General features: G+C 64.2%; 224 protein-coding genes, 1 tRNA gene, 1 other RNA gene, 1 pseudogene and 1 riboswitch (2 of these 228 cut by a window edge). Of the genes and pseudogenes, 123 read left to right on the top strand and 104 right to left on the bottom strand.

Features of this window, described 5'->3' with window-relative positions:
- Positions 1-605, top strand: partial view of a response regulator transcription factor gene (locus FJ964_RS12630; protein ID WP_091576052.1) — the 3' portion only. 79 nt of this gene lie to the left of the window's left edge; only the last 605 of its 684 coding nucleotides appear in the window; its start codon lies beyond the left edge, outside the window; the stop codon is at positions 603-605.
- Positions 606-725: 120 nt separating this feature from the next.
- Positions 726-1,181 carry a cyclic nucleotide-binding domain-containing protein gene (locus FJ964_RS12635; RefSeq protein ID WP_140550691.1) on the top strand — a complete coding sequence of 152 codons (456 nt, stop codon included), beginning with the start codon at positions 726-728 and terminating at the stop codon, positions 1,179-1,181.
- A 122-nt stretch (positions 1,182-1,303) separates the two neighbouring features.
- On the opposite strand, the gene FJ964_RS12645 is transcribed toward FJ964_RS12635, so the two are convergent.
- The 7 genes from FJ964_RS12645 to tesB form a co-directional block, all read right to left on the bottom strand.
- Positions 1,304-2,110 carry an exodeoxyribonuclease III gene (locus tag FJ964_RS12645; RefSeq protein WP_140550692.1) on the bottom strand — a complete coding sequence of 269 codons (807 nt, stop codon included), beginning with the start codon at positions 2,108-2,110 and terminating at the stop codon, positions 1,304-1,306.
- Between the two features lie 129 nt (positions 2,111-2,239).
- The gene (locus tag FJ964_RS12650) at positions 2,240-2,920 is read right to left on the bottom strand and encodes an outer membrane lipoprotein carrier protein LolA (protein WP_140550693.1); all 681 of its coding nucleotides are present in this window, start codon (positions 2,918-2,920) and stop codon (positions 2,240-2,242) included.
- Between the two features lie 136 nt (positions 2,921-3,056).
- A complete protein-coding gene (locus FJ964_RS12655; protein WP_140550694.1) occupies positions 3,057-5,726 on the bottom strand; it encodes a DNA translocase FtsK in 2,670 nt (889 codons plus the stop codon).
- A 201-nt stretch (positions 5,727-5,927) separates the two neighbouring features.
- Complete coding sequence (locus FJ964_RS12660) at positions 5,928-6,206, bottom strand: hypothetical protein (protein ID WP_140550695.1); 279 nt, start codon at positions 6,204-6,206, stop codon at positions 5,928-5,930.
- A gap of 307 nt (positions 6,207-6,513) precedes the next feature.
- A complete protein-coding gene (locus tag FJ964_RS12665; RefSeq protein WP_140550696.1) occupies positions 6,514-7,866 on the bottom strand; it encodes an ammonium transporter in 1,353 nt (450 codons plus the stop codon).
- A 32-nt stretch (positions 7,867-7,898) separates the two neighbouring features.
- Positions 7,899-8,237, bottom strand: a complete 339-nt coding sequence (locus tag FJ964_RS12670; RefSeq protein ID WP_013528889.1) for a P-II family nitrogen regulator — start codon at positions 8,235-8,237, stop codon at positions 7,899-7,901.
- 249 nt (positions 8,238-8,486) lie between these two features.
- Complete coding sequence (gene tesB, locus FJ964_RS12675) at positions 8,487-9,347, bottom strand: acyl-CoA thioesterase II (protein ID WP_140524665.1); 861 nt, start codon at positions 9,345-9,347, stop codon at positions 8,487-8,489.
- Positions 9,348-9,446: 99 nt separating this feature from the next.
- Here tesB and FJ964_RS12680 point away from each other — a divergent pair, with 99 nt between their 5' ends.
- Positions 9,447-10,706 carry a ubiquinone biosynthesis hydroxylase gene (locus tag FJ964_RS12680; protein WP_140550697.1) on the top strand — a complete coding sequence of 420 codons (1,260 nt, stop codon included), beginning with the start codon at positions 9,447-9,449 and terminating at the stop codon, positions 10,704-10,706.
- 13 nt (positions 10,707-10,719) lie between these two features.
- On the opposite strand, the gene FJ964_RS12685 is transcribed toward FJ964_RS12680, so the two are convergent.
- Positions 10,720-11,076: a YciI family protein gene (locus FJ964_RS12685; RefSeq protein WP_140550698.1), complete on the bottom strand. Its 357-nt coding sequence runs from the start codon at positions 11,074-11,076 to the stop codon at positions 10,720-10,722.
- Positions 11,073-11,300 (bottom strand): hypothetical protein, encoded by a 228-nt coding sequence (locus tag FJ964_RS12690; protein WP_140550699.1) that lies wholly within the window; start codon positions 11,298-11,300, stop codon positions 11,073-11,075. The genes FJ964_RS12685 and FJ964_RS12690 overlap by 4 nt, the downstream gene beginning before the upstream one ends.
- Positions 11,301-11,512: 212 nt before the next feature.
- Here FJ964_RS12690 and FJ964_RS12695 point away from each other — a divergent pair, with 212 nt between their 5' ends.
- Positions 11,513-11,938 (top strand): OsmC family protein, encoded by a 426-nt coding sequence (locus tag FJ964_RS12695; protein ID WP_140550700.1) that lies wholly within the window; start codon positions 11,513-11,515, stop codon positions 11,936-11,938.
- 48 nt (positions 11,939-11,986) lie between these two features.
- On the opposite strand, the gene FJ964_RS12700 is transcribed toward FJ964_RS12695, so the two are convergent.
- From FJ964_RS12700 to FJ964_RS12725, 6 genes are all read right to left on the bottom strand, one after another.
- Entirely contained in the window at positions 11,987-12,613 is a 627-nt protein-coding gene (locus tag FJ964_RS12700; protein WP_140550701.1) for a DUF480 domain-containing protein, read from the bottom strand.
- Between the two features lie 105 nt (positions 12,614-12,718).
- The gene (locus FJ964_RS12705; RefSeq protein ID WP_140518103.1) at positions 12,719-13,498 is read right to left on the bottom strand and encodes a succinate dehydrogenase iron-sulfur subunit; all 780 of its coding nucleotides are present in this window, start codon (positions 13,496-13,498) and stop codon (positions 12,719-12,721) included.
- Positions 13,499-13,537: 39 nt separating this feature from the next.
- Positions 13,538-15,373: a succinate dehydrogenase flavoprotein subunit gene (gene sdhA / locus FJ964_RS12710; protein ID WP_140550702.1), complete on the bottom strand. Its 1,836-nt coding sequence runs from the start codon at positions 15,371-15,373 to the stop codon at positions 13,538-13,540.
- A 4-nt stretch (positions 15,374-15,377) separates the two neighbouring features.
- Complete coding sequence (gene sdhD / locus FJ964_RS12715; protein WP_140518101.1) at positions 15,378-15,773, bottom strand: succinate dehydrogenase, hydrophobic membrane anchor protein; 396 nt, start codon at positions 15,771-15,773, stop codon at positions 15,378-15,380.
- 2 nt (positions 15,774-15,775) lie between these two features.
- On the bottom strand, positions 15,776-16,195 hold the full coding sequence (sdhC, locus tag FJ964_RS12720) for a succinate dehydrogenase, cytochrome b556 subunit (RefSeq protein ID WP_140550703.1): 420 nt from the start codon (positions 16,193-16,195) through the stop codon (positions 15,776-15,778).
- Positions 16,196-16,442: 247 nt separating this feature from the next.
- Complete coding sequence (locus tag FJ964_RS12725) at positions 16,443-16,706, bottom strand: hypothetical protein (RefSeq protein WP_224713199.1); 264 nt, start codon at positions 16,704-16,706, stop codon at positions 16,443-16,445.
- Positions 16,707-17,050: 344 nt separating this feature from the next.
- Here FJ964_RS12725 and FJ964_RS12730 point away from each other — a divergent pair, with 344 nt between their 5' ends.
- Complete coding sequence (locus FJ964_RS12730) at positions 17,051-17,413, top strand: hypothetical protein (protein WP_140550704.1); 363 nt, start codon at positions 17,051-17,053, stop codon at positions 17,411-17,413.
- On the opposite strand, the gene FJ964_RS12735 is transcribed toward FJ964_RS12730, so the two are convergent.
- Positions 17,397-18,599, bottom strand: coding sequence for a GGDEF domain-containing protein (locus tag FJ964_RS12735; protein WP_140550705.1), 1,203 nt, complete (start codon positions 18,597-18,599; stop codon positions 17,397-17,399). The genes FJ964_RS12730 and FJ964_RS12735 overlap by 17 nt on opposite strands.
- 189 nt (positions 18,600-18,788) lie before the next feature.
- Positions 18,789-19,985, bottom strand: coding sequence for a GGDEF domain-containing protein (locus FJ964_RS12740; RefSeq protein ID WP_140550706.1), 1,197 nt, complete (start codon positions 19,983-19,985; stop codon positions 18,789-18,791).
- 160 nt (positions 19,986-20,145) lie between these two features.
- Between FJ964_RS12740 and FJ964_RS12745 the strand changes: the two genes are divergently transcribed.
- Entirely contained in the window at positions 20,146-20,460 is a 315-nt protein-coding gene (locus FJ964_RS12745; RefSeq protein ID WP_140492726.1) for a hypothetical protein, read from the top strand.
- A gap of 87 nt (positions 20,461-20,547) precedes the next feature.
- On the opposite strand, the gene leuC is transcribed toward FJ964_RS12745, so the two are convergent.
- The 9 genes from leuC to rplS form a co-directional block, all read right to left on the bottom strand.
- On the bottom strand, positions 20,548-21,957 hold the full coding sequence (gene leuC / locus FJ964_RS12750; RefSeq protein ID WP_140524672.1) for a 3-isopropylmalate dehydratase large subunit: 1,410 nt from the start codon (positions 21,955-21,957) through the stop codon (positions 20,548-20,550).
- Positions 21,958-22,023: 66 nt separating this feature from the next.
- Positions 22,024-22,185, bottom strand: a complete 162-nt coding sequence (locus FJ964_RS12755) for a hypothetical protein (protein WP_181172466.1) — start codon at positions 22,183-22,185, stop codon at positions 22,024-22,026.
- A 47-nt stretch (positions 22,186-22,232) separates the two neighbouring features.
- On the bottom strand, positions 22,233-22,604 hold the full coding sequence (locus FJ964_RS12760) for a VOC family protein (RefSeq protein ID WP_140550707.1): 372 nt from the start codon (positions 22,602-22,604) through the stop codon (positions 22,233-22,235).
- 162 nt (positions 22,605-22,766) lie between these two features.
- Entirely contained in the window at positions 22,767-23,402 is a 636-nt protein-coding gene (locus FJ964_RS12765) for a class I SAM-dependent methyltransferase (RefSeq protein WP_140550708.1), read from the bottom strand.
- Positions 23,403-23,458: 56 nt separating this feature from the next.
- Complete coding sequence (locus FJ964_RS12770; RefSeq protein ID WP_140550709.1) at positions 23,459-24,274, bottom strand: amino acid ABC transporter permease; 816 nt, start codon at positions 24,272-24,274, stop codon at positions 23,459-23,461.
- 116 nt (positions 24,275-24,390) lie between these two features.
- Positions 24,391-25,188: a transporter substrate-binding domain-containing protein gene (locus FJ964_RS12775; protein ID WP_140550710.1), complete on the bottom strand. Its 798-nt coding sequence runs from the start codon at positions 25,186-25,188 to the stop codon at positions 24,391-24,393.
- Positions 25,189-25,365: 177 nt separating this feature from the next.
- Positions 25,366-25,875, bottom strand: coding sequence for a MarR family transcriptional regulator (locus tag FJ964_RS12780; RefSeq protein ID WP_140550711.1), 510 nt, complete (start codon positions 25,873-25,875; stop codon positions 25,366-25,368).
- On the bottom strand, positions 25,872-26,288 hold the full coding sequence (locus FJ964_RS12785; protein ID WP_181172449.1) for an organic hydroperoxide resistance protein: 417 nt from the start codon (positions 26,286-26,288) through the stop codon (positions 25,872-25,874). The genes FJ964_RS12780 and FJ964_RS12785 overlap by 4 nt, the downstream gene beginning before the upstream one ends.
- Positions 26,289-26,442: 154 nt before the next feature.
- Positions 26,443-26,982, bottom strand: a complete 540-nt coding sequence (gene rplS, locus FJ964_RS12790) for a 50S ribosomal protein L19 (RefSeq protein ID WP_140492749.1) — start codon at positions 26,980-26,982, stop codon at positions 26,443-26,445.
- A gap of 308 nt (positions 26,983-27,290) precedes the next feature.
- On the opposite strand from rplS, the gene FJ964_RS12795 reads away from it, so the two are divergent.
- Entirely contained in the window at positions 27,291-28,043 is a 753-nt protein-coding gene (locus tag FJ964_RS12795) for a sulfite exporter TauE/SafE family protein (RefSeq protein WP_140550713.1), read from the top strand.
- A gap of 16 nt (positions 28,044-28,059) precedes the next feature.
- Here FJ964_RS12795 and FJ964_RS31340 read toward each other — a convergent pair whose 3' ends face one another.
- From FJ964_RS31340 to rimM, 3 genes and pseudogenes are all read right to left on the bottom strand, one after another.
- Positions 28,060-28,263: a KTSC domain-containing protein gene (locus FJ964_RS31340; RefSeq protein ID WP_224713221.1), complete on the bottom strand. Its 204-nt coding sequence runs from the start codon at positions 28,261-28,263 to the stop codon at positions 28,060-28,062.
- Positions 28,258-28,932: pseudogene (gene trmD / locus FJ964_RS12800) on the bottom strand (tRNA (guanosine(37)-N1)-methyltransferase TrmD); the annotation flags it as partial. The gene FJ964_RS31340 and the pseudogene trmD, both read right to left, overlap by 6 nt.
- Entirely contained in the window at positions 28,929-29,531 is a 603-nt protein-coding gene (gene rimM / locus FJ964_RS12805) for a ribosome maturation factor RimM (RefSeq protein WP_140550715.1), read from the bottom strand. The pseudogene trmD and the gene rimM, both read right to left, overlap by 4 nt.
- A 313-nt stretch (positions 29,532-29,844) precedes the next feature.
- Here rimM and FJ964_RS12810 point away from each other — a divergent pair, with 313 nt between their 5' ends.
- Together FJ964_RS12810 and FJ964_RS12815 are read left to right on the top strand one after the other, a co-directional pair.
- Complete coding sequence (locus FJ964_RS12810; RefSeq protein WP_140550716.1) at positions 29,845-30,783, top strand: tyrosine recombinase XerC; 939 nt, start codon at positions 29,845-29,847, stop codon at positions 30,781-30,783.
- Positions 30,784-30,961: 178 nt separating this feature from the next.
- Positions 30,962-32,029: a TraB/GumN family protein gene (locus tag FJ964_RS12815; protein ID WP_140550717.1), complete on the top strand. Its 1,068-nt coding sequence runs from the start codon at positions 30,962-30,964 to the stop codon at positions 32,027-32,029.
- Between the two features lie 530 nt (positions 32,030-32,559).
- On the opposite strand, the gene lpdA is transcribed toward FJ964_RS12815, so the two are convergent.
- The 12 genes from lpdA to mdh form a co-directional block, all read right to left on the bottom strand.
- The gene (gene lpdA, locus FJ964_RS12825) at positions 32,560-33,963 is read right to left on the bottom strand and encodes a dihydrolipoyl dehydrogenase (protein ID WP_140550718.1); all 1,404 of its coding nucleotides are present in this window, start codon (positions 33,961-33,963) and stop codon (positions 32,560-32,562) included.
- 26 nt (positions 33,964-33,989) lie between these two features.
- Positions 33,990-34,745, bottom strand: coding sequence for an SDR family oxidoreductase (locus tag FJ964_RS12830; RefSeq protein ID WP_140550719.1), 756 nt, complete (start codon positions 34,743-34,745; stop codon positions 33,990-33,992).
- On the bottom strand, positions 34,742-35,200 hold the full coding sequence (locus FJ964_RS12835) for a hypothetical protein (protein WP_181172461.1): 459 nt from the start codon (positions 35,198-35,200) through the stop codon (positions 34,742-34,744). The genes FJ964_RS12830 and FJ964_RS12835 overlap by 4 nt, the downstream gene beginning before the upstream one ends.
- A gap of 86 nt (positions 35,201-35,286) precedes the next feature.
- Positions 35,287-36,573: a 2-oxoglutarate dehydrogenase complex dihydrolipoyllysine-residue succinyltransferase gene (odhB, locus tag FJ964_RS12840; protein ID WP_140550721.1), complete on the bottom strand. Its 1,287-nt coding sequence runs from the start codon at positions 36,571-36,573 to the stop codon at positions 35,287-35,289.
- A gap of 46 nt (positions 36,574-36,619) precedes the next feature.
- Positions 36,620-39,604 (bottom strand): 2-oxoglutarate dehydrogenase E1 component, encoded by a 2,985-nt coding sequence (locus FJ964_RS12845; protein ID WP_140550722.1) that lies wholly within the window; start codon positions 39,602-39,604, stop codon positions 36,620-36,622.
- A 138-nt stretch (positions 39,605-39,742) separates the two neighbouring features.
- Positions 39,743-40,645, bottom strand: coding sequence for a succinate--CoA ligase subunit alpha (sucD, locus tag FJ964_RS12850; protein ID WP_140550723.1), 903 nt, complete (start codon positions 40,643-40,645; stop codon positions 39,743-39,745).
- Between the two features lie 26 nt (positions 40,646-40,671).
- Positions 40,672-41,019, bottom strand: a complete 348-nt coding sequence (locus tag FJ964_RS12855) for a PIN domain-containing protein (RefSeq protein ID WP_140550724.1) — start codon at positions 41,017-41,019, stop codon at positions 40,672-40,674.
- A complete protein-coding gene (locus FJ964_RS12860) occupies positions 41,016-41,321 on the bottom strand; it encodes a hypothetical protein (protein ID WP_140550725.1) in 306 nt (101 codons plus the stop codon). Before FJ964_RS12860 ends, FJ964_RS12855 begins: the two co-directional genes overlap by 4 nt.
- Positions 41,322-41,405: 84 nt before the next feature.
- The gene (locus tag FJ964_RS12865; RefSeq protein WP_140550726.1) at positions 41,406-41,903 is read right to left on the bottom strand and encodes a DUF1579 family protein; all 498 of its coding nucleotides are present in this window, start codon (positions 41,901-41,903) and stop codon (positions 41,406-41,408) included.
- Between the two features lie 3 nt (positions 41,904-41,906).
- Positions 41,907-42,278 (bottom strand): cupin domain-containing protein, encoded by a 372-nt coding sequence (locus tag FJ964_RS12870; protein ID WP_140550727.1) that lies wholly within the window; start codon positions 42,276-42,278, stop codon positions 41,907-41,909.
- A gap of 4 nt (positions 42,279-42,282) precedes the next feature.
- Positions 42,283-43,476, bottom strand: coding sequence for an ADP-forming succinate--CoA ligase subunit beta (gene sucC / locus FJ964_RS12875; RefSeq protein WP_140550728.1), 1,194 nt, complete (start codon positions 43,474-43,476; stop codon positions 42,283-42,285).
- Between the two features lie 30 nt (positions 43,477-43,506).
- Complete coding sequence (gene mdh / locus FJ964_RS12880) at positions 43,507-44,475, bottom strand: malate dehydrogenase (RefSeq protein ID WP_140492808.1); 969 nt, start codon at positions 44,473-44,475, stop codon at positions 43,507-43,509.
- A gap of 235 nt (positions 44,476-44,710) precedes the next feature.
- Here mdh and FJ964_RS12885 point away from each other — a divergent pair, with 235 nt between their 5' ends.
- Positions 44,711-45,139 carry a GNAT family N-acetyltransferase gene (locus FJ964_RS12885; protein ID WP_140550729.1) on the top strand — a complete coding sequence of 143 codons (429 nt, stop codon included), beginning with the start codon at positions 44,711-44,713 and terminating at the stop codon, positions 45,137-45,139.
- Positions 45,140-45,194: 55 nt separating this feature from the next.
- On the opposite strand, the gene zapE is transcribed toward FJ964_RS12885, so the two are convergent.
- The 3 genes from zapE to FJ964_RS12900 form a co-directional block, all read right to left on the bottom strand.
- Positions 45,195-46,394, bottom strand: coding sequence for a cell division protein ZapE (zapE, locus tag FJ964_RS12890; RefSeq protein ID WP_140550730.1), 1,200 nt, complete (start codon positions 46,392-46,394; stop codon positions 45,195-45,197).
- Between the two features lie 28 nt (positions 46,395-46,422).
- Positions 46,423-46,962 (bottom strand): protease inhibitor Inh/omp19 family protein, encoded by a 540-nt coding sequence (locus FJ964_RS12895; protein ID WP_140550731.1) that lies wholly within the window; start codon positions 46,960-46,962, stop codon positions 46,423-46,425.
- 135 nt (positions 46,963-47,097) lie between these two features.
- Entirely contained in the window at positions 47,098-47,541 is a 444-nt protein-coding gene (locus FJ964_RS12900) for a hypothetical protein (RefSeq protein WP_140550732.1), read from the bottom strand.
- A gap of 128 nt (positions 47,542-47,669) precedes the next feature.
- Here FJ964_RS12900 and FJ964_RS12905 point away from each other — a divergent pair, with 128 nt between their 5' ends.
- From FJ964_RS12905 to FJ964_RS12940, 8 genes are all read left to right on the top strand, one after another.
- On the top strand, positions 47,670-48,671 hold the full coding sequence (locus FJ964_RS12905) for an MBL fold metallo-hydrolase (protein ID WP_140550733.1): 1,002 nt from the start codon (positions 47,670-47,672) through the stop codon (positions 48,669-48,671).
- A gap of 84 nt (positions 48,672-48,755) precedes the next feature.
- Positions 48,756-48,917 carry a DUF1328 family protein gene (locus FJ964_RS12910; protein WP_140550734.1) on the top strand — a complete coding sequence of 54 codons (162 nt, stop codon included), beginning with the start codon at positions 48,756-48,758 and terminating at the stop codon, positions 48,915-48,917.
- Positions 48,918-48,989: 72 nt separating this feature from the next.
- Positions 48,990-49,874 carry a diaminopimelate epimerase gene (gene dapF, locus FJ964_RS12915; RefSeq protein ID WP_140550735.1) on the top strand — a complete coding sequence of 295 codons (885 nt, stop codon included), beginning with the start codon at positions 48,990-48,992 and terminating at the stop codon, positions 49,872-49,874.
- Positions 49,874-51,199 (top strand): tRNA (N(6)-L-threonylcarbamoyladenosine(37)-C(2))-methylthiotransferase MtaB, encoded by a 1,326-nt coding sequence (gene mtaB, locus FJ964_RS12920; protein ID WP_140550736.1) that lies wholly within the window; start codon positions 49,874-49,876, stop codon positions 51,197-51,199. Before dapF ends, mtaB begins: the two co-directional genes overlap by 1 nt.
- 465 nt (positions 51,200-51,664) lie before the next feature.
- A complete protein-coding gene (ftsY, locus tag FJ964_RS12925; protein ID WP_224713222.1) occupies positions 51,665-53,044 on the top strand; it encodes a signal recognition particle-docking protein FtsY in 1,380 nt (459 codons plus the stop codon).
- Between the two features lie 51 nt (positions 53,045-53,095).
- A complete protein-coding gene (locus FJ964_RS12930; RefSeq protein ID WP_140550738.1) occupies positions 53,096-53,770 on the top strand; it encodes a septation protein A in 675 nt (224 codons plus the stop codon).
- Between the two features lie 23 nt (positions 53,771-53,793).
- Positions 53,794-54,414 carry a pyridoxamine 5'-phosphate oxidase family protein gene (locus FJ964_RS12935; RefSeq protein WP_140550739.1) on the top strand — a complete coding sequence of 207 codons (621 nt, stop codon included), beginning with the start codon at positions 53,794-53,796 and terminating at the stop codon, positions 54,412-54,414.
- Positions 54,415-54,444: 30 nt separating this feature from the next.
- Complete coding sequence (locus FJ964_RS12940; protein WP_140550740.1) at positions 54,445-54,975, top strand: NADPH-dependent FMN reductase; 531 nt, start codon at positions 54,445-54,447, stop codon at positions 54,973-54,975.
- 3 nt (positions 54,976-54,978) lie between these two features.
- On the opposite strand, the gene FJ964_RS12945 is transcribed toward FJ964_RS12940, so the two are convergent.
- Positions 54,979-55,185, bottom strand: a complete 207-nt coding sequence (locus tag FJ964_RS12945; RefSeq protein ID WP_013892236.1) for a 4-oxalocrotonate tautomerase family protein — start codon at positions 55,183-55,185, stop codon at positions 54,979-54,981.
- Between the two features lie 22 nt (positions 55,186-55,207).
- Positions 55,208-56,125, bottom strand: coding sequence for an SMP-30/gluconolactonase/LRE family protein (locus FJ964_RS12950; protein ID WP_140550741.1), 918 nt, complete (start codon positions 56,123-56,125; stop codon positions 55,208-55,210).
- 309 nt (positions 56,126-56,434) lie between these two features.
- On the opposite strand from FJ964_RS12950, the gene FJ964_RS12955 reads away from it, so the two are divergent.
- Positions 56,435-56,602 carry a hypothetical protein gene (locus tag FJ964_RS12955; RefSeq protein ID WP_140550742.1) on the top strand — a complete coding sequence of 56 codons (168 nt, stop codon included), beginning with the start codon at positions 56,435-56,437 and terminating at the stop codon, positions 56,600-56,602.
- Between the two features lie 113 nt (positions 56,603-56,715).
- Here FJ964_RS12955 and FJ964_RS12960 read toward each other — a convergent pair whose 3' ends face one another.
- Together FJ964_RS12960 and FJ964_RS12965 are read right to left on the bottom strand one after the other, a co-directional pair.
- On the bottom strand, positions 56,716-57,309 hold the full coding sequence (locus FJ964_RS12960; RefSeq protein WP_140550743.1) for a hypothetical protein: 594 nt from the start codon (positions 57,307-57,309) through the stop codon (positions 56,716-56,718).
- Between the two features lie 44 nt (positions 57,310-57,353).
- Positions 57,354-57,971, bottom strand: a complete 618-nt coding sequence (locus tag FJ964_RS12965) for a TetR/AcrR family transcriptional regulator (protein WP_140550744.1) — start codon at positions 57,969-57,971, stop codon at positions 57,354-57,356.
- Between the two features lie 73 nt (positions 57,972-58,044).
- Here FJ964_RS12965 and FJ964_RS12970 point away from each other — a divergent pair, with 73 nt between their 5' ends.
- Entirely contained in the window at positions 58,045-59,328 is a 1,284-nt protein-coding gene (locus FJ964_RS12970; protein WP_140550745.1) for an MFS transporter, read from the top strand.
- A 78-nt stretch (positions 59,329-59,406) separates the two neighbouring features.
- Here FJ964_RS12970 and FJ964_RS12975 read toward each other — a convergent pair whose 3' ends face one another.
- Positions 59,407-59,688, bottom strand: coding sequence for a hypothetical protein (locus FJ964_RS12975; protein WP_140550746.1), 282 nt, complete (start codon positions 59,686-59,688; stop codon positions 59,407-59,409).
- Positions 59,689-59,886: 198 nt separating this feature from the next.
- On the opposite strand from FJ964_RS12975, the gene typA reads away from it, so the two are divergent.
- Complete coding sequence (gene typA / locus FJ964_RS12980) at positions 59,887-61,716, top strand: translational GTPase TypA (protein ID WP_140550747.1); 1,830 nt, start codon at positions 59,887-59,889, stop codon at positions 61,714-61,716.
- A 61-nt stretch (positions 61,717-61,777) separates the two neighbouring features.
- Here typA and FJ964_RS12985 read toward each other — a convergent pair whose 3' ends face one another.
- Positions 61,778-62,404 (bottom strand): DUF1062 domain-containing protein, encoded by a 627-nt coding sequence (locus FJ964_RS12985; RefSeq protein WP_140550748.1) that lies wholly within the window; start codon positions 62,402-62,404, stop codon positions 61,778-61,780.
- A gap of 384 nt (positions 62,405-62,788) precedes the next feature.
- On the opposite strand from FJ964_RS12985, the gene FJ964_RS12990 reads away from it, so the two are divergent.
- A complete protein-coding gene (locus FJ964_RS12990; RefSeq protein WP_140550749.1) occupies positions 62,789-63,403 on the top strand; it encodes a LysE family translocator in 615 nt (204 codons plus the stop codon).
- A gap of 60 nt (positions 63,404-63,463) precedes the next feature.
- Here the strand turns inward: FJ964_RS12990 and FJ964_RS12995 are convergent, their stop codons facing one another.
- Both FJ964_RS12995 and FJ964_RS13000 read right to left on the bottom strand, forming a co-directional pair.
- Positions 63,464-63,787 carry a YciI family protein gene (locus tag FJ964_RS12995; protein ID WP_140550750.1) on the bottom strand — a complete coding sequence of 108 codons (324 nt, stop codon included), beginning with the start codon at positions 63,785-63,787 and terminating at the stop codon, positions 63,464-63,466.
- A 129-nt stretch (positions 63,788-63,916) separates the two neighbouring features.
- A complete protein-coding gene (locus tag FJ964_RS13000) occupies positions 63,917-64,480 on the bottom strand; it encodes a peroxidase-related enzyme (protein ID WP_140550751.1) in 564 nt (187 codons plus the stop codon).
- A 134-nt stretch (positions 64,481-64,614) separates the two neighbouring features.
- Between FJ964_RS13000 and FJ964_RS13005 the strand changes: the two genes are divergently transcribed.
- Positions 64,615-69,447, top strand: a complete 4,833-nt coding sequence (locus tag FJ964_RS13005) for an NAD-glutamate dehydrogenase (RefSeq protein ID WP_140550752.1) — start codon at positions 64,615-64,617, stop codon at positions 69,445-69,447.
- A gap of 173 nt (positions 69,448-69,620) precedes the next feature.
- Positions 69,621-70,997 carry an MFS transporter gene (locus FJ964_RS13010; RefSeq protein ID WP_140550753.1) on the top strand — a complete coding sequence of 459 codons (1,377 nt, stop codon included), beginning with the start codon at positions 69,621-69,623 and terminating at the stop codon, positions 70,995-70,997.
- Positions 70,998-71,105: 108 nt separating this feature from the next.
- Here the strand turns inward: FJ964_RS13010 and purH are convergent, their stop codons facing one another.
- From purH to htpX, 4 genes are all read right to left on the bottom strand, one after another.
- Positions 71,106-72,722 carry a bifunctional phosphoribosylaminoimidazolecarboxamide formyltransferase/IMP cyclohydrolase gene (gene purH / locus FJ964_RS13015; RefSeq protein WP_140550754.1) on the bottom strand — a complete coding sequence of 539 codons (1,617 nt, stop codon included), beginning with the start codon at positions 72,720-72,722 and terminating at the stop codon, positions 71,106-71,108.
- Positions 72,723-72,812: 90 nt separating this feature from the next.
- Positions 72,813-74,537 carry a heparinase II/III family protein gene (locus tag FJ964_RS13020; RefSeq protein WP_140550755.1) on the bottom strand — a complete coding sequence of 575 codons (1,725 nt, stop codon included), beginning with the start codon at positions 74,535-74,537 and terminating at the stop codon, positions 72,813-72,815.
- Positions 74,538-74,785: 248 nt separating this feature from the next.
- Positions 74,786-76,168, bottom strand: a complete 1,383-nt coding sequence (locus tag FJ964_RS13025) for an RsmB/NOP family class I SAM-dependent RNA methyltransferase (RefSeq protein ID WP_224713200.1) — start codon at positions 76,166-76,168, stop codon at positions 74,786-74,788.
- Positions 76,165-77,178 (bottom strand): zinc metalloprotease HtpX, encoded by a 1,014-nt coding sequence (htpX, locus tag FJ964_RS13030; RefSeq protein ID WP_140550757.1) that lies wholly within the window; start codon positions 77,176-77,178, stop codon positions 76,165-76,167. The genes FJ964_RS13025 and htpX overlap by 4 nt, the downstream gene beginning before the upstream one ends.
- A gap of 118 nt (positions 77,179-77,296) precedes the next feature.
- Here htpX and FJ964_RS13035 point away from each other — a divergent pair, with 118 nt between their 5' ends.
- Positions 77,297-77,515, top strand: a complete 219-nt coding sequence (locus FJ964_RS13035) for a DUF1674 domain-containing protein (RefSeq protein ID WP_140550758.1) — start codon at positions 77,297-77,299, stop codon at positions 77,513-77,515.
- A 164-nt stretch (positions 77,516-77,679) separates the two neighbouring features.
- On the opposite strand, the gene FJ964_RS13040 is transcribed toward FJ964_RS13035, so the two are convergent.
- Positions 77,680-78,345, bottom strand: coding sequence for an HAD-IA family hydrolase (locus tag FJ964_RS13040; protein WP_140550759.1), 666 nt, complete (start codon positions 78,343-78,345; stop codon positions 77,680-77,682).
- A gap of 199 nt (positions 78,346-78,544) precedes the next feature.
- Here FJ964_RS13040 and FJ964_RS13045 point away from each other — a divergent pair, with 199 nt between their 5' ends.
- The 3 genes from FJ964_RS13045 (at position 78,545) to FJ964_RS13055 (ending at position 82,815) form a co-directional block, all read left to right on the top strand.
- Positions 78,545-79,414: a transglutaminase family protein gene (locus FJ964_RS13045; protein ID WP_140550760.1), complete on the top strand. Its 870-nt coding sequence runs from the start codon at positions 78,545-78,547 to the stop codon at positions 79,412-79,414.
- A 288-nt stretch (positions 79,415-79,702) separates the two neighbouring features.
- Complete coding sequence (locus FJ964_RS13050; protein WP_140550761.1) at positions 79,703-81,181, top strand: TadE/TadG family type IV pilus assembly protein; 1,479 nt, start codon at positions 79,703-79,705, stop codon at positions 81,179-81,181.
- Between the two features lie 365 nt (positions 81,182-81,546).
- A complete protein-coding gene (locus FJ964_RS13055) occupies positions 81,547-82,815 on the top strand; it encodes a cyclopropane-fatty-acyl-phospholipid synthase family protein (RefSeq protein ID WP_140550762.1) in 1,269 nt (422 codons plus the stop codon).
- Position 82,816: 1 nt separating this feature from the next.
- On the opposite strand, the gene FJ964_RS13060 is transcribed toward FJ964_RS13055, so the two are convergent.
- Together FJ964_RS13060 and acs are read right to left on the bottom strand one after the other, a co-directional pair.
- On the bottom strand, positions 82,817-83,557 hold the full coding sequence (locus tag FJ964_RS13060; RefSeq protein ID WP_140550763.1) for an MOSC domain-containing protein: 741 nt from the start codon (positions 83,555-83,557) through the stop codon (positions 82,817-82,819).
- 8 nt (positions 83,558-83,565) lie between these two features.
- A complete protein-coding gene (acs, locus tag FJ964_RS13065) occupies positions 83,566-85,521 on the bottom strand; it encodes an acetate--CoA ligase (RefSeq protein ID WP_140550764.1) in 1,956 nt (651 codons plus the stop codon).
- Positions 85,522-85,823: 302 nt separating this feature from the next.
- On the opposite strand from acs, the gene FJ964_RS13070 reads away from it, so the two are divergent.
- Complete coding sequence (locus FJ964_RS13070) at positions 85,824-86,096, top strand: usg protein (RefSeq protein WP_140492921.1); 273 nt, start codon at positions 85,824-85,826, stop codon at positions 86,094-86,096.
- Positions 86,097-86,332: 236 nt separating this feature from the next.
- On the opposite strand, the gene FJ964_RS13080 is transcribed toward FJ964_RS13070, so the two are convergent.
- Positions 86,333-87,367 carry an aldo/keto reductase gene (locus FJ964_RS13080; RefSeq protein ID WP_140550766.1) on the bottom strand — a complete coding sequence of 345 codons (1,035 nt, stop codon included), beginning with the start codon at positions 87,365-87,367 and terminating at the stop codon, positions 86,333-86,335.
- A gap of 77 nt (positions 87,368-87,444) precedes the next feature.
- The gene (locus tag FJ964_RS13085; protein ID WP_140550767.1) at positions 87,445-88,626 is read right to left on the bottom strand and encodes an MFS transporter; all 1,182 of its coding nucleotides are present in this window, start codon (positions 88,624-88,626) and stop codon (positions 87,445-87,447) included.
- 124 nt (positions 88,627-88,750) lie between these two features.
- Between FJ964_RS13085 and FJ964_RS13090 the strand changes: the two genes are divergently transcribed.
- Positions 88,751-89,656, top strand: a complete 906-nt coding sequence (locus tag FJ964_RS13090) for a LysR family transcriptional regulator (protein ID WP_140550768.1) — start codon at positions 88,751-88,753, stop codon at positions 89,654-89,656.
- A 53-nt stretch (positions 89,657-89,709) separates the two neighbouring features.
- On the opposite strand, the gene FJ964_RS13095 is transcribed toward FJ964_RS13090, so the two are convergent.
- The 4 genes from FJ964_RS13095 to FJ964_RS13110 form a co-directional block, all read right to left on the bottom strand.
- Positions 89,710-90,759 carry an aldo/keto reductase gene (locus FJ964_RS13095; protein WP_140550769.1) on the bottom strand — a complete coding sequence of 350 codons (1,050 nt, stop codon included), beginning with the start codon at positions 90,757-90,759 and terminating at the stop codon, positions 89,710-89,712.
- Between the two features lie 126 nt (positions 90,760-90,885).
- Positions 90,886-91,287: a type II toxin-antitoxin system VapC family toxin gene (locus FJ964_RS13100; protein WP_140550770.1), complete on the bottom strand. Its 402-nt coding sequence runs from the start codon at positions 91,285-91,287 to the stop codon at positions 90,886-90,888.
- A complete protein-coding gene (locus tag FJ964_RS13105) occupies positions 91,287-91,541 on the bottom strand; it encodes a type II toxin-antitoxin system Phd/YefM family antitoxin (RefSeq protein ID WP_113192000.1) in 255 nt (84 codons plus the stop codon). Before FJ964_RS13105 ends, FJ964_RS13100 begins: the two co-directional genes overlap by 1 nt.
- A gap of 90 nt (positions 91,542-91,631) precedes the next feature.
- On the bottom strand, positions 91,632-92,294 hold the full coding sequence (locus FJ964_RS13110; protein WP_140550771.1) for a YggS family pyridoxal phosphate-dependent enzyme: 663 nt from the start codon (positions 92,292-92,294) through the stop codon (positions 91,632-91,634).
- 153 nt (positions 92,295-92,447) lie between these two features.
- Between FJ964_RS13110 and leuS the strand changes: the two genes are divergently transcribed.
- From leuS to FJ964_RS13125, 3 genes are all read left to right on the top strand, one after another.
- Complete coding sequence (leuS, locus tag FJ964_RS13115; RefSeq protein ID WP_140550772.1) at positions 92,448-95,072, top strand: leucine--tRNA ligase; 2,625 nt, start codon at positions 92,448-92,450, stop codon at positions 95,070-95,072.
- Positions 95,059-95,637, top strand: coding sequence for an LPS assembly lipoprotein LptE (gene lptE, locus FJ964_RS13120; protein WP_140550773.1), 579 nt, complete (start codon positions 95,059-95,061; stop codon positions 95,635-95,637). Before leuS ends, lptE begins: the two co-directional genes overlap by 14 nt.
- A 260-nt stretch (positions 95,638-95,897) precedes the next feature.
- The gene (locus tag FJ964_RS13125) at positions 95,898-98,462 is read left to right on the top strand and encodes a DNA translocase FtsK (protein ID WP_140550774.1); all 2,565 of its coding nucleotides are present in this window, start codon (positions 95,898-95,900) and stop codon (positions 98,460-98,462) included.
- Between the two features lie 72 nt (positions 98,463-98,534).
- Here FJ964_RS13125 and fsa read toward each other — a convergent pair whose 3' ends face one another.
- Positions 98,535-99,191, bottom strand: coding sequence for a fructose-6-phosphate aldolase (gene fsa, locus FJ964_RS13130; RefSeq protein WP_140550775.1), 657 nt, complete (start codon positions 99,189-99,191; stop codon positions 98,535-98,537).
- A gap of 90 nt (positions 99,192-99,281) precedes the next feature.
- Between fsa and FJ964_RS13135 the strand changes: the two genes are divergently transcribed.
- The 8 genes from FJ964_RS13135 to FJ964_RS13170 all read left to right on the top strand — a co-directional run bounded on the left by FJ964_RS13135 (position 99,282) and on the right by FJ964_RS13170 (position 108,137).
- On the top strand, positions 99,282-101,465 hold the full coding sequence (locus tag FJ964_RS13135; protein ID WP_140550776.1) for a primosomal protein N': 2,184 nt from the start codon (positions 99,282-99,284) through the stop codon (positions 101,463-101,465).
- Positions 101,466-101,512: 47 nt separating this feature from the next.
- Entirely contained in the window at positions 101,513-102,208 is a 696-nt protein-coding gene (locus tag FJ964_RS13140; RefSeq protein ID WP_140550777.1) for an aspartate/glutamate racemase family protein, read from the top strand.
- A 95-nt stretch (positions 102,209-102,303) separates the two neighbouring features.
- A complete protein-coding gene (locus tag FJ964_RS13145; RefSeq protein ID WP_140518245.1) occupies positions 102,304-102,699 on the top strand; it encodes a DUF4345 family protein in 396 nt (131 codons plus the stop codon).
- A gap of 235 nt (positions 102,700-102,934) precedes the next feature.
- Entirely contained in the window at positions 102,935-103,495 is a 561-nt protein-coding gene (locus FJ964_RS13150) for a F0F1 ATP synthase subunit delta (protein ID WP_140550778.1), read from the top strand.
- Entirely contained in the window at positions 103,495-105,024 is a 1,530-nt protein-coding gene (gene atpA / locus FJ964_RS13155) for a F0F1 ATP synthase subunit alpha (RefSeq protein ID WP_140550779.1), read from the top strand. Before FJ964_RS13150 ends, atpA begins: the two co-directional genes overlap by 1 nt.
- Before the next feature lie 46 nt (positions 105,025-105,070).
- Complete coding sequence (locus FJ964_RS13160; protein WP_140550780.1) at positions 105,071-105,955, top strand: F0F1 ATP synthase subunit gamma; 885 nt, start codon at positions 105,071-105,073, stop codon at positions 105,953-105,955.
- A 70-nt stretch (positions 105,956-106,025) separates the two neighbouring features.
- Entirely contained in the window at positions 106,026-107,627 is a 1,602-nt protein-coding gene (gene atpD, locus FJ964_RS13165; protein WP_181172450.1) for a F0F1 ATP synthase subunit beta, read from the top strand.
- 102 nt (positions 107,628-107,729) lie between these two features.
- Positions 107,730-108,137, top strand: coding sequence for a F0F1 ATP synthase subunit epsilon (locus tag FJ964_RS13170; protein ID WP_140550781.1), 408 nt, complete (start codon positions 107,730-107,732; stop codon positions 108,135-108,137).
- Positions 108,138-108,488: 351 nt separating this feature from the next.
- On the opposite strand, the gene FJ964_RS13180 is transcribed toward FJ964_RS13170, so the two are convergent.
- Positions 108,489-109,979: a mannitol dehydrogenase family protein gene (locus FJ964_RS13180; RefSeq protein ID WP_140550782.1), complete on the bottom strand. Its 1,491-nt coding sequence runs from the start codon at positions 109,977-109,979 to the stop codon at positions 108,489-108,491.
- Between the two features lie 361 nt (positions 109,980-110,340).
- Between FJ964_RS13180 and FJ964_RS13185 the strand changes: the two genes are divergently transcribed.
- From FJ964_RS13185 to FJ964_RS13215, 7 genes are all read left to right on the top strand, one after another.
- Positions 110,341-111,318: a TRAP transporter substrate-binding protein gene (locus FJ964_RS13185; protein WP_140550783.1), complete on the top strand. Its 978-nt coding sequence runs from the start codon at positions 110,341-110,343 to the stop codon at positions 111,316-111,318.
- A 79-nt stretch (positions 111,319-111,397) separates the two neighbouring features.
- Positions 111,398-111,949, top strand: a complete 552-nt coding sequence (locus FJ964_RS13190; protein ID WP_140550947.1) for a TRAP transporter small permease — start codon at positions 111,398-111,400, stop codon at positions 111,947-111,949.
- Positions 111,950-113,230, top strand: a complete 1,281-nt coding sequence (locus FJ964_RS13195) for a TRAP transporter large permease (RefSeq protein WP_140550784.1) — start codon at positions 111,950-111,952, stop codon at positions 113,228-113,230.
- 8 nt (positions 113,231-113,238) lie between these two features.
- Positions 113,239-114,015 carry a FadR/GntR family transcriptional regulator gene (locus FJ964_RS13200; RefSeq protein WP_140550785.1) on the top strand — a complete coding sequence of 259 codons (777 nt, stop codon included), beginning with the start codon at positions 113,239-113,241 and terminating at the stop codon, positions 114,013-114,015.
- 22 nt (positions 114,016-114,037) lie between these two features.
- Positions 114,038-114,889: a 5-dehydro-4-deoxy-D-glucuronate isomerase gene (kduI, locus tag FJ964_RS13205; protein ID WP_140550786.1), complete on the top strand. Its 852-nt coding sequence runs from the start codon at positions 114,038-114,040 to the stop codon at positions 114,887-114,889.
- A complete protein-coding gene (gene kduD / locus FJ964_RS13210; protein WP_140550787.1) occupies positions 114,886-115,650 on the top strand; it encodes a 2-dehydro-3-deoxy-D-gluconate 5-dehydrogenase KduD in 765 nt (254 codons plus the stop codon). The genes kduI and kduD overlap by 4 nt, the downstream gene beginning before the upstream one ends.
- A gap of 10 nt (positions 115,651-115,660) precedes the next feature.
- Positions 115,661-115,999: a cupin domain-containing protein gene (locus FJ964_RS13215; RefSeq protein ID WP_140550788.1), complete on the top strand. Its 339-nt coding sequence runs from the start codon at positions 115,661-115,663 to the stop codon at positions 115,997-115,999.
- 223 nt (positions 116,000-116,222) lie between these two features.
- Here FJ964_RS13215 and FJ964_RS13220 read toward each other — a convergent pair whose 3' ends face one another.
- Positions 116,223-117,644, bottom strand: a complete 1,422-nt coding sequence (locus FJ964_RS13220; protein ID WP_140550789.1) for a coniferyl aldehyde dehydrogenase — start codon at positions 117,642-117,644, stop codon at positions 116,223-116,225.
- A 191-nt stretch (positions 117,645-117,835) separates the two neighbouring features.
- Here FJ964_RS13220 and recQ point away from each other — a divergent pair, with 191 nt between their 5' ends.
- Positions 117,836-119,677 carry a DNA helicase RecQ gene (gene recQ, locus FJ964_RS13225; protein WP_140550790.1) on the top strand — a complete coding sequence of 614 codons (1,842 nt, stop codon included), beginning with the start codon at positions 117,836-117,838 and terminating at the stop codon, positions 119,675-119,677.
- Positions 119,678-119,757: 80 nt separating this feature from the next.
- On the opposite strand, the gene FJ964_RS13230 is transcribed toward recQ, so the two are convergent.
- Positions 119,758-119,847: transfer RNA gene (locus FJ964_RS13230), tRNA-Ser, on the bottom strand.
- 574 nt (positions 119,848-120,421) lie between these two features.
- Between FJ964_RS13230 and FJ964_RS13235 the strand changes: the two genes are divergently transcribed.
- The 3 genes from FJ964_RS13235 to FJ964_RS13245 all read left to right on the top strand — a co-directional run bounded on the left by FJ964_RS13235 (position 120,422) and on the right by FJ964_RS13245 (position 122,179).
- Entirely contained in the window at positions 120,422-121,084 is a 663-nt protein-coding gene (locus FJ964_RS13235) for a 50S ribosomal protein L21 (protein WP_140550791.1), read from the top strand.
- A 100-nt stretch (positions 121,085-121,184) separates the two neighbouring features.
- The gene (rpmA, locus tag FJ964_RS13240) at positions 121,185-121,454 is read left to right on the top strand and encodes a 50S ribosomal protein L27 (RefSeq protein ID WP_140493012.1); all 270 of its coding nucleotides are present in this window, start codon (positions 121,185-121,187) and stop codon (positions 121,452-121,454) included.
- Between the two features lie 137 nt (positions 121,455-121,591).
- On the top strand, positions 121,592-122,179 hold the full coding sequence (locus FJ964_RS13245; protein WP_181172451.1) for a GNAT family protein: 588 nt from the start codon (positions 121,592-121,594) through the stop codon (positions 122,177-122,179).
- Positions 122,180-122,284: 105 nt separating this feature from the next.
- Here FJ964_RS13245 and FJ964_RS13250 read toward each other — a convergent pair whose 3' ends face one another.
- Entirely contained in the window at positions 122,285-123,154 is an 870-nt protein-coding gene (locus tag FJ964_RS13250; protein WP_140550793.1) for an endonuclease/exonuclease/phosphatase family protein, read from the bottom strand.
- A 128-nt stretch (positions 123,155-123,282) separates the two neighbouring features.
- On the opposite strand from FJ964_RS13250, the gene obgE reads away from it, so the two are divergent.
- The 5 genes from obgE (at position 123,283) to FJ964_RS13280 (ending at position 128,987) form a co-directional block, all read left to right on the top strand.
- A complete protein-coding gene (obgE, locus tag FJ964_RS13255) occupies positions 123,283-124,314 on the top strand; it encodes a GTPase ObgE (protein ID WP_140550794.1) in 1,032 nt (343 codons plus the stop codon).
- 4 nt (positions 124,315-124,318) lie between these two features.
- Positions 124,319-125,458: a glutamate 5-kinase gene (gene proB, locus FJ964_RS13260; RefSeq protein WP_140550795.1), complete on the top strand. Its 1,140-nt coding sequence runs from the start codon at positions 124,319-124,321 to the stop codon at positions 125,456-125,458.
- A gap of 3 nt (positions 125,459-125,461) precedes the next feature.
- Positions 125,462-126,748 (top strand): glutamate-5-semialdehyde dehydrogenase, encoded by a 1,287-nt coding sequence (locus tag FJ964_RS13265; protein ID WP_140550796.1) that lies wholly within the window; start codon positions 125,462-125,464, stop codon positions 126,746-126,748.
- A 251-nt stretch (positions 126,749-126,999) separates the two neighbouring features.
- Entirely contained in the window at positions 127,000-127,587 is a 588-nt protein-coding gene (locus FJ964_RS13275) for a nicotinate-nucleotide adenylyltransferase (protein WP_140550949.1), read from the top strand.
- A gap of 101 nt (positions 127,588-127,688) precedes the next feature.
- On the top strand, positions 127,689-128,987 hold the full coding sequence (locus FJ964_RS13280; RefSeq protein ID WP_140550797.1) for an MFS transporter: 1,299 nt from the start codon (positions 127,689-127,691) through the stop codon (positions 128,985-128,987).
- On the opposite strand, the gene FJ964_RS13285 is transcribed toward FJ964_RS13280, so the two are convergent.
- Positions 128,988-129,839 (bottom strand): mechanosensitive ion channel domain-containing protein, encoded by an 852-nt coding sequence (locus tag FJ964_RS13285; protein ID WP_140550798.1) that lies wholly within the window; start codon positions 129,837-129,839, stop codon positions 128,988-128,990.
- Positions 129,840-130,080: 241 nt separating this feature from the next.
- Here FJ964_RS13285 and rsfS point away from each other — a divergent pair, with 241 nt between their 5' ends.
- The 10 genes from rsfS (at position 130,081) to FJ964_RS13335 (ending at position 139,671) form a co-directional block, all read left to right on the top strand.
- Complete coding sequence (rsfS, locus tag FJ964_RS13290; RefSeq protein ID WP_010912111.1) at positions 130,081-130,458, top strand: ribosome silencing factor; 378 nt, start codon at positions 130,081-130,083, stop codon at positions 130,456-130,458.
- Positions 130,459-130,542: 84 nt separating this feature from the next.
- Positions 130,543-131,025, top strand: coding sequence for a 23S rRNA (pseudouridine(1915)-N(3))-methyltransferase RlmH (rlmH, locus tag FJ964_RS13295; protein ID WP_140550799.1), 483 nt, complete (start codon positions 130,543-130,545; stop codon positions 131,023-131,025).
- 167 nt (positions 131,026-131,192) lie between these two features.
- Positions 131,193-132,554: a murein hydrolase activator EnvC gene (locus FJ964_RS13300; RefSeq protein WP_140550800.1), complete on the top strand. Its 1,362-nt coding sequence runs from the start codon at positions 131,193-131,195 to the stop codon at positions 132,552-132,554.
- 1 nt (position 132,555) lies between these two features.
- Positions 132,556-133,887 carry a S41 family peptidase gene (locus FJ964_RS13305; protein WP_181168618.1) on the top strand — a complete coding sequence of 444 codons (1,332 nt, stop codon included), beginning with the start codon at positions 132,556-132,558 and terminating at the stop codon, positions 133,885-133,887.
- A gap of 196 nt (positions 133,888-134,083) precedes the next feature.
- Positions 134,084-135,259 carry a divergent polysaccharide deacetylase family protein gene (locus FJ964_RS13310; protein WP_140550801.1) on the top strand — a complete coding sequence of 392 codons (1,176 nt, stop codon included), beginning with the start codon at positions 134,084-134,086 and terminating at the stop codon, positions 135,257-135,259.
- 30 nt (positions 135,260-135,289) lie between these two features.
- On the top strand, positions 135,290-135,811 hold the full coding sequence (locus FJ964_RS13315) for an RNA pyrophosphohydrolase (protein ID WP_140550950.1): 522 nt from the start codon (positions 135,290-135,292) through the stop codon (positions 135,809-135,811).
- An 85-nt stretch (positions 135,812-135,896) separates the two neighbouring features.
- Complete coding sequence (alr, locus tag FJ964_RS13320; RefSeq protein ID WP_140550802.1) at positions 135,897-137,036, top strand: alanine racemase; 1,140 nt, start codon at positions 135,897-135,899, stop codon at positions 137,034-137,036.
- 275 nt (positions 137,037-137,311) lie between these two features.
- On the top strand, positions 137,312-137,734 hold the full coding sequence (gene rnk, locus FJ964_RS13325; RefSeq protein WP_140550803.1) for a nucleoside diphosphate kinase regulator: 423 nt from the start codon (positions 137,312-137,314) through the stop codon (positions 137,732-137,734).
- A 14-nt stretch (positions 137,735-137,748) separates the two neighbouring features.
- Positions 137,749-138,291: a nucleoside-diphosphate kinase gene (locus FJ964_RS13330; RefSeq protein ID WP_140550804.1), complete on the top strand. Its 543-nt coding sequence runs from the start codon at positions 137,749-137,751 to the stop codon at positions 138,289-138,291.
- Positions 138,292-138,414: 123 nt separating this feature from the next.
- The gene (locus FJ964_RS13335; protein WP_140550805.1) at positions 138,415-139,671 is read left to right on the top strand and encodes a D-amino acid dehydrogenase; all 1,257 of its coding nucleotides are present in this window, start codon (positions 138,415-138,417) and stop codon (positions 139,669-139,671) included.
- 44 nt (positions 139,672-139,715) lie between these two features.
- Here the strand turns inward: FJ964_RS13335 and FJ964_RS13340 are convergent, their stop codons facing one another.
- Entirely contained in the window at positions 139,716-139,865 is a 150-nt protein-coding gene (locus FJ964_RS13340; protein WP_224713202.1) for a hypothetical protein, read from the bottom strand.
- 44 nt (positions 139,866-139,909) lie between these two features.
- Entirely contained in the window at positions 139,910-140,791 is an 882-nt protein-coding gene (locus tag FJ964_RS13345; protein ID WP_140550806.1) for a LysR family transcriptional regulator, read from the bottom strand.
- 210 nt (positions 140,792-141,001) lie between these two features.
- On the opposite strand from FJ964_RS13345, the gene FJ964_RS13350 reads away from it, so the two are divergent.
- Complete coding sequence (locus tag FJ964_RS13350) at positions 141,002-142,498, top strand: CoA-acylating methylmalonate-semialdehyde dehydrogenase (protein WP_140550807.1); 1,497 nt, start codon at positions 141,002-141,004, stop codon at positions 142,496-142,498.
- A gap of 342 nt (positions 142,499-142,840) precedes the next feature.
- A complete protein-coding gene (locus tag FJ964_RS13355) occupies positions 142,841-143,140 on the top strand; it encodes a hypothetical protein (RefSeq protein ID WP_140550808.1) in 300 nt (99 codons plus the stop codon).
- An 84-nt stretch (positions 143,141-143,224) separates the two neighbouring features.
- Here FJ964_RS13355 and FJ964_RS13360 read toward each other — a convergent pair whose 3' ends face one another.
- Positions 143,225-143,869, bottom strand: a complete 645-nt coding sequence (locus tag FJ964_RS13360; RefSeq protein WP_224713203.1) for a GntR family transcriptional regulator — start codon at positions 143,867-143,869, stop codon at positions 143,225-143,227.
- Between the two features lie 116 nt (positions 143,870-143,985).
- Here FJ964_RS13360 and FJ964_RS13365 point away from each other — a divergent pair, with 116 nt between their 5' ends.
- The 13 genes from FJ964_RS13365 to FJ964_RS13425 all read left to right on the top strand — a co-directional run bounded on the left by FJ964_RS13365 (position 143,986) and on the right by FJ964_RS13425 (position 158,885).
- Positions 143,986-144,879, top strand: a complete 894-nt coding sequence (locus FJ964_RS13365; RefSeq protein ID WP_140550810.1) for a dihydrodipicolinate synthase family protein — start codon at positions 143,986-143,988, stop codon at positions 144,877-144,879.
- A gap of 72 nt (positions 144,880-144,951) precedes the next feature.
- Positions 144,952-146,220, top strand: coding sequence for an FAD-binding oxidoreductase (locus FJ964_RS13370; RefSeq protein ID WP_181172463.1), 1,269 nt, complete (start codon positions 144,952-144,954; stop codon positions 146,218-146,220).
- Positions 146,221-146,236: 16 nt separating this feature from the next.
- Positions 146,237-147,238: a 4-hydroxyproline epimerase gene (locus tag FJ964_RS13375; protein ID WP_140550812.1), complete on the top strand. Its 1,002-nt coding sequence runs from the start codon at positions 146,237-146,239 to the stop codon at positions 147,236-147,238.
- A 335-nt stretch (positions 147,239-147,573) separates the two neighbouring features.
- Positions 147,574-148,476 (top strand): branched-chain amino acid ABC transporter permease LivH, encoded by a 903-nt coding sequence (locus FJ964_RS13380; RefSeq protein WP_140493067.1) that lies wholly within the window; start codon positions 147,574-147,576, stop codon positions 148,474-148,476.
- A gap of 4 nt (positions 148,477-148,480) precedes the next feature.
- Positions 148,481-150,079 (top strand): high-affinity branched-chain amino acid ABC transporter permease LivM, encoded by a 1,599-nt coding sequence (livM, locus tag FJ964_RS13385; RefSeq protein WP_140550813.1) that lies wholly within the window; start codon positions 148,481-148,483, stop codon positions 150,077-150,079.
- A complete protein-coding gene (locus tag FJ964_RS13390; RefSeq protein ID WP_140550814.1) occupies positions 150,079-151,581 on the top strand; it encodes an ATP-binding cassette domain-containing protein in 1,503 nt (500 codons plus the stop codon). Before livM ends, FJ964_RS13390 begins: the two co-directional genes overlap by 1 nt.
- Positions 151,581-152,309: an ABC transporter ATP-binding protein gene (locus FJ964_RS13395; RefSeq protein WP_140493077.1), complete on the top strand. Its 729-nt coding sequence runs from the start codon at positions 151,581-151,583 to the stop codon at positions 152,307-152,309. The genes FJ964_RS13390 and FJ964_RS13395 overlap by 1 nt, the downstream gene beginning before the upstream one ends.
- A 17-nt stretch (positions 152,310-152,326) precedes the next feature.
- Positions 152,327-152,674, top strand: coding sequence for a DUF6867 family protein (locus tag FJ964_RS13400; protein WP_140493080.1), 348 nt, complete (start codon positions 152,327-152,329; stop codon positions 152,672-152,674).
- Positions 152,675-152,811: 137 nt separating this feature from the next.
- Positions 152,812-153,930, top strand: a complete 1,119-nt coding sequence (locus FJ964_RS13405) for a branched-chain amino acid ABC transporter substrate-binding protein (protein ID WP_140550815.1) — start codon at positions 152,812-152,814, stop codon at positions 153,928-153,930.
- A 276-nt stretch (positions 153,931-154,206) separates the two neighbouring features.
- Positions 154,207-157,665: a pyruvate carboxylase gene (pyc, locus tag FJ964_RS13410; protein WP_140550816.1), complete on the top strand. Its 3,459-nt coding sequence runs from the start codon at positions 154,207-154,209 to the stop codon at positions 157,663-157,665.
- A 167-nt stretch (positions 157,666-157,832) separates the two neighbouring features.
- Positions 157,833-158,093, top strand: coding sequence for a DUF2312 domain-containing protein (locus FJ964_RS13415; protein WP_140493089.1), 261 nt, complete (start codon positions 157,833-157,835; stop codon positions 158,091-158,093).
- A 32-nt stretch (positions 158,094-158,125) separates the two neighbouring features.
- Positions 158,126-158,566 (top strand): DUF4268 domain-containing protein, encoded by a 441-nt coding sequence (locus tag FJ964_RS13420; protein WP_140550817.1) that lies wholly within the window; start codon positions 158,126-158,128, stop codon positions 158,564-158,566.
- Positions 158,567-158,573: 7 nt separating this feature from the next.
- Complete coding sequence (locus FJ964_RS13425) at positions 158,574-158,885, top strand: hypothetical protein (RefSeq protein ID WP_140550818.1); 312 nt, start codon at positions 158,574-158,576, stop codon at positions 158,883-158,885.
- A 63-nt stretch (positions 158,886-158,948) separates the two neighbouring features.
- Here the strand turns inward: FJ964_RS13425 and msrB are convergent, their stop codons facing one another.
- The 5 genes from msrB to FJ964_RS13450 form a co-directional block, all read right to left on the bottom strand.
- Complete coding sequence (gene msrB, locus FJ964_RS13430; RefSeq protein WP_140525027.1) at positions 158,949-159,350, bottom strand: peptide-methionine (R)-S-oxide reductase MsrB; 402 nt, start codon at positions 159,348-159,350, stop codon at positions 158,949-158,951.
- A 113-nt stretch (positions 159,351-159,463) separates the two neighbouring features.
- Complete coding sequence (locus FJ964_RS13435) at positions 159,464-160,261, bottom strand: MBL fold metallo-hydrolase (protein ID WP_140550819.1); 798 nt, start codon at positions 160,259-160,261, stop codon at positions 159,464-159,466.
- A gap of 24 nt (positions 160,262-160,285) precedes the next feature.
- Positions 160,286-161,476: a VWA domain-containing protein gene (locus tag FJ964_RS13440; protein ID WP_140550820.1), complete on the bottom strand. Its 1,191-nt coding sequence runs from the start codon at positions 161,474-161,476 to the stop codon at positions 160,286-160,288.
- A gap of 7 nt (positions 161,477-161,483) precedes the next feature.
- Positions 161,484-161,930 carry a GNAT family N-acetyltransferase gene (locus FJ964_RS13445; RefSeq protein ID WP_140550821.1) on the bottom strand — a complete coding sequence of 149 codons (447 nt, stop codon included), beginning with the start codon at positions 161,928-161,930 and terminating at the stop codon, positions 161,484-161,486.
- Between the two features lie 65 nt (positions 161,931-161,995).
- Entirely contained in the window at positions 161,996-162,859 is an 864-nt protein-coding gene (locus FJ964_RS13450; protein WP_140550822.1) for a LysR family transcriptional regulator, read from the bottom strand.
- Between the two features lie 144 nt (positions 162,860-163,003).
- Between FJ964_RS13450 and FJ964_RS13455 the strand changes: the two genes are divergently transcribed.
- Positions 163,004-164,569: an MFS transporter gene (locus FJ964_RS13455; RefSeq protein ID WP_140550823.1), complete on the top strand. Its 1,566-nt coding sequence runs from the start codon at positions 163,004-163,006 to the stop codon at positions 164,567-164,569.
- A 41-nt stretch (positions 164,570-164,610) separates the two neighbouring features.
- On the opposite strand, the gene FJ964_RS13460 is transcribed toward FJ964_RS13455, so the two are convergent.
- The gene (locus FJ964_RS13460) at positions 164,611-165,450 is read right to left on the bottom strand and encodes a MoxR family ATPase (RefSeq protein WP_140550824.1); all 840 of its coding nucleotides are present in this window, start codon (positions 165,448-165,450) and stop codon (positions 164,611-164,613) included.
- A gap of 158 nt (positions 165,451-165,608) precedes the next feature.
- Here FJ964_RS13460 and ssrS point away from each other — a divergent pair.
- The 4 genes from ssrS to FJ964_RS13480 all read left to right on the top strand — a co-directional run bounded on the left by ssrS (position 165,609) and on the right by FJ964_RS13480 (position 168,171).
- A non-coding RNA gene (ssrS, locus tag FJ964_RS13465) (6S RNA) lies at positions 165,609-165,764 on the top strand.
- Between the two features lie 95 nt (positions 165,765-165,859).
- The gene (locus FJ964_RS13470) at positions 165,860-166,447 is read left to right on the top strand and encodes a 5-formyltetrahydrofolate cyclo-ligase (protein WP_140550825.1); all 588 of its coding nucleotides are present in this window, start codon (positions 165,860-165,862) and stop codon (positions 166,445-166,447) included.
- A 61-nt stretch (positions 166,448-166,508) separates the two neighbouring features.
- Positions 166,509-167,333 carry a YmdB family metallophosphoesterase gene (locus FJ964_RS13475; RefSeq protein WP_140550826.1) on the top strand — a complete coding sequence of 275 codons (825 nt, stop codon included), beginning with the start codon at positions 166,509-166,511 and terminating at the stop codon, positions 167,331-167,333.
- Positions 167,334-167,403: 70 nt separating this feature from the next.
- Entirely contained in the window at positions 167,404-168,171 is a 768-nt protein-coding gene (locus tag FJ964_RS13480; RefSeq protein ID WP_140550827.1) for a TerC family protein, read from the top strand.
- Positions 168,172-168,183: 12 nt separating this feature from the next.
- Here FJ964_RS13480 and FJ964_RS13485 read toward each other — a convergent pair whose 3' ends face one another.
- From FJ964_RS13485 to FJ964_RS13495, 3 genes are all read right to left on the bottom strand, one after another.
- On the bottom strand, positions 168,184-168,645 hold the full coding sequence (locus tag FJ964_RS13485) for an SRPBCC family protein (protein WP_140550828.1): 462 nt from the start codon (positions 168,643-168,645) through the stop codon (positions 168,184-168,186).
- Positions 168,646-168,853: 208 nt separating this feature from the next.
- Entirely contained in the window at positions 168,854-169,243 is a 390-nt protein-coding gene (locus tag FJ964_RS13490) for a VOC family protein (RefSeq protein WP_224713204.1), read from the bottom strand.
- A gap of 17 nt (positions 169,244-169,260) precedes the next feature.
- Positions 169,261-169,743 (bottom strand): SRPBCC domain-containing protein, encoded by a 483-nt coding sequence (locus FJ964_RS13495; RefSeq protein WP_140550829.1) that lies wholly within the window; start codon positions 169,741-169,743, stop codon positions 169,261-169,263.
- A gap of 51 nt (positions 169,744-169,794) precedes the next feature.
- Between FJ964_RS13495 and FJ964_RS13500 the strand changes: the two genes are divergently transcribed.
- From FJ964_RS13500 to FJ964_RS13510, 3 genes are all read left to right on the top strand, one after another.
- On the top strand, positions 169,795-170,118 hold the full coding sequence (locus FJ964_RS13500; protein ID WP_140493140.1) for a helix-turn-helix domain-containing protein: 324 nt from the start codon (positions 169,795-169,797) through the stop codon (positions 170,116-170,118).
- Positions 170,119-170,329: 211 nt separating this feature from the next.
- On the top strand, positions 170,330-171,079 hold the full coding sequence (locus FJ964_RS13505) for a YebC/PmpR family DNA-binding transcriptional regulator (protein WP_140493143.1): 750 nt from the start codon (positions 170,330-170,332) through the stop codon (positions 171,077-171,079).
- Between the two features lie 13 nt (positions 171,080-171,092).
- Complete coding sequence (locus FJ964_RS13510; protein WP_140550830.1) at positions 171,093-171,389, top strand: SelT/SelW/SelH family protein; 297 nt, start codon at positions 171,093-171,095, stop codon at positions 171,387-171,389.
- 21 nt (positions 171,390-171,410) lie between these two features.
- On the opposite strand, the gene FJ964_RS30970 is transcribed toward FJ964_RS13510, so the two are convergent.
- Both FJ964_RS30970 and FJ964_RS13515 read right to left on the bottom strand, forming a co-directional pair.
- Complete coding sequence (locus FJ964_RS30970) at positions 171,411-171,572, bottom strand: hypothetical protein (protein ID WP_181172467.1); 162 nt, start codon at positions 171,570-171,572, stop codon at positions 171,411-171,413.
- Positions 171,573-171,624: 52 nt separating this feature from the next.
- Complete coding sequence (locus tag FJ964_RS13515) at positions 171,625-172,104, bottom strand: DUF1772 domain-containing protein (RefSeq protein ID WP_140550831.1); 480 nt, start codon at positions 172,102-172,104, stop codon at positions 171,625-171,627.
- A gap of 218 nt (positions 172,105-172,322) precedes the next feature.
- On the opposite strand from FJ964_RS13515, the gene FJ964_RS13520 reads away from it, so the two are divergent.
- A complete protein-coding gene (locus FJ964_RS13520; RefSeq protein WP_140550832.1) occupies positions 172,323-172,979 on the top strand; it encodes a TetR/AcrR family transcriptional regulator in 657 nt (218 codons plus the stop codon).
- 73 nt (positions 172,980-173,052) lie between these two features.
- Here FJ964_RS13520 and rpmE read toward each other — a convergent pair whose 3' ends face one another.
- The gene (gene rpmE, locus FJ964_RS13525) at positions 173,053-173,274 is read right to left on the bottom strand and encodes a 50S ribosomal protein L31 (RefSeq protein ID WP_006327661.1); all 222 of its coding nucleotides are present in this window, start codon (positions 173,272-173,274) and stop codon (positions 173,053-173,055) included.
- A gap of 208 nt (positions 173,275-173,482) precedes the next feature.
- Here rpmE and FJ964_RS13530 point away from each other — a divergent pair, with 208 nt between their 5' ends.
- The gene (locus tag FJ964_RS13530; RefSeq protein WP_140550833.1) at positions 173,483-175,282 is read left to right on the top strand and encodes an ABC transporter transmembrane domain-containing protein; all 1,800 of its coding nucleotides are present in this window, start codon (positions 173,483-173,485) and stop codon (positions 175,280-175,282) included.
- A 19-nt stretch (positions 175,283-175,301) separates the two neighbouring features.
- Here FJ964_RS13530 and FJ964_RS13535 read toward each other — a convergent pair whose 3' ends face one another.
- The gene (locus FJ964_RS13535; RefSeq protein WP_140550834.1) at positions 175,302-176,789 is read right to left on the bottom strand and encodes a carboxypeptidase M32; all 1,488 of its coding nucleotides are present in this window, start codon (positions 176,787-176,789) and stop codon (positions 175,302-175,304) included.
- Positions 176,790-176,932: 143 nt separating this feature from the next.
- On the opposite strand from FJ964_RS13535, the gene FJ964_RS13540 reads away from it, so the two are divergent.
- Complete coding sequence (locus FJ964_RS13540) at positions 176,933-177,286, top strand: DUF1304 domain-containing protein (RefSeq protein ID WP_140550835.1); 354 nt, start codon at positions 176,933-176,935, stop codon at positions 177,284-177,286.
- 77 nt (positions 177,287-177,363) lie between these two features.
- Here the strand turns inward: FJ964_RS13540 and FJ964_RS13545 are convergent, their stop codons facing one another.
- From FJ964_RS13545 to FJ964_RS13585, 9 genes are all read right to left on the bottom strand, one after another.
- Positions 177,364-177,789, bottom strand: coding sequence for a hypothetical protein (locus FJ964_RS13545; protein ID WP_140550836.1), 426 nt, complete (start codon positions 177,787-177,789; stop codon positions 177,364-177,366).
- Between the two features lie 251 nt (positions 177,790-178,040).
- Positions 178,041-179,072, bottom strand: coding sequence for a peptidoglycan -binding protein (locus FJ964_RS13550; protein ID WP_140550837.1), 1,032 nt, complete (start codon positions 179,070-179,072; stop codon positions 178,041-178,043).
- Position 179,073: 1 nt separating this feature from the next.
- Entirely contained in the window at positions 179,074-180,099 is a 1,026-nt protein-coding gene (locus tag FJ964_RS13555; protein ID WP_140550838.1) for a MotA/TolQ/ExbB proton channel family protein, read from the bottom strand.
- A gap of 105 nt (positions 180,100-180,204) precedes the next feature.
- Positions 180,205-180,888, bottom strand: a complete 684-nt coding sequence (locus tag FJ964_RS13560) for a hemolysin III family protein (RefSeq protein WP_140550839.1) — start codon at positions 180,886-180,888, stop codon at positions 180,205-180,207.
- Between the two features lie 81 nt (positions 180,889-180,969).
- Positions 180,970-181,770 carry an inositol monophosphatase family protein gene (locus FJ964_RS13565; protein ID WP_140550840.1) on the bottom strand — a complete coding sequence of 267 codons (801 nt, stop codon included), beginning with the start codon at positions 181,768-181,770 and terminating at the stop codon, positions 180,970-180,972.
- Between the two features lie 86 nt (positions 181,771-181,856).
- Positions 181,857-182,423, bottom strand: a complete 567-nt coding sequence (gene efp / locus FJ964_RS13570) for an elongation factor P (RefSeq protein WP_140493174.1) — start codon at positions 182,421-182,423, stop codon at positions 181,857-181,859.
- 143 nt (positions 182,424-182,566) lie between these two features.
- Positions 182,567-183,607: a tetratricopeptide repeat protein gene (locus FJ964_RS13575; protein ID WP_140550841.1), complete on the bottom strand. Its 1,041-nt coding sequence runs from the start codon at positions 183,605-183,607 to the stop codon at positions 182,567-182,569.
- Position 183,608: 1 nt separating this feature from the next.
- Complete coding sequence (locus FJ964_RS13580; RefSeq protein WP_140550842.1) at positions 183,609-184,256, bottom strand: thiamine phosphate synthase; 648 nt, start codon at positions 184,254-184,256, stop codon at positions 183,609-183,611.
- 130 nt (positions 184,257-184,386) lie between these two features.
- A complete protein-coding gene (locus FJ964_RS13585) occupies positions 184,387-185,292 on the bottom strand; it encodes a DMT family transporter (protein WP_140550843.1) in 906 nt (301 codons plus the stop codon).
- A 128-nt stretch (positions 185,293-185,420) separates the two neighbouring features.
- Between FJ964_RS13585 and FJ964_RS13590 the strand changes: the two genes are divergently transcribed.
- The 3 genes from FJ964_RS13590 to FJ964_RS13600 all read left to right on the top strand — a co-directional run bounded on the left by FJ964_RS13590 (position 185,421) and on the right by FJ964_RS13600 (position 187,565).
- Complete coding sequence (locus FJ964_RS13590) at positions 185,421-185,861, top strand: Lrp/AsnC family transcriptional regulator (RefSeq protein WP_140550844.1); 441 nt, start codon at positions 185,421-185,423, stop codon at positions 185,859-185,861.
- Between the two features lie 87 nt (positions 185,862-185,948).
- The gene (locus FJ964_RS13595; protein ID WP_140550845.1) at positions 185,949-186,677 is read left to right on the top strand and encodes a class I SAM-dependent methyltransferase; all 729 of its coding nucleotides are present in this window, start codon (positions 185,949-185,951) and stop codon (positions 186,675-186,677) included.
- Between the two features lie 117 nt (positions 186,678-186,794).
- Positions 186,795-187,565, top strand: a complete 771-nt coding sequence (locus FJ964_RS13600; protein WP_140493196.1) for a sulfite exporter TauE/SafE family protein — start codon at positions 186,795-186,797, stop codon at positions 187,563-187,565.
- Positions 187,566-187,586: 21 nt separating this feature from the next.
- On the opposite strand, the gene FJ964_RS13605 is transcribed toward FJ964_RS13600, so the two are convergent.
- Positions 187,587-188,138: a DUF2269 family protein gene (locus FJ964_RS13605; RefSeq protein ID WP_140550846.1), complete on the bottom strand. Its 552-nt coding sequence runs from the start codon at positions 188,136-188,138 to the stop codon at positions 187,587-187,589.
- Between the two features lie 327 nt (positions 188,139-188,465).
- On the opposite strand from FJ964_RS13605, the gene FJ964_RS13610 reads away from it, so the two are divergent.
- From FJ964_RS13610 to ruvB, 5 genes are all read left to right on the top strand, one after another.
- Positions 188,466-188,846, top strand: coding sequence for a cbb3-type cytochrome c oxidase subunit I (locus FJ964_RS13610; protein WP_140550847.1), 381 nt, complete (start codon positions 188,466-188,468; stop codon positions 188,844-188,846).
- Positions 188,847-189,229: 383 nt separating this feature from the next.
- Positions 189,230-189,763 carry a DUF1465 family protein gene (locus FJ964_RS13615; RefSeq protein ID WP_140493205.1) on the top strand — a complete coding sequence of 178 codons (534 nt, stop codon included), beginning with the start codon at positions 189,230-189,232 and terminating at the stop codon, positions 189,761-189,763.
- Between the two features lie 92 nt (positions 189,764-189,855).
- Entirely contained in the window at positions 189,856-190,395 is a 540-nt protein-coding gene (gene ruvC / locus FJ964_RS13620) for a crossover junction endodeoxyribonuclease RuvC (protein ID WP_140550848.1), read from the top strand.
- Positions 190,392-191,012, top strand: coding sequence for a Holliday junction branch migration protein RuvA (gene ruvA, locus FJ964_RS13625; RefSeq protein WP_140550849.1), 621 nt, complete (start codon positions 190,392-190,394; stop codon positions 191,010-191,012). The genes ruvC and ruvA overlap by 4 nt, the downstream gene beginning before the upstream one ends.
- Before the next feature lie 43 nt (positions 191,013-191,055).
- Positions 191,056-192,093: a Holliday junction branch migration DNA helicase RuvB gene (gene ruvB, locus FJ964_RS13630; RefSeq protein ID WP_140493220.1), complete on the top strand. Its 1,038-nt coding sequence runs from the start codon at positions 191,056-191,058 to the stop codon at positions 192,091-192,093.
- 107 nt (positions 192,094-192,200) lie between these two features.
- Here ruvB and FJ964_RS13635 read toward each other — a convergent pair whose 3' ends face one another.
- The gene (locus tag FJ964_RS13635; RefSeq protein ID WP_140550850.1) at positions 192,201-193,451 is read right to left on the bottom strand and encodes a cellulase family glycosylhydrolase; all 1,251 of its coding nucleotides are present in this window, start codon (positions 193,449-193,451) and stop codon (positions 192,201-192,203) included.
- Between the two features lie 57 nt (positions 193,452-193,508).
- On the opposite strand from FJ964_RS13635, the gene ybgC reads away from it, so the two are divergent.
- From ybgC to ftsH, 11 genes are all read left to right on the top strand, one after another.
- Positions 193,509-193,979 carry a tol-pal system-associated acyl-CoA thioesterase gene (gene ybgC / locus FJ964_RS13640; RefSeq protein WP_140550851.1) on the top strand — a complete coding sequence of 157 codons (471 nt, stop codon included), beginning with the start codon at positions 193,509-193,511 and terminating at the stop codon, positions 193,977-193,979.
- Between the two features lie 269 nt (positions 193,980-194,248).
- On the top strand, positions 194,249-194,959 hold the full coding sequence (gene tolQ, locus FJ964_RS13645; RefSeq protein ID WP_140550852.1) for a protein TolQ: 711 nt from the start codon (positions 194,249-194,251) through the stop codon (positions 194,957-194,959).
- An 11-nt stretch (positions 194,960-194,970) separates the two neighbouring features.
- Positions 194,971-195,423: a protein TolR gene (gene tolR, locus FJ964_RS13650; RefSeq protein WP_140493239.1), complete on the top strand. Its 453-nt coding sequence runs from the start codon at positions 194,971-194,973 to the stop codon at positions 195,421-195,423.
- 7 nt (positions 195,424-195,430) lie between these two features.
- Positions 195,431-196,585, top strand: coding sequence for an energy transducer TonB (locus FJ964_RS13655; RefSeq protein ID WP_140550853.1), 1,155 nt, complete (start codon positions 195,431-195,433; stop codon positions 196,583-196,585).
- Positions 196,586-196,626: 41 nt separating this feature from the next.
- Complete coding sequence (gene tolB, locus FJ964_RS13660; RefSeq protein ID WP_140550854.1) at positions 196,627-197,937, top strand: Tol-Pal system beta propeller repeat protein TolB; 1,311 nt, start codon at positions 196,627-196,629, stop codon at positions 197,935-197,937.
- 30 nt (positions 197,938-197,967) lie between these two features.
- A complete protein-coding gene (locus FJ964_RS13665) occupies positions 197,968-198,219 on the top strand; it encodes a four helix bundle protein (RefSeq protein ID WP_263493237.1) in 252 nt (83 codons plus the stop codon).
- The gene (locus FJ964_RS31660) at positions 198,203-198,346 is read left to right on the top strand and encodes a four helix bundle protein (RefSeq protein ID WP_263493246.1); all 144 of its coding nucleotides are present in this window, start codon (positions 198,203-198,205) and stop codon (positions 198,344-198,346) included. The genes FJ964_RS13665 and FJ964_RS31660 overlap by 17 nt, the downstream gene beginning before the upstream one ends.
- A 230-nt stretch (positions 198,347-198,576) precedes the next feature.
- A complete protein-coding gene (gene pal, locus FJ964_RS13670) occupies positions 198,577-199,083 on the top strand; it encodes a peptidoglycan-associated lipoprotein Pal (protein ID WP_140550855.1) in 507 nt (168 codons plus the stop codon).
- Between the two features lie 212 nt (positions 199,084-199,295).
- Positions 199,296-200,414, top strand: a complete 1,119-nt coding sequence (gene ybgF, locus FJ964_RS13675) for a tol-pal system protein YbgF (RefSeq protein ID WP_140550856.1) — start codon at positions 199,296-199,298, stop codon at positions 200,412-200,414.
- Between the two features lie 58 nt (positions 200,415-200,472).
- Complete coding sequence (gene tilS / locus FJ964_RS13680; RefSeq protein WP_181172453.1) at positions 200,473-201,831, top strand: tRNA lysidine(34) synthetase TilS; 1,359 nt, start codon at positions 200,473-200,475, stop codon at positions 201,829-201,831.
- Positions 201,832-201,964: 133 nt separating this feature from the next.
- The gene (ftsH, locus tag FJ964_RS13685) at positions 201,965-203,890 is read left to right on the top strand and encodes an ATP-dependent zinc metalloprotease FtsH (protein WP_140493260.1); all 1,926 of its coding nucleotides are present in this window, start codon (positions 201,965-201,967) and stop codon (positions 203,888-203,890) included.
- 470 nt (positions 203,891-204,360) lie between these two features.
- On the opposite strand, the gene FJ964_RS13690 is transcribed toward ftsH, so the two are convergent.
- Positions 204,361-205,227 carry a hypothetical protein gene (locus tag FJ964_RS13690; protein WP_140550857.1) on the bottom strand — a complete coding sequence of 289 codons (867 nt, stop codon included), beginning with the start codon at positions 205,225-205,227 and terminating at the stop codon, positions 204,361-204,363.
- A gap of 367 nt (positions 205,228-205,594) precedes the next feature.
- Between FJ964_RS13690 and glmM the strand changes: the two genes are divergently transcribed.
- The 6 genes from glmM to FJ964_RS13720 all read left to right on the top strand — a co-directional run bounded on the left by glmM (position 205,595) and on the right by FJ964_RS13720 (position 212,482).
- Positions 205,595-206,947 (top strand): phosphoglucosamine mutase, encoded by a 1,353-nt coding sequence (glmM, locus tag FJ964_RS13695; RefSeq protein ID WP_140550858.1) that lies wholly within the window; start codon positions 205,595-205,597, stop codon positions 206,945-206,947.
- A 249-nt stretch (positions 206,948-207,196) separates the two neighbouring features.
- A complete protein-coding gene (locus FJ964_RS13700; protein WP_140550859.1) occupies positions 207,197-208,030 on the top strand; it encodes an outer membrane protein in 834 nt (277 codons plus the stop codon).
- Between the two features lie 186 nt (positions 208,031-208,216).
- A complete protein-coding gene (locus tag FJ964_RS13705; protein WP_140550860.1) occupies positions 208,217-208,981 on the top strand; it encodes an outer membrane protein in 765 nt (254 codons plus the stop codon).
- Between the two features lie 202 nt (positions 208,982-209,183).
- Positions 209,184-210,359: a phosphoserine transaminase gene (locus FJ964_RS13710; RefSeq protein WP_140550861.1), complete on the top strand. Its 1,176-nt coding sequence runs from the start codon at positions 209,184-209,186 to the stop codon at positions 210,357-210,359.
- 161 nt (positions 210,360-210,520) lie between these two features.
- Complete coding sequence (gene serA, locus FJ964_RS13715) at positions 210,521-212,119, top strand: phosphoglycerate dehydrogenase (RefSeq protein WP_140550862.1); 1,599 nt, start codon at positions 210,521-210,523, stop codon at positions 212,117-212,119.
- Between the two features lie 195 nt (positions 212,120-212,314).
- A complete protein-coding gene (locus FJ964_RS13720; RefSeq protein ID WP_224660601.1) occupies positions 212,315-212,482 on the top strand; it encodes a cytochrome c in 168 nt (55 codons plus the stop codon).
- 64 nt (positions 212,483-212,546) lie between these two features.
- On the opposite strand, the gene FJ964_RS13725 is transcribed toward FJ964_RS13720, so the two are convergent.
- The gene (locus FJ964_RS13725) at positions 212,547-213,449 is read right to left on the bottom strand and encodes a DMT family transporter (RefSeq protein WP_140550863.1); all 903 of its coding nucleotides are present in this window, start codon (positions 213,447-213,449) and stop codon (positions 212,547-212,549) included.
- 213 nt (positions 213,450-213,662) lie between these two features.
- On the opposite strand from FJ964_RS13725, the gene FJ964_RS13730 reads away from it, so the two are divergent.
- Positions 213,663-214,961: an adenylosuccinate synthase gene (locus FJ964_RS13730; RefSeq protein ID WP_140493285.1), complete on the top strand. Its 1,299-nt coding sequence runs from the start codon at positions 213,663-213,665 to the stop codon at positions 214,959-214,961.
- Positions 214,962-215,035: 74 nt separating this feature from the next.
- Positions 215,036-216,721, top strand: a complete 1,686-nt coding sequence (locus FJ964_RS13735; RefSeq protein ID WP_140550864.1) for a hypothetical protein — start codon at positions 215,036-215,038, stop codon at positions 216,719-216,721.
- Positions 216,722-216,738: 17 nt separating this feature from the next.
- On the opposite strand, the gene FJ964_RS13740 is transcribed toward FJ964_RS13735, so the two are convergent.
- The 4 genes from FJ964_RS13740 to FJ964_RS13755 form a co-directional block, all read right to left on the bottom strand.
- Positions 216,739-216,933 (bottom strand): CcdB family protein, encoded by a 195-nt coding sequence (locus FJ964_RS13740; protein WP_246676180.1) that lies wholly within the window; start codon positions 216,931-216,933, stop codon positions 216,739-216,741.
- A 100-nt stretch (positions 216,934-217,033) separates the two neighbouring features.
- Entirely contained in the window at positions 217,034-217,276 is a 243-nt protein-coding gene (locus tag FJ964_RS13745) for a type II toxin-antitoxin system CcdA family antitoxin (RefSeq protein WP_140550866.1), read from the bottom strand.
- Between the two features lie 55 nt (positions 217,277-217,331).
- Entirely contained in the window at positions 217,332-219,149 is a 1,818-nt protein-coding gene (locus tag FJ964_RS13750) for an ATP-binding cassette domain-containing protein (protein ID WP_140550867.1), read from the bottom strand.
- Between the two features lies 1 nt (position 219,150).
- On the bottom strand, positions 219,151-219,795 hold the full coding sequence (locus FJ964_RS13755) for a thiamine diphosphokinase (protein WP_140550868.1): 645 nt from the start codon (positions 219,793-219,795) through the stop codon (positions 219,151-219,153).
- An 88-nt stretch (positions 219,796-219,883) separates the two neighbouring features.
- Positions 219,884-219,999, top strand: a riboswitch (TPP riboswitch).
- Between the two features lie 42 nt (positions 220,000-220,041).
- Between FJ964_RS13755 and thiB the strand changes: the two genes are divergently transcribed.
- From thiB to thiQ, 3 genes are all read left to right on the top strand, one after another.
- Complete coding sequence (gene thiB, locus FJ964_RS13760) at positions 220,042-221,040, top strand: thiamine ABC transporter substrate binding subunit (protein WP_140550869.1); 999 nt, start codon at positions 220,042-220,044, stop codon at positions 221,038-221,040.
- Positions 221,041-221,109: 69 nt separating this feature from the next.
- Positions 221,110-222,723 carry a thiamine/thiamine pyrophosphate ABC transporter permease gene (thiP, locus tag FJ964_RS13765; RefSeq protein ID WP_140550870.1) on the top strand — a complete coding sequence of 538 codons (1,614 nt, stop codon included), beginning with the start codon at positions 221,110-221,112 and terminating at the stop codon, positions 222,721-222,723.
- Positions 222,723-222,972 carry the beginning of a thiamine ABC transporter ATP-binding protein gene (gene thiQ, locus FJ964_RS13770; protein WP_140550871.1) on the top strand. 533 nt of this gene lie beyond the right edge of the window, so 250 of the gene's 783 nt are visible here — the first part of the coding sequence; the start codon lies at positions 222,723-222,725; its stop codon lies beyond the right edge, outside the window. The genes thiP and thiQ overlap by 1 nt, the downstream gene beginning before the upstream one ends.

A 222,972-nucleotide genomic window follows, 5' to 3' on the forward strand; every position in this document is an offset into this window, starting at 1 on the left:
AGGAATTCGACGTGCTGCAGGAGTCCACTGCGGCAAAAGGTGTCGCCGCGGCGCGTGGCGGCCTCATCGACCTGCTGATCATGGATGTCGGCCTGCCCGACATGGACGGCCGCGAAGCGGTGAAGATCCTGCGCAAGGGCGGCTACAAGGCGCCCATCATCATGCTGACCGGCCACGACACCGATTCGGACACGATCCTCGGCCTCGAAGCCGGCGCCAACGACTACGTGACGAAGCCGTTCCGCTTCGCGGTGCTTTTGGCGCGCATCCGCGCGCAACTGCGCCAGCATGAGCAAAGCGAGGACGCCACCTTCTCGGTCGGCCCCTACACCTTCAAGCCAAGCCAGAAGCTGCTGATCGACCCGCGCGGCGCAAAGGTGCGGCTGACGGAGAAGGAAGCCTCGATCATCAAATATCTCTACCGCGCCGACCAGAAGGTGGTGACGCGCGACGTGCTGCTCGAGGAGGTGTGGGGCTACAATTCCGGCGTTACCACGCACACGCTGGAAACCCATGTCTATCGCCTGCGCCAGAAGATCGAGCGCGATCCTTCCAATGCGGAAATTCTTGTGACAGAAAGCGGTGGCTACAAGCTGGTTCCTTAAACATTTCATTATCCAATAAGCGGTCTGGGCGGGGCTGCTTTTGGGTGCGATCCTGTTGGAGGGGGATTCTGGATCGTACCGCGAAGGAGGATTGGACTGACCGTTCGGGGACACAGCTAGATGGCGCTGGATGACGACATCCGCATCCTGTCCGCCGTGAGGCTTTTCGAGGGCTTCACGCAGGAGCAGTTGCGCCTGCTCGCCTTCGGCGCCGAGACCATGCTCCTGCAGGCAGACCACAAGCTCTATCGCGAGGACGACATGGCTGATTCGGCCTATATCGTGGTCAGCGGAGAGATCGTGCTCTATCGCGAGCAGGCAGGCGAGCGCATTCCCATCGGTACGGTCGGCCCGGGCACGATGCTCAGCGAACTGGCGCTGATCGCCGACACCAACCGGCTGACCAGCGCATCGGCAGCGGTCGATTCGGAGGTGATCCGGCTCAGCCGCAAGATGTTCCGCCGCATCCTGGAGGAATATCCTGAGCTGGCGGCCCAGCTCCACCAGCGCATCCTGGAAGACTTTCAGGCACTGATTCACCGCATCGAGAAGCTGGCGCCACGCTTTTCGGGGTGAACGGGAGAGACAGGTGGACTTCCGGCTGGTTCGCGCCACCGAAAATGACCTGCCCTTCATCATGGCGACCGAGCGGCTTGACGCAATTGTCGCCGGAGCGGGAAAAGCGCCGGCCCGGCTGATCAGTCCAGGTTGAACCGCGCGATGACCGGAACATGGTCCGAGGGACGTTCCCAGCCACGCGCCGCCCGCAGGATTTCGTAGCCGGTGAAATCAGGCACCAGGTTCGGCGACGACCAGACATGGTCGAGCCGGCGGCCGCGGTTGGATGCCTCCCAGTCCTGCGCGCGGTAGCTCCACCAAGTGTAGAGCTTCTGGTCTGATGGCACGTTGAGCCGCATCAGGTCGACCCAGTCGCCGGCCAGCCGCATGGCCTCGAAACTCTCCGTCTCGACCGGTGTGTGGCTGACCACGTTGAGCAGTTGCTTATGCGACCAGACATCGTGTTCGAGCGGCGCGATGTTGAGGTCGCCGACCAGGACCGAGGCGGACACTTCGCTGTGTTCGGCGCGGATTGCGTTCATCTCGGCGACGAAATCGAGCTTGTGCCTGAACTTGCGGTTGACTTCCGGGTCCGGTTCGTCGCCGCCCGCCGGAACGTAGAAATTGTGCAGCAGGATCGTCTTGCCACCGGCCCGCACGGTCACCGACAAATGCCGGCTGTCGTCGATGTCGCAGAAGCGGCGCTTCTCGACTATCGCGATCGGCCGGCGCGCGACCGTCGCCACGCCGTGATAGCCCTTCTGACCATGAAAGGCGATGTGCCCGTAGCCGAGCCTGCGGAAGGCCTTTTCGGGGAACAGCTCGTCGGGAACTTTTGTTTCCTGCAGGCAAAGCACATCGGGCGCGTATTCATCGAGCAGGCGCTCGATGATCGGCATGCGCAGGCGAACGGAATTTATGTTCCAGGTGGCGATGGAAAAGGGCATTTGGCGGGTCCGGCGAAAGATCGCCGAACTACTGCCAGCCCCGCGCCGTGAAGGCAAGCATTGCAGCAGTTGCGGAGGTCGGCGCCGTGCCGCCGAAACGGCACGAAAGGGTTCGCCAACTCGCGGAAGCTATCTGGTCTTCGTATTCAGCTCGCGATTGGCCGTATAGTCGATGGCAAACGTGTCGGGAGCGAAGCTGACGCCTTCCTTGGTGTTGAAGATCATCACCGTGGTGTCCTTGCCCTGCGCATCGGTGATCGTCCACTGGCGCAGATCATAGGTCTTCGGATCGAACATCATGGTGATCCGCGCATTGCCGAACACCGACTTGTCCGATAGCTGGATGGTAGTCAGGTCGTCCTCTTCCTTGACGCTCTTGACGCGATTGCCGGAGAGGTCGATCCGGTCGTCGAGCAGCAGCTTCAGCGGCGTCTTCGACAAGGGATAGAGGTCGGACGTGTTCAGTTTCTTGTTGAGGATGACCACCGATTTGCCGTCCGAAATCACCCGGAAATTCGAGGATCCGTCGTAGTTGAAGCGAATCTTGCCCGGTCTTTCCAGGAAGAACTTGCCGCCGGTCTGCTCGCCCTTGGGGCCGAACTGCACGAATTCGCCGCTCATCGACTTAACCGAGGAAAAATGGTCGGCGATCTTTTGCGCGGCCGCCGGCACGGCCGCCTGCGCGGATGCAAGCAGCTCGAATCCGGGCACCACGTTGAGGGCGGCAGCGCCCGCGAGCACCAGGCCGAGGCCAAGCAGCTGACGGCGTGTCGGGGCAAGACCGCCGAGCGCGGAAAGATCGTTTTTCATGTCGGTCACTCTCATCTTGAATCCTGATTTGTTGCTGTCCTGAACCCCCAGTTGGGCTGAAGTTTGACGGCGCGAACGCTGCTTGACCGCTTGAACGCGCCAGAAGGTTCAAAGTTGCCGCCAGTATCTTTCGCGATCAGAATTTGTCCTCTTCGGTCGGCACCAGGATCTCGCGTTTTCCGGCATGGTTGGCGGGGCCGACAATGCCTTCTTTCTCCATCTTCTCGATGATCGAAGCGGCGCGGTTATAGCCGATGCCCAGACGCCGCTGGATGTAGCTGGTCGAGGCCTTGCCGTCGCGCAACACCACGGATACCGCCTGGTCGTAAGGATCGTCGGAATCCTCGAAATTGCCGCCGCCACCGCCGCCCGAGCCGCCCTTGCCGGAGGGCTCGTCCTCGTCCTCATCATCGTCCTCGGTGATGGCGTCGAGATATTCCGGCACGCCCTGCAGCTTCAGATGCGCGACGATCTTCTCCACCTCGTCGTCGGAGACGAACGGGCCGTGCACGCGCTGGATGCGGCCGCCGCCGGCCATGTAGAGCATGTCGCCCATGCCGAGCAGCTGCTCGGCGCCTTGCTCGCCCAGGATGGTGCGGCTGTCGATCTTCGACGTTACCTGGAAGGAGATGCGGGTGGGGAAGTTGGCCTTGATGGTACCGGTGATCACGTCGACAGACGGACGTTGCGTCGCCATGATGACATGGATGCCGGCGGCGCGCGCCATCTGCGCCAGGCGCTGGACGGCACCCTCGATGTCCTTGCCGGCAACCATCATCAGATCGGCCATTTCGTCGATGATGACGACGATGTAGGGCATCGGCTCGAGGTCGAGATTCTCGGTCTCGTAGATCGCCTCGCCGGTCTGGCGGTCGAAGCCGGTCTGCACCGTGCGCGAGATCTTTTCGCCCTTCTTCTCCGCCTGTTGGACGCGTGCGTTAAAACCGTCGATATTGCGCACGCCGACCTTGGACATCTTGCGGTAGCGGTCTTCCATCTCCCGCACGGTCCATTTCAGCGCGACCACCGCCTTCTTCGGGTCGGTGACAACGGGCGTCAAAAGGTGCGGGATGCCGTCATAGACCGAGAGCTCCAGCATCTTGGGATCGATCATGATCAGGCGGCATTCCTGCGGCGTCAGCCGGTAGAGCAGCGACAGGATCATGGTGTTGATGGCGACCGACTTGCCCGAGCCGGTGGTGCCGGCGACCAGAACGTGCGGCATCTTGGCGATATCGACGATGACCGCCTCGCCATTGATGGTCTTGCCCAGCGCCAACGCCAGCTTGGCCTTGGTGGTCTCGAAATCGCGGCTGGCCATGATTTCCCTGAGATACACCGTCTCACGCTTGGCGTTCGGCAATTCGATGCCGATGGCGTTGCGGCCCGGCACCACGGCGACGCGGCAGGCGATGGCGCTCATCGAGCGGGCGATGTCGTCGGAGAGGCCGATGACGCGCGATGATTTGATGCCCGGCGCCGGCTCCAGCTCATAGAGCGTGACGACGGGGCCGGGGCGGACATGGATGATCTCGCCCTTGACGCCGAAATCCTCCAGCACGCCTTCGAGCAGGCGGGCGTTCTGTTCCAGCGCGTCTTTCGAGAGGCTCGGGTCGCGCGCGACGTTCTTCGGTTCGGACAGGAAATGCAGCGACGGCATCTCGAATTTTTCCGAGCCGATCAGCGAGGTCTGCGCCTCGCGCTGGACGCGCGCACCCGGGGCCGGGCGTGGCGCCGGCGCTTCAACGCGCGTGGCGGCATCCGAGCGGAACGGCTGGACCTTGGCGGTGGGAGCCGCGCGACGCTGAACGAGGGGTTCATCGTCGAAATCGACATCGTCATCGCCGGTGTCGAAGCGACCGTCGAAGACGTCATCGTCCGGATCGACGGAAACGCTGCGATCGTTGACCATGGCGGCGAAGAATTCCGGTTCGACGCGGGCACGGCCATCCGGGCTCATCCGCTGCTCGGCGAACTCGGCCGATTCGACCCGTTCGGCGGCGCGCCGCCAGGCGCTGGCGCGCGGCTCCATTCCCGGCTCGAATTCGTCCCGCCGCTGCCTGCGGCGCACGGCGCGGCGGTGCATCCACGCGCGGAACGAAAGCCACCAATGGGTCATTGCGCCGAGCGCCAATATGCCTTCGTCGCCTTCATCCTCGTCATTGTCGAACAGCAGCTCATCCTCGCGCGGATCGGCGGCGGCCGGTTCCTCCATGATGGCGAAACCGTTCTTGCGCGCGATCAGCGCCGAACCGTAGGCGAACAGCCACAGCGCCGGCCCGGCCATCAGAATGGCGAGTACGCTGGCCACCAGCCCGGTCGGATAGCCACCGATGACGAGGCCCGGAATCTTCAGCACCATGTCGCCGAACACGCCGCCGAGCCCGGTCGGCAGGGGCCAGGTCTTGGGCGGCACCACGCAGCCGGCGATCGCGGCGGCCAGCAGGGCAAAGCCGAACCAGAACAGACCGCGCCTGGGCAGCCTGTCGACGCCACGCGCCGAAAACAGCAGATATCCCCAGATCACGGCCGGAACCAGCGCCGCCACGGCGGCAAGGCCGAAGAACTGCATGGCGATGTCGGAGAAGACCGCACCCGCATAGCCCATGGCATTGGTGACGGTATTGGCCGTGGCGTGCGAGAAGCTCGGGTCGGCGACATTCCAGGTGGCAAGACTGGCGACACCAAAAGCGGTGAACGCGAACATGCCGGCGCCGACAAGCCGGCCGACCTGGCGTCGCGCGAATGCCTGGATGCCGTGCCCCGTATCGGTCAGCGCGAGCGGTGCTGAAGCCCCTGAACGCATGCTCTTCCCCGTCAGTGATTGCCTGGCCCGAGCGCATGACGCACTCCGGCAGATTCGAATGCCAGACTAGGCGTGGGAAGGTTAAGGGCGCATTAACTATAAGGCTGTCGGCGGCCAGTCATGCCCCATTTCGCGGCACCTTGCCCGCGTGAAAATGGCGGGCGCTGGGCCCGCCATCCATTCGTCGGGATCGACGGCGTCCTACTTGTTGGCGCCACCGAGCATCTTCACATTGGCGCAGAATTCGGCGTGCGGCTTGCTCATCGCCGCGTCCTGGCATTCCTTCATCATGGCTTCCTGCTTCTCCTTCGGCATGGCCATGAAGGCAGCCTTGAATTCCGCCATCGGCTTCATGGTTTTCATGCTGGAATCGGTGAAGAACGGCGCCATGTTGTCCGGCTCATCGAGAGCTCCGGCAAATGCCATGCCGCCGACCATGGAAAGAGCGAGCGCTCCGAGGCAGATATTCTTGACGTTCATTGGATGGTTTCCTTCCCTATTGTTTGAAACGACCGCCGAACAGTGGTCGTGCCCGGGAGTTCGATGCCAAGACCGTCGATGTTTCCTCGAAAATCTCAATCACGCGAACGTGATTGCGCTCGTCCAACCAAACGGGCTCCAAAAAAAGGCCCGGAGCGATCCGGGCCTCAAGGCGTGAGCACCTTGGGGAGCGTCACGACGGGATTTCAAAACAGTTCCGGAAGACGTGCAGCGGTTTTCCGTACGCGATTACAGAAAGAGATGCGACCGGCGGGAGGAGGTCCGCCGGTCCCATGGCTAAGAGGCCTTACGGCACCACTTCGCCGTGCTGGCTGATGTCGAGACCCTCGACCTCTTCCTGGGTCGACGGACGCAGGCCGACGAGCGCCTTGACGATGTAGAGGATGACGAAGGTGGCGATTGCGGTCCACAGGATGGTGAAGACGATGCCGTAGAGCTGCTTGCCGATCGACGCGCCCGAGGACAGGCTGTTGATTGCCGGGTCGGCGAGCACGCCGGTCAGCAATGCGCCGACCACGCCGCCGACGCCATGGACGCCGAAGGCATCGAGGGAGTCGTCATAGCCGAACATGTGCTTTACCTTGACCGCCGAGATGTAGCAGACGACGCCGGCGACGATGCCGACGATGAAGGCGCCGGTCGGGTTGACGAAGCCGGAAGCCGGCGTCACCGCGACAAGGCCGGCAACGGCGCCGGAGATGATGCCGAGCACCGAGGGCTTCTTGGCGATGATCCATTCGGCGAACATCCAGGCCAGCGCCGCTGCCGCGGTGGCAACCTGAGTGTTGAGCATCGCGGCACCGGCGAGGCCGTCGGCGGCGAGTTCCGAACCGGCGTTGAAGCCGAACCAGCCGACCCACAGCAGCGAAGCGCCGATCACGGAATAGACCAGGTTATGCGGCGCCATGTTGGTGGTGCCGTAGCCTTCGCGCTTGCCCAGGACCAGGGCGCAGACGAGACCCGCGACACCGGCATTGATATGGACGACCGTGCCGCCGGCGAAGTCGAGCACGCCGGCAGCGCCGAGGAAGCCGCCGCCCCAGACCCAATGCGCGATCGGCGCATAGACAACCAGCAGCCACAGCGCCATGAAGATCAGCAGGGCCGAGAACTTCATGCGCTCGGCAAAGGCGCCGGCGATCAGGGCCGGGGTGATGATTGCGAAGGTCATCTGGAACATCGAGAAGACGAATTCAGGAATGTTGGCCACGCCCGGCGCCCACAGCGTCGAGGTGGTGATGCCGTGATGGAAGAACTTCGAGAAGCCGCCGAGATAGGCATTCATGCCGCCGCCGTCGGAAAAGGCCAGCGAATAGCCGAACATGAACCACAGCACCGTCACCAGGCAGGTGATGGCGAAGCTCTGCATGACGGTGGCAAGCACGTTCTTCTTGCGCACCATGCCGCCGTAGAACAGCGCCAGGCCGGGGATGGTCATCATCAGCACCAGCGCCGTCGAAGTCAGCATCCAGGCGGTGTTGCCGGTGTCGAGCACCGGGGTGGGAGCGGCCGGCGCGGCGGCAGCCGCGGCCGGAGCCGCTTCCTGCGCGAAGGCGGCGACGCTGCCCAACGCTGCGAGAGCGAGCGAGCCAAAAAGGGCGGCGCGTCCCGTCTTCTTCAAGGTGGAAGGAATATTCATTGAACTCTCCATTGGAATACGTGTTCGCCGCTTCAGAGCGCGTCGGTGTCTGTTTCGCCGGTGCGGATGCGCACCGCCTGGTCGATGCCGAAAACGAAGATCTTGCCGTCGCCGATCTGACCGGTCTTGGCGGCTGCGGTGATGGCCTCCACGGCCTTGTCGACCATGTCGGCGCTGACCGCGACCTCGATCTTGATCTTCGGCAGGAAACTGACCGCGTATTCCGCCCCGCGATAGATTTCCGTGTGCCCCTTCTGACGCCCGTAGCCTTTGACTTCGGTGACGGTCAGGCCCTGGATGCCGACGGCGGTAAGCGCTTCGCGTACCTCGTCGAGCTTGAACGGCTTGATGATTGCCATCACGATTTTCATAAGGTTTCACCCTTTTGCTGTTGCGGTCCCCCGCGTTTGCACACCTTCACCGATCCCGAGGAGCCGGAGAGTGCCGACGAGGATTCAAGCTCCGTGCCAATTGCCGAAGCAGCGTGTTAACTTGTTGTAAACAAAGGAATTGACGAGCCCGCAATCGCACCGTGCCGATGGGCGCGGCACAGCTTCTGCTCAATAATTAAGCAATTTTCGGAAAACGCCTATTTTGGCGGCTTTGGTTGAAAAGACTGCTCAACGCTTGAGCCGGATCAAGCCTTCCTGGGCCATCGAGGCGATCAGCGTGCCGTCGCGGGCATAAAGCGTGCCGCGGCTGAACCCGCGCGATCCCGAGCTCGAGGGGCTGTCCTGCGCGTAGAGCAGCCAGCCGTCGAGCGAATGCGGGCGGTGAAACCACATCGAATGGTCGAGGCTGGCCGCCTGGATGTCGGGATCGAACAGCCCGCGCCCATGCGCGAAGGTCGAGGTGTCGAGCAGCGTCATGTCGGAGAGATAGGCGAGCAGCACCGATTGCAGCGCGCGGTCGTCTGGGACGGGGCCGGCAAGGCGGATCCAGACATTCTGCCGGGGCGGCAGCTTGTCGCGGCTTTCATAGTGCTGGAGATTGACCGGCCTGAGCTCCAGCGGTCGCTCGCGCGCCCAGAAGCGTCGCACCGCTTCCGGCACCCGGTCGGCCTTTTCGAGCAGTTGGCGCTGCGTCTTCAGCCCTTCCGGCGGCGGCACGTCGTCGGGCAAAGCGAACTGGTGCTCCAGCCCCTTCTCATCGACCTGGAACGAGGCTTCCAGCGAGAAGATCGCGTTCCCGTGCTGGATCGCCAGCACCCGGCGGGTGGTGAAGGAGCCGCCGTCGCGGATGCGGTCGACCTCGTAGATGATCGGCACCTTGATGTCGCCCGGCCGCATGAAATAGCCATGCAGCGAATGCACGTAGCGGTCGGGCTCGACGGTCCGCTGTGCCGCTACCAGCGCCTGGGCAATGGTCTGGCCGCCGAACACGCGCTGCCACTCCACTTGGGGGCTGCGACCACGATACAGATTGTGTTCCAGCCTCTCGAGGTCGAGAATGCGCAGAAGCTCGTCCATGGCCGCCGTCATGTGTCGTGACCTCGCCTCAAGATTTCCTTGGCGGGTTTCCGACAGGAAGGACGGGCCGTCAAGGGCGGAGGGCAGGCTGGCTTGCAAGGAGCGAAGACCATGGAAGGCAAGGCAGAGGCTAAAACCAGGTCCGGGCTCGATGTTCTGGTCGCCGGCGCCGGCTATGTCGGCCTGGCCACCGCCGTGTCGCTGAAACAGGCGCAACCGGGGCTTGCCGTGGCCCTGGTCGATGCCGCGCCCGCCGGCTCCTGGCAAAGGGACGGCCGCGCCTCGGCCATCGCGGCGGCCGCCTGCCGCATGCTCGAGCGGCTCGGCGTCTGGGCCGAGATCGCGCCGGAAGCGCAGGCGATCACCGAGATGATCATCACCGATTCGCGTACCGCCGATCCGGTGCGCCCGGTCTTCCTCACTTTCGACGGCGAGGTGGCGCCGGGCGAGCCCTTCGCGCATATGGTGGCCAACCGGGTGCTGAACGGCGCCTTGCGCCGCAGCGCCGAAAAGCTCGGCGTCGACACCATCGAAGGCGTTGCCGTGCAAGGGTTCGAAACCAATGGTGCGGGCATCACCGTGCATCTGGCCGACGGCGCTACGCTGAAGGCGCGGCTGCTGGTCGCCGCCGACGGCGTCAACTCGAAGCTGCGTGACATGGCCGGCATCAAGACGGTGAAGTGGGAATACGGCCAGTCCGGCATCGTCTGCACCGTGGCGCATGAACGGCCCCACAACGGTCGTGCCGAAGAGCATTTCCTGCCCGCCGGCCCGTTCGCCACGCTGCCGCTGAAGCCGAGCGAGGACGGTTCCAACCGCTCGTCGATCGTCTGGGTCGAGCGGTCGGAAGATGCTCAGACGCTGGTCGCCGGCGACGACCTCCTCTTCGAGCATGAATTGGAACAGCGTTTCGGCCTCAAGCTTGGCGAGATCCGCGTCGCCGACAAGCCGCGCGCCTGGCCGCTGGGTCTTACCATCGCGCGCGCCTTCGTCGCGCCGCGCGTGGCGCTTGCCGGCGATGCCGCCCACGGCATCCACCCGATCGCCGGCCAGGGCCTCAATCTCGGCTTCAAGGATGTCGCCGCCCTGGCCGAGGTGATCGTCGAAGCCGACCGGCTGGGCCAGGATATCGGCGCGCTCGACGTGCTCGAGCGCTACCAGCAATGGCGCCGTTTCGACACGGTGCAGATGGGCGTCACGACAGATGTGCTGAACCGGCTGTTTTCCAACGACATCGGCCCGCTGCGCGCGGTGCGCGACATCGGCCTCGGCTTGGTCGAGCGCATGCCGCGGCTGAAGGAATTCTTCATCCGCCAGGCGTCGGGGCTTTCAGCCGGCACGCCGCGTCTTTTGAAAGGCGAGGCGATCTGACCCGCCGCGCCGCCTATGACCCGGGCACGTCATAGATCGCCCGGACCTCGATCGTGCCGAGTTCGGCCAGCGGAATGCCGCCAGCGATGTCCAGCGCCTCCTGGAGGTCCTTCGCCTCGATCATGACGAAGCCGAGCAACTGCTCCTTGGTTTCGGCGAACGGGCCGTCGGTGACCAGCCGCTTGCCCTTGCGACGACGCACGGTCTTCGAGGTCTTCACCGATTGCAGCGCCTGCGCGACGATGAGCTTGCCTTGTTGGTCCAAGGACCGGTCATAGGCCAGCGAATCGGCGTCGAGCTTGGCCGATCCTTCCGGGGTGAGCGCATGGAGGTCTTTCTCCTCACCATAGACCAGGCAGACATATTTCATTTCGCGCTCCCTTGCTGCGATGAATCATAGGATGCGGCGACGAGCGTGTCAGCCTTGCCTTCGACCGCTGCCGCATGGTCGAGAAGGCATGCCGCGACCGCGATGATGGCGACAGCAGCCAGCAGCCTGCGGACACCGGACGGCGGCGGCTCCAGCCAGAAGTCTTGCCGTCGTTGAGCCTTGCGGCCCGGGGTCTTCCATATTGCGAAAAACAGATTGTCCATGTGAACCTCCATCCGGCCACAATCCCGTGGTCGCCCGCAGGACGGTCGGGCCGAACGGAAGCCGACATTTTTGCACGCGGATTTTTTAGAAAGGAATGAACCGTCATCGCGCCGTGGTCCAAACAGCGCAGTGGTCTTCGCGCATGCCCGCGCTATAGTTGGCCGGACGCTGGGCTCATCTGGACAAGTTCACGACAACCAAGGAGGAATTCATGGACCGCACCGCAACCGCCGTCTGGAAGGGCAATCTGAAGGACGGCAAAGGCACGCTCAACAGCCAGAGCGGGACCCTGAACGGCACGCCCTATTCGTTCAAGGCACGCTTCGAGGACGAGAGCGGCAAATCCGGCACCAATCCGGAAGAGCTGATCGCGGCCGCGCACGCCGGCTGCTACGCCATGCAGCTGTCGCATTTCCTGGCCGAGAACGGCACCCCGGCGGCCGAACTCGACGCCAAGGCCGTGGTGACGCTGGTTCCCGGCACCGGCATCACGGGCAGCGCGATCACCCTTGTCGGCAAGGTGCCTGGCATCGACGCGGCGAAGTTCAAGGAATTGGCCGAGAAGGCCAAGGCCGAATGCCCTGTTTCCAAAGCTCTGGGCGCCATCAACGTATCGCTCGACGCCAGGCTCGGCTGAGACCCCGGCATCCCGGCGCGCATGGTCGCGCCGGGCACCCTCGAGCGCTTAGGCACCCAGCGCGTCGAGCCGGGCGCGAAGGGCTGCGACTTCCTGCTCCAGCGCCTCCACTCTCGCTTCGAGGTCGGAAGCGGGCACGGCCGATGCAGTGCGCTGCGCCGACAGGGCGGCAACGTCCACCGGCCCGGCGAGGAGATGCACATAGCGATCCTCGCGTTGGCCTGGACCGCGCGGGATTTCCTGGACGAGCGGCGGTCGACGGCCGATCAGCATATCGAGCTCACCGCGCAAATCCTCGATCGATGAAAACCTTGCCACGCGCTCGCTGCGTGCCAACAATTCATGCGCCGTCTGCGGCCCGCGCAGCAAAAGCAGGCCGACCAAGGCGGTCTGCGGCGTGGTCAACGAGAAGCGCTGCGCCATCTGGTGCTCGTAGCGCTCGACGCGGGAGCCGAACATCTGCCGCACCAGCCCCTTCTGCTCAAGCAGCTTCAGCGCCCGGTGCACCTCTGTCTGTTCCAGCGCCATGACGGGCTCGCGCGCCGTCTTCTGGTTGGCGGCGGCAAGTGCTGCGTTCAGCGTCAGCGGATAGACGTCCGGCGTCAGCTCCTTCTTCTCGATGAGGCAGCCGAGCACACGCGCTTCGGGAGGAGACAGGATGGGGAGGTCCGTCATTGAATTGCAATCCTTTCTGAAACTGGCAGGACAGCGCCCCTCTGTCCTGCCGGAGAAAAGGGGGCGCGAAGGATCGCTGCGTTCAAGATTGCCGCGAGCGAGCGCCTAAACCCTTCTCTCCACCATCATCTTCTTGATTTCCGCGATCGCCTTGGCCGGATTCAAGCCCTTGGGGCAGGTCTGCGCGCAGTTCATGATGGTGTGGCAGCGATAGAGCCGGAACGGGTCCTCGAGATTGTCGAGCCGCTCGCCCGTGGCCTCGTCGCGGCTGTCGATCAGCCAGCGATAGGCCTGCAGCAGAGTTGCCGGGCCGAGATAGCGGTCGCCGTTCCACCAGTAGCTCGGGCAAGAGGTCGAGCAGCAGGCGCACAATATGCACTCGTAGAGCCCGTCGAGCTTCTCGCGCTCCTCATGGCTTTGCAGCCATTCCTTGGCGGGCTGCGGCGAGACCGTCTTCAGCCACGGTTCGATCGAGGCGTGCTGGGCGTAGAAATTGGTCAGGTCGGGCACCAGGTCCTTTATGACAGGCATATGCGGCAGCGGGTAGATCTTGACGGCGCCCGATATGTCGTCGCAGCCCTTGGTGCATGCGAGCGTGTTGGAGCCGTCGATATTCATGGCGCACGAGCCGCAGATGCCCTCGCGGCAGGAGCGACGCAAGGTCAGCGTCGGGTCGATCTTGTTCTTGATCCAGAGCAGCGCATCCAGCACCATCGGCCCGCAATCGTCCATGTCGACGAAATAGGTGTCCATGCGCGGGTTCTCGTCATCATCCGGCGACCAGCGGTAGATGCGATATTCCCTGAGATTGGTCGCGCCTTCCGGCTTCGGCCAGGTCTTGCCCTGCTGGATCTTCGAGTTCTTGGGGAGCGTGAGTTCGACCATTACCTCAGGTCCTTTCGGATGACGCGGCTGGACGTCATTTCAATACACCCTGGCCTTGGGCGCGATCTTGGCGAGACTGATGCCGCCGTCCTTTTCGGCCAGCAGCGGTTCGGTGTGCACCGGACGGTAGGAGAGCGTCACCTCACCGGTTTCGCTCAGATGGGCGAGCGTGTGCTTGCGCCAGTTGGCGTCGTCGCGGGCCGAGAAATCCTCCCGCGCGTGCGCGCCACGGCTCTCCTTGCGCGCCTCGGCGCCGTAGACCGTGGTGATGGCGTTGGCCATCAGGTTTTCCAGCTCCAGCGTCTCGACCAGGTCGGAGTTCCAGATCATCGAGCGATCGAAAACCTTTATGTCCTTGAGCTCGCCCCAGATCTGCGAAATGCGCTTGCAACCGTTCTCAAGCGATTCCTGCGTGCGGAACACCGCCGCGTCTTCCTGCATGGCGCGCTGCATCTTTTCGCGCAGAACCGCCGTCGGCGTCGAGCCGTTGGCGTGGCGCAGCCGATCGAAGCGGTCCATGATCTTGTCGACCGAGGCCTGGTTGGGCGACGGGATTGCCGACTTGCGATCGATGACCTGGCCGGCGCGGATCGCCGCCGCGCGTCCGAACACGACCAGGTCGATCAGCGAGTTCGATCCCAGCCGGTTGGCGCCGTGCACCGAGGCGCAACCAGCCTCGCCTACCGCCATCAGGCCGGGCGAGACCTGATCAGGATTAAGGATCGTCGGGTTGAGCACCTCGCCCCAGTAATTGGTCGGCACGCCGCCCATATTGTAGTGCACCGTCGGCAGCACCGGAATCGGCTCCTTGGTGAGATCGACGCCGGCGAAGATCTTTGCCGATTCCGAGATGCCGGGCAGCCGCTCGTGCAGCACCGCCGGATCGAGATGGTCGAGGTGCAGGAAGATATGGTCCTTGTTCTTGCCGACGCCGCGGCCTTCGCGGATTTCCAGCGTCATGCAGCGCGAGACGACGTCGCGCGAGGCAAGGTCCTTGGCCGACGGGGCGTAGCGCTCCATGAACCGCTCGCCCTCGGAGTTGACGAGATAGCCGCCCTCGCCGCGCGCGCCTTCGGTGATCAGGCAGCCGGCCCCGTAGATGCCGGTCGGGTGGAACTGCACGAACTCCATGTCCTGTAAGGGGAACCCCGCCCGGGCGGCCATGCCACCGCCGTCGCCGGTGCAGGTGTGCGCCGACGTCGCCGAGAAATAGGCCCGGCCATAGCCGCCTGTCGCCAGCACAACCATCTTGGCCGAGAAGCGGTGGATGGTGCCGTCGTCGAGGTTCCAGGCGACGACGCCGGTGCATGTGCCGTCCGGCTCCATGATCAGGTCGAGCGCGAAATACTCGATGAAGAACTGCGCATTGTTCTTCAGCGACTGGCCGTAGAGCGTGTGCAGGATGGCGTGGCCGGTGCGGTCGGCGGCCGCACAGGTGCGCTGCACGGGCGGGCCGTCGCCGTAATTCATCATATGGCCGCCGAACGGCCGCTGGTAGATCTTGCCCTCCTCGGTGCGCGAGAACGGCACGCCGTAATGCTCGAGCTCGTAGACGGCGGCCGGCGCTTCACGCACCAGATATTCCATGGCGTCCACATCGCCCAGCCAGTCCGAACCCTTGACGGTGTCGTACATGTGCCACTGCCAGGAGTCCGGGCCCATGTTTGAAAGCGAAGCGGCAATACCGCCCTGCGCCGCAACCGTGTGCGAGCGGGTCGGGAAAACCTTGGTGATACAGGCGGTGCGCAGGCCCTGTTCGGCCATGCCCAGCGTAGCGCGCAGCCCCGCGCCCCCGGCACCGACGACCACGACGTCGAATTTGTGGTCGACATAGGTATAGCCTGCCGTATTGGCTTGTTTCGCGTCCTTGGCCAAAACGTCAGCCTCCGAATGCCAGTTTGAGCAGGGCGAAGAGCGAAGCCACGCCGACCGCTACGGTGAAGAAAGTGTTGAGGGCGATCAGCGCCAGCTTCATGCCTTCGCCATGCACGTAATCCTCGATGATCACCTGCATGCCGATCCGCATGTGATAAAGCGGCGAGATGAGCACAAGGGCCATCATCAGCGCCACAAGCGGGTTGGCGAGCGCTGCCCGCACCTCCGCATAGCCGGCGCCGTTGAGCGCGACCAGGAACCCGGTGAAGAACAGGATCAGCGGGATGTTGGCGATTGCCGTGAGGCGCTGGCGCCAGAAATGCCCGGTGCCTTCGCGGGCGGAGCCCAGGCCGCGGACTTTCGCCAGCGGCGTGCGCATGTCGGTCTTTCCAGTGCTCATGGTCAGGCTCCTCGCGCCATATAGCCGGCGATCCAGATCAGCAGCGTGAGCAGGATCGAGCCGGCCAGGGTCGCCCAGGCGATCTTGGAGGCGGTATGCTTTTCGAGGCCGGCGCCGGTGTCCCAGATCAGGTGACGCACGCCGCCCAGCATGTGATGCATGAGCGCCCAGGTGTAGCCGAACAGGATCAGCCGTCCGAGCCAGGTTCCGAAGGCCCAGCTCACCCAATCGAAAGTGGCTTGCGAGCTCGCCGCCGCCATCAGCCATATCGCGACCAGGAGCGTGCCGAAATAGAGCGCGCCGCCGGTGATGCGATGGATGATCGACATCGTCATGGTGATCGGCGGCCGGTACACGCTGAGGTGCGGCGAAAGCGGCCGTTCACGTCTGGCGAATTCGCGGGTGGCTGGTGATTTGCTCATGGCTCCCCCAGTTCGGCGTTCCTGGAGCCTCAGGTGGAAATGCGGCATTGCCGCTTCCGGTTGCGACTTCGGACAGCCGGTTTCTAATGCTCTTTTTGCACCGCGTCAAAGCCAGAAAACCGTTTCGAAAACGTAATTTAGTCTGATTAAAAGGCAGGTCTGGGCTTCAATCGATTAGGCGTCGACGATGCCAAGCCGGCCCGTTCTCGCTGCGGTGCAGCATATATGTGGCGGACGCGGGCTCGGCTCAGCGGGTGCAGGTCAGCGGCGCCGAGCCCGCCTTCATCACCAGCGCCTCGCGACCGTCGATCACGATCGCGTCATGTGTCTCGCCGTAACGGCTGTTCTGGTTTGCCGGCGCAGCCGGCAGGTCCTCGCTGGTACCGTCGGGACCCAACACCCGCACCGAGGAGCCGAGATTTTCGATGGTCATCCTGCCGCCGTCGGCGCAATTGTAGGTGGCGGTGCGCGGCTGCGGCGCGGTGACGTCAGCAACGGGGGCAAGCGACACGGAAGCGCCGCTTTGTTGCGGCCTTTCGCAGCGTCGTTCTCCGGCACGCAGGCCACCGCGACCAGCAGCGGAAGCAGCGCGAACGCCACCCGTAGTATCCGGCGCAACACCATGGGCTGTCCTTCCGCGCGTTGGAATGCGCATGACCATGAAAACCGGAATCGGTTTGGCGACATGCGCGAGGGTGCGGGCAAGCGTGGCCGAATGATGACCGGCCGGCTTTCGCTCCTGCGTTAACCATGTTTATCAAGACATGGGTGAGAACCGCGCCAGCCCCTTAACAAAGGTTAAGAAAAGGTTAATTTCCGATTCGAGGAGGCTTTGTCTCCAACATGGAGGACGCCATGCGTTCGAATTCGGGCAGATCGCGCCTTGCGGCGCTCACAGTGGCGGTATTGGCCGTCGGCTCCGCCGCGCCGGCGCTGGCGGACGGACGCCACCAGGATCGGGTCTACGCCGATTCCTTCGGCAATCTCGTCATCGACAGTGCCGCCGGCTACAAGCGTATCCTCGTCGGCGAAGGCAAGCTCGCCAAGCAACTGTCCGACTATACCAGCGCCGGCCAGCCCAAGGTAATCTACGAGACCGGGCCTGACGCGATATCGGGCTATGGCGATTGCTATCGGCCGCCGGTGTTCGTGAAGGGGCGCAGTTATATGTATGGCCTCTCCGACGGCGAGATGCCTGAACTCAGCCCCTGCCGCTGAACAGCGCCACGGCCTCTGGCCTGGCTAGCCCGGCGGAAACGCGCACGCAGTCGCGCCCGGCATCCTTCGCCTGATAGAGCGCTTCATCGGCACGTCGCATCAGGTCGGAAAAATGCTCGCCGGCATGAAGTTCGGCAACGCCGAAGCTCGCCGTGCAGCGATTGTCGGCGGGGAGCCCGTCGATGGGCAGCGTCCCGAAGGCGCTGCGCGCGCCTTCAGCGAACAGCCGCGCGGCGGCAAGATTGGTGCCGGGCAGGATGATGGCGAACTCCTCGCCGCCTATACGACCGGCGACATGGTGGTCGGCGGCGGCCTCGCGCAGGAAGCGGGCAAAGGCCTCGATGACCCGGTCGCCCGAGGCATGGCCGTAATTGTCGTTGATGGACTTGAAGTGATCGAGATCGGCGATGACCAGCGCGACTGGGACGCCGCGGCGCGCCGCGTCCCCCAGTGCCGTCTCGGCGTGACGCTCGAAGCCGCCGCGGTTGAGGAGCCGCGACAGCGTGTCCGTTTCCGATTTCGACGTCGCCTCGGCGAGCACGTCGCGCACCAGTATGGCCAGCGCCAGCAAGGCCAGCGCCACGCCGAACACGGTGCCGAGCGATTGCGACGCCAGGGCATAGCTGGTCTGCAGATAGGATTGCGGGGCGGCGCCGCGGCCACCAAGCGCATCGGCGATGAATGGCTTGCTGGCGAACTGCACGGCGCTGGCCGCCAGCACCGCCATCAGCATCCGGTCGAGCCGGTCACGCCTTTGCCTGGACGACCAGACGATGCCGAACCCGGTAAGCTGCATGACGGCGTAGGGCAGTTGGTAGGCCATCTTGCTGGCAAGGGACTGGCGCGGCAGATCCTGGGCGAAATAGACCGCGACAGAGGCAAAGGCCAGGACCAGGAGCATCGCCGACCAGGGCGGCGTCACGCCGTATCTATGCGCAAGCCCGCCGTTGAAGGCGATGGTGGCGCCAAGGAAAACGGCGAAGGCTGCGACGACCACCAGCCGCGCATTGTCGAAGGCGGGGATGCTGAATTCAACGACGAAATAGGCCATGCCCAGCACATAGCCGAACGCCAGCCAGCGTGCCGAGACACGTCCGATGTCATAGACGGCGATCGCCATGAAGGCCGCCGCCAGCAGCCCGGCAACGAACAGATTGATGACAAGGATGAAGTCCGCGCCGTCCATGATTTCCCAAGCCCCTGACGGCAGCAAACCATCGACGGGCGAAAAAGAAGTTAACGTGAGGTCATACCGGGGCTCGCGCACGCCTCGGAGATTGGCCGGATGATGTTTGCCATCGCCCTTCACGGCGAAGCAAGGAACGAAGCGGTGCGGCGCGGGTCCTGGATGATAAAGGCGTCAGGCTGATCGCCTTCAGCCGGCTTTGAGCGGCTCCGGCACAAACAGCGTTTCCGGCCGCTCATAGGACAGGCGCACGCTGTCGCGCCCGTTTTTCTTGGCCTTGTAGAGGGCCTCGTCGGCGCGGCGCATCAACGGCTCCAGCGCTTCGTCGCCGCTGCGCGCCGCCACGCCGAAACTGGCGGTGACCTTGGTGCCGGGCGGAAGTCCGTCGACGCCGCCGGCCGAGTAGGCCACGCGCACGGCCTCTGCGAACAGCCGCGCGGCGGCAAGATCGGTCAAGGGCAAGAGCACCGCGAATTCCTCGCCGCCGACACGTCCTGCCTCACCGCGCGCACCGGCGGCGGCGCGAAGCCTGGCGGCGAAGTCAGCGATCACCCGGTCGCCAGCGGCGTGCCCATGCAGGTCATTGAGCGCCTTGAAGTGGTCGAGGTCAGCGAGCACCAGGGCCACCGGCAATTTCGCCGCCGCGCAGCGTTGCAAGAGCAGGGCCGCCCGCTCCTCGAAGCCGCGCCGGTTGAGCAGGCCCGACAGCGGATCGGTGTAGGTCTCGACCTTCAGCGCCTTCATCACGTCGAGGGCTGCGGCGGAGAACAGGCAAAGCGCGATCAGCAGCGACAGCAGTGCGTGCGACAGCAAGGCTGTCGTCCAATAGGATGATGTATAGAGCTCGTCATAGGTCGCGAAAGGCCCGTGTGCGACGATGACGGCAAGCGTGCGCACGAAGAAATTCAGCCCCGCGAGCAACGCCAGGACGAACAGGATTTTTTCCGTCGGGCCATTGTCACGCACCTTGCGCAATTCGGCGGCCGCCACCAGGCTGATGCCGCCGAGTGCGAAGTTGATGACGAGGACCCGCCATGTCAGGTCCGGCTGGACGAACAGGAACCAGCCGAAGGCGGCCATGCCGCCGCTCGCCAAGGCGCAAAGCCCGATATAGGGGACGCGCCGGCCATACCGCGCCACGATCGCGCCCGCCAGGCAGGATCCGGCAACGCAGAAGCATAGATTGGAGAGCAGCTTCGACGGTGCCAGGCCAACGGGCAGCGTGAAATGCTGGAACAGGAACCCGGCCGCCGCGAGCGAATAGCTGACCGCCAGCACGGCCAGATAGGGACGGTGGCGCTGATAGAACCAAAGCACGAGGAACGCCGCGCCGAGGGCCAGCGCGATCGTCGGGTTTAACAACGCTATCAGCAGGCCGGTGTCCAAAGGACCGTGACTTCCCCTCGCTTGACGTCGGGGAAGACCTTAGGCCGCAAGCCCAAACAAGCGGTTAAGCGAAAGCGAATATGCGTCACGCTGGTGCGGAGCGTGACGTGGAACCGGCGCGCCGGACCTGCGTTTGTCCAGCGCAGAAGAGGAACCGATAATGGCCGATACAATCACCCTGACCGATCACGAGGCAATCCGTTCGTGGGCCGCGTCGCGCGCCGGCTTTCCGGCCATTGTCGACGTGTCGCCCGAAGCCGGCACGCAGGCGATGCTGCGGCTGGTGTTCGGTCAGCACGCCTATGAGGACGAAGACCAGCCGGAGCGTCCGATCAATGCCGGGGGTTATGAACTGGTCGAGTGGGACGAATGGTTCAAACTCTTTGATGAACGCGGGCTGGCCCTGGTGGTCGCCGCTGAAGAACCCGGGCGCCGCGAGCAGTTCCACGAGATCATCCGCCGCGACGACCGGTGAAGCCGCAACATGTTCTGGACGCTCAAGCAGAAGGCCCGAATCGCATCGCGATGCGGGCCCTTGCGTTTCGATCGAACCAGCCGCGATTTACTTCCAGTCGCGGATATCGACGAAGTGGCCGGCGATGGCCGCCGCCGCAGCCATGGCCGGCGACACCAGATGGGTGCGTCCCTTGAAGCCCTGCCGGCCCTCGAAATTGCGGTTCGAGGTCGAGGCGCAGCGCTCATGCGGCTTCAGCCGGTCGTCGTTCATGGCAAGGCACATCGAGCAGCCCGGCTCGCGCCAGTCGAAGCCGGCGGCGAGGAAGATCTTGTCCAGCCCTTCGGCCTCGGCCTGTTCCTTTACCAGGCCGGAGCCCGGCACGATCATGGCATTGACGCGCGGATTGACTTTTCGGCCCTCGACCACCTTGGCGGCGGCGCGCAGATCCTCGATGCGGCCGTTGGTGCAGGAGCCGATGAAGACGCGGTCGAGGGCGATGTCGGTGATCTTCGTTCCCGGCGTGAGGCCCATATAGTCTAGCGCGCGCTGCTTTGAGGTGCGCTTGTTTTCGTCGGTGATGTCTTCCGGGTTCGGCACAATCCCTTGCACCGAGACAACATCCTCCGGGGACGAGCCCCAGGAGACGATCGGCGGCAGTTTGGCCGCATCGAGCACGATCACCTTGTCGAAATGCGCGCCTTCGTCGGATTGCAGCGTCTTCCAGTAGGCGAGCGCGGCGTCCCAGGCGGCGCCCTTGGGCGCGCGCGGCTTGTCCTTGACATAGGCGAAGGTCGTCTCGTCGGGTGCAATCAGGCCGGCGCGCGCGCCGCCCTCGATCGACATGTTGCAGATCGTCATGCGGCCTTCCATCGACAGCGAGCGGATCGCCTCGCCGGCATATTCGATGACATAGCCGGTGCCGCCGGCGGTGCCGATCTCGCCGATGATGGCGAGGATGATGTCCTTGGCAGTGACGCCTTCCGGCAACTGGCCGTCGACGCGCACCAGCATGTTCTTGGCCTTACGCTGGATCAGCGTCTGCGTCGCCAGCACGTGCTCGACCTCCGACGTGCCGATGCCGTGCGCCAGCGCGCCGAAGGCGCCGTGGGTGGAGGTGTGGCTGTCGCCGCAGACGATGGTCATGCCGGGCAAGGTGAAACCCTGTTCCGGCCCGATGATATGGACGATGCCCTGGCGGATGTCGTTCTCGGAATAATATTCGACGCCGAAATCCTTGGCGTTCCTGGCCAGAGCCTCGACCTGGATGCGGCTTTCCTCGTTCTTGATGCCGAACTTGCGCTCGGGCGAGGTCGAGACGTTGTGGTCGACCACGGCCAGCGTCTTTTCGGGATGACGGACTTTGCGGCCACTCATGCGCAGGCCCTCGAAGGCCTGCGGACTGGTCACCTCATGGACGAGGTGGCGGTCGATATAGAGCAGGCAGGTGCCGTCGTCCTGGCGGTCGACGACGTGGTCGTCGAAAATCTTGTCATAGAGGGTGCGCGGTGCGCTCATGTGCGTAAATCCGTCGATATGAGAATGGGAAGGGCAGGCGCCGAGATGTCGGGCGGAACGAGTTGATCAGTCGGCCCGCGTAAGTCGGCTGGTCGGCGCGCCACAGACGCGCGCGGAGAAGCGCGACGGCAGGCGTTTTCTGTCCTGCAGCACGAACCCCTTGTAGGCCGGATCGCCAAAAAGCTCTTCCATGGCGGGGTAGATAGCAATGTTTTGGGTTTTCGGCAATTGCGTGCCTTCGCGGAACCTGATTCCTAGGCCACGAAATGGGGAGATTACTGTCTGTCCTTCTTGAATTCGAACAGCTCAATGACGTTGCCCGATGGATCTTCAAGCAGGATAGCCCGGCCCGCACCGCCATCGCTGATGTTCCCTCGGAACGTCACTCCGGCCGCGCGCAGCCGGTTGATCAGGTCATCCAACCCCTTGGTTACGACCATGAACCTGTTCCACCCACCTGGCTTCGGATTACCTCCGGCCTGACCACCGCTTCCCGCACCGGGAGCGCTGAGATACAGGGTAAGGTCGTCGCGAAGCAGCGCTGCGAACTTGCCAGGATTGTGCATTTCGACCTTGAATTCGAGACTGTCCCGGTAAAATTCTACCGCCTTGTCTACGTCGGCAACGATATAACGGACGGACGCCATTCAAACCGTCTCCTCTCGTGAGGAATTACTAGGACCGCGCCATAGCCGCTTTCGCCTGGCGCAGCCCACACATTTTCGGAACGCACCTAGCTTTCGGAACGCACTTACTTGCGCATAGTTCCGGCCACTGGCGCTTGGATGCCGAAGACAGCCATCACTGCGCTACAGGATTTCGAACACGAAGGTCTTCACCAGCGCATCCGGCTCGGCGATGGCGTAGCAGCGGAACCATGGGCTTTGCTCGACCGGGCGCCATTTTCCCCTCCGCTCCAGCTCGTCGAACACGGCCTGGAAACCACCGCTCTCGAACACCTGGTCGCGCACGGTGAAGATGGCGTGGCCCCCTTTCTTCGTGATGCGCACCAGTTCGTGCAGGCCGGAAGCCGGCGCATGGCTGATGGTGAACACGCCGGTCGAGAAGAAGGCGCGGAAATGCCCGTCGGACCAGGGCAGCGGGCCGCCCAGCATTGCCTGCTTCAGCTCGCCATAGGCGTTGCGGCTGCCGGCGATCTTCAGCATGTCGTCCGACAGGTCGAGCCCGGCGATATCGCCGTAGCCCAGCGCCTTCAGCGACGGCCCCGACAGGCCGGTGCCGCAGCCGGCGTCGAGCAGCGGCCCATCGCCGGCCGGCACATGGCGCGCCACCCAGGCGGTGATCAGGAACGGCAGGAGATAACCGAGCGAAGCGGTCTCGCTGTCATAGGTCGCGGCCCATGCGGCATAGGCCTGCGCCAGGGTTTCGGGCGTATCGGCCGTATAGACCGAATCCAGCGCAGCATTGGCCTTGTCGATGTTCATGGGCATGCTCCTCCTCCAGTGCGCAGCCGGAGCGTAACGCCGTCCTTGCCGAAAGACTATTCCTGATGCTGGCGGCGCAGCCGCCGTTCCAGCGCCCGCAGCGCCAAAGACAAACCGACGGTCAGGATGAGATAGATGTAGGCTGTTATCGAATAGGTCTCGAAGAAGCGGAAGGAGCCGGCGGCATAGACCTTGCCCATCTGCGTGATGTCGGCGACGCCGAGCACCGAAACCAGCGAGGAATCCTTGACCAGGGCGACGAAGTCATTGCCGAGCGGCGGCAAGATCGTGCGGATCGCCTGCGGAAAGACGATCAGCCGGAAGCGTTGCGTCCGCGTCAGCCCGAGCGCCTTGGCCGCTTCGATCTGGCCCTTCTCGACCGCCTGAATGCCGGCCCTGAACACCTCGGAGATGAAGGCGGAATAGCCGATGGTCAGCGCCATGATGGCGCGCCACAAGAGCGAGACGTCGCGCACCTGCAACTCGCCGAGATAGCCGGCGCTCTGCAGCGGCGCGGTCAGCGTGTTCCAGGCCGCGACGAAAGCCGGTGCGCCGGCAAACGCGATCCAGAACAAAAGCACCAGGATCGGCACGCCACGGATGATTTCGACATAGAAACGCGCGATCTGCCGCAGCCACTGCGAACCCGACAATCCCATCAGCGCGATGCCGAGACCGATCATCGAAGCCAGCGCGAAGGCGACAATGGTGACGAAGACGGTGACGCCGATGCCCTTGGCGACAGTGGCGAAGACCTGGGCATAGAGATCGCTGGCGGCGATGGCGAGCGCGGCGACCAGGGCAAGGACAAGGGCGGCGGCCAGCCACCAGGGAAATTCAGGTCTGGCGGAGGAGGAAGTCGAGGACGGCATCAGATATTGCCGGTGACAAAGATACCAAGGGTGCGTTCTGTCACACCCCCCTCTGGGCGCAGAGTCAGCGCAAGTTCCCGCGCATGACCATCACGCAATGCGCGTAACAACGAGGCTCACTGCCCCATCTTGTAATCAAGGAACCATTTTTTGTTCAGCGCGTCGAAGGTGCCGTCGGCCTTGAGCGCGGCGATCGCGGCGTTGACAGGCTTCACCAGGTCGGAGCCCTTGGGGAAGATGAAGCCGAAATCCTCGGTGCCGAGCGGGCCGCCGATCAGCTTCAGCTTGCCCTCGGAAGCATCGACATAGCCCTTGCCCGCGGTGCCGTCCGTCAGCACCACATCGACGTCGCCAGTCTTCAGCGCCTGCACGGTGGCACCGAACGTCTCGAACAGCTTTATGCGCGGGTTCTGCTCATTGCCGTCCAGCACGCTGTAGACGGCGGTGTAGAAGGGCGTCGTGCCGGCCTGCGCGCCGATCAGCCCGTCCTTGAAGGCGCCGAAGGTCTTGGCGTCGGTGAAGCGGCTCTCGTCGCCGCGCACCAGCATGAACTGTTCCGAGCGCATATAGGGGTCGGAGAAATCCACCTTCTGCTTGCGGTCGTCCTTGATGGTGATGCCGGTCATGCCGATGTTGTACTGGTTGTCGGAAACCGCCTGGATCATCGCGTCCCAGGAGGTGTTTTGGTACTCGACGGTGAAATTCAGCCGCTTGGCGATCTCGTTCATCGCGTCATATTCCCAGCCGATCTGTTTTCCGGTCTTGGCATCGATGAACTGCAGCGGCGGATAGGCGTTTTCCGTCACCACCACCACCTTCTTGCCGCCAAGATCGGGCAGCGCCTGGGCGAAGGCGGCAACGGGCGCGAGCATGAGGGCGAGCAGGCCGGCCAGCAGCAGTTTCGATTTGGTCATGACACACTCCCCGGAAGTGAAAGCGCCCGGACATGGCCGGGCCTGCAAAGGAAATCCGGCGCCGACTTTAGCTCTCCGCAAGCGCCATGCAAGACGCTCCGCTACGCCACGGCTGGCGAAAAACGCAAATAGATACTTTCGGCCGGGATTTTGGGGAACGATCCTTGCCGTGGCCGATCAGCCGCGCTGCGGCGCTCCGGCATCGGCCTCGCGCAGCCCGGCGACAAAGCGGGTCAGCGTGCCATGTAGCGACTTCAGCTCGGCTGGGTCGAGAGGCAGGCTGCAGAGCATGGCGGCGGGGATGTCCCTGGCGCGCTCGCGCAGGGCCTGGCCCTTGGCGGTCGGCTCGACCAGCACGCGGCGCTCGTCGGCAGGATCGCGCCGGCGCGTAACCAGGCCGCCGGCCTCGAGCCGCTTGAGCAGCGGCGTCAGCGTCGCCGAATCGAGGCCCAGCGCCTCGCCGAGCTCGCCCACCGTGCTCGGCGCGCGCTCCCACAGCGCCAGCATGGCCAGATATTGCGGATAGGTAAGGCCAAGCGGATCGAGCAACGGCCGGTAGAGCTTCGTCATCAATCCGCTTGCCGAATAGAGCGCGAAGCAGAGTTGATCGCGGAGCCTTGGAACCGCGCTGGTCCCGGCGTCATCCGCCGGGACCAGGTCTGAACTGTCTTTGGTTTTCGCCGTCATGTCGCCTTTGCCGAAATCGCCACCTCGATATTGCCCCTGGTTGCGTTGGAGTAGGGGCAGATCTGGTGCGCCGCCGATACAAGCGCTTCTGCGGCCGCCTGATCAAGGCCTTTCGTCTCGGCCGCCAGGGAAACGCCGAGCTTGAAACCCTCGCCATTGGGAAGAAGGTCGACGGTCGCGGTTACCGCGGCGTCGGCAAGCGGAAGCTTCTGTTTGCGCGCGACGAAGCGGATGGCGCTTTCGAAGCAGGCGGCGTAGCCGATGGCGAAAAGCTGCTCGGGATTGGTGGCGCCGCCCGGCCCGCCGAGCTCCTTGGGCATCGCCAGATCGACCTTGAGCAGACCGTCGCTGGTCTCGCCATGACCGGCGCGGCCGCCGGTGACGCGAGCCTGTGTGGTATAAAGTGCCATCATACATCTCCAATTATATTGTACACGATTAGTTAGTGTACAAATTGCTGTTTCGTCAACACCCCGGATCCTGATCATGCGGAGGAAAAGCGATCACAGTCTGGTGAAACGAAAAAAGGCGGCCGAAGCCGCCTTTTCAAAATCCTTCGTCGAAACCTTACTCGGCGGCTGCGGCTTCCGCAGCCTTGGCGGCCTCGTCGGCGGCCTTCTTCTCGGCGGCTTCCTTGGCGGCCGTCTCGGCGGCCAGCGCCTGCGCGGCGGCCACCTTCTCGGCCTCGATGCGCGCCTTCTCGGCGTTCAGCGCATCGCGCTCCTCATCGTTCAGCTTGCGGGCGCGCACGCCGGTGTTCTCCGAAATACGGGCCGACTTGCCGCGACGGTCGCGCAGGTAATAGAGCTTGGCGCGGCGCACCTTGCCGCGGCGCACGATCTCGACGCCTTCGACCATCGGCGAAAACACCGGGAAAACGCGCTCCACGCCTTCGCCATAGGAGATCTTGCGGACGGTGAAATTTTCCTGGAAGCCGGAACCGGCGCGGGCGATGACGACGCCTTCATAGGCCTGGACGCGGGTGCGGGTGCCTTCGGTCACGCGGACCTGGACACGCACGGTGTCGCCGGGCTGGAATTCGGGGAGCTTGCGCTTGGCTTCGATCTTGGCGGCCTGTTCGGCCTCGAGCTGACGGATGAGATCCATCTCAATAATCCACTTCTTGTTCTTCCGACAGTCAGAGCGCCCGACGCTCGCCTTGCAGTTCCACTGACCGCTCGGCTATGCCCTTTGTTCGAGAACATCGGGCAGGGGCGACTACACCGCCATTGTTGACGGGGTCCGGCAGATTTTCTCCCGGTTCGGGCGGCACATACAGCTATTTCGACGCTTTGTCACGTCTTGGCCGCGTCTTTTTTGCGCGCGTGCCATCATCGTATCTGCCCACTGCCGGGTTGCAAGCGCCTTTCAAGCTGCCTAAGGCGGGGCAAGCATAGTTCTCCGGCGGCCTCCTCATGTCCATTTTCGATGCGGTCCTGCTGTTCATGGCGGGTTTTCTTTCCGGCGCCGCCAATGCGGTCGCGGGTGGCGGCACCTTCATTACCTTCGGTGCCATGACCCTGGTCGGCCTGCCGCCGATCGTCGCCAACGCCACCTCTTCGGTGACGCAATTTCCCGGCTACATCACCTCGACGCTGGCCTACCGGGACGATATCAGGCATTTCTGGCGCGGCGCCCTGCTGCTGTGCCTGATATCGGCGCTTGGCGCACTGGCCGGCGCGCTCATCCTGCTGGCGCTGGATAATCCGTCATTTCGCATCCTGGTGCCGTGGCTGCTGCTGGCCGCGACGGCGCTGTTCGCCGCCGGGCCATGGCTGAAGCCGGCACCCAAGCCGGGGCATGAGGCTTCGGTGGGCTCGCTGGCCGGCTCGCTGGCGCAGTTCGTCACGGCCATCTATGGCGGCTTCTTCGGCGCCGGAATGGGCGTGATGATGCTGGCGACGCTCGGCCTGACCCAGGCCGGCGACTATCACCGCCTCAACGCCCTGAAGAACATGCTGGCCATGGTCATAGCCGCGGTCGCCATCATCGTCTTCGTGTCGGGCGGCGTCGTCGCCTGGCCGCAGGCGATCATCATGATCCCCGGCGGCGCGCTGGGCGGCTATGCCGGCGTGTGGATCGCCAAGCGCGTGCCGCAGAATGTGGTGCGCGGCTTCGTCGTCGCGGTCGGGCTGTTTCTCGCCTTCTACTATTTCGGCAAAGCATAACAGCCGAGATGGGTGCTTAGTTCTCACCCTCCTGCTCGACGAGCCGGAACTTGTAGCGGTCGCGCACGAACTCGATGAAGAATCGACCCTTAGAGAAGGCAGCATTGAACTTTGCATAGGTCTCTGGGTCGACTCCCTCGTAGTCATATCGGGCGCCGCTTGGCGCGAACCGTACCGAAAGAATCTTCGTCGATGGGTCGTAACCAATGACGGTCAGCAAGTCCGGCCGCCGTTCACCGGTCAGGCTCTCCGCCTCGGCGCGCCGCCATTGCAAGATCTTTTTGTGATTTCCGGAAACCAGCACTTCGGGGATCTCTCGACCCTCGAATTCCTGCGGCCGCGTGTAATGCGGGTGTTCGAGCAGGCTGTTTTCAAAGCTTTCTTCTTCGCCCGACACCGCATTGCCCATCACTCCGGGCAGCAGCCGCACCACCGCGTCGAGCAGCACAAGCGCCGCCGGCTCGCCGCCGGACAGAATGAAGTCTCCGACCGAGACTTCCTCCAATTTCCGCGCGTCGATCACCCGCTGGTCGACGCCTTCGAAGCGGCCGCACAGGATGACGGCGCCTAGCCCGGCGGCGAGCTCCCGCACACGCGCCTGGGTCAGAGGTTCGCCTCGCGGGCTCATCAGAAGGCGGGGACGCTCGTCACCCGGCGGTGAAGCATGGTCGATCGCCCTGGCCAAGACATCGGCGCGCATCACCATGCCGGCGCCGCCGCCGGCCGGCGTGTCGTCGACGGTGCGGTGCTTGTCGGTGGCAAAGTCGCGGATCTGGATCGCCTCCAGCGACCATGTGCCGGCCTCCAGCGCCCGCCCGGCCAGCGACAAGCCGAGCGCGCCCGGAAACATCTCGGGATAGAGCGTCAGCACGGAGGCTTTGAATGTCACCGGTTGCCTCCGGCGTCCCTCGGTCCGCGCGGCCGGCCCTTCGGATCGAAGTCCTGTTCGCGCCCGCGAGCCTGGCCATCCTCTTCGTCGACCAGCCCGGCCGCCGCCGGATCGATGCGCACAAAGCCCTCGGCGATCGACACGCCAGGCACCGCGGCCTGCGTGAACGGGATCAGCACGCCCTTGCGGCCGGAGAGCGTCACATCGAGGATGTCGCCGCCGCCGAAATTGTGCACGGCGACGACCTTGCCAAGGACGGCTCCCGTATCGTCCCGAACCTCCAGACCGATCAGGTCGGCATGATAGAATTCGTCCTCCTCGCCGTCATCGGGCAGCATAGAGCGATCGACGAACAGCTCCGTGCCGGCCAGCGCCTCGGCCGCGTTGCGGTCACCGACACCCTTGAAGCGCACCACAACCACGGTGTTGGCGGGCCTTATGTCGATGATCTGGAAGGCGCGGCCGTCCTTGGCATAAAGCGGCCCGTAATCGGCGAGCGCCAGCGGATCGCCGGTGAAGGTCTTGACGCGCAATTCGCCCTTGATGCCGTGGGCGGCGCCGATCACGGCCATCTGGACGGGGTTCTGGGGCTTGCTCATGGCGCGCTTTTACCTTCGTCATCCACGGTCGGAGCAGGCGCGAAGCGACTGCGCAGACCCGAGGATCCATTCCGTTACTTGATCAAAACCCACGGCAGTTCAGAAAGGCTCACGGGTCTCGTCCCTGCAACTCTCTATTGGCGGACATCCGGCGGTCTCCGCAGCAAAGAGGCACCGGGCTTTCAGCCAATCACCAAGGTTTTGACTTGCCGCCAATCGACTCCTAGCCCCACCGGGTTGTCATTTCAATGACGGCCTCTTCACCGCTTCCTAACCCGGCTGCCGGAAGATGACGGCGAACCGGAACGACGCCATGCAGGAATTCCTTATCCCGGCAAAGCCCGACCTCCAGGCGGTGCGCGAAAGCTGGCTCAAGATGCTGGCGCGAGAACGTCGGCTGTCGCCCGAGACGGTGGAAGCCTATGAGCGCGACACCAGGCAGTTCCTGCATTTCCTGACGGGGCATAATGGCGGACCGCCCGGCATTGCCGACATCGCCGATCTGCGCCCGGCCGACCTGCGCGGTTTTCTCGCCGCCCGTCGCAATGAAGGCGCAGGCGCCCGCACGCTCGGCCGGGGGCTGGCCGGAATTCGCTCACTCTTGCGCTTTCTGGAACGGCGTGGTCTCGCCAACGCGGCCGGCGCGGCGGCCCTGCGTGCGCCTCGCCAACCCAAGTCGCTGCCGAAACCGCTGACGGCCAGTGATGCAAAACATGTCGTTTCCGTCGAAGGTCAATTGGCGGACGAACCCTGGATCGCCGCCCGCAACGCCGCCGTGCTGACGCTGCTCTACGGCTCGGGCCTGCGCATTTCCGAGGCGCTCGGCCTTGCCGGCGCCGACCTGGCGTCGGAGGCTGACACGGTGCTGCGCGTCACCGGCAAGGGTGGCAAGACGCGGTTGGTGCCGGTCCTGCCGGTGGCGCTCAAGGCGGTTGCCGAATATCGGCGGCTGTGCCCCTACCATCTCGACCCCAAGGGCCTGTTGTTTCGCGGCGCGCGCGGCGGCCCGCTCAACCCGGCCATCGTCCAGCGCGAGATGGCCAAGCTGCGCTCGGCGCTCAACCTGCCGGACACGGCAACGCCGCACGCCTTGCGCCATTCCTTTGCCACGCATCTGCTCGGCCGCGGCGGCGACCTGCGCACCATCCAGGAACTACTCGGCCATGCCAGCCTGTCGACCACGCAGATCTACACCGGCGTCGACACGGCGAGGCTGTTGGAGATCTATGAATCGGCTCATCCGAGGGCGTGAAGTGTTGGGGTTGTGCGAGGCTTCCGGACTTCGTCTGGATGACGACGGATAGGCGGCTCAACTAATCATCAAGCCATTCGATCCAGTAACCCGAGCGATCGTCAAAACTGATGGAACCGGAGACAATTTCATTCTCCCGGTTAACCGTTTTGCCGTTTTTCCAGCTTAGGAAAGCATCATGAAACGGGTCATCGTCATCGCCGACCGCGCTGCGCTCTTCTCGCTGAAGCTGCTCTTGGCGCTCCATGTGCTGTTTTTCCTGTCTCTGCTCGCCGTCCTGTTGTTCGCGGCCGGCAAGGCGCATGCCGAAATCCCGTCCTGCACGGGTACCGACATGCTGTCGGCGTTGCAGAAGAGCGACCCGTCCACCTATCGCAAGATCGAGGCGGAAGCCGCCGCAACGCCGAATGGCAAGGGCCTGCTGTGGAAGCTGGAGAAGCCGGGCGAACAGCCCTCCTTCCTGTTCGGCACCATGCACATGACCGATCCGCGCGTCACCGCGCTGCCGCCGGCGGCGCAGAGGGCCTATGACGGCGCCGGCACCGTCGTGATCGAGACCACCGAAGTGCTCGACCAGCAGAAGATGATGGCGGCCCTGCTCAAGGAGCCGGAGCTGATGATGTTCACCGACAGCACGACGCTGTCGTCGCTGCTGTCGCCCGACGATGCTGCGGTTGTCGACAAGGCGCTCGATGAACGCGGCATCCCGCCGGCAACCGTCGCCAAGATGAAGCCGTGGATGCTGTCGGCCATGGTGGCGCTTCCAGCCTGCGAGCTCGCCCGAAAGGCCGGCGGCGCGCCGGTGCTCGACGTCAAGCTCGCCGAGGACGCCAAGGCCTCCGGCAAATCCGTCGAAGGGCTGGAAACCGTCGCCGATCAGCTGCGCGCCATGGCCTCGCTGCCGATTGCGTTCCACATGAAGGGACTGGTCGACACGCTGAAGCTCGGCGACAGGATGAACGACGTCAACGAAACCATGATCGTGCTCTACCAGCGCGGCGAGACCGGCATGTTCTGGCCGCTGTTTCGCACCGTGCTGCCCGGCGAAACCGGCGACGCGACGGGCTATGCGGCATTCGAGCAGACCATGATCACCAGCCGCAACAAGGCGATGGTCGATCATGCCGGACCATTCCTCGCCAAAGGCAACGCCTTCATCGCCGTCGGCGCACTGCATCTGCCCGGTCCCGAGGGCCTGGTCGAGGATTTCCGCAAAGCCGGCTATACTGTCACCGCTGTCGATTGAGTCGCGTGGGCAGTGGAGGAACCAGGCGCCGCGTTTTCGGCGCTTTCCTTCCCTAGCGTGAAACCCCTTCAACGGTTGCGCGTTGATGGCTGTTGATTGATCATTTTCATCCACGGAGGACACTTTTATGGCGAATCCATCAAATGACACGCCCAGGCCAGGTGGCGGTGGCAGCCCTTGGCTGATTGCATTGGTCGTCGTTATTCTGGCTGTAGTCGCGTATTATGTTTTCGGAAGAAGTGGTGAGCATCCGGCGACCGAACCGCCGGCCGCGAGCACACCGGCCCCGGCTCCCGCGCCCGCGGAACCGATGAAGCCCGCCGAACCGGCTCCCGCGCCTGCCCCGGCACCCGCGCCGGCTCCTGCACCGGCGACACCGGCTCCCGCGCCGGCCCCAGCTCCCGCGCCCGCACCGGCCCAGTAATCCGGGCCACGGCTTTCAACGAAAGAACGGCCCGCCTTCCGGTGGGCCGTTCTGCTTTGGGGTAGTTCCTGACGAAAAGCCGTTTCACGGCTTTCCGGGGATAACTCTAAATATGGATCGGCTTGAAGAACGTCGCCAATGCCGCTTCCTTCACTGCTTCCGACATGGTCGGATGGGCATGGCAGGTGCGGGCGAGATCTTCCGACGAGCCGCCGAATTCCATCAGCACCGCCGCCTCGTGGATCATCTCGCCGGCGCCGAAGCCAACGATGTGAACTCCGAGCACGCGGTCGCTGGCCTTGTCGGCCAGAATCTTGACGAAGCCGTCAGTGTGCAGCATGGCGCGCGCCCGGCCATTGGCGGTGAACGGGAACTTTCCGACCTTGTAGTCGATGCCGGCCTTCTTCAATTCCTCCTCGGTCTGGCCGACCGAAGCGATCTCCGGGCTGGTGTAGACAACGCTCGGAATGACGTCGTAGTTCACATGGCCGGCCTGGCCGGCAATCGTCTCGGCCACCGCCACGCCCTCATCCTCGGCCTTGTGCGCCAGCATCGGCCCGGCGATGACATCGCCGATGGCATAAATGCCTGATACGTTGGTCCTGAGGTGCGCGTCCGTCTTGACCCGCCCGCGCTCATCGACCTCGATGCCCGCTTCCTTCAGGCCGAGGCTGTCGGCGAAAGCGCGGCGGCCGGTGGCGATCAGCACCATGTCGGCCTCGATCGTCTCGGCCGCGCCGCCTTTCACAGGCTCGAAAGTGACGCTGGCGCCCTTCTTGGTCTTGGCTACGCCGGTGACCTTGGCGCCGAGCTTGAATTCGAAGCCCTGCTTGGAGAGCAGCCGCTGGAATTGCTTGGAGACCTCGCCGTCCATACCGCCGAGGATGGTGTCGAGGAATTCGACCACGGTGACCTTGGCGCCGAGCCGCGCCCAGACCGAGCCGAGCTCGAGCCCGATGACGCCGCCGCCGACCACGACCAGATGGCCGGGCACCTTGTCCAGCGACAGCGCGCCGGTCGAGGACACGATGACTTTCTCGTCGAAGTCGACCTTGACGCCTGGAATACCGGCGACGTCCGAGCCGGTGGCGATGACGATGTTCTTCGTCTCGATTTCCTCGACCTTGCCGTCCTCGCTCGTCACCGACACCTTGCCCGCAGCGACCACCGTGCCGACGCCGCGAAAGCTGTCGATCTTGTTCTTCTTGAACAGGAACGCGACGCCGTTGACGTTCGCCGTCACCGTCGCTTCCTTGTGCGCCATCATCTTCTTCAAATTGAGCTTCGGCGTCACTTCGACACCCAGCGTATCGAAGGAATGGCCGGCCTCGGCGAACATCTCGGAGGCATGCAGCAACGCCTTGGACGGGATGCAGCCGATGTTGAGGCAGGTGCCGCCGAAGGTCGGGTTCTTCTCGACCACCGCGACCTTCAGCCCGAGCTGCGCCGCCTTGATGGCGCAGACATAGCCGCCCGGTCCCGAGCCGATGATTACGACGTCATAAGCCATGTTTGTTTCCCTTTTTCTTGGGGCGCTCAGCGGCCGCCGCTGACATTCAGGATCGCGCCGGTCGTGTAGGACGCGGCATCGGACAACAGGTAGAGAACCGCGCCCGCGACTTCATCCGCGGTGCCGGCTCTTTTCATCGGCAGAAGATCGCGGAACCGTTCTATCCGGTCCGGCTGTCCACCCGAGGCATGGATTTCGGTATCGATGATACCCGGCCGCACCGCATTGACGCGGATGCCTTCCAGCGCCACCTCGCGGGCGAGCCCGATGGTGAAGGTGTCGATCGCGCCCTTTGAGGCGGCATAGTCGACATATTCGCCCGGCGAGCCCAAAGTCGCCGCCGCAGATGAGATGTTGACGATGGCACCGCCCGAACCGCCGTGACGGCTCGACATCCGCTTCACCGCTTCGCGGGCGCAGAGGAACGACCCCACGACATTGATGCGCATCATGCGCTCCAGCCGTGAAACATCCATCTCATCGATGCGCGCCTTGACGTCGACGATGCCGGCGTTGTTGACGAGAGCGTCGAGCCGGCCATAGGTGCGGTCGACGGCTCCAAACATGGCAACGATATCGGATTCGACGCCGACATCGCCCCTGAGCGCAAGGGCCTCGCCGCCCACAGCCTTGATTTCGCCGACCAGCGCCTCGGCGGCTGTCTGGTTGGAGGCGTAGTTGACCGCCACGCGATAGCCAGCCTTCGATCCGAGCCTACAAATGGCGGCGCCGATGCCGCGGCTGCCGCCGGTGACAAGCAGCACCCTTTGCGCTTCACTCATTCCTGGCATCCCTTCAAGGCAAACACATCCGACGGCACTTTCGAAAACCCGGCGCCGCCATAGGCGGTGGATTGATGCAACACCGGACCGAGATCGGGCAGGATCAGCGTCTTCGGTGCTTCGACGCCTTCGGCCGGCAAAAGGCCGATGCCGCCCTTCTCATCCGACGTATAGATGACGCCGTTCCATAAGGTGCAGGCGGCAAGCTCGGTGCCGGTCACGTCGCCTGCCGGGCATTTGTACATCAGCGCCCCGTTCGGCCGCGAAACACCTTCATTCCATTGGACGATGCCGTTCAGCACCACATTGTTGTCGAGGATCAAGCGGAGCGTGTTGGTGACGGTCGCCGACGTGCCGGTCGGAGCAAAATTGATCTCACTGCCGCTCTGGGCATCGCCGTAGACGGCGAGTTCGATCGGGCATGCGGCATTAGCGTGGACGGCGGCGAATGCCATACCGGCCGCCAGCGCTATCGGTCCGGCGGGCCCAGGGACCAGGGCCATTATTGGCTACTCCGTCCGTGAGCCGCCATCCGACCGCCTCAGAGATCAAGCACCAACCGTTCCGGATCCTCCAGGCTTTCCTTGACACGAACCAGGAAGGTGACCGCTTCCTTGCCGTCGACGATGCGGTGATCGTAGCTCAGCGCCAGATACATCATCGGCCGGATCACGATCTGGCCGCCGACCACGACGGGCCGGTCCTGGATCTTGTGCATGCCCAGAATGCCCGACTGCGGCGCGTTGAGGATCGGCGTCGACATTAGCGACCCGTAGACGCCGCCGTTGGAAATCGTGAAGGTGCCGCCCTGCATGTCCGCAACCGACAGCTTGCCGTCGCGCGCGGCGATGCCGAGCCGGCCGATCTCCTTCTCGATCTCGGCGATAGACATCTGGTCGGCGTCGCGCACGACAGGCACGACCAGGCCCTTTTCAGTGCCGACGGCGACGCCGATATGGGCGTAGTTCTTGAAGATGATGTCGGTGGCGTCGATCTCGGCGTTGACCGAGGGGATTTCCTTCAGCGCGTGCGTGACGGCCTTGGTGAAGAAACCCATGAAGCCGAGCTTTACGCCGTGCTTCTTCTCGAACACGTCCTTGTACCTGGTCCGGAGCGCCATCACCGCGCTCATGTCGACCTCGTTGAAGGTCGTGAGCATGGCGGCGGTCGACTGCGCTTCCTTCAGCCGGCGGGCGATGGTCTGGCGCAGCTTGGTCATGCGCACGCGCTCCTCGCGCGCGGCATCGTCACCCGACGAGGGTGCGCGGGCGACCGCTGGCGCGGCGGGTGCGGGTGCCGCCTTTGGCGTCTCGGCCGGCTGCGACGGCGCGCCCTTGGAGATGGCATCGAGCACGTCGCCCTTCAGCACCTGGCCGCGCTTGCCCGAACCGGAAAGCTGGTCGACCGACAGATTGTTCTCGGCGATCAGTTTCGCCGCCGCCGGCGCGGGCGGCATGGCGCGCGGCTCGACCGGACCGGCGTCACCGGCGACCTTGGCGGTCTCGGCGGCGGCCTGCTTGGTGGTCTGCGCCGCGTCGGGGCTGGATGCCTGCGCCACGGCTTGCGGCTTGGTCACTGGTGCGGCGGCGCCGCCGGCCGAAATCGAGCCCAGAAGCGCGCCGACCCCGACCGTCTCGCCTTCCTTGGCGGCGATCTCGCCCAAGGTTCCGGCGCCCGGCGAGGGAACTTCGACCGTCACCTTGTCGGTTTCGAGCTCGACCAACGGCTCGTCGGCGGCAATGGCATCGCCCACCTTCTTGAACCATTTGCCGATGGTCGCCTCGGTGACGGATTCGCCGAGAGTGGGAACGCGGATTTCGGTAGCCATTGTGCCTGTCCGTTTCTGTCTGTCTGTTCTATTCGCTCAACTCTGCCTACTCGCCGAGCGCGTCTTCGAGCAAGGCGGCGAGCTGGGCGAGGTGCTTGGACATCAAGCCGGTCGCCGGCGAGGCGGATGCCGGCCGGCCGGTGTAGCGCACCCGCTGGTGCTTGGCGTCGATATGCGCCAGCACCCATTCCAGATACGGGTCGATGAACGACCAGGCGCCCATGTTCTTGGGCTCCTCCTGGCACCACACCATTTCGGCATTGCGGAAGCGCGACAATTCGGTGATCAGCGCCTTGGCCGGGAACGGGTAGAGCTGTTCGACGCGCAGCAGATAGATGTCGTTGATGCCACGCTTCTCTCGCTCTTCATAGAGGTCGTAATAGACCTTGCCCGAGCACAGCACGACACGGCGGATCTTGGAATCCTTGGTCAGCTTGATGGCCTGGTTGGGCAAGAGCTGGGCATCGTCCCACAACAGCCGGTGGAACGAGCTTTCGCCCGACATTTCCGGCAGCGTCGACACCGCCCGCTTGTGGCGCAACAGTGACTTCGGCGTCATCAGGATCAGCGGCTTACGGAAATCTCGCTTCAACTGCCGGCGCAATATGTGGAAGTAGTTGGCCGGCGTCGTGCAGTTGGCCACTTGCATGTTGTCTTCGGCGCAGAGCTGGAGGAAACGCTCAAGCCGGGCGGACGAATGTTCCGGCCCCTGGCCCTCATAGCCATGCGGCAGCAGGCAGACGAGGCCCGACATTCTGAGCCACTTGCGCTCTCCGCTGGATATGAACTGGTCGAACACCACCTGGGCGCCGTTGGCGAAGTCGCCGAACTGCGCTTCCCACAGCGTCAGCGCCTTCGGCTCGGCCAGGCTGTAGCCATATTCGAAGCCGAGCACGGCTTCTTCGGACAGCATCGAGTTGATGACCTCATAGCCGGCCTGCGCCGCCGACAGATTGTTGAGCGGGATGTAGCGCGTCTCGTCGCGCTGGTCGTAGAGCACGGAATGGCGCTGCGAGAAGGTGCCGCGCTCCGAATCCTGCCCCGAGAGGCGGATCGGGTTGCCGTCGAGCAGGATGGCGCCGAAAGCCAGCGCCTCGGCCGTCGACCAGTCGATGCCTTCGCCCGATTCGATGGCCTGGCGGCGGTTTTCGAGGAAGCGGATGATCGTCTTGTGCGCCTCGAAATCCTTCGGCACCTCGGTCAGCTTCTTGCCGATCTCCTTCAGCGTCTTGACCGGCACCGCGGTCTTGCCGCGTCTTGTTTCATCCTGATTGTCGGCTGTGCGCAAGCCCGACCAGGCGCCATCGAGCCAGTCAGCCTTGTTGGGCTTGTAATGCTGGCCGACTTCCCATTCGGATTCCAGATGCTCGCGCCAGTCGGCCTTGAGCTTGTCGAACTCGGCCTGGGTCATGTGGCCTTCGGCGATCAGCCGGTCGGCATAGATCTGCACCGTCGTCTTATGGGTGCGGATGTTGCGATACATGATCGGCTGCGTGAACGCCGGCTCGTCGCCTTCATTGTGGCCGAAGCGGCGATAGCAGAACATGTCGACCACGACAGGCTTGTGGAACTTCATGCGGAATTCGATCGCCACCTTGGCGGCGTGCACCACGGCTTCCGGATCGTCGCCATTGACGTGGAAGATCGGCGCCTCGATCATCTTGGCTACGTCGGACGGATAGGGCGACGAGCGCGAGAAGCGCGGATTGGTGGTGAAGCCGATCTGGTTGTTGATGATGAAATGCAGCGTGCCGGCGACGCGGTGACCGCGCAGGCCCGACAGGCCGAGGATTTCGGCAATGACGCCCTGGCCGGCAAAGGCGGCGTCGCCATGCAGCAAAAGCGGCAGCACCTTGGCCCGCTCCTCCAGCGGCACGATCTCCTCGCGGCCACGGCCGAACAGATAATCCTGTTTGGCGCGCGCCTTGCCCATCACCACCGGGTCGACGATCTCCAGATGCGAGGGATTGGCCGTCAGCGACAGGTGTACCTTGTTGCCGTCGAACTCGCGGTCCGACGAGGCGCCGAGATGGTATTTGACGTCGCCCGAGCCCTCGACCTCGTCGGGCGCGGCCGAGCCGCCCTTGAATTCGTGGAAAATGGCGCGATGCGGCTTGGCCATCACCTGGGAGAGCACGTTGAGGCGGCCGCGATGCGCCATGCCGAGCACGATCTCCTTCAGCCCGAGCTGGCCGCCGCGCTTGACGATCTGTTCCAGCGCAGGGATCAGCGCTTCGCCGCCGTCGAGGCCGAAGCGCTTGGTGCCCTTGAACTTGACGTCGGCGAACTGCTCGAAGCCCTCGGCCTCGATCAGCTTCTGCAGGATCGCCTTCTTGCCGGTCGCGGTGAAGGAGATCTCCTTGTCGGCGCCCTCGATGCGCGCCTGGATCCAGGCCTTCTCTTCCGGATCGGAGATGTGCATGAATTCGACGCCCAGCGTCGAGCAATAGGTGCGGGTCAGGATGTCGAGCATCTGACGGACGGTGCCGAATTCGAGCCCGAGTACATTGTCGAGGAAGATCGGCCGGTCATAATCGGCTTCGGTGAAGCCGTAATTCTCCGGCGACAGCTCATTATAATCCTCGAGCGTGGCGATGCCGAGCGGGTCGAGATTGGCATGCAGATGGCCGCGCATGCGATAGGCGCGGATCATCATGATGGCGCGCACGGAATCGCGCGTCGCCTGATGCACGTCGGCATCGGAGGGGACGGCGCCGTTGACGGCAGCCTTCTCCTTGACCTTCTTTTCGATGTGCTTCTCGACCAGGCCCCAATTGCCGTCGAGCGCCGACACCAGCTCGCCATTGGCCTGCAGCGGCCAGGAGGGCTTGGCCCAGGAGGCGCCCTTGGCGTTCTTGCGGACATCCCCGGCATCGTCCTTCAGGCCGGCGAAGAACTCCTGCCATTCGGGATTGACCGAGGCTGGATCGTCCTCATACGCCGCATAGAGCGCCTCGATATAATCGGCATTGCCGCCATAGAGGAAAGAGGTGAGCGAAAACTGGTCGTTGGCCTGATCTTGTCGTGCCATTTTTGTTCGCGGAGCCTGGCTCCGTCTCCTTTCGAGGGGAATAGCGAGTAGTCAGTAGTGAGTAGGAAAATGAAGGCTTTCCCGTTCAGCTGCTACTCACCCGTTCTTCCCTTTTCACTACTCACTATTAACTACTCACTAGCCCTTAATCGCCTCGACCAGCGTCGTGCCCAGCCGGGCCGGCGATGGCGAAACTTTTATCCCTGCCGATTCCATTGCCGCGATCTTGTCCTCGGCGCCGCCCTTGCCGCCCGAGATGACCGCGCCGGCATGGCCCATGGTGCGGCCGGCCGGCGCCGTGCGCCCGGCAATGAAGCCGGCCATCGGCTTGCTGCGGCCGCGTTTGGCCTCGTCCTTGAGAAACTGCGCGGCGTCTTCCTCGGCCGAGCCGCCGATCTCGCCGATCATGATGATCGACTTGGTCTCGTCGTCGGCGAGGAACATTTCGAGCACGTCGATGAATTCGGTGCCTTTGACCGGATCGCCACCGATCCCGACGGCGGTGGTCTGGCCGAGGCCGACATTGGTGGTCTGGAACACGGCTTCATAGGTAAGCGTTCCCGAGCGCGAAACAACACCGACCGACCCCTTGCGGAAGATGTTCCCGGGCATGATGCCGATCTTGCATTCGTCGGGGGTGAGCACACCGGGACAGTTAGGGCCGATTAGCCGCGACGTCGAACGGTCGAGCCGCGCCTTGACCTTGATCATGTCCATGACAGGTATGCCTTCGGTGATGCAGACGATGAGCGGGATTTCGGCCTCGATGGCCTCGATGATGGCTTCGGCAGCACCCGCCGGCGGCACATAGACGACGGAAGCGTTGGCGCCGGTCTTGGCCTTGCCTTCGGCGACGGTAGCGAAGATCGGCAGGTTCTCGCCCTTGGCGCCGGTCCAGGTCTCGCCGCCCTTCTTGGGATGGATGCCGCCGACCATCTTGGTCCGGTGATAGGCCAGCGCCTGTTCGGTGTGGAAGGTGCCGGTCTTGCCGGTCAGGCCCTGGACGAGCACCTTGGTGTTCTTGTCGACGAGAATGGACATGGTGAGAACGCCTCTGAATTCAGCGATTACAAGAAAGGATTGACGGCTCGCACCGAGCCATAAACCTGGTTGTGGTTGAGATCTTCGGTGTAGAGAATCGGCGCGCCGAGATATTCGGCTGCGGCAAGAAGCGCGGCGTCGTCGTAGTGAATTCCGTAGCGACGTGCGAGGTCCAGCCCCTGCGCGAACATAGCTTTCGTCGACAGGCGCCAGCGGACAAGTGCCGAGGTGGACCAGCCATTGGTCGACCAGATCATCCCTGAGAAGGGATTTGGTCCGCGACACGGCGACGAATTCGGGCAAAGTTTGCCCCGGAACGCCAAAGATGGTCCTCGAGACAAGTTCTGCAGCGATTGGCGCGCGGCGCGGATCACGATTTTTCTCCGAAGCCGCGTAGATCAGGACGTTCGTGTCGAGAAAGCAATCGATCTTCCCGGTCGGCATGGGCGTCCCTTCGATCGCACCTGTAGGAAGTGTCGGCGCTGTCGCTTCGTTTCGCGGCCTCATCCATGAGCCACTTCATTCCCGCCTTGGCCCAGGCGATCCGGTCTTCCTGCTCGACCTCATGTTCAAGCAGCGAATGGATGAGGGCGTTGAGCGTCGTCTTGCGGCGTCCCGCAAGGCCTCGCGCATTCTCGAGCAGAGCTTCGTCCGTGGCCAGGGTGACGTTCTTCATCGTCCCCCTCCACATAAATACACAGGCATTATAGGTGTGTTTATGTGTGACCCTTCAACTGGCTTGCCTGCGATCAGCATCTGCTCAGCCTTCCCTCATCTCGGAAGGCGAGACGCGCCGGTAGACGCCGCTCACCATGTCTTGCCAGGCGTCACTGCCGGCGGGTTTGAAATGCAATCGCATGCGGTAAGCGTCGGGACCGTCGAAAATATATGCCACGCGCGCCGCGCCGCGCGGCGACGAGCGCTCCAGAGTGAGTTCGTCGCCATTCCACGCGCCGGTAGCGGGTGACATCGGCACAAATCCCATCGAGTCGAACTGGTGCATGGTGACGGCGCCGTTCTGTTGGTCGAAGCCGAACACATTGTGGGCGCCGAAAGAGACCGTGCCGTCGCGGCGCTGGCGATAGCGCTGCACCACGAACTGGCCGCCGAACTCCGCTTCCGCTATCACTTCCGAAGTCGCAATACCTTCATCGGTCCATTGCGTCGCCGCCACCTCTTCCACGCCGTGCCACACGCCGACCAGCGCCTGCAGGCGCTGGTGATCGGCCGAGAGCGAGGAGAAGGAGGCCGCGTTCATGGCTCAGAGCCGCTTCAGGTCGGTGACGGTGAGATCGCTCTTGGCGTTGCCGGTGTTGAGCGTCGTTGCCGGTTCGAACATCAGCACCACCGGCTCCAAGGTCAGCGAACGCGGCCGGTGCTCGACGCCGCGCGGCACGACGATGAAATCGCCTTCGCCGAGCTCGACCGGACCGTCGCGGAAATCGATGGCGATGCGGCCGCGCAGCACGAGGAAGGCTTCGTCCTCGTCGACATGGGCATGCCAGTCGAAGGCCGCGCCGAACTTGGCAACCTTCGCCTGGCTGTCATTGACGTCGCCGGCGATATGCGGATCGAAGACCTTGGTGATCTTCTGATCCGCCGCCTCGACGAGATTTATCTTGCGCGGAGGCACTTGATCAGCCCTTCACCGCCGCCACGATCTTCTTGGCGGCGTCATCGAGATCGTCGGCCGACACGACGTTGAGGCCGCTGTCGTTGATGATCTTCTTGCCGAGTTCGGCATTGGTGCCTTCAAGGCGCACGACCAGCGGCACTTTCAGGCCCACTTCCTTGACCGCGGCGATGACACCTTCGGCGATGATGTCGCACTTCATGATGCCGCCGAAGATGTTGATCAGGATGCCCTTGACCGCCGGATCCCTGGTGATGATCTTGAAGGCCGCCGTCACCTTCTCTTTCGACGCGCCGCCGCCGACATCGAGGAAGTTGGCCGGCTCGGCGCCGTAGAGCTTGATGATGTCCATCGTCGCCATGGCGAGGCCGGCGCCATTGACCATGCAACCGATATTGCCGTCGAGCGCGACATAGGCGAGGTCGTATTTCGACGCCTCGATTTCTTTCTCGTCCTCTTCGGTGGTGTCGCGCAGTTCGAGCACATCCGGGTGGCGAAACAGCGCGTTGTTGTCGAACGACACCTTGGCGTCGAGCACGCGCAGGCGGCCGTTCTTCATGACGATCAGGGGATTGACCTCGAGCAGGCTGATGTCCTTCTCGACGAAGGCCTTGTAGAGGATCGGGAACAGCGTGCCGCCGTCCCTGGCAGCGTCGCCGTCGAGCTTCAGCGCGCCATTGAGTTTCTTCATGTCATCCGCGGTTACGCCCTTTTCCGGGTCGATGGCGACGGTGACGATCTTTTCCGGCGTGTCGTGGGCGACCGCCTCGATGTCCATGCCGCCTTCGGTCGAGACGACGAAGGCGATGCGGCCGACCGAGCGATCGACCAGGATCGACAGGTAGAGCTCGCGCTCGATGTCGGCGCCGTCCTCGATATAGAGCCGGTTGACCTGCTTGCCAGCCGGGCCGGTCTGCTTGGTCACCAGCGTGTGGCCGAGCATCTCGTTGGCGTTGGCGACGACGTCGGCGACCGACTTGGCCAGCCGCACGCCGCCCTTGGCGTCGGGGCCGAGCTCCTTGAACTTGCCCTTGCCGCGGCCGCCGGCATGGATCTGGCTCTTCACCACATAGAGCGGGCCGGGCAGCGCCCTGGCGGCGGCTTCAGCCTCGCTCGCCTTGAACACCGGCACGCCTTCGGCCACCGGCGCGCCAAAGCTCTTCAGCAGCGCCTTGCCCTGATATTCATGGATGTTCATCTGGATCGTCTCCGGATCAGCTGCTGGGGTTCACTTCGAGGCGAGTTGCGGCGCGATCTTGACGCAGGCCTCGGTCAGGCCCTGCACCGCCGCCACCGAGCTATCGAACATCTTCTGCTCTGGCTTGGAAAGCTCGATCTCGATGACGCGCTCGACGCCACCGGCGCCGATCACCACGGGAACGCCGACATAGGTGTTCTTCACGCCATACTGGCCGGAAAGATGAGCCGCGCAAGGCAGCACACGCTTCTTGTCCTTGAGATAGGCTTCGGCCATCGAGATCGCCGAGGCGGCCGGCGCATAATAGGCCGAGCCGGTCTTCAACAGGCCGACGATCTCGGCGCCGCCGTCGCGGGTGCGCTGTACGATCTGGTCGAGCTTTTCCTTCGAGGTCCAGCCCATCTTGACGAGATCGGGCAGAGGAATGCCTGCGACCGTCGAATAGCGGATCATCGGCACCATGGAATCGCCATGGCCGCCGAGCACGAAGGCGGTGACGTCCTCGACCGAGACCTTGAACTCCTCGGCCAGGAAATAGCGGAAGCGAGCGCTGTCGAGCACGCCGGCCATGCCCACGACATGGGTGTTGGGCAGGCCGGAGAATTTCTGCAGCGCCCAGACCATCGCATCCAACGGATTGGTGATGCAGATGACGAAGGCCTTCGGCGCATATTTCTTCAGGCCGGCGCCGACCTGTTCCATGACCTTGAGGTTGATGCCGAGCAGATCGTCGCGGCTCATGCCCGGCTTGCGCGGCACGCCGGCGGTGACGATGCAGACGTCGGCTCCCTCGATGCCGGCATAGTCGTTGACGCCGGTCAGCCTGGAATCGAACCCGTCGACCGGCGACGATTGCGCGATATCGAGCCCCTTGCCCTGCGGGATGCCTTCGGCAATATCGAACAGAACCACGTCGCCGAGGTCCTTGAGGCCGATCATGTGAGCGAGCGTGCCGCCGATCATGCCAGAGCCGATAAGCGCTATCTTGTTGCGTGCCATGTCAGGATAGTTTCCCTTTGTTCGTGACGTCGCTCAAATCGCTGACGATCTGATGACGGCGTCGAGGAAGAGACCGGAATGCTGCGGGAATCCCGCGAGATTTCGCCGCACCCAATAGCCCCGGCGCCGCGTAAATTCAAACGATTATTTTGGAGCGAGCGTTTTCAATCGGTTAGACTAACTGGGATTTACGTAAACGTAAAAATTTTGAGCTCGATTGGAGAGAATTTACACGATGAAGATGGAGATCGTAAGACTTGAAGCCGGCGATGACGCCCTTGTGATGCAGGTCGCCGACGATGTGTTCGACGAACCGGTCAGGCCGGATCGATTGGCAGCCTATCTCAGGGAGTCCGGCCATTTCATGGTCGTGGCGCTCGCCGACGGCGTGACCGTCGGTCAATGTGCCGCCGTCATCCACCGTCATCCCGACAAGGTGACGGAGCTCTACATCGACGAGGTCGGCGTATCGCCGGCCTTCCAGCGCCAGGGCATCGCACGAAAGATGCTCGACGCGATGTTTGCGATCGGCAGGGAGAATGGCTGCGAAGAAGCCTGGGTCGGCACCGAGCCGGACAACCGTGCCGCCCGCGCGCTTTACGAGTCGCGCAAGGAACCGCACGGTCCAGCGGAAGATTTCGTGATGTATGTATACGACTTGTAGGGCTCTCATAGCAGGAGCCGTACGGATCAGCCTTCGAAGGACCCGTCGGCTGGTTCTAGGCTTGCGCCTGCGCTTCGGTCGGCGTCGCCTTCGCCTTCCGCCGTTCCGCCCAAGCCTCCAGCCAGTCGCGGCTCTGCATCTCGATCAGCCGCGAAGCCGTGCGTTCGAACTCGAACACCTCGACGCCGCGCTTGGCTACATAGAGTTGCTGCGGCGGCGCCTCCGCGCTCACCACCAGCCTGGTGTGATGGTCGTAGAGCGTGTCGACCAGGAGGATGAAGCGCTTGGCTTCGTTGCGCCTGCCTTCACCCAGCACTGGAATGTGGTCGATAAAGACGGTCGAGAAGCGGTCGGCAATGACCAGATAGTCGCGCGCGCCGAGCGGTTTCTCGCACAGATCGGCGAAGGAAAATCGCGCGGCGTCGCCGGCGGCGCGCGGAACGGCCAGCTGCCGGCCCTTGACGGCAAGCGACGTCTCGGCCGTCGGCGCACCGCGCGTCATCGTTTGCCAGGCCGCGTCCAGCGCCTCATCGGCCGCCGCATCGGCAGGCGTGACATAGACCGGCGTACGGGCAAGCTTCTCCAGCCGATAGTCCTTGTCGGCATCGAGCGAGAGCACCTGCGCGTGCCGTTCCAATATGCCGATGAAGGGCAGGAAAAGCTGACGGTTCAGCCCGTCGCGATAGAGGTTCTCCGGCGCTACGTTCGACGTCGCCACCAGCACCACGCCGCTGGCGAACAGCGCCGAAAACAGCCGGGACAGGATCATCGCATCGGCGATGTCGGTAACCGAGAACTCGTCGAAACACAGTACCCAGGCCTGTTCGGCAAGCGCCCGCGCCACCGGCGGAATCGGATCGTCTTCCCTCACCGTGCCATCCTTGCGCTCCTGCCGGTGCTTTTGGATGCGGTCCTGCACCTCGGCCATGAAGTCGTTGAAATGCACGCGGCGCTTGCGCCGCACCGGCAGCAGCTCGAAGAACAAGTCCATCAACATGGTCTTGCCGCGGCCGACGCCGCCATGGATGTAGAGGCCCTTGACCGCCTCGTGCGTTTCGCGCCTGCGAGCGAAGAGCCAGCCAAGCGCGCTCGATTTGTGCGCCAGCCGCTTCACCGAAATCTCTGATATCAGCCGGTCGAGAGCGGTGACGATCCGCTCCTGCGCCGGATCGCGTTCGATGGCACCGGTGTCGACCAGATGGTCGTAACGCTGCCTGACGGTCACATGGGTCTGGAGGCCGTCACGCAGATGCATAGGTCACGTCGTTGTCGAGGGGCTTGGCTTACCTTGTAAGCGAGATCGGCAGGCCATTGGAAGTCTGGCCGTCGAATTTCGAGCCGCCCGAGGAATAGAGCCGCGCCAGCGTGCCGCCGTTTTCGTCATAGAGGGTCAACTGCTTGCCGGCGACGTTCCACGACTTGATGCCGTCGATCGGCGCCGGGCAATGCAGTGGTCCGGCGCGGAAGCCGGCGCCGAATTTGGTCTGCGGCGTCGCCACCTTGCAGCTTTGGCCGGAAACGCTGGCGTTCCACACACCGGCGACACTGGCCGCGGTCAGGTCCGGCGCACCCGCCGGCGCCGAACCGTCCGGCGGCAAGGAGGCGACCTGGCTGTTCTGCGGCGCGGTCGGGAATTGCGACGGATCCGTGGTGCCGGGAGAAGCTGGGGGCGGCAACTGGTTGGCCGTCACCTGACCGGAGGGCGCCGGCTGCAGCGGCGCCGGCTGCTGGTCGTCCATAGAGGAGAACCGTGAGGTTGAGCAGCCGCTCGCAACGAGCGCCGCCAGCGATACGGCCACCAGGCCGGTTTTCGAAAAAGTCATTCCAACCTCCGTCGGATCCGGCGGGGCTGCCGTCCGCACAATGTCACCCCCACCAAGATGGAGAAGGTGGCGAAATTTCAACCCGATATGGTTAAAATAGGGTTTGCGCCAAGAATTGTTGCAAATTTGTCGCAATCATCCTGCCAGCGGAGCGCTCGGTACGAATATATAGCCGTCCGGCCCGACGACATAGCTCTCGCGCAGGCCGTGCGGCTTATCGATCGCTCCGGCCAGCACGATATGGCCATGATCGCGCGCGGCGGCCTCGACCGCATCCGGGTCGGCGCCGTAAAGACGCAGCTCGATGCCGGCGCCGCGTGTCTCGGCGCCGGTGATCGTCCCTATCATGGCGTTGTCGAGATAGGAATGGTCGGCGTGCAGCATGAACACCGAGCCCAGCAGCTCGATTGCCGCGAAATCCTCGTCGGCATAGATGATATCGGCGCCGAGCACGTCGCGGCAGAAGGCTTCCATGGCCGCCATGTCGCTCACCAGAAGGTTGACGCCGATGCCGCGCGCCGGTGAGCGGCCGAAATCCCCGGCTTTCATCCACGGTGTCCTGGTCCGCTTCATCGCCATGGCGTCGTCCTCCCTCGTCCGATCCTACTCGAGCCGGTAGCCCGGCCCTTGGCATTCGGCCGGCAAACGCTTGCGCCAGCCGGCACAGGGCTTATGTCTATCAAGACGAAATTCGCTGGAGCCGCAAATTGGCTGCGAGACCGAAAGCCGCCAATCGCTACTACAAGGGCCCGCCCAGCGATCATTTCGACGGAACCTTGTTCTTCAATCCCGGCGGCCAGCCGCCGGCGCGTTTCGCCGATCTGCTGAAATGGCAGTTCAGCGGCCAGCGCTCGAAATGGCCGGCCACCAATCCGAGTCCCTTTCCGCAGGCAAAGCCGGCCGCGCGTGTTGAGGGGGCGGGCCTGACCGTGACCATGGTCGGTCATTCCACGCTGCTGGTCCAGACCGCGGGCCTGAACATCCTCACCGACCCGGTATGGTCGCTGCGGGCCTCGCCGTTCTCCTTCGTCGGGCCGAAACGCGTCAATGCACCGGGCATCGCCCTGGCCGACCTGCCGCCGATCGATCTAGTGCTGGTCAGCCACAACCATTACGACCATCTCGACATCGCGACGCTGAAGCAGCTCAAGGCCCGCCACGACCCGCTCGTGATGACCCCGCTCGGCAATGACGTCCTCATTGTCGGCGCGGTTCCCGGCATGCGGCTGTCGGCGCATGACTGGGGCGACAGGGTGGACATCGGTGGCGTGGCCGTCCATGTCGAGCCGGCGCATCACTGGTCGGCGCGCGGCACACGCGACCGGCGCATGGCGCTGTGGGCCGGCTTCGTCATCGAGACGCCGGCCGGCAGGATCTATTTCGCAGGGGATACCGGTTTCCACAACGGCATCAACTACCGGCTCATGGCTCACAAGCACGGCGGCTTCCGCTTCGCCATCCTGCCCATCGGCGCCTATGAGCCGCGCTGGTTCATGGCCTCCCAGCACCAGAACCCGCAGGAGGCGGTGCAAGGCATGACATTGTGCAACGCCGCCTATGCGGCCGGTTGCCATTGGGGCACGTTCCAGCTCACCGACGAACCGATCGACGAGCCCGCACGCAAGCTCGACGCGGCGCTGGAGGCCGAGGGCCTGCCGCGCGAGCGGTTTCGCGCCTTGCGGCCGGGCGAGGTCTGGGACGTGCCCTGACGAGTCCGGATGCGGCCGCGGAACCCAAGCGCTACCGGCGCGTTTGTGGACGGGGTCACTTCTATCGCTTCGCGAGGCATTTCCATGCTCAGATGGATCATCATTCTCCTGATTATCGCCGCCGCTGCGAGCCTGCTCGGCATGCCCGCATTAGCGGGTGCGGCCGCCACCGGTGCGCGCATCCTGATCGGCATCGTCCTGATCATCTTCCTGCTGATCCTGCTCGGCGTCTTCGCCGTCACCTGAAGGCGCGATGCACTGGTAATTCCCGCCCTTTTCCGCCATATAGCGGCAAACAGCACGGAATGACCGGAAGAAATGGCAGGCACCGCCCCCTTCGCCAAGATGAACGGCATCGGCAACGAGATCATCGTTGCCGACATGCGCGGCCGTGCCGACCGGGTGACGGCGGCGGCGGCGATCGCGCTCAACGCCGATGCCTCGACGCGGTTCGACCAGATCATGGCGGTCCATGACGCGCGGACGCCGGGCACGGCCTATTTCGTCGACATATTGAATTCGGACGGCTCAGGCGCGCAGGCCTGCGGCAACGGCATGCGCTGCGTCGTCCAGGCGCTGGCCGCCGAGACCGGACAAAAGACATTCACCTTCGAGACCGTCGCCGGGATCCTCAATGCGCAGGAACATGCCGATGGCTCGATTTCGGTCGATATGGGCACGCCGCGCTTCGGCTGGCGGGACATTCCGCTCGCCGAGGAGTTTCGCGATACCCGCATGATCGAATTGCAGGTCGGCCCGATCGACGCCCCGGTGCTGCATTCGCCCTCGGTCGTCTCCATGGGCAATCCGCATGCCATCTTCTGGGTCGACCGCGACGTCTGGTCCTACGAACTCGATCGCTTCGGTCCGCTGCTCGAAAACCATCCGATCTTCCCCGAGCGCGCCAACATCACCATCGCGCAGGTAACCTCGCCCGACAGCATGATCATCCGCACCTGGGAACGCGGCGCCGGCCTGACCAAGGCTTGCGGCACGGCCGCCTGCGCTTCGGTGGTCGCTGCGGCCCGCACCAGGCGGACCGGACGCAGCGTCAGCCTGCTGACCCCCGGCGGCGGCACGCTGAATGTGGAATGGCGCGAGGATGACCATGTCATCCTGACCGGCGCCGCCGAATGGGAGTTTTCCGGCAGCTTCGATCCTTCGAGCGGCGCCTGGGCGCGCGACACCGAAAGCGCGGCCTGATGCCCGGTCCTTTCAAGGACGGCGATGTGGCGAAGGGCCCCAATCGCATCGAGATGGTGACCTTCGGCTGCCGGCTGAACACCTATGAATCCGAGGTGATGCGGCGCGAAGCCGAAACCGCGGGCCTCGGTGCGCTGGCCGGCGGCGCCGTCATCTTCAACACCTGCGCCGTCACCGGCGAGGCGGTGCGCCAGGCCAAGCAGGCGATCCGCAAAGCGCGCCGAGACAATCCTGAGGCTCGCATCATCGTCACCGGCTGCGCGGCGCAGACCGAGCCGCAGAATTTCGCTGCCATGGACGAGGTCGATCTCGTCCTCGGCAATGAGGAGAAGCTGAAGGCCAATTCCTATCGCGCGCTGCCGGATTTCGGCGTCAACGACAGCGAGAAGGCGCGCGTCAACGACATCTTCTCCGTACGCGAGACCGCCGGCCATATGGTCGATGCCATCGAGGGCAGGGCACGCGCCTTCGTGCAGGTGCAGAATGGCTGTGACCACCGCTGCACCTTCTGCATCATCCCCTATGGTCGCGGCAATTCACGCTCGGTGCCGATGGGCGCCGTGGTCGAGCAGGTCAAGCGGCTCACCGGCAATGGCTATGCCGAGATCGTGCTGACCGGCGTCGACATGACCAGTTTCGGCGCCGACCTGCCGGGCGCGCCGAAACTCGGCAGGCTGGTGAAGACCATCCTTCGCCAGGTGCCGGACGTGAAGCGCCTGCGCCTCTCGTCCATCGATTCCATCGAGGCCGACGACGATTTGCTCGACGCCGTCGCCACCGAGCCGCGGCTGATGCCGCATCTGCATCTGTCGCTGCAATCGGGCGACGACATGATTTTGAAGCGCATGAAGCGCCGGCATCTGCGCGACCAGTCGATCCGCTTCTGCGAGGAGGTGCGCAAGCTGCGCCCCGACGTCGTCTTCGGCGCCGATATCATCGCCGGTTTCCCGACCGAGACGGAAGCGATGTTCGAAAATTCGGCAAAGATCGTCGAGGAATGCGGGCTGACCCACCTGCACGTCTTCCCGTTTTCGCCGCGCGAAGGCACGCCCGCCGCGCGCATGCCGCAGGTCCGCCGCGAAGTGGTCAAGCAGCGCGCCGCCCGCCTGCGCGCCGCCGGCGAGACTGCATATCGCCGCCACCTGTCGTCGCTCGCCGGAACGCGCCAGTCGATCCTGATCGAGCGCGACGGGCTCGGCCGCACCGAAGGGTTTACGCTTGCCGCGCTCGCCACCGGCGCGCCGGGCGAGATCGTTGAAGCAACAGTCACCGGCCATGACGGCGCCCGGCTGATCGCGGCTCCGCTTGCCGCCCGCGCCGCCTGAGAAACGCAAGAGATGGCCGGGTTCTTCAAGAAGATATTTTCGTTCGGCAAGAAGGAGGTCGTCGAGGAGCGCGTCGACGAGACCGCCCCGCTGCCGCCGATCAAATGGGATCAGCTCGAAGCGCTGAAGCCGGCGGCCGAGCAGGCCGTTCCGGAATTCCTGAAGCGGGAGGAAACCCAGGCTCAGCCTGCCGTCGAGCCCGCGCCGCCCGAGGAGCCGACCCCCGAGCCTGCCCCGGCCATTCCGCCGGTGCCGGCGCCGGCCGTTCCGCCCGAGCCGGAACCGCTGCCGCAGCCGCCGCCGAAAGAGGAACCGGCACCGACGCCCGAGCGCCCGGAGCCGCCCGCCCCCGAGGAAGTTCCGACACCCCCGGCCATTCCGGAGCCTGCGCCCGAACCGCGGCCGCGGGAGGTACCGCCACCAGCGCCAGCCGAGCCGGAAATTGTCCCGTCGCGCCCGGAGCAGCTGCCGGAACCGGCACCCGTCGAAGTACCGACTCCCGCCGAAGTTCCGATCGAGACACCGGCGCCAATCGAGGTTCCTGCGACACCGTCTTCCGCGCAGCCTTCACAGGCCGGCGCCGCCCCTCATCCGCCTGCAGGTACCCTCTCCCCGTATAGTGACGGGGAGAAGGAAGAAGCTGCAACGCCAACGCCTCCCTCTCCCCGTCATTCACGGGAAGAGGGTAAGGGTGAGGGGCAGCGCCGACCTGTCGAGAAGCTGGCACCCAGTGCCGAAACCGCCGCCGAAATCTCGCCGCCAATTCGCCAGCCTGCGCCCATCGAGTCGCAGCCTGTACGCGCCGAAATCGCGCCGGAACCTGAGGCAGTTCCCGCGCCGAAGCCCACGCCCTCCCCCGTCAAGGTGACGGTCGCTAAAAAGGTGGAGCAGAAGGCCGAGCCGCAGAAGGCGCCGGAGCCGGCGCCGCGGCGCTCCTGGTTCCAGCGCATGCGGGACGGGCTTGCCCGCTCCTCGCGCGAATTGTCGGGCAACATTGCCGGCGTCTTCACCAAGCGCAAGCTGGACGACGACACGCTGCAGGACCTGGAGGACGTGCTGATCCGCGCCGATCTCGGGCTGGAGACCGCGTTGCGCGTCACCGATGCGTTGGCCGCCAGCCGCTACGGCAAGGATGTCTCCGACGCCGAGGTCCGCGCCGTGATGGCGCAGGAGGTGGAGAAGGTGCTGACCCCCGTCGCCCTGCCGTTGGAACTCGACCTCAGCCACAAGCCGCATGTCATCCTGGTGGTCGGCGTCAACGGCACCGGCAAGACCACGACCATCGGCAAGTTGGCGGCCAAGCTGACCGAGGGCGGCCTGTCGGTGATGCTGGCCGCCGGCGACACGTTCCGCGCCGCCGCCATCGAGCAGCTCAAGATCTGGGGCGAGCGGACGAAATCGCCGGTCATCGCCTCGAAGCTCGGCGCCGATGCCGCCGGTCTCGCCTACGATGCCTTCGAGAAGGCGAAGGAAGCAGGCTCCGACGTGCTGATCATCGACACGGCCGGCCGCCTGCAGAACAAGGCCGAGCTGATGGCGGAGCTCGAGAAGATCGTGCGCGTGCTGGGCAAGCTCGATCCGGAAGCGCCGCACACCGTGCTGCAGACGGTCGACGCCACAACCGGCCAGAACGCGCTCAACCAGGTCGAGATCTTCCGCAACATCGCCGGCGTCAACGGCCTGGTGATGACCAAGCTGGACGGCACGGCGCGTGGCGGTATTCTGGTGGCGATCGCGGCAAAACACAGATTGCCGGTCTATTTCATCGGCGTCGGCGAACAGGTCGACGACCTCGAACCGTTCTCGGCAAGCGAATTCGCCAGGGCGATCGCTGGCGTTGCGTAACGGCATGATCCCGGAAGTTGCCTCAACCGGATCGTGCGTAAGAAGGAAGATATGAACCCACCCATTCTCGAACGCGATCCGTCCGACCCGCAGAAAGAGAAGAAGGAAGGCGTCAACCCGCTGCTCAAGCTCGTTCTCGAGCTAGGGCCGCTGCTCGTGTTCTTTTTCGCCAATGCGCGAGGCGAATGGCTGACGCAGAAATTCCCGGCGCTGGCTGAATTCGGCGGCCCGATCTTCGTCGCCACCGGCCTCTTCATGGCCGCCACCGCGATCGCACTGGTCGCGTCCTGGCTGCTGACCCGCACCTTGCCGATCATGCCGATGGTGTCGGGCGTCGTCGTCTTCATTTTCGGCGCGTTGACGCTCTACCTGCAGGACGACATTTTCATCAAGATGAAGCCGACCATCGTCAACACGCTGTTCGGCGGCGTGCTGCTCGGCGGGCTGTTCTTCGGCAGATCTCTGCTCGGCTACGTCTTCGATTCCGCCTTCAGGCTCGATGCCGAGGGCTGGAGAAAACTCACCTTCCGCTGGGGCCTGTTCTTCCTGTTCCTGGCTCTCGTCAACGAGGTGGTGTGGCGGAATTTTTCGACCGATGCCTGGGTTACCTTCAAGGTCTGGGGCATCATGCCGATCACGCTTCTGTTCACCTTCAGCCAGATGCCGCTGATCCTGCGCCATTCACTGGACGACAAGGCCGGCGGCGAAGAGAAGGCCGGCAAATAAGGCCTGCAAATTGGGGGAGTGCCATGGAATTCGTCACCACGCGCGAAGAGCTGCGGACGATCTACAAGACGCCGCGTCCGACGGATGGTTCGATCCGCAAGGAATTGAAGGCGCTGGACGGCCATTGCCGCTCCTTCATCGGCAAGAGCCCCTTCGTGCTGATCGGCTCCTCCGACGGCCAAGGCAATGCCGATGTGACGCCCAAAGGCGACAAGCCAGGCTTCGCCGCCGTGCTTGACGACAGGACCATCGCCATCCCCGACCGGCCCGGCAACAACCGGCTGGATACGCTGGAGAACATCCTGCTCAATCCGTCGGTCGGGCTGCTGTTCCTCATTCCCGGCATGAACGAGACGCTGCGCGTCAATGGCGATGCCCGCATCACCGTCGATGCGGGTTTGCGCGAACGGCTGGCCGTCGACGGCAAGGAGCCGCAGAGCGTCGTCGTGGTCGCCGTCAAGGCCGCCTACATGCATTGCGCCAAGGCCTTCATGCGCTCCGATCTGTGGAAGCCCGACAGCTGGTACGACCGCGCCACGCTGCCGACGCTCGGCCAGATCCTGCGCGACCAGCTGGCGCTCGCCGATTCGGCAGAGGCGACCGACCGCTGGCTGGACGACGAATACAAGCAGACAATGTGGTAGCGTGCGCGGAAGATTCGTCCGAGCGTCGCCTTGCTGAACCTCCTTGCCATTTCCGGCAGCCTGCGGGCGGCCTCCACCAATTCGGCCCTGGTCGCGGCACTGGCGCGGAACGCGCCAGTGAGCTGCCGCGTCGCCATCCATGAAGGGCTCGGCCTGCTGCCGATCTTCAACCCCGACGACGAGGGTGAGCGAACGCCATCCGAAGCATCCAGGCTTATCGATGCCGTCACCGCCGCCGATGGCGTCATCATCTCATGCCCGGAATATGCGCATGGCGTGCCGGGCGGCCTGAAGAATGCGCTCGACTGGCTGGTGTCGCGCGACGCCGCCGTCGACAAACCGGCCATGCTCGTGCACGCCTCGCCGCGCTCGCTCCATGCCCGCGCCGCATTGGCGGAGATCATGCGCACCATGTCGTTCGCGCTTCATGACGGCGAGCTGGAGATCGGGCTGCTCGGCAAGAAGCCGGCTGAGGTGGAGGCCGTCCTGGGAGGGCAGGCGAACGTGATGGCAATGCGCGACGCGTTGTCCGCTTTCGCCAATTTCATTCGCGCGCGTTAGCGCCTACCCTTTTCTCAGCGTCTCGACATCGGTCTTGCCGACATACCAGTCGCGGGCGTTGACCTCCTCGAAGACCACCCAGACATCGTCATTGCCGAGCCCGGTGGCGTCCATGATTGCCGCCGTGACTTTTTTGGCGATGTCGGCTTTCTTGCCGGCCGGATCGGCGGCGATCACTTCCTTGACGATGCGGATGTTGACGAATGGCATGACGTCCTCCCCTTAATTCAGCTCAGTAGGTCTTGGCGCCGTTCACCATCAGCCGGACCATGTAGAGCGAGGTGGTGCCGGCGATGTAGAGACAGTTCAGCTTGGCGCCGCCGAACACGCAATTGGCGGTCACCTCGGGCACCTTGACCTTGCCGATCAGCGTTCCGTCCGGATCGTAGCAATGGATGCCGTCGGCGGCGCTGGTCCAGATGCGACCGGCATCATCGAGCCTGAAGCCGTCGAACAGGCCCGCGGTGCAATCGGCGAAGACTTTTTCACCCGAGACCTTCTTGCCGCCCTCGCCGACATTGAATACCCGCATATGCGCCGGGTTCTGCGCGCCATGCGTGCGGCCGGTGTCGACGACATAGAGCTTGCTCTCGTCGAGCGAGAAAGCGAGCCCGTTCGGCCTGACCATGTCGGTGATGACGGCCTCGACCTCGCCCGTGCCGGGATCGACCCGGTAGACATGGCAGGCGCCGATTTCGCTTTCCGCCTTGTCGCCCTCGTAATCGGTGTCGATGCCGTAGGTTGGATCGGTGAACCAGATCGAGCCGTCCGACTTGACCACCACGTCATTGGGCGAATTCAGCCGCTTGCCCTTCCATTTGGCGGCGATGGTGGTGACCGAACCGTCGAACTCGGTGCGGCTGACGCGGCGCCCCGAATGCTCGCAGGTCACCAGCCGGCCCTGCCGGTCGACGGTGTTGCCGTTGGAATTGCCGCATGGCTGCCGAAACACGCTGACGCTGCCGTCGGTCTCGTCGTAACGCATCATGCGGTTGTTCGGGATATCCGACCAGACGACATAGCGGCCGGCGGCGAACCAGGCCGGCCCTTCCGCCCATCGGCAGCCGGTGAAGAGCTTGTCCACTTGCGCATTGCCGTTGAACAGCCGCGCAAAACGCGGATCGAGAATTTCATAGTCGGCGGCGGCCATTCTTTCCTCCCGGTAACGTTGGCAATCCGGCGGCGATCAAGCCAGCAGGAGATCGATATGGCAAGGTCGGCGGCGATGACATTTCCGCAATTTGTAAGACAAAACGACAGGAACAGGCATTCCCATCACGCGAAGGGCAACGCGCCGGCGCCGGGGATGGCGTTCAGGCGCCATTAACCGGCTATGCACATAGCGCAATGGTGCATTGCAACATCTTCTTTTTGCGATGCACCATTCCTATGTCATGCTCCGTATCGATCAAGGGAGGAAGAAACCGGCCGCCAAATGCGGCACAGAAGGAAACTCGCTATGATCCTCGACAGCCTCTTGACCCGCGCCCGCAGCAGCATTGCCAAGCGCAAGCACTATAACCGCCTCGTCGCTGAAATCGACAGCTTCTCCAGCCGCGATCTGGCCGATATGCGCGCCGACCGCTCGGAAATGCTTTATCAGGTCCACAAGCAGATCTACGGCTGAGCCCACAACAAGCAGATCCGCGCGCCCCGAGACACTGCTGTCCCCAGCGGCGATGACGAGGGCGCGTCAACCCGAAGCCTATGACGCGTCGGCGAGAGGCGAACGCTTGTCCTTCAATTGTCGACGCGTCCGAAAGCCGGCACCTCGCCGATGACGGTGCGCCGATCCTTGCCGCAGGCGAAGGTCCGTGCTTTCTCGTCGGCAAGCTTGCGCGCCTGATCGTTGGCGGCAGGATTTCCTGTAGCCAGCACCAGCGCGACCGTGCAGCCGTCGCGCGCATCCATTTGCGCGACCTTGGAGACGAGCAGCACGTCGGTAGGTTTCTTTTCGTCTTCCGGATTGCTGATCGAGCGGCGGTGAATAACCGCGAACGGCACCGCCTTGTCGCCGTCGGTCTCGATGCGCCACTCGATCCTGGCGCCTGAGGAATTGAAGCCGGAGAAACTTTCCCAGACCGATGTCATGTCGCCGCCGGGCGGGAAACCATAAAACAGCGATTCGCGCGCATCGTCATAGGCGATCAGCACCGGGTATCCACGATAGCCCGAACAGGCGAGGTCGGCCCAGTCGCCATCGCCGTCCCCGGCCTGCGCATAAGTGACGCAGTCGTGCTTCCAGTCGAGATCGGTGTAGGCGCTCGATATCTCGCCTGCATGCGCTGCCTGGCAGACGCTGGCGAGAACGAGCGGAAGAACCAGGCTGCGCATCGCGGACATCTCCGTTGAAGGTCGCAGCAGCCTATCGCCAAACACTATTTCTTCAAACTCGCCTCGATCAGCAGATCGGCGTTCGTGGCTACCGACGCCGCCGGGCCGCCGGCGCCGAACAACTGGCCGCTGATATAGGCGCCTTCGATGAGAAGCAGCAGACCATCGCCCAGCGTGTCGGCGTCGGCGGCATCCATCGCGGCGGCCATGGCGCGCAGGCGGCGGCGCAGTTCCTGCTTGTTGTCCTCGCTCACCACGCGCGCCGGATGGCCGCGCTCGGGATATTCTACGGCCGCATTGGTCATGCCGCAGCCGCGATAGTCAGGCTTCTGCGTGCGCTTGCCGACGCGGGTGAGGAAGGCTCGGATTTGCGCGCGCGGATCGCCGGGATACGCGTCCACCGCCTCGTCGAAGCGTTCCCAGAACTCGAGATCGTATTGGCGCAGATAAGAGGCGGCCAATTCGTCCTTGGAGGGGAAGCTGCGATAGAGGCTGGGCTTCGTGACCCCGGCGCGCCTGACGATCTCGTCGACGCCGATTGCCCTGATGCCTCGCCTGTAGAACAGGTCGCGCGCCACGCCGAGTATCTTTTCCGCCGCCTTTGGCGGAGCCGACGCGTGAGCGCTGCTGATGGACGGTTCAATTTTATTGTCTGGTGGCATTCGCGGTCTCGGTTGACACTGTTACCGATCGGTACGTATACATGCTCCACCCTGCAACGTACCGGTCAGTAACATGCTAGCTCAATCCCGCCCGTTTGGCCAGCGCTACGCTTTCGTCGTGGTCGCCGTCATCTTTCTCTGCCTGCTGATCGCAGCGGGCCTGCGCTCCGCGCCAGCCGTCATGATGCTGCCGCTGGAGGAAAGTTTCGGCTGGCGGCGCGACGTGGTGTCGCTGGCCGCCGCGGTCGGCATCTTCCTCTACGGCCTCACCGGGCCGTTTGCCGCCGCGCTGATGGAACGGATCGGGCTGCGGCGCACGCTGCTTGCCGCTCTTGTCGTGATGTCGGCCTCCACCGCGCTCAGCCTGCTGATGACCAAGCCATGGCATCTGCTGATCACCTGGGGCGTGTTTTCCGGCGTCGGCTCCGGCGCGGTCGCCACCGTGCTCGGCGCCACCATCGTCAACCGCTGGTTCAAGACCAATCGCGGTCTCGTCATGGGCTTGATGTCGGCCTCCAGCGCCACCGGTCTGCTGGTCTTCCTGCCGCTGCTGGCCTCGCTGGCGCAGTCAGGCGGCTGGAAGCCGGTCGTGGTCGCCATCTCCGTCGCGACGGCCTGTCTCGTGCCGCTGGTGCTGCTGCTGGTGCCGGAACGCCCGGCATCGATCGGCATGGTGCGCTATGGCGCGGAAGCCGACGACGTGCCGCCGGTACCGCCGGCGGCACAAGGCAATTTCCTGACCCACACGCTGGCCACGCTGCGCCGCGCCGCCGGCACGCGCGTCTTCTGGTATCTGTTCGCCACCTTCTTCGTCTGCGGTTTCACCACCAACGGACTGGTCGGCACGCATCTCATCGCGTTTTGCGGCGACATGGGCATCAATGAGGTTCAGGCGGCCGGCCTGCTGTCGATGATGGGGATTTTCGATCTGATCGGCACCACGCTGTCGGGCTGGCTCACCGACCGTTTCGATCCGCGCAAGCTGCTCGGCGTCTATTATGCGATCCGCGGCCTTTCGCTGATCTATCTGCCCTATTCCGGCTTTTCGGCGACCAGTCTGATCATCTTCGCCGTGCTTTACGGCCTCGACTGGATCGCCACCGTGCCGCCGACGCTGCGGCTCGCCAATGAAGCCTTCGGCGACCGCAGCGGCCCGATCGTGTTCGGCTGGATCGTCGCCGGCCACCAGGTGGGCGCGGCAACCGCCGCCTTCTTCGGCGGCACCATGCGCGAACTGCAGGGCAATTACGAACTGGCCTTCCTGATCGCCGGCATGACCGCAATTGCCGCCGCCTGTATCTCGCTCCTGATCAACACCAGCCGGCCGGCGTTCGACCCGGAGCCGCAGGCGGCATAGTGCGCCTTCGAACGAGGGTGCCGTCGGTCAGATCGGCTTTCGCCAAAGGGAAATCGGAAGCTGTGCGGCCGGCGCCGATCAGTCGGGATAGCAGACCGTCGGGACGTTGGGCCAAACCGCGCTATCGCAGTTGGCGCTTTCCTGCCTTTGCTTGAAGGCCGCGCTGACCGGTCCCGTTACGACCGGGTCGACGCCATCGGGCGCATCCGCAAAGACCTGTTCTGCGCTCGGGATATCGTTCGGCAGAGCGGGCCGCGCTTCCTTGAGCGTCGCCGCTGATTGGGCGGCGCCGGCAGCCAGCAGCACGGCGAGGGCCGCGGTTGCGAGAATCGGCCGAAATTTGACGACTGCGTTGGTCATGGTGTTCGAACTGCCCGGGCCCGCAAAAGGTTCCCGCCTTGGTTAACAAAACCATTTCACATGGCGATGCTTAAGATTTGATGATTATTTGGTGTCGCGCTTCCTCTTTCGCAAATGCGAAAAACCCTGTATGAGCCGCGCAACCGAAAGAGGCAGCGCCTTTTGGCCTGCTGCCTGCAACGCTCCCGAGACCAGATCATGAACCTCCGCAATATCGCGATCATCGCGCACGTCGACCATGGAAAGACCACCCTTGTCGACCAGCTTCTGAAACAATCCGGCGCCTTCCGCGACAATCAGCGCGTCGCCGAACGCGCCATGGATTCCAACGACCTCGAAAAGGAACGCGGCATCACCATCCTGGCCAAGGCGACCTCGGTCGACTGGAAGGGAACCCGCGTCAACATCGTCGACACTCCCGGCCACGCCGATTTCGGCGGTGAAGTCGAGCGCATCCTGTCGATGGTGGATTCGGCGATCGTGCTGGTCGACGCCGCCGAAGGCCCGATGCCGCAAACCAAATTCGTCGTCGGCAAGGCGCTCAAGGTCGGCTTGAAGCCCATCGTCGTCATCAACAAGATCGATCGGCCGGACGCCCGCCATGTCGAGGTGGTCAACGAGGTGTTCGACCTGTTTGCCGCGCTCGACGCCACCGACGAGCAGCTCGACTTCCCGATCCTCTATGGCTCGGGCCGCGACGGCTGGGTCTCGGAAAATCCGGAGGGTCCCAAGGACCAGGGCCTGTCGCCGCTGTTCGACCTCGTCCTCAAGCATGTGCCCGCGCCGACCGTGCATCCCGGCCCGTTCCGCATGATCGGCACCATCCTGGAAGCCAATCCGTTCCTCGGCCGCATCATCACCGGCCGCATCGAAAGCGGCACGCTGAAGGCCAACCAGGCGGTCAAGGTGCTGCATCATGACGGCACCCAGATCGAAACCGGCCGCATCTCGAAGATCCTGGCCTTCCGCGGCCTCGAGCGCCAGCCGATCGAGGAAGCGCAGGCGGGCGACATCGTCGCCATTGCCGGCCTTTCCAAAGGCACCGTCGCCGATACGTTCTGCGACCCGAGCGTGAGCGAGCCGCTGCATGCGCAGCCGATCGATCCGCCGACCGTGACCATGTCTTTCCTCGTCAACGATTCACCGCTGGCCGGCACGGAAGGCGACAAGGTGACCAGCCGCGTCATCCGCGACCGCCTGCTGCGCGAAGCCGAAGGCAATGTCGCGCTCAAGATCGAGGAATCGCCCGATAAGGATTCCTTCTTCGTGTCGGGCCGGGGCGAATTGCAGCTTGCCGTGCTGATCGAGACGATGCGCCGCGAGGGCTTTGAAATCGCCGTGTCGCGGCCGCGCGTCGTCATGCAGAAGGGCGAGAACGGCGAATTGCTGGAGCCGGTCGAGGAAGTCGTCATCGACGTCGACGAGGAGCACGCCGGCGTCGTCGTGCAGAAAATGTCCGAGCGCAAGGCCGAGATGGTCGAATTGCGCCCCTCCGGCGGCAACCGCCAGCGCCTCGTCTTTCACGCGCCGACGCGCGGCCTGATCGGCTACCAGTCGGAACTCTTGACCGACACGCGCGGCACCGCCGTGATGAACCGGCTGTTCCATGCCTATGAGCCCTACAAGGGCGAACTGCCCGGCCGCACCAACGGCGTGCTGATCTCCAACGAGCAGGGCGAGTCCGTCGCGTATGCCATGTGGAACCTGGAGGATCGTGGCCCGATGGTCATCGATCCGGGCGTCAAGGTCTATCAAGGCATGATCATCGGCATCCACTCCCGCGACAACGATCTGGAAGTGAACGTGCTGAAGGGCAAGAAGCTGACCAACATCCGCGCCGCCGGCAAGGACGAGGCGGTCAAGCTCACACCGCCGATCCGCATGACGTTGGAGCGCGCGCTGGCCTGGATCCAGGACGATGAGCTGGTCGAGGTGACGCCGAAGACCATCCGTCTGCGCAAGCTTTATCTCGACCCCAACGAGCGCAAGCGCTTCGAGAAATCATCCAAGGCCGTCGGCGCGGCGTAATTTTCCGTTTCTGATCGTATCCGGGAGGGGCGGAGCACCTAGTGCTTCGCCCCTCTCTCGTTCATCCCCTGGCGGCAGATAGAATGGCCTGCCGGTCGGGTTCGCCGGCCAAGTCGACGCGGACCGTCGTCCCGTCGCGGGCCGGCTTGCGCAAGGCCTTGGCTCCGTCGCGATCGACAACCAACAGGCGTTTCTCCTCCAGGGCTTGAAGCCGCGACCGTGAGATGCCGAGTTCGTTGGCGAGCAAACGATCGAGTCGCAGCGATATCGGCATTTCCAACCCGACCTGGAGCTCCAGCACGCTTGCAGCTTCGCTTGTCCCGCCAAGCGCCGTCTTGTGCACGGCGACATCGGGAAACTCCTCGACACGCCCCACTTGGCCGCGCAGTGCGATCACATCGAATGCGTGGCGCCGTGCCAGCTCCGGATCGTTGCTTTCCAGAGCCCGCAGCAGGGCCGGTTCGATGTCGCGGCGGTTGCGACGCTCGAAAATGCCGAAATTCCAGGAATTATCGCACTCGACGCAGCGATAGATCAGCCAGGCGTCAATGCGCTTGCCGTTGGCGTTGACGCGGAACTTTCCGCTGCTGCGATGGGCTTTGACGCCGCCGCAGCGATTGCAGGTGGTCAGGGGGCGTGGTGCGGCTTGAGGCGCGATCATCCAGCGGATGCGCAAGGTAGAAGACATGCCGATAAGCCCTTCCCGTCGGGAAGTTCATCAGGTCGGCGATGTCGAGATACCCAGGCGGGCACGGCGTGGCGGTAGGCTGCGGTTCTTGGAATCGGGCGTCGCGGCGCATGCGACAGCGGCTCAGCAGTGCCAAACCGGTCTCGAACCGCCGCCCAGAGGAACACATGAAGTGGAAAAAGGCACCGTTGTGGCGGCGCCATGCATTGTGTCGGGGGAGTTGACGAGACCGGCGCTTACGTAGGCAAAGTGAAGCTCGAAATTGTTTCGCGGCGATCTATCTAGCCGCGAGATGCCGGGCCGGCAAGCATGTTGATGCTACCGAAGCTCGATCGCTTGCGCTAATGTCTGGCATCGAAGGTTTTTCAAGCCGAGATCCTCGCCATGCACCTTACCTCGCTCCTGATCTTCGCCGCCGCGCTCTTCGTGGCCGCCGGTTCGCCGGGCCCTTCGATCGCGGCACTCGTCGCCCGCGTCATCGCCAAGGGATTTCGCGACGTGTTCCCGTTCCTACTCGCCATGTGGATCGGCGAGGGCATCTGGTTGTCGCTGGCGGTGTTCGGGCTGGCCGTGGTGGCGCAGACCTTCCACTTCGCCTTCGTCGTCGTCAAATGGGTCGGCGTCGCCTATCTGGCCTATCTCGCCTGGAAGATGTGGACGGCGCCCGTCGAAGCGAAGGAAGGCGAGATGCCGCGCGAGGATTCGGCCGGCAAATTGTTCTTCGCCGGCATGGCGGTGACGCTCGGCAATCCCAAGATCATGATGTTCTACCTGGCCTTGCTGCCGACCATCATCGACCTTGCTTCGGTCAGCATCATCGGCTGGGTCGAATTGACGGCGACCATGGCGGTGGTTCTGGTCGCCATCGATCTGGCCTGGGTGCTCGCCGCCTCGCAGGCGCGCAAGCTGCTGAGGAGCAAGCGCGCCATGAAGATCGCCAACCGCGTCAGCGCCACCACCATGGCCGGTGCAGCCGCGGCAATCGCGGCGCGATCATAGGACATCCTCCCAACCGAAGCGGTGCTTCGGCAAGAGAGATCAGGCTTAAAACAAACTACGTCACTTCATTTCGATGATCGGGGCGATCTCAATGCTGAAAGCCGGGTTCATCAGGATAGGACATTCTTTGGCTTTGCCGACGGCGTCGTCGATGTCATCTGCTTCAATGATTGTGTAACCGGCGGTCGGGTTGCTGCCGCCATTGTTCTCGACCTTGCCGTCGGGCAGCACCGTCTTCGACATGCCGACCGGATTGCCGCCGTCGACCACGGCCGAGCCGAGCTTGCCGTACCAGCCGTTCCAGGCATCCATGGCCGCTTTGCGTTCGGCCTCCTCGGTCGGCATCTTGCCGGAGCCGTGATAGACATAGAGAAATTTCGCCATGTTCTCCTCCCTTGTCGGCGGCATCGAACCGGCATGCGGTCATGCCGCCCCGCGATCATCGGACCAAACCGGGAAACAAGCAAATGAGAATGAGAGATAGCTAATGTTGGCAAGGTCAGGCCCTGCTCGTCACCTCGCCATGGCGTGGTACTCGGGGTTCGGCCGCATATCGATTGCCGCCGCCACCCGGTTCGACATGTTGAAGAAGGCGGCCGTGGAGGCGATGTCCCAGATGTCGCGGTCGGTGAAGCCGGCCATGCGCAGGGCCGCGCGGTCGGCTTCGACGATCTTGGCCGGCTCCTCTGTCAGCTTGACCGCGAATTCCAGCATCGCGGTCTGCTTCGGTGAAAGGTCGGCGGCGCGGAAATTCATCACCATCATCTCGCCGAGCGAAGGGTCGCCCGACAGCTGCCGCACGGCGGCGCCATGCGCCGTCAGGCAGTAGTAGCAATGGTTGATGGAGGAGACAGCGACCGCGATCATCTCGCGCTCCAGCTTCGACAGGCCTGAATCGCCCAGCATCAGATCATTGTACATGTCGGTGAAGGCACGCAGCTTCTTGTCGTCGAAGGCATAGGCGCGCAACACGTTGGGGACCAGGCCGAGCTTCTCCTCGCATTTGGCGAAATAGGTCCTGGTCGCATCGCTCAGATCAGCAGTGGCGAGATCGAGCGCGGTGATCTTGTCGGTCATGGCATCCTCCTCGTTGGTCGCCGGCTGCCGCCGAATTGCGATAATTCTTGGCACGCCGTCAAACCTTTGTCGCCAAATAGCGGTCATCTGCTACAGATGTCCGCAAAAGCATACGACGGGAGGAAAGAAGCGTCATGGCCAGCGTGAAATCGGCGAGCAGGTCGAAGAAGAAAGCCACGGCGATGCCGAAGACGCAGGAAAGGCCAGCCAGGCTCGCCGACTACCTGCTCGCCCGCGCGCCGGCGGAAGACATTGCCGCCTATGAGGTGGCGGACCTAGAACGCGCCGCGGATCTCGCCGGCCGCGCCGTCGCCGGTCACAAGAAGGGCGCGTGCGCCGTCGCCGTCGATACCGACTCCGGTGTCGTTCGCGAGGGCCGACCCGTCACGATCGTCACCGTCGTCAACGACAATATGCCTTTCCTGTTCGATTCCATACTCGGCGAGATCACCGAGAGTGCCGGCGAGCCGACCCTGGTCACCCACCCCGTCATCACCGTGCGCCATGGCAAGGACGGCGTCGAGGAAATTCTCGGCGACGGCAATTTCGCCAGGGACGACGGCAGCCACGACCGGCTGAGCGTCATTCACGTCCATATTCCCCGGCTGACCCCGGAGCAGGCGAACGGCTTGGCCGAGCGGCTGCGCAAGATACTCGGCCAGGTCCATTCCGCCGTCAGCGACTGGAAGCCGATGTTGGCCCGCCTCGACCAGGCGATTTCGGAATTCCGCTATTCGGCGGTGCCGCTGGACAAGAAGAGCGTGGCCGAGGCGATCGCCTTCCTGGAGTGGCTGCGCGACGACAATTTCACTTTCCTCGGCATGCGCGAATTCACATATGTCGGCGGCGAGGAAAGCGGCACGCTGGAGCGTGCCGACAAGCCCGGCCTGGGCATATTGTCCGATCTGGACGTGCTGGTGCTGCGGCGCGGCACCGAAGCGGTGACGACAACGCCGGAGATCCGAGCCTTCCTGCATGGGCCGGAGCCGCTGATCGTCACCAAGGCCAATGCCAAGTCTTCCGTGCACCGGCGCATCTATCTCGACTATATCGGCATCAAGACCTACACCGCCAAGGGCGCGCTGGCGGGCGAACTGCGCATTGTCGGCCTGTTCACATCGACCGCCTACACGCGCTCGGTGATGAAGATCCCCTATCTCAGGTCGAAGGCCGAAACCGTCATAGCAAAATCCGGTTTCGACCGGCACGACCACTCCGGCAAGGCGCTGATCAACGTGCTGGAGAGCTATCCGCGCGACGAGCTTTTCCAGGTGCCGGTGCCGATCCTGAGGAAGCATGCCGCGGCCATTCTGGGCCTCATAGAGCGGCCGCGCGTGCGGGCACTGGTGCGCGCCGACCAGTTCGACCGCTTCGTCTCCATCCTCGTCTTCGTGCCGCGCGACCGTTACGACAGCGTCGTGCGCGAGAAGGTCGGCACCTACCTCAAGACGGTGTTCGAAGGCCGGCTGTCGGCCTACTACCCGGCCTTCCCGGAAGGCGGGCTGGCGCGCGTGCATTTCATCATCGGCCGCTCCGGCGGCAAGACGCCGAAGGTCGAACAGGCAACGATCGAGGCGGCGATCCGCGACATCGTGCGCACCTGGGAGGACGCCCTTTCCGAGGCGGCGGAAACCAGCGGCAGCGACCCGGCGCTGAAGAGGATCGCGGCACGATTTCCGGAAAGCTACCGGGACTCCTTCAGCGCAGGGGTGGCGCTGGTCGATGCCGGGCGTATCGCCAAGATCAGCCCCAGCAATCCGATCGCCATCGATTACTATCGCCATGCCGAGCAGAAGCCGCACCAGGCGGCCCTGAAAATCTATCACCATGGCAGCCCGGTGGCGCTGTCGCGGCGCGTTCCGGTGCTGGAAAACATCGGCTTCCGCGTCATCAGCGAGCGCACCTTCGAGGTCCGCGACGACCAGGCCGGCAATAGTGATCAGCCCGGCATGATCAATAGGGATCAGCCCGGCACGGTCTTCATCCACGACATGGAGTTGGAGAACAGCTACGGGAAGCCGATCGATCTCAGCAATGGCGGCGCGCTCTTCGAGGACGCGTTCCTGTCGGTGTGGCGCGGCGACGTCGACAATGACGGCTATAACGGCCTTGCCCAGACCGCTGGACTGTGGTCGGGCGAAATCACCATCCTGCGCGCCTATGGCCGCTATTTGCAGCAGGCCGGAATCCCGCAGAGCCAGGATTTCATCGCCGCCGCCCTCAACCGCTATCCCGAGATCGCGCGCGGCCTGCACGCGCTGTTCATCGCCCGGCTCGGGCCGACCGCCGAGACGGAGGGCGTGGTGGCGGCAAAGCATCTCAAGGCCAAGATCAGGGACGCGCTGGAAGACGTTCCCAACATCGATGACGACGCCATCATCCGCCGCTACCTCAATCTCATCGAAGCCTCGCTGCGCACCAATCATTTCGTTGCCGATACGAAAGCCAAGGGCCAGTCGCTGGCGATCAAACTCGATTCGCGCTCGGTCGACGGATTGCCCGAGCCGCGGCCATGGCGGGAAATCTTCGTCTACGGCTCGGAGGTCGAGGGCGTGCATCTGCGCTTCGGTCCGGTGGCGCGCGGCGGCCTGCGCTGGTCGGACCGCGCCCAGGATTACCGCACCGAGGTGCTCGGCCTGGTCAAGGCACAGCAGGTCAAGAACGCGGTCATCGTGCCGGTCGGGGCCAAGGGCGGATTCTATCCGAAGAAGCTACCGATGAGCGCCGGCCGCGACACCATCTTCGAAGCTGGCACCTCGGCCTACAAGAACTTCGTCTCCAGCCTTTTGTCGATCACCGACAATATCGGCCTCGACGGCGTCATCCCGCCGGCCGGCGTTGTCAGGCGCGACCAGGACGATCCCTATTTCGTCGTTGCCGCCGACAAGGGCACGGCAACTTTCTCCGACACCGCCAACGCCATCAGCGAAAGCCATGGCTTCTGGCTTGACGATGCCTTCGCCAGCGGCGGTTCGGCCGGTTATGACCACAAGAAGATGGGCATCACCGCCAAGGGCGCGTGGGAGGCGGTCAAGCGGCATTTCCGCGAGATGAACCGCGACATCCAGACCACACCCTTCTCCGTCGTGGGGGTGGGCGACATGTCGGGCGACGTGTTCGGCAACGGCATGCTGTTGTCGCCTAAGACTAGGCTGATCGCCGCCTTCGACCATCGCGACATCTTCATCGATCCCGATCCCGACATGGCGGCGTCGATGACCGAGCGCCAGCGCATGTTCGCTCTTCCCCGTTCGAGCTGGCAGGACTACGACAAGAGCAAGCTGTCCGAGGGCGGCGTCATCGTCTCGCGCAGCCAGAAATCGATCACCTTGCCGGCCGCTGCTGCTGCTGCGATCGGCCTTAACAAGACGACCGCCACGCCGGTCGAGATCATGAGCGCCATCCTCAAGGCGCCCGTCGACCTCTTGTGGTTCGGCGGCATCGGCACGTATTTGCGGGCCTCGACCGAGACCAATGCCGAGGTCGGGGATCGCGCCAACGACGCCGTCCGCATCACCGCGCTCGAGGTGCGCGCCAAGGTGATCGGCGAGGGCGCCAATCTCGGCGTGACGCAGCGCGCGCGCATCGAATTCGGCATGAATGGCGGGCGTTGCAATTCCGACGCCATCGACAATTCGGGCGGGGTCAACTGTTCCGACGTCGAGGTCAATATCAAGATCGCGCTGGCGTCCGCCATGCGCAAAGGGTCGTTGACCCGGCCTGCGCGCGACAAGCTTCTCGCCGAGATGACCGGTGAGGTCGGCGAGCTGGTCCTGTCCAACAACTACCAGCAGACGCTGGCGCTCTCGATCGCCCGCAAGCGCGGCCTCGCCGACATCGCACACCAGGCCCGCTTCATGTCGGCGCTGGAAGCACGCGGCCTGCTCGACCGCGCGGTCGAGACGCTGCCTTCGCCGGCGGCCCTTGCCGAGCGCGAGGCGCGCGGCGAGCCGCTGACCAGGGCCGAGCTCGGCGTGCTGCTCGCCTATGCCAAGATCGTGCTGTTTTCCGACATCGTCGCGAGCGACGTGCCTGACGAGCCGCATTTCGACCGCGACCTGATGGGTTATTTCCCCGATCGGATGGCGAAGAAATATGCCGCCGAGATCCACGGCCATCGCCTGCGCCGCGAGATCATCGCCCGCGTCGTGGCCAATGAGCTGGTCAACCGGGGCGGTCCATCCTTCGTCAACCGGTTGCGGGAAGCGACGGGGCGCACCGCCGCCGACGTGGTGCGCACCTTTGCCGTGGTGCGCGACGGCTTTGCCTTGCCGGCGCTCTATCGCGAGATCGACGCGCTCGACAATCAGGTCGACGGCCAGATGCAGCTCGACCTCTACCAGGCAGTCAGCCGGCTGATCTACGTGACCAGCGGCTGGTACCTGAAGAACGACGCCGGCACGGCGCCGCTTGCGCAGCGCATTGCCGAATTGCAGGAAGCACGCAAGGCGCTGGAGCCGAAACTCGTTTCGCTGCTTCCCGATTATTCGCGCGAACGGATCGAAGAAAAACGGCATGGACTGTTCAAGGCCGGGACGCCGGACAGGCTGGCAGCGCAGCTGGCGCTGGCCGATGTGGCGGAGCTGATCCCCGATATCGCGCTGGCGGCGCGGACGGCAGGTGCCGACATCGTCGCCGCGGCGAAGGCCTTCTTCGCGGTCAGCGACGCCTTCCGTATCCCGCGGGTCGAGGAGGCGGCGCGCTCGATCACACCAGCGGACTATTACGACCAGCTCGCCCTGTCGCGCGCCACCGATACGATCGGGACGGCGCGGCGCGGCATCGCGGTGGCGGCACTCGCGAACCACGCCGGGGCAGCCGACCCGGTGGCGGCGTGGCTGGAGGCCGGCGGGGAAAGGATCGGCCGCACCCGCGAACGGCTGCAGGCGCTGACCGAGGGCGGCGACATCACCGTGTCGCGGCTGTCGGTGGCATCGGGCCTGATGAGCGATCTGACGGGGATGTGAGCCATCGTGGCCTCATCCTCCCCCCTGGTGGGGAGGGTGGCTGCGAAGCAGCGGGGTGGAGGGTAGCGCCAGACCCCACTCGGACCCTTTGACGCGTGTCCGTTTGCATGACCAGCGGAAAACATGCAGACATGGGGTGAACCGCCCAACGAACGAAGGCGACCGGAGGGGACATGGCCGAAGTAGCAGTGCAGCGGGCGTCCGGGCGCGGCATCTGGGGGTGGATGTTGTTCGACTGGGCGGCGCAGCCCTTCTTCACGGTCGTCACCACCTTCATCTTCGGCCCCTATTTCGTTTCGCGCATGGCCAGCGATCCGACCACCGGCCAGGCCGTCTGGGGCTACGGCATCGCCGCGGCCGGGCTGGTCATCGCCGTGCTGTCGCCGATCCTCGGCTCGATCGCCGACCAGACCGGGCCGCGCAAGCCGTGGATCGCCTTCTTTGGCGCGGTCAAGATCGCCAGCCTGGCCCTGCTCTGGCTCGCCGCGCCCGGCTCGAACCTGTTCCTGATCGTGGCATTGTTCTCGCTGGCGTCGGTGGCGGCTGAATTCTCCACCGTCTTCAACGATTCCATGATGCCGCGCCTGGTGCCGAAGAGCGAGATCGGCCGCATCTCCAACATGGCCTGGGGGCTTGGCTATCTCGGCGGCATGATCGCGCTGATCTTCGTCGTGCTGTTCCTGGCCGGATCGCAGGAGACCGGCAAGACCATCATCGGCCTCGACCCGCTGTTCGGGCTGGACCCGAAGCTCGGCGAGGATGCCCGCGCCACCGGGCCGCTGTCGGCCGGCTGGTATTTCCTGTTCATCCTGCCGATGTTCCTCTTCACGCCGGACGCCATCAAGGGCATCCCGATCGGGCCTGCGGTGCGCGAAGGCCTGTCGGAGCTGAAGTCGACCCTGGCCGAGGTGCGCAGGCGCGGCGGCATCTTCCGCTTTCTCGTCGCCCGCATGATCTATCAAGACGGCGTCAATGCGCTGCTGGCGCTCGGCGGCACGTTTGCGGCCGGCATGTTCCACTGGTCGATCACCGAGATCGGCATGTTCGGCATCATCCTCAACGTCGTCGCCATCTTCGGCTGCTGGATTGCCGCGCGGCTCGACACCGCCCTCGGCTCCAAGGCGGTGGTGATGATTTCTCTGGTCATGCTGTCGGTCGCCACCATCGGCGTCGTCTCGACCGGCCCCGGCTTCACGCTGCTCGGGCTTATCCAGCTCTCGACCACCGATTCCGGGGGCTTGTTCGGCACCGCGGCTGAAAAGGCCTACATCCTCTACGGATTGCTGATCGGGCTCGCCTTCGGCCCGGTACAGGCCTCATCGCGGTCCTATATGGCGCGCAGCGTCACGGCGTCGGAATCCGGCCGCTATTTCGGCATCTATGCGCTGGCCGGGCGCGCGACCAGTTTCCTGGCGCCGTTCCTGGTGGCGACCATCACGGCGGTGAGCGATTCGGCGCGGCTCGGCATGGCGGTGATCATCCTGTTCCTTGCCATAGGCATGGCGATCCTACTCAGGACGCCGTATCCGGCGGATCAGCCTGTGGAGTAGCGCTTCTTCCTTCTCCCCTTGTGGGAGAAGGTGGCCTCGCGAAGCGAGGTCGGATGAGGGGTGTTCCAGGGAACGCCAACGCCTCACTTCGCTGGAAGCAAGAAGCGCTCAATGCCTGAAGTGTCTCACGCCCGTGAACACCATGGCGATGCCATGCTCGTCGGCGGCGGCAACCACATCGTCGTCGCGCATCGAGCCGCCGGGCTGGATGACGGCGGTGGCGCCGGCCTCGATGGCCGACAGCAGGCCGTCGGCGAAGGGGAAGAAGGCATCGGAGGCGACGACCGAGCCTTTGGTCAGCGGCTCTGTCCGGCCTGCCGCTTCCGCGGCGTCGAGCGCCTTGCGGGCGGCGATGCGCGAGGAATCGACGCGGCTCATCTGGCCGGCGCCGATGCCTACCGTGGCGCCGTCCTTTGCGTAGACGATGGCGTTCGACTTGACGTGCTTGGCGACGCGGAAGGCGAATTTCAGGTCGGCCAGTTCGGCCGGCGTCGGCGCCCGTTTCGTCACCACCTTCAGTTCGAGGTCGTCGACGACGGCATTGTCCCTGCCCTGCACCAGCAGGCCGCCGGCGACGGATTTGACGGTTGTGCCGATCGCGCGCGGATCCGGCAGGCCGCCGGCGACCAGCAGGCGCAGGTTCTTCTTCGCGGCCACGATCGCTGCCGCCTCGTCGGTGGCGCCTGGCGCGATAATGACTTCGGTGAAGGTCTTCACGATCTCTTCGGCCGCCTCGGCGTCGAGGACGCGATTCACAGCGACAATGCCGCCAAAGGCCGAGACTGGATCGCAGGCCAGCGCCCTGGCGTAGGCGGCCTTCAGCGTCGAACCCTCGGCGACGCCGCACGGGTTGGCATGCTTGATGATGGCGACGGCGGCCGAGCGCGCCGGGTCGAACTCGCCGGCCAGCTCGAAGGCGGCGTCGGTATCGTTGATGTTGTTGTAGGAAAGCTGCTTGCCCTGAAGCTGGCGCGCGGTGGCTACGCCCGGCCGCCTGTCGCCATTGACATAGAAGCCGGCGCCCTGGTGCGGGTTCTCGCCATAGCGCATCACAGTCTCCAGCCTGCCGCCGAAGGCGCGCCAGGTCGGGTGCTCGATCTCCAGCGCCTCGGCGAACCAGCCCGAGATTGCCGCGTCGTAGCTGGCGGTGCGGGCAAAAGCCTTGGCCGCTAGCTTCTTGCGGAAATCCAGCGACAGCGAGCCGATATTCATCTCCAGCGCGTTGAGCAACGAGGCATAGTCGCCGGGATCGGTGACGATGGCGACATAGGCGTGGTTCTTGGCCGAGGCGCGGATCATCGCCGGGCCGCCAATGTCGATGTTCTCGACGATCGCCGCGTAGTCGGCGCCGGAGCGGCGGACTTCCTCGAACGGATAGAGATTGGAGACGACCAGGTCGATCGGCTCGATGCCATATTTGTGCATCGCCGCGGCGTGATCGGGATCGTCGCGCACGCCGAGCAGGGCGCCATGCACCGACGGGTGCAGGGTCTTGACGCGGCCATCCATGATCTCGGGAAAGCCGGTGAGCTCGGAGACGTCGCGAACCGCCAGTCCCGCATCGGCGATCGCTTTTGCCGTGCCGCCGGTCGACACCAACTCGACGCCGGAAGCGGCGAGCGCCCTGGCGAGATCGATGAGGCCGGTTTTGTCGAAGACGGAGAGCAGCGCACGACGCACGGGAACGAGGTCGGGAGCGGGAATGTTCTTGGCGGCGACGGCCATGGGCGTGCTTTCACGGCTGGAGGGGCAGGCCCGCGCCGTATCATATGAGATCAGGAAATCAAGGCGCAAGCTCGGTCAGCGCCGGCACGGTCAGTTGTTTTCGGGATAGCCGGCGATAGAGGTGCGGGTGAGCTGCCAATGGACCTCGGCGATGTCGGACGGCTGGAAGGCAAGCACGATCTGCCGGCTGCGGCGCGGGCCGCCGAGACCGGCGAAGTAGATTGATTCCTCGACCGCCGGCACCATCTCGGTGCAGGTGAACACCCAGCTGTCGACCTGCTCGGCGGTCAGCACCAGGCGGTCATGCTCGTCCTGCAAAAGGTTGATGTCGGGATGGACGTGGAAGCGCACGGTGACGAAATCGCGGCCATTGTTGCGGATCGCCGCACCTCCAGGACGCTGGAAGCGGTCCCTGCCGGTCAACACATTGCCGTTCGAGGACAGCTTCAACTCGCGCTCGTGCAGGAAACCGAAGCGCTGGATATAGCCGTCATGGCGGGCGATGAAGCCTTGAACGCCCTTCTGATCGATACGCTTGCACTGCACATGCTGCGGGCCGCCGATCAAAGGCGACCCCAGAAGATCGTTGATGCGCAGCGAATGGCTGAACCGCGCCGACGAGGTGTCGTTGATGGTGGCGGTCGAATGCGCGGCAGTGGCTCGGGCCAGGGGCCGGAATTCGGCGGCGCCATAGGTGTCGATGCCGGCATTGACGATGTAATGCTGGCGGCCCGAGGACAGCTCGAATGCAAGGCAGCTGGCATGGGCGGCATTGGAGACGTGGACGGGCGGCGGCAGGCCGGTGTCGGCGATGACGGTGACGCCACCCATGGACAGCCGCTCATAGCCCGAATGCGGTGCATGCAGCAGCGGCGAGCCGGCGGTGTCGTCGTGGCGCAGGATGCTGGCGATGCGATCATGGATGGTGGCGCCCATGCCGTTGAAGCGGGCGAGGCTGCCGTCCTGGTGTCGAAAGAAGCGCAGGGCCGGCAGCATCCTGTCGATGGCGCCGATCAGGGCCTGTGGCGGCGCTTCCGCCTGGTTGGCGTAGGTCTGCCGCAGCGGCAAAAGGTCGGCGAGGATTTCCAGCACCGCCATCGGGTTGCGCGAGATGTGGCCGCCATCGGGAAGGATCTGGCGGTCGAGTTCCTCGGCGAGGTTGCGGGTGGCGCCGCGCAGCGCCGATGCGGGCGCCGGCAGCGACAGGGCGGCGAAGGCGAGGGCGATGCGGGCGCGCAGCCTGTCCTTGCCGTCAGGCATTTCGCGCGCCATCGACCTGAGGTAGCGGATCTGGACGGCCAGCGATTTCAGGAAGGCGCGGTAGAACGGGAATTCAGCGCCTTGCAGCACGATCGAGGAATGCTGCAGCCAGGCGATGATGCGCTTGGCGGCCGTGCCGGGCTCCCAGGCGATGCCGGAAATGTTGTTTCCATGCGTGGCGATCCAGTCGGACACCAGCGCACGCGCATTGGCGGCGGCAAGCTCGGTGCCGGCGGCGCGCATGTGTCGCAGCCAGCGAAAGCCATGCAGCGTCTTCTGCCAGCCGTAGTTGGGAACGCTGATCTGGAAAGGCGACTTGCCGCCGGTCTCGACCATATGTCCCGACAGGGGATAACGGCCATAGTAGATCTCGAGCGCGATCTGCGGGTCGGCCAGCCGCAGGTCCGGCGGCGCGATCAGCACCCGTTCGGGCGTGCGGCCGGAATAGCGCCAGCGATAGACCGGTCCGGCACGCAGGCGCCGGCGCGTTTTGCGCCAAAACTCCTTCGCGACAAGCGCCCACAGACGCGTCGTGTTGCCGGCAGCAAGTGCCAAAACCCCTCCTGATCGTCCTCTATCCCAACGGCAAGCTTATCTGATTCAACGATTCATGCGAAGGCGAAATCCCGCGAGCGGTGACGCTGCGCCTGGCGTGGCCGCGGATGCTCCCGAAAAAGGTCAGCAACGTCCTATACTTAAGCCCTGAAGCGGTTCAGCGCCCGGTGGGCATCCATACTCGGCTCCAGATCCTTGTTCCACGCAATTCCGGACGGATATCGTCACGCAGCTTTCGTGGAATTGCCTTAGCCGGCGCGACGCATGCGCGCGGCGAAAAAGCCATCGAGACCGGAACGTTGCGGCGAGCCGAGATCGAGGTCGGCAGGTGTGGTGCGCAGCGTGCCTTCCTGCGTCAGGAAGGGGTCGATGCCGACGATCTCGCCGGCGCGAAGCGGGTCGGCAACGATGCCAGGCGTCGCGGCGAGGAAGGCACGGTAAAGCTCCTCGCCTTCGAGTGGGTCGAGCGAACAGTTCGAAAAGACGATCCTGCCGCCCGGCTTGACCAGGGCGATGGCGCGCGCGAGCAGCCGGCGCTGGAGCTCGGCGAGCTTCTCGACATCAGCCATCGTCTTGGTCCACGGCACGTCGGGATGCCGCCGCACCGTGCCGGTCGAGGAGCAGGGCGCGTCGAGGAGGACGGCGTCGAACAGATCGCCCGGCTCGTACTGGAGGAGGTCGGCCTGAACGACGTCCGCCGACAGGTGGAGACGTTCGAGATTCTGCGCCAGCCGCATCAGCCGGTTCTTCGAGGTGTCGACCGCGGTGACGCGTGCGCCGGCCACGATCAATTGGGCGGTCTTGCCGCCGGGCGCGGCGCAGAGATCGGCGACGCGAAGCCCGCCGACATCACCGAGCAGCCGGGCAGGCAGGCCGGCTGCGGCATCCTGGACCCACCAGGCGCCTTCGGCGAAGCCAGGCAGTTCGGTGACCGGGCCGGCAAGCTTCTCCACCCGAATTGTGCCGGTCGGCAGGACAATGCCGCCGAGCCTTTCGGCCCAGTGCTCCGGATCGGCCTTGACCGAGAAATCGACCGGGGCCTCCTGGCGGTGGGCGGCGAGTATCCGTCTGGCCTCGTCCACGCCATAGGCGGCCTTCAAACGGTCGGAAAACCATTTCGGCGCTTCGTCGGTGGTAGCAAGGGCCTCTGGAAGTTCAGCTTCCTTGATCCGCGCGAGCGTGCGCAGCACACCGTTGACCAAGCCGGCAAAGCGCAATGTGCGCGGATCGGACTTGGCAAGGGTGACGGCGAGGTCGACCGCGGCGCTGTCGGGAATGTCGAGGAACAGGATCTGCGCGGCCGCCACATGCAATATATGCGACAGCGCGGTGGCATTGGCCGGCAGCGGTTTTTCCAAACGGCGCGCCAGCAGCCCTGATATGGTCATGCGGTAGCGCAGCGCGGTGACCAGAATGGCACGCACGAGACCGCGATCGCGCAGGTCTAGCGCCTTGTATTGCGGATGGCCGTTTTCATGGTCGGTCAGGCCGTCGAGCGGCGTCCTGGCATCGATGACGGCGGCCAGCAGCCGCGCAGCCGCCTTGCGGGCGGCAAGGCCGGCAACAAACTCGCCGTCCTTGTTGTGTTCCTGACCACCTGTGCGTCGAGGTGCCCTGCCCGCCACACTCACGACCACGGGCCCTTGGGCCCGGTCGGATTGCGACCCCATGGATTGGATTTGGGCTCTGCCGGCGGTTCCGGCGCGGTCGGCTTGCCCCACGGTCCTGCCGATTGCGGCCCGTCGGCCTGCGGCGGCACTGGCGCCTGGTGCTGCGGGGACCGTGATGCACCCCCGTCCATACGCTGCGCCATCGCTTGCAGCGCGGCGATGCGATTCTCGGTGCTCGGATGGGTGGAGAACAGACTGTCCATGCGCTCGCCGGAAAGAGGGTTGATGATGAAGAGATGAGCCATCGCCGGATTGCGCTCGGCATCCGGGTTGGGTATGCGTTCGGCGCCGCGGGCGATCTTGTCAAGCGCCGAGGCCAGCCATAGCGGGTGTCCACAGATTTCGGCGCCGCGCCGGTCGGCTTCGTATTCGCGGGTGCGGCTGACCGCCATCTGCACGATCATCGCGGCAAAGGGCGCCACGATCATCGTCGCCAGCACGCCGACAAAGCCGAACGGGCTGTTGTTGTCGCGGTTGCCGCCGAGGAAGAAGGCGAAATTGCCAAGCATCGAGATGGCGCCGGCCAAGGTGGCGACGATCGTCATGGTCAAGGTGTCGCGATGCTGGACGTGGGCGAGCTCGTGCGCCATCACCGCGGCCACTTCCTCATGCGTCAGCCGTTGCAAAAGGCCGGTGGAAGCGGCGACAGCCGCGTTCTGCGGGTTGCGGCCGGTGGCGAAGGCGTTGGGCTGCGGATTGTCGATCAGGTACGTCCTGGGCATCGGCAGGCCTGCCTGCTTGGCCAGTGCCTGCACGATGGCGTAATATTCGGGCGCGTTCTTCTCGTCGACCTCGACGGCGCGGTTCATCGACAGCACCATCTTGTCGGCGTTCCAGTAGCTGAACAGATTGGTGGCGGCGGCGATCAGGAAGGCGATCATCATGCCGCCCGTACCGCCGATCAGGAAGCCGACGCCCATGAACAGCGCGGTCATCGCGGCAAGAAGCATGGCGGTGCGAAGTGTGTTCATCGTCTGCTCCCGTCCAAGTCGTGACGTAAGGGGGTCGATCCTCGTGGGCTCATCGCTATATGATGGGAAACGCCGGTACCCGTTTCAATCGGCCTGTTTCAATCCGCCGGAATATCGCATGAACGATGAGACCAGTAAAACACCTCCCAGGGACGACGAGGCGCGGCTGAAGACGCTGACGCCCGCCGCCCGTCGCGCGCTTGAAGAGGCCGCGGCCCGGCGCGAGGACTACCGCCGCAAAGAAGCGGCGGTGCCGAAGGAAGTCGGCGGCCGCGGCGGCAAGGAGCCCGGCCGCTACGGCGACTGGGAGGTCAAGGGCCTGACCAGCGATTTCTGAGGTATGCTGAGATTCAGGTGAGGCCGGCCTGCAAGCGTTGGTTTCCTGCCCTTCCGGTGGTCACGTACTTTAGTACGCTCCGCTCCGGTTCTCGGAAACCATCGCTTTCGACTCGGCCTGACCTGAATCTCAACACACCTTGAGAGGGTGTTGCATTACAATCTTTAGGCGGCGCTGAGTTGCGGCTCGAGCGCGATCCAGCCGCGCTCGTCGACGGTAACGCCGATGGCGTCGTAGCCAGCGATCGCGGCATGCTGCGTCGCCAGGGTATGTCGGTGCGTAGCGTTTATGACCATGACCGCTGCGCCCGCCGCCTCGGCCGCCGTGATGCCCGCCGGGGCATCCTCGAACACGAGGCAATCGCGCACATCGACGCCGAGCCGCGTCGCGCCGAGCTGAAAGCAGTCGGGCGCCGGCTTGCCGCGCGAAACATCTTCCGCCGCGATCAACACGGCCGGGACGGGGATGCCGGCAGCCTTCATGCGCAAGAGCGCCAGTTCCCGCGGCGCCGAGGTTACGATCGCCCAGCGCTCCGGCGGGAGCGCGTTGAGAAACGCGGCGGCGCTGGCGATCTGAACAATACCCTCCAGATCGGCGGCTTCGGCCTTGAGCAAGAGATCGGCCTCATGCGCCGGATCGACGCCGGGGAGCGCCAGACCGGCGATCGTCTCGATCGCCCGCACGCCATGGATCGTCGGCAGGAAGGCGGCGACGTCGAGCCCTTGCCGCCGCGCCCAGTCGCTCCACACCCGTTCGGCCGAGGCAATGGAATTGATGAGCGTGCCGTCCATATCGAAGAGGAAGGCGGCGAATTTTCTGCCTGCGTACATGATTTTCCTTGATTTCGGGGAGGGTCTTTCGAGGGAGCGCCGATGGTAACGTCCCGGCATCGGCATTGGAAGCCGCGCGGCCACCTTTTCGGCCATTTCCCCTTTTCGGCCAGTCCCCTTTTCGGCAAGTCAGGGAACCGCGATCCGCCTCCGGCGTTTCAACTTCGCTGCTTTTCCACGACCATCGAAGGGGGACGCGATGCTGATTCGGCTCGGCTACGAAATGGCCATTGAATGCGCTGGAGCCACGCCGGTGATTTCGCTGCTCGAGATCCACAGGGACAGGCAGGCCGATATCAAGCGGCAGACCCGCGTGCTGACGTCGCCCGCGGTTTCGACCAAGCTCTACAGCGATCTGCATGGCAATTCGTGCCGTCGCTTTACCGCGCCCGCCGGCACCTTTCGCATCCTCTACGACGCGGTGGTCGAGGACAGCGGCGAGGCGGACGAGGTCAACACGCTGGCGCGCGAGGTGCCGGTGGCGGAGTTGCCCGACGAGGTGCTGTTCTATCTGCTGGGCAGCCGCTATTGCGAGACCGATCACCTGAGCCAGCTTGCCTGGGAACTTTTCGGTCGTTTGCCGTCCGGCTGGGCGCGGGTGCAGGCGATCGTCGACTATGTCCACAACCGCCTGTCCTTCGGCTATGGCTATGCCCGCTCGACCCGCACCGCGGCGCAGGCGCATGAGGAGCAGGTCGGCGTCTGCCGAGACTTCGCCCATCTGGCGATCACGCTCTGCCGCTGCATGAACATTCCGGCACGCTATGTGAACGGCTATCTCGGCGATATCGGCGTGCCGGCCGATCCGGCGCCGATGGACTTCTCTGCCTGGATGGAGGTGTTTCTCGACGGCAAGTGGTACACGTTCGACCCCCGCCACAATGTTCCGAGGATCGGCCGCATCGTCATCGCGCGCGGACGCGATGCCACCGACGTGCCGTTGCTGCACAGTTTCGGCCCGCACCGGCTCAGCCTGTTCAAGGTATGGACCTACGAACAGGAGAACAATCTGTTCAACCCGCCCTACCACGCCATCGACAGGACGGTCACCGCGCAGATGCTGGCCTGACCCGTTTCCATGCACCCGCATACTGCCTCGCTCTGGCACAGGTGCCGCTGTGCCGTGGCGGGACACGGCCGCGGGCCCTGTACCGCGACATGCAGGATCTTGGTAAGCGCTTCGTAAATGCCGCCAAACGCAGCATCGGCGTTTACCGGTCATTTACCTTTCCATTCTTGAAAGCGAAGCAAAAACAACAATCTAGTCCCTGGTGCGCGGCCGCTGACCGCGCCCGGCCGGAATCCTGCATCGATCCGTTTGCCCGGCGACGAGGCCGGGGCGAGCGGAGAGAGAACGATGCGGATTTTCGGGGGTCTTGTGGCCGCGGCCGGCGACTTTGCCAGGCATAGTGGCGGAAATTTCGCCATCCTGTTCGGATTCGCCGTCTCGGTCTTGGCGCTCGGCGTCGGCTTCACCGTCAACATCACCCAGCTCTACAGCGCCAAATCGAGTCTTCAGGGCGTGGTCGACGCCGCGGTGACGTCGACGGCGCGGGACCTGACGACCGGCGTGATCAAGGAGGCCGACGCCAACAAATCGGTGCAGGCCTTCCTCGACGCCAACAGCACGGCCGGCATCCTGCAAGCCAACCAGATCGTGCTCGACAGGCTGACGGTCAACAGGACCGCCAGGACGGTGCAGGCGGACGCCCATGTCGACGTCGCCTTCTATTTCCCGCTGTTCGGCACGAGGGACATGCAGCGCGTCCCCGCCTCGACCACGGCGCTCTATTCGGACAAGCAGATCGAGGTGGCCATGATGCTCGACATCACGGGCTCGATGGCGAAGCGGGGCAAGGTCGACAAGATCGGCGATCTGAAAGCAGCAGCGAAAAACGCCGTTCAGACGATGCTCCAGAACCAGGATCCGAAGACCCCCCGCATCCGCGTCGCGATTGTGCCTTACGCGTCCGGCGTGAACGCCGGCAAGCTGGCGGAAAACGTCTATGCCGAGAAGCCGGCGAGCTCTGAGTTGCCACCCGTGGCCGGCAGTTCGCTTCTCGTCGCCAAGACGGGCAAAACTCTGCTGCCGTCCTTCACCGACTATATCTCCATTGTTGGCGCGGCGATGCCACGCCCCGATAATTGCGCCACGGAGCGCAAGGACAAAAATGGCGATGCGGATTTAAGCGCCGACGGCCCAGATGCTGTTCGCACGGACAAGAACGGCAAGAAGTACTACGCCCTGGTCAACCGGGATGATCATCTCGATGGCGAGGGAATGAACAAGTGTCCCGATGCGGAAGTGATCCCGCTGACCGCCGATTCCGGCGCATTGCTTGATTCGATCGACGACTTCCAGGCTGACGGCTACACCGCCGGCGCGATCGCCATTCAGTGGACCTATTATATGCTGTCGCCGCAATGGCGCGCTGCGATCAAGAATGCCGGCCTCGGCAACGGCGCCTCGGACGTCAACGCGAAGAAGATCGCCAAGGTCGCGATCCTGATGACCGATGGCCAGTTCAATACCGCCTTCGCCGGTGCCAGGGGCCGCTACAACAGCCAGGGAAATCTTGCGCGCGGCAACGCCGAAACGCTGTGCGGCAACATGAAAAATGACGGCATCGAGATTTTCACCATCGGCTTCGACCTGAACAACAAGGACATGTCGGCAACCGAGCGGGATCAGGCAAAGGCGGTGCTGAAGGACTGTTCGTCGAAAGATGCCTCCACCGCTCAAAAACATTATTTCGAGGTGTCGACCGGGGTGGAATTGGACGCCGCCTTTCAGGAAATCATCCGCAACACCGAAAAGGTCGCGCTGACGCAGTAACCCGCACAAGGAAAAGGCCGCCGCTTCTTTCGAAGCCGGCGGCCTTCCGTGTTTCCGTCCATGGCGCGGCTCCTGGCGGCAACCCGAGGGGTCGCCCGCCGCGCATCTCGCGCCTTAACGGGAAGACTGCTTCCCGAAAGTGCAATCCGCGGAGGCCACGTTCTGGAAAACGAAATCACTCGACATCGGATCACCTCCTTTCAGTTTGTTGAACACGCACTGATGATGGGGTGCGTTGCAGCAAAAGACAAGACGCCGAATGGAAAAAGACGTTTTCCCGGCTTGGCCCCGCCCTTTCGTGCAATCGGGTTGCGGCCAGCGGTTCAAGCGGACAAGATCGGCCTACCGAAACGAAGGGGGAGGGCATGGACGCTACCGAAAGAGCAGCACGCATCGTTCGCACGGTCGTCGAGGCATTGAAGCCGGGCTTTGCCGTCAGGCTTTGGACCGGCGAGCGCATCGGTCCGGCCGGCGGCCCGGTGCTTGCCATCAACGACCAGGACATCGTCTGGCAACTGGCCCGCCGGCCAAATTTCTCGACGCTGGTCGAGATGTGGATTTCCAAGGCGGTCGATGTGGAGGAGGGGTCGCTGTTCGACTTCTACGCCTTGCCTTCGCAAGGCAAGCTGCGGACGAAGCTGAAGTCATTGCCGAGGCTGGCGATCCTGCGTGACCTGCCGGCTGTGCTGTTTTCAAGGAAACAGATGACGGCGCGAGCCGACCTTTCGGGGCGCAATCCCTTCGTCAGCGGTTCGAGCCAGGAAGCGATCCAGCACCATTATGACATTTCGAACGCGTTCTATCAGCTCTTCCTCGACGAGCGCATGGTCTACAGCTGCGGCTACTTCAAGGATTTCGCCAACAGCATTGATCAAGCGCAGGTCGACAAGCTCGACCATATCTGCCGCAAGCTGCGGCTGAAACCTGGCGACAGACTGCTCGACATCGGCTGCGGCTGGGGAGCGATGCTCATCCATGCGGCGAAGAACTATGGCGTTGTCGGCCACGGTGTCTCGCTGTCGGACGCACAGACTAACCTCGCCCGCGAACGCATTCGCGCCCAGGGTCTGGAAGACCGGATCACCATCGAGATAAAATCCTATGCCGAGCTCACCGGAAGCTTCGACAAGATATCCTCGATCGGCATGTTCGAGCATCTGGGGCTGGCCAATCACGCCACCTATTTCTCGACCGTCCATCGCCTGCTCAAACCGGGCGGCATCTATCTGCATCATGCCATCACCAGGCGCAGCAAGGGCGATCTGAAAAAGACCCTGCGCAAGGGTCCGGAATACAAGGCGCTGATCAAATACATCTTCCCCGGCGGTGAACTCGACACGATCGGAATGACGTGTGGCAACCTCGAAGCACATGGCTTCCTCGTCCACGACGTCGAGAATTTACGCGAGCACTACGCCCGCACCTGCCGGCTATGGGCCGAGCGCCTGCATGCGCGCTTCGACGAGGCCATCGCGGAAGTGGGAGAGGCCAGGGCACGGTTGTGGCTGCTCTATCTTACCGGCTGTTCGATTACCTTCGAACGCGCCTCGGCGCAGATTTTCCAGACGGTCGCCACCAAGCGGACGCGAGGCCCGAGCGGCCTGCCGCCGACGCGGGCGGACCTTTACCGGTAGTTCAGGCGAATCGCATCCCGTCGCCGACCTTGACGCTGGCCGCGCGGTCGACGGTGCAGTAGACGCCGAGATTGTGCGCGTTATGACGTACCAGATTGCGCAGGATCGCCGGGTCGTTGGCGAAACCGTCCTGGGCGATGATGGTGAAGCCGCAGCGGCGGCACGGCTCGGAGATGGTCAACAGCAGGTCGCCGACGGCGAGCTTCCTGCCGATCCATTCGGTTTCGGGAAAAGTGCCTTCGACCGCCGCCATGTCGACCACGATGTTGGGACGGAAGCGGCGTGAGTCGGGAGTGCCTTGCGGATGCAGCGCCTTCAGGCGGGCCAGGGAGGCGGTGGTCAACAGGTGGATCGGCGCCTTGCGGTAGCGCGCCTCCGTCAACGGGCCGGCATAGGCCGGCGGGGCGTTCTCCAGGCCGAACGGACGGATCGAGGCTGGAAAGCCGAGATAGTCGGAAACGGCGCGGTCGCTTTCGGTGCCGGGCGCCGCCAGCCAATCTGCGCCGGGAATCGCGATTTCGAGCCTGCGGTCGTCCGTCAGCCGGGTGCGGATGCGCGGCACCTTGTGCCACTTCGGCTCGCGATCGGGCCGGGCGATCTCATTGTCGGAGGCATCGACCAGGCCGAACATACGGTCGCCCTCGATGCTATCGGTGCCGACCGCGATCGTCTCCAGGCGTTCGCCGGCGAGCGAACTCGCCGGATAGCGCCAGAGTTCGGCAACGCTGCCTATCACGGCCACGGCCGGCGTCAGCCTTTCTTGTTCTGGCGGTTGGCGACGAGATCGTCGACGACGGCCGGATCGGCAAGCGTCGAGGTATCGCCAAGGGCGCCGAAATCGTCCTCGGCAATCTTGCGCAGGATACGCCGCATGATCTTGCCCGAGCGGGTCTTGGGCAGGCCCGGTGCGAACTGGATCTTGTCGGGCGTGGCAATGGCGCCGATCTCCTTGCGGACATGGGCGAGGAGCTCCTTGCGCAAATCCTCGCTCGGCGTCTCGCCGGCCATCAGCGTGACGTAGCAGTAGATGCCCTGGCCCTTGATGTCGTGCGGATAACCGACGACGGCGGCTTCCGAAACCTTGTCGTGGCTGACCAATGCGGATTCGACCTCTGCCGTGCCCATGCGATGGCCGGAGACGTTGATGACGTCGTCGACGCGGCCGGTGATCCAGTAATAGCCGTCGGCATCGCGGCGGCAGCCGTCGCCAGTAAAGTACTTGCCCTTGTAGGTCGAAAAATAGGTCTGCACGAAGCGGTCGTGATCGCCATAGACGGTGCGCATCTGGCCGGGCCAGGACTCGGTGATGCACAGATTGCCGTCGGCGGCTCCTTCAAGCACCGTGCCCTCGCCGTCGACCAGTTGCGGCTTGACACCGAAGAAGGGCCGCGTGGCCGAGCCAGCCTTGAGGTCGGTGGCGCCCGGCAGCGGCGTGATCATGATGCCGCCGGTCTCGGTCTGCCACCAGGTGTCGACGATCGGTACCTTGGCGTTGCCGACGACGTTGAAATACCACTCCCATGCCTCCGGATTGATCGGTTCGCCGACCGAGCCCAGCACGCGCAGCGATTTGCGCGACGCCTTTTTCACATGGTTGTCGCCGGCGCCCATCAGGGCGCGCAGCGCCGTCGGCGCGGTGTAGAAGATGTTGACCTGGTGCTTGTCGATGACTTCCCAGAAGCGCGACTGCGAGGGGTAGTTGGGCACGCCCTCGAACATCAGCGTGGTGGCGCCGTTGGCGAGCGGCCCGTAGACGATGTAGCTGTGGCCGGTGACCCAGCCGACATCGGCGGTGCACCAGTAGATGTCGCCGTCATGATAGTCGAAGACATATTGGTGCGTCATCGAGACGTAGACGAGATAACCGGCCGTGGTGTGCAGCACGCCTTTCGGCTTGCCGGTCGAACCCGACGTATAGAGGATGAACAGCGGATCCTCCGCCTTCATCTTCTCCGGCTTGCACTCAGCCTTAACGGTCGCGGCCTCTTCGTGGTACCAGACGTCGCGACCCGGCGCCCAGCCGATCTTGCCGCCGGTGCGGCGAACCACCACCACCTTTTCGACCCTGGTACCGGCTTTTGCCGCGATCTCGATTGCCTTGTCGGTGTTCTCCTTCAACGGGATCGGCTTGCCGCCACGCAGGCCCTCGTCAGCGGTGATGACGATGGTCGACTTGCAATCGTCGATGCGGCCGGCGAGCGCGTCCGGCGAAAAGCCGCCGAAGACGACCGAGTGGATGGCGCCGATACGCGTGCAGGCAAGCATCGCATAGGCCGCTTCCGGGATCATGGGCATATAGAGGGTGACGCGGTCGCCCTTCTTGACGCCGTGCTTCTTCAGCACGTTGGCGAAGCGGCAGACATGCGCATAGAGCTCATTGTAGGTGATCTTACGGTCGTCGTAGGGGTTGTCGCCTTCCCAGATGATGGCGGTCTGGTCGCCGCGCTTCTTCAGGTGGCGGTCGATGCAGTTGTAGGAAACGTTGGTCTGGCCGTCCTCGAACCATTTGATCGAGACCTTGCCGTCGAAGGAGGCGTTCCTGACCTTGGAGAACGGTTTGAACCAGTCGATGCGCTTGCCGTGCTTGCCCCAGAACCTGTCCGGATTCTTCACGCTGTCGGCGTACCATTTGAGATAGGTGTCGTTGTCGATCAGCGCATTCTTCTTCCAGGCCGGCTGAACGCGGTGGACATGAATCTCGGACATTCCTGCTTTTCCTCCCGAAACCGACGCCGGCTTGAAACGCCGGCGGGATCGCGGCGACGCGGCCGCGAATTCGCGCGCATTATTAACAGTTCCGCGATGACGGCAACATTAGACGTTGGGTTTGCGCGGCGGGATGCCGCATATGGGCTCGCGGCTGCTGTCAGCACTTGCACCGGACGGCTGCTAACTTCATGTTTTCGCGGGCTAAAGCCGGTTTCGATCAAGAAAAAATCAATAGACGGTTAAGCAACCGCGCGCACAATCCATGGTGGGAGGAAGGAGAATCAACCCGGGGAGCAAAAATGCGCGACCAGCTTGAAATGGACCTGATGCTGAGGGGCTATGGCCTGACTACGGCCAATATCCTTTATCATTTCCCAGACCATCCGCATCTCTTGCAGAGCTTCATATGGCAGGACTACGACATCGCGCCGAAGTTTCCGGTGCTGATCCGCTTCATCGAGTTCTGGAAGACCAAGCTCGAGGGGCCGTTGCATTCGGTCAGCTACACGCACCAGAAGCTCATCGCGCCCAACGAGTGGCGCAAGGTCGACGGCGAGTTCGTGCTGCATTAGGGCCAACGTAGGGAAGGCCGTTGAGGTAAACGCCCTACGGCGCCCCCCTCTGCCCTGCCGGGCATCTCCCCCACATGGGGGGAGATCGGCAGCATCGCTGATGGCGCCATCCTTTTACGCTGGAGATTGGCGAAAGCCGAAGTGACATCCAATCCCACTCCTCGTGGGGGAGATGCCCGGCAGGACAGAGGGGGGCGCTGTCCCGCGAACCCTATCCCGGCAGCGACCTTTCGCAATCACACCGCCGGCGGGTTGAGCCGGGCAAAGCCTTCCTGCCGCCGATAAGGGAAGTACGGATAGGGCGCGGTGACTTCGCTTGCCGCGTCGAGTTTCCCGATCTGCTCCGGCGTCAGCGCCCAGCCGACGGCGCCGAGATTCTGGCGCAATTGCTCCTCGTTGCGGGCGCCGATGATGACGGACGACACGGTCGGGCGCTGCAACAGCCAGTTGATGGCGATCTGCGGCACGGTCTTGCCGGTTTCCTGCGCCACCGCATCTAGGGCCTCTACGACCCGGTAGAGGTGCTCGTCCCCGACCGGCGGTCCGAAGCTCGCGGTGTCGTGCAGCCGGCTTTTGTCGGGCAATGGCTGTCCGCGGCGGATCTTGCCGGTGAGACGGCCCCAGCCGAGCGGGCTCCAGACCAGCGCGCCGACGCCCTGATCGAGGCCGAGCGGCATCAACTCCCATTCATAGTCGCGGCCGACCAGCGAATAATAGACCTGATGCGCGACATAGCGCGGATAGCCGTGCCTGTCGGCCAGCCCGAGCGACTTCATCACTTGCCAGCCGGAGAAATTGGAGACGCCGACATAGCGCAATTTGCCGGCGCGCACGAGGCCGTCCAGCGTCGACAGCACTTCCTCGATCGGCGTGCCGGCATCGAAGGCGTGCAGCTGCAACAGGTCGATGTAATCGGTGCCGAGCCGGTTCAGAGCGGCGTCGACGGCCTTGATCAGCCGCGAACGCGAGGAACCATAGTCGGCCGGTCCGTCGCCCATCGGCAGCGAGGTCTTGGTCGAGATCAGCACGGCATCGCGCCGGCCCTTGATGGCCTCGCCGAGCACGTCTTCCGAGGCACCGTTCGAATAGACGTCGGCGGTGTCGAACAGATTGACGCCGGCCTCGAGGCAGATGTCGACCAGCCGCCGCGCTTCCCTGGCGTCGCTGTTGCCCCAGGCGCCGAACAGCGGGCCGGAACCGCCGAAGGTTCCCGCTCCGAACGAGAGCACAGGCACTCTGAGGCCCGATGCGCCAAGATTTCGATAGTCCATTTTCTTACTCCTTGTGATTTTGAAAGAGGCGGGTGGTTTGGACAGAGGTCGAACTGTTCCGGCTTGGCCGGCGAGCTTCACGACCGGACGCAGACAGGCGCGCCGAGCGCGGTGCCGCGGTCGAGACGCAGGGCCAGTCCCGCCACGGCGAGTGCCGCGACCGGCAGCAGCGCGGCGACCCAGGTGAGCGAACCCAGGCCAAGACCTTGCGCGATGACCGCGCCGCCGAGCCAGGCGCCGGCGGCGTTGCCGAGGTTGAAGGCGGCGATGTTGAAGGACGAGGCAAGGCTCTGGCCAGCACCTTGTGCCTTTTCCAGCACCCACATCTGCAAAGGCGCCACAGTGGCGAAAGCGGCGGCGCCCAGCAGGCCGACATAGATCACGGCCAACACCTGGCTGTGTATAGCGACGCTCATGGTCGCCAGCACCAGGGCGAGCACCACGAGACTGCCGAGCACCGCCGGCACCAGCCAGCGGTCGGCGATCTTGCCGCCGGCGATATTGCCGGCGATGAGGCCGCCGCCGAAGACGAGCAGGATCGGCGAAACGGCCGCTTCCTTGAAGCCGCTGATCTCGGTCAACAATGGCGCGATGTAGGTGAAGACGGCGAAGACGCCGGCATAGCCGAGAACGGTGGTGGCGAAGCCGAGCAGAACCGGCGTGCGGCGCAGCACGGCGAGATCGGCGCGCAGGTCGCTCTTCTCCGGAGCTGTCCGATTGCGCGGCACCAGTGCCAGGATGACGGCAAAGGCCGCGAGACCGACCGCGGTCACCGCCCAGAAGGTGGCGCGCCAACCGAAAGCCTGGCCGAGCCAGGTGCCGAAGGGAACGCCGAGAATGTTGGCGATGGTCAGGCCGGTGAACATGAGCGCGATCGCCGACGCCTTCTTGTTGGGCGCGACGAGTCCGGTGGCAACCACGGAGCCGACGCCGAAGAAGGTGCCATGGGCAAAGGCGGTGATGACGCGCGCGCCCATCAGCGTCCAATAATCAGGCGCCAGCGCACAGGCCAGATTGCCAATGGTGAAGATCGCCATCAGCGCCAGAAGCACGGTCTTGCGCGGCCAGTTGCCGGTGGCGATCGTCAGCAGAGGCGCGCCGATGACGACGCCCAGCGCATAGCCGGAAATCAGTTGGCCGGCGGCCGAGATCGAGACGCCGAGATCCTTGCTGACGTCGATGAGCAGGCCCATGATGACGAATTCGGTGACGCCGATGCCGAAGGCGCCGGCGGCGAGAGCATAAAGAGCGAGAGGCATGATGTTTCCACTTCGGCGGTGACGGGCGCCCTGTCCAGGCAGCGCCCCGACCGGGAAGATCGTGTCGCCATGCGAGGTGAACCAGACTTGCTCCAGGCATACTTTCTGTGAAATAGATTCACAGATGGCGAGATCCGACATCAACCGTTCCGGCGAGACCGAAGTGTTTGTGCGCGTCGTCGAGGCGGGCAGCTTTTCGGCGGCGGCACGTGCTTTGCGCATGACCCCGTCCGCGGTGAGCAAATTGATCGCGCGGCTGGAGGCCAGGCTCGGCGCGCGGCTGGTCAGCCGCTCGACGCGCAAGCTGCAATTGACGCCGGAAGGCGCTGCTTTCTACGACAGCGGCATGCGCATCCTCGCCGACATCGACGCAGCCGAGCGCGAGGCGGCCGCGGGAGCCGCGCCGCGCGGCCGGCTGAAGGTCAACAGCTACGTGCCGTTCGGCCACCACCGGCTGATGTCGCTGCTGCCGCGGTTTCTGGAGCGTTATCCCGAGATTTCCGTCGACGCCGTGCTGACCGACAGTGTGATCGACCTTCTGGAGGAGCGCGCCGATGTGGCGATACGCGCCGGGCCCTTGCGCGAGTCGCGGCTGGTGGCGCGCAAATTGGGGCAGAGCCGGATGGTGCTGGTGGCAGCACCATCCTATGTCGAAGCGCGTGGGACGCCGCGCACGCTGGCCGATCTCGGACGTCACAATATGCTGGCCTTCGGCTTCGCGCGGCATATTGACGGCTGGCCTTTCGTCGATGCGGCAGGTGCGCCGGTCATCGTCCCGGTTATCGGAAACACAACGCTGACCGACGGCGAGGCGATGCGGCGAATGGCGCTGGCGGGAGGCGGAATCGCTCGGCTGGCGCGCTGGCATGTCCAGCCGGACATCGACGCCGGGGCATTCGTCCCGTTGCTGGAGGAATTCAACCCAGGCGACGAGGAGGCCACCCATGCCGTCTATGTCGGCCAGGGCAAGCATCTGCCGGCGCGGGTGCGGGCCTTTCTCGATTTTCTCTCGGAGGCCGTTCGTCTCTAACTGAGAAGCCGCGTACCTAAGGCACGCGGCTTCGAAGCGGGCTCGAAAAACGATCAGGCCTTCGGCACGAAGGGCGCCGGACGCCGGCCGGCGGCCTGCCGCTCCAGCATCCAGCCAGGATATTCGGCCGGCAGCGCGCTGACCTCGTCCAGTTTGGCGAGATCATCGGTATCAAGTTTGAGGTTCGTGGCGGCAAGGTTCTGTTCGAGCTGATCCATGCGGCTGGCGCCGATGATCACGCTCATCACGAAGGGCTTGGCCAGGACATAGCCGAGCGCCACGGTAGCGACGCTGACGTCATGCTTTTTGGCGATCTCGCGCATGACCGCGACCGCCGCCCAGGCGCGGTCCTCGTTGACCGGTGGGAAGTTGAAGGAGGCGCGACGCCCCTCGCCATTGCCGGGCGCACCGGGGCCGTATTTTCCGGACAGCAGGCCGCCGGCCATTGGCGACCAGACCATCAGGCCGAGCTTCTCTTCGTTGATCAGCGGCACGATCTCGCGCTCGAGATCGCGGCCGGCGATCGAGTAATAGGACTGGATGGTCTCGAAACGGGCAAAGCCCTTGCGGTCGGCGATGCCGAGCGCCTTGGCGATGCGCCAGGCCTGCCAGTTGGACACGCCGACATAGCGGACCTTGCCGCTGGCAATGAGATCCTCCAGCGCCCGCAGCGTCTCGTCGATCGGCGTCACCGCGTCGGTTCCGTGCAGCTGATAGAGATCGATGTGATCGAGCTGCAGCCGCTGGAGGCTCGCATCGACCGAATCCATGATGTGGCCGCGCGAGGAGCCGCGCTGGTTCGGGCCCTCGCCCATGGCGCCGTGGACCTTGGTGGCGACGACCACGCTCGACCTGGCAACGCCGAGGTCCCTGAGCGACTGACCGAGCAGGCGCTCGGATTCGCCGAACGAATAGACATCGGCCGTGTCGAAGAAATTGACGCCGGCAGCAAGCGAGCGGCCGACTATCTCGTTGACGCCTTTCTGGTCGAGGCTGGCGATCAGGCCCCATTGGGCATTCTGGCCGGCGGCGCCGAAGGTCATGGTGCCGAGGCAGAGTTCAGAGACAAACATCCCCGTATTTCCAAGCTGGTTGTAACGCATGGCGAAGGCTCCAGAGATTTGTGATGGCACAAAACAAATAGGAACGGTGCGTTTCGTTTCCAGCGCTGGCGCAATGATGACCTTGGAAGTGGCCCAAGGGCATGGGTGTTCAGGTGATGGGGTCGGCTAGTCGTCCCAGGGATTGAGCACCGTCACACCTGTATCATCGAAATCGCTGACGTTTCGCGTCACCAGAACGAGATCATGGACAAACGCGGTTGCCGCGATGAGCGTGTCCGCGCTGCCTCGTGTGCGGCCAGCGGTGATGCGGCCCCAAGCCAAAGCGACATCTTCCGTGACGGCAAGAATGCGGTCGGCATTGTCCCGGCGAAGCTCCCTGAGCCACAGATCGAGGCGCGTTGCCTTTTCGGAGTCGATCTTGCGTAGCTTGATGATCCCACGCTCGACCTCTCCGAGCGTAATGACGCTCAGGCTCACCGACGTCGGATCCACCGAAGCCAGCCATTCAGTTGGCTTGGGCAGCCGCCTCTGCACATCCGAAACGATGTTCGTGTCGAGCAGATACATCAGAGATCGACATCCCGGATCATCGTCTCCGAGCGGCGGTTGACCTCCTCGGCGAAATCATCGTCCCACACCGGGCCCGTCAAAAGATACTCGGCCAATGACTTTTTCTTCCCAGCCAGGCGGTCGTAATCCTCGGCGGAAAGCACCACTGCGGCACGCTCGCCGCGCAGCGTCACCGTCTGCGGTCCCTCGCTGCGCGCTCGTTGAACCACCTTGGAAAAATTGTTTTTTGCGTCCTGAAGGTGCCAGTTCATAGAATGCATCCGAGCTAGCTTGGCTAGATATAGCATTCGTCCGACGACGCGGCAAGGGATGCCGACAGGATGCTGTGTTGGTGCGGGGGACTAACGGCTGCCGAAGATCGCCGAACCAACCCTGACGCTGGTGGCACCGAAGGCGATGGCCGTTTCGTAATCGCCTGACATGCCCATCGACAGTTTGGCGACGCCTGCCTCCCGCGCCAATTTTTCCAGCAGGGCGAAATGCGGGCCGGGGTTTTCGTCCGCCGGCGGAATGCACATCAGGCCTTCGATGGCGAGGCCGTGAACATCGCGGCAGCGGGCGACGAAGGCGACGGCGTCGCGGGGCTCGATGCCGGCCTTCTGCGGCTCGGAGCCGGTGTTGACCTGGACGTAGAGTTTCGGTGCCCGGCCTTGCCGGTCGATCTCCTTGGCGAGTTCGGCGGAAATCTTCTCACGATCGACCGTCTCGATGACGTCGAACAGCGCCACGGCTTCCCTGGCCTTGTTCGATTGCAGCGGGCCGATCAGATGCAGTTCGATGTCGGGGAAAGCCTCTTTCAGCGCCGGCCACTTGCCCTGCGCTTCCTGCACCCGGTTCTCGCCGAAGACGCGCTGGCCGGCCTCGATGACGGGCCTGATTTCGGCGGCGTCAAAGGTCTTGGAAACGGCGACCAGCGTCACTGCGCCAGCGTCGCGCCGGGCTTCGCGCTCGGCGGCGGCGATCTTCGCCTTGACCGCTAAAAACTGCTGAACGGCATCGCCCATGTCCAAATCCCGCTGTTTTGACCGCGTTTTTTCCAGACGCGATACCCATATGGTTGACGGGTTTGCCAAACCATGGTGAACACCCGGACCACATCCAATGAACTGCCGAGCTGTCGCCCGCAGCCCGCATGCTTTTTAAGTGAAAAACGTCCCATGGCAACCGAACGATACAATCCGCGTGCGTCAGAGCCCAAATGGCAGAAAGCCTGGGCGGACAGGAAGCTTTTCGAGGCGCACAACGATGATCCGCGCCCGAAATACTACGTGCTGGAGATGTTCCCCTATCCGTCGGGGCGCATCCATATCGGGCATACGCGCAACTACACGATGGGTGACGTGGTGGCGCGCTACAAGCGGGCCAAGGGTTTCAACGTGCTGCATCCGATGGGCTGGGACGCCTTCGGCATGCCGGCCGAGAACGCGGCGATGCAGAACAAGGTCCATCCCAAGGAATGGACCTACCAGAACATCGCCACCATGCGCGAGCAGCTCAAGGTCATGGGCCTGTCGCTGGACTGGGCGCGCGAATTCGCGACCTGCGATGTCGACTACTACCACCGCCAGCAGATGCTGTTCCTCGACTTTGTCGAGAAGGGCCTGGTGACGCGCAAATCCTCGAAGGTCAATTGGGATCCGGAGGACATGACGGTGCTCGCCAACGAGCAGGTCATCGACGGGCGCGGCTGGCGCTCGGGCGCGCTGGTCGAACAGCGCGAGCTGACGCAATGGTTCTTCAGGATAACCGACTTTGCGCAGGATCTTCTGGATTCGCTCGATCGCCTCGACGAATGGCCCGAGAAGGTCAAGCTGATGCAGCACAATTGGATCGGCCGTTCGGAAGGCCTGCTGATCCGCTGGCCGCTGGCGGCTTCCGTCGCCGGCGAGCAGGAGCTGGAAGTCTATACGACGAGGCCCGACACCATCTTCGGCGCCTCCTTCATGGCGGTCGCCGCCGACCATCCGCTGGCCCGGAAGGCTGCCGAGACCAATCCGGCGCTGGCGAGCTTCATCGACGAAGTCCGCCATATGGGCACTTCGGTGGCGGCGCTGGAGACGGCCGAGAAGAAGGGCTTCGACACCGGAATCCGTGTCGTGCATCCGTTCGACGAGAACTGGACGCTACCGGTCTACGTCGCCAATTTCGTGCTGATGGACTACGGCACCGGCGCCATCTTCGGCTGCCCGTCCGGCGACCAGCGCGACCTCGACTTCGCCAACAAATACGGCCTGCCGGTGATCCCGGTGGTGATGCCGGAAGGGGCTGATCCCAAGACCTTCCAGGTCATCGAGGAAGCCTATGTCGACGACGGCGTGATGATCAATTCGCGTTTCCTCGACGGCATGAAGCCGGCTCGCGCTTTCGACGAGGTGGCGAAGCTCTTGGAGCAGAAGACGATCGGCAACCGGCCGATGGCCGAACGCAAGGTCAACTTCCGCCTGCGCGACTGGGGCATTTCGCGCCAGCGCTACTGGGGCTGCCCGATTCCGATGATCCATTGCGAGGATTGCGGCGTGGTGCCGGTACCGAAGGCAGACCTGCCGGTGAAGCTGCCCGACGACGTCGAGTTCGACCGCCCAGGCAACCCGCTCGACCGCCACCCGACCTGGCGGCATGTCAAATGCCCGCAATGCGGCAAGGACGCGCGGCGCGAAACCGACACGATGGACACGTTCGTCGATTCGTCGTGGTATTTCGCCCGCTTCACCGCGCCCTGGGCGAACGAGCCGACCGACCCGAAGGCGGCGAACGAGTGGCTGGCTGTCGACCAGTATATTGGCGGCATCGAGCACGCGATCCTGCATCTGCTCTATTCGCGCTTCTTCACCCGGGCCATGCGCGAGACCGGCCATCTCGATCTGGCAGAGCCGTTCAAGGGCCTGTTCACGCAAGGCATGGTGGTGCACGAGACCTATCGCGTGGGGTCGGCATCGAACGGGCGCTGGCTGGCGCCGACCGAGGTGCGGCTGGAGGACGTCGACGGCAAGCGCCGCGCCATCGAGATCGCCACGGGCGAGACGGCGGAGATCGGCTCCCTGGAAAAGATGTCGAAGTCGAAGAAGAACACGGTCAGCCCGGAAGACATCACCGACGGCTACGGCGCCGACACCGCGCGCTGGTTCATGCTGTCGGATTCGCCGCCCGAACGCGACGTCGAATGGACCGACGATGGCGCCGCCGGCGCGCATCGCTTCATGCAGCGCATCTGGCGCCTGGTCTCTACCGCGGCCGAATCGCTGGCCGGGGTCAAGCCCGCGCCGGCTGACGGCGGTGGGGCGGGGGCGGTTTCGAAGGCCACGCACAAGATCCTGAAAGCGGTCGGCGAGGACATCGAGAAACTCGCATTCAACCGCGCCATCGCCCGCATCTACGAACTCGCCAACGTGCTGACCACGCCGCTCAACGACGTGGCCGAAGGCAAGGCCGATGCCGCGCTCAAAGGCGCCTGCCGGGAGGCCGTGGAGGTGCTCGTGCACCTGATCGCGCCGATCATGCCGCATCTGGCCGAAGAATGCTGGGAGGCGCTCGGCGGCGCCGATCTGGTCGCCGAACGGCCGTGGCCGATCTTCGATCCGGCGCTGGTCGTCGACAATGAGGTCACCTATCCGGTCCAGGTCAACGGCAAGAAGCGCGGGGATTTGACAATTGCCCGCGACGCGGACCAAGGTGCGGTCGAAAAAGCCGTGCTCGCCCTCGACTTCGTGCAGAAAGCGCTCGAAGGCAAGGCTCCGCGCAAGGTGATCATCGTGCCGCAGAGGATCGTCAATGTCGTTGCCTGATCGGGAAAAGACAGAGCTGAGCCGTTTGCTGCGCCGTATCGCGCTTGCCGGCCTTGTCGGCTCGCTTGCGCTCGTTTCGGCCTGCCAAGTGCGGCCGCTCTACTCGAGCGCGCCGCTGTCGACCGGCTCGAGCGCCAATGCCGAACTGGCATCGATCGCCGTCAAGCCGGTCGGGACGCGTTACGGCCAGCAGGTGCGCAACAACCTGATCTTCGGGTTTGGGCGCGGCGCCGGCGAACCGGCCTCTCCGGCCTACTCGCTCGATCTCGGCGTGACCGAAGCCGTTGAATCCTCGGCGCTCGTGCAGGTCGGAACCGATCAGGACGAGCCGACCGCCGGTTCGGTGACGCTGACCGCCGGCTACACGCTGACCGATGCCAAAACCGGCGCGGTGATCGCGACCGGCAGGCGGGCGATCACCTCGTCCTTCGACAGGCCGCGCCAGGAATTCGCCGCGTACCGGGCACAGATCGATGCCGAGAACCGCGCCGCGCGCGAGCTCGCCAACGCGCTGCAACTGTCCATAGCCCAGGATCTCGCACGGCACGGCAAGACGGCCGGTTAGCGCCGCTCTTCGTTTACGGTAACATCGCGATCTGGTGCCTGGGCCGCCTTTGCCACGTCTCCGGAGCCAAATCTTCGCTCGCCTTTGGCCGAGGCGCGCGGGTGAGTGCACGATCGTGGGATGACGATCAGCCGCACGCATCCGGTCGTCCGACACCGCTGCGAAAGTCACGCTTCGCCGCTCCGGAGGGGCCGACGGGAAGCAACTGTTAACCACTCGCTCTCTATTGCTCAACAGACATTTCAGCGTGAGTCTTGAGCATGGAATCCAAGCGTTTTCCTCGGGTCGGTTCATTGAAGGCAGCGTCGCCCGATGACCCCGGGATGAAGCGTTTCATGGGTGTGGACAACAAGGCTGACGGCCAGCGAGCAGGAACAGCAGCAGGAGCCGGCCATTCCCCATCCCCTGTTGATCTCGGCGGCAACGAAAGCCCTGCCTGGCAAGACTATTTCTTCCTGGCCCCCAATGTGCGGTTTACGCGCACGCCAGACTATGAAACCAGCACGCGCCGTCCGCGGGACGAGGCGATTGCCGTCGAGCAAAGCGAATCACCAGCACCGCAGGCGCACGGCCAATTCACTGCGGCTGGGACGTCTTCATCGGCGCCGACACCAAGCCGAAACCTGTCTTTGGGCACCGCCAGGCCGCCCCTGGGCAACAGAGCCGTGACGCAGCCGGCCCCGGCATCCGTTCCGTCAGGACATGCCGGCGAAAAGGCGCGGGCCGTCGCTACGCCGGCGGGCCACAGGATGACTGCGGCGGCGCGGGCGTCCGCGCCGGCAGCGTCCGCCCAAGCAGCAGCGGCTCCGGTCAAGACGACGAGCCGCGAAAATGTGCGCTGGCCCTATCTGTCGGATCACGTCTTTTTCGAGGTCATGGCGCCCTATTTGGTCGAAGGCCCGTCACCCGCGCCGCGGGCCGTCCCGGTTGCACGCACGACCGCGCCTGTGGTCACCGAGCGGATCGACAACCGCCATGCGCCAGCGACCGATCCGACCGCGTTGTTCCGTGTCATCGAATGCCTTCCCGGGTCGCCGGCTCCGCCCGTCGCGCCGGATGTCCGTCCGGCCAACTCCAACCAGGCCGCGGTTCAGCCGGCGGCCAACCGCGTGCCGCAGCAAGCCCGGGCGAAGGCCGCAATTCCCGCCGTCGCGGGCAATGCCGTTCCGGCAAAGGTCACGCAAAGTCCGGAGGAAACCGTCCCGGCTCCGGCCGCGCGCGCATCGTCGCGAGCACCACTGGTCGGCAGGATCGTGCCGACCGTGACGGGCGAGACGTACGAACTTCCCTCGGAAGAATTGTTGCAGCAGCCGCCGGAGGGACAAGGCTTCTACATGTCGCAGGAGCGGCTCGAGCAGAATGCCGACCTCCTGGAAAGCGTGCTCGAGGATTTCGGCGTGCGCGGCGAGATCATCCATGTTCGCCCTGGTCCGGTCGTCACCCTCTATGAATTCGAGCCGGCGCCGGGCGTGAAATCCTCGCGCGTCATCGGTCTTGCCGACGACATCGCCCGCTCCATGTCGGCGATCTCGGCGCGCGTCGCCGTCGTGCCGGGCCGCAACGTCATCGGCATCGAGCTTCCGAACGAGGCGCGCGAAACCGTCTATTTCCGCGAGCTGATCGAATCGGAAGGCTTCCGCAAGACCGGCTGCAAGCTTGCGCTCTGCCTCGGCAAGACGATCGGCGGTGAGCCTGTGATCGCCGAGTTGGCGAAGATGCCCCATTTGCTGGTTGCCGGCACCACCGGTTCCGGCAAGTCGGTTGCCATCAACACGATGATCCTGTCGCTGCTCTACCGGCTGAAGCCGGAGGAATGCCGGCTGATCATGGTCGATCCCAAGATGCTCGAACTCTCCGTCTATGACGGCATCCCGCATCTTTTGACCCCCGTCGTCACCGATCCGAAAAAGGCCGTTACCGCGCTCAAATGGGCGGTGCGCGAGATGGAGGATCGCTATCGCAAGATGGCCCGGCTCGGGGTGCGTAACATCGACGGCTACAATCAGCGCGCCGCCGCTGCCCGCGAAAACGGCGAGACGGTCGTGATGACCGTGCAGGCGGGCTTCGAAAAGGGCACCGGCGAGCCGCTCTTCGAGCAGCAGGAAATCGACCTCGCGCCAATGCCTTACATCGTCGTCATCGTCGACGAGATGGCCGACCTGATGATGGTCGCCGGCAAGGAGATCGAAGGCGCCATCCAGCGCCTGGCCCAGATGGCGCGCGCGGCCGGCATCCACCTGATCATGGCGACGCAGCGTCCCTCGGTCGATGTCATCACGGGCACGATCAAGGCCAATTTTCCGACCCGGATTTCCTTCCAGGTCACCTCCAAGATCGACAGCCGCACCATCCTTGGCGAGCAGGGCGCCGAGCAGCTGCTCGGCCAGGGCGACATGCTGCACATGATGGGTGGCGGGCGCATCGCCCGCGTGCACGGCCCCTTCGTTTCCGACGTGGAGGTCGAGCATGTCGTGGCGCATCTGAAGGCGCAGGGTCGCCCCGAATACCTGGAAACCGTGACGGCCGACGAGGATGAAGAGGAAGACGAAGGCGATGAGGGCGCGGTCTTCGACAAGGGCGCCGTTGCGGCGGAGGACGGCGATTCCAGCTACGACGAGGCGGTCAAGGTGGTGTTGCGCGACAAGAAATGTTCGACGTCCTACATTCAGCGCCGCCTCGGCATCGGTTATAACCGCGCCGCCTCCCTGGTCGAGCGCATGGAGAAGGAAGGTCGGGTCGGCGCACCGAACCATGTCGGCAAGCGCGAGATCATCATGGGCCGGCGCCCGCCGGTAACCGCAGTTGAGGATGACGGCACGGATTGACCGGCCTCTTGATCCGCAGCGCATAAAAAAGGCCGGTTGCCCGGCCTTTTTTCGCATCGGATATAGGTTCGCTCAGCCGATCTTCTGGCCGGTCTTGGCCCAGTCGGCGAGGAAGGCGGCAAGGCCCTTGTCGGTCAGTGGGTGATTGACCAGCGCCTTCAGGGTCGCGGGCGGCGCGGTGACGATATCGGCGCCGATGAGCGCCGCCTGCTTGACGTGGTTCACGGTGCGCACGGACGCGGTCAGGATCTCGGTCTGGAAATCGTAATTGTCGTAGATCTGACGGATCTCCTGGATCACTTCCATGCCGTCGGAGCCGGTATCGTCGACGCGGCCGACGAAGGGCGAGATGAAGGAGGCGCCTGCCTTGGCGGCGAGCAGCGCCTGGTTGGCCGAGAAGCAGAGCGTGACATTGACCATGCGGTTCATCTCGGTGCGGATCGTCTTGCACGCCTTCAACCCGTCCAGCGTCAACGGCACCTTGATGGCGACATTCGGAGCGATCTTGGCCAGCACCTCGGCCTCGGCCATCATCTGCTTGTATTCGGTCGCCACGACCTCCGCGGAGACCGGCCCTTCGACGATGTCGCAGATCTGCTTGGTGACCTCGGCTATCTTGCCGCCTGACTTCAGGATCAGCGACGGGTTGGTGGTGACGCCATCGAGCAGCCCCAGATCGATAAGTTCACGGATTTCCTTGATATCGGCGGTGTCGGCAAAAAATTTCATGGCGGTCTCCTGACGATTTCGTCGTGCTTGGGAAGGCACGTTCAGCGTTGCCCTTTGATCTAGAGCAAAGTCGGGGCAAGGTCACGCCTCATGATCGAAGATTCGCCCTTTGTCGCAGCCGCACCGGTGCTGGTGCCGATGCCGGCCGAACGCCCTTACACCTATGCCGTGCCCGCCGGCATGCGGGTGGTGCCGGGCTCGATCGTGCGCGTGCCGCTCGGGCCTCGCCAGGTCGCCGGCATCGTCTGGGACGGCGCGGTCGAGACGGTCGACGCGAAAAAGCTGCGCCCGATCGAACAGGTCTTCGACTGCCCGCCGATCGACCGGGCGATGCGCCGTTTCGTCGACTGGGTGGCGCAGTACACGCTCTCGGCGCCGGGCATGGTGGCGCGCATGCTGCTGAGGGCGCCGGAGGCTTTCGATCCGGAACCTTGGATCGAGGGGTTGCAGCGAACCGCGGCGGTTCCGGACCGGATGACGGATGCGCGGGCCCGCGTGCTGGAGGCGGCCGACGGAGGACTGGCCTGGACGCGATCCGGTCTGGCCCATGCGGCCGGCGTGTCGTCGACGGTAATCGAAGGGCTGAAGGCGCAAGGCGTGTTCGAAACGGTGATGATCCCGCCGCGGCCCGTGGTGGCGGAGCCTGACCCAGCCTACGCCACGCCGGAATTGATGCCCGACCAGAACGAAGCCGCACGGCTGCTGCGCGCCAATGTCGCGGGTGGTGGCTTCAACGTCGCACTGCTCGACGGCGTCACCGGTTCGGGCAAGACGGAGGTTTATTTCGAAGCGGTGGCGGCGGCACTCGACCGGGGCAAGCAGGTGCTGATCCTGCTGCCTGAAATCGCATTGACCCACGCTTTCCTCGAACGGTTTCAGCAGCGCTTTGGCGCCAAGCCCGCCGAATGGCACTCCGACCTGCCGCCGAGGATGCGCGAACGTGTCTGGCGGCAGGTGGCGGAAGGCGGTGTGCGGGTCGTGGCCGGCGCACGCTCGGCGCTGTTCCTGCCGTTCAAGGAGCTTGGCCTGATCGTCGTCGACGAGGAGCACGACCCCGCCTACAAGCAGGAAGACCGCGTCTTCTACAATGCCCGCGACATGGCTGTCGTGCGCGGCCATATAGGCGGCTTCCCCGTGGTGCTGGCATCGGCGACGCCATCGGTCGAGAGCCGCGTCAATGCCAGCCAGGGCCGCTACGCCAGGGCGGTGCTGTCCGCCCGCTTCGCCGAGGCGGCACTTCCCGATCTGAAAGCGATCGACATGCGGCGCGCGCCGCCGGCGCGCGGCGGCTTCCTGTCGCCGGTTCTGATCGAGCACATGCGCCGGACGCTGGAGAGGAAGGAACAGTCGCTCTTGTTCCTCAACCGGCGCGGCTATGCGCCGCTGACGCTGTGCCGCGTCTGCGGCCACCGCTTCGGTTGCCCGGTCTGCTCGGCCTGGCTGGTCGAGCACCGCTTTCGCGGCCAGCTCGTCTGCCATCATTGCGGGCACAATGAGCGCCGTCCGGAAGCCTGTCCGGAATGCGGCACGCTCGATCATCTGGTCGCCTGCGGGCCGGGCGTCGAGCGCATCGCCGAGGAAGTCGTCACGCATTTCCCGGATGCACGCACCATCGTCTTGTCGTCGGATCTGATGGGCGGCGTGCGACGGCTGCGGCTGGAGCTGGAAGCCATCGCCAATGGCGAGGCCGACATCGTCATCGGCACGCAGCTCGTCGCCAAGGGCCACAATTTCCCCAACATGACCTTGGTCGGTGTCGTCGATGCCGATCTCGGCCTTGCCAATGGCGATCCGCGCGCCGCCGAGCGCACCTTCCAGTTGCTCAGCCAGGTGACCGGCCGCGCCGGGCGCACCGGCAAGAAGAGCCTCGGCCTGTTGCAGACCTTCCAGCCCGACCATCCGGTGATGCGGGCGATCGTCTCCGGCGATGCCGACGCGTTCTACGAGCGCGAGATTTCCGAGCGCGAGCGGGCGGCTCTGCCGCCCTTCGGCCGGCTGGCCGGCGTCATCGTCAGCGCGGTGACGCGGGCGGAAGCCGAGGGCCATGCCCGCGGCCTGCGCCGTGCCGCGCCCGAGGCATCCGACCTGTTCGTGCTCGGGCCGGCCGAAGCGCCGCTGTCCCTGCTCGGCGGCCGTCACCGCTTCCGCCTGCTGATCCAGGGCGAGCGCCGCGCCGACATGCAAGGGTTTATCCGAACCATGCTGGCCAACGGGCCAAAGCAGCGCGGCTCGGTGCGGGTGCAGGTCGATATCGATCCGCAGAGCTTTTTGTAAAACGGGATCTCAACCATGGCCGCCGCTGCGAGAGAAAAGGAGATCACATGAAAACCCTTGGGTTGCTCGGCGGCATGAGCTGGGAATCGACGGCGATCTATTATCGCCTGCTCAACGATCTGGTAAGGCAGCGTCTCGGCGGGCTGCATTCGGCGAAATTGCTGCTCTGGTCGTTCGACTTCGCCGAGATCGCCGAGCTGCAACATCACGGGGACTGGGAAGGCGCCGGCGTGCTCTTGGTCGATGCCGCGCGCAAGCTCGAGTCAGCTGGCGCGGAAGGCCTGCTTTTGTGCACCAACACCATGCACAAGCTCGCCGACCAGGTGCAGGCCTCGGTGTCGATCCCGCTGATCCACATCGCCGACGCCACCGCAGCCGGCATCAAGGCAGCCGGCATGCGGCGCCCGGCGCTGCTGGCAACGCGGTTCACCATGGAGCAGGATTTCTACAAGGACCGGCTTGTCGACAAACATGGATTGCAGCCGATCGTGCCGGACCGGGCAGGGCGCGACATGGTCCATCGCATCATCTATGACGAGCTCTGCCAGGGCATCGTCGCCGAGGCATCGAAAGCCGCCTATGTCGCCGAGATCAACCGCCTGCGGCGCGATGAAAATATCGACAGCGTGATCATGGGCTGCACCGAAATCACCATGCTGATCGGCCAGCAGGATTTCGACATTCCGGTCTTCGATACGACGCGCATCCATGCCGAAGCGGCGGTCGCCTTCGCGCACTCTTGATGCGTTTGGCCTAAAGTGCCGGCCGCCATCTGGCGCGCGGCTTTTCCTCCGCTAGAATGCCCGCGATTTCGGAGCGGCATTTACGAGGGGACACTATGGATTTTGCGTTTCCATGGCCGGTGAGCCAGGGCGAATGGCTGGCCTGGTCGAGTGCCGTCGTCACGGTGCTGCTCGGCCTGGTGCTTTTCCTGGCGCCGGGGCTCGCCTTCCGCATCCTGCGCTTGCAGGTCAAGCCGGAGAAGGCGGCGGCGATTGCCGAAGGGCGCGGCCGCATGTCGGGCTTCTATCTCGGCGTCGGCCTCTGCTGCATCCTGCTGGCGCAGCCGCTGATCTACATGGCGCTCGGCTTCTCCTGGCTGTTCACCGCCTTCGGCCGGTTGCTGTCGATGATGTCGGATGGCGCCAACACGCCCTTCAACTGGGTTTCCATCGTCGTGGAACTGGCGCTGGCGGCGTTGCCGCTTGCCTTTGCCTTCGGCTTCCTGCCTTGAATCCGCAGGCAATCCAGGGACTTCGTCGCCGGATGCGACAATAGTGCCTGAAAACCATGCGGAACGACGCATTGCGGTCTTAAAAGGCCTGTGCTAGACGGCAATCGACTTTCGGCCGGGGATAGCGGAAGCCGCGCCTCCGTGCTTGAAAAAATGCAGTAAGGTCAAAGATTTAGCCAGAGTTTCCGCTCGCGCCAACAATCTGCGGCCTGTCAGACAAGAGAAAAGACGGTCCGTGGCCCAATCGTCATCGCCAATCTCAGGTGTCGCAGAGCGCTATGCGGGTTCGCTGTTCGAACTGGCATCGCAGGCGAATTCCGTCGCCAAGGTCGAAGCCGACCTCAACAGTTTCGAGGCGATGCTCGCGGGCAGCGCCGACTTGACCCGGCTGATCAACAGCCCGGTGTTCTCCAGCGAGGACCAGGCCAAGGCCATCGCGGCCATCGCCGACAAGGCCGGGATCACCGGCCTGACCGGCAATTTCCTGCGCGTCGTCGCCAAGAACCGCCGGCTGTTCGCCGTGCCCGGCATGATCAAGGCATTCCGCCAGATCGCCGCCGAGCATCGTGGCGAGACGGCCGCCGAGGTAACGTCGGCACATCAACTGACCGCTGCCCAGCAGGCCGAACTCAAGGCGGCGCTGAAGAGCGTTGCCGGCAAGGACGTTTCCATCTCCGTCACCGTCGATCCGTCGCTGCTCGGCGGACTGGTGGTCAGGATGGGCTCGCGCCAGATCGATACGTCGCTCAAAACCAAACTCAATTCGCTCAAGCTTGCACTGAAAGAGGTCGGCTGATGGACATCCGCGCCGCGGAAATTTCCGCAATTCTGAAAGACCAGATCAAGAATTTCGGCAAGGAGGCCGAGGTCTCCGAAGTCGGACAGGTGCTGTCCGTCGGTGACGGTATCGCCCGCGTCTACGGCCTCGACAATGTCCAGGCCGGCGAGATGGTCGAATTCCCCGGCGGCATCCGCGGCATGGCGCTCAACCTCGAAGCCGACAATGTCGGCGTCGTCATCTTCGGCGCCGACCGCGACATCAAGGAAGGCGACACCGTCAAGCGCACCGGCGCCATCGTCGACGTTCCGGTCGGCCCGGGCCTGCTCGGCCGCGTCGTCGACGCGCTCGGCAACCCGATCGACGGCAAGGGCCCGATCAAGGCGACCGAACGCAAGCGCGTCGACGTCAAGGCGCCCGGCATCATTCCGCGCAAGTCGGTGCATGAGCCGATGTCGACGGGCCTCAAGGCCATCGACGCGCTGATCCCGGTCGGCCGCGGCCAGCGCGAGCTGGTCATCGGCGACCGCCAGACCGGCAAGACCGCCATCATCCTCGACACGATGCTCAACCAGAAATCGGTGCACGACAACGGCCCCGAGAAGGAAAAGCTCTACTGCGTCTACGTCGCCGTCGGCCAGAAGCGCTCGACCGTGGCACAGTTCGTCAAGGTGCTGGAAGAGCGCGGCGCGCTCGAATATTCGATCATCATCGCCGCCACCGCTTCCGATCCGGCGCCGATGCAGTTCCTGGCGCCGTTCGCCGGCTGCACCATGGGCGAGTATTTCCGCGACAACGGCATGCATGCGCTGATCAGCTACGACGATCTGTCGAAGCAGGCCGTCGCCTATCGCCAGATGTCGCTGCTCTTGCGCCGCCCGCCGGGCCGCGAAGCCTATCCGGGCGACGTCTTCTACCTGCATTCGCGCCTGCTCGAGCGCGCCGCCAAGCTCAATGACGACATGGGCAACGGTTCGCTGACGGCGCTGCCGGTCATCGAAACGCAGGCCAACGACGTGTCGGCCTATATCCCGACCAACGTGATCTCGATCACCGACGGCCAGATCTTCCTCGAAACCAACCTGTTCTTCCAGGGCATCCGTCCGGCCGTCAATGTCGGCCTGTCGGTGTCGCGCGTCGGCTCCTCGGCGCAGATCAAGGCGATGAAGCAGGTTGCCGGCTCCATCAAGGGCGAGCTCGCGCAGTACCGCGAAATGGCGGCGTTCGCGCAGTTCGGCTCGGATCTCGACGCCGCCACGCAGCGCCTGCTCAACCGCGGTTCGCGCCTGACCGAGCTCCTGAAGCAGCCGCAGTTCTCGCCGCTGAAGACGGAAGAGCAGGTCGCGGTGATCTTCGCCGGCGTCAACGGCTATCTCGACAAGCTGCCGGTCAACCAGGTCGGCAAGTTCGAGCATGGCCTGCTCAGCCACATGCGTTCGGCCGGCAAGGACGTCCTCGACGCCATCCGCAAGGAAAAGGCGCTGTCGGACGATCTGCGCGGCAAGCTGAAGGCCGAGATCGACGCGTTCGCCAAGACCTTCGCCTGAGCGAAGCGCCAGTCCGGATGAGACAAGACGGGATCAGGTTTGAAGCATGCCTTCATTAAAAGACCTTCGTAACCGTATCGCCTCGGTCAAGGCGACGCAGAAGATCACCAAGGCGATGCAGATGGTCGCCGCGGCGAAGCTGCGCCGCGCACAGGAGGCCGCCGAAGCGGCGCGCCCCTATTCGGAGCGCATGGGTTCCGTGCTGGCCAATATCACCCAGGCGATCGGCGGCGGTGGCGATGCCCCGGCGCTGATGACCGGCACCGGCAAGGACGACGTGCACCTGCTCGTCGTCTGCACCGCCGAGCGCGGCCTGTGCGGCGGCTTCAATTCGCAGATCGCCCGCCTTGCCCGCGACCACATCCGCAGGCTCCTGGCCGACGGCAAGCAGGTCAAGATCATCTGTGTCGGCAAGAAGGGTTTCGATATCCTGCGCCGCGACTATGCCTCGATGATCCTCGACCGGATCGACCTGCGCGAAGTCAAGACGCTCGGCTTCGTCAATGCCGATGCGATCGCCAAGAAGGTCATCCACCTCTTCAACGAGGGCGGCTTCGATATCTGCACGCTGTTCTATTCGCAGTTCAAGTCGGTGATCAGCCAGGTCCCGACCGCGCAGCAAATCATTCCGGCTGCCGAGCCCCCGGCCGCGGCCGAGTCCACGGATGGCGGCAACGCCGTCTACGAGTACGAGCCGGAGCCGGGTGAAATCCTGTCCGAGCTCATTCCGCGCAACATCGCGGTGCAGATCTTCCGCGCGCTGCTTGAAAACGCGGCGGGCGAGATGGGCGCCAAGATGAGCGCCATGGACAATGCCACGCGCAACGCCGGCGAGATGATCAACAAGCTGTCGATCACCTACAACCGCCAGCGCCAGGCGCAGATCACCAAGGAACTGATCGAAATCATTTCGGGCGCCGAGGCGCTCTAGGCACGGTTTCCCGGGGTCAACGACCTCGATCCGACCGCGCGAGAAACAAAGGACGAAAAGGGTAAAGACGATGGCGAAAGCAGCGACCCCCAAGACTGCGACCCCCAAGACTGCGGCTCCCAAGGCAGCAGCCCCGGCCAAGGCAACACCGGCAAAGGCTCCGGCCGCAGCAGCCAAGGCGGCTCCGGCCAGGAAAGCGGCAGCGCCGACCAGGGCCGCCGCGGTAAAAACCCCGGCCGTGGCCAGTAAGGCCACCGGCATCGTCGGCAAGGTCCGGCAGGTCATCGGCGCCGTGGTCGACGTACAGTTCGGCGATCACCTGCCGCCGATCCTGAATGCGCTCGAGACCACCAATGTCGGCAACCGCCTGGTTCTCGAAGTGGCCCAGCATCTGGGCGAAAACACCGTGCGCTGCATCGCCATGGATTCCACCGAAGGCCTGGTGCGCGGCCAGGAAGTGCGCGACACCGGCGGCCCGATCGCCGTGCCGGTCGGTCCGGGCATGCTCGGCCGCATCATCAACGTCATCGGCGAGCCGGTCGACGAAGCAGGCCCGGTCGACGCGGTCGAGTTGCGCTCGATCCACCAGCCGGCCCCGGCCTATATCGAACAGTCGACGGAAGCGCAGATCCTGATCACCGGCATCAAGGTGCTCGACCTGCTCGCGCCCTATGCCAAGGGCGGCAAGATCGGCCTGTTCGGCGGCGCCGGCGTCGGCAAGACCGTGCTGATCCAGGAACTGATCAACAACATCGCCAAGGCGCATGGCGGCTATTCGGTGTTCGCCGGGGTCGGCGAGCGCACCCGTGAGGGCAACGACCTCTATCACGAGTTCATCGAATCCGGCGTCAACAAGAAGGGCGGCGGCGAAGGCTCCAAGGCGGCGTTGGTCTATGGTCAGATGAACGAGCCGCCGGGCGCACGTGCCCGCGTCGGCCTGACCGGCCTGACGGTCGCCGAATATTTCCGCGACCAGGGCCAGGACGTGCTGTTCTTCGTCGACAACATCTTCCGCTTCACGCAGGCCGGTTCGGAAGTGTCGGCGCTGCTCGGCCGTATCCCCTCGGCCGTGGGCTACCAGCCCACGCTCGCCACGGACATGGGCGCCCTGCAGGAACGCATCACCACCACCACCAAGGGCTCGATCACCTCGGTGCAGGCCATCTACGTGCCGGCCGACGACTTGACCGACCCGGCGCCGGCGACCTCGTTCGCCCACCTCGACGCGACGACGACGCTCAACCGCTCGATCGCCGAAAAGGGCATCTATCCGGCGGTCGATCCGCTGGACTCGACCTCGCGCATGCTCGACCCGCTGGTGGTCGGCGAAGAGCACTATGCCGTCGCGCGCCAGGTGCAGTCGATCCTCCAGCGCTACAAGTCGCTGCAGGACATCATCGCCATCCTGGGCATGGACGAGTTGTCGGAAGAGGACAAGCAGACGGTGGCCCGCGCCCGCAAGATCGAGCGCTTCCTGTCGCAGCCCTTCTTCGTCGCCGAAGTGTTCACCGGGGCGCCCGGCAAGCTGGTCGACCTCGCCGACACCATCAAGGGCTTCAAGGGCCTCTGCAACGGCGACTACGACCACCTGCCGGAAGCCGCCTTCTACATGGTCGGCGGCATCGAGGAAGCGGTCGAGAAGGCACAGCGTCTCGCGGCTGAAGCGGCGTAAAGAAGCGAATAGCGAATAGGGAGTAGCGAATAGGGAAGTAGCGGTGCGGCGAGTTTGTTCTTACTACTCGCTACTCACTATTCCCTACTCACTAAATTGATCATGGCTGAAGCTTTCAAGTTCGAACTGGTCTCGCCGGAGCGCCTGCTGGTTTCCGCAGAGGTCGAGGCCGTCGTCATTCCGGGTGCCGAGGGCGAGATGACCGTGATGGCGCATCACGCACCGGTCATGACCAGCATCAAGCCGGGCGTCGTCACGGTGAAAGCCGTCTCGGGCGGTGAAGAGCGTTACGTCGTCTTCGGCGGCTTCGCCGACATCGTTCCGGCCGGCTGCACGCTGCTGGCGGAATCGGCTGTCGCGGTGAAGGACGTCGACCGCGCCGATCTCGCGCGCCGCATCCAGGAAGCCAGGGAAGACGCCGCCGACGCCAAGGACGACCAGTCGCGCACCAAGGCCGAGCAATTCCTCAGCCAGCTCACCACGCTGGAAGGCGCCATCCTGCCGGCTTGAGATTCGCACCAATAGTCTACTGAAAAGCGGGGCCTTGCCTCGCTCTTTTATTAAGGCGTCCCCCGGTCGCGTGACGTGAAGATTCGGGCACACGGCGGAGGTCGGCGGGCCAGCGCCCCCCTCTGTCCTGCCGGACATCTCCCCCACGGGTGGGGAGATCGGCCGTCACCGCGGCTTTCGCCAATCTCGAACGTTGCAGATTAACGCCAGCAGACATTGCAGGACTGGCGCCAGCATCGAAGCTGCCAATCTCCCCCCTCGTGGGGGAGATGTCCGGCAGGACAGAGGGGGGCGCGACGGAATGAGACGCTTGCTTTGGATCGCCTCGGTGACATCCAACAAGGCCCTAATCTATCTGTTCAACGCTTCGAATGCTGCCGCCGGGCCGCCATTGCCTAGACGTTCCAGATGGACGGCCACGAATTCGATCAGCGTCTGGCGTTTCGGGTGGTCCTTGGCGAAGCCGGCCAGGTCGAATACCGCCGCCGCAGTTTCGTTCGCCGGCAACTGCTGGCTGAAAAGCGCCGCCAATGCCGCATCCACCGGATCGGTGAAATGGCCTTCCGGCAACGTCTTGCCGCGTGCCTCGCAGGCCGCGATCCAGGCTGCCACCACCAGCATGAGATGCACCGGCGAGGCACCGCCCCTCAGCCGCTCGATCGCGGAGGCCATGATGCGCTGCGGCAGTTTCTGGCTGCCGTCATTGGCGATCTGTGCGGTGCGGTGGGCGAGCGCGGTGTTGGAGAAACGCTCGGCAAGCTCTGCCGTATAGCTCGCCGTGTCCAACCCGGCATTGGTGGGCAGCGTCGGGATTGCCTCGGCCCAGAGCGCATCGACAAACCGCCTGATCGCCGGATCGGCGAAGGCGCGGTCGACGGTGGCGTGTCCGCTGAGCAGGCCAAGATAGGCAATGGCCGAATGCGCGCCATTGAGCAACCTCAGCTTCATGTCCTCGAAGGGCCCGACATCCCCGACCATGGTGACGCCGAACTTTTCCCAGGCCGGGCGGCCTGCCGGAAAATTGTCTTCGACCACCCACTGGCAGAACGGCTCGGTCATGACGGGCCAGGCGTCCTCGACGCCGAGCTCGAGGGCGACCCGCGCCCGGTCGGCATCGGTCGTGGCCGGCACGATGCGGTCGACCATGCTTGACGGAAACGCGACCTCGTCGGCGATATGGCCGGCAAGCCTGGTAGCGCCTTTCGCACCGAGGCTGGCATCGCGCAGCGTGGCGAATTCCACCAGCAGCCTGTGCAAGGTCGCGCCGTTGGCCGGGAGGTTGTCGCAGGAGAGCACGGTGAAGGGCTGCAAGCCAGCCGCGCGACGCCGTGCAAGCGCCTCGGTCAGAAAACCGTGCGCGGTCTTCGGCAGATGCGGGTTCGCCAGATCGTGGGCGATGTCCGTGTGGGCCGCGTCGAGCCCGCCCCCGGCGGCCCGCAGATAGGCCTTCTCGGTAATGGTCAGCGTCACGATACGGATGCGCGGATCGGTCAGCGCGGCCAGCACGGCGGCGGGATCTTCCGGCGCCACCAGCATCGCGCCAATGGAGCCGATGACATGAAGCCTTTCTTCGCCCCCGCTGCGGATCGCCAGTGTGTAGAGCCCGTCCTGCGGCGCCAGCGCATCGCGCGTGTCGGCACTGCGCAGCGAAACGCCGACGATGCCCCAGTCCGTCTCTCCAGCACTCAGGCAATCGTCGACATAGGCTGCCTGGTGGGCGCGATGAAAGGCGCCGACCCCCAGATGCACGATGCCTTGCGTGACCGATGCGCGATCAAAACGCGGCACGGCGATCCTCGCCGGCAACGTCGCGATCGTATTCTTCGAAAGACGCCTGTTCATTGCCGTGCGAAGTCCCCGATTGGTCTTTGGGAGCCGCCCTGTAAGGTCGGCGAAGGAGAAACGGCAGCGGCGTAACATCCACTGCCGTCCGGCACAATGGCCGGTTCCCGATTCAAAGTCATCATACAACAATCCATTTTTTGTATGTTGACATTATTTCCTCGCGACCCTACCGATAGCGCCTCTGGGGAGGATCACCGTGGCACTGACAGATGCGGATTTGCTGCTTAGCACCGACGTGCGTCCACGCTCGCTTGCCCGCACCGGATGCTGGCCCAATGGCCAGGATGAGCAGGGATGACAGGCTGGTGATGCGCCGGCTCTGAGCCGGCGCCTTTATTTTTAAAAAAGGGAGGAAGTCATGTTGCATTTTTCGAAATTGACGGCGGCCACATTCGCCATTGGCTCACTGTTGATCGGCATTGCCAACGCGCAAACCGTGCTTCGGTCGGCCGACACGCACCCCGACGGCTATCCGACGGTCGAGGCGGTGAAATACATGGGCGAACTGATCAAGCAGCGCACCGATGGCCGCTATTCGGTCGAGGTCTATCATTCGGCGCAGCTCGGCGAGGAGAAGGACACGATCGAGCAGACCCAGACCGGCGTCATCGACCTCAATCGTGTCTCGATGGGGCCGTTCAACGGCATCGTGCCGGAAACCGCGGTGCCGTCGCTGCCCTACATATTCCGCTCGGTCGAACATATGCGCCATGTCATGGACGGGCCGATCGGCGACGACATCCTGAAAGCTTTCGAGGCACATGACCTGGTCGGTCTGGCCTTCTACGATTCCGGCGCGCGCTCCTTCTACAACACCAAGAAGGACATCGCCTCGATCGCCGACCTGAAGGGCATGAAATTCCGCGTCATCCAGTCGGACGTGTTCGTCGACATGGTCAACGCACTGGGCGCCAACGCCACGCCGATGGCTTATGGCGAAGTCTATTCGGCCCTTGAGACCGGCGTCATCGACGGCGCGGAAAACAACTGGCCGAGCTTCGAATCCGCCAAGCACTATGAGGTCGCCAAGCACTACACGCTCGACCAGCACCAGATCGTTCCGGAGGTGCTGGTGATGGCGAAGGCGAGCTGGGACAAGCTCTCGCCGGAAGACCAGGCGGTCGTGCGCCAGGCGGCCAAGGACAGCGTCGTCAAGATGCGCGAACTGTGGGACGCGCAGGAGAAGAAATCCCGCGACATCGTGGAGAAGGCAGGCGTCAAGGTCAGCGAGATCGACAAGCAGCCGCTGATCGATGCGATGAAGCCGGTCTATGACAAATATCTGTCGACGCCGGCGCTGAAGGACCTCGCCGCCCGCATCCAGGCAACCAAGTGAAGTCGGCCGCGGGGCGGGCAATGCATGCCGCCCCGCGCCTTCGTGACCGGCCGGCGATCGGGAGGATCAGATGGCGACAATGACAAGCAGCGCGGCGCCGCCACGGTTCAGCGTCGTGCTTTCGAGGATTTGCGATGGAGCGCTCTATCTGGCCGGCATCGGGCTGGTCGCCATGACCGCGCTCGTCGCCTATCAGGTCTTCTTCCGCTTCGTGCTCAATTCGTCGCCGAGCTGGACCGAAACCAGCGCCATCATGCTGATGAACTGGTTCATCTTCCTCGGCGCCGCCGTCGGCGTACGGGAGAACTATCATATGGGGTTCGACGTGCTGCTTTATATCCTGCCGAAAGGCAGCAAGGGAGCGTTGCGCACGCTGTCCGACCTGATCGTGCTCGGCTTCGGGTTCGGCATGGTCTGGTACGGCTGCAAGCTTGTCGGCCTGACCTGGCACACCATCATCCCGGCACTCGAACTGCCGGGCGGCTTCGACTATCTGCCGCTGGTCGCCGGCGGCGTGCTGATCTGCCTGTTCTCGGCCGAGCGCATCGCGCTGCGCTGGTCGGGCGTCGATATCGACAAGGATATCAATCTCGAGGACGTGCCGGAGATGCCGGCGGTGCAGGAGGCCTAGATGGAGCTCTGGATCCTGTTCGGCGTCTTCACGCTGCTGATGTTCGGCGGCACGCCGATCGCGTTCTGCCTCGGTGCGGCATCCTTCGCCACCGTGCTCTATCTCGGCCTGCCGCCCCTGGTCGTGTTCCAGCAGATGAAATCGGGCATGAGCGCGTTCTCCCTGATGGCGATTCCGTTCTTCATCTATGCCGGCGATCTGATGGTGCGCGGCGGCATCGCGCAGCGCATCGTTTCCTTTGCCGGCTCCCTGGTCGGCCATGTCCGGGGCGGCCTCGGCCAGGTCAACATCATCGCCGGCACGCTGTTCGGCGGCATTTCCGGCTCGGCCGTGGCCGAGGCCGCGGCCGTCGGCGGGCTGATGATCCCGCAGATGAAGGCACGCGGCTACGGCGCCGACTATGCCGTCAACGTCACCTCGATGGCGGCGCTGATCGCGCTGCTTTTGCCGCCGTCGCAGAACATGATCATCTACTCGATCGCCGGGGGCGGCAAGATTTCGATCGCCGACCTGTTCACCGCCGGCATACTACCGGGCCTTCTGTTCGCCGCCTCGCTGATGGTCACCGCCTATTTCGTCGCCCGCAGCCGCGGCTACCCGGTCGAGGCCTTCCCCGGTTTTTCGCGCGTCGGGCAGCTGGCGCTCATCGCTATTCCCGGACTGCTCCTGATCGGCATCATCTTCGGCGGCGTCCGCTCCGGAATCTTCACGGCGACGGAGAGTTCGTGCATCGCCATTCTCTACGCCTTGCTTGTTACCGTCCTCGTCTATCGCTCGATGGGCTGGGGCGATTTCGTCCACGCCACCAAGGGCGCCGTGCGCACCACTTCGATGGTGCTCTTGATCATCGGCACGGCGGCTTCTTTCAGCTGGCTGATGGCCTATCTCAAAGTGCCGGTGCTGCTGATCGCCGGCATGAATGCGATCTCCACCGATCCGCTCGTCGTTCTGCTGTTGCTCAATGTCCTGATGCTGGTGCTCGGCACCTTCATGGACATGGGGCCGATGATCATCATCTGCACGCCGATCTTCCTGCCGCTGGTCACGCATTATGGCGTGGACCCCGTGCATTTCGGCGTCATCACCATCCTCAACCTCGGCATCGGGCTGAACACGCCGCCGGTCGGCACGGTGCAGTTCGTCGCTTGCGCGGTCGGCAAGATCACGGTCTGGGAAGCGATGCGCTCGATCTGGCCGTTCTATGGCGCCGGTATCGTGGTTCTCGGGCTGGTGACCTATATTCCGGCCATCTCGCTCTGGTTGCCGAGCGTGTTCAAATAGAGGACGAGATGGCATTGGATAGCGCAACCGACCTCAGGGTCGAGAGAAAACCCAAACTGTCGGAGACCGTCGTCGCGGCGATCCGCAGGCAGCTTCAGGCCGGCGAGATCCTGCCCGGCCACAAACTGCCGACCGAGGGCCAGTTGACCGAAACCTTCGGCGTCAGCCGCACCGTCATCCGCGAAGCCCTGGCCAAGCTCGCCGCCGACGGCCTGGTCGAGCCGCGGCAGGGCGCCGGGGTATTCGTCACCGAGCACATCTCGACGATGTTCGGGGCACTTGCGGCCGATATGGGCAGCAAGGATTCGATCGCGCTCAACGTGCTCGAAGTGCGCCTGGCGATCGAGATCGAATCGGCCGGGCTCGCCGCCATCCGCCGCAACGCGGCCCAGGAGGCGGCGATCCAGGAAGCCTTCTTCGAGTTCGAACGGCTGCTGCTCGCCAGCGAGCCGACCGGTCCGGCCGACCTCGCCTTCCATCGCGCCATCGCCAGCGCCACCAACAACCCGTTCTATGTCGAGATGCTCGACGTGCTCGGCCGGCGTGCCATTCCGTGCGACGTGACCTCGCCCTGGTCGACCGAGCTTGTGCAGTCCGACAGCTATCAGCGCGGGCTGCAGCGCGAGCATCTGGTGATCCTGAACGCGATCACATCGGGAGACGCCGAGGCCGCGCGCGAGGCGATGCGCACGCATCTCACCGCCAGCCAGCAGCGCTATCGCGAGCGCCTGCATGCGCGGCAAGTCTACTATTCCGACTCGGTCAAGGCGGCCGCCGGCGAATGATCTATCTCAAGTCAGGACAGCAATGAGCCAGAACCACACCGACTATACATCGCGCTTCGCCATCGACCCTACCGCCGCCGCGGCCATGGGAACCGACGAGCTGCGTCATAATTTCCACATCGAAGACCTGTTCCAGCCCGGCCGCGTCAGCCTGACCTACACACATTATGACCGCATGATCGTCGGCGGCGCGATGCCGGCCGGCACGACGCTTCGGCTGGAGGCAATCAAGCCGACCGGAACGAAAGGCTTTCTCGATCGCCGCGAGTTGATCGCCGTCAATATCGGCGGCGCCGGCACGGTCGAAGCCGGCGGCCAGCTCTACGAGCTGCAGGCGCGCGACATGCTCTATCTCGGCATGGGCACGCAGGATGTGTCGTTCGCTTCGGCCGACAAGGCGACGCCGGCAAAATTCTACCTGCTCAGCGCGCCGGCGCATCAAACCTTTCCCAGCCGGCTGATCCGCATCGCCGATGCCAGGCGTCTCGATCTCGGCAGCAAGGATGCCTGCAACGAACGCTCGATCTTCCAGTTCATCCATGCCGACGGAGCCAAGACCTGCCAGCTCGTCGTCGGCATGACGCAGCTCGCGCCGGGCTCCATCTGGAACACCATGCCGTGCCATGTGCACGACCGGCGCATGGAGGCCTATCTCTATTTCGATCTGCGGGAGACGGCCCGCGTCTTCCATTTCATGGGCGAGCCTGACGAGACCCGCCACATCGTCATGCGCAACGAGGAGGCGGTGTTGTCGCCGGGCTGGTCGATCCATTCCGGCGCCGGCACCTCCAACTACGCCTTCATCTGGGCGATGGCCGGCGACAATGTCGACTACACCGATGTCGATCCGGTGGCGATGGAAGAGCTGCGGTGAGCGATCTCTCCGCCTTCAGCCTGACCGGTCGGCGCATCCTCGTCACCGGCGCCAACACCGGCATCGGCCAGGGCATTGCCGTCTCGATCGCGCGCGCCGGCGGCATGGTCGTCGGCGTCGGCCGTTCTTCGATGGATGAGACGGCAACAAGGATCGCCGCGGTGGGCGGGCAGTTCGAGGCGGTCGTAGCCGACCTCGCCGACACCTCCGCCGCAGGTCCGATGCTGGAGCGCGTGTGGGACGAAAGCGGGCCGCTCGACGGGCTGGTCAACAATGCCGGCATCATCCGGCGCGCCGACGCCGTCGATCTCTCGGAAGCCGACTGGGACGAGGTGCTCGACCTCAACCTGAAGACGGCTTTTCTGCTCTGCCAATGCTTCGCCAGGCGCGTCCTTGCCGGCGGACGCAGAGGCAAGATCGTCAACATAGCCTCGGTGCTGAGTTTCCAGGGCGGCATCCGCGTCGCGTCCTACACCGCCTCGAAACACGGCGTGCTCGGCATCACCCGGCTGCTCGCCTGCGAATGGGCAGCGAAGGGCATCAACGTCAACGGCATCGCGCCGGGCTATATCGAAACCAACAATACCGAGGCGCTGCGCGCCGATCCCGACCGCAGCGCCTCGATCCTGGCGCGCATCCCGGCCGGCCGCTGGGGCCGGCCGGAAGATATTGGCGACGCGGCGGCCTTCCTGCTGGCGCCGGCGTCGGACTATATGCATGGCGCGGTGGTGCCGGTGGACGGCGGCTGGCTGGCGCGGTGAGGATATTGCGATGAGCGAAACGAAAATCTTCTCGCAGGCCGGCGCGGCCGCCTGGACGGCGACGCCGGACGGCAACAGGCGGCGCGTTCTCCTGCACACGGATGAACTGATGATGGTCGAATTCGCTTTCGACAAGGGCGGCGTCGGCGCCTTGCATTCGCACCCGCATGTGCAGGCCAGCTACGTCGCCGAGGGCCGCTTCGAGGTGACCATCGACGGCCGGACCGAAATCCTCAAGACAGGCGGCAGCTTCATCGTGCCGTCCGGCCTGGTGCACGGCGTCAAGGCGCTCGAGGCAGGCCGGCTCGTCGACAGCTTTACGCCGCACCGCGCCGATTTCCTCGCCTGAGGGGCGAACTGCAATGAGCGACGGGCGCTCGTTTTGGCGCGCTGTTTTCCAAATGAAAACCCGCGCCTCCGGAGAGGCGCGGGTCTGTTGCCTGGGCGCTTGCGCGCCGCGGTACTCGAAACGTGGCCGCAGGAGATGGAGCCTGCCGAATCATGGTGAAGATAGGATTAACGCGCGGGCCGCCATGTGATCGCGCCGGCCTGCGGCGGGCGCTGTACGGCGTTCAAGTGATGTGCCTGAGCAGGCCGAAAAGCCGTTCGAAGGTCTTGCCATAGGGCGGACGCAGAAGGCTTCCCGCACTTAAGCGCGACTGCAGGAAGACCGGCTTCTCCTTGCTGAAGGTGCGGAAGCCCCATTCGCCGTGATAGGCGCCCATGCCGCTGGCGCCGACGCCGCCAAAGGGTTGGTTCTCCTGCACCAGATGCAGCATGCAGTCGTTGATGGTGACGCCGCCGGCGATGGTCTCATGCAGGATGCGTTGCCGATTGCCGCCATCTCGCCCGAACCAGTAGAGCGCCAGCGGCCGGTCGGCCCGGTTGACATGGGCGATCGCCGCGTCGATCCCGGCATATTCGAGGATCGGCAGCACCGGCCCGAAAATCTCCTCGCGCATCAGTTGCAGCTTGGGATCGGCGTTCCTGACCAGGGTCGGCGGCAATTTGCGGCCTGTGGCGCCGAACGCCTCGCCGGCGGGGTTGATTTCGGTGACATCGGCGCCGGCGTTGCGGGCTTCCGCGATCATGGCCCGCAGGCGCTGATAATGCCGGTCGCTGACGATGGCGGTATAGTCCGGGTTGTCGCCCAGGCTGGGGTAGAGCTTCGCCATAGCCATTGCGAGCTTGGCGGCGGCCGTTTCCGCCTGGCCTTGCGGCACCAGAAGATAGTCCGGCGCGATGCAGGTCTGTCCGGCATTGAGGAGCTTGCCATAGGCGACGCTGGCCGCCGCCGCATCGAGGTCGCATGAGGGGTCGAAAATCGCCGGCGACTTGCCGCCGAGTTCCAGCGTAACCGGAGTGAGGTTGGCGGCGGCCGCCAGCGCGACCTGGCGGCCGACAGCCGTCGAGCCGGTGAACAGCAGGTGATCGAAAGGCATCGACACGAAAGCCTTGCCGACCTCCGCGTCGCCGGTGATGACGCTGAGTTCGTCCGGCGCGAAATGCTCGCCGGCCAGGCGCGCCAGCAGCGCTGAAAAGGCGGGCGTCAATTCGGACGGTTTGACCAGCACGCGGTTGCCGGCGGCGAACGCCGCGGTGACCGGCGCGACCGCGAGCTGGAAAGGGTAGTTCCAGGGCGACACGATGCCGACGACACCGAGCGGCTGCGGGACGAGCCGGTTTCTGCCCGGCAGGAACGGCAAGGTGGTGGCGACGCGGCGTTCCCGCATCCAGGCTTTCAAGTGAGACAGCGCGTGGCGGATGCCGGCCCGCACCACGAACAGCTCGGCAAGGCGGGTTTCATGAGCCGAGCGGCCGCCGAAGTCGGTGTCGATCGCCGCGCAGATGTCGGCCTCATGCTTTTCCGTGAGCGCCAGCAAGCGGGCGAGGCGATCCTTGCGGACATCGAGGCCTGGGAAGGGCTGCGCCTCGAAGGCGACGCGCTGCTGCTTGAAGCGCTCGCCGAGAGCATCCTGTGTGGTCTGCAGCATCGCTCCCTCCCTGATCGTGCCCGGGCAAGCTTACATCGCAGCGCGTGAGGGAATCCAGCAGGGGTGCATGTGCCGCCAGGGAAGGCGCGAATTGGAGCAGGTGGGCATGCCACCCCCGCGCATCGCGGATAGCGTTCCGGCGATCTTCGCTTTAAGAACGTTGCCTCAGCCAAACCGGGGAACATTGCGAGATGCCAATATCGACGGCGAGCGTTCCGCCGGATGCACCAGATCCCAAGCAACGCGTTCTGAAGGACGTGTTCGGTTTCGACGATTTTCGTCCCGGCCAGGCCGACGTCATGGACGCGCTGCTGGGCGGACGCCATGTGCTGGCCGTCATGCCGACGGGTGCGGGCAAATCGCTCTGCTACCAGGTTCCGGCGCTGGTCCTGGGCGGCCTCACCATCGTCGTCTCGCCGCTGGTGGCACTGATGCAGGATCAGGTCGCGGCTCTGCGCCTTGCCGGCGTGGCGGCCGATACGATCAACTCCTCGCTCGAGCGCGAGGCCAATGTGGCGGCATGGCGCCGTGTCGCCTCCGGCCAGACGCGCCTGCTCTACCTCGCGCCGGAGCGGCTGATGACCGAGCGGATGCTCGAGGCGCTGGCCAGGCTCGACGTCAGCCTGATCGCCATCGACGAGGCGCATTGCATCTCGCAATGGGGGCCGGCGTTCCGGCGCGAATATGAGGATCTGTCGCGGCTGCGCTCCATTTTCCCGCAAGTGCCGATCATCGCGCTGACGGCGACGGCGGACGAGGCTACCCGCACCGATATCGAAGCGCGTCTGTTCGCCGGGCGCGCCGAAACCCTGGTGCTGGGTTTCGACCGGCCAAACATCAAGCTTGCCCTCGAGGCCAAGCAGGACAGCAAGCGCCAGTTGCTACGCTTCGTCGAGCGTCACGTGGGCAAAAGCGGCATCGTCTATTGCCTGTCGCGCAAGAAGACGGAAGAGATGGCGGCCTTCCTCGAGAAGAACGGCGTCACCGCGCTCGCCTATCACGCCGGGATGAGCAAGGAGGCGCGTGAGGCGAATCAAAACGCTTTCATGACGCTCTCCGGTGTCGTCATGGTGGCGACCATCGCCTTCGGCATGGGCATCGACAAGCCCGACGTCGCCTATGTCTTCCACACCGACCTGCCGGGCAGCCTGGAGGCCTATTATCAGGAGATCGGCCGCGCCGGCCGTGACGGGCGGGCGGCCGAGGCGCATATGCTTTACGGGCTCGGCGACATCCGCATGCGGCGCCTGTTCATCGACGACGAAGAGTCATCACCCGAGCACAAGAGGCGCGGGCATCGCCGGCTCGACACGCTGATCGGCTATTGCGAGGCGGCACAGTGCCGCCGCCAGATCCTGCTCGGCTATTTCGGCGAGCAGGCAGCGCCCTGCGGCAATTGCGACAACTGCCTCGACCAGGCGCCGCGCGCCGATGGCGGAGCGGAGGCGCGGATCATCCTCGCGGCCGTCGCGCAGACCGGCGAGCGCTTCGGCGCCGCCCACGTCATCGACATCCTGCTCGGCCACGAGACCGAGAAAGTGCTGGCGAGAGGCCATCAAACGCTGACCAGTTTCCGGGCCGGCGCGGCGCATAGGAAAACGGTCTGGCTGTCGCTGATCCGGCAACTGGTCGCCGGCGGATTCCTGATGCCGGATCCGGACGGCCATGGCGGCCTCGCCATTTCCGAAAGCGGCCGCGCCCTCGCGCGCGGCGAGGTTGCGTTCCATTATCGCGTCGAGACGCGGGACCCTCTCGCGCGCGGCAGGAAGCGTTCCGGGGAAGGCTCTGCCGCCGGCGCCGAGGGTGTGGATGGATCGCTGCTGGCCGCGCTCAAGGCGCTGCGGCTGCGGCTGGCCAAGGAGCGGCAGGTGCCGGCTTATGTCGTGTTTTCCGACCGCACGCTGATCGACATGGCCGAACGCCGCCCGCACGACCTCGACGCGTTCGCCGAGGTGAATGGCGTGGGAGCGGCGAAGCTTAGGGAATTCGGGGAGATTTTTCTGGGCGCAATCGCGGGACATCGTCCGAATTGAGCTGAACCGGTCGGCGCGTCACGCTCAGGCGACAGCGGGCAAACTGTTGCTCATGTCTCCGGGTTGTACAGAAGCAGAAATGGCGGAGAGGGAGGGATTCGAACCCCCGATGGGCTTGCACCCATGCCGCATTTCGAGTGCGGTGCATTCGACCACTCTGCCACCTCTCCGCGGTCATGGTCGGCCGTTGCCGGCGCGGCGCACTAGATAACGGCTGAACGGACAGGTTACAAGGCCAAATCCGCCGGAAACTCAGCTTGCGTCAGAGGCGGGCCCGGAGCGACGGCGTCCCGACCGCGGTCGACGACGCCGGCCACTTCGCCGGCCACGAATCCGGCCAGGATTTCGAACTCGGGTTAAAGAGGGCTGGGAACGCCAGTCCGGCAGCGCCGGCGACCTCTTGATAGGAATTTTTTCTTGACAGGGTGAAGGCAACTATGGTAGATATTTGGTTATGGTGCTGAGTTGCGCCAGGGACCCGCCGCACAGGCGGGTTTTTCCGTTCAAGGCTCCCTCAACAGCGCGCCGACGAAAGCTCCGAGGAAACCCGTCGGCCCGGATTCGTTGCCCCGAGAATCTGCCCGTTTGCCTTGACTCGCAACAAACCTTCGGTTAGGGACAGCGCGCAATCGGCGTGGAGGGTTCTTCCGCGCCGCTTGTTTTTTGAACCCGCAGACTGACAAAAAGACGGCCGAACCGCCACAGGCGGTTCATCGAGGCCGACCGAACAGCGAAAGGCAAAAAATGTTCGCAGTCATCAAAACGGGCGGCAAGCAGTATCGCGTCGCCGCCAACGATCTCCTGAAGATCGAAAAAGTCGAAGCCAATGTCGGCGACATCGTCGAGATCGGCCACGTGCTCGCGCATGGCGAGGGCGAGAATGTCACGTTCGGAGCACCGTTCGTCGACGGCGCGATTGTCACCGCCGAAGTCGTCGAGCAGGGCAAGAACCGCACGGTCATCGCCTTCAAGAAGCGCCGCCGGCAGAATTCGCGCCGCAAGATCGGCCATCGCCAGTTGCTGACCACGGTCCGGATCTCCGAGATCCTGCTGGGCGGCGCCAAGCCGGCCAAGAAGACCGCTGCCAAGGCGGAAGCCAAGGCCGAGGTAGCCGCCGACGCGGCGCCGAAGGAAGCCAAGGCCAAGAAGGACGCCCCGAAGGAAGAGGCCGAGACCGCGGCAGCGCCGCTGTTCAAGGCGCCGAAGGGCGAGCCGGACGATCTGACCGTGATCAAGGGCATCGGTCCGGTCGCGGCCAAGGACCTCAACGAACAGGGCATCATCACCTTCGCGCAGCTCGCCAAGCTGACCGAGAAGGATGTGGCCAAGATCGACGAGAACATGCCGTTCAGCGCCGACCAGATCAAGGACTGGCGCGAGCAGGCCAAGGAACTGACAAAGAAGTAAGGCGAACCGGCGCGAAACGTCGCCGGATCGGACTTGAAACGGAACGCGAACGCGTTCATAAGACCATTCAAGCGCCCTTGGGCGCATCGGAGTTAGTTAGATGGCACACAAGAAAGCTGGCGGCTCGTCGCGCAACGGTCGCGACTCGCATTCCAAGCGTCTGGGCGTGAAGAAGTTCGGCGGCGAAGCCGTCATCCCGGGCAACATCATCATCCGTCAACGCGGCACTACCTGGCATCCCGGCGTCAACGTCGGGATGGGTACGGATCACACCCTTTTCGCGCTCGAAGCCGGCGCCGTGACATTCAACAAAAAAGCCAACGGCCGAACCTACGTATCGGTCAACCCGATTACCAAAGCAGCGGAGTAGCCGGTTCCGCACCACAACACCGGCAGCCCATCTCGGGAACCGGTGTCTGGAAGCCAGAAGGTTTGGCAAAGCCAGGAAAAGGATCAGGGGAGATGGGTTTCCATCTCCCCTTTTTCTTGTGCCTGGAGGACTTTGACATGGTTGCCGAAGCGGAAGACTCAGAAGACGAAAGTTATGCGATCGATTGCCCGGTGCTGGTCACCGAGCGGCTGGTGATGCGGGCTCCGCGCGAAAGCGACATCGCGCAACTGGTCGAGCTCGCCGACAACCGTCATGTCGCCGAGATGCTGGCGCGCATGCCGCATCCCTATGGCGAGGCGGAGGCACGCGCTTTCCTGGCCATGACCAAGTCGCGCCGCGCCGGCATCGCCTATGCGCTGACGCTGGCCGGCACCGAAACCTTCGTCGGCTGCGCCGGATTGAACACCACCGACCGCGGACTGGAGCTCGGCTACTGGATCGGAGAACCCTATTGGAAGCGCGGCTTCGCCACAGAGGCGTCGCACGCCCTGGTCGATCTCGCATTCCAGCGCACAAAGATCCAGGTGCTGCACGCCTCGACGCGGGTCATCAATCCGGCCTCGCGCCGGGTGATCCACAAATGCGGCTTCCAGTACGCCGGCCAGGGCATGTTGAACTCGATCGTCGCCGGCCAGGTGCCGGTCGAGCGCTACCGGCTCGACCGGAAGACGTGGACCAGCCTGCGCAACTGGGTGCATTTTTGATGTGTGGCGATGTTTCAGGTGAGGCCGGCCTCACCTGAATCTCAGCACACATCGGCGCTGGGCCTCTGGTCAAAGGTTCCGAAAGAATCGTGCATCGATTTGGGCTCAGCCCAGTTCGGCCCATACCGGCAGATGGTCCGAGCCGACAGCCTTTCGGTCGACCCACAGGCGTTTCAGCGACCGGGCAAGCGAGGCGCTGGTGAAGATATAGTCGATGCGCTTGTGACGGTCGGTATTGCCGGGGTCCTTGGGGTCGACCCAGCTGACGAGATCGTCGCCGGCGACATTGAGGCGCAGGGCGGCATCGACGGCGAAATCAGCGGTCAGCGGCATGCCGAATTCGTGGTCCGGCCGGCCGGCGAGTTCGACATATTCGGGCGATCCGGCCAGCATGTTGAAGTCGCCCATGCCGACGAAGGCCTCGGGATGCGGCAGTTCCGGCAGGCCGATCTCGGCGACGCCGGACAGCGCGCCGCCTTCAAGCGCATAGTTCAACAGGCGCCGGCGCAGGAACTGGATCTGGCTGGCGCGCTCGACCGGGCTGCGGTGATCGAGATGGATGGAATAGAAGCGGATGAAACCAAGCGGCGTCTCGATCAGCGCCTCCAGCGCGCCGCGCTGGAAGTTCATCATCTCGAAGCTGCGGCTGCGCGGCAGGAGCAGGTTGCGCGACAGATGAATGGGCGTCTTCGACAGCACCATGTTGCCGAGCTGGAAGGTGGTGGTGATGGCGCGGCCGTTCTCGATGCGCGAGCCGATATTGGCCTCGAAATTGCTGCCGTAGACGGCGAAATAGTCGGGCAGCGCCTCGCCGATCTCGGCGACCATGTCGCGTCCGCCGTTCCTGGGATTGTTGCGGGTGACCTCCTGCAGCGCGATCACGTCGGCACCGCGCACGGCCTCAGTGATGCGCGCGACATCGTACTGCCCGTCAAGACCGATGCCGTACTGGATGTTGTAGGTTACAAGCTTCATCCGTCATCTCCGGCCAACCCCGCGCGGCCATCGTCATAAAACGGCCTCGCCCTTCGCCGCGCCTTGGTTTAGAGCAAGGCGCAAGGTTTAGAGCAATGCCGCAAGGCCAATAAAGAAACTGCTGTCCGATGAAATTTCTCGATCAAGCCAAGGTCTATGTCCGCTCCGGCGACGGCGGCGCCGGTTCGGTGTCGTTCCGGCGCGAGAAATTCATCGAGTTCGGCGGACCGGACGGCGGCGATGGCGGACGCGGCGGCGACGTCTGGCTGGAAGCGGTCGACGGGCTGAACACGCTGATCGACTACCGGTACCAGCAGCATTTCAAGGCCAAGACCGGCACCCATGGCATGGGCCGCAACATGACCGGCGCCAAGGGTGCCGACGTCACGCTGAAAGTGCCGGCTGGAACGCAGGTGTTCGAAGAGGATAACGAGACGCTGATCTGCGACCTGACGGTGGTCGGCCAGCGTTTCCTGCTGGCCAAGGGCGGCAATGGCGGCTTCGGCAACCAGCATTTCAAGACCTCGACCAACCAGGCGCCGCGCCGCGCCAATCCGGGTCAGCCCGGCGAGGAGCTCAACATCTGGCTCAGGCTGAAGCTGATCGCCGATGCCGGGCTGGTCGGGCTGCCCAATGCCGGCAAATCGACCTTTCTCGCCGCCGTCACCGCCGCCAAGCCGAAGATCGCCGACTATCCCTTCACCACGCTGCATCCCGGCCTGGGGGTGGCGCGCATCGATGCGCGTGAATTCGTCATCGCCGACATTCCCGGCCTCATCGAGGGCGCGCATGAGGGCGTCGGCATCGGCGACCGTTTCCTTGGCCATGTCGAGCGCACGCGCGTGCTGCTGCACCTGGTGTCGGCGCAGGAAGAAAATCCCGGCAAGGCCTACAAGACGGTGCGCGCCGAACTCGAAGCCTATGGCCACGGCCTGACCGACAAGGCCGAGATATTGGCCCTTTCACAGGTCGATACGCTCGATGCGGATGAGCGCAAGAAAAAGGTTGCCTCGCTGAAGCGCGCCGCCGGCCGCGCGCCGATGCTGCTGTCGGCCGTCACCGGCGAAGGTGTCGAGGCGGTGCAGCGCGCGCTGATGGCGGTGATCGCGGAGGCCCGCGCGCAGATCGCCGCCCCGATCGAGACGCGCTGGGAAAAGTAAGGCCATGCAGTCGCTGAAGAAATACCGGCGCATCACCGTCAAGATCGGTTCGGCGCTTCTGGTGGACCGCACGGCCGGGCTGAAGCGCGACTGGCTGGCCTCGCTGGCCGACGACATCGCCGTGCTGGCTCAAGGCGGTGCGGAAATCCTGGTCGTGTCGTCGGGCGCCATCGCGCTTGGCCGTACCATTCTTGACCTCGGAAAAAGGGCGCTGAAGCTCGAGGAGAGCCAGGCGGCGGCCGCCGTCGGGCAGATCGCGCTGGCCGGCGCCTGGTCGGATGCGCTAGGCAAGGGCGGGCTGAAATCGGGCCAGATCCTGCTCACGCTTGGCGACACCGAGGAGCGCCGCCGCTACCTCAACGCCCGGGCGACGATCTCGACGCTGCTCAAGATGAAAGCGGTGCCGGTCATCAACGAGAACGACACCGTGGCGACCTCCGAGATCCGCTATGGCGACAATGATCGGCTGGCGGCGCGGGTGGCGACGATGATGGGCGCCGACCTTTTGGTGCTGCTCTCCGATATCGACGGGCTCTACACCGCGCCGCCGGCGCGTGACCCGGAGGCCAAATTCGTCGGGGTGGTCGACCGCATCACGCCTGAAATCGAGGCGATGGCGGGGGCGGCCGCCTCTGAGCTGTCGCGCGGCGGCATGCGCACGAAGCTCGACGCCGGCAAGATCGCCACCGCGGCCGGCACCGCCATGATCATTACCGCCGGCACGCGGCTTTCGCCGCTGATGGCGATCGAGCGCGGCGAGCGCGCCACCTTCTTCCGGCCGAGCGCCAACCCCGTGAAAGGCTACAAGAGCTGGATCGCCGGCCAGCTCGAACCGGCGGGAAGGCTCACCGTCGATGCCGGCGCCGTCGGGGCGCTGACATCGGGCAAGTCGCTGCTGCCGGCCGGCGTCAAGCTGGTCAGCGGCAATTTCTCGCGCGGCGATACGGTGGCGATCCTGTCGCCCGAGGGCCGCGAGATCGCCCGCGGGCTGGTTGCCTACGATGCCGCGGATGCCGTAAGGATCGCAGGCCTGAAGACAACCGAAATCGAGACCGTGCTCGGCTACGAGGCGCGTTCGGCGATGATCCATCGCGACGACCTTGTGGTCAGCCTCGCGGGCGACCAAGTAACGAGCGGAGGATGAGCCATGCTGAAGCTGCATGAAAAATCCCGGAACGATACAGTGGCGACGATGGCCGACCTCGGCCGCCGTGCCCGCGCCGCCGCACGACCGCTGGCCATCGCCACGACAGCCGCCAAGAACGCGGCACTTGCCGCCATGGCGGAGGCGATCATCGCCCGAGAGCGAGCCATACTCGACGCCAACGCCATCGACATCGCGAACGGTCATGAAGCCGGACTGTCGGCGTCCTCCATGGACCGGCTGAAGCTCAATCCCGCCCGCATCCGCGCCATGGCGGACGGCATTCGCGAGATTGCCGAACTTGGCGACCCCGTCGGCGACGTGATCGCCAGTTGGGAGCGGCCGAACGGCCTCAGGATCGAACGCGTGCGCACGCCGCTCGGCGTCATCGGGGTCATCTACGAGAGCCGCCCGAACGTCACGGCGGATGCCGGCGCGCTCTGCCTCAAGGCCGGCAACCCGGTGATCCTGCGCGGCGGCTCGGATTCGCTGAACTCGTCGTCGGTGATCCATGCTTGCCTGGTCGACGGCTTGAAGACAGCCGGCCTGCCGCAGGACGCCATCCAGCTTGTGCCGACCACCGACCGCGCCGCGGTCGGCGAAATGCTGAAAGGCCTCGGCGGCAATCTCGACGTCATCATCCCGCGTGGCGGCAAGAGCCTGGTCGAGCGGGTGCAGACCGAGGCGCGGGTGCCGGTCTTCGCGCATCTGGAAGGCATCTGCCATCTCTATGTCGACCGCTCGGCCAAGCTCGACATGGCGGTCGGCATCGCCGTCAACGCCAAGATGCGGCGCACCGGCGTCTGCGGCGCGGCCGAAACGCTGCTGGTCGACCGAGCGGTTGCCTCCACCCACCTGGTGCCGATCCTCGATGCCTTGCGCGCCGCCGGCTGCGAGATCCATGCCGATGCCGAGGTGCTGAAGCTGTTCTTCGACGCCAAGCCGGCGACCGATGCCGACTGGGTCACCGAATATCTGGACGCCGTCATCGCGGTGAAGCTGGTCGACGGCGTCGACGGCGCGATCGAGCATATTGAGACTTTCTCCTCACACCATACCGAGGCGATCGTCGCCGAGGATGCGCAGGCGGTGGAACGGTTCTTCAACGAGATCGACTCGGCGATCCTGTTGCACAACGCCTCGACACAGTTCGCCGATGGCGGCGAGTTCGGCATGGGCGCCGAGATCGGCATCGCCACCGGCAAGATGCACGCGCGCGGGCCCGTTGGCGTCGAGCAGCTGACCTCGTTCAAATACCGCGTGCGCGGCTCAGGACAGGTGAGGCCTTGACGTTTTTCGCCGTTAGAGTCTGAGAGGCGTGTGCGCGCGGACCCCCCTCTGCCCTGCCGGGCATCTCCCCCTCAAGGGGGGAGATGGGCTGTTGTTTCTGATTTCGCCAATCGCTGTCGTCGCAGAATTTCTGCAGTCGGTGACGTTGCCAATCTCCCCCCTTGAGGGGGAGATGTCCGGCAGGACAGAGGGGGGCACCTAGCACCATGCTTTCCCCGTCTGAACAACCTATCCCGTCCAGCTACCTCAAAATGCCGCATGCCGGCAAAGGCCTTGCTGTAGGCCTGTTCGGCGGCTCGTTCAATCCGCCACATGCCGGCCACGCGCTCGTCGCCGAGATCGCGCTCAGGCGTCTGGCTCTCGATCAGTTGTGGTGGATGGTCACCCCGGGCAATCCGCTGAAGAACACGCACGAGCTGGCGCCGCTGGCCGAACGGCTGCGCCTGTCCGAACGGATCGCCAAGAACCCGAAGATCAAGGTCACCGCCTTCGAAGCGGCGCATCATGTGCGCTACACCGCCGACGCGCTGGCGCTGGTCAAGGCGCGCAATCCCGGCGTCGACTTCGTCTGGATCATGGGCGCCGACTCATTGCGCGATTTCCACCGCTGGCAGCGCTGGCGCGAAATCGTCATGACCTTCCCGATCGCGGTCATCGACCGTCCGGGCGCGACGCTGTCGTTCCTGTCGTCGGTCGTGGCCAAGACCTTCGACTATGCCCGCGTCGACGAAGGCGATGCGCCAAGGCTCGCGCGCATGAAGGCGCCCGCTTGGACCTTCATCCACGGCCCGCGCTCGTCGCTGTCGTCGACGGCTATCCGCAAGCAGGCGAAGGGCTGATCGGCACGCACGGCGCCCTTTCTTCGCAGGGAAGAAGGCAAGTCCGGCAATGTCGCTTTTACGGCGGTCTTTCGTCATCGAATGGATGATCTTGCGCTGACATGACCACTCTCGTGAAAAACCAGACCGAAGCGGAATCGAGGCACGGCGACACGCCCACGCCGCTGATCGCGATTGCCAGCGTCGTGGTGTCGATGGCGCTGATCGCCATCGGCAATGGGCTGATGTTCGCCTACATTCCTGTCCGACTCGGGGTGGAAGGCTTCGATCCGACCTGGGCCGGTCTGATCGTCACCGGCCTGTCGGCCGGCGGCCTCGCCGGCTGCATCCTGACCGGGCCGCTGGTGCGCAGGGTTGGCCATGCCCGCGCCTTCATGGTGCTGTCGGCGCTGATCGCGCTGTCGAATGCCGCAATCGGCGCCGGGCCGCACCCCCTGTTGTGGATCGCGGCGCGCGCTCTCTACGGCTTTGCCATATGCGGGCTTTTCATCGTCGCGCAGAGCTGGCTCAACGATGCCGTCGCCAACGCCATACGCGGCAGGGTAATGGCCGTCTTCTACGTCGCCTATGTCGGCGGGCTCGGCATCGGCTATGCGACGCTGGCGCTGGTCGACATCAGGACGGCGGATGCATCGTTGATCGGCATAGCCTTCACCGCGCTATCCATCCTGCCCGTCGGGATGACCCGGCTGGCCCAGCCGCCGGCGCCGCAGGCGGCATCGGTGGCGCTGCGCCGGGCCTGGCGGATTTCGCCGGTCGGCGTCGCCGGCATGCTGGCGGTCGGTGGCCTGTCCATGTCGATTTCCGGCTTCGCGCCGATCCACGCCACCGCGAAAGGGTACAGCCAGGCCGACGTGGCGCTGTTGCTGTCGGTGATGCCGCTCGGCACGCTGATCCTGCAGGTTCCGCTCGGCTGGATTTCCGACCGCACCGATCGCCGCTATGTGCTGGTAGCGGCATCCGCGATCGCCGCGGCGGCAGGGATGTTCGCGCTCGGCTTCGACGGCGGTACGCTGGCACTGCTGCTGGTGGTCTATGTGATGTGGGACGGCGCCTCGGAATCGATCTACTCGTTGGCCAGTGCGCATGCCGCCGACCGCGCCGGCAAGGACGACATGGTGGCGCTGTCGAGTTCGCTGTTGTTTGCCTGGTCGCTGTCCGGCTTCATCGTGCCGGGCATCGTGACCGCGCTGTCGGCCGTCTTCGGCACGCAGGCCTTCATCTATGTGACTGTGGTCATCGCCTGCGTCTTCTGCCTGTTCGTGCTTTTGCGCGTGTTCACCACGCGGCCGGTGCCGGCAACCGAAACCGGCAGCTTCGCGCCGATGACGGCGCAGGCGCCACTGCCGGTGGAACTCGCCTTCGCGCCGGACGAACAGCACCGGCACAGGGGCGATTGACTATTGCCGGCGGGTTTCCGGTGCCGGGGCCTGCGGTGGCGGCAGCGGGATCGATATGCGTTCGCGGTCGAACTCCTGCTTGGCCCGCTTGGTGAGATCGGCCTGGGCGGCGAAGAAATCCGCCGATGATGTCCAATAGCGCAAGGTGATCGAGACGGTGCTTTCGCCCAATGCCGCGACAAAGGCGGTCGGCGCCGGCTCACGCTTGATGCGGCGCTCGGCGGCGGCGATCGCAAGCAGCGTCTTCTGGGCGCGGTCGATGTCGTTCCAGGAGCCGATCGAGAGCGTGATGTCGCCGCGCCGCACGCCGTTGCGCGAAAAATTGCGCACCGGCTGGTTCCACAGCGTCGAGTTGGGCGCCAGGATGTAGACGCCTTCGGATGTCCGGAGCTTGGTGGCGAAGAGGCCGATTTCCTCGACCGAGCCGGCAATGGACCCGACTTCGACGGATTCGCCGATGCGGAACGGCCGCAATGCCAAAAGCATGATGCCGGCGGCGATGTTCTGAAGCGTGCCTTGCAGCGCCAGGCCGATGGCCAGGCCGATGGCGCCGATCGCGGCGATGATCGAGGCCGTCTGCACGCCGAACTGGCCGAGCACCATGATGACGACGAGGACGAGGATGGCGTAGCGGACGATCTTGGAAAAGAAGTGCCGCAGCGTCTGGTCAAAGCCATGGATGTGGCCCAGGCCGGCAAAAATCGAACGCTCGGCAAAGCCGGCGACGATGTAGCCGACAACCAGAAGGATGACGGCGCCGACCGCCGAGAGGGAATAGGAGACAATGAGTGCGCTGAGTTGAGAGAGCCCCGCCTGCACGGTCAGGAGGGCATTTTGCGGGTCGATCGGCATAATGGGATTCCGGTTGATCAATCAGCCGATAACCGCTGCGGAACGCCTGGGTTCCGATCTTTTGCGTGTCGCGCGGAACAAGCGGGGGCTCAATGAGTTCGCATGGAAGCGGGGCTCCGTCTTGAAACTGCAACGGAACTCTGCCTATCTAAGCGGTGTCACCCGCTTTAAGGGTGATTTGGTTGTTCTTGCTGCGAAAGGAAATACACTGAGAACAGCACTGCGGAAGAAGGCCGACATCGTGCCTTCGCCGGCCGGGATCAGCGTAAACGACGCCGTGTCCCGCGCCATCAACACAGTCCTTGCCAGTCTGGAAGACTCCAAGGCCGAAAACATCGTCTCAATCGACATTCAGGGAAAATCGAGCCTCGGCGACTACATGGTCGTCGCGTCGGGCCGATCGCACCGCCATGTCTCGGCTGTTGCCGACCATCTCCTCAAGGCGTTGAAGGATGCCGGCCTCGGCACGGCGCGCGTCGAGGGGCTGTCCGGCGCCGACTGGGTCCTGATCGATTCAGGCGACATCATCGTCCATGTCTTCCGCCCCGAAGTCCGCGAATTCTACAATCTCGAAAAGATGTGGCAGGCGCCGGACCTCGAGGAAGAGACCCTGCACTGAGCCGGTTGGTTCGGATGCGTGCCGTGGTTCCAGGCCTATTGACGATTTTCGGGCGACACGCATCGGCGGCCCTCTGAGGCGAGGATGAAGATTACCGTTCATGCCGTGGGCCGGATGAAAAGCGGCCCCGAGAGAGAACTCGCCGACCGCTATTTCGAGCGTTTCTCCAAGAGCGGCCCGGCTGTCGGCCTCGAATTCTCCGGCATCGCCGAGATCACCGAAGGCCGCGCCCAGAACGCCGATGAACGTCGGCGCGATGAAGGGGCAAGGCTGCAGGCGCAGTTGCAGCCCGGCTCGGCGCTGGTCCTGCTCGACGAGCGCGGCAAGAACCTGTCCTCGGAAGAGTTCGCCGGCCGCATCGGGCAGTTGCGCGACGCCGGTCGCAAGGCGCTGGCGCTGGCCATAGGCGGCGCCGACGGCCACGATCCATCGCTGCGCGCCCAGGCCGAGCTGGTGATGTCTTTCGGTGCGCTGACATGGCCGCACCAATTGGTGCGGGTGATGCTGGCAGAGCAGCTTTACAGGGTCTCGACGATCCTGTCCGGCCACCCCTATCACAGAGCCTGAAGGTCGCATCGCACCGAATTCCGCCCCAATGCCGCGCAAGATCACGGCTTTGGGCCGGCTTTTCCTGTTTTGTTAACCGGTGTGCGAAACCGCTGCACATTTTTGGGCGATGCGCATTAATATGGTTGATGGTTCGTTAACGAAGCCGCAGATAGAGTCCATCCCGCATGGCTGAAGGCTGGAAATCGACGACGGGCTCATCGACAGCGGGCTCCTGGCGCGCGCGCTGCGGCATCGCGGCGGCGGCGGTCATCTTGTCGTTCAATGCCGTGTGGGCCGAGAACACGCTCGACATGGCCCCCGATCCGGACCAGAGCCGCGCCGAATACGAACAGATCTCCAAGGAGATAAGCCTATCGTCCGAACGATTGGCCAAGCTCGCCGCCGACATTGCCGCGGTCAAGAAGGACCACGCTTCGATCACCGCCGCGCTGATCCAGTCGGCGATGACCGAGCAGAAGCTTGGGCAGGACATCGAGGACATCGGCGCCAAGCTGGAAGGGCTGAAGACCCAGCAGCAGAAGATCCGCGCCTCGTTGATGGCGCGGCGCGACGTGCTGGCGGAGGTGCTGGGCGCATTGCAGCGCATGGGGCTGAACCCGCCGCCGGCGATCCTGGTCAAGCCGGAGGACGCGCTGTCGTCGGTGCGCAGCGCCATTTTGCTTGGCGCCGTGGTGCCTGAATTGCGCCAGCAGACCGACAGGCTCCTGGCCGACCTCAAGGAGCAGACGAGGGTGACGGCCTCGATCGAGGCCGAGCGGGCACGGCTGACGACGGCGGTCGGCGAGCAGGCGGCGGAGAAGAAGCGGCTCGGCATGCTGCTGGAAGCCAAGCAGAAGCTCGAAGCCGACACGCAGGCGCAGTTGTCGGCCGAGCGACAGCATTCCGAGACGCTGGCGGCCAAGGCCAGCAGCCTGAAGGAGTTGATCGCTTCGCTCGAAGCGCAGGCCGAGCGCAACCGCAAGGCCGCGGATACCGCAAAGGCCGCGGATGCCGGTCGAGCCGGCGACAAGGCAGGCGGGGATAAGGCGGGCGGCGATCTGACGGCGTCGCTGCCGCTTCCCGAGGCCAACCGGCTTGCCGCGGCGGCACCCTTCTCGGCGCTGCAAGGACAGATCGCGCTGCCGGTCATCGGCCGCATCAAACGCCGGTTCGGCGCCGAAGACGGTAACGGCGCGGTGATGCTTGGGGACATGGTTGCGACACAATCGGGCGCCATCGTCACCGCACCGGCGGATGGGAATGTGCTTTATGCGGGGCCGTTTCGCTCCTACGGTCAACTCTTGATCCTGAATGCCGGCGACGGTTATCATGTCGTCCTGGCGGGGATGAGCAGAATCAGCGTCGCCACCGGCCAATCAGTGCTCGCAGGAGAGCCGGTCGGTGCGATGGGGGAGGCCCGGGTGGCAAGCACCTCGGCTTCGAAGAATGGAAATGCCACGCCGGAGCTCTATGTCGAGTTCCGCAAGGATGGAAAACCCGTCGATCCGGCCCCATGGTGGGCGGACCGTTTTTCTGGAAGGACGTGAAATGATGCGGAAACTGTCGCTTCTGTTTGCCGGTGCGCTGATGGGCGCGTCCGCCATGAGCCTGGTCTATGGCGCGCCCGGCTCGGCAGCGAACGCTGCGGGGTCGGAGACCTACAAGCAACTGGCGATCTTCGGCGATATCTTCGAGCGGGTGCGGGCGCAGTATGTGACGCCGCCCGACGACAAGTCGCTGGTCGAGAACGCCATCAACGGCATGCTTGCCTCGCTCGACCCCCACTCCTCCTACATGAACGCCGAGCAGGCGCAGGACATGCGCGTGCAGACCAAGGGTGAGTTCGGCGGCCTCGGCATCGAGGTCACCATGGAGAATGACCTGGTCAAGGTGATCACGCCGATCGACGATACGCCGGCCGCCAAGGCGGGCGTGCTGGCCGGCGATTACATCGCCAAGATCGACGGTGAGGAGGTTCGTGGCCTGACGCTGAACGACGCGGTCGACAAGATGCGCGGCCTGGTCAACACGCCGATCAAGCTCACCATCCTGCGCCAGGGCGCCGACAAGCCGATCGAGCTGACGGTGGTGCGCGACATCATCAAGGTCAAGGCGGTCAAGTTCCGGGTCGAGAACGACATCGGCTACATGAAGATCACCTCCTTCACCGAAAAGACCTATGACGACCTCGAGAATGCCATCGACACCATCAAGAAGCAGGTGCCGAACGACAAGCTCAAGGGCTATGTGCTCGACCTGCGCCTCAATCCCGGCGGTCTGCTCGACCAGGCGGTAAGCGTATCGGACGCCTTCCTCAACCGCGGCGAGATCGTGTCGACGCGCGGTCGCGATCCGAAGGATGTCACCCGCTTCGACGCCAAGTCCAAGCAGGTCGACGATATCGGCGGTAAGCCGCTGATCGTGCTGGTCAATGGCGGATCGGCCAGTGCGTCCGAAATCGTCGCCGGCGCGCTGCAGGACCTGCGCCGCGCCACGGTGGTCGGAACGCAGTCCTTCGGCAAGGGTTCGGTGCAGACCATCATCCCGCTTGGCGAGAATGGCGCGCTCAGGCTGACGACGGCGCTCTATTACACGCCGTCCGGCAAGTCGATCCAGGGCAAGGGCATCACGCCCGACATCAAGGTCGACCAGCCGCTGCCGCCGGAATTGCAGGGCAGGGACCTGACGCGCGGCGAATCCGACCTCAAGGGCCACATCAAGGGTGCCGACGAGAGCTCGACCGGTTCGGGCTCGGCAGCCTATGTGCCGCCGGATCCGAAGGACGACCTCCAGCTCATCTATGCCGAGCAGCTGCTGCGCGGCCAGAAGACCGATCCGTCCTTCCCGCCCAATCCGCAGAAGGCCGTCCTCAACCAGTAACAGGTGGCGGCCAACAACGGGTCTGGCCGCCCGATGGAAGCAATGCGATGCTGCCGGGACCGAAAGGTTCCGGCAGTTTGATTCGGGGGCAAGGCGCACCCCTCGCTACAGGGCGCCAGGGGTGCGCCGGGATGAAGAATTCGCGCATGTCTTCGAAAGGGTTCCATGTTCGAAGCCATGCGGACGGGGACAGGGCTTGGCTGATATCGGCAAGGACATCGAACGACCGCTCGGGCTGACTGTCCGTCCGCCGCGCACCGCCGGCAAGGTCAGCGCGGGTGCGCTCGTGGCTGCGTTCGTCGTGCTGGCGATTGTCGGCGTCTCCGGCGCGATCGCGCTCAGGGACAAGCCGTTTCGCAAGCCGCAGGAAGTCGCCGTTTCGACGCCGAAGATGGTGCCGGAGCCGACCGCTGCGCCGTCCGCTTTGGCGCCGGTCACGACGCCAAAGGCGGAAATGCCGGCCAAGGCTGGAGGCCCGCAGATCATCCATGTGCAGACGGAGGAAGGCGATGGTCCGCCCAAGGCGGCAATCGTCATCCGTGATCCATCGACCATCGGCCAAAACCTGAAGATCGCGCATATTCCCGACAGGGCGCTGATCGAGGCCGGCGATGCCGGCCCTTTGCCGGTGCGCGCCGCAGATGGAAGGCGGCCCTTCGATGTCTATGCACGGCCATGGTCGGGCGCGCGCGGCGCCCGCGTGGCGATCGTCATCGGCGGGCTCGCTGTTTCACAGACCGGCACCCAGGCGGCCATTGCCAAGCTGCCGGCGGAAGTGACGCTGGCCTTCGCGCCGCAAGGCAACAGTATCGGCCGCTGGATGCAGGCCGCCCGGCAGAGCGGCCATGAGATCGTCATGCAGGTGCCGCTCGAACCGTTCGACTATCCCAACGTCAACCCCGGGCGCAACACGCTGACGGTGGCGGCGAGCGCGGAAGAGAATCTGAAGAGCCTGCGCTGGGCACTGTCGCGGACGACGAACTATACCGGCGTCATGAACTATATGGGCGCGCGGTTTTCCGCCGACCCGGCGGCCATGGAGCCGTTCATGGCCGAGCTCGGCAAGCGCGGGCTCGCCTATATCGACGACGGCTCGTCGGCGCGCAGCCTGGCGCCGGATCTGGCGCTGAAGGACGGCGTGCCCTTCGTCGCCGGCGACACGGCGATCGACGCCGTGCAGGATCGCGGCGCCATCCTGAAGAAACTGGACAGCCTGGAGGCGACCGCCCGTGCCAAGGGCACCGCCGTCGGCATCGGCTCCGCTTTCGACCTGACGGTCGACACGGTGTCGTCATGGGCGGCCGAGGCCAAGAAACGCGGCATCGAGATCGTGCCGATTTCAGCGGTGGCGATCGATCCGCAAAAGGGCTAGCCACCGGGAAACAGCTTGAAAGACTGAATGATGCCGAAGACGAAGAAGGTCGACCGCGAGACGCTGCCCTACCGTCCCTGTGTCGGGCTGATGATCCTCAACGCCGAGGGCCTGGTCTGGGTCGGCCATCGCATCGCCGAGCCGGACAGCGAATTCGCCGGCACCACGCAGCTCTGGCAGATGCCGCAAGGCGGTATCGACAAGGGCGAGCAGCCGCTACAGGCGGCGCAGCGGGAGCTTTACGAGGAGACCGGCATGCGCAGCGTCTCGCTGCTTGCCGAGGCACCGGACTGGATCAACTATGATCTGCCGGACCACCTCGTCGGCGTCGCCTTCAAGGGGCGCTATCGGGGTCAGACGCAGCGATGGTTCGCTTTCCGCTTCCATGGCGATACCAGCGAGATCCAGATCAATCCGCCGCCCGGCGGCCACACCGCCGAATTCGACAAATGGTCGTGGCGGCCGATGCAGGAACTGCCCGACCTGATCGTGCCGTTCAAGCGCAAGGTCTACGAAGACGTGGTGACAGCGTTCCGTCACCTTCTGCCATAGCTGGACGGCCGCGGTTCAAACGCCCACGGTTGCCGCGCCGGTTCGACCGTCTTATTGATGTCCATCCGCCACAAGAAGGGCCGCTATGCACGACGCCCCCAAAAGATCGCTGCCCGAGGAAGCCGACGTCACAAGCGAGGCTGCTGCCGGGGCCATCCTCACCGTCGACCTTGGCGCGATCCGCGAAAATTACCGGCGACTGAAGGCGCGGCTGGGCGGCGTGCGCTGCGCGGGCGTGGTCAAGGCCAACGGCTACGGTCTCGGCGCCGCGCAAGTGGCATCGGCGCTGATGAAGGAAGGCTGCGACATCTTCTTCGTCGCACTGCTTGCCGAAGGCATCGCGCTGCGCAAGGCTGTGGGGGCGGGACCGAACATCTACGTGCTGAACGGGCTGCCGCCGGGCTCCGAGCCGGAAGCTGCGGCGGCTGGCTTGTGCGCTGTCATCAACAGTGGCGCACAGTTGCAAGCCTGGCGCGCAGCGGCACACCGCGCCGGGCGCCGGCTCCCTGCTGCCGTCCAGGTCGACAGCGGCATGTCGCGGCTTGGGATGGCGCCAGCCGAGGTCGAGGCGGTGGCCGGGGATGTCGGCGCGTTCGATGGCATCGACGTCAGATATGTGATGAGCCACCTGGCCTGCGCCGATGAACCGCGCCACCCGGCCAATGAACAGCAGAGGCTGGCATTCGAGCGGTTGCGTGCCATGCTCCCCGTGGCGCCGGCCTCGCTTGCCAACTCCTCCGGGATCTTTCTAGGCCCGCCCTATCATTGCGATCTCGCCCGGCCCGGTGCCGCCCTCTACGGCATCAACCCGACGCCTGGCGAACCCAACCCGATGCTGCCCGTGGTGCGGCTGCAGGCCAAGGTGGCGCAGACGCGCAGTGTCCAAAAGGACACTGGCGTCGGCTATGGCCACAGCTACCATGCGCAGGGCCCGCTCGGACTGGCGACGATTTCATTCGGCTATGCGGACGGCTGGCTGCGCCGCTCCGCTTCGGCCGCATGGTTCGAGGCGGTGCGCCTGCCTTTCCTCGGGCGCGTGTCGATGGATTCGATCATTCTCGACATTTCCGCCTTGCCGCCCGGCCGGCTCGGAGAGGGCGACCTGGTGGAGTTGCTAGGGCCCTCACAGAGCGTCGACGATGCTGCCGACCATGCCGGCACCATCGGGTATGAAATCCTGGCCAGCCTCGGAACGCGTTTTCACCGGCGCTATCTGGGCGGTTGAGCGGTTTGGCCGCGCTTGACAAGCGGGCGTCATTCGGCAAGCTTTGGAACATGAGCAAGCTCGCTTATATCAAAACCTTCTTCAGGGTCTGCCCGATCGCGGGATCGTAGCCCCGGCGCGGCCGCCTTCCGGCGTCCGTCCGTACCGGGGCATCCATACTTCCACAACCGCCATCAAGCCGAACAGCCCTTCGCGGCTGCCGGCCTTTCATCACGCCGTCGCCAGCGCGCCGGCAGGCGCGCATCCGCTCGATGCGCCGATCCATGAGGTTTGCCATGCAACACGCAAAAGAACTGCATCCAAATAGCCATATTCTGATCAGCGACGCCGACCATGACAGGCTGACGGGCCTGGCGAGGGCTTTGCTCGATCGCGCGCCCGAGACGGCCGAGGAGCTGCTTTCGGAAATGGACAGGGCCGTCGTCAGGAGCGCGGCGGCGATGCCGGCCGGTGTGGTGCGAATGGGTTCGACGGTGATCGTGCGCGGCGAAAGCGGCGACGCCCAGCGCATCATGCTGGTCTACCCGGGTGAGGCCGACATAGCCGAGAACCGCATTTCGGTGCTGACGCCGATGGGAACCGCGCTCATCGGCGCCAGCGTTGGGCAGGCGGTTTGCTGGAACGCTCGTGGCGGCCGGGAACTGTCAGTGACCGTCGAAGCCGTCGATGCGCCGGCTTCCGGCCCGCAACGAGCTTGATGGCGGAGGCGGTGATGACGAGCACGAATTGCTGCCTGACGACGAAGGACTTCGCCGTTCTCGAAGTCATGCTGGAGCGCCGGCGGGCGTTCGCGGATCCGATCGTGCGCATGCTCGAACACAAGCTTTCACGCGCCGATGTCGTGCCGATCGATTCGGTCGGTCCCGACATCGTTACGCTGAACAGCAGGGTGGTGTTCGGCGTCGATGCCGGTCCCGCCGAGACGCGAACCCTGGTGCAGCACGAGGTGCGCGGGCCGGTCGGCTCCAGCCTGTCGGTCGCAACGAGGCGCGGGCTCTGCATGCTTGGCATGGCGCAAGGCCAGACGGCAACGGTCGAACACGCCGACGGCAGGCGGGAATCGATCCTGATCAAGGCCGTGCTTTACCAACCGGAGGCTGCCCGGCGCACGGTCAGGCAGAAAGACCAAGCTGACGCGCGGCGACCGCACGGGCTCAGGCTCGTCTACAGTGCCGCAGCCGATTGGCGGCCTCTTGGCGAGACGGCCGGAATGCGGCAGACAGAAGAAGACGACCCCGGTCCCTCGGCGGCGTAAATGGGCAACAGCGCCTGGTCTCGAAGATCGACATCGATTTTCGCTTGAGGTCATGCGCAAATCGAAAATACGGCCGCGTCCACGGGCGTCCTGAGGACGCTCGGCGCGGCAAGGAGTGAATGAATGAAAATCATGGTGCTGGGCAGTGGCGTGATCGGAGTGACCACGGCCTATTATCTCGCCGAGGCTGGCCACGAGGTGACCGTGATCGACCGCCAGAAAGGGCCGGGACTGGAAACCAGCTTCGCCAATGCCGGCGAGATTTCGCCCGGCTATGCCTCGCCTTGGGCCGGACCCGGCATCCCCCTCAAGGCGATCAAATGGCTGCTGATGAAGCATGGTCCGCTGGTGGTGCGGCCGGCCTTCGATCCGCATATGTGGACGTGGCTGGTCAAGATGCTGCGCAACTGCACAGCCGAACGCTACGCGGTCAACAAATCACGCATGGTGCCGCTGGCCGAATACAGCCGCGACACGCTGAAGGCGCTGCGCGAGGCGACCGGCATCGCCTATGACGAGCGGACGCAGGGCACGCTGCAGCTGTTTCGCACGCAAAAGCAGCTCGACGGCACATCAGGCGATGTCGAGGTGCTGAAGAGATATGGCGTGCCCTACGAGATCCTCGACCAGGACGGCTGCATCGCGGCGGAACCGGCTCTGGCCGCGGTGCGCGAAAAATTCGTCGGCGGCCTGAGGCTGCCGGGCGACGAGACCGGTGACTGCAAGATGTTCACCGACAGGCTGGCCGAGCTTTGCGTGGCACGCGGGGTCAAGTTCGAATACGACACGACGATATGGCGCGTCATCCGCAGCCGCAACCGCGTCAACAATATGAGCACCAGCAAGGGCTGGCTGACCGCCGACGCTTATGTGATGGCGCTGGGCAGCTATTCGGCGGACTTCATGCGCCGGATGAAGCGGCCGATCCCGGTCTATCCGGTCAAGGGCTATTCGATCACGGTGCCGATCAAGGATGCCGCCGCTGCGCCGGTGTCGACGGTGATGGACGAAACCTACAAGGTCGCGATCACGAGGCTCGGCGACCGCATCCGCGTCGGCGGCACGGCCGAGATTTCCGGCTTCGACCTCAGGCTGCACGAATCGCGCCGACGCACGCTGGAACACTCGGTCGGCGACCTGTTCCCGGGAGCCGGCGCCATGCGAGAGGCGACGTTCTGGTGCGGGCTGCGGCCGATGACGCCGGACGGGCCGCCGCTGATCGGGCGCACGGAGCTTTCCAATCTCTACCTCAACACCGGCCATGGAACGCTCGGCTGGACCATGGCCTGCGGCTCGGCCAAGGTGCTGGCCGACATCATCTCGAACCGGGTGCCCGATATCGACGCTCGCGCGCTGGCGCAGGAGCGCTATCTGAAATAGGCGCTGTTCGCCCGCCTTCGGCGGGCGCGCCACCGGATTTCGCGTCAGAACGCCTGTTTCACCCAACCCTCGTCGAACAGCAGCCGGTAGGCCCACGGGATCATCACGTCGGTGGCGACCGGTTTGGAGTGAGAGAGATACTCGTCATAAATTGGCTTCATCCTGGCGTAGAAGGCGGGGTCGAGCACGATCATGCCGTTCTCCGAGTCGTGGAAGAAGCTGCGATGGCCGACATGCGTCAGACGAAAAGATTTCTCTCCCGCTCCACCGCCTTTGTAATGAAGGAGGCAACGATCTGGACGCGGCGCAGCGGCCTGACCGATTCGTGATAGACCAGCCAGTAGGCACGGCGGATGGGCGCCACCACGTCGACGGCCACCAGTTCCGGCATCGAGCGGGCGACGAAAGTGTGCAGGATGCCGATGCCGGCGCCCGACCGCACCGCTTCGGCCTGTCCGAGCGCGGAGGAAATGGCGAAGCTGGTGCGCCAGTCCGCGCTGAATTCGGCGGCGTAGTCGAGCGATGGGCTGACGATGAGGTCCGGCACATAGCCGATCAATGTGTGCCGTCCCAGCTCGGCAGCGGTCTGGGGCAGGCCGTGGGCTTCAGCATAGGCACGCGAAGCAAACAGGCCGAGCGAGTAGTCGACCAGCTTGCCCGCTACCAGCCGGCCCTCGGTCGGCCGCTCGACGGTGATGGCAATGTCGGCCTCGCGGCGAGACAGGGAGAAGGAGCGCGGCACCGGTACGAGCTGAATCGTCAATTCACGATGCAGCGCGGTCAGTGCGCCGAGGCGCCGGGCGAGGAACGCGACGCCAAACCCGTCCGGCGCGCCGATCCGCACCGTGCCCGAAACGTCGTCGCCTTCGCCCGATATTGTCGAGCGGGCGGCGATCATGTCGCCCTCCATGCGCTCGGCAATGTCGAGGAAGCGCTCGCCGGCGGGCGTCAGTTCGCTGCCGGTGGTCAGCCGGCGAAAGAGTTTCGTGCGCAGCGCGTCTTCAAGTGCGGCGATGCGGCGCGAGACGGTGGCGTGATTGAGTTCCAGGCGCTTCGCCGCGCCAAGGATTTGCCCGGCGCGCGCCACGGCGAGAAAGATGCGGACGTCATCCCAGTTCATGGAGACCGTCCGGCAGGACAGAGGGGGGCGCGAAGGAACTCAACCTATCAATCCTTGGACCTCGTCTTTGTGATCCTTCTCATTTGCGAGAATTGATGCTCTCCCGTCAACCGCTGTCTATTCTCCGCACAACGGTTGCGTTCTCCCTCGCGTTGCCATCGGCCTGCCAAAGGCGGACAATGCCCCATCACAAACCCAGGGAGAGACATCATGATCGAATACGGTCATTTCATTGGCGGCAAGCGTGTCGCAGGAACCAGCGGCCGCAAGCAGGACGTGATGCAGCCGATGGACGGCTCGGTGCGCGGCACGGTGGCGCTGGCCTCGCAGGCGGAACTGCGCGCGGCGGTCGAGAACGCCAAGGCGGCGCAGCCGAAATGGGCAGCGACCAACCCGCAGCGCCGGGTGCGCGTCCTGATGAAGTTCCTTGAACTGGTCGCGCGCGACTATGACGAACTGGCCGACATCCTGGCGCGCGAGCACGGCAAAACCATCGCCGATGCCAGGGGCGACATCCAGCGCGGCCTCGAAGTGGTCGAGGTCTGCATCGGCGCGCCGCACATGATGAAGGGCGAATTCACCGACGGTGCCGGCCCCGGCATCGACGTCTATTCGATGCGCCAGCCGCTCGGCGTCGTCGCCGGCATCACGCCGTTCAACTTTCCGGCGATGATCCCGCTGTGGAAGATCGCGCCTGCGATCGCCTGCGGCAACGCCTTCATCCTGAAGCCCTCCGAACGCGACCCGGGCGTGCCGATCCGCATCGCCGAGCTGTTCATCGAGGCGGGTCTGCCTGCCGGCATCCTCAACGTCGTCAACGGCGACAAGGAAGTCGTCGACGCCATCCTTGACGATCCCGACATCAAGGCCATCGGCTTCGTCGGCTCGACACCGATCGCTCACTACATCTATTCGCGCGGCACCGCGTCGGGCAAGCGCGTGCAGTGCTTCGGCGGCGCCAAGAACCACATGATCATCATGCCCGACGCCGACATGGATCAGACCGTCGATGCGCTGATCGGCGCCGGCTACGGGTCGGCCGGCGAGCGCTGCATGGCGATCTCGGTGGCGGTCCCTGTCGGCAACGACACCGCCAACCGGCTGATGGAGAAACTGGTGCCGCGCGTCGAAAGCCTGAAGGTCGGCCCCTCGACGGATTCCGCCGCCGATTTCGGCCCGCTGGTCACCGCTCAGGCGCTGGAGCGGGTCAAGGGCTATGTCGATCTCGGCGTCAAGGAAGGCGCCAAGCTGGTCGTCGACGGCCGCGGCTTCAAGATGCAGGGCTACGAGAACGGCTATTATATGGGCGGCTGCCTGTTCGACAACGTCACATCGGACATGCGCATCTACAAGGAAGAGATCTTCGGGCCGGTGCTCTCGGTGGTGCGCGTGCCGACCTACGAGAACGCCATCAAGCTCGCCAACGACCACGAGATGGGCAATGGCGTCGCCATCTTTACCCGCGACGGCGACGCCGCGCGCGACTTCGCCTCGCGCGTCCAGGTCGGCATGGTCGGCGTCAACGTGCCGATCCCGGTGCCGATCGCCTACTACACGTTCGGCGGCTGGAAGGCATCGTCCTTCGGCGACCTCAACCAGCACGGTCCGGACGCGTTCCGCTTCTACACCAAGACCAAGACGGTCACCTCGCGCTGGCCGTCCGGCATCAAGGACGGGGCCGAGTTCGTCATCCCGACGATGAACTGACCGGACGCTTGTCCGACAGCGCGTCCTGCCTTCGGCTGCGGGCGCGCGGGCCGGCATCAAGGACGGGGCCGAGTTCGTCATCCCGACGATGAACTAGCCGGACGCTGTCCGATAGCGCGTCCTCGCCTTCGGCTGCGGGCGCGGGCCGGCATGACCACCCCAAAAATCTCCGGCCCGAGTCCCCTGGCTCGGGCCGTTTATTTTGCAAACGCTAATGTGATGGAACCGGCGAGGGCGCCAGGACTTAGAGCTACGATCCTGCCCTGGAGGAGGCATGGCAGGCAACCAGAGCGCCGACGGCTGACCGTTAGCATCGCATCGTTGGGCGCAAGGAGGTGTCCGATGGCACAACGTCTTATGTCCATGTTGCTATGCGCCGTGGCGGCGCTATCGATAGGGCCGGCGAATGCAGCCGGCCAATGTGCGGCACGCGCCGACATCGTCAAGGCGCTCGGCGAGAATTTCCACGAAAGCGAGGCCGGGCGTGGCCTGATCAATCCCAACGTGGTCCTTGAGGTGTTCGTTTCCGAACAGGGCAGTTGGACCGTCCTCGCCTCCGACACCAAGGGCCAGAGTTGCATCCTGTCCGTGGGCGAGGGCTGGGACAGCCCGACGATCAAGGCGGCCTTGCCAGGAGCCTGAGCCGCATTGCGTAGAAGCGGTTCAGCCGACGCGTAGTCTTGGGCATGCACTGGCCCCAACCGAGGTCGGTGTCGGCGGCATGCTTCAACGTGTGGCGGCCGCCTCGGCATGGCCGCGCAGCAATGCCATCAGCCGCTTGGCATCCTTTGCGGCGGCTTCCTCGTCACCGTCGACAATCGAGCGGATCAGCGCGACGTGATGCTCGGCCGATTCCGCCAGGCCGGTATCGGCCTTGTAGCGGAACCAGAAGCGGCGGCTGTGGGTCTGCAGCGGGGCGGCCAGCCTGGCCGCGAACGGATTGTCGGCAGCCCGTGCCAGCGCCTCGTCCAGCATCTTGTCGGCCTGGATGAAGGCAAGCACGTCGCCGGAGATGACAGCCTTCTGCATAGCAAGCGCGGCATCGTGGAAGAGGTCGGCTGCGTCGCGGGTGACGAAGCGCGCCGCGGAGCGGGCCAGCACCACCTCGACGCCGCGGCGCGCGTCGAGGACGCGCAGCCAGTCGCCGGGGTGCAGCGGCGCGATGGCGATACCCGCGCGTGGCCGCACGTCCAGCAGCCCTTCCCAGGCCAGCCTCTGGATCGCCTCGCGCACCGGCGTACGGCCGAGCGCCAGCTTCTCGATCAGGCTGCCTTCGGTGACGAAGCTCGCCGGCGCCAGTTCGAGCGTGACAATCATATGCTCGAGCATGCGGTAAGCCTTGGTCGCAGCTGGCTCGAACGCAGTGCTCATTTGCATGGATATCAAAGGCGGTCTCCTGATATATTTTGCATATATCATAGGGGAATCCGTGTTGACAGCGGCTTTCTTAATAGATATACGCCTGATATATCAGAGGAGCGATGACCATGTGGACCGGAGTTTTTCCAGCCGTCACGACCAAATTCACCACGGACGACCGCCTCGACCATGCCGAAATGGAGCGCTGCTTCGGCTTGCAGATGGAGGCCGGCTGCGACGGCATCATCGTCTGCGGATCGCTCGGCGAAGGGCCGATGCTGTCGCATGACGAGAAAATCGAAGTGCTGAAAACCGCGCAGAAGGTGGCCGGCAAGAGGCCGGTGCTGCTGACGGTGAACGAGGCCGGGACGCGCGAGGCCGCCAGCATCGCCCGCCGCGCCGCCAAGGAAGGCGCCAGCGGCCTGATGGTGGTGCCCAGCCCGATCTACCATACCAATGCGGAAGAGACGGTGGCGGCGCTGCGCGCTGTCGCGGAGGCCGGCGACTTGCCGATCATGATCTATTCCAACCGGCTCGCCTACCGCGTCGATGTCACCGTCGACCAGATGGAGGAGCTGGCGTCGGACGAGCGCTTCGTCGCCATCAAGGAATCCTCCGACGACATCAGGCGCTCGACCGAGATCATCAATCGCCTGGGCAGCCGCTACGACCTGTTCACCGGCGTCGACAATCTGGCGTTCGAGGCGCTGTCGGTCGGCGCTATCGGCTGGGTGGCCGGTCTCGTCACCGCGTTCCCGCGCGAGACCGTCGCCATCTATCAGCTAATGAAGCAGGGTCGCCGCGAAGAGGCGCTCGCCATCTATCGCTGGTTCCGGCCGCTGCTCGACCTCGACGTCTCGACCTATCTGGTGCAGAACATCAAGCTTGCCGAGGTGTTCGCCATCCAAACCAACGACCGCGTCCGCATGCCACGCCAGCCGCTGTCGGGGGAGCGCCGCAAGGCGGTCGAGAAGGTCGTCAAGGACGCACTGGCGGTGCGACCGACGCTGCCGGCGTTCTGAGGCTTTCTTCCGAGAGGCGGCGCCCAGGTGACAGGAAGTTCCAAATCGACGGAAGCGCGGCGGCGCCCCGCCATGCGGGCGTCTTCTCCCCGTGAACAGGGAGAAGCAATGGATATCGCCATCGTCGGTGGCGGCATCATCGGCATCTGCGCGGCGGCGTTTCTTGCCGAGGCGGGGCGAAACGTCACGGTCTACGACCGCACCGGCATCTGCGAGGAGACGAGCTCCGGCAATGCCGCCGCCTTCGCCTTTTCCGACGTGCTGCCACTGGCGCACAAGGGCATGATCCGGCAATTGCCGAAATGGCTGGCCGATCCGCTCGGCCCGCTCGCCATCCCGCCCGCCTACCTGCCGAAGCTGCTGCCCTGGCTGATCCGCTTCTGGCGTGCCGGCTCGGCGAAGCACTACGAGGCTGGCCTGGCGGCGCAGGCCGCAATGATGGCGCTCGCCGAGGCCGAATGGATGGGCCTGCTCGACCGCTCCGGCACGAGGCGGATGCTGCACGAGGATGGCTCGCTCGAACTCTACGAAAGCGAAGCCGAATTCCAGGCCTCGCTGTCCGGCTGGGCGGCGCGCCAGCGCTTCGGCATCGGCTTCCGCCATGTCGGTGGCGAGGAGCTGGCGGAGCTGCAGCCCGGCCTGTCACCACGCTTCGGCAAGGGCACGTTCGTGCCGGGCTGGAAGACGGTCGCCGATCCAAAACTGCTCGGCAAGGCGATCTGGGACTATGCGCAATCCAAGGGTGCGCGGTTCGAGAAGGCCCGCATCGCCGGCATCGCTGCGGACGGGAACGGCGCGACGTTGACGCTGGCCGACGGCACGACGCGGCAAGCCCGGCACCTGGTCGTCACCGCCGGCGCCTGGTCGCATCTGCTGGCGCGGCAGCTCGGCGACCGCATTCCGCTCGAAACCGAGCGCGGCTACAACACGACATTGCCAAAGACCGCCTTCGAGGTGAAGCGGATGCTGATCTTCTCCGGCCAAGGCTTCGTCATCACGCCGCTCGACACGGGCCTGCGCATCGGCGGCGCGGTCGAGCTCGGCGGCCTCGAGCGGCCGCCCAACTACGCGCGCTCGAAGGCGCTGCTGCGCAAGGCTCAAGACTTCCTGCCGGGCCTCGATCCTTCGGGCGGACGCGAATGGATGGGATTCCGTCCCTCGCTGCCGGATTCATTGCCTGTCGTCGGCCGCGCATCGGGAAGCCGGCCGGTGGTCTACGCTTTCGGCCACGGCCATCTTGGCCTGACCCAGGCTGCCGCGACGGGACGGTTGATCCGCGAGCTTGTCCTGGGGCAGACTCCGCCGATCGACGTGGCCCCCTTCAGTCCACAACGGTTTTGAATTTTCGAGGAGCGTCATGGCCAGGAAATCCTTCTTCTGCATCGACGGCCACACCTGCGGCAACCCGGTGCGACTGGTCGCCGGCGACGGCCCGCTGCTCCAGGGTTCGACGATGATGGAGCGCCGCGCGCATTTCCTGGCTGAATATGACTGGATCCGCACCGGCCTGATGTTCGAGCCGCGCGGCCACGATGTCATGTCCGGCTCGATCCTCTACCCGCCGACGCGCGAGGATTGCGACATCGCCATCCTGTTCATCGAGACCTCGGGCTGCCTGCCAATGTGCGGCCACGGCACTATCGGCACGGTGACGATGGCCATCGAGCACGGGCTGATCAAGCCGAAGACGCCCGGCGTGCTCAGGCTCGACACACCGGCCGGCCTGGTCATCGCCGAATACAAACAGGTCGGCGAATATGTCGAGGAGGTGCGCATCACCAACGTGCCCTCCTTCCTCCATGCCGAGGGCCTGACGGTCGAATGCCCCGGGCTCGGCGAGATCGTCGTCGACGTCGCCTATGGCGGCAATTTCTACGCCATCGTCGAGCCGCAGAAAAACTATCGCGATATGGCAGACCATTCGGCGGGCGACCTCATCGCCTGGAGCCCGGTGGTGCGGCAGCGGCTCAACGAGAAATACTCGTTCGTGCATCCGGAGAATCCGGGTATCAACCGGCTGTCGCACATGTTGTGGACCGGCGAGCCGACGGTGGCGGGTGCGGACGCGCGCAACGCGGTCTTCTACGGCGACAAGGCGATCGACCGCTCACCGTGCGGCACAGGCACCTCGGCGCGCATGGCGCAGCTCCACGCCAAGGGCAAGCTCAAGGCCGGCGATGCGTTCGTCCATGAATCGATCATCGGCTCGCTGTTCAAGGGCAAGGTTGAAAAGGACGTCACGGTCGCGGGCAAGCCGGCGATTATTCCCTCGATCGGCGGCTGGGCGCGCATGACCGGGCTCAACACGATCTTCATCGATGACCGCGATCCGTTCGCACACGGCTTCGTCGTCAAATAAGCGATTCATCACGCTGCGGAAGGTCGGGAAGGACAAAAAGGATTGCTGTCACGAGCGCAACGAATCGTCTCATCAACTTATTTTGACGGCGATTTCTTCGAAATGGAGCGCATGATGACGCTTAATCGTCAAAGACATTGCGTTATGCCAATGATAGGGTCCGCGATAGTCCAGGGGGCGGGTGCGAAAAAACGGGCAATCGAACGGCGTGCAGTCGCAAACACGCATGACGATCAAAAAATGACGTTGCAATCCCGCCTCGAAACTTTACGACTAGGGGAAATACGAAAAGGAATGCGTCTGCATGGGCGACATTCCAGGGGAGCCATGTACACATGCAGTATTTTGTCCAGCAGCTTATCAATGGGCTGACGCTGGGATCGATCTATGGGCTGATCGCGATCGGCTACACGATGGTCTACGGCATTATCGGCATGATCAACTTTGCTCATGGCGATATCTTCATGGTGGGCGCTTTCACGGCGCTGATCGTTTTCCTCATCCTGGGTGCCCTGTTCTATTCGGTTCCCGTGGTCATCGCGCTGCTGGTGATGATGATCGTGGCGATGCTGCTGACCAGCCTCTACAACTGGACGATCGAGAAGGTGGCCTACAGGCCGCTGCGCGGCTCGTTCCGGCTGGCGCCGCTGATCACCGCCATCGGCATGTCGATCGCGCTGTCGAATTTCGTGCAGGTGACGCAAGGCCCGCGCAACAAGCCGATCCCGCCGATGGTGTCGAAGGTCTACAACATCGAAGGCATCAGCGTGTCGCTGAAGCAGATCATCATCGTCGTCGTCACCGCGCTGCTCTTGGTGCTGTTCTGGTACCTGGTCAACAAGACCTCGCTTGGCCGGGCGCAGCGCGCCTGCGAGCAGGACCGCAAGATGGCGGCGCTGCTCGGCATCGATGTCGACCGCACCATCTCGATCACCTTCATCATGGGCGCTGCACTTGCCGCCGTCGCCGGCACGCTGTTCCTGATGTATTACGGCGTCATCGCCTTCTCGGACGGCTTCGTGCCCGGCGTGAAGGCATTCACCGCAGCGGTGCTGGGCGGCATCGGTTCGTTGCCGGGCGCGGTCCTGGGCGGCCTTTTGATCGGCTTCATCGAGAGCATGTGGTCGGCCTATTTCTCGATCGACTACAAGGATGTCGCCGCCTTCTCGATCCTGGCCATCGTGCTGATCTTCCTGCCTTCCGGCATTCTCGGCCGGCCAGAAGTCGAAAAGGTCTGAGATCATGGCCGTCACCGTATCTCCCGAGCGCGACACCGTCGCCGCCACGCCCATGCAACGCGCCTTGCGCGAGGCCTTCTATGCCGGTGCCATCGCGCTCGGCCTGTTCGTGCTGTTCATCGGGCTCAAAACCGACCAGAACATCTCAAACGAGCTGATCCTGGTGCAGCGCTGGGGCCTGCTCGCCGCAGTGGTCATCGCCACGGCCGTCGGACGCTTCCTCTATGTCGCCTACGGCCAGCCCTTTTTGGCCAACCAGAAGATCGCCGACGTCGCCACCGGTTTGCTGCCGGCCAGCGTGGCGTCGCGCTTCTTCCTCTTTCCAGCCTTCATCGTGGCCGTCATCGTCGCGGCGCTGCTGTTCGTTTTCAGCAGGTCTCTCACCGGCTGGGTAGGGGCGGAGCCGGCCGGCTATCTGCAATTCCTGCGTGCCCTGGCGGTTATCTACGCGCTGGCCTGCGTGATCTACTATTTCCGCGGCTTCATCCATGCCAACTTCACAAAACTCGGCATTGCCGCACTGGTGCTCTATCCGATCATTGTCGTGGGCATGCTGTCGCTGATGTCGTGGTCGCTCGTCGGCGGGCTGCAAGGGTCGCTGAAATGGGTCGATAATTTCGGCATCCAGATCCTGATCTATGTCATGCTGGCCTGGGGACTGAACATCGTCGTCGGCCTGGCCGGCCTGCTCGACCTCGGCTATGTCGCCTTCTATGCGGTCGGCGCCTATGCCTATGCGCTGCTCGGCACGCAGTACGGCCTCTCCTTCTGGATCCTCTTGCCGGCCGCTGGCGCCATGGCCGCCTTCTGGGGCGTGCTGCTCGGTTTTCCGGTGCTGCGCCTGCGCGGCGACTACCTGGCGATCGTGACGCTTGCCTTCGGCGAGATCATCCGGCTGGTGATCATCAACTGGCGCGAGGTGACCAACGGCTCGGCCGGCATTTCCGGCATCCCGAAGGTCACCTTCTTCGGCCTGATGAGCTTCAACGTCTCGGACCCGAACTACATCGGCAAGGTGCTGAACATCGCGACGTCGAGCGCCTATTACAAGATCTTTCTCTATTACCTGATCCTGGGGCTGGCGCTGCTCACGGCCTTCGTCACGATCAGGCTGAGGCGCATGCCGGTCGGCCGCGCCTGGGAAGCCTTGCGCGAGGACGAGATCGCCTGCCGCTCGCTCGGCATCAACACCACGACCACCAAGCTGACCGCCTTTGCCACCGGCGCCATGTTCGGCGGTTTTGCCGGCTCGTTCTTCGCCGCCCGGCAAGGCTTCGTCAGCCCCGAATCCTTCGTCTTCCTGGAATCGGCCATCATCCTGGCCATCGTCGTGCTTGGCGGCATGGGGTCGCTGGTCGGCATTGCCGTTGCGGCTCTGGTCATGATCGGCGGCACCGAGGTGCTGCGCGAACTCGACTTCCTCAAGCAGGTCTTCGGGCCCGACTTCACGCCGGAACTCTACCGTATGCTGCTGTTCGGCATGGCCATGGTGATCGTCATGCTGTGGAAGCCGCGCGGCTTTGTCGGCAGCCGTGAGCCGACCGCCTTCCTCAAGGTGCGAAGGGCTGTCTCAAGTTCCTTCACCAAGGAGGGGCACGGCTGATGAACGCGAACTCCTCCATGAGCGACGCCATCCTGAAGGTCGAACACCTGTCGATGAAGTTCGGCGGCCTGGTCGCGATCGGCGACCTGTCCTTCACCGCCAGGCGCGGCGAGATCACGGCGCTGATCGGGCCCAACGGCGCCGGCAAGACCACCGTGTTCAACTGCATCACCGGCTTCTACAAGCCGTCGGAAGGCATGATCACGCTCACCCGGCAGGACGGCTCGAGCTACCTGCTCGAACGGCTGCCCAACCATGAGATCCCGGCGCGCGCCAAGGTGGCGCGCACCTTCCAGAACATCCGCCTGTTCTCGGGCATGACGCTGCTCGAGAACCTGCTCGTCGCCCAGCACAACAAGCTGATGAAGGCTTCGGGTTATACGGTGCTCGGCCTGTTCGGCTTCAGCGGTTACCGCAAGGCCTCGGCCGAATCCGTCGAACTCGCCAAGCACTGGCTGGAAAAAGCCGATCTGGTCGACCGCGCCGACGATCCGGCCGGCGACCTGCCCTACGGCGCGCAGCGGCGCCTCGAGATCGCGCGCGCCATGTGCACCGGTCCCGAGCTTCTGTGCCTCGACGAGCCCGCCGCCGGCCTCAATCCAAAGGAATCGGCCGCGCTCAACGACCTGCTGATGGACATCAAGAACAACACCGGCACCTCGATCCTGCTGATCGAGCACGACATGTCGGTGGTCATGCAGATCTCCGATCACGTCGTGGTGCTGGAATACGGCCGCAAGATCTCCGACGGCAATCCGCAGTCGGTGCGCACCGATCCGCGCGTCATCGCCGCCTATCTCGGCGTCGACGACGAGGAGGTCGAGACCGTGCTGACCGAAGTCGGCGACGAGGACGTCATCGAGCAACTCGATACCGGTCCCGATGCCGCGCATGGTCCGGGAACGTCGTCGTCCTATCTCGCGGGCCCGGTGAGCGACACGGTCGGCCACAGCCAAGGCGAGCGCGTCACCGTGTCGAAGGGGGCCTCGAAGGCGGCCCAGGTCGATGCGCGAGCGGCGACCGTTGCAAGCAAGGCTGTCGCGCCAGCACCTGCTTCGCGGGCCAAGCCAGCGGCGAAGCCGGCCGCCAAAGCGGCCGTCAAGACGGGGGCCAAGACACCGGCCGCGAAGGCCGCCGGCATCTCGAACCGCCTCGCGGCGCCCCGCGGCGGCAAAGCCGACAATCTCACCCGCATCAAGGGGATCGGCGCGGTCAACGAGAAGAAGCTCAACGAACACGGCATCTTCCATTTCGACCAGATCGGCGCCTGGAAGAAGGCCGATATCGAGGCCGTCGAAGCGTATCTCGCCTTTGACGGACGTATCGCCCGCGAAGAATGGGTCAAGCAGGCCAAGCTGCTTAGCCAGGGCAAGGACACGGAATTCTCGCGCCGCGTCGACGCCGGCAAGGTGGCGACGAGCCATGCTTCCGGTAAACAGGCAGCAAAGCCCGCGACAGGAGCGGGCAAGCCCGTTCGGGCGAAGCGCGGAGGGGGCAAGTGATGGCCGGGAAGACGCTGCTCGATATCAAGGGCGTGCAGACCTATTACGGCAACATCCGTGCGCTGAACGGCGTCGACGTCACCGTCAACGAGGGCGAGATCGTGGCGCTGATCGGCGCCAACGGGGCCGGCAAATCGACGCTGATGATGACCATTTTTGGAGCGCCGCGCGCCCGCGCGGGCACCATCACCTTCGCCGGCGCCGACATCACCCAATTGCCGACGCACGAGATCGCGCGCTTGCGCATCGCCCAGTCGCCGGAAGGCCGGCGCATCTTCCCGCGCATGACGGTGATGGAAAACCTGCAGATGGGCGCCAGCCTCGACAACCTCAAGCACTATGACGAGGACGTCGAGAAGGTGTTCGCGCTGTTCCCGCGCCTGAAAGAGCGCATCGCCCAGCGCGGCGGCACGCTGTCGGGCGGCGAGCAGCAGATGCTGTCGATCGGGCGCGCGCTGATGGCGCGGCCGAAGCTGCTTCTTCTCGACGAGCCGTCGCTCGGTCTTGCGCCGCTGATCGTCAAACAGATCTTCGATGCCATTCGCGAGCTGAACCGCACGCAGGGGCTGACCGTGTTCCTGGTGGAGCAGAACGCCTTCGGCGCGCTGAAGCTGGCGACGCGCGGCTATGTCATGGTCAACGGCAATGTGACCATGAGTGGCACCGGCAAGGAACTGCTCGCCAATCCGGAAGTGCGCGCCGCCTATCTCGAAGGCGGCCATCACTGAGTTCAGGAGTCCTTACCATGCAAGGCATTCTCTACGAGGAACCGTCCATCTGGCAGTTCTTCTTCGTCACCTGCCTGCTCGGCGGCTGGGCGGCCTGGATGACCGGCAAGGCCAGCGCCCAGACCTGGCGCAGCTTCGTCCAGCTGTTCGCCTATCTGCTGGGTCTCGGCATCGGCATCCGATTTATCCATCACGCGCTGTTCAACGGCACGATGTTCTCGCTGCATTACTATGTCGTCGACACCATCGTGCTGATGATCCTCGGCTTTGTCGGCTATCAATACACACGAACCAACCAGATGGTGACACAATATAATTGGCTCTACGAAAGAGCTTCAATCTTGAGCTGGAAACCGAAAGGTTGACGTTCATCATTAACGCCGTTTCGGGGATGAATCGGCGTGACAAGTGCCTGAAAATCGGCAAACTATGCTTTCTGCGATAAGGGTGGGCATCGCATGAAAGCTTCATCCACGCCCACTCCGTTAATGGGAGCGTTTAAATGAAAAAATCACTTTTGTCCGCCGTCGCCCTGACCGCGCTGATCGCGTTCAGCGGCAATGCGTGGGCTGATCTAATGGTCGGCGTTGCTGGCCCGATCACGGGTCCGAATGCCGCCTTCGGCGCACAGTTGCAGAAGGGCGCGGAGCAGGCGGTCGCCGATATCAATGCGGCGGGCGGCATCAATGGCGAGCAGATCAAGCTCGAAGTCGGCGACGACGTCTCCGATCCGAAGCAAGGCATTTCGGTCGCCAACAAGTTTGTCGGCGACGGCGTCAAGTTCGTGGTCGGCCACTTCAACTCGGGCGTCTCCATTCCGGCGTCGGAAGTCTACGCGGAAAACGGCATCGTCGAGATCACGCCTGCCGCGACCAATCCCCAGTTCACCGAGCGCGGTCTATGGAACGTGTTCCGCACCTGCGGACGCGATGACCAGCAGGGCGGCATCGCCGGCGCCTATCTGGCGGCCAATTTCAAGGACGCCAAGATCGCCGTCGTGCACGACAAGACCACCTACGGCCAGGGCCTTGCCGACGAGACCAAGAAGGCGATGAACGCCAAGGGCGTGAAGGAAGTCATGTATGAAGGCGTCAATGTCGGCGACAAGGACTTCTCGGCGCTGATCGCCAAGATGAAGGAAGCCGGCGTTTCCATCATCTACTGGGGCGGCCTGCACACCGAAGCCGGCCTGATCATCCGCCAGGCGGCCGACCAGGGCCTCAAGGCCACGCTGGTTTCCGGCGACGGCATTGTGTCGAACGAACTGGCTTCGATCGCTGGCGACGCGGTCGCGGGCACGCTCAACACGTTCGGTCCGGATCCTCGCCTGATCCCGGCGAACAAGGAACTGGTCGAGAAGTTCCGCGCACAGGGCTTCGAGCCGGAGGCCTACACACTCTACTCCTACGCAGCCATGCAGGCGATCGCCGAGGCAGCCACCGCTGCCAAGTCCAACGACCCGCAGGAAGTTGCCAAGGCGCTGCATGAGAAGGGTCCGTTCAAGACCGTGCTCGGCGACCTCTCCTACGACGCCAAGGGCGACCCGACGCTGCCCGGTTACGTCATGTACGAGTGGAAGAAGGGCGACGACGGCAAGTACACCTACGTCCAGAAGATGTAAGCCTGTCGACATTGACTTCGCGGAATGCCCGGCGCCTTGCGCCGGGCATTTTCTTTTGCGGAGCCGGCGATCGCGCGTTTTATTGGCTGGCGGGGATCCTCGTCTTTTAGGCGAGCGGCGACTTTCCGCTGATGTTCACCCGTTTGGGGCCACGCTCGAGGCGAAGAATCGATTTTAAATCGATTTAAACGTGCGTCAAATTTTGTTTGCACTGCAGCATTTTCACGCTAATCATGGCGCCGCTTGCTCTTCCCTTCCGCTGCTGGAGCCCAATCCTTGGCCATCACGAAGATCCTCGTCGCCAACCGGTCCGAAATCGCCATCCGCGTGTTCCGCGCGGCCAATGAACTCGGCCTCAAAACGGTGGCGATCTGGGCCGAGGAGGACAAATATTCGTTGCATCGTTTCAAGGCCGACGAGAGCTACCAGGTCGGGCGCGGGCCGCATCTCAACAAGGATATGGGGCCGATCGAAAGCTATCTCTCGATCGAGGAGGTGATCCGCGTCGCCAGGCTGTCGGGCGCCGATGCGATCCACCCGGGCTATGGGCTGTTGTCGGAAAGCCCCGAATTCGCTGAGGCCTGCGCCGAAGCCGGAATCACCTTCATCGGGCCCAAGCCGGAGACGATGCGCCGGCTTGGCAACAAGGTCGCGGCGCGCAATCTGGCCATCGAGGTCGGTGTGCCCGTCATTCCCGCCACCGATCCGTTGCCGGACGACATGGAGGCGGTCAAGAAACTTGCCACGGAGATCGGCTATCCCCTGATGCTGAAGGCTTCGTGGGGGGGCGGCGGCCGCGGCATGCGCGCCATCCGTGCCGAGGCCGATCTCGCCCGTGAAGTCACGGAGGGCAAGCGTGAGGCGAAAGCCGCCTTCGGCAAGGACGAGGTCTATCTCGAAAAGCTGATCGAGCGCGCCCGCCATGTCGAAGTGCAGATCCTGGGCGATACCAGTGGCAATGCGGTGCATCTGTTCGAGCGCGACTGCTCGATCCAGCGCCGCAACCAGAAGGTCGTCGAGCGGGCGCCCGCGCCCTATCTCAGCGAGGAGCTGCGCCAGGAGCTGTGCGGCCATGCGCTGAAGATCGCTCGCGAAACCAGCTATATCGGCGCCGGCACGGTCGAGTTTCTGCAGGACGCCGACACCGGCAAGTTCTATTTCATCGAGGTCAATCCGCGCATCCAGGTCGAGCACACCGTCACCGAACAGGTGACAGGCATCGACATCGTCAAGGCGCAGATCCACATCCTCGACGGCTTCGCCATAGGCACGCCGGAATCGGGCGTTCCGGCACAAAAGGACATCAGGCTGAACGGCCACGCGCTGCAATGCCGCATCACCACCGAGGATCCCGAGCACAATTTCATCCCGGACTATGGCCGCATCACCGCCTATCGCGGCGCCACCGGCTTCGGCATCCGCCTCGATGGCGGCACCGCCTATTCGGGCGCGGTCATTACCCGCTTCTATGACCCGTTGCTGGAAAAGGTGACCGCATGGGCGCCGACGCCGGCCGAGACGATCGCACGCATGAACCGGGCGCTGCGCGAATTCCGCATCCGCGGCGTGGCCACCAACCTGACGTTCCTCGAAGCGATCATCAACCACCCGAGCTTCGCCGACAATTCCTACACGACCAAGTTCATCGACACGACGCCCGAGCTGTTCGAGCAGGTCAAGCGCCAGGACCGCGCCACGAAGCTGCTCAACTATCTTGCCGACGTCAGCGTCAACGGCCATCCCGAGACGCGCGGCCGGCCGCAGCCGAAAGCCGATGCCGCCGCACCCGTGGTGCCCTACCTCAACGGCAATGTGCCCGGCGGCAGCAAGCAGAAGCTTGACGTGCTCGGTCCGGAAAAATTCGCCGCCTGGATGCGCACGCAAAAAGAGGTGCTGGTCACCGACACGACGATGCGCGACGGCCATCAATCCCTGCTGGCGACGCGTGTGCGCACGCACGACATCGCAGGCATAGCGGGCACCTATGCGCGTGCCCTGCCGCAGTTGCTTTCGCTTGAATGCTGGGGCGGCGCCACCTTCGACGTCGCCATGCGCTTCCTCACCGAGGATCCTTGGGAGCGGCTCTCGCTGGTACGCGAGGCGGCGCCCAACCTCCTGCTGCAGATGCTCCTGCGGGGCGCCAACGGCGTCGGCTACACCAACTATCCCGACAATGTCGTACAGCATTTCGTCAAACAGGCGGCATCGGGCGGCATCGACCTGTTCCGGGTGTTCGACTGCCTGAACTGGGTCGAGAACATGCGCGTCGCCATGGACGCGGTCGGCGCCGAGGGCAAGCTGATCGAGGCGGCGATCTGCTACACCGGCGATATTCTCGATCCCGCGCGGGCGAAGTACGACCTGAAATATTATGTCGGGCTGGCGAAAGAGCTCGAGGCGGCCGGCGCCCACATCATAGCGGTCAAGGACATGGCCGGGCTGTTGAAGCCGAGCGCGGCGCGCGTGCTGTTCAAGGCGCTGCGCGAAGCGACAGACCTGCCCATCCATTTCCACACACACGATACGTCGGGGCTCTCAGCGGCAACGGTTCTGGCGGCGGTGGAGAGCGGCGTCGACGCCATCGACGCGGCGATGGACGCGTTCTCCGGCAACACCTCGCAGCCCTGCCTCGGCTCGATCGTCGAGGCGCTGAAGGGCACCGAGCGCGATCCCGGGCTCGACCCGCAATGGATCCGAAGGATCTCCTTCTACTGGGAAGCGGTGCGCAACCAGTATGCCGCCTTCGAAAGCGACCTCAAGGGGCCAGCATCGGAAGTCTACCTGCACGAGATGCCGGGCGGACAGTTCACCAACCTCAAGGAACAGGCGCGTTCGCTTGGGCTGGAGACGCGCTGGCACGAGGTGGCGCAGACCTATCATGACGTCAATCTGATGTTCGGCGACATCGTCAAGGTGACCCCGTCGTCCAAGGTGGTCGGCGACATGGCGCTGATGATGGTCAGCCAGGACCTCACCGTCGCCGACGTCGAGAACCCGGCAAGGGACATCGCCTTCCCGGACTCGGTCGTCTCGATGCTGCGCGGCGATCTCGGCCAGTCGCCTGGCGGCTGGCCGCAGGCGCTGCAGAAGAAAGTGCTGAAGGGCGACAGGCCGATCACGGCGCGGCCGGGCTCGCTGCTGAAGCCGGCGGACCTCAAGGCCAGCCGCAAGGAGATCGAAAGAAAGCTCGAGCGCAAGCTCTCAGAATACGAGTTCGCTTCCTGGCTGATGTATCCGAAGGTCTTCTCGGACTTCGCGGCCGCGCAGGAAACCTACGGTCCCGTCAGCGTGCTGCCGACGCCGACCTATTTCTACGGCATGAAGCCGGAAGACGAGGTGTTCGTCGACATCGAGAAAGGCAAGACGCTGGTCGTACGCTGCCAGGCGATCGGCGACGTGGACGACAAGGGCATGGTCACCGTGTTCTTCGAACTCAACGGCCAGCCGCGTCGCGTCAAGGTGCCCGACCGGGCGCATGGCGCGTCCGCCGCGAAAGCAAGGCGCAAGGCCGAACCCGGCAACGAGGCGCATGTCGGGGCGCCGATGCCGGGCGTCGTCTCGGCTCTCGCGGTGGCCGCCGGCCAAGCCGTCAAGGCCGGCGACGTGCTGCTCTCCATCGAAGCGATGAAGATGGAAACGGCGCTGCATGCCGAGCGTGACGGCACGGTCGCCGAGGTGCTGGTCAAGGCCGGCGACCAGATCGATGCCAAGGACCTGCTGATCGCCTTCAATTGAGAGCTCGCAAGAGAGAGCCACAGACTGTCGGCTTCTGTCGGCAGCCCTGACGGCCTGTTCGATAACCGCTTGACCCGCGGTCCCCGGTCGGGCATCGAACCGCAGAAATTTGCGGCGGCACGGTTCCCCCGAGTCGCGGCGAAACACCGATTTTTTTGGAGAAAAACATGGCCGACGATATCACAGAGACCAGCCAGACTGTTGCCGCCGGCCAGTTGCGTGCCTTCATCGAGCGCATCGAGCGGCTCGAGGAGGAGAAGAAGACCATTTCCGACGACATCAAGGAAGTGTTCGCCGAGGCCAAGGGCACCGGCTTCGACACCAAGGCGATGCGCGCGATCATCCGGCTGCGCAAGAAGGACCAGGCCGAGCGCCAGGAGGAGGAGTCCATTCTGGACCTCTACAAGGCCGCCCTCGGCATGGTGTAAGGCGAGGCATCTCGTGACGGCCGGGGTCGGCGATGAGTGAGTTCGACTTCGGTGGCCGAAGGGCCTCGGAGTTCCGCCAACGCGGCTTCTGGACGCTGTTTGCCGAGCGTCACCCGGAAGAAAGGACTCGGCTGGCGAGGCGAGGGCCCTGGTTCTGGCAGCGCGGGCTGCCGGAATTCGCGCTGGTGCTCTCCATGTACGTGGCGCCGAGCGAGAATGTGGTCGGCGTCTTCTTCGGCCGCAACGAGAAGCTTGGCGCAACCGACGTCTGGGCGCGCCTCAGGCGGTTCCAGCCGGCAATCGAGGAGCGGCTGAAGCTCAGGCCGGAACAGAGCGCACAAAACCTCGGCATCAATTCACAGTGGCGGGTCAACTGCTTTGCCGAGGACAATTGGCCGGCCATGACCGACTGGCTGGTGACCGAATGCTCACGTTTCGAGCGCGCCGTCACCGAAGTTCTGGGACAGGGATAGACATCCGGTGACGCCGGGGGTCGTCAGATCCTTCTTTCGCTCACGCTGGCTCGGCCAGGTGCGGCTCGACCGGCTGTTCTGGCGCGATATGGTGCTCGTCGGCACGGCGATCAACATTGCATCGTCCGTGACGGCGCTCATTCTGCTGGGGTTGAAGATGCCGCTCGGTCTTGTGCTGGCGGTGCATTTCGCGCCGGTGCCCTACAACATCTTCCTGACTTCGGCCGTCTGGCGGACGGCGGAGCGAACCGGTGGCGCTAAGGCCTCCCTTGCTATGCTGGGTTCGGCGCTCTGGCTGATCGCAACAGTCGTCGTCTGACAATGCTGCACGAAAAAGGGCGGCCGAGGCCGCCCTTCGCAGGAAATGTTGGCAAGGCCCCGCTCAGGCCGGCTCGAATCTCAGCGCCACGCCGTTGATGCAGTAGCGCAGCCCGGTCGGCGGCGGGCCGTCCTCGAAGACGTGGCCGAGATGGCTGCCGCAGCGAGCGCAATGGCATTCCGTGCGGACCATGCCGTAGCTGCGGTCGGTCGTGGTCTCGATGGAACCGGGAACGGGGTCGTTGAAGCTCGGCCAGCCGGTGCCGCTCTCGAACTTCAGCTTGGATTCGAACAGCGGCTGGTCGCAGCCGACGCAAAAGAAGGTGCCGGCGCGCTTTTCGTGAAGCAGCGCACAGCTGCCCGGGCGTTCGGTGCCATGGTTGCGCATGACGGCATATTGCTCAGGCGTCAGCCGGGCCCGCCATTCGGCGTCGGTGCGGGTGACGGGATAGGTGTGGGTGTCCATGCAGAAAACTCCTCGGCCTTGACGGCTCATTGTTGATTGCAATCTCTATTCGCAACAAGATAGGCGTTTGTTACGGGATTTGCCCGCATTTTCGAGCGCTCTGCCCGCGCTCCTCACGCGATCGCCGTGAGATAGCGCGCAACGGAGGCCGCCAGCGCCTCTTTCGCGCCACCGACAACGTTCTGGTTCCACCACGCGCCGTAGATGTCATCGAATGTGAAAGGCTCCAGCGCGGCCGCGATGCGGCGCACGGCGGCCGCGTTGAGCGGGATGTAGTTGGGATAGCTATACATGAAGCTGACGTGGCGGCGGGTCGGGGTCACCTGCAAGATATCGCCGGCCAGGAGAGCATTGCCGTCTTCGCGCTTCCAGTGCAGCACCTGGCCGCCGGCAAAGTGACCGCCGCAGCGGATGAGCGTCAACGCTGGGTTCAGGTCCAGTATCTCGCCTTGCCAGCTGACGATCGACGGGTGCGGCCGCATGATCCACTGCCGGTCGTCGTCATGGAGATAGATCGGCACGCCGCCAAACGCCTCGCTCCATTCGACCATCACCGAGTAGTAGTGGCAGTGCGAGATGGCGATCCCGGCAAGGCCGCCGCGGCGATTGATCTCGGCCACCGCCTCGTCGGTCACCATTGAGATGCAGTCCCACAGGATGTTGCCGTGCGGCGTCTGCGCCAGCAGTGCCCGCTGACCGATGGCGAAGCGCGGCTCGATGCCGAAGGCGAGAACGCCGGCATCGTCCTTCATCACAAGCCGGTGCCCGGCGGCTAGCTCTTCCGGTGTGGTCCAGGCCTGGCCTTCCCAGCGCACATATTGCCGCTCGTCCTCGCAGATCGGACAGTGCTGCGGGGGCGCTTCGGTCTGCGCGAACTGGACACCGCATTGCAGGCAGAGGAAACAGGTCATGGAACCTCCCGTCATTGTCCCGGCTCAATGCTTGCGCGACAATTGCCTGGTGGCGCTTTCCAGTCCGGCGAGCGTCAGCGGAAACATGCGGCCGCCGAACATGTCGCGGATCATAGCGATCGAATGCGTAAAACCCCAGTTCTTCTGGCTCTCGGGGTTCAGCCATACGGCGTTCGGCCATTGCCGCAGCAGGCGGCCGAGCCAGACGCTGCCTGCCTCCGGGTTCCAGTGTTCGACCGAGCCGCCGGGATGCGCGATCTCGTAAGGGCTCATCGAGGCATCGCCGACCACGATCACCTTGTAGTCCGGACCATATTTGTGGAGGAGGTCAAAGGTCGGGATCGTCTCGGCATGGCGGCGGCGATTGTCCTTCCACACGCCCTCGTAGAGGCAGTTGTGGAAATAAAAATATTCGAGCTGGCGGAATTCGGCGCGGGCGGCCGAGAACAATTCCTCGACGCTTCTGATGTGGTCGTCCATCGAGCCGCCGACATCGAAGAACATCAAAAGCTTCACCGCGTTGCGCCGCTCTGGCCGCGTCTTGACGTCGAGATAACCGTGCTCGGCGGTGGCGTGGATGGTGCCGGGCAGGTCGAACTCCTCCTCGGCGCCTTCACGCACCCAGCGGCGCAGCCGCTTCAGCGCGATCTTGATGTTGCGGGTGCCGAGCTCGACGGCGTCGTCGAAATTCCTGAACTCGCGCCTGTCCCAGACCTTCACGGCCCGGCGGTTGCGGCTCTCATGCTGGCCGATGCGCACGCCTTCGGGATTGTAGCCATAGGCGCCGAAAGGTGAGCTGCCGCCAGTGCCGATCCATTTCGAGCCGCCCTGGTGGCGCCCTTTCTGCTCCTCGAGCCGCTGCTTCAGCGTTTCCATCAGCTTCTCGAAACCGCCGAGCGCCGCGACCAGCTTTTTCTCTTCCTCGCTCAGGTGCTTTTCGGCCAGCCGGCGCAGCCATTCCTCGGGGATATCAGCGACGTTGACGGCGTTTGGGCCACTGAGCGCCTCCACCCCCTTGAAGACATGCGCGAACACCTGGTCGAAGCGATCGATATGGCGCTCGTCCTTCACCAGCGCTGCGCGAGCGAGGTAGTAAAAACCTTCGACGTCATAGTCGACCAGCCCGGCTTCCAGCCCTTCCAGCAGCGACAGATATTCCCTGAGCGAGACGGGAACGCGTGCTGCCTTCAGTTCGAGGAAGAAGGGGATGAACATTTTCTATCTATAGAAGATCATATTCGATGAAGCCGGTGCGGCGCGCGACATGGTCATAGAGCTTGCGCGCCGTGGCGTTGGTTTCGTGCGTCATCCAGTAGACGTTCCTGACGCCGATCTTGCCGGCTTCCTGCTTCACGGCTTCGATCAGCGCAGCGCCAATCCCCTTGCCGCGCACTTCGGGGTCGGCGAACAGATCCTGCAAGTAGCAGTTGTTTTTCTCAGACCAGCAAGAGCGATGGTACAGGTAATGGGTGAGGCCGACGGCCTTGCCGTTGCGGAGGGCGATGAAGCCCTTCGGTTCGAACTCGCCTTGCGTGAACAGGCGCTTCCAGGTGACCTCATAGACCTCTTGCGGCAGCTTCGTCTCGTAGAAGGCAAGGTAAGCGGTCCACAGCCGACGCCAGTCGGCGTGATCGGATTCTGCGAGCGGGCGGATAGTGATCTCGGCCATTTCGTTCCCTCTGAAGTCTGGAACCCAATCCATACCAACAGAATCGGGATCGGGAACACCCTTGCCTATCCCGCCGGCGAATTATACTCGCGAAAAGCGGTCGCGAGGATGTGCAGCGCTTCTCGTGCCCGCGGCGCCAAGCCGCGCGAATGCAAAATGATTTCGGAAGGGGGGATTGGCGGCAGGCCGAGTTTGCGACCCACCTCGACCAGGCCGGGTGGCGCGACGCGGTAGGCGAGCGCGGCGACGGCAAAGCCGGCCGACACCGCGATGTTGACGGCTGCGCCGCCGCCGCCCACGAAGGCCTCGTTCCAGGCAATGCCTGCCTTATCCAGCGTCTCGATAGCTCTCACACGGTCAGGGCAATTGCACACGGTGCTTAGCAGCGCCAGGCGCAATGGCGTTCCCGGCCGCCATTCGAAGGCCGGGGCCGCGAACCAGCCATATTGGGTGCGCGACAAGGCTTCGCCGCGGCGGCTGTCATCTTCCTGGTGGACAATCACCGCATCGAGCTCACCGCGATCGAAAGCCTCCTCCAGCATGGAGCTCGTATCGATCCTGATGTTGAGCGCGAGCGACGGATCGTGGGCATGCAACTGAGCTATCAATACGGAAAGCTCGGGCCCGGCGACGTGATCGACAAAGCCGAGAGCAAGCCGGCACGGCGCGTCGGAAAATTCCGTTACGGCGCGTTCGTGGGCGGCAAGAAATTCACGCGCCGCCGGGAGAAAAGCCGCTCCCCTTGCCGAGAGCGCCACGTGGCGCGGCGTTCGTTCGATCAGGCGCGCGCCGAGCTTCTCTTCCAGCCGACGCAGCTTGACGCTGATCGTCGCCTGGGTGCTGCCCAGCGCGGCAGCCGCACGCGTGAAGCTCTGCAGGTCGGCCACCATGACGAAGGTCCGCACGGCATCGACGTCAAGACTGGGCATTTCAGGTATTCCATTTTGTCATCTCTGAAATAGAGATGCATAGTCTTTTTTCATGGTCAAGTCCCGTCTATGTCAGCCTGACCGCAGTTGAAGAGCACTGCTCCCCAGCCGTCTCTCCGAATGTTCCGACAGAAAGTGACCGATATGACGTTTCAAATTGACCGAAACACCGTTGCGCTCGCTGGCGTTTGCTTGGCCTCGCTGCTGTTCGGCCTCGAAATCTCGAGCGTTCCGGTGATCCTGCCGAAACTGGAAACCGTGCTTGGCGCTGATTTCAAGGATCTGCAATGGATCACGAATGCCTACACCATTGCCTGCACCACGGTGTTGATGGCGACGGGGACATTGGCCGACCGTTTCGGCCGCAAACGCGTGATGGTGAGCACCACCGTCGCCTTTGGCCTCGCCTCTCTGCTATGCGGCCTCGCAACGAGCGCTCCGCTGCTGATCATCGCCCGGTTTCTTCAGGGCCTGGCGGGCGGAGCGATGTTTACCTGCAGCGTGGCGGTGTTGTCCCACCAGTTTCAAGACGGCAGTGAACGCGGCAAAGCCTTCGTCGCCTGGAGCGTCGTCTCGGGCATCGGCCTTGGCTTTGGCCCCGCCATTGGCGGATTGATCGTGACGCTGTCGAGCTGGCAATGGGTGTTCCTCATCCATGTGCCGCTTGCCGTTCTCGCCCTGGCCTTCATCGGCGCCGGTGTCACCGAATCACGCGATCGCAACGCCCAGAAGCTTGACCGGGCCGGCATACTGACGCTCTCGTTCGCGGTGTTCGGCTTCTCCTATCTGATCACGCAAGGGGCCGATCTGGGTGCTGGCGCGCGCGTCGGCGTGGCGAGCGCGGCCGTGCTGGCCTTCGTTGCGTTCCTCGTAGCCGAGAAGGTCAATCCCTATCCGATGTTCGATTTCTCCGTTTTCCGCATCCGCCAATTCTCCGGAGCGATCATGGGCGGCATCGGCATGAATTTCAGCTACTGGCCGTTCATCATCTATCTGCCGATCTATTTTTCGGGGGTTCTCGGTCACGACAGCACCACGACCGGCCTGTTGCTGCTCGTCTACACGCTACCCTTCATGCTGATGCCGTCGATCGCCGAGCGTCTGCGCGCGCGCTATCAGGCGCGGGTGGCGATCCCGCTCGGCTTGCTGACATTGGGGATCGGTTTCATCGCCATGTGGATAGGGGCCGGGCTCGAGGGCGCCAGCTGGCTGACCATGCTGCCCGGCACGCTGATCGCCGGCATCGGCATCGGCCTGACCAATTCGCCGACCACCAACACCACGACCGGCTCGGTGTCACCCGATCGTGCCGGCATGGCGTCCGGCATCGATATCAGTGCGCGGCTGATCACGCTTGCCATCAATATCGCGGTGCTGGGCCTGTTGCTGACGCAGGGTATCGTTTCTTATCTGCGCAATGCATTCGGCACGGCTGTCGACCCGAACGAACTGCGCGCCCTGGCGGAGAAGATCGCAGCCGGCAATCTCGGCGGCCTGGCGCAATACTCGCCCAAGCTCGCGATCCTCGACCCTACGGGCGCTATCGTGCATGCCGCCCTGATCAACGGTTTTGGTTGGGTCATGCTCTATTGCGGGATCGGCGTTCTGGCCCTTGCCGTGATCAGCTTCGTTATCTTCGGCCCCAACAATGTCACGCCGCAGGCGCGAAGGGGGCATTCTGTACAGAGTGCAGGCGAGGCGCGCTCGTAGCTATGCCTTACGGCTCGGCCTCGGGACGCCGAGCCGCTCGTTCACCCCTGCCGCCTCGCCATGAAGGCCAGCCGTTCGAACAGATGCACGTCCTGCTCGTTCTTCAACAACGCGCCGTGGAGCTTGGGCAGGGCGTTCTTCGGGTCGGCGCGCAGATCCTCGGGCGCGATGTCGTCGGCGACCAGCAGCCTTATCCAGTCGAGCGCCTCTGAGGTCGACGGCTTCTTCTTCAGCCCCGGTACGTCGCGGATCTCGTAGAATTGGGTGAGTGCCGCCCGCACCAGGTTCTGCTTGATGCCGGGATAGTGCACGTCGACGATTCTGTGCAGCGTCTCGATGTCAGGGAAGCGGATATAGTGGAAGAAGCAGCGACGCAGGAAGGCGTCGGGCAGTTCCTTCTCGTTGTTGGAGGTGATGATGACGATCGGCCGCACCTCGGCGCGGATCGTCTCGCCGGTTTCGTAGACGAAGAACTCCATCCGGTCGAGTTCCTGCAACAGGTCGTTGGGAAATTCGATGTCGGCCTTGTCGATCTCGTCGATCAGAAGCACGACTTTCTTGCCGGCCGCGAAGGCCTCCCACAATTTGCCGCGCTTGATGTAGTTCTTGATATCGTTGAACCTGGTATCGCCAAGCTGGCTGTCGCGCAGCCGCGACACGGCATCGTACTCGTAGAGGCCCTGCTGCGCCCGCGTCGTCGATTTGACGTGCCATTCGATGAGCTCCAGCCCGAGTGCCGCCGCCACTTGCCTGGCAAGCTCCGTCTTGCCGGTGCCGGGCTCGCCCTTGACCAGCAAGGGCCGTTCCAGCGCGATCGCGGCGTTGACGGCCACCATCAGATCCTTGTCGGCGACGTAGGCCGCCGTGCCTTCGAAACGCATTTTTGCTCCTTGGTTCAGTACGGACGACCGTAAGGAGACGGCTTGGCCCATGCAAGGGCGGGTTGGTGGCGGCGAAGCGTGAAGCCGGCAGGGAAGAACGCCAACTCTCTGGCGCCAACTCTCTGGCGCTTGGGAGGGCATCGGCCTATATTGGGGCTGACGGTCTGCGCTTCCCGGCAGGAGACACTTTTCCCCGGGGCCTTAACGATCCTTAGGGAGCTGTCCCTGGGAAGACCCGTGGGTTTTCTCACACGGCGCCCACCTACTTTGTAGGCACCCGGGATCGACCTCTCCACCGGTTGTGTGGATCGTCACTTATTAGCCACATCCACGTATTTCGTGGATCATGCGATGGAAAACGTCGCTCCCAAAACGTCCATTCATGTCTGGCTTTTTCTAGCGTCTGCGCATGGCATCCTCAAAAGACTTGAAAAGACAGCTGCGCAAGGAAGCACTTGGCCGCCGCGACGCGCTCGATGAATTCTGGCGGGTGGAAGTCGCGCTCGATATGGCCGAAACCGCGCGCGACCAGCTTGCCATCGAGCCAGGCCAAATCGTGTCAGGCTTCTGGCCGATGCGCTCGGAAGTCGATGTCCGGCCGCTGATGTTCGCCTTGCGCGAAAAGGGCGCACGGCTCTGCCTTCCGGCGATCCTCGACAAGACGACCATCGTCTTTCGCGAATTGGTACGCGGCGCGCCGATGGTCGATATGGGATTTGGCACCGTCGGACCGCATGAGGAGGCCGAAGTTCTTGACCCCTCCGTCATGCTGGTGCCGCTCGCCGGCTTCGACGCGCGCGGCCACCGCATCGGTTACGGCGCGGGCTATTATGACCGTGCGATCGCCAAGCTTGTCGACAAGGGGCATGCGCCCCGGCTGATCGGCATTGCTTTCGACTGCCAGGAAGTGGCGATGGTTCCCAATGAGGACCATGACGTCATCATCCCGGAAATACTCACCGAGAGCGGGTTGCGCCGGTTCGAGCCAGAATTGTAGATAGTTCTTTGGAACGCATGATCTTTGCCGAAAGTCATGCCACTTTTCGGGATCAAGCGTGATGAGACTTCTCTTCCTCGGCGACATGGTCGGCAAGACAGGCCGCACGGCGGTGTGGGAGCAACTGCCGGGCCTGATTTCGGACTTCAGGCTCGATTTCGTCATCGTCAACGGCGAGAACGCGGCCGGCGGCTTCGGCATCACCGAGGAGATTTTTCGCGAGACCATCGCGGCCGGCGCCGATGTCGTCACCACCGGCAACCATGTCTGGGACCAGCGCGATGCGCTGGCCTTCGCGCCGCGCGAAGAGCGCTTCCTGCGCCCGTCCAATTTTCCCAAGGGCACGCCCGGGCGCGGCTCGGGCGTCTACATTGCCAGGAGCGGCGCGCGTGTGCTGGTCGCCAACATCATGGGCCGGGTGTTCATGCATCCCGAGCTCGACGATCCCTTCCAAGCCGGCGAGCGCGAGCTTGCCGCCTGTCCGCTCGGCGAGCAGGCGGATGCCGTGGTCATCGACTTCCACGCCGAGGCGACCTCCGAAAAAATGTGCTTCGCGCATTTCGTCGACGGTCGCGCCAGCCTCGTGGTCGGCACCCACACCCACCAGCCGACAGCCGATCACCACATCCTCAATGGCGGCACCGGTTATATTTCCGACGCCGGCATGTGCGGCGATTACGATTCCTCGCTCGGCATGGACAAGGAGGAACCGCTCAACCGGTTCCTGTCAAAAGTGCCGAAAGGGCGTTTCGAGGCAGCGACCGGACCGGCGACATTGTGCGGCGTCGGTGTCGACATTTCCGACCGCACGGGACTGACCGAGAAGATCGCGCCGTTTCGCCGCGGGCCGCGACTCGAGGAAACGGCGCCGTCCTTCTGGACGTGACATTGATATAGGGGCTCTCAATACCTAACTGCCGGCGACACTGCTCTAGATCGTAGAGGGGACGACCTCCATGCAGCTTATCGAGTTCCTGGCGCCGCACTTCGCCTTCATGTCCGATCCCACCGCCTGGGTCGCGCTGTTGACCCTGGTGGTGCTCGAGATCGTGCTCGGCATCGACAACCTGATCTTCATCTCGATCCTGACCAACAAGCTGCCGCAGGCGCAGCGGGCCCGCGCCCGCCGGCTCGGCATCTCGGCGGCGCTCGTCATGCGGCTGGTGCTGCTCGCCACCATCTCGATCATCGTCCAACTGACGGCGCCGGTCTTCACCGCCCTTGGTCATGGCTTTTCCTGGCGGGACCTGATCCTGATCGCCGGTGGCCTGTTCCTGGTGTGGAAGGCCACCAAGGAAATCCATCACACGGTCGACCCCGACGATCACCAGGACACGATGCTGGGCGAAACGGTGCAGATGAGCCTTGCCGGCGCCATCTTCCAGATCCTGCTGCTCGACCTTGTCTTCTCCATCGATTCCATCATTACCGCCGTAGGTATGACAGACGAGATCGCCATCATGTACATCGCCGTCATCGTGGCGGTTACGGTGATGATGCTGGCGGCTACGCCGCTGGCGAACTTCATCGCCAAGAACCCGAGCATCGTCATGCTGGCGCTGGGCTTCCTCCTGATGATCGGCATGACGCTGATCGCCGACGGCATGGGTTACCATGTGCCCAAGGGTTATATCTACGCGGCGATGGGTTTTTCGGCGCTCGTCGAAGGCCTCAACATGCTGGCGCGGAACCGCAAGAAGGCGAAATCCGGCGGCGGGCATTGAGGCTGGCCGGGCCTAATGCGCTCCTTTGGGGTGACGGTCGCCGACCAGGCCTAGTGTCAGGCCCTGTTCCAGCCAGGCCTTGGCACCAGCCAGAACGAGCGTGAAGCCGCCGGTTGAATCGACCGCCTGTTTTACCTGTTCGTCGCCATTGCCGACAAAGCCGAAATTGTGGACCTCCAGGAAGGTCGCGTCACCTGGCATTTCGGTTAAGGTCCAGATCACCGTGGTCGGCGGATCGCCCCATTGCATGGAGATCTTTTCGTTGGCGACGATCTCGCTGACGAGCGCCGTCGTCGAGACGCCGTACATGCGCCACTCCCATTGAACCGGCTTGCCGCCGTCCAACCTGCCGCTGGAATGGGTGAACCAGAATTTCGTGGTGATCTCCGGATTGACGATGGCCTCGAAAACGTCGGAGACCGGCCGCCGGATCAGCATGGCGGCTTCGGCCGTTGGTATCTGACGGATTTCCATAGCGTTCTCCTCTGCCGAATACGCCTTCACCACGCATCGGGCTCCCGCACCATATGAACGATGTTGGTGGGGCTCCAAAACCGCGGAAGCCGTCTCCCAGCGGCTTGATGGCATCGCATCGCTCGACGCCGGTCTTGGCCAAAAGATCGGCGGCGCCGGAGAAATCCCCGGTGAACAGTTCCAGCCAGATCTCGGCCTGGCTCGGGTGCTATGGCAGATTGATCTGCCAGGAAACGCCGAACCTGTCGTTCAACCAGGCGAAACGGCGGCTGAAGCCGTAATTGCCGGTCGGCATCAGAAACGTACCGTCTTTCGACAGGGCCTCGACGATGCCTTCCAGCTCTTCTTCGGTGGAGCAGTCGACGAAGAGCGAGACCGACGGCGTGAAAGTGAAGGCGTGATGCACAGGGCTGTTGAAGATCATGACCTCCGTGCCGCCGATGGAGGCGCGAGCCAGCTTGACTGTCCCTTCGGGCCCGTCCTCGCCTGCACCGTAGCGCGTGAGGTCGAGCACGCGGCTCTCCGGGATGGTCTCGCAATAGAAGGCCATGGCCTCCTCGGCCTTGCCTTCGAACATCAGGAACGGGGTTACTTTCACGGCAGGCCTCGCTTCGCTCAAATGTTGATCTCGTTGGCAGGCTCGCCCTTCATCTCGCTGCGATAATAGCCGTCGCGCAGATTGATGCCGTGTTCGACATAGGCCTTCATGCAGGCCAGCATCTGCGACCAGCCCTCGCAATTGAGATAGGACTTCTTCAGCCCGGCCGCGTCCTCGTGCCAGCCGGCCTCGGCGATGGTGACGAAGGTGCCGCCATCGTCGAGCGGCTCGAAATTCATCTCGATGCGGGTCTTGTAGGCCGGCTTCCCCTCCTCGTCGGTGGCATCCCAGCGCAGCACGATGCGGCTGTCCCTGACGATTTCGTCGACTTCGACCGGCACCTTCCCCCACCACACGACATTGGTGCCCGGCTCCAGTGGCGCGCTGGCGCCGCCTATGGTGGTGAAATAGGAGCTGAGCTTCTTCGGATTGACGACCGCGTCGAAGACTTCGGCGACCGGTTTGCCGATGCGTCCTGAAACCCTGAATCCAAGAGACATATCCACAGCTCCTTCCTTGATTGATACAATGATATGTTATAGAAACATAACATGTCAAGCCGATCGCAAGACGACAATGTTTTCAAGGCGCTGGCGCATCCGCGCCGGCGCGAGATGCTGGATTTGCTGAAGGACGCACCAAAGACGACCGGCATGCTGTGCGAGGCATTTTCCGATGTCGACCGCTGCACCGTAATGCTGCATCTCAAAGTGCTGGAAGAGGCTGATCTCATTGTGGCACGGCGCGAGGGGCGCGAACGCTGGAACCACCTCAACGCACTGCCGATCAAGCAGATTCACGACCGCTGGATCAGCCAGTACGCCGGCCATGCGCTTAGCATCATCGACCGGCTGAAGTCCGATCTGGAGGGGTGAACAGCCGTCACGGCTTGCCATGCATGGCAATGCGCGGCGCGGCTGGACGAATTGAGCCGATTTATCTATAAGCCGGCCATTCCGACAAAGAGCGCCGTACGTCCATTCGGACGCAGCAGGGACGTTCTGACATTTGTATCAGGGCATTTTGCGGAAGGCGGGCTCATGCATCTCGCCGCGGAATGCTCTAGCCGAACACGACAGGGGTGCCATGGCTGGCCATTCACAGTTCAAGAACATCATGCACCGCAAGGGCCGTCAGGACGCGGTGCGGTCGAAAATGTTTTCCAAGCTGGCGCGCGAAATCACGGTCGCGGCCAAGAGCGGGACGCCCGATCCGTCGATGAATCCGCGCCTGCGCCTTGCCGTGCAGAACGCCAAGGCGGTGTCGATGCCGAAGGACAACATCCAGCGCGCCATCAACAAGGCCTCGATGGGTGATGCCGAGAACTACGAAGCCGTGCGTTACGAGGGCTACGGTCCCGGCGGCGTCGCCGTGATCGTCGAGGCGCTGACCGACAATCGCAACCGCTCGGCTTCGAATGTGCGCGCCGCCTTTACCAAGGCCGGTGGGGCGATGGGTGAAACCGGCTCGGTGTCGTTCATGTGGGATCGGGTGGGCGAGATCTATTATCCGGCATCGGCCGGCAGCGCCGACAAGGTCATGGACGCAGCGATCGAAGCCGGCGCCGATGACGTGGAGTCGGACGAGGAAGGTCACACCATCTATTGTGCCTTCGAAAACCTCGGCGAGGTGTCGAAGGCACTGGAAGCCTCTCTCGGCGAGGCGGAATCGGTGAAGCCGATCTGGAAACCGCAGAACAATGTTCCGGTCGATGAAGAACGCGCCCAGTCGCTGATGAAGCTGGTCGCCACGCTCGAGGACGACGACGACGTTCAAAGCGTCTACGCCAATTTCGAGGTCGACGAGGAGACCATGGCCAAGCTCAGCGCTGCGTGAGCAAAAGCCTGACATGACCGAAAAACCGCTGCCCACCATCCGCATCACCTATTGCACGCAGTGCCAGTGGCTGCTGCGTGCCGGCTGGATGGCGCAGGAACTGCTGTCGACGTTCGGCGTCGATCTCGGCGAGGTAACGCTGGTGCCTGGCACCGGCGGCATCTTCACCATATCCTGCAACGAGGTGCTGGTCTGGGACCGCAAGCGCGACGGCGGCTTTCCGGATGCGGCAAAACTCAAGCAACTGGTGCGCGACGCCATCGACCCGGACCGCGATCTCGGTCATGCCGACCGCAAGGCGAAGAGCTGAGGCTTCCCGCAAAGCAGGACGTCATTTTCCTCGCCTCTGCCCGAAGATCGCGCCGATCCCGGCACCGATTGCTATGCCCATGCCGATGCCGACGGCAGGGTCGTCCATCGCCGCGCCAAAGACAGCGCCGAGGCCGACCCCCGCGGCAATGCCCAAGGCCATGATGGAATACGGGTCGTTCACGGCTCTTCTCCCGACAAACATTATAGGAGCCTTCGGCGGCCTCGATGCCGAGTCAACGCGCGGCGAACCAGAAGGATGCCAGCGCGGCGATGGCGGTGACCGTGCGCACGTGGTTCCACATCACCCAGTCCCTGAGGTAGGTGGTCCATACAGCAGCGCCGTTGCTGCTCGCCGGATCGACGGCGGCCAGCGCGTCGTTGAGCGGTACGTTGAAAACCATCGTCACGATCGGGTTGCCGACGAGATAGATGACTGCGCCGGCCAGCAGCCAGACGGAGCCTGGCTGGTGCCAGCCTATGATGGCGCCGGCGATCAAGACAAGGCAGATCAGGCCGGTGCCGAACAAGGCGGTCATGAACAACGGCGTGATGACGGTGACGTTGATCGAGTTCATGGCGGCGATGCCGCCCGACGCAGGCAGGCGAGCCATTGCCGGCATGACGAAATTGGAAAAGGCGAAGAACACGCCGCCGACAACGCCCGAGCCGATAGCGGCGATGAAGATGAGGCTGGGGAGTAGTTTCGCGATCATGTCAGTTGCTCCAGATGCCGGTTGCGGCTGTTTCAGTTTGCAATGGGCGGAAAAGTTTGGGGGGTGGCCGGGCACCTGTTCGACGCCTTCAAATCATTACCCGTCTGCTTCTTTCAGAACATGAGAAATCCTCATATTTGCAAAACGTGATAAACCCTCGTATTTTGCGAGTCAAGTCATTTCTGGGTGGCATTGCCGCCGGTGTCTGTTGAAGAGCCATGGAAAAAGCCGCCACGTCCCCACAGGAACAGGTCGCCACGCCACGCCGCGCGCCGAGCCAGCAGCGCAGCCGTGAACGGGTCGAGCGCATGCTCGCCGCCGCCTCGGCGCTGATTGCCGAGCAAGGCAGCGATGCCATGCGCATGGGCGAGGTGGCGGAGCGGGCTGGGGTGTCGATCGGCTCGCTCTACCAGTTCTTTCCCGACAAGCGGGCGATCGTCTGGGCGCTGGCCGAGCGCTACACCGCCGAGAGCCAGGCCTGCATTTCAGCCGCGCTCAAGGACGTCGGCGACGCCGAGGGCCTTCGGCGGGCGTTCTCGGAGCTGGTGGACATTTACTACCGTCTGTTTCTCGCCGAGCCGGTAATGCGCGATATCTGGTCGGGCACGCAGGCTGACAAGGCGCTGCGCGAACTGGAGCTCGCCGACAGCCGTGCGAACGCCGAATTTCTCACCGCGACGCTCAAACGCCTGCGGCCCGATGCCGATGGCATCGCGCTGGAGACGACGGCGTTTCTCGTCTGGCAGATGGGCGAGGCCGCCATGCGGCTGGCGATCTCGGTCGAGCGCCAGGAGGGCGACCGGCTGGTCGCCGCCTATAAGCGCATGGCGCTCCGGGAATTGCTGGCGGAACAGGATGCACGGGCAGCGCGCTAGCCTGAGTATCTAGCTGGTCACAAAAAACCCGCCACGAGGGCGGGTTCTCTGGTCTGCGAAAAGCTGATGAGGCCTAGAGGCCGAAACCTTCGAAGCGCTTCTTGAACTTCGACAGGCGGCCGCCGCGATCGAGCAGGGTCTGCTGGCCGCCGGTCCAGGCCGGGTGCGTGGTCGGGTCGATGTCGAGGTTCATCGTATCGCCTTCCTTGCCCCAGGTCGAACGGGTCATGTACTCGGTGCCGTCGGTCATGACGACCTTGATGGTGTGGTAGTCGGGATGGATATCGGTCTTCATGGCGCGGTTCCTGGCTTGCCGGGCGCGGCTGACGGGCTGAAAGCCTGCGTCGATGCGCCCCTTTTTAAAACTCGAAGCCGCAGCTATTGAGGAGCCACGGCTTCTAAAACGGTCGGCGAGCCTATACATCAGCCGGAATTGAATCACAAGGCCGCGGCAAGCGCATATTGAGGCGCATAGCTGAAGGCGGCCAAGAGGAAAGACCAGGATGGCGCAAACCAGCAGCGCAGACGAGCGCCGGCGCTCGCTCAAGCCGCTCAGGCGCCTGTTTCCCTACATCGGCCGCTACCGCACATTGGTGGCGGGCGCCGTCATCTCGCTGATCGTCGCGGCGGTGACGACGCTGGCGCTGCCGCTGGCGGTACGGCGCATGATCGATCATGGTTTCACGCCGTCCGGTTCCTCCTTCATCGCCGAATATTTCGCCGCGCTGGTGGCGATGGCCGCGCTGCTGGCGGCGGCATCGGCGGGCCGCTACTATTTCGTCATCACGCTCGGCGAGCGTGTCGTCGCCGATATCAGGCGCGATGTCTTTGCCCATGTGACGAAACTGTCGCCGGCCTTCTTCGACACTGCCCAGTCGGGCGAAATCGTGTCGCGGCTCGCCGCCGACACCACGCAGGTCAAATCGGCGGTCGGGGCGACCGCTTCGGTGGCCCTGCGCAATGTCATCCTTGGCCTCGGCGCGGTCGCGATGATGGTTTTCACCAGCCCGAAACTGTCCGGTCTGGTCATCGCAGCCATTCCAATCATCGTGCTGCCGCTGGTCGCCTTCGGCCGCTCGGTGCGGCGCAAGTCAAGGCAGGCGCAGGACACGCTGGCCGATGCCACCGCCTATGCCAGCGAGCAGATCGGCGCGGTGCGCACATTGCAGGCCTTCACCAATGAGACGCTGGTCACCGGGCGTTTTTCGGGTGCGGTGGAGGCCGCCTTCGAGGCCGCGCGCGCCTCGATCTTCGCGCGCTCGTTCCTCACCTTCTTCGCCATCTTCACGATTTTCTCCTCGGTCGTGGCGGTGCTGTGGTTCGGCTCGCGCGACGTGCTGGACGGCAATCTGTCGCCGGGCACGCTCGGCCAGTTCCTGCTCTATTCGGTATTCGCCGCCGGTGCGCTCGGCGCGCTGTCGGAGGTCTGGGGCGAATTGGCCCAGGCAGCAGGTGCCGCCGAACGGCTGACGGAAATCCTGGCCGAGGAGCCGGCGATCGTGGCGCCTGCCAATCCCAGGCCGCTGCCGGTGGCGAGCAAGGGAGCGATCAGCTTCGAGGCCGTGTCCTTCTCCTACCCGGCCCGGCCCGACCGCGCCGCCGTCCACGGCCTGAGCTTCTCGGTCAAGCCGGGCGAGACGGTGGCGATCGTCGGTCCCTCGGGAGCGGGCAAGAGCACGGTGTTCTCGCTGATCCTGCGCTTCTACGATCCAGAGACCGGCAGGATCCTGATCGACGGCGTCGACATCCGCGAAGCCGCCCCCCTTTCGATACGGCAGCGCATCGCCATCGTGCCGCAGGACGTCACCATCTTCGCGGCCAGCGCGCGCGACAATATCGGCTTCGGCCGGCCGGGCGCCAGCGAGTCGGAGATCGAAGCGGCGGCAAAGGACGCGCTTGCCGACGAATTCATCCTCAAGCTCGAGAAGGGCTATGACAGCCAGGTCGGCGAGCGCGGTGTGACGCTGTCGGGCGGGCAACGCCAGCGGGTGGCGATCGCGCGCGCCATCCTGCGCGACGCGCCGATCCTGTTGCTCGACGAGGCGACCTCGGCACTCGACGCCGAAAGCGAGACGCTGGTGCAAATGGCGCTGGAGCGGCTGATGCGGGGCCGCACCACGATCGTTATCGCGCACCGCCTGGCGACGGTGCTGAAGGCCGACCGCATCCTGGTCATGGATGGCGGCCGTATCGTCGAGGAAGGCACGCATCAGAGCCTGGTCACCAAGGGCGGCATCTATGCCCGGCTCGCCAAGCTGCAGTTCGAGACCGGCGCCAGCGCCTTCAGGGGTGCGGCTGAGTAGTCAGCCACCCCGGCGTTGCTCACGCGGCTCCATAGCGTTTGCGTAGATGGTCGGTGAAATACACGGCGTTGAGCTTTTCACCGGTGGCGCGTTCGAGCAGGTCGGGCGTCGACCAGCGCGATCCCTGCAACCATATGTTCTTGCGGCGCCAGCCGTTGATGGCATCGAAATTTCCCCTGGCAAGATCGTCATCGGCCGACGGATGCTCCCGCGTCAACGCCGCCCATTGCTGGGCCGCCATCATCGCGCCCAGCGTGTAGGAGGGAAAGTAGCCGAAGGCGGCGGCAGGCCAATGCACGTCCTGCATCGGCCCGTCCGCGGGGTTGTCGATGGTTGAGAGGCCGAGATAATCGCGCATCCTGGCGTCCCAAGCCTCGGGCAGCTCGGCCACCTCGAGCCCGCCGGAGACGAGCTCCTGCTCCAGTTCGTAGCGCAGGATGACATGCAGCGGGTACGTCACCTCGTCGGCATCGACACGGATCAGGCCGCGTTCGACATGGTGGACATGCGGCAGGATGTCGTCGAGCGACCAGGCTTCGCCGAGATGCTTTTCCACGACCGGCAATGCCCAACGCCAGAAGGCGGGATTGCGCCCGATCTGCTTCTCGACGAACAGGCTCTGGCTTTCATGCACGGCCATGCCGCGCGCCTTGCCGAGCGGCCAGTGCGACCACGCCTTCGGCAGGTTCTGCTCGTAGAGTGCATGGCCGGTCTCGTGCAGCACGCCCATCAGCGCCGACAGGAAATCGGACGTCTTGTAGCGCGTGGTGATGCGCACGTCGCTCGGCACACCGCCGCAGAACGGATGGTGCGACACCGACAGCGAGCCGTGCGTCAGGTCGAAGCCGACCGCCGTCATCATGGCGAGGCCGAGTTCGCGCTGCCTGTCGACCGCGTAGGTTCCCGAAAGCGGCTTCAGAGGGTGCTTGCGCAGCCGCGCTTCCTGCACCGCCAATGCTTCCGGCACGAAACCCCTGAGAAATGTCTTCAGCTCGGTGAAGACAGGCGTGATATCCGCGGCGCGGTTGCCGGGATCGTACTGCTCCATCAGCGCGTCGTAGGGGGCGAGGCCGAGGATGTCGGCGCGCAGGGCCGCCTCTTCGCGCACCAGCGCCACCACGCCCTCAAGCGCGGGCAGGAAGCCCGCCCAGTCGTTCTTGGCCCGCAGGTCGCGCCACAGCTGCTCGCAGCGCATGCGCGCGGTCGTCTGGCGTTCGACGAATTCGACCGGCAGGCAGGTCAGGTTGGTGTATTGCCGCCGCAGTTCGGCCAGCGCCGCCCGCTGTTCATCGTCAAGCGCCTCGCCTTCGGCGGCGGCGATCCAGTCCGCTATTTCCGGCGCGGTCGCCCTGGTGTGGTACATGCCGGCAAGTGCCGCCATGGCCTCGGCGCGCTTCTCGCCGCCGCCGACGGCCATGTGGGTCGCTTCATCGGCCCCGAGGATAGCCAGCGCGTGCTCCAGGGCTTCGAGCTTGTGGCCGAGGTCATCGAGTTTTTGAAAGGACATGGCGGCTTCCGTGATTGGGGACGGGGCGAAAAGATACCAACGCCTGAGCGTTTGCAACCCTCACGCGCCGTCCGGTAGATGCGCCTTGCGCTGGCGAGCCGACGCGTGAAATGCTGCCCGACGATACATCACGAGGGAATACGATGATCGGCAACATCCTGGTCGGGCTGGTGGCTTTGATCCATGTCTACATCGTCTATCTGGAGATGGTGCTCTGGGACACGCCGCGCGGGCACAAGACATTCCGGCTGACGCCGGAATTCGCCAGCGCCTCGAAGGTGCTTGCCGCCAATCAGGGTCTCTACAACGGCTTTCTCGTCGCCGGCCTGATCTGGGCCCTCTGCCTCGGCACGGCCGGTTTCCAGGTCAAGGTTTTCTTCCTGCTCTGCGTGGCCGTTGCCGGGCTCTACGGGGCGGCAACGGTCGGTCGCAAGATCCTGTTCGTGCAGGCCGCGCCGGCAGCGGCTGCCTTGGTCGCGGTCTGGCTCGGCTGGTGAGGAAAAGAGGCGCCTGCGAGATTGGGCTCCGTAGACGCCAGGTGGTCCCTTCCTCCAGGGCCGCGATCAGAATGGCCTCAGCCGTTCGGATAGTTCCCGCCGTCGGCGCCGTCGCCCATCAGGAAGCCGCTACCGATGTCGACCCTCAGCCGCTGGTCGACATTGTCGAGACGGCGCAGCAGGTCATGATATTGTGCGGCCGGTATCCTGCCGTGATCCGACGAGGCTATCTTCTCGGCCGCCTGACTTATGCGGGCGGTGCGCATTTCCAGGCGCTCCGCCACGGCCGGGGTGATGTGGTTGGCTTGTCTGGCGGTGATTATGCCCTGATGGACGCCTTGAACCTGTTCAATGAGAGCCTCTACACGCGGGCCGGTCATGTCGGTCGGGTCGGTCGCGTCGAGCGCGCCCCTGTGGTGACCCGCGGCGTAGGCGCCGGCAAGCGGGGCGGCGACAAGAATCGCGGCAAGGGTTGCAGTCTTGACAGATGCTGAAGAGCGCATGACGGCGCCTCCTTTTTGCTGCGGAAAAGAACGGCTCTGCCGTTCCGCTTCCGGACGATGCGGGCCGTCCAGTTCCGTCGCGTCGCGATGGGAGGCATCGCCGGCGGTTCTCGGCCCTGCGCGACACGCTAGGAGCGCTCCGTGGCGAAGTGTAATTAAAAAAAGATAATCTTTTCAGGCCTTGCCGGTGCGCAACTGCGCCCTAGAGTTGAGCCGGCGAACAAATTCGCGTGAGATCGCGTGATGATGGATCACCGTTCGGTGAGCTTCAGTTCGATCCGGCGGTTCTTGTTGCGCGCCTCTTCGGTGTCGGCGGGGTCGAGCGGCTGGAACTCGCCGAAGCCGGCGGCGACCAGCCGGTTGGCCGGCACGCCGTTCTCGATCAGGAACTTCACCACGGAGGTCGAGCGCGCCGTCGACAGCTCCCAATTGTCGCGATAGCGGCCGGTGCCGGAAAGCGGCTTGTTATCGGTATGGCCATCGACGCGCAGCACCCAGTTGATCTCGGGCGGAATCTCCTTCTGCAATTCGATTATGGCGTCGGCGAGTTTCTTCATCTCGATCTTGCCTGCATCGTTGATCACCTCCGAGCCGGTCGGAAACAACACTTCCGACTGGAAGACGAAGCGGTCGCCGACGATGCGGATGTTCTCGCGGTCGGCGAGGATCTCGCGCAGGCGGCCGAAGAAGTCGGAGCGGTAGCGGTTGAGCTCCTGCACGCGCTGCGCCAGCGCCACGTTGAGGCGGCGGCCGAGATCGGCGATCTTGGTGTTGGAATCGCGGTCGCGGGCCTCGGAGACGTTGAGCGCGTCCTCGAGCGCGCCGATCTGCTTGCGCAGCGCCGCGATCTGCTGGTTGAGGATCTCGACCTGGCTCAGCGCCTGCTGGCTGATCTGACGCTGGCTGTCGAGCTCGCCCGTCAACGCCGCCGCGCGCTGGTTGGCCGCGTCGCCGGCGCCCGCACCTTGCGCCAGCAACTGCTGGAGACGGCTCTTCTCCGCTTCCGCCGCGGACAGCGATGCCTGCAGATTGGCGAGCGAATCCTCCTTATCCTGCGCTGTCGAGCGCTCCAGCGCCAGAAGCTGCGTCAGTTCGTTGATCTGCGAGTTGAGGCGGTTGAGCACCGTGTCCTTGCCGGAGATTTCGCGACCGAGCAGAAACTGCGCCAACACGAAGACGGTGAGCAGGAACATGATGGCCAGAAGCAGCGTCGACAGTGCGTCGACGAAGCCAGGCCAATAGTCGATACGGCGGTCGGCGCGCCGACTCCTGGCGAGCGCCATGCTAGTGCACCCCGGTCTTCTTCAGGGCGTCGGCGATCTTTTCCAGCGTGTTGCGCATCGCCTTTTGTTCATCCGACTGCGCTTCGACCCAGTCGCGCATGATCTGCTGCTCGGAGCGCATGTTCTTGACCAGGCCGGAAATGCCGTCGGCGAGATTGGCCATGGCGGTGGCGACGCGCGGGTTGGAGCCGCCGCCATTCTCCTGCATGCTGCGCAGCCGCTCCGACAACAGGCGGATTTCGTCGGAAGGCTCGGTCCGGACCGCGTCGGAGACGACGATATCGGACGACAGGTCGGTGACCGAGGATAGCCAGTTCTCCAGCTCGGTGTAGAAGCGCGTCTGGGCGCGGCCGGCCTGCAGGTCGAGGAAACCGAGCACGAGCGAGCCGGACAGGCCGAACAGCGAGGATGAGAAGGCCGTGCCCATGCCGGAGAGAGGCGCCGAGAGCCCTTGCTTCAGTGAATCCAGCACAGCGGCCGCGTCGCCCGTGCCGGGATCGAGCGATTCGATTGTCTCGCGGATGGAGCCGATCGTGTTCAGCAGGCCCCAGAAGGTGCCGAGCAGGCCAAGGAACACTAGGAGGCCCACGAGGTAGCGCGACGTGTCGCGGCTTTCATCGAGACGCGTGGCGATGGAATCGAGCATGGTGCGCATCGAACTCGTTGAGAAGGCCATGCTCGCGGAGCGGCCGATCATCGCCTTCATCGGCGCCAGCAGCACCGGTTCGGTGATCTCGGAGCCGGCGCGGAACGAATTGACCCAGCGCACTTCGCGAAACAGCCGCCCGACCTGGACGAAAGCCAAAAGAATGCCGACGGCAAGCACGCCGATGATCAGGCCGTTGAGCCCCGGATTGGTGACGAAGGCGGTCGAGATCTGCCGGGTCAGGATCGCTGCGATGAAGGCGACGATGGCCAGGAAGATGACCATGGTCAGCAGGAAGACCTGCGGGCTCGACAATTTATGTGGGTCGTAGATCAGCACGTCGGAGCGCCTGCCCATGCCGAAGGATCTGAGAAAAGCCATCCGTGCCCCGTTTCCGATGCCGCTGCCGCCGATCACGTCGTCGGCGACTCTAAACGGAATTGTGACCAAATTGAATGGTGCTTGGCAATATTGCCGCGAGCAGTATCAGAGACGGTTGATGACCAGGCAATCGACCATCGCCGCCAGATGCAGGCCGGCGCCGGTGACCACGAAACCATGCCATAACGCGTTGTGAAAGCGCAGCCCCTTCCAGGCGAAGAAGATGACGCCGCAGGAATAGACGATGCCGCCGGCAACGATGAGTACGATCGCCGTCGTCGGCAAGGTGGCGACGAGCGGCTCGACCAGGACGATGCCGCTCCAGCCGATGGCAAGATAGAAGACGATCGCCAGCCGGTCGAAGCGGCCCGGGAAAAACACCTTTATGGCGATGCCGATAACGGCCGCGGTCCAGACCAGGACGATCATCCAGCGGGCCAGCGCCGAGCCGTCGAGCTGCGCGAGAAAGGGCGTGTAGGTGGCGGCGATCAGCAGATAGATCGCGGCGTGGTCGAAACGCCGCAAGATCCATTTCACCGGCGAGGTCACCGGCCATAGATTGTAGGTCAGCGACACCGACAAGACGGTGAGCAGCGACACGACATAAAAGGCGGCGGCGATGTATTCTCCCGGTCCGACCCGGAAAGCGGCCAGCGCCAGCAGCGCCGAACCGGCCGCGATCGCCAGCACGATGCCGACGGCATGGACAATGCCGTCCGCGATCATCTCGGCACGCGAGTAATGCCAGCGTCCGACGAAGGGAATGTCGAGCTCCGGTGTATTCGTCATAGATCGTCCTGCGTCACCCGTATCTGGGCAATCGCCGGATAGTATTTCAAGCTTTGTTGGCGGTTTTACGACTGCGGCGCTTCAGCGCGGCGCGAACGGTTTTTTCACGGTTTTCAGGAGGGCGCGCTGGATGGTCTCATTGCCGGCGACGACCGAGCCGTTGTCGAGCATGTCCTGTCCGCCGTCCATGTCGGAGGCGAAGCCGCCCGCTTCGCGGATCAAGAGCAGGCCGGCGGCGATGTCCCAGGCCGACAGGCCGACTTCCCAGAACCCGTCCATGCGGCCGGCGGCGACGTAAGCGAGATCGAGCGAGGCCGAACCCAGGCGCCGGACGCCGGAAACCTCGGCCATGACATTGCGTAATTCGATCAGGAAGTTGCCATGCTGGCCACGCCCCAGATGCGGCACCCCGCAGCCGATGACGGCGTCGACGAGCTTGGTGCGGCCGGCGACACGCAGGCGGCGATCGTTCATGAAAGCGCCGCCGCCGCGTTCGGTCGTATAGAGCTCGTCCATGGCCGGGTTGTAGATCACGCCGGCCACGATCTGGCCCTGGCGCTCGAGCGCGATCGAGACAGCGAAAAGCGGAATGCCGTGCAGGAAATTGGTGGTGCCGTCGAGCGGATCGACGATCCAGCGGTGCTGGCTGTCATCGCCGGCGATCGTGCCGCGCTCTTCCATCAGGAAGCCGTAACCGGGCCGCGCCTTCGACAGTTCGGCAAAGACAATGTCCTCGGCCTTGCGGTCGGCCTGGCTGACATAGTCGCCCGGCCCCTTCATCGAGACCTGCAGGTTCTGGACCTCGCCGAAATCGCGTGACAGCGAGCGGCCGGCCTTCATTGCGGCTTGGACCATGACGTTGAGAAGGGCTGAGCGTGCCATCGTAACTCTTCCTGCTGCCGCGCTTTAACCTTTATCCTGATGCGTGTCGGTGACCCAAAACCGGGGCCACTTTTGGGCGACCTGCATCAGTCGGCGCGGCGCATATAAGTGATTTCATTGGTATCGACGACGATACGCTCCCCCGCGCCGATGAAGGGCGGCACCAACACGCGGATGCCGTTTTCCAGCACCGCGGGCTTGTAGGAAGAGGCCGCCGTCTGGCCCCTTACCACCGGGTCCGCCTCGGTGATGGTCAGCGTCACCTGGTCGGGGAGCGAAATGCCGATCGGCCTTTCCTCGTAGAGCTGGACCGTCACCATCATGCCATCCTGCAGGAAAGCGGCGCGGTCGCCAACGAAATCCTTCGCCAGCTCGAGCTGCTCGTAGCTCTCGGTGTCCATGAACACCAGGGCGTCGCCCTGCTCGTAGAGAAAGGAGAAATCCTTGAGATCGAGCCGGATCTGCTCGACCGTCTCGGCCGAACGGAAGCGCTCGTTCAGCTTTGTGCCGTTGATGAGGTTCTTCAATTCGACCTGGTTATAGGCGCCGCCCTTGCCCGGCTTGACGGTGTTGGTCTTGACGGCCACCCACAGGCCGCCATCGTGCTCGATGACGTAGCCGGGACGGATTTCGTTGCCGTTGATCTTGGCCATGATGATGTGATCCGGGAATGAGATTTTTTCGCGGGACAAGCGATTTCGGGCCCCCAAGACCACAAAACACCCAAAGAGGCAAGGGAGGGGGCAGGATGGGCCGAGTTACGGGGCGACGCGCCGGCCGATTTCGCCAACCGCCATCAAGGCAGGCGGTTTGCCTTCTGCAAAGCCTGCTTGGTCTGGTCGTCGCTCAGCCCTTGCAGGAAATCGTCCATCTCGGGGTCGATTAGGCCGGCGCGGCGGGCGACGATGTACCAGGCGCCGGCAAGCACGAGGTCCGGCTCGGTGCCGATGCCTTGCATATAGAGTTTCGCCAGGCGGTTCTGGGCGGCGACATTGCCGCCTTCGGCGGCCTGCTTCATCCAGCCGAAGGCGGATTTCAAATCACGCCCGCCGCCGCGGCCCTCGATCATCCAGGTGGCGAGGTCGAGCTGCGCGGTGTCGTAGTTTTGCCGCGCGGCCTGAGCCAGCAGGCGCCGGGCCTGGGCGTCGTCGCGCGATTTGCCGCCTACGCCGTTGGCATAGATCTGCGACATCGCATACTGGGCATCGGCGAGGCCGGTCGCCGCGGCGCGCTCGTAATAGGTCACTGCCTTGGCGATGCCGGCGTCGCCGGGGTCCTGCTGGACCAGCATTTGCGCGAAATTGAATTGCGCCAGCCGGTTGCCCGCTTCGGCGGCGGCCTGCATTAGTGCATAGGCTTCCTTTTCGTCCTTTTTGACGTAGCGGCCGTCGAGCAGCATCAGCGCATATTGGAACTGCGATTCCGGAACCCCTTGCTCGGCGGCGGCGGCGTACCATTTCGCCGCTTCGGCCGCGTTGAGGGGCACTCCCAGTCCGCGTGACAGGATCTCGGCCACCAGCGTCTGTGCCGCCGGGTCGCCGTTTTGCGCGCGCACCAGCGCGAGGTTGTAGGCGGTCTTGTAGAGCCCGCGCTGGAAAGCGCCGTAGGCCGCATCCGCCGGCTTGGCGCCGAAGCGGTCGGGATTGATCGCGTCGGCCGAAGGCAATGGCGCTGGCTCGGCGGTGGTGGCGGGCTGCGGCAACTGCTTTTCGATCGGCTTGTCGGTATGCACGCCGGCATTCGGCTTAGGGTGCGGCGAAGGAATCGTTTCGGCGGCAGCGGCCTGAATCATGACCGCGGCAAGCAGGGCCTGAAGGGGAAGCCTTGCCGAAGACATGTCAGTCCTCGAAGCGCGGTGCGGTTTCGTCGAGCAGCGCATTGGCCTGTGCGATCGCCGCTTTGGGATCGACGCCGTCGGCGAACACCGCGCTCGACAGGGCGACAAACTCGGCGCCTGTATCTGCGACGGTTTCGATCGAAGCGAGCTCCGACCCGGCCATGACGATGCAGGGGATCCGGATCATCTGCGCCCACCATCGCCCCAGCGCCAGGTTGCGCGGATGCGGATCGGGCTTGTTGTCGTAACCGAAGCGGCCGAAGAAAATGTAGTCGGGCCTGACTTCGCCGAGTTCGAGCGCGTCATCACGCGTCTTGGCGCCGCCGGCGCCGACCATCATTTTTGCCTGGAAATGCTCGACCGTCTCGGCAAGCTCGGCCTTGGAGACCTCGACGTGGATGCCGTCGGCCTGGACACGCCCGGCGATGCGCGTATCGCCGGCAATGACGACCGCGATGCCGGCTGCCTGTGCCGCCGGCACGATTTCGGCGGCGAAGGTCTGGAAGGAGGCTTCGTCCCTGCCGTTCTGCGGCAGGATCAGCGAGGCGACATCGCCACCGTCGAAGGCCGAGACAATATGGGCGGCCGGCACGCCGGATGGCGCGATCAGCACGATGCGGCAGCGATTGGGGGGCGTTGCTTCGTTCATGGTACTCGATCCCGGGTTTCGCCTATGCCGGGCGAAGATGGTTGGATTGCGGCATAGAGCAAAGTGCCCGCTTTGAACAGGCGGGCAGGCGGGATCGCTATTTTGACCGCCGAGGCGCCGGCGATTGGCGTTACTCGATCGGTTGCGGACCTGCCGCGGCAGGCCTCGGCTTCCACAATGTCCAGCCGAGATTCATGCCGGCGGCCGCGATCAGGATGGCGACGGCGCCGACGAGCTGGCTGAGATGCAGGCGATGGCCGAATGCCGTGACGTCGACCAGGATCGCAACGATCGGGTAGATGAAGGACAGCGATCCCTGCAGATGCGTCGGCAGCTTCTGGATGGCGCCATACATCAGGATGTACATCAGGCCGGTGTGGACGATGCCGAGCGTTGCCAGCATGGCCCAACTCCAGGCGTCGGTCGGAAGATGCGAGAGATTGGCGAAGGGCGCCAGCATCAATACGCCGACACAGACCTGGACGAACGCGATGAGATGCGGCGGCGTGCCCTTGAGCTTCTTGGTGAGGATGGCAGCGACGGCCCAGAAGAAGGCAGCGGCCAGCGCCATGACGATGCCGGCGAAATAGTTGGTGCCGACATCGCCGGCATCGGGGGCAGCCTCGACGATCAGCACCATGCCGGCGAAGGCGATTGCCAGCCAGGTCAATTTCGTCAGGGTCAGCCGCTCGCCGAAGAAGAGCGCGCCGAAGCCGACCAGCATGAAAGGCTGGGTATTGTAGACGGCCGTGGCGATCGAGATGGACGCGCGCGAGAATGCGCTGAACAGCAGCAGCCAGTTGACGACGATGGCTGCGCCACCGAGGGCCGCGATGGCGAAAACACGAAGCGACAGCCTGTCGCGCAAAAGGCCGAGGCCGGCGCAGATGAAGAGCAGCGTCACCGCGCCGAAAGCGCAGCGCCAGAACACCACATCCATGATAGGCTGGCCGGACAGGACAACGAACCATCCGATCGTTCCCAGGATCGCCATTGCGGCGGACATTTCGATCGTCCCACGGACTGTATCGTTCACGGCAAACCTCCGAAGCGTTGCGGGCATAATCTCATGCGGCTCGGGGGGTTTCCATGAAACTAGAAAGGCGATAAGCTTTTTTCTCCTAATTTAAATAGGCATCGCTGTAGAAATCCTGAGAATGTAAAATGCTTGACGAGCTCGACCGACGCCTCCTCGAAATCCTGGTGAGGGATGCGCGGACTTCGCTGAAGGAGCTGGCCGGCCAGGTCGGGCTGTCGTCGCCGAGCGTTTCGGAGCGGCTGAGGCGGCTCGAGGAGCGCGGCGTGATCAGGGCTTTCACCGTCGAGATCGACCCGCTGGCGCTCGGCTACACATTGCAGGCGATCGTGCGCATCAAGCCGCTGCCGGGCAAGCTGCACATCGTCCAGAAGCTGATCGAGGAGATCGCCGAATTCGGCGAATGCGACAAGGTGACGGGGGACGACTGCTTCGTCGCCAGGCTGTTCGTGCGTTCGATCGGCGACCTTGACGGTATCCTCGATCGCATCGCCGACAAGGCCGAGACCAGCACCGCCATCATCAAGGCGCAGCCGATCCGGCGGCGGCCGCCACCGCTCGGCGCATGACCGGTCCGCGTTTCTTGACTCTGCCTGGCGGTGGTGGAAATGCGTGCCGGCTCCGCCAGTCAGGCATATGAACAACGAGGAAAGAACATGGCGCAGAATGTCTACGATCAGCCGGATTTCTTCGCAGGCTACAGCCAGCTCGGCCGGTCCGTCGAAGGGCTGGAGGGCGCCGCCGAGTGGCCGGCGCTGCGCGCGATGCTTCCCGATGTCGGCGGCTTGCGAATCGTCGATCTTGGTTGCGGTTTCGGCTGGTTCTGCCGCTGGGCTCTTGAACACGGGGCCAAGGAGGTTCTGGGTCTCGACCTGTCGGAAAAGATGCTCGCCCGGGCGCGTGCCGCCGACCCGGATGCCGGCATCGTCTACGAGCGCGCCGATCTAGATGAACTCAGCCTGCCGCGGACGGCTTTCGATCTCGCCTACAGCTCGTTTGCCCTGCACTATGTCAGCGATGCCGCGCGGCTGTTCCAGACCGTCCACCAGTCCCTGGTCCCCGGCGGGCATTTCGTCTTCTCGACGGAGCATCCGATCTATATGGCGCCGACCCATCCCGGCTGGTCTGTCGATGCCGAAGGCCGCAAGACATGGCCCGTCGACCGGTATCTGGTGGAGGGACCGCGCAAGACGGACTGGCTGGCCAAGGGAGTTGTGAAACATCACCGCACGATCGGCACCACGCTCAACACGCTGATCCGGTGCGGCTTCACCATCGAGCATGTTGAGGAATTCCGTCCGACGGACGCGCAGATCGCGGCCAAGCCCGAACTGGCGGAAGAGCTCGAGCGGCCGATGTTCCTGCTGGTCTCGGCCCGGCGATAGATCAGAGCAGAATGGGCCGGCCTTGCTGTGGCGAGACCCATATTTGCTGTCGCTCCGCTCAGGAATCTGGGCTATTCAGGCGTTGACGCGCTTTCCCTCCAGACCAGTCCCTCCTTCATGTCAGGCCTGCTTTCCGATCCGTGGTTCTATGCGGCCGCCGTCCCGGCGGTCATTCTGGTAGGTCTGTCCAAGGGCGGATTTGGCGGCGCGGTCGGTTTCGTCGGCGTGCCGCTGATGGCGCTGACCATGCCGCCGGTGCAAGCGGCGGCCATCCTGCTGCCCATCCTGTGCCTGATGGACATCGTTTCGGTCTGGACGTGGTGGGGCGTCTATAACAGAAAGATGCTGGTCGACATGATGCCCGGCGCGGTGATCGGCATCGGTCTCGGTTGGCTGACGGCCGCACTGGTCACCGAGGAGGCGGTGCGGCTGATCGTCGGCGCCGTCGCCATCATTTTCGTGCTGCGCTGGCTCTATCTGAAGTACCGCCACGGCGCCGACCATGCGGCGCAGCCCAACCGCGTCGCCGCGGCCCTCTGGGGCACGGTCGCCGGCTTCACCAGCTTCGTCGCCCATGTCGGCGGCCCGCCCTTTCAGGTCTACGCGCTGCCGATCCGGCTTGACCCGAAGGTGTTGTCCGGCACGGCGGCGATCTTCTTTGCCGCCACCAACGCGCTGAAGCTCGTTCCCTATTTCGCGCTCGGCCAGTTCGACAGCACCAATCTGACCGCGTCGGCGGTGCTGATGCCGCTGGCGCCGCTATCCACCATCGCCGGCGCCTGGCTGGTGCGCCGCATGCGTCCGGAGATATTCTATCCCTTCACCTATGCGACGGTGGCCGTCGTCGCGGTGAAGCTTCTGTGGGACGGGATCGCCGGCCTGATGTAGCCGGGACCTTTTTCGCCTGCCTCAGGCGACGCCCGGCACCATGCGCCTTGGCCGGCCGAGCGCCAGGGTGGCGCCAGCCGCCAACACAAGCACCATGGCGGCAAGGACCGTGAAGTCGTCGATGGTCGGCTTCAGCACCATGTCGGCGATGATGACCAGCATCACCGCATAGTCGAAGCGCGCCGCCCGCAGGATGCGCTGGCCATAGGCTAGGGCGGCCGGCGTCACGCCATCCCTGGCGATCATCGCGCCCATACGGTCGGCGCTCGGCTTGAAGACAAACATGCCGATCGAGAAGGTGGTGGCGTAGCCGGCAAGACCGATCAGGATCCACAATTGCGAGAAGCCGACCCAGAACCAGCACATGATCAGCCCGAAGGCCAGCGTCAGCATCGACATCGGCGCGAAGAAGCGGTTTCCCAATTCGCCCGTGGCCTGCATTGCCTGCAGCGTTCCCTGGATGTTTCCCGAGCGGTCGGCAAGCGTCGCCAGCACCATCAGCGCGAAGCCGCCGCCGACCCACAGGGTCGCCGAAAGTATGTGCAGCAATTTGACGATCGAATACCAATCCATGGCTGTCTCCCCGGTGCCCGATGTAGCGAAGGAAGCGAGCCGTCGCCCGCCCACCGCTTCGATGGCCAAGCGTTTATCGCCGCGCCTGTTTCGGAACGATGTCGTGAAAAAACCAGTTCTGTTTCAAATGCCGGCTAACGTAAGGAGCCGCTGATATTGCGAGCGCGCCTTCCGGTTTTCTGCTATTGTGAGTGGCGTCCGGGGGCGCGACATCGTCCAGAAACAGTGCCGATGCTAGTGCGCCCGCGCCGGGAGCCCGGTGGCGAGAGCAATCGCCTGACGATCAACCCTTTCCCGAACACGGGAAAGGCAACTCGGGGGAAAGATATGCAAGGGGTAGCACGGAATTTCTTCACGCTGGCCGTTATCTATGCGCTGTGCGGCATGGCGCTAGGCCTGTACATGGCGATCAGCCAGGACCATGGCCAGATGCCGACCCACGCTCATACGATGGTCGCTGGATGGCTGATGTCGGCGGTCTTCGCCTTCTTCTATCATCTGTTTCCGGCGGTCGGACAGAAGACGGTTGCCGTCGTTCACTTCTGGCTGACCGCAATCAGCGGCATCGGCCTTTTGATCGGGCTCTACTTCCTGCTTGGCGGCAATGCCGCGATCGAACCGCTGGTGGCGGCGTCTTCGATGGGTTTCTACGCGGCCTTGCTGCTGTTTGCCTTCATTGCCTTGCCGGCGGTCTGGAAAACGGCCTGAGTCGAGGCTCGGCATATCCTTCAGGAACTGTGCTGTTACGGCACAGTGACGCGGGGTTCGCTCAAAAAACATCGGCGCCGTTAAGAGTTCATTAAGCTTTACAGGCGTTTACTATGCGCATCCAGTGATCTGGATTCTTACCGAGTGGTTGGAGCCACTTTGTTTGACGCCTCCCTGTTAAACTCCTGAGAGCCGCCTTATCCGCGGCTCTTTTTTTGTCCGCTTTCCAGCGACACGGTCCGCCCCGGATCGCGTTAACCTTCTGTTAAACATGTGCTTGCCTTCACCCCGGACGAAGCGCATTTTCAAGCTTCAGTTATGTAGGGTTCCGGGTGTATCGGCAGTAAGTCGAATCGGCCGGTTGCAAGTGCAGGGGCGTATCAATGAACGAGCCTTCGAAGGGCAGCGCGAAAACCGTCAAGCTGGCGGAACGTCGGGTCTTTTCGCACTCCTTCAAACCGCTCTACCAGGAAGGCATGGGGCTGGTCGAACAGGCGGCGGAGTATCTCGACGGGAAGGGCCGGGCCGAAGCCAAGAAGCTGTCGCGGCTGGCGGCCACGCTTTATGCGGCTGAATCGATGCGGCTAACCACGAGGCTGATGCAGGTCGCCTCGTGGCTGCTTCTGCAGCGCGCCGCGAATTCCGGCGAGATGACCCGCGATCAGGTCGCGTCGGAAAAGTCCAAGGTGCGCCTCGACACCGCCTCCGCCCATGACGAGGCGGCCGGCTGGGCCGAACTGCCCAAGGATTTCCTCGACCTCGTCAACCGGTCGCTGCGCCTGCAGGCACTGGTGCGCCGCATGGACGAGGAGATCTACGGTGCCGGCGCGGTGGTCGACATGCAGCCCATGAGCCGCCGGCCCAATCCGGTCTCGGACCAGATCAGCCTGCTCAATACGGCTTTCGCCCGCAACTAAGGCTGTCGGAGCATTTCTGGTCCGGCAGGCTGCCGTTTCCGGTTTGTTCACATTTCGCTGGCATCGCTGTCTCCGGGAGGTAGAGTAACCGGATGGGGGACGCGATTCGCATCATCGGTATCGATCCGGGGCTCAGGCGCACCGGCTGGGGCATTGTCGAAAGCCTCGGCAATTCGCTGCGCTTCGTCGCGTCCGGCACCGTGCGTTCCGAAGACAAGGCGGCGCTGGCGACGCGGCTGTGCCAGTTGCATGATGGGTTGGCTGGAATCCTGCATACGGCCATGCCGCATGAGGCGGCCGTCGAACAGACCTTCGTCAACAAGGATGCGGTCGCGACGCTGAAGCTTGGCCAGGCGCGCGGCATCGCCATGCTGGTGCCGGCGCGCGCCGGCTTGGTCGTTGCCGAATATGCACCCAATGCGGTCAAGAAGGCGGTGATCGGCGTCGGCCATGGCGACAAGAAGCAGATCCACATGATGGTGAAGGTGCTGCTGCCGAAAGCGACCTTCGACACCGAACATGCCGCCGACGCGCTCGCCATAGCCATTTGCCACGCGCATCACCGGCAAAGCGTCGCCTATCTCCTGAAACGCACCCATGAGGGCCTATCTTCCATGAAAGATCTGGCATGATCGGCAAGCTCAAGGGTACGCTCGACGAGATCGAGGAGGACCACTGCCTCGTCGACGTGCATGGCGTCGGCTACGTCGCCTACTGCTCGGCGCGCACGCTTGCCGCGCTGCCTTCGCCCGGCGAAGCGGTGGTGCTGTTCGTCGAGACCTATGTGCGCGAGGACATGATCCGGCTCTACGGCTTCCAGTCGGTGCTGGAGCGCGAATGGTTCCGGCTGTTGATGAGCAATGTGCAGGGCGTCGGCGCCAAGGTGGCGCTGGCCATCCTGTCGACGCTGGCGCCGGCCGACCTTGCCAACGCGATCGCGCTGCGCGACATCGCCATGGTGTCCCGCGCGCCCGGCGTCGGCAAGAAAGTGGCCGAGCGCATCGTTACCGAATTGAAGAACAAGGCGCCGGCCTATGCCGGTGCCGCCTCGGGCACGATCGGCTTGAAGCAGGAGCTCGGAGAAGGCGTGGCAGCCGCGCCGATCACAGACGCGGTCTCGGCCCTGGTCAATCTCGGCTATTCCCGCGACACCGCCGCGAATGCGGTGGCGGCGGCACTGAAGACGGCGGGCGAGGAGGCGGACGCGTCGAAGCTGATTCGCTTCGGGCTCAAGGAACTGGCGCGGTGAGCGCACGCTTGTCCGGTTCCCGGCCATATGCAAGGAAGGCGGCATGAGCCTTTCCCCCCGTCTCATCGCTCCGGAAAAACGCGGCGAGGATGCCGATCAGAGTTTGCGGCCGCAGACGCTTGACGATTTCGTCGGCCAGGCGGCGGTGCGGGCCAACCTCAAAGTGTTCATCGAGGCCGCCAAGGGCCGCAAGGAAGCGCTCGACCATGTGCTGTTCGTCGGTCCTCCCGGGCTCGGCAAGACGACGCTGGCGCAGATCATGGCGCGCGAGCTCGGCGTCAACTTCCGCTCGACCTCCGGACCGGTCATCGCCAAGGCCGGCGATCTCGCCGCACTCTTGACCAATCTCGAGGAAGGCGACGTCCTGTTCATCGATGAGATCCACAGGCTGAACCCGGCGGTGGAAGAGATCCTCTATCCGGCGATGGAGGATTTCCAGCTCGACCTGATCATCGGCGAGGGCCCGGCGGCGCGCTCGGTCAAGATCGACCTTGCCCGTTTCACGCTGGTGGCCGCCACCACGCGGCTCGGCCTGCTCACCAATCCGCTGCGCGACCGCTTCGGCATCCCGGTGCGGCTCAACTTCTACACGGTCGAGGAACTGGAGCAGATCGTGCGGCGCGGCGCACGCATCCTGCAAATGCCGCTCGGCGATGACGGCGCGCTGGAGATCGCGCGGCGCGCGCGTGGCACGCCGCGCATCGCCGGCCGGCTGTTGCGCCGCGTGCGCGATTTCGCTTCGGTTGCCGGCGATGGTCATGTGAACCGCTTGATCGCTGACGAAGCCTTGACCCGGCTGGAGGTCGACGCGCTCGGCCTCGATGCGCTCGACCGCCGCTATCTTTCGATGATCGCGCGCAATTTCGGCGGCGGGCCGGTCGGCATCGAGACGATCGCCGCCGGCCTGTCCGAGCCGCGCGACGCCATCGAGGACATCATCGAGCCTTATCTCATCCAGCAGGGTTTCATCCAGCGCACGCCGCGCGGCCGGGTGCTGACGGCCAATGCCTGGCGCCATCTTGGCCTCGACGCGCCGAAGGACCTGGCGCAACAGCAGATCAATTTGTTTCAGGAAGAATAGCGGCCCCCTCGGCGGCATTCCGGCCGGCGATCGAGCGTCCGCAACAGCTTTGCGGCGTGCGACCGGAGATCTTGCTGATCGGTCCCGGCGGGGCGGAGCAACGGCGCTCAGTGAAGCGACCGGATCACGTTTATCACGTCGGGCTCGGCCTTGTCGCTATTGAAGGCGTCGACGATGCCGAAGGCGCCGCCGTAACTCCACACCGACCAGGAGAAGCCGTGCGCCTCGGCGCGTGCGATCATGTCCCGGACATAGGCGGCGCGATATCCGGCCGGCATCACATGGGGATTGCCGTATTCCTGGCGGATCATGCCGAACTCGCCCAACGTGACGTTTTCCGGCTTGATGCCGTTGGCCTTCGCCCAGGCATCGACGGCCTTGAACGGCGCATCCATGAGGCCAAGCAGCTTGGCGTCGGTGTCCATGCTGGCGACCTGCTCGTCGAGATAGGCAAGCAGGCCGCCCTGCCGCGCCCATGGCGCCTCGGCCTTGATCCTGGCGCGGATGGTGTCGAGCGTGACGTCGAGTTCAGCCCGCGGCACCGCGGTCAGCGGGTAGGGCAGGCCGGTCACATAGGGAATGAAATCGCCGGCCCAGGTCGCGCCCTGATGGGTAAGCAGGAACGGATCGTAGGAATGGAAGGTCCAGATGACGTTGTCGTCCGGAATCGCCTTCGGATCGATTTTTTCCAGCGACGACGCCGCGGAATAGCAGGCCCCGGTCAGCACAAGCGTCAATCTCGTCGCCGAAGAGCGCGCCGCGGCGAACAATCTCTGCTGGCGTTGCGGCCACAGGCTGGTGCCGTCGGCGTCGCAGTCGACGATCGGTTCGTTCATCGGCTCGAAGGCGACTTGCGCCGGATCTTCCCCGGCGAGCATGCGCGCCATCTTGCGCACCACCTCGACATAGGCATCGAATGTCGCCGGGTTGTTCATCACCTCGGCCATACCGATCTTGCGCCCGCCGCCGGCGGGGATCAGGTGCATGTCGACGACAACCTTCAAGCCGGCGCGGTTGATCATGCGGACAGAGTCCAGCACGCTGGCATAGAGATCGTCGCGCAACGCCATACTCTTTTCGGAGAGGAAGGGCGAAGGATCGACCGGCATGCGCAGGAAATCGAAGCCTGCATCCTTCAAGGCCTCCAGATCGTCGGCCTTGAGAAATCTGCGCCATTCCGGGTAGGGCAGGATGGCCTTGGCGTCGCCCCACCGGTCTTCGCCCGGCCAGGTCACCCACTGGTCGAGATTGAGCCCGCGCTTCATCGAGAAGGTCGCGGCCTGGCCAGGCCCGACCAGAGCCATTAGCACGAACAGCGCCCTCACCAAGGTCTTGATCATCGTCGTCAACAGTGCCATCCGATGCCATGTCACGCGCGGCACAGGTGCCTTGCCGCGACTGAAAAAGGAAGCGCAATGGACGATCATGGTGAATCCGCGACCTTGCTGGCGGGGATTTCCGGTGCGCTGACGGCGTTCGGCCACCGGCTGATGGCACGGGTCTACTATGCCGACACCGACTTCTCCGGCGTCGTCTACCACGCCCGCTATCTCGAATTCCTTGAGCGCGGCCGCTCCGACTATCTGAGGCTGAGCGGCGTGCACCACACCGAACTTGCCGATGGCAAGCATGGCGAAAGAATAGTCTGGGTGGTGCGTCGCATGGAGATCGACTTTCGCGTCCCGGCCCGCATGGACGACATCCTGACGATCGACACCCGGACCGAGGAAATCTCCGGCGCGCGCATCTTCATGGCGCAGCAGCTCAAGCGCGGCGACGAGGTGCTGGTCGAGGCCAGGGTCGAGGCGGCGATCATCGGCGAGAATGGCCGGCCACGCCGCTTCCCCAGGGAATGGATCGCTGCGTTCATGCCCAAGGCGGATTAAAGGGGTCGGCTCCCCTGGTGTCGCCAGCGCCGGCCTCGAAGCGCGGCAATGCGCCGCGCCTGATGGACTAACCCATCCTTAACCATAACGGTTCATGAAGAGATTGGTGAAGATTGGCGCTATCCAGCGCCTTCCTTTTACCAATATTTGCCCCGAAAAGGCCGCGAAAGGCATGGTTGGGGTTGTTCCGGTAGCTTCGTGCGAACCGACCACAAGGGATGCCAGGGGCCAGCCGCCAGCTTCGCCCGGAAAATCTTAAGGACGTTACGATGGAAAATATCGCACTCGCCGAACCGGGCGCGCAATTGTCGATTTGGGCGCTGTTCATGCAGGCCAGCTGGGTGGTCAAGCTGGTCATGATCGGGCTGCTCTGCGCCTCGGTCTGGACCTGGGCGATCATCGTCGACAAGCTCGTATCCTATGCCCGCATGCGGTTGGCGCTGAACCGGTTCGAGCAGGTGTTCTGGTCGGGGCAGTCGCTGGAGGAGCTTTACCGCACGCTTGCCGACCGCAAGACATCGGGCATGGGCGCCATCTTCGTCGCCGCGATGCGCGAGTGGAAGAAGAGTTTCGAGAAAGGCGCCAAGTCGCCGCTCGGCTTGCAAACCCGCATCGACAAGGCGATGGACCTGGCGCTGACCCGCGAGATGGAGAAGCTCGAAGGACGCCTCGGCTTCCTCGCCACGACGGGCTCGGCGGCCCCGTTCATCGGCCTGTTCGGCACCGTCATCGGCATCATGACGTCGTTCCAGGCGATCGCCGGCTCCAAGAACACCAGCCTGTCGGTGGTCGCGCCCGGCATCGCCGAGGCGCTGCTGGCCACCGCCATCGGCCTGCTCGCCGCCATTCCGGCGGTCATCGCCTACAACAAGCTGTCATCGGACGCGAGCAAGATCGCGGTGCGCATGGAAGGGTTCTCCGACGAGTTCTCCGCCATACTCTCGCGCCAAATCGATGAAAAAGTAGCGCCGAAGGCCTGAGGAGTAAGCCGATGGGAATGTCCGTAGGCATGGCTGGACGCGGCGGACGCGGCCACAGGCGGCGCGGCCGCCATCATGGCCTTATCGCCGAAATCAACGTCACGCCGATGGTCGACGTGATGCTGGTCCTGTTGATCATCTTCATGGTCGCCGCCCCGCTTTTGACGGTCGGCGTGCCGATCGATCTGCCGGATACGCAGGCCAAGGCGATGAATGCCGACACGCAGCCGATCACCGTCTCGATCAATGCCGCCGGTCAGATCTATCTCCAGGAAACCGAAATCCCGATCGAGGAATTGGTGGCGAAGCTGCAGGCGATCTCGAAGACCGGCTATGACGAGCGCATTTTCATTCGCGGCGACAAGTCCACCGACTACGGCACGGCGATGAAGGTGATGGCCCGCATTTCGGCCGCCGGCTACAAGAATATCGGCCTGGTTTCACTGCAGGAACAGGATCAATAGACCCACCATGAGGACCGGCCTCACCACATCGGTGATCATGCATGCGGCGCTGATTGGCTTCGGCCTGTTCACGCTGTCGGCACCGGCCGCGCTTCCGTCGGCCGATGTCGAATCGGTCGCTGTCGACATCGTTCCCATCGAAGCCACTGCCCAGGTGCTGCAGGGCGACAAGAAATCGGTGGTGCATGAAAAGCCGGCGCCCTTGCCCACGCAGCGTCCCGATGTGGTGCCGGATGCGCAGAAAGTCGGCGAGAACAGCGTCGATACCGACAAGCCGATAACGCCCGAGGCCAAGCCGAAGCCGGTTGACATGACGTCGGCCCCGCCGCCGGCGCCAACGCCGATCGAAAAGCCGAAGACCGAGGACGTGCCGAAGCCGCAGGAAAAGCCCAAGCCGACGCCGGCCACGGAAGTGGCTCCCGCGCCGCAGCCCAAGGAAGAGGTCAAGCCCGAGCCGGTCAAGCAGACCGAGCCCAAGCCGACGCCGGCCAAGGAGCCGACACCGGCGCCGCCACAGGACAAGACCGCGGCCATCGAGCCGACGCCCGAGGTGAAGCCGGACGCGGTCGCCCAGGCGATCGCCAAGGACCAGCCTGACGATGCCCAGCTGCCGGACTCCGCGCCCGCGCCGCAGGCGCGGCCGAAGCCGCAGCCGGCACAGGCGGAAAGCGCCAAGGCGCCGGAGCGCAAGGACGCCGACAAGCCCGTCAAGGAAGCTTCGTCCAAGCCGAAGTCGGATGACAAGCAGTTCAATTCCGACGAGATCTCGGCCCTGCTGGACAAGCAGAAGCCGTCCGGCGGCGGCGCCAAGCGTTCGACACAGCAGGCTTCGCTCGGCGGCGAGAAGGACCAGGGCCAGAAGTTGTCGAGATCAGAACTGGGCGCCTTGTCGGATCAGCTTGGCGGTTGCTGGACGTTGCCGGCGGGGCTGGAGGGCTCGGAGAATTTCGTCGCCGTGGTCATGTTTAACCTCGACCCCTCCGGCAAGCTGGATGGCCGGCCTACCGTCGAGAAATCGAGCGGAAACCGGCAGTTCGATGAAAGCGCCGTGCGTGCGGTTCAGAAATGCAACATGGCCGGCCTTCAAGTTCCGGCGGGCAAACAGGACATCTGGGCCCAGGTCCGTGTCACTTTCGATCCGAGGGAAATGCTTGGCCTTTGAGGCCTGCCCTCCGCAGAATCAGCGAAGAGAAGCGAGAAGACATGAAATCCATCCTCAAGCCGCTCCTGATGGTCGCGACAATAGCGCTGGGCTCGATGGCCGGCGCCGTTATGCCTGCATGGGCGCTCGTCGAGATCAACGTCAACAAGGGCAATGTCGAGCCGCTGCCGATCGCCATCACCGATTTCCAGTCGGGCGACGGGCTTGGCGCGCAGATTTCCGGCATCGTCACCGCCGACCTGAAACGCTCGGGCCTGTTCGCACCGATCGACAAAAGCGCCTTCATCGAGAAGATCGCCAATCCTGACGCAGCGCCTCGCTTCGACGACTGGAAGGTGATCAATGCCCAGGCGCTGGTCACCGGCAGCGTCAGCAAGGAGGCCGACGGGCGCATCCGCGCGCAGTATCGGCTGTGGGACACGTTCGCGGGCCAGCAGATGTCGGGCGAACAATTCTTCGCCAACGACGCCAATCAGCGACGTGTCGCTCACATCATCGCCGATGCCATCTACGAGCGGCTGACCGGCGAGAAGGGCTATTTCGACACGCGCGTCGTCTTCATCGACGAGTCCGGCGCCAAGAACGCGCGCAAGAAGCGCCTCGCCATCATGGACCAGGACGGCGCCAATGTGCGCTATCTCTCGGACGGCCGGGCGATCGTCTTGACGCCGCGCTTCTCGCCGAACCGGCAGGAAATCACCTACATGTCCTATGAGAGCGGCCAGCCGCGGGTGTATCTCCTGCAGATCGAGACCGGCCAGCGCGAACTGGTCGGCAATTTTCCGGGCATGACGTTTGCGCCGCGCTTTTCGCCCGATGGCCAGAAGGTGATCATGAGCCTGCTGCGCGACGACGGCAATTCCAACATCTTCGCGATGGACCTGAGGAGCCGCTCGACGACCCGGCTCACCAACTCGACCGCCATCGACACCTCGCCATCCTATTCGCCCGACGGCAGCAAGGTGGTATTCACCTCCGACCGTGGCGGCCGCGCGCAGATCTATGTGATGGGCGCCGACGGTTCCGGCCAGACCCGCATCTCCTTCGGCGACGGTGTCTATTCGACGCCGGTATGGTCGCCGCGCGGCGACCTCATCGCCTTCACCAAGCAGACTGGCGGCGAATTCCAGATCGGCGTCATGAAGACCGACGGTTCGGGCGAGCGCATCCTGTCGTCCGGCTTCCAGCAGGAAGGACCGACCTGGGCGCCGAACGGCCGCGTGCTGATGTTCTTCCGCGATTCCGCCGGCGGCCCGAAACTGGTTTCCGTCGATCTCACCGGCCGCAACGAGCAGTCGATCCCGACCGCGAACTTTGCCTCCGACCCGGCTTGGTCACCGCTGCTGGAGTGAGAGAGAATTGAAGAATTGAAGAATTGAAGAATGGGGAGAGAAGCGGGCTACATCAAGCGGGCGAGGGATTTGGACGTTTATAGGCGCGCTTATGCGGTTTCCCTCTACGTCCACAAAGCCACGCTTGTTTTTCCGAAAATGGAACAATACGCGTTGGCTGACCAAATGCGGCGATCCAGCAAGGCGATCTGTGCCAATCTGGCCGAGGGATTTGCCAAAACAGACCCATTCCAGGCCCGAGTTTGCACGGTTCATTTCTATGGCCATGGGATCATGCAGTGAAGTAGAGACATGGATTTCGTACGCGTCCGACCTTGGCTACATCACGCAAGCACAACGCGATGAATGGCTGCAATCCTATGTCCATATTTACGGAATGCTGGTGAATCTGAGGGAGAAGTTGAAATGACCCGTTTCTTCAATTCTTCAGTTCTTCAATTCCTATTTCCACCCTTTGTCGCGTTTTAGCCGCATTTCCGCCTACGGTCCGCGCTCAATGTCGCCCCTGGTCAAGCGTTGGGCGCAATGGCTGCGGACGGCAGCCTAACCAAATTTTAACCGTGTTTCTTGAATGCCGGTTAACCCAAACGTGGTTACTGGGTGATCAACGAAATCACTCGAATGCGAAGGAGAGGCGGCATGAGCCGTATCGCAGCACTTACCAGAAACCCCGTCATGATCGCGCTGGTGGCGATGCTCGCCATCGCCGGTTGCGCTTCGAAGAAGACCCCCAACAGCGCCGCGGATCTCGGCCTCAGCGGCGCCGGCGCCGCAACGCCCGGATCGGCCCAGGACTTCACCGTCAATATCGGCGACCGCATCTTCTTCGACACGGACTCCTCCTCGATCCGCGCCGACGCCCAGACGACGCTGTCGCGCCAGGCGCAGTGGCTTAACCAGTACAAGCAGTATGCGATCGTCATTGAAGGCCATGCCGACGAGCGCGGCACACGCGAATACAATCTGGCGCTCGGCGCCCGCCGCGCCGCCGCCACGCGTGACTTCCTGGTCTCCAAGGGCGTCTCCGCCAACCGCCTGAAGACCATTTCCTACGGCAAGGAACGGCCGGTCGCGGTGTGCGACGACATCTCCTGCTGGTCGCAGAACCGCCGCGCGGTCACCACGCTCAGCGGCGCCGGTTCCTGACATTTTCGCGCGTCGAGGGACACGCGAAAAACACGACCGGCAAAAATGCAACACAGGTTTGCGAAAGGCGGCTGAAAGGCCGCCTTTTTCATGTTTGGTCCCTTCAAACAAAATTTGGCCGAAGTCTCGCGTCCTGCTATGAGCCGAGGGCGCTTGGCTGGTCCCATACCGATTGGAAGGCGCGAACAAGGTAACGACACGGCGAGAGGCATATGCATTTGAGATCGGTTCTGAGCGGCACGCTTGCGCTGCTGCTCCTTTCAGGCGTCACCGCGATGGCGGGTGGCTTAGGGAGTGATGGCGCGGGACAGCCAGCCGACAGCGGCTTTTCGTTCCATCTGCCCAGCATCGAGCTGCCTGGCATCTTCGGCGAGAAGAAGAAGCCGGACCAGGTTCAGTTCGCGCAGCAGTCGACCGGCACAGGCGCCACCGGGCTCGAGGACCAGCTGCGCCAGATGAACGGCAAGATCGAGGAGCTCAACTTCCAGATCCTGCAGATGCAGGAGCAGATCCGCAAACAGCAGGAAGACAACGAATTTCGGTTCCAGCAGCTCGAGGGCGGCACGCAAGGCGCGCAGCAGCCGGCCGGACAGAAGAAGTCGCAGGCCGCGCCCGACAGCGACGGCAGCGTGGCCGAGGCGCCGGCGACGCAACCGCCTGCCGGGGCCGGCAATCGGGCAGCGGCCGGCCAGTCGGCTGGCGGCGGCCAGAGCGTCGAGGACGTCATCGTCGAATCCTCCGACGGCGATCCGGGCAAGGTGATCCCCGGAACGGGAGCGCCCGAAAAGACCTTCGGCAGCATCACCGTCGACAAGAACGGCAATGTGGTCGATGCCGGCGGCAGCACGCAGGCGACAGCCCCGGCGCAGAATGTCGCTCCAGCCACCGGCGCTCCGGCCAAGAGCGGCAGGTCCGACGGCACGGTGGTTGCGGCGCTGCCTTCCACGAACGATCCCGAGGAGCTCTACCGCAACTCCTACCAGTTCATCCTGTCGGGCGATTACGGCACCGCCGAACAGGGTTTTCGCGACCACATCGCGCGTTTTCCCCGTGACGCGAAAACGGCGGATGCGCACTACTGGCTGGGCGAATCGCTGCTTGGCCAGCAGAAATACCGCGATGCCGCGGAGGTCTTCCTCGCCGCCAGCAAGGACTATCCCAAGGCCAAGAAGGCCCCCGACATGCTGCTGAAGCTCGGCGTGTCGCTGGTCGGCCTCAAGCAGCACGACGTGGCCTGCGCCACCTTCAGCGAGGTCGGCAAGCGCTACCCCGACATTTCCAACACGCTCAAGGAGCGCGTGAAGCAGGAAAAGGCCCTGGCGGCGTGCTAGCCCTTCTCCTGCCTGCCGTTGCCCTGCCCCCGGAGCCGTGTTCGGGTGACATGCATTGATGCTCGACACCGAGCCTGATCTTTCGAAAGACCTTTTTTCGTACATCGACTTTACCAGCGGCGCCGTTGCGGCCGTATCAGGCGGCAGCGACTCGACCGCCTTGCTTCTCCTTCTCAAACGACATCTCGACCGAACCGCGCCGTTCGCGAAGCTGCTGGCGGTGACGGTCGACCACGGCTTGCGGCAGGGCGCGGCGGCCGAAGCGGAAGCGGTGGCCAGGCTGTGCGCCGCGCACGCCATCGCGCACCGCATCGTCGCCTGGTCCGGACGCAAGCCCTCGACCGGGTTGCCGGCCGCCGCGCGGGAGGCGCGCTACCGGCTGCTGGCCGAGGCGGCGCGGGCGGAGGGCCTCGGCCTGATCGTGACCGGTCATACAGCGGACGACCAGGCCGAGACGGTGCTGATGCGGCAAGTCCGAGGCAAGGGCGCCAGCGAGGAAGGGCGGGGCCTTGCCGGCATGGCACCGGCCACCTTGCACGACTGGCACGAATGGATCGTGCGGCCGCTCCTTGGCATTCGGCGCGCGGCCCTGCGCGACTTCCTGCGGCGCGAGCATGTCGGCTGGGCCGAGGACCCGACCAATGCCGACGCGGCCTTCGAGCGACCGCGCATGCGCGCGGCGCTGGCCGGCGCGGACGGCGCGCAGCGCATCGATGACGCATTGACGCTGGCGGCGCGCGAGAGCGAGGCGCGCAGCCGGCTTGGCGTCCGCGCCGCGGATTTGATCGCGCGCTTCGCCAGTCGGCCGGCGCCGGGTCTTGTCCGCCTCGATCCGACCCTGCTTTCGGCCGGCGACGATCCGGCGGCCGTCTATGCGCTGCGCATCCTCCTTGCCACAAGCGGGGGCGTTGAGTTTCTGCCGGACCAGGCGCGATGCCAGGCGCTGTTCGGTAGGCTGAAGGCTGGATTTCTTTGCGCCACATTGTCGCGGACGGTGGTCGATTCCAGGCGCGCCGGCATCTTTCTGCGCCGCGAGGCGCGAGGCTTGCCGCCCGCGGTCGCGGCCACCGGCGGACTGCTTTGGGACGGCCGCCGGCATATCACGTTGGACGACGGCGGCAGTGCATTGTTGATCGCGCCGTTCGGGGCAGCGGCGGCGAAGCGTCTGGCGATCGCGGAAGGCGAGACGCCGTGCAGCCTCGTGCGCGCCGCGCTGGCCTGCGAGCCGGCATCGCGGCAAGCTGTTGAAAACCCTGGCCTGCCTCGGGGTGGGCAGGCGTCGCCGGGGTTCACGGCACAGGCCGTCGTTGCGCCCTTTGCCCGCTTCCTGCCGTCCTTCGACCTGGCGCCGGCGCGGGCCGTCGCCGAATTGATCGGCGCGCCGTTGCTTCCCGCCCCGCCTTTCAACCGGCCATAGCGCCGGTCGGTCATGGGCGAAAGCTTAACCCAGACGTGCTGTTCTGCTTGGCAAGGGGGGGCGCTCTCCCTATGTTAGGCTCAAGTTTCCTCTCACGACGCGTGTCCGCCCGCGGACGCCAACGGGACAATTGATGAATCCGAACTATCGCAACCTCGCGCTCTGGGCGATCATAGCGGTCCTGCTCATCGCCCTCTTCAATCTGTTCCAGACGCCGCAGACGCGTGGGGCTTCGAGCGATGTGCCTTATTCGCAGTTCCTGCAGGATGTCGCGGCGGGCCGGGTCAAGACGGTGACCATCGCCGGCGCCCGCATCTCCGGCACCTACACCGACAATTCGAGCGGCTTCCAGACCTATTCGCCCGGCGATCCGTCGCTGGTCTCGCGGCTGCAGGACAAGAACGTCACCATCAATGCGCGGCCAGAGACCGACGGTTCCAACTCGCTGTTCGGATACCTGATCTCGTGGCTGCCGATGATCCTGATCCTCGGCGTCTGGATATTCTTCATGCGCCAGATGCAGTCCGGCTCCGGCCGCGCCATGGGCTTCGGCAAGTCCAAGGCCAAGCTTCTGACCGAGGCGCATGGCCGCGTCACCTTCCAGGACGTCGCCGGCGTCGACGAGGCCAAGGAAGACCTGGAGGAGATCGTCGAGTTCCTGCGCGATCCGCAGAAATTCCAGCGGCTCGGCGGCAAGATCCCGCGCGGCGTGCTCTTGGTCGGCCCTCCGGGAACCGGCAAGACGCTGCTCGCCCGCTCGGTCGCCGGCGAGGCCAACGTGCCGTTCTTCACCATTTCGGGTTCGGACTTCGTCGAGATGTTCGTCGGCGTCGGCGCATCCCGTGTGCGCGACATGTTCGACCAGGCCAAGAAGAACGCGCCCTGCATCATCTTCATCGACGAAATCGACGCGGTCGGCCGCCATCGCGGCGCCGGCCTCGGCGGCGGCAATGACGAGCGCGAGCAGACGCTGAACCAGTTGCTGGTCGAGATGGACGGCTTCGAGTCCAACGAAAGCATCATCCTGATCGCCGCCACCAACCGGCCCGACGTGCTCGACCCGGCGCTGCTGAGGCCCGGCCGTTTCGACCGCCAGGTGGTGGTGCCGAACCCCGACATCGTCGGACGCGAGAAGATCCTGAAAGTGCATGTGCGCAACGTGCCGCTGGCGCCCAATGTCGACCTCAAGGTCGTCTCCCGCGGCACGCCGGGCTTTTCCGGCGCCGATCTGATGAACCTCGTCAACGAAGCCGCCCTGATGGCGGCGCGGCGCAACAAGCGCCTCGTCACCATGGCCGAGTTCGAGGACGCCAAGGACAAGATCATGATGGGCGCCGAGCGCCGCTCCTCGGCGATGACCCAGGCCGAGAAGGAGTTGACCGCCTATCACGAGGCCGGTCACGCCATACTGGCGCTCAACGTGCCGTCGGCCGACCCGCTGCACAAGGCGACCATCATTCCGCGCGGCCGCGCGCTCGGCATGGTCATGCAGCTGCCGGAAGGCGACCGCTATTCGATGAGCTACAAGTACATGATCTCACGGCTTGCCATCATGATGGGCGGCCGCGTTGCCGAGGAGTTCAAGTTCGGCAAGGAGAACATCACGTCGGGCGCTTCCTCCGATATCGAGCAGGCGACCAAGCTGGCGCGCGCCATGGTCACGCGCTGGGGCTTCTCCGACAAGCTCGGCCATGTCGCCTATGGCGACAACCAGGAGGAAGTGTTCCTCGGTCATTCGGTGGCGCGCACGCAGAACATTTCGGAAGAGACCGCGCAGATCATCGACGCCGAAGTGCGCCGCCTGATCGACGAGGCCTATTCGACCGCGAGGTCGGTGCTGACCAAGAAGAAGAAGGAATGGATCGCGCTGGCACAGGGCCTGCTCGAATACGAGACCCTGTCGGGCGACGAGATCAAGCAGCTGATCGCCGGCGAGAAACCCGCGCGCGACCTCGGCGACGACACGCCGCCGAGCCGTGGTTCGGCCGTGCCGAAGTCGGGCCGCCGCAAAAAGGGCCCCGAGCCCGAAGGCGGCATGGAACCGCAGCCGTCGAGCTGAACCCGGCCAAGACCAAATTGAGAAACGCCGCGGTTCGACCGCGGCGTTTCTGTTTGGGGCAGGCTGCCGAGTTTCTCCGTAGCCTGCGCCTGCAGGGTTGGTCGGGTGATTGGCGGGAGCCGGCGTGACAGCCAATCTTCCCACTTTGTGGAAGGTGCCCGGCAGCTCAGAGGGGCAGCGTCCGCCGACTAATCGAGGCTAGGCCTTCCGGGCTGCGGGAGGATCTCTCTTGCCGTTCGATTCCTCGAGCCACCCTCGCCCAGCTTTCGTGAATGCAAGGCAACCTGGCCGGAGCAGGCAACGAACCTTCGTGCCCCCTCTGGCCTGCCGGCCATCTCCTCACGTGGGGATGGCCGCGTCGCCGACAGCGCGCTCTCATCAGCACACTGGGATCCTGCTGAAGCCGCGGGCAAAAAAGCCCGCGAACCTTGCGGCTCGCGGGCCTTACTTTCCTCAAATAGTGCTGTCGCTCAGCTCTTCAGCTTGGCATTGCAGAGGCTGTAGAAGCCGCCGCCCTTCTGGATCCACTTCAGGCCGCCAAGGGTGTTGGCGTCCTTGTTGGCATAATACTGCTGGAGGCAGGTATGCATGCGGGCCTTGGCCGGGGTTTCGGTGGCGAATTTCGGCGAGATCGCGGTCGGGAAACTCACGCCCTTCGGCGCAGCGACAGTCGGTTTTGCCGGCTCCTTGGTGTAGGTCGCCTCTGTTGGAGCCGGGACGGTGTCATCGTCCGAGGCGCCGGCGCCGCATTCGGCCTTGCGGAAGTCGTTCCACTTCATGCCGTTGAGCGTATTGGCGGTCTTGGCCGCCTGGTACTTGCTGCTGCATTCGGCCATGCTCAGGCCCTTGCCCGCGCTGTCGGTCGCCGCAGCCGTGGTTGCCGCCTTGGTGGTCGCCGGCTTGGTGGTCGCCGGCTTGGTGGCGGCGGCAGCGGATGCGCCGGCGCCGCATTCGCTCTTGCGGAAGTCGTTCCACTTCATGCCGTTGAGCGTGCCGGCAGCCTTGGCCGCCTGGTACTTGGTGCTGCATTCCTTTGCGGTCAGGCCTTTCGCTCCGTCATCGGCGGCGGCGGCCGCAGCCTTGGTCGCCTTGGCCGGCTTCGTATCGGCCGCCTTGGTGTCCGCTGCCTTGGCGTCGGGCTTGGCCGCCGCGGCGGCATCAGTGCCGCACTGCGCCTTGCGGAACTGGTTCCAGGTCTGGCCGGCAAGTGTTCCCGCGTCCTTGGCCGCGTTATACTTGGTGCTGCACTCGGCCATCGTCAGCGCGTTGGCTGGCGCGGCCAGGAATAACGTCGCGACCGCAAGGCCGGTCAAAGTGGCAAGTCGGTGGATGAGCATAGCGTTTCTCCGTTGCAGCAGCCCATTATACGTCCCTGCAAATCAATACCGCTCAACGGTCGGTTGCGCCAGATGCTAAGTGGCGTATACATCGCCGAAACCCGCTTCTGCCGACAAGGTAATGAAATCGTTGCCTGTTGCCGGCTCGAAGACAAGAATTTGCGGGTAAATCCATGTCGAATGGTCCAGAGGCATGGTATATTGTGGCAAGGCAGCGCCATCACGCTAGGTTGCGTCAGTCTGTGTGCAATGCACAACAAGGGTTTTCTAATGGATTGGTAACAGATAATTACGAAATGTGATCGTAGTGCGCCGGCCAATTATGGCATGACGTACCGGGCAGGAACCACCGGGGACACTGACTAGCATGGCAGGAAATTATTTCGGCACGGACGGTATTCGCGGGCGCGCCAACAAGTTTCCAATGACGGCGGAAATCGCGATGAGGGTCGGCATGGCGGCCGGCCTGTCCTTCCAGCGCGGCAGCCATCGTCACCGTGTGGTGCTCGGCAAGGACACCAGACTTTCCGGCTACATGATCGAGAACGCCATGGTGGCGGGCCTCTGCGCCGCCGGCATGGATGTGTTCCTGCTCGGCCCCATCCCGACGCCGGCGGTAGCCATGCTGGTGCGTTCGCTGCGCGCCGATATCGGCGTCATGATCTCGGCCTCGCACAATCCTTATTACGACAATGGCATCAAGCTGTTCGGTCCCGACGGCTACAAGCTTTCCGACGAGATCGAAGAGCGCATCGAGAGCATGCTGGACAAGGATATCGAACTGGCCCTCGCCGATTCCGACGGGCTTGGTCGCGCCAAGCGCGTCGATGGCGTGCATGACCGCTATATCGAGTTTGCAAAGCGCACCTTGCCGCGTTCGATGTCGCTTTCAGGTTTGAGGATCGTCGTCGATTGCGCCAATGGCGCTGCCTACAAGGTTGCCCCCGAGGCGCTTTGGGAGCTGGGCGCCGAAGTGGTGGCCATCAATGTCGAGCCCAACGGCTTCAACATCAACAAGGAATGCGGCTCGACCCATCCGGCGGGCCTGCAGAAGAAGGTGCACGAGGTGCGCGCCGACATCGGCATCGCGCTCGACGGCGATGCCGACCGTGTCGTCATCGTTGACGAGAACGGCGCGATCGTCGACGGCGACCAGATCATGGCAATGATCGCCGAGTCCTGGCACCAGAGCGGGCGGCTTGCCGGCGGTGGGGTCGTTTCGACGGTCATGTCCAATCTCGGCCTCGAACGCTTCCTCGGCGACATGAAACTGCAATTGCACCGCACCAAGGTCGGCGACCGCTATGTCGTGGAACATATGCGCGCGCATGGGCTCAATGTCGGCGGCGAGCAGTCGGGCCACATCGTGCTGTCGGACTTCTCGACCACGGGCGACGGCCTGGTTTCGGCGCTGCAGGTGCTGGCCTGCATCAAGCGACAGGGCCGGCCGGTCAGCGAATTGTCGAAGAAGTTCGAGCCGGTGCCGCAACTCCTGAAGAACGTCCGCATCGCCGGCGGCAAGCCGCTCGAGGCAGCTCCGGTCAAGGCTGCGATCGAGGACGCCCGTCAACGCCTCGGCAAGGCGGGGCGGCTCGTCATCCGGCCGTCCGGCACCGAGCCGCTGATCCGTGTCATGGCCGAGGGCGACGACCCGCAACTGGTCGAGGCCGTCGTCAACGACATCGTCGAGGTCATCTCGGAAACACGCAGCGCCGCCTGATCTCAGGCGCATCCGGAGGGCGCGACGCCGCTCTGATTGCTTCGAAAGCCCGCCCGTCCGGCGGGCTTTTGTTTGCCTGCGGAACTGGCTCGAGACGCGCGGAACCATCCGAATTCCTCAAATGCTGGAGATTCGTGGTTAATAGACAGGGTTAAATGCCTTTTAACCTTTGCTATTCATTATCCACGCCTGAAAGCCAATCTCATTCGGACGCGACCGCTGTTCCGAGGGTTTCTAGGGGTGACAAGCATGTTCAATACAGCAAGAAAGGCCCTATTCGCCGCGCTGTTCGCGGGCCTGGCATGGCCGGTGTTCGCGGCCGACCTTCCGGAGCCGGTGGTCGAAGAGGCACCGCCGCCGGTATACGAGCAGCCGGTCGATGTCGGCGGCTGGTACATTCGCGGCGATCTCGACTACCACAAGTCGAAAGTGCGCGGCATCGATTACACGACCTACACCATCGATCCCTGTAATTGTAACGTCATTCCCGGCGACAGGAGCTTCGATTTCGGCAAGCTCAAGGGCGGCTTCTCGCTCGGCGCCGGCGTCGGCTACAAGATCAACGATCATTTTCGTACGGATTTGACCGCCGATTACTGGTTCAAGTCGAACTTCGACGGCGGAACTTCGGACGCTTTCTCGACGTCGACCGAAGTGTCGAAAATGAGCGCCTTGCTGCTGCTGGCCAACGCCTATGTCGATCTCGGCACCTATCACGGCATCACGCCCTATGTCGGCGCCGGCATCGGCGGCGCGCATGTCAGATGGGACGATGTCAGGGACCCGAACACCACCGAGTTCAACCCCGGTGCGAAAAACTGGCGCTTTGCCTACGCGCTCATGGCCGGCGCTTCCTACTGTCTGACCGACAAGCTGATCCTGGACGCGGGTTATCGCTACAGCCACATCCAAGGCGGCCGCATGTTCGAGTGGGATATCAGCAGCGCCGGGCCGGGCTTCGACCGCGGCATCGACACGCATGAGGTGCGCGGCGGCCTGCGTTACCAGTTCGGCGGCAACAACGGTTGCGCCGCGCCGACGGTGGCCTATCAGCCCGAACCGGAGCCGATCTACACGAAGTAAGATCCGACCATCCAACGGTCCGAAACCGCCCGGCATCAGCCGGGCGGTTTTCGTTTGTCGGGCTGCCCGAAAATCAATTCGCTAAACGCTCTGTTAGCCTTAACCCCGACTTAACCACTATGGTTAACAATGCTTCCTGAAACGATGGTTGCCGTCTGGTGGCGCCGAAATCGGGAGCAGGGGATCATGAAACTCATATCGCGTATGGCGCCGGTGCTTGCCACATTCGCCATCATGCCGCTGACGCCTGCGCTGGCCGCCGACTATGATCCGCCGGTCTATGTCGACCAGGCGCCCGACTACGTGCCGGTCGAGGTCGGCTCGGGCTGGTATCTGCGCGGCGATGTCTCCTACCTGGTAGAGAAGAGCTTCAAGAATGAGGATTTCGCCTTCACGCCGGCGAGCTTCGACAACAAGGAAGACCCGATCTTCGCCAGCATCGGCTTCGGCTACCACTTCAACGACTATCTGCGCGCCGATCTCAATCTGGGTTACCTGCCCGGCAACAAGATCGGCATTGGCTATGACGATTCGGCGACTGCGGCAGAGGCGACCCTGGCGTCGGCGTCCCTGAAGAACTATGCCTTTTCAGGCATGCTCAACGGCTATGTCGACCTTGGTACCTATGTCGGCATAACACCCTATCTCGGCGCCGGCATCGGCATCGTCAGGAGCACGCACAAGCTCTCGGCGAGCTATTTCACCGACAATGGCGATCCAACCGACGACTTCGGCCTGAGTGACGACAAGACCAAGTATTCCTTCGCATATACGCTGAATGCCGGCCTTGCCTATCAGGTGTCGAAGAATGTTTCCGTCGATCTCGGCTACCAGTATTTCTCGGCGCCCGACGCTGAATATGTGACGGCCGAGAGCCTGACCTCGTTTCCGGTCCACAAGGGAATCAGCAATCATCAGGTCAAGCTCGGGCTACGCTACGATCTCTGGTAGCAGGCTGGCATACATGAACCCTGGCGGCGAATCTCTTCGGTCCGCCGTTTGGGTTTGAAGCTCACGAGATCCTGATCGCGGATCGCCAGTATCCTGCCCGCGACAAAAACTTTCCCCTTGACGCCCGAAGCCCGAGCGCATATCGCCGTCCGTGGGCCACCCCTCCCCAACGAGGGGCCACTATCTGGAAGGATAGACCACGATGACGACGCATACGAAGCCCGGACTCCGTCCGGCAAACCCCAACTTTTCCTCAGGTCCCTGCGCGAAACGTCCCGGCTGGTCGGTCGAGGCGCTGAAAGCTGCTGCGCTCGGCCGTTCCCATCGCGCCAAGATCAGCAAGACCAAGCTCGAACAGGCGATCGCGCTGACGCGCGAAATTCTCCAGGTTCCTGCCAATTACCGCATCGGCATCGTGCCGGCGTCCGACACAGGCGCCGTCGAGATGGCGCTTTGGTCGCTACTGGGCGAGCGCGGCGTCGACATGGTCGCCTGGGAGAGTTTCGGCTCCGGCTGGATCACCGACGTGGTTAAGCAGTTGAAGCTTGCCGATGTGCGCAAGCTCGAGGCCGGTTACGGCGAACTGCCGGATCTCGGCAGGATCGATTTCGACCGCGACGTGGTCTTCACCTGGAACGGCACGACCTCGGGCGTGCGCGTGCCGAACGGCGATTTCATCCCGGCCGGCCGCAAGGGTCTGACCATATGCGACGCGACGTCGGCCGCCTTCGCGCAGAAGCTCGATTTCGAGAAACTCGATGTCGTGACCTTCTCCTGGCAGAAGGTGCTGGGCGGCGAAGGCGCGCATGGCATGCTGATCCTGTCGCCCCGCGCCGTCGAGCGGCTGGAGAGCTATAAGCCGGCATGGCCGCTGCCGAAGATCTTCCGGCTGACCTCCGGCGGCAAATTGATCGAAGGCATCTTCAAGGGCGAAACCATCAACACGCCGTCGATGCTGTGCGTCGAGGACTATCTCGACGCGCTAAACTGGGCGAAATCGATTGGCGGCCTCGATGCGCTGGTCGCCAGGGCCGACGCCAACGCGGCCGTGCTCGACCGTTTCGTCGCGAAATCCTCCTGGCTCGGCCATCTCGCCGTAGAGCCGGCGACGCGGTCGAACACGTCCGTCTGCCTGTCCTTCACCGACGGGCAAGTCGCTGCACTCGATGCCGACGCACAGGCGGCCTTCGCCAAGGGTCTGGTTTCAGCGCTCGACAAGGAAGGTGTCGCCTATGACATCGGTTCCTATCGCGACGCGCCGCCTGGCCTGCGCATCTGGTGCGGCGCAACGGTCGAGACCTCCGATCTCGAAGCGCTGCTGCCCTGGCTCGACTGGGCCTTCGCCGCGCAGAAGGCGTTGCTGAAAGCAGCGGCCTGAAACTCGAACGGTATCATTTTCTGGAACAGCCCTCATCCGGCCGCTTCGCGGCCACGTTCTCCCGCAAGGGGAGAAAGGCAGGCGCCTGACATTCTCCCCTTGTGGAGAAGGTGCCTGAGCCAAGCGACGGCGGGTGGGGGTAAGCAACAAGGACCAATCCCATGCCTCGCGTTCTCGTCTCGGACAAACTTTCCACCACCGCCGTTCAGATCTTCAGGGATCGCGGCGTCGAGGTCGACTATCTTCCCGATCTCGGCAAGGACAAGGAGAAGCTGCTCGAAGTGATCGACCAGTATGACGGCCTCGCCATCCGCTCGGCGACCAAGGTTACCGAGAAGCTGATCAATGCCGCCACCAGGCTCAAGGTCGTCGGCCGCGCCGGCATCGGCGTCGACAATGTCGACATACCGGCGGCCAGCCGCAAGGGCATTATCGTGATGAACACGCCGTTCGGCAATTCGATCACGACGGCCGAGCATGCGGTAGCGATGATCTTCGCGCTCGCCCGCCAGATCCCGGAAGCCAACGCCTCGACACATGCAGGCAAATGGGAAAAGAACCGCTTCATGGGCGTCGAGATCACCGGCAAGACGCTCGGCGTCATCGGCTGCGGCAATATCGGCTCGATCGTCGCCACGCGCGGCGTCGGCCTGAAGATGCATGTTGTCGCCTTCGATCCATTCCTGTCGGACAAACGCGCCGAGGAACTCGGCGTCGACAAGGTTGAACTGGACGAGCTCTTCGCGCGCGCGGACTTCATCACGCTGCACACGCCGCTGACCGACAAGACGCGCAACATCATCGATGCCGCCGCGATCGCCAAGATGAAGGACGGCGTGCGCATCATCAACTGCGCCCGTGGCGGGCTGGTCGTCGAAGCCGACCTGGTGGCGGCGCTGAAGAGCGGCAAGGTGGCGGGCGCCGGCATCGACGTGTTCGAGGCCGAGCCGGCCGAACAGAACGCATTGTTCGGCATGGAGAATGTGGTGGCCACACCCCATCTCGGCGCCTCCACGGCGGAGGCGCAGGAGAATGTCGCGCTACAGGTCGCCGAACAGATGGCCGACTACCTGATCAAAGGCGCCGTCTCGAACGCCATCAACATGCCGTCGATCACCGCGGAGGAAGCGCCGCGGCTCAAACCCTTCGTCAAGCTCGCCGAAGTGCTTGGCGCCTTTGTCGGCCAGGTCACCGAGGATCCGATCAAGGAGGTGGAAATCCTGTTCGACGGCTCGACCGCGACGATGAATACGCGCGCGCTGATCAGCGCGGCCCTTGCCGGGCTGATCCGGCCGCAGGTCGCCGACGTCAACATGGTGTCGGCGCCGATTATGGTGAAGGAGCGCGGCATCATCGTCGCCGAGGTCAAGCGCGACAAATCGGGCGTGTTCGACGGCTATATCAAGCTGACGGTCAAGACCGAGCATATGACGCGCTCGATCGCCGGCACTTGCTTCTCCGACGGCAAGCCGCGCTTCATCCAGATCAAGGGCATCAATCTCGATGCCGAGGTCGGCCAGCACATGCTCTACACGACCAATGCCGACGCCCCGGGCATTATCGGCCTGCTCGGCACGGTGTGCGGCGAGAACGGCGTCAACATCGCCAACTTCCAACTCGGCCGCAACCGGCCGGGGGGCGATGCCATCGCACTGCTCTATCTCGACGCGCCGTTCCCGGAAAACGTGCTGGAGCAGGTGCGGGCGCACAAATCGATCGATTCGGCCAAGCGGCTGCAGTTCGACGTCGGCGGGGTGTAAGGCTTGTCCCGCAACTGCACGATCGCGACGCTCCGCGTACCGGCCAGACAAGAGCGTTTTCGGCATCGCCATCAATCCGTCCGCTGATTGATGCCGATGCTGCCGAACGGCAAGCGTGGATGATCTTGATCGTGCTCCAGCGGACTCGCCAGCGCCGAAACGCTTGCCCGGGCCGTGCTGGCGGGAAGCCAGGCCGTGCATACGGCCCGCGCGCCGACGACGCCTGCAATGCCCTCGCTGGCGTGGCGCCTGAAGGATCAGGAGATCGCCGACGTCCTCACTTACGTGCGCGGCAGTTGGGGCAATGCCGCCCCGGCGGTCTCGTCCGACGACGTCGCGGCGGTACGCAAGGAATTGCAGTAGTCCTGCGAATTGCCGGGCGAGCCGACGCTCTCATCGAAGCTGACGAACGGGGCGCGAAGCGAGTTTACCGGCGCCTCGGCATGGCTGCCTTGCTGCCGCTATATTCGGCAAGCGCGATGCCGCCCAGCACGAGGACGAGCGCCAATGCCTGGTAGAGCTGGAATCTCTCGCCGACGATCAGCACCGAAAGCAGGGTGCCGAAGATCGGTACCAGGTTGATGAACAGGCCGGCCCGGTTGGCGCCGATCAGCTCATTGCCCCTGATGTAGAATATCTGCGAGACGACCGAGGCGCCGATCGCGGTATAGACGATCACCGCCCAGCCGCGTGCGTCGGGAACGATGACCTTGCCGGCCGCGATTTCCCATAGGAAGAACGGCAGCGAGGTGACGAGCGCGGCGAGCGACATGGCCAGCATCAGGCTCTGCCATTGCATGGCCGGCTTCAGCCGCAACCCGACCGAATAGCCGCTATAGAGAATGACCGCGACCAGCATGATGGCGTCCCCGAAATTGAGCTCCAATGTCAGCAGCCGGCGCGGATCGCCGTGGCAGGCGGTCAGGATGACGCCGAAGATCGTCAGCACCACGCCGGCGATCTGCGCCCAGTTCACGCGCAGGCGGAAGAAGATGAAATTGGCTACGATGATCAGGATAGGCATCGCCGCCTGCTCGATCGAAACGTTGATCGCGGTCGTGTAATTGAGCGCCGTATAGAAGATCGTGTTGAACAAGGTGAAGCCGCTGGCGCCAAGTGCGGCGAGCACGAACCAGTGCCTGCGCACGAGGGGCCAATCTCTTTTCAGCGCATTCCAGCCGATCGGCAGCAGGATCGCTACCGCCAGCACCCAGCGCAGGAAGACCAGCGTCATCGGCGAGACGTGATGGACCGCCAGCTTGCCGGCCACCGAGTTGCCGCCCCACAGCAAGGTGGTGAGCAGCAGGAACATGTAGGCGCTTCGGTGCATGGCGGGTCGCAGCGGGAAGAGGTGAATGGGGCGTGCCTGCCGGCCTATTGCCCCCGCATGGACAAGTAAATGATGTCAAAGCTGAAAATTGTTGTGCCTCAGTTCATTTTCGGCGGCAAAGAAAGGTCGCATCGGCCTGCTCTTGACGTTATAGAGGCCTGTCGTTTCGAACAGTATCCAAGCCGCGCGGCGGCACCTCGAAGGAAAAGAAACATGGCCAATGTGGTGGTCGTCGGCTCGCAATGGGGTGACGAAGGCAAGGGCAAGATCGTCGACTGGCTGTCGGAGCGCGCCGATGTCGTGGTGCGTTTCCAGGGCGGCCACAATGCCGGCCATACGCTGGTCGTCGACGGCAAGGTCTACAAGCTGTCGCTGCTGCCGTCGGGCGTCGTGCGGCAGGGCAAGCTGTCCATTATCGGCAATGGCGTCGTCTTCGATCCGCACGCATTCGTCGCCGAAGTGGCGAAGCTCAAGGGGCAAGGCGTCGAGGTAACGCCGGAGCGCCTGAAAATAGCCGAAAACACAGCGCTTATCCTGTCCCTGCACCGGGAACTGGACGGCTTCCGCGAGGACGCCGCCTCAAATTCCGGAACCAAGATTGGCACGACCCGCCGCGGTATTGGCCCCGCCTATGAGGACAAGGTGGGCCGGCGCGCGGTGCGGGTGATGGATCTGGCGGATTTGGAAACACTGCCCTTGAAGGTCGACAGGCTGTTGACGCATCACAATGCACTGCGTCGCGGACTTGGCCATGCCGAAGCCACGCATGACGCGGTTATGCAAGAGTTGACCTCGGTCGCCGGCGAAATCCTGCCCTACATGGACCGGGTCTGGAAGGTGCTCGACGACAAGCGCCGGGCCGGCGAGCGCATCCTGTTCGAGGGCGCGCAAGGCACGCTGCTCGACATCGATCATGGCACTTATCCGTTCGTCACCTCGTCCAACACCGTCGCGGGCCAGGCGGCAGCCGGTGCCGGCGTGGGCCCGGGCGCCATCGGCTATGTGCTTGGCATCACCAAGGCCTATACGACGCGCGTCGGCGAAGGTCCGTTCCCGACCGAGCAGCAGAACGAGATCGGCGAATTCCTCGGCACGCGCGGCCATGAATTCGGCGTCGTCACCGGCCGCAAGCGCCGCTGCGGCTGGTTCGACGCGGTGCTGGTGCGCCAGGCCGTCGCCGTCAACGGCATCAAGGGCATCGCGCTGACCAAGCTCGACGTGCTTGACGGGCTGGACGAGATCAAGGTCTGCACCGGCTACCGCCTCGACGGCGAGACGATCGACTATCTGCCCGCCAGCCAGGGCGCGCAGGCCCGCGTCGAGCCAATCTACGAGACGCTGGAGGGGTGGAAAGGCACCACCGCCGGCGCCCGCAGCTGGAACGACCTCCCGGCCCAGGCCGTCAAATATGTCCGCCATATCGAGGAGTTGATCGGCGCGCCGGTCGCGCTCCTCTCCACCAGCCCGGAACGGGACGATACGATACTTGTGACCGATCCGTTTCAAGACTAGTTTCTCAAGCCTTTCCGGGCGTTGCGGCTGATTTGCGGAGGCCGGTCCGGGAGCAAATACAGGTCGACTGACGCATGGCGAAAGATTTCGTTTCTGCTCTGAGGGATACGATAAACAATTTTGGCGATCCCACGCCTGAGCTGCGGGCCAAAGTCTACGACAAAGCGCGCTCGACGATTGCAAAGAAGATTGCCGAGCGCGATCCGCCGCTTTCGCCGTCGGATGCCGAAAGGCAGAAGCGCGGCCTGGAAGACGCCATATCGAGGCTCGAGCGCGAATATGCCAAAAGCGTGCCGGAGACCGATCCGCTTGCCGAACTGGAGCACATATTTTCCTCCATCGACCGCAACAAGAACCAGCCGAACCATACCAAGCAGCCGGTGAAGGCGGAGCCGGCCTGGCCGGCAGCGCCCGCCCCGAACGCTAAACCCTACACGCCGGCACCACCGGCTCCGAAGCCAGACGTCTCCGAGCCTGCATCGCCCGCCGTCGAGGCCGAGACGAACTGGCAAAAGCCCGCAGCGGTGCAGCCGGCCCCGGAGTTCGAGGACAGGGCTCAGCCTGGCATGGATGCGGGTCAGGACGACGAGCAGGCCGATGTCTTTGGGGGCGAGGAAGAGCCTGCGTCCGCCGATACTTTCCAGCGTGCGCGTCCGGCTGAACGCAAGCGCAGCTATGGCGGGCTGATCGCGGCCGCCATTGCTTTGCTGGTCATTGCCGGCGGCGGCTATGGCATCTGGCTAAACAAGGACGCCTTCGGCAAGATGCTGGGCCTGGGCGGCGGCAGCAAGGTCGCGACGACCGAGCCAGTCAAATCGACGCCCGCCAAGCCAACGAGCGATGCGGCGGCAACGCCCCCCGCACCTGCGGCCGGTGGTGCCGAGCCCGAGGGGACACCGAAGTTCACCCAAAGACTGACGCCGCAAGGCAGCGAGGTCGATCCTGGCCCGGCCGGCGGACAGAACGGCGTGGGCGAGGGCGAGTCCGTCGCGGCGCTGACAACGCCGCCTTCAGCCACGACCACCCCGGCCTTGTCGGCTCCGGCAGGAGGCCCGCCGGCCGCAGGCGCGCCCGCGGGGGCCACGCCCCCTGCGCCAGGCGCCGCGCCAGTGGCGCCACCCCCCAATGGAACCGCACCCGCGGCACCGGCTGGTAGCGCCGCCACGCCGCCCTCGCCGGCCGGCGCGCCGATGCAAACCTCTCTGCCGGTTGGTCAGAAGGCGATCTTCTATGAGGAGCGCACCAGCACCGCGCAGGGTTCGGCCGAACCCGGCAACATCGTCTGGTCGCTGGTGCAGGAATCGCCTGGCGGCGACCTGCCGCCCGAGCCGGCGATCCGCGCCGAGGCGACCATTCCCGGCAAGGACATCCAGTTGCGCATGACCATCCGCCGCAACACCGACCAGACGCTGCCGGCCAGCCACATCATCGAGATGATCTTCCTGACGCCCGACGGTTTCGAAGGCGGCGGCGTCGACAACATCCTGCGCGTGGCCATGAAGAGTTCGGAGCAGGATGCCGGCAGCCCGCTGATCGGCATTCCGGCCAAGATCGCCGACGGCTTCTTCCTCGTCGCGCTCAACGACACCAAGGCCGACGAGGACGCCAACCTGACCCTGCTTCGGGGACAGGACTGGATCGACGTGCCGGTCGTCTACAAGACCGGGCGTCGGGCGTTGCTGACCATGGAAAAGGGCATTCCCGGCGAGAAGGTGTTCGACGAGGCGATCAAGGCCTGGCAAGCTAAGACGGCCGGCTGAGGTAAAGTCGACTTCGGTCAGAAACCCTGGAACAGCATGCCGAGCGCGGCGACGATGTCGTCGGGATGCCTGGAGAGATTCCCCTCGGCATCCGGCAATTCGGAGGCCGTCAAGGCCGACATGAACTGGGTGACCATCACATGGTCTCTGCCGTTTATAGCGAAGCTCGGGTTTAGTCGGCGGCCAGGAACCGGCGCTATGTTAGACGGCATCAAAGGAATGACGACCCTCGTGCTCAGCCCTTCAAGAAGGTCTGATTGCACAGAAGATATCCATCGCCCTCAGCATTCCGATAGAAATCGTAACGCGCCGTCAGAACGGCCGGTGTTTGGCCAATGGCAGTCCGTTGCGCTTGACATATTCATTGGAGCTTTCGATGGCTTCCTTGTTCTCTTCCTGCCATCGACGTGTTTTTTCCGCCGCTATCGCTTTCGCGATACCAGCCTCGGCTGCGCGGGAAATGTTGATGCCCAATGCCTTGGCGTCTTTGATCAACTGAGAGTCAATGGACGTGTTGACGGACGTCCTCGGTGCTTTTGGAGTCGATTGAATCATGGATATGACCTTCTTATGCGCATAACGTATGCGCATAAAGATCACATGCAATCATTCACCCTTCCATCTCCTCGCGCAGCATTTCCAGCTCCAACCACTCTTCCTCGAGCGCGGCCAGCGTGGCGCGCTCCTTGTCGAGGGCGGCGATGGTCTTCTGGAACGAGGCTGGATCGCGCTCGTAAAAGGCGGGATCGGCGATGTTGTTCTCCAGCCGCGAGATCGAGGCTGTGACCGCCTCGATCTTCTTGGGCAGCGATTCCAGCGCGAATTTCTGCTTGAAGGAGAGCTTTTTTGCCGAGCCTTTGGCGGCGGCGCTGTCCGCCTTGGCCGTCGGCGCCTCGCTTGCATTCGCCTTCGCCCGCGCCTTGCGGTCATCGAGCCTGGTGCCGCCGCGCTGCGCCAGCATGTCGGAATAGCCGCCGGCATATTCGACCCAGCGGCCATCGCCATCCGGCGCGATCACGCTGGTCACGGTGCGGTCGAGGAAATCGCGATCGTGGCTGACCAGGATGACAGTGCCGGCAAAGCCGGCGACCAGTTCCTGCAGCAGCTCCAGCGTCTCCATGTCGAGATCGTTGGTCGGCTCATCGAGCACCAGCAGGTTGGCCGGCCGGGCCAGCACGCGCGCCAGAATCAGCCGCGCCCGCTCGCCGCCGGAAAGCTCGCGTACCGGCGTGCGTGCCTGCTCCGGCTTGAACAGGAAGTCCTTCATGTAGGAGACGACGTGGCGCTGCTCGCCATTGATGACGAGGTTCTCGCCGCGCCCATCGGTGAGATATTGCGCCAGCGTTTCCTGCGGATCGACCGCCTCGCGCTTCTGGTCGAGCGTGGCGATCTCCAGATTGGTGCCGAGCCGCACCGAACCCGCATCCGGCTGCAACTCCCCGGTCAGCATCTTCAGAAGCGTCGTCTTGCCGGCGCCATTCGGCCCGACGAGGCCGACGCGGTCGCCGCGCTGGATGCGGGTCGAAAACCCCTTGACCACGGTGAGGTCGCCAAAGCTCTTCTCGATGTTCCTGGCCTCGATCACCAGCTTGCCGGATTCGGCGGCGTCGCTGGCCACCATCGTCGCCGTGCCTTCAGCGCCGCGATGGCCGCGAAAACGCTGGCGCATGGTCTGCAATTCGCCCAAACGGCGCATGTTGCGCTTGCGCCGCGCCGTCACGCCATAGCGCAGCCAGTGTTCCTCGCGCACGATCTGGCGGCCGAGCTTGTGCTGTTCGCGCTCTTCTTCCTCAAGCACCTGGTCGCGCCATTCCTCGAAATGGCCAAAGCCCTTATCCAGCCGGCGGGTCTGACCCCGGTCGAGCCACACGGTGGCGCGCGAGACGCGCTGGAGGAAACGGCGGTCGTGCGAGATGACGATGAGAGCCGAGGAGGTGCGGACGAGTTCTTCTTCCAGCCATTCGATCACCGACAGATCGAGATGGTTGGTCGGCTCATCAAGCAGCAGGATATCGGGCTCCGGCGCCATGACGCGCGCAAGGGCGGCGCGCCTGGCTTCGCCGCCAGACAGGTCGCCTGGCCGCTCCTCGCCCGAGAGGCCGAGATGCTCCATCAGGTAGCTGGCGCGATAAGGATCGTCGGCGGGACCGAGCCCGGCCTCGACATAGGCGCGCACGGTTGCAAAGCCGTCCATGTCGGGCATTTGCGGCAGATAGCGGACGGTCGCCGATGGCTGGCGGAACACCTCGCCGTCCTGCGGCTCGATCAGGCCGGCGGCGATCTTGAGCAGCGTCGACTTGCCGGACCCGTTGCGGCCGACCAGCGCGATCTTGTCGCCGGCCGACGCTGCCAAGTCGGCGCCGTCGAGCAGGGGCGTGCCGCCGAAGGTCAGTTTTATTCCGTCGAGATTGAGAAGAGGCGGCGCCATGTCAGCTTTCTGCCAAGGGATAGGGATGGGCGAGCAGCAGCGCGCGGCCCGCTCCCAGCGCGATCTCGAGCCTGCCCTTGACCTCGTTGGAGATGGTCAGCGACGAGCCGAACGCGACCTCGACGCAGTCAAGCGGCCATTTCGCGCCGGCGACGGTCAGCCCCGCAAGCTCCGAAAAACCCAGGATCGAGAACAGGGTGCCGTCGGCATAGTCGAAGCCGGCCGTGCCGTGCGCCATGGGCACGCCTTCCTGCGCGCCGCTGGTCAACAGCACCTTTGTCCCGGCCCCGGCCAGCCGCAGGGCGAGCGCCATGTGCAGGAAGGCATGGTCGGCGCGCTTGCCGCCGAAGGCGCCGGCAAGCACGAGGCTGGTCGCGCCGCGCTCCAGCGCCGCCGATACTGCGAGTTCGCCATCGGTGGCGTCCTTCTCCGCCGGGAAGGTCCGGCGCGCCACGGCGGCCAGTTCATCCGGCAGGTCGGCGGGCACGGAATCGAAATCGCCGACCCAAAGTTCCGGCACAAGGCCGAGCGTCCTCGCATGGCCGATGCCGGCATCGGCGGCGATGACGCGGGTTCCCTCGACTTGACGGTCGAGCCGTGGCGTGCGGATGAGATCGCCGCCAAGCAGGATGGTGAATGTGCTCATATCGTGTGGCCCTTACCAGCCCGGCAGCGGAAACGGAAGGCCGGCAAACTGCCACTTGCGCGGTTCACCGGCCGGGCCTATGTGTCGAAGCGCTCTAACGGGGTGCCGGACGCGATGTTTCGCGGACCGGCTGAGAGGCAGTCTCGCCAACCCGCTGAACCTGATCCGGTTTGTACCGGCGGAGGGATTAGACGTTTCGGACAGTCCGACGCCTCAATTCCTTTAACGCGAACGAAGGAGGCGCCGATGCGCACGCTTTTATCCGCCCTTGTCTCTGCAGTGGTCGTGGTTCTGTCCGGGCCAGCCTTGGCCAAGGACAAGCTCACCGTCTACACTTATGAGAGCTTCACCGCCGACTGGGGTCCCGGCCCGGTGGTGAAGAAGGAATTCGAGGCCGAATGCGGCTGCGATGTCGACTTCGTCTCGGTCGCCGACGGCGTCGCGCTGCTCAACCGCGTCAAGCTGGAAGGGGTCGCGACCAAGGCCGACATCGTGCTTGGCCTCGACACCAATCTCACCGCCGATGCCAAGGCCACCGGCCTGTTTGCGCCGCATGGCGCCGTGACCGGGCTCAATGTGCCGGGCGGCTGGAACGACGACATCTTTGTCCCGTATGACTATGGCTATTTCGCCGTCGTCTATGACACGCAGAAGCTGAAGACGCCGCCCAAGAGCCTGAAGGAATTGGTCGAGGGCAGCGCCGATGACAAGATCGTCATCCAGGATCCGCGCACCTCGACGCCGGGCCTCGGCCTGCTGTTGTGGGTGAAGTCGGTCTATGGCGACAAGGCGCCGGAGGCCTGGGCCAAGCTCAAGGCGAAGGTCTTGACCGTGACGCCGGGTTGGAGCGAGGCCTACGGCCTGTTCACCAAGGGCGAGGCGCCGATGGTGTTGTCCTACACGACCTCGCCCGCCTACCACATGGTTGCCGAGAACACCGAGCGCTACCAGGCCGCTTCCTTCGAGGAGGGCGAATATCCGCAGATCGAGGTCGCCGGCATCACCAGAACGGGCGCCAAAAATCCGCTGGCGGAAAAGTTCGTCGCCTTCATGACCGGGCCGAAATTCCAGGATGCCATCCCCGAGACCAACTGGATGTTCCCGGCCGGCAAGACTGACAAACCGCTTAATCCGGCCTTCGACAGACTGGTCAAGCCGACCAAGACCTTGCTGTTCAGCCCGCAGGAGGTCGCGGCCAACCGCAAGGCATGGGTGGATGAATGGCTTGCGGTGATGAGCAAGTAGTGTTTGCAGGCTAATCTCGTGAGATGACCGCCCTACGCGACGGAACGCGACGCATGTTAAAGGTCTTTCGTGCAACGCGCGTCTGATCCCCGCATCTCCGCCGGCATCCTCGCGCTTGCCGCCATCGCGCTTCTGACCGGCGGCGCGTTTGCCGGCCTCGTCTTCGAAGGCGCCCACGATGTCTCCGGCGCCTGGAGCGCCTTCGATCCCTATCTCCTGCGCGTCGTCCGTTTCACGCTCTGGCAAGCGATCCTTTCGACGCTGCTTTCGGTCATGCCCGCGCTGTTCGTGGCCCGCGCGCTGTCGCGGCATCCGCGCTTTCCCGGCCGCGGCTTCACGCTGCAGCTCTTCGCGCTACCATTGGCGCTGCCGGCGATCGTGGCGGCTCTCGGCATTCTGGCCCTCTACGGCCGTGCCGGCTATTTCGCCGGCTTCCTTGGTGCCGTCGGCGGTTACAATTGGCCGGGCATTTACGGCCTGTCCGGCATCCTCGTTGCTCATGTCTTCTTCAACCTGCCGCTGGCCACGCGGCTGTTCCTCGAAGCGCTGCAAACCATACAAGCCGACCAGTGGCGGCTGGCGAGCCAGCTCGGCATGGGTGCCGCACCGGCTTTCCGGCTGATCGAATGGCCGACATTGCGCGCCGCCTTGCCGGGCGTCGCCGGACTGGTGTTCATGCTCTGCGTCACATCCTTCACGATCGTGCTCACGCTGGGCGGCGGCCCCGGCGCGACCACGCTGGAGGTCGGCATCTACCAGGCGCTGCGCTTCGATTTCGATCCCGCGCGGGCGGTGGCGCTGACGCTGCTGCAGATCGCGCTGACCTTTGTCGTGGTGCTGGCGTTGACGCGGCTCGGCGCCAGCACCACCGGTGACGCCAATCTGCCGGTGGCGCCGCGCCGCTACGTCTCGGCCGGCAGGACGGAGACCGCGGTGAATGGCGCGCTCGTCGTCCTTGCCCTTTTGTTTGTCGCCGGGCCGATGGCGGCGACGGCGATGTCAGGCATCGGCGCCGACCTCGGCCGTCTCGCCGGCGAGGCGGCGGTGCGGCAGGCGACGCTGACCAGCGCGGTGCTGGCGTTCCTGTCGGCGCTGCTGTCGGTCGTGCTGTCGCTTTCGCTCACCATGGCGCGCCGCGTGCTGGCCCTGAAGCGCCGCTCCGGTCCACGGACCTTGCTCGAACACGCCACCGACACCGGCGCCGGCTTCGTCCTGGTGGTGCCGCCCATCGTCATCGGCGCCGGCTGGTTCCTTCTGTTGCGCCATGTCGGCGACGTCTTTGCCATAGCCCCAGTCATGGTCGTCACCGTCAACGCCGTCATGGCGATGCCTTTCGCCATCCGCGCCATCCGCCCCGCCTATGACGCGGCGAGCGAACGCCATGAGCGGCTCTGTGCGCTTTTGGGCATTGCGGGCTGGGCCCGGTTGCGGTTGGTGGACTGGCCGTCGCTGCGACGGCCGCTGGCCACCGCCTTTGCCTTTGCCATAGCGCTGTCGCTTGGCGATCTCGGCGTCATCGCACTGTTCGGCAGTGATTCCGTGCAGACCTTGCCCTACCTTCTGCTCGCGCGCATGGGCAGCTACCGTACCGAGGACGCCGCCGGCCTGGCGCTGCTGCTCGGTCTGGTCTGCCTTGCGCTTGTGCTGGCGGCGAGCCGGCTGGGAAGGGGAGAACGAGCCTGATGGCTGCGGGCGCGACCAATGGTGCGGCAAGGGGAGCCGAGGTACGGCTGGACAGGGTCTCGTTCAGCTACGGCGAAGCGCCGCTCATCTTCGATGTCGATTTCGCCACGTCGAAAATCACCGCCATCATGGGGCCGAGCGGCTCGGGCAAGTCGACGCTGCTCAATCTGGTGGCGGGCTTCGAGACGCCGCAGGCCGGCCGCGTGTTGATCGGCGGCGCCGATGTCGGCGCCTCCCCGCCTTCGGCGC

The sequence above is a fragment of the Mesorhizobium sp. B2-3-2 genome (genome assembly GCF_006442295.1).
Taxonomy (GTDB): domain Bacteria; phylum Pseudomonadota; class Alphaproteobacteria; order Rhizobiales; family Rhizobiaceae; genus Mesorhizobium.

Bases quoted from the DNA above. Each gene is read 5' to 3' on its own strand.
- FJ964_RS13485 (WP_140550828.1), bottom strand. From the start codon at position 168,645: ATGGAAATCCGTCAGATACCAACGGCCGAAGCCGCCATGCTGATCCGG.
- rpmE (WP_006327661.1), bottom strand. From the start codon at position 173,274: ATGAAGACCGATATCCATCCCGACTACCACACCATCAAGGTCGTCATG.
- FJ964_RS13450 (WP_140550822.1), bottom strand. From the start codon at position 162,859: ATGCCCAGTCTTGACGTCGATGCCGTGCGGACCTTCGTCATGGTGGCC.
- FJ964_RS13285 (WP_140550798.1), bottom strand. From the start codon at position 129,839: ATGCCGATCGACCCGCAAAATGCCCTCCTGACCGTGCAGGCGGGGCTC.
- proB (WP_140550795.1), top strand. From the start codon at position 124,319: ATGCAGTCGCTGAAGAAATACCGGCGCATCACCGTCAAGATCGGTTCG.
- FJ964_RS13110 (WP_140550771.1), bottom strand. From the start codon at position 92,294: ATGGGCGATGCCGTTCAGCAGTTTTTAGCGGTCAAGGCGAAGATCGCC.
- tolB (WP_140550854.1), top strand. From the start codon at position 196,627: ATGAAATCCATCCTCAAGCCGCTCCTGATGGTCGCGACAATAGCGCTG.
- serA (WP_140550862.1), top strand. From the start codon at position 210,521: ATGCCTCGCGTTCTCGTCTCGGACAAACTTTCCACCACCGCCGTTCAG.
- FJ964_RS13305 (WP_181168618.1), top strand. From the start codon at position 132,556: ATGATGCGGAAACTGTCGCTTCTGTTTGCCGGTGCGCTGATGGGCGCG.
- FJ964_RS13365 (WP_140550810.1), top strand. From the start codon at position 143,986: ATGTGGACCGGAGTTTTTCCAGCCGTCACGACCAAATTCACCACGGAC.
- FJ964_RS13400 (WP_140493080.1), top strand. From the start codon at position 152,327: ATGCAAGGCATTCTCTACGAGGAACCGTCCATCTGGCAGTTCTTCTTC.
- FJ964_RS13590 (WP_140550844.1), top strand. From the start codon at position 185,421: ATGCTTGACGAGCTCGACCGACGCCTCCTCGAAATCCTGGTGAGGGAT.
- sdhC (WP_140550703.1), bottom strand. From the start codon at position 16,195: ATGAGCAAATCACCAGCCACCCGCGAATTCGCCAGACGTGAACGGCCG.
- FJ964_RS13235 (WP_140550791.1), top strand. From the start codon at position 120,422: ATGTTCGCAGTCATCAAAACGGGCGGCAAGCAGTATCGCGTCGCCGCC.
- FJ964_RS13575 (WP_140550841.1), bottom strand. From the start codon at position 183,607: ATGTCTTCGGCAAGGCTTCCCCTTCAGGCCCTGCTTGCCGCGGTCATG.
- FJ964_RS12695 (WP_140550700.1), top strand. From the start codon at position 11,513: ATGGACCGCACCGCAACCGCCGTCTGGAAGGGCAATCTGAAGGACGGC.
- FJ964_RS13355 (WP_140550808.1), top strand. From the start codon at position 142,841: ATGGCACAACGTCTTATGTCCATGTTGCTATGCGCCGTGGCGGCGCTA.
- FJ964_RS13195 (WP_140550784.1), top strand. From the start codon at position 111,950: ATGGAGCTCTGGATCCTGTTCGGCGTCTTCACGCTGCTGATGTTCGGC.
- ruvC (WP_140550848.1), top strand. From the start codon at position 189,856: ATGGGGGACGCGATTCGCATCATCGGTATCGATCCGGGGCTCAGGCGC.
- odhB (WP_140550721.1), bottom strand. From the start codon at position 36,573: ATGGCTACCGAAATCCGCGTTCCCACTCTCGGCGAATCCGTCACCGAG.
- FJ964_RS13245 (WP_181172451.1), top strand. From the start codon at position 121,592: ATGGTTGCCGAAGCGGAAGACTCAGAAGACGAAAGTTATGCGATCGAT.
- FJ964_RS13705 (WP_140550860.1), top strand. From the start codon at position 208,217: ATGAAACTCATATCGCGTATGGCGCCGGTGCTTGCCACATTCGCCATC.
- FJ964_RS13535 (WP_140550834.1), bottom strand. From the start codon at position 176,789: ATGTCCTTTCAAAAACTCGATGACCTCGGCCACAAGCTCGAAGCCCTG.
- leuC (WP_140524672.1), bottom strand. From the start codon at position 21,957: ATGAGCGCACCGCGCACCCTCTATGACAAGATTTTCGACGACCACGTC.
- FJ964_RS13415 (WP_140493089.1), top strand. From the start codon at position 157,833: ATGGCCGACGATATCACAGAGACCAGCCAGACTGTTGCCGCCGGCCAG.
- kduI (WP_140550786.1), top strand. From the start codon at position 114,038: ATGAGCCAGAACCACACCGACTATACATCGCGCTTCGCCATCGACCCT.
- FJ964_RS12835 (WP_181172461.1), bottom strand. From the start codon at position 35,200: ATGGCATTCGCCGCCGTCCACGCTAATGCCGCATGCCCGATCGAACTC.
- FJ964_RS13180 (WP_140550782.1), bottom strand. From the start codon at position 109,979: ATGAACAGGCGTCTTTCGAAGAATACGATCGCGACGTTGCCGGCGAGG.
- FJ964_RS13610 (WP_140550847.1), top strand. From the start codon at position 188,466: ATGCAAGGGGTAGCACGGAATTTCTTCACGCTGGCCGTTATCTATGCG.
- FJ964_RS13055 (WP_140550762.1), top strand. From the start codon at position 81,547: ATGGACGCTACCGAAAGAGCAGCACGCATCGTTCGCACGGTCGTCGAG.
- FJ964_RS12670 (WP_013528889.1), bottom strand. From the start codon at position 8,237: ATGAAAATCGTGATGGCAATCATCAAGCCGTTCAAGCTCGACGAGGTA.
- FJ964_RS13540 (WP_140550835.1), top strand. From the start codon at position 176,933: ATGATCGGCAACATCCTGGTCGGGCTGGTGGCTTTGATCCATGTCTAC.
- FJ964_RS13605 (WP_140550846.1), bottom strand. From the start codon at position 188,138: ATGGATTGGTATTCGATCGTCAAATTGCTGCACATACTTTCGGCGACC.
- FJ964_RS13515 (WP_140550831.1), bottom strand. From the start codon at position 172,104: ATGATCGCGAAACTACTCCCCAGCCTCATCTTCATCGCCGCTATCGGC.
- atpD (WP_181172450.1), top strand. From the start codon at position 106,026: ATGGCGAAAGCAGCGACCCCCAAGACTGCGACCCCCAAGACTGCGGCT.
- FJ964_RS13550 (WP_140550837.1), bottom strand. From the start codon at position 179,072: ATGGCGCTCGCCAGGAGTCGGCGCGCCGACCGCCGTATCGACTATTGG.
- mtaB (WP_140550736.1), top strand. From the start codon at position 49,874: ATGCCCGGTCCTTTCAAGGACGGCGATGTGGCGAAGGGCCCCAATCGC.
- fsa (WP_140550775.1), bottom strand. From the start codon at position 99,191: ATGAAATTTTTTGCCGACACCGCCGATATCAAGGAAATCCGTGAACTT.
- FJ964_RS13510 (WP_140550830.1), top strand. From the start codon at position 171,093: ATGACCGAAAAACCGCTGCCCACCATCCGCATCACCTATTGCACGCAG.
- FJ964_RS12865 (WP_140550726.1), bottom strand. From the start codon at position 41,903: ATGAACGCGGCCTCCTTCTCCTCGCTCTCGGCCGATCACCAGCGCCTG.
- htpX (WP_140550757.1), bottom strand. From the start codon at position 77,178: ATGAACACACTTCGCACCGCCATGCTTCTTGCCGCGATGACCGCGCTG.
- FJ964_RS13710 (WP_140550861.1), top strand. From the start codon at position 209,184: ATGACGACGCATACGAAGCCCGGACTCCGTCCGGCAAACCCCAACTTT.
- FJ964_RS31660 (WP_263493246.1), top strand. From the start codon at position 198,203: ATGGGATCATGCAGTGAAGTAGAGACATGGATTTCGTACGCGTCCGAC.
- FJ964_RS12700 (WP_140550701.1), bottom strand. From the start codon at position 12,613: ATGACGGACCTCCCCATCCTGTCTCCTCCCGAAGCGCGTGTGCTCGGC.
- FJ964_RS13560 (WP_140550839.1), bottom strand. From the start codon at position 180,888: ATGACGAATACACCGGAGCTCGACATTCCCTTCGTCGGACGCTGGCAT.
- FJ964_RS13735 (WP_140550864.1), top strand. From the start codon at position 215,036: ATGGCGAAAGATTTCGTTTCTGCTCTGAGGGATACGATAAACAATTTT.
- FJ964_RS13370 (WP_181172463.1), top strand. From the start codon at position 144,952: ATGCGGGCGTCTTCTCCCCGTGAACAGGGAGAAGCAATGGATATCGCC.
- FJ964_RS12785 (WP_181172449.1), bottom strand. From the start codon at position 26,288: ATGATGGCACTTTATACCACACAGGCTCGCGTCACCGGCGGCCGCGCC.
- obgE (WP_140550794.1), top strand. From the start codon at position 123,283: ATGAAATTTCTCGATCAAGCCAAGGTCTATGTCCGCTCCGGCGACGGC.
- FJ964_RS13275 (WP_140550949.1), top strand. From the start codon at position 127,000: ATGCCGCATGCCGGCAAAGGCCTTGCTGTAGGCCTGTTCGGCGGCTCG.
- FJ964_RS13215 (WP_140550788.1), top strand. From the start codon at position 115,661: ATGAGCGAAACGAAAATCTTCTCGCAGGCCGGCGCGGCCGCCTGGACG.
- livM (WP_140550813.1), top strand. From the start codon at position 148,481: ATGGCCGTCACCGTATCTCCCGAGCGCGACACCGTCGCCGCCACGCCC.
- FJ964_RS12765 (WP_140550708.1), bottom strand. From the start codon at position 23,402: ATGAACATCGACAAGGCCAATGCTGCGCTGGATTCGGTCTATACGGCC.
- FJ964_RS12960 (WP_140550743.1), bottom strand. From the start codon at position 57,309: ATGCGCAGCCTGGTTCTTCCGCTCGTTCTCGCCAGCGTCTGCCAGGCA.
- FJ964_RS13095 (WP_140550769.1), bottom strand. From the start codon at position 90,759: ATGCGTTACAACCAGCTTGGAAATACGGGGATGTTTGTCTCTGAACTC.
- atpA (WP_140550779.1), top strand. From the start codon at position 103,495: ATGGACATCCGCGCCGCGGAAATTTCCGCAATTCTGAAAGACCAGATC.
- FJ964_RS13335 (WP_140550805.1), top strand. From the start codon at position 138,415: ATGAAAATCATGGTGCTGGGCAGTGGCGTGATCGGAGTGACCACGGCC.
- FJ964_RS12685 (WP_140550698.1), bottom strand. From the start codon at position 11,076: ATGAAATATGTCTGCCTGGTCTATGGTGAGGAGAAAGACCTCCATGCG.
- FJ964_RS13565 (WP_140550840.1), bottom strand. From the start codon at position 181,770: ATGGCACGCTCAGCCCTTCTCAACGTCATGGTCCAAGCCGCAATGAAG.
- FJ964_RS13145 (WP_140518245.1), top strand. From the start codon at position 102,304: ATGGATTTTGCGTTTCCATGGCCGGTGAGCCAGGGCGAATGGCTGGCC.
- FJ964_RS12730 (WP_140550704.1), top strand. From the start codon at position 17,051: ATGCGTTCGAATTCGGGCAGATCGCGCCTTGCGGCGCTCACAGTGGCG.
- FJ964_RS12780 (WP_140550711.1), bottom strand. From the start codon at position 25,875: ATGACGGCGAAAACCAAAGACAGTTCAGACCTGGTCCCGGCGGATGAC.
- FJ964_RS12735 (WP_140550705.1), bottom strand. From the start codon at position 18,599: ATGGACGGCGCGGACTTCATCCTTGTCATCAATCTGTTCGTTGCCGGG.
- FJ964_RS13375 (WP_140550812.1), top strand. From the start codon at position 146,237: ATGGCCAGGAAATCCTTCTTCTGCATCGACGGCCACACCTGCGGCAAC.
- FJ964_RS12935 (WP_140550739.1), top strand. From the start codon at position 53,794: ATGGAATTCGTCACCACGCGCGAAGAGCTGCGGACGATCTACAAGACG.
- FJ964_RS12930 (WP_140550738.1), top strand. From the start codon at position 53,096: ATGAACCCACCCATTCTCGAACGCGATCCGTCCGACCCGCAGAAAGAG.
- zapE (WP_140550730.1), bottom strand. From the start codon at position 46,394: ATGCATCTGCGTGACGGCCTCCAGACCCATGTGACCGTCAGGCAGCGT.
- FJ964_RS13480 (WP_140550827.1), top strand. From the start codon at position 167,404: ATGCAGCTTATCGAGTTCCTGGCGCCGCACTTCGCCTTCATGTCCGAT.
- FJ964_RS13380 (WP_140493067.1), top strand. From the start codon at position 147,574: ATGCAGTATTTTGTCCAGCAGCTTATCAATGGGCTGACGCTGGGATCG.
- rnk (WP_140550803.1), top strand. From the start codon at position 137,312: ATGCAACACGCAAAAGAACTGCATCCAAATAGCCATATTCTGATCAGC.
- FJ964_RS13040 (WP_140550759.1), bottom strand. From the start codon at position 78,345: ATGTACGCAGGCAGAAAATTCGCCGCCTTCCTCTTCGATATGGACGGC.
- sucC (WP_140550728.1), bottom strand. From the start codon at position 43,476: ATGAACATCCATGAATATCAGGGCAAGGCGCTGCTGAAGAGCTTTGGC.
- rlmH (WP_140550799.1), top strand. From the start codon at position 130,543: ATGAAGATTACCGTTCATGCCGTGGGCCGGATGAAAAGCGGCCCCGAG.
- FJ964_RS13005 (WP_140550752.1), top strand. From the start codon at position 64,615: ATGGCCAGCGTGAAATCGGCGAGCAGGTCGAAGAAGAAAGCCACGGCG.
- FJ964_RS13495 (WP_140550829.1), bottom strand. From the start codon at position 169,743: ATGTCTCTTGGATTCAGGGTTTCAGGACGCATCGGCAAACCGGTCGCC.
- FJ964_RS12760 (WP_140550707.1), bottom strand. From the start codon at position 22,604: ATGGCGTCCGTCCGTTATATCGTTGCCGACGTAGACAAGGCGGTAGAA.
- FJ964_RS13315 (WP_140550950.1), top strand. From the start codon at position 135,290: ATGCCGAAGACGAAGAAGGTCGACCGCGAGACGCTGCCCTACCGTCCC.
- FJ964_RS13070 (WP_140492921.1), top strand. From the start codon at position 85,824: ATGCGCGACCAGCTTGAAATGGACCTGATGCTGAGGGGCTATGGCCTG.
- FJ964_RS12680 (WP_140550697.1), top strand. From the start codon at position 9,447: ATGGAAGGCAAGGCAGAGGCTAAAACCAGGTCCGGGCTCGATGTTCTG.
- FJ964_RS13185 (WP_140550783.1), top strand. From the start codon at position 110,341: ATGTTGCATTTTTCGAAATTGACGGCGGCCACATTCGCCATTGGCTCA.
- ybgF (WP_140550856.1), top strand. From the start codon at position 199,296: ATGCATTTGAGATCGGTTCTGAGCGGCACGCTTGCGCTGCTGCTCCTT.
- dapF (WP_140550735.1), top strand. From the start codon at position 48,990: ATGGCAGGCACCGCCCCCTTCGCCAAGATGAACGGCATCGGCAACGAG.
- ftsH (WP_140493260.1), top strand. From the start codon at position 201,965: ATGAATCCGAACTATCGCAACCTCGCGCTCTGGGCGATCATAGCGGTC.
- lptE (WP_140550773.1), top strand. From the start codon at position 95,059: ATGTCGTTGCCTGATCGGGAAAAGACAGAGCTGAGCCGTTTGCTGCGC.
- FJ964_RS13460 (WP_140550824.1), bottom strand. From the start codon at position 165,450: ATGCGTTTCGAAGGCACGGCGGCCTACGTCGCCGACAAGGATCTGATG.
- alr (WP_140550802.1), top strand. From the start codon at position 135,897: ATGCACGACGCCCCCAAAAGATCGCTGCCCGAGGAAGCCGACGTCACA.
- rpmA (WP_140493012.1), top strand. From the start codon at position 121,185: ATGGCACACAAGAAAGCTGGCGGCTCGTCGCGCAACGGTCGCGACTCG.
- FJ964_RS13445 (WP_140550821.1), bottom strand. From the start codon at position 161,930: ATGGCCGAGATCACTATCCGCCCGCTCGCAGAATCCGATCACGCCGAC.
- FJ964_RS13345 (WP_140550806.1), bottom strand. From the start codon at position 140,791: ATGAACTGGGATGACGTCCGCATCTTTCTCGCCGTGGCGCGCGCCGGG.
- FJ964_RS12660 (WP_140550695.1), bottom strand. From the start codon at position 6,206: ATGAACGTCAAGAATATCTGCCTCGGAGCGCTCGCTCTTTCCATGGTC.
- FJ964_RS13745 (WP_140550866.1), bottom strand. From the start codon at position 217,276: ATGATTCAATCGACTCCAAAAGCACCGAGGACGTCCGTCAACACGTCC.
- FJ964_RS13360 (WP_224713203.1), bottom strand. From the start codon at position 143,869: ATGAGCACTGCGTTCGAGCCAGCTGCGACCAAGGCTTACCGCATGCTC.
- FJ964_RS12705 (WP_140518103.1), bottom strand. From the start codon at position 13,498: ATGGTCGAACTCACGCTCCCCAAGAACTCGAAGATCCAGCAGGGCAAG.
- FJ964_RS13500 (WP_140493140.1), top strand. From the start codon at position 169,795: ATGTCAAGCCGATCGCAAGACGACAATGTTTTCAAGGCGCTGGCGCAT.
- FJ964_RS12775 (WP_140550710.1), bottom strand. From the start codon at position 25,188: ATGACCAAATCGAAACTGCTGCTGGCCGGCCTGCTCGCCCTCATGCTC.
- FJ964_RS13530 (WP_140550833.1), top strand. From the start codon at position 173,483: ATGGCGCAAACCAGCAGCGCAGACGAGCGCCGGCGCTCGCTCAAGCCG.
- ybgC (WP_140550851.1), top strand. From the start codon at position 193,509: ATGGACGATCATGGTGAATCCGCGACCTTGCTGGCGGGGATTTCCGGT.
- FJ964_RS12655 (WP_140550694.1), bottom strand. From the start codon at position 5,726: ATGCGTTCAGGGGCTTCAGCACCGCTCGCGCTGACCGATACGGGGCAC.
- FJ964_RS13035 (WP_140550758.1), top strand. From the start codon at position 77,297: ATGAACGATGAGACCAGTAAAACACCTCCCAGGGACGACGAGGCGCGG.
- FJ964_RS13615 (WP_140493205.1), top strand. From the start codon at position 189,230: ATGAACGAGCCTTCGAAGGGCAGCGCGAAAACCGTCAAGCTGGCGGAA.
- FJ964_RS13690 (WP_140550857.1), bottom strand. From the start codon at position 205,227: ATGCTCATCCACCGACTTGCCACTTTGACCGGCCTTGCGGTCGCGACG.
- FJ964_RS13435 (WP_140550819.1), bottom strand. From the start codon at position 160,261: ATGACCTGTTTCCTCTGCCTGCAATGCGGTGTCCAGTTCGCGCAGACC.
- FJ964_RS13395 (WP_140493077.1), top strand. From the start codon at position 151,581: ATGGCCGGGAAGACGCTGCTCGATATCAAGGGCGTGCAGACCTATTAC.
- FJ964_RS12965 (WP_140550744.1), bottom strand. From the start codon at position 57,971: ATGCCACCAGACAATAAAATTGAACCGTCCATCAGCAGCGCTCACGCG.
- FJ964_RS13665 (WP_263493237.1), top strand. From the start codon at position 197,968: ATGGGGAGAGAAGCGGGCTACATCAAGCGGGCGAGGGATTTGGACGTT.
- FJ964_RS12955 (WP_140550742.1), top strand. From the start codon at position 56,435: ATGATCCTCGACAGCCTCTTGACCCGCGCCCGCAGCAGCATTGCCAAG.
- FJ964_RS13545 (WP_140550836.1), bottom strand. From the start codon at position 177,789: ATGCGCTCTTCAGCATCTGTCAAGACTGCAACCCTTGCCGCGATTCTT.
- FJ964_RS13000 (WP_140550751.1), bottom strand. From the start codon at position 64,480: ATGACCGACAAGATCACCGCGCTCGATCTCGCCACTGCTGATCTGAGC.
- FJ964_RS12990 (WP_140550749.1), top strand. From the start codon at position 62,789: ATGCACCTTACCTCGCTCCTGATCTTCGCCGCCGCGCTCTTCGTGGCC.
- FJ964_RS13655 (WP_140550853.1), top strand. From the start codon at position 195,431: ATGAGGACCGGCCTCACCACATCGGTGATCATGCATGCGGCGCTGATT.
- sucD (WP_140550723.1), bottom strand. From the start codon at position 40,645: ATGTCCATTCTCGTCGACAAGAACACCAAGGTGCTCGTCCAGGGCCTG.
- FJ964_RS13280 (WP_140550797.1), top strand. From the start codon at position 127,689: ATGACCACTCTCGTGAAAAACCAGACCGAAGCGGAATCGAGGCACGGC.
- FJ964_RS13200 (WP_140550785.1), top strand. From the start codon at position 113,239: ATGGCATTGGATAGCGCAACCGACCTCAGGGTCGAGAGAAAACCCAAA.
- FJ964_RS13125 (WP_140550774.1), top strand. From the start codon at position 95,898: ATGGAATCCAAGCGTTTTCCTCGGGTCGGTTCATTGAAGGCAGCGTCG.
- rplS (WP_140492749.1), bottom strand. From the start codon at position 26,982: ATGGATCTCATCCGTCAGCTCGAGGCCGAACAGGCCGCCAAGATCGAA.
- FJ964_RS12895 (WP_140550731.1), bottom strand. From the start codon at position 46,962: ATGACTTTTTCGAAAACCGGCCTGGTGGCCGTATCGCTGGCGGCGCTC.
- msrB (WP_140525027.1), bottom strand. From the start codon at position 159,350: ATGGACACCCACACCTATCCCGTCACCCGCACCGACGCCGAATGGCGG.
- acs (WP_140550764.1), bottom strand. From the start codon at position 85,521: ATGTCCGAGATTCATGTCCACCGCGTTCAGCCGGCCTGGAAGAAGAAT.
- FJ964_RS12745 (WP_140492726.1), top strand. From the start codon at position 20,146: ATGGCCGATACAATCACCCTGACCGATCACGAGGCAATCCGTTCGTGG.
- FJ964_RS13300 (WP_140550800.1), top strand. From the start codon at position 131,193: ATGGCTGAAGGCTGGAAATCGACGACGGGCTCATCGACAGCGGGCTCC.
- FJ964_RS13405 (WP_140550815.1), top strand. From the start codon at position 152,812: ATGAAAAAATCACTTTTGTCCGCCGTCGCCCTGACCGCGCTGATCGCG.
- lpdA (WP_140550718.1), bottom strand. From the start codon at position 33,963: ATGGCTTATGACGTCGTAATCATCGGCTCGGGACCGGGCGGCTATGTC.
- FJ964_RS12815 (WP_140550717.1), top strand. From the start codon at position 30,962: ATGAAACGGGTCATCGTCATCGCCGACCGCGCTGCGCTCTTCTCGCTG.
- FJ964_RS13090 (WP_140550768.1), top strand. From the start codon at position 88,751: ATGGCGAGATCCGACATCAACCGTTCCGGCGAGACCGAAGTGTTTGTG.
- FJ964_RS13505 (WP_140493143.1), top strand. From the start codon at position 170,330: ATGGCTGGCCATTCACAGTTCAAGAACATCATGCACCGCAAGGGCCGT.
- FJ964_RS13010 (WP_140550753.1), top strand. From the start codon at position 69,621: ATGGCCGAAGTAGCAGTGCAGCGGGCGTCCGGGCGCGGCATCTGGGGG.
- FJ964_RS13635 (WP_140550850.1), bottom strand. From the start codon at position 193,451: ATGGCACTGTTGACGACGATGATCAAGACCTTGGTGAGGGCGCTGTTC.
- FJ964_RS13440 (WP_140550820.1), bottom strand. From the start codon at position 161,476: ATGTTCATCCCCTTCTTCCTCGAACTGAAGGCAGCACGCGTTCCCGTC.
- FJ964_RS13580 (WP_140550842.1), bottom strand. From the start codon at position 184,256: ATGAACGAAGCAACGCCCCCCAATCGCTGCCGCATCGTGCTGATCGCG.
- FJ964_RS13520 (WP_140550832.1), top strand. From the start codon at position 172,323: ATGGAAAAAGCCGCCACGTCCCCACAGGAACAGGTCGCCACGCCACGC.
- FJ964_RS12900 (WP_140550732.1), bottom strand. From the start codon at position 47,541: ATGGCGATGAAGCGGACCAGGACACCGTGGATGAAAGCCGGGGATTTC.
- FJ964_RS13390 (WP_140550814.1), top strand. From the start codon at position 150,079: ATGAACGCGAACTCCTCCATGAGCGACGCCATCCTGAAGGTCGAACAC.
- FJ964_RS13740 (WP_246676180.1), bottom strand. From the start codon at position 216,933: ATGCCGTCTAACATAGCGCCGGTTCCTGGCCGCCGACTAAACCCGAGC.
- FJ964_RS13135 (WP_140550776.1), top strand. From the start codon at position 99,282: ATGATCGAAGATTCGCCCTTTGTCGCAGCCGCACCGGTGCTGGTGCCG.
- FJ964_RS12665 (WP_140550696.1), bottom strand. From the start codon at position 7,866: ATGAATATTCCTTCCACCTTGAAGAAGACGGGACGCGCCGCCCTTTTT.
- tilS (WP_181172453.1), top strand. From the start codon at position 200,473: ATGCTCGACACCGAGCCTGATCTTTCGAAAGACCTTTTTTCGTACATC.
- ruvA (WP_140550849.1), top strand. From the start codon at position 190,392: ATGATCGGCAAGCTCAAGGGTACGCTCGACGAGATCGAGGAGGACCAC.
- FJ964_RS13600 (WP_140493196.1), top strand. From the start codon at position 186,795: ATGTCAGGCCTGCTTTCCGATCCGTGGTTCTATGCGGCCGCCGTCCCG.
- efp (WP_140493174.1), bottom strand. From the start codon at position 182,423: ATGGCCAAGATCAACGGCAACGAAATCCGTCCCGGCTACGTCATCGAG.
- FJ964_RS13595 (WP_140550845.1), top strand. From the start codon at position 185,949: ATGGCGCAGAATGTCTACGATCAGCCGGATTTCTTCGCAGGCTACAGC.
- FJ964_RS12975 (WP_140550746.1), bottom strand. From the start codon at position 59,688: ATGACCAACGCAGTCGTCAAATTTCGGCCGATTCTCGCAACCGCGGCC.
- glmM (WP_140550858.1), top strand. From the start codon at position 205,595: ATGGCAGGAAATTATTTCGGCACGGACGGTATTCGCGGGCGCGCCAAC.
- FJ964_RS13555 (WP_140550838.1), bottom strand. From the start codon at position 180,099: ATGGCTTTTCTCAGATCCTTCGGCATGGGCAGGCGCTCCGACGTGCTG.
- FJ964_RS13085 (WP_140550767.1), bottom strand. From the start codon at position 88,626: ATGCCTCTCGCTCTTTATGCTCTCGCCGCCGGCGCCTTCGGCATCGGC.
- FJ964_RS12690 (WP_140550699.1), bottom strand. From the start codon at position 11,300: ATGGACAATCTGTTTTTCGCAATATGGAAGACCCCGGGCCGCAAGGCT.
- rimM (WP_140550715.1), bottom strand. From the start codon at position 29,531: ATGAGCAAGCCCCAGAACCCCGTCCAGATGGCCGTGATCGGCGCCGCC.
- FJ964_RS13340 (WP_224713202.1), bottom strand. From the start codon at position 139,865: ATGATCGTGCTCGACCCCGCCTTCTACGCCAGGATGAAGCCAATTTAT.
- FJ964_RS12770 (WP_140550709.1), bottom strand. From the start codon at position 24,274: ATGCCGTCCTCGACTTCCTCCTCCGCCAGACCTGAATTTCCCTGGTGG.
- FJ964_RS13265 (WP_140550796.1), top strand. From the start codon at position 125,462: ATGCTGAAGCTGCATGAAAAATCCCGGAACGATACAGTGGCGACGATG.
- FJ964_RS12830 (WP_140550719.1), bottom strand. From the start codon at position 34,745: ATGAGTGAAGCGCAAAGGGTGCTGCTTGTCACCGGCGGCAGCCGCGGC.
- FJ964_RS13050 (WP_140550761.1), top strand. From the start codon at position 79,703: ATGCGGATTTTCGGGGGTCTTGTGGCCGCGGCCGGCGACTTTGCCAGG.
- FJ964_RS12645 (WP_140550692.1), bottom strand. From the start codon at position 2,110: ATGCCCTTTTCCATCGCCACCTGGAACATAAATTCCGTTCGCCTGCGC.
- FJ964_RS12810 (WP_140550716.1), top strand. From the start codon at position 29,845: ATGCAGGAATTCCTTATCCCGGCAAAGCCCGACCTCCAGGCGGTGCGC.
- FJ964_RS13750 (WP_140550867.1), bottom strand. From the start codon at position 219,149: ATGGCGCCGCCTCTTCTCAATCTCGACGGAATAAAACTGACCTTCGGC.
- tolR (WP_140493239.1), top strand. From the start codon at position 194,971: ATGGGAATGTCCGTAGGCATGGCTGGACGCGGCGGACGCGGCCACAGG.
- FJ964_RS12845 (WP_140550722.1), bottom strand. From the start codon at position 39,604: ATGGCACGACAAGATCAGGCCAACGACCAGTTTTCGCTCACCTCTTTC.
- FJ964_RS13470 (WP_140550825.1), top strand. From the start codon at position 165,860: ATGGCATCCTCAAAAGACTTGAAAAGACAGCTGCGCAAGGAAGCACTT.
- FJ964_RS12945 (WP_013892236.1), bottom strand. From the start codon at position 55,185: ATGCCATTCGTCAACATCCGCATCGTCAAGGAAGTGATCGCCGCCGAT.
- FJ964_RS13455 (WP_140550823.1), top strand. From the start codon at position 163,004: ATGACGTTTCAAATTGACCGAAACACCGTTGCGCTCGCTGGCGTTTGC.
- FJ964_RS13100 (WP_140550770.1), bottom strand. From the start codon at position 91,287: ATGTATCTGCTCGACACGAACATCGTTTCGGATGTGCAGAGGCGGCTG.
- ruvB (WP_140493220.1), top strand. From the start codon at position 191,056: ATGAGCCTTTCCCCCCGTCTCATCGCTCCGGAAAAACGCGGCGAGGAT.
- FJ964_RS13350 (WP_140550807.1), top strand. From the start codon at position 141,002: ATGATCGAATACGGTCATTTCATTGGCGGCAAGCGTGTCGCAGGAACC.
- FJ964_RS13160 (WP_140550780.1), top strand. From the start codon at position 105,071: ATGCCTTCATTAAAAGACCTTCGTAACCGTATCGCCTCGGTCAAGGCG.
- sdhD (WP_140518101.1), bottom strand. From the start codon at position 15,773: ATGAGCACTGGAAAGACCGACATGCGCACGCCGCTGGCGAAAGTCCGC.
- FJ964_RS13700 (WP_140550859.1), top strand. From the start codon at position 207,197: ATGTTCAATACAGCAAGAAAGGCCCTATTCGCCGCGCTGTTCGCGGGC.
- pal (WP_140550855.1), top strand. From the start codon at position 198,577: ATGAGCCGTATCGCAGCACTTACCAGAAACCCCGTCATGATCGCGCTG.
- FJ964_RS13190 (WP_140550947.1), top strand. From the start codon at position 111,398: ATGACAAGCAGCGCGGCGCCGCCACGGTTCAGCGTCGTGCTTTCGAGG.
- tolQ (WP_140550852.1), top strand. From the start codon at position 194,249: ATGGAAAATATCGCACTCGCCGAACCGGGCGCGCAATTGTCGATTTGG.
- FJ964_RS12635 (WP_140550691.1), top strand. From the start codon at position 726: ATGGCGCTGGATGACGACATCCGCATCCTGTCCGCCGTGAGGCTTTTC.
- recQ (WP_140550790.1), top strand. From the start codon at position 117,836: ATGCCAATATCGACGGCGAGCGTTCCGCCGGATGCACCAGATCCCAAG.
- FJ964_RS12970 (WP_140550745.1), top strand. From the start codon at position 58,045: ATGCTAGCTCAATCCCGCCCGTTTGGCCAGCGCTACGCTTTCGTCGTG.
- tesB (WP_140524665.1), bottom strand. From the start codon at position 9,347: ATGACGGCGGCCATGGACGAGCTTCTGCGCATTCTCGACCTCGAGAGG.
- FJ964_RS12795 (WP_140550713.1), top strand. From the start codon at position 27,291: ATGTCCATTTTCGATGCGGTCCTGCTGTTCATGGCGGGTTTTCTTTCC.
- FJ964_RS13220 (WP_140550789.1), bottom strand. From the start codon at position 117,644: ATGCTGCAGACCACACAGGATGCTCTCGGCGAGCGCTTCAAGCAGCAG.
- FJ964_RS13045 (WP_140550760.1), top strand. From the start codon at position 78,545: ATGCTGATTCGGCTCGGCTACGAAATGGCCATTGAATGCGCTGGAGCC.
- FJ964_RS13140 (WP_140550777.1), top strand. From the start codon at position 101,513: ATGAAAACCCTTGGGTTGCTCGGCGGCATGAGCTGGGAATCGACGGCG.
- leuS (WP_140550772.1), top strand. From the start codon at position 92,448: ATGGCAACCGAACGATACAATCCGCGTGCGTCAGAGCCCAAATGGCAG.
- FJ964_RS13330 (WP_140550804.1), top strand. From the start codon at position 137,749: ATGACGAGCACGAATTGCTGCCTGACGACGAAGGACTTCGCCGTTCTC.
- FJ964_RS13105 (WP_113192000.1), bottom strand. From the start codon at position 91,541: ATGAACTGGCACCTTCAGGACGCAAAAAACAATTTTTCCAAGGTGGTT.
- purH (WP_140550754.1), bottom strand. From the start codon at position 72,722: ATGGCCGTCGCCGCCAAGAACATTCCCGCTCCCGACCTCGTTCCCGTG.
- FJ964_RS13725 (WP_140550863.1), bottom strand. From the start codon at position 213,449: ATGCACCGAAGCGCCTACATGTTCCTGCTGCTCACCACCTTGCTGTGG.
- FJ964_RS12995 (WP_140550750.1), bottom strand. From the start codon at position 63,787: ATGGCGAAATTTCTCTATGTCTATCACGGCTCCGGCAAGATGCCGACC.
- FJ964_RS12860 (WP_140550725.1), bottom strand. From the start codon at position 41,321: ATGAAGAACGTCACCCTGGCCACGGACGAAGCTCTGCTCGAGAATGCG.
- FJ964_RS12910 (WP_140550734.1), top strand. From the start codon at position 48,756: ATGCTCAGATGGATCATCATTCTCCTGATTATCGCCGCCGCTGCGAGC.
- FJ964_RS13170 (WP_140550781.1), top strand. From the start codon at position 107,730: ATGGCTGAAGCTTTCAAGTTCGAACTGGTCTCGCCGGAGCGCCTGCTG.
- FJ964_RS13730 (WP_140493285.1), top strand. From the start codon at position 213,663: ATGGCCAATGTGGTGGTCGTCGGCTCGCAATGGGGTGACGAAGGCAAG.
- FJ964_RS13420 (WP_140550817.1), top strand. From the start codon at position 158,126: ATGAGTGAGTTCGACTTCGGTGGCCGAAGGGCCTCGGAGTTCCGCCAA.
- FJ964_RS13755 (WP_140550868.1), bottom strand. From the start codon at position 219,795: ATGAGCACATTCACCATCCTGCTTGGCGGCGATCTCATCCGCACGCCA.
- FJ964_RS12885 (WP_140550729.1), top strand. From the start codon at position 44,711: ATGAAGATGGAGATCGTAAGACTTGAAGCCGGCGATGACGCCCTTGTG.
- thiB (WP_140550869.1), top strand. From the start codon at position 220,042: ATGCGCACGCTTTTATCCGCCCTTGTCTCTGCAGTGGTCGTGGTTCTG.
- typA (WP_140550747.1), top strand. From the start codon at position 59,887: ATGAACCTCCGCAATATCGCGATCATCGCGCACGTCGACCATGGAAAG.
- mdh (WP_140492808.1), bottom strand. From the start codon at position 44,475: ATGGCACGCAACAAGATAGCGCTTATCGGCTCTGGCATGATCGGCGGC.
- FJ964_RS13080 (WP_140550766.1), bottom strand. From the start codon at position 87,367: ATGGACTATCGAAATCTTGGCGCATCGGGCCTCAGAGTGCCTGTGCTC.
- FJ964_RS12650 (WP_140550693.1), bottom strand. From the start codon at position 2,920: ATGAAAAACGATCTTTCCGCGCTCGGCGGTCTTGCCCCGACACGCCGT.
- FJ964_RS13475 (WP_140550826.1), top strand. From the start codon at position 166,509: ATGAGACTTCTCTTCCTCGGCGACATGGTCGGCAAGACAGGCCGCACG.
- FJ964_RS12985 (WP_140550748.1), bottom strand. From the start codon at position 62,404: ATGTCTTCTACCTTGCGCATCCGCTGGATGATCGCGCCTCAAGCCGCA.
- FJ964_RS12950 (WP_140550741.1), bottom strand. From the start codon at position 56,125: ATGGCCGCCGCCGACTATGAAATTCTCGATCCGCGTTTTGCGCGGCTG.
- FJ964_RS13250 (WP_140550793.1), bottom strand. From the start codon at position 123,154: ATGAAGCTTGTAACCTACAACATCCAGTACGGCATCGGTCTTGACGGG.